General features: G+C 38.1%; 210 protein-coding genes, 1 tRNA gene, 1 other RNA gene, 7 pseudogenes and 1 riboswitch (2 of these 220 only partly in view). Of the genes and pseudogenes, 48 read left to right on the top strand and 171 right to left on the bottom strand.

Translation table 11 applies throughout. The features are described 5' to 3' along the window. The 5 genes and pseudogenes from gatB to pcrA all read right to left on the bottom strand — a co-directional run. Window positions 1–1,106, bottom strand: partial view of an Asp-tRNA(Asn)/Glu-tRNA(Gln) amidotransferase subunit GatB gene (gene gatB, locus FTX43_RS09990; protein WP_002309021.1) — the 5' portion only. It extends 325 nt beyond the left edge of the window; only the first 1,106 of its 1,431 coding nucleotides appear in the window; the start codon lies at window positions 1,104–1,106; the stop codon falls past the left edge of the window. Then, window positions 1,103–2,574 (bottom strand): annotated as a pseudogene (gene gatA, locus FTX43_RS09985) (Asp-tRNA(Asn)/Glu-tRNA(Gln) amidotransferase subunit GatA). Before gatA ends, gatB begins: the two are co-directional and overlap by 4 nt. After that, window positions 2,574–2,879: an Asp-tRNA(Asn)/Glu-tRNA(Gln) amidotransferase subunit GatC gene (gene gatC / locus FTX43_RS09980; protein ID WP_002288477.1), complete on the bottom strand. Its 306-nt coding sequence runs from the start codon at window positions 2,877–2,879 to the stop codon at window positions 2,574–2,576. Before gatC ends, gatA begins: the two are co-directional and overlap by 1 nt. Before the next feature lie 105 nt (window positions 2,880–2,984). Next, window positions 2,985–5,021, bottom strand: a complete 2,037-nt coding sequence (gene ligA, locus FTX43_RS09975; RefSeq protein WP_002313689.1) for an NAD-dependent DNA ligase LigA — start codon at window positions 5,019–5,021, stop codon at window positions 2,985–2,987. A gap of 16 nt (window positions 5,022–5,037) precedes the next feature. Next, window positions 5,038–7,271, bottom strand: a pseudogene (gene pcrA, locus FTX43_RS09970) (DNA helicase PcrA). Between the two features lie 154 nt (window positions 7,272–7,425). Between pcrA and FTX43_RS09965 the strand changes: the two are divergent. Beyond that, the gene (locus FTX43_RS09965) at window positions 7,426–8,985 is read left to right on the top strand and encodes a ClC family H(+)/Cl(-) exchange transporter (RefSeq protein WP_002292056.1); all 1,560 of its coding nucleotides are present in this window, start codon (window positions 7,426–7,428) and stop codon (window positions 8,983–8,985) included. Between the two features lie 105 nt (window positions 8,986–9,090). On the opposite strand, the gene FTX43_RS09960 is transcribed toward FTX43_RS09965, so the two are convergent. From FTX43_RS09960 to FTX43_RS09940, 5 genes are all read right to left on the bottom strand, one after another. Continuing rightward, window positions 9,091–11,022, bottom strand: coding sequence for a fructose-specific PTS transporter subunit EIIC (locus tag FTX43_RS09960; RefSeq protein WP_002292058.1), 1,932 nt, complete (start codon window positions 11,020–11,022; stop codon window positions 9,091–9,093). Window positions 11,023–11,039: 17 nt separating this feature from the next. Further along, window positions 11,040–11,954 (bottom strand): 1-phosphofructokinase, encoded by a 915-nt coding sequence (pfkB, locus tag FTX43_RS09955; protein WP_002292062.1) that lies wholly within the window; start codon window positions 11,952–11,954, stop codon window positions 11,040–11,042. Continuing rightward, complete coding sequence (locus FTX43_RS09950) at window positions 11,951–12,703, bottom strand: DeoR/GlpR family DNA-binding transcription regulator (protein ID WP_002297539.1); 753 nt, start codon at window positions 12,701–12,703, stop codon at window positions 11,951–11,953. Before FTX43_RS09950 ends, pfkB begins: the two co-directional genes overlap by 4 nt. A gap of 159 nt (window positions 12,704–12,862) precedes the next feature. Beyond that, window positions 12,863–13,072, bottom strand: coding sequence for a hypothetical protein (locus FTX43_RS09945; RefSeq protein ID WP_002297541.1), 210 nt, complete (start codon window positions 13,070–13,072; stop codon window positions 12,863–12,865). Window positions 13,073–13,082: 10 nt separating this feature from the next. Continuing rightward, entirely contained in the window at window positions 13,083–14,411 is a 1,329-nt protein-coding gene (locus FTX43_RS09940; RefSeq protein WP_002313686.1) for a hypothetical protein, read from the bottom strand. A gap of 136 nt (window positions 14,412–14,547) precedes the next feature. Here FTX43_RS09940 and FTX43_RS14950 point away from each other — a divergent pair, with 136 nt between their 5' ends. Continuing rightward, window positions 14,548–14,703: an SPJ_0845 family protein gene (locus FTX43_RS14950; RefSeq protein WP_002292066.1), complete on the top strand. Its 156-nt coding sequence runs from the start codon at window positions 14,548–14,550 to the stop codon at window positions 14,701–14,703. A gap of 77 nt (window positions 14,704–14,780) precedes the next feature. On the opposite strand, the gene yihA is transcribed toward FTX43_RS14950, so the two are convergent. The 7 genes from yihA to FTX43_RS09905 form a co-directional block, all read right to left on the bottom strand. Then, window positions 14,781–15,368 carry a ribosome biogenesis GTP-binding protein YihA/YsxC gene (gene yihA, locus FTX43_RS09935; protein WP_002292067.1) on the bottom strand — a complete coding sequence of 196 codons (588 nt, stop codon included), beginning with the start codon at window positions 15,366–15,368 and terminating at the stop codon, window positions 14,781–14,783. A gap of 82 nt (window positions 15,369–15,450) precedes the next feature. Further along, window positions 15,451–16,701: an ATP-dependent Clp protease ATP-binding subunit ClpX gene (gene clpX, locus FTX43_RS09930; RefSeq protein WP_002292068.1), complete on the bottom strand. Its 1,251-nt coding sequence runs from the start codon at window positions 16,699–16,701 to the stop codon at window positions 15,451–15,453. Window positions 16,702–16,916: 215 nt separating this feature from the next. After that, window positions 16,917–18,206 (bottom strand): trigger factor, encoded by a 1,290-nt coding sequence (gene tig, locus FTX43_RS09925; RefSeq protein WP_002292069.1) that lies wholly within the window; start codon window positions 18,204–18,206, stop codon window positions 16,917–16,919. A gap of 153 nt (window positions 18,207–18,359) precedes the next feature. Then, window positions 18,360–19,292, bottom strand: coding sequence for a hypothetical protein (locus FTX43_RS09920; RefSeq protein ID WP_002313684.1), 933 nt, complete (start codon window positions 19,290–19,292; stop codon window positions 18,360–18,362). Between the two features lie 153 nt (window positions 19,293–19,445). Then, window positions 19,446–20,105, bottom strand: coding sequence for an RDD family protein (locus FTX43_RS09915; protein ID WP_002313683.1), 660 nt, complete (start codon window positions 20,103–20,105; stop codon window positions 19,446–19,448). A gap of 2 nt (window positions 20,106–20,107) precedes the next feature. After that, entirely contained in the window at window positions 20,108–21,133 is a 1,026-nt protein-coding gene (gene sppA, locus FTX43_RS09910; RefSeq protein WP_002292073.1) for a signal peptide peptidase SppA, read from the bottom strand. A 12-nt stretch (window positions 21,134–21,145) separates the two neighbouring features. Then, the gene (locus FTX43_RS09905) at window positions 21,146–21,436 is read right to left on the bottom strand and encodes a hypothetical protein (protein WP_002292074.1); all 291 of its coding nucleotides are present in this window, start codon (window positions 21,434–21,436) and stop codon (window positions 21,146–21,148) included. A 407-nt stretch (window positions 21,437–21,843) separates the two neighbouring features. Between FTX43_RS09905 and glmS the strand changes: the two genes are divergently transcribed. Beyond that, complete coding sequence (glmS, locus tag FTX43_RS09895) at window positions 21,844–23,649, top strand: glutamine--fructose-6-phosphate transaminase (isomerizing) (RefSeq protein ID WP_002313682.1); 1,806 nt, start codon at window positions 21,844–21,846, stop codon at window positions 23,647–23,649. Window positions 23,650–23,807: 158 nt separating this feature from the next. On the opposite strand, the gene FTX43_RS09890 is transcribed toward glmS, so the two are convergent. Continuing rightward, window positions 23,808–24,647: a helix-turn-helix domain-containing protein gene (locus FTX43_RS09890; protein ID WP_002336457.1), complete on the bottom strand. Its 840-nt coding sequence runs from the start codon at window positions 24,645–24,647 to the stop codon at window positions 23,808–23,810. Window positions 24,648–24,796: 149 nt separating this feature from the next. Here FTX43_RS09890 and FTX43_RS09880 point away from each other — a divergent pair, with 149 nt between their 5' ends. Then, window positions 24,797–25,021 carry a hypothetical protein gene (locus tag FTX43_RS09880; RefSeq protein WP_002306487.1) on the top strand — a complete coding sequence of 75 codons (225 nt, stop codon included), beginning with the start codon at window positions 24,797–24,799 and terminating at the stop codon, window positions 25,019–25,021. A gap of 338 nt (window positions 25,022–25,359) precedes the next feature. Here FTX43_RS09880 and glmM read toward each other — a convergent pair whose 3' ends face one another. The 4 genes from glmM to nifJ all read right to left on the bottom strand — a co-directional run bounded on the left by glmM (window position 25,360) and on the right by nifJ (window position 32,676). Continuing rightward, window positions 25,360–26,715 (bottom strand): phosphoglucosamine mutase, encoded by a 1,356-nt coding sequence (glmM, locus tag FTX43_RS09870; protein ID WP_002292085.1) that lies wholly within the window; start codon window positions 26,713–26,715, stop codon window positions 25,360–25,362. A gap of 23 nt (window positions 26,716–26,738) precedes the next feature. Next, complete coding sequence (locus FTX43_RS09865) at window positions 26,739–27,911, bottom strand: YbbR-like domain-containing protein (RefSeq protein ID WP_002309005.1); 1,173 nt, start codon at window positions 27,909–27,911, stop codon at window positions 26,739–26,741. Next, complete coding sequence (gene cdaA, locus FTX43_RS09860; protein ID WP_142644622.1) at window positions 27,908–28,795, bottom strand: diadenylate cyclase CdaA; 888 nt, start codon at window positions 28,793–28,795, stop codon at window positions 27,908–27,910. Before cdaA ends, FTX43_RS09865 begins: the two co-directional genes overlap by 4 nt. A 188-nt stretch (window positions 28,796–28,983) precedes the next feature. Continuing rightward, window positions 28,984–32,676 carry a pyruvate:ferredoxin (flavodoxin) oxidoreductase gene (nifJ, locus tag FTX43_RS09855; RefSeq protein WP_002320120.1) on the bottom strand — a complete coding sequence of 1,231 codons (3,693 nt, stop codon included), beginning with the start codon at window positions 32,674–32,676 and terminating at the stop codon, window positions 28,984–28,986. Window positions 32,677–32,865: 189 nt separating this feature from the next. On the opposite strand from nifJ, the gene FTX43_RS09850 reads away from it, so the two are divergent. Further along, window positions 32,866–33,387: a DsbA family protein gene (locus tag FTX43_RS09850; protein ID WP_002292093.1), complete on the top strand. Its 522-nt coding sequence runs from the start codon at window positions 32,866–32,868 to the stop codon at window positions 33,385–33,387. 118 nt (window positions 33,388–33,505) lie between these two features. On the opposite strand, the gene FTX43_RS09845 is transcribed toward FTX43_RS09850, so the two are convergent. From FTX43_RS09845 to uvrB, 8 genes are all read right to left on the bottom strand, one after another. Then, a complete protein-coding gene (locus tag FTX43_RS09845; protein WP_147607035.1) occupies window positions 33,506–35,737 on the bottom strand; it encodes an excinuclease ABC subunit UvrA in 2,232 nt (743 codons plus the stop codon). A 170-nt stretch (window positions 35,738–35,907) separates the two neighbouring features. Beyond that, window positions 35,908–36,843, bottom strand: a complete 936-nt coding sequence (gene whiA, locus FTX43_RS09840; protein WP_002292098.1) for a DNA-binding protein WhiA — start codon at window positions 36,841–36,843, stop codon at window positions 35,908–35,910. 33 nt (window positions 36,844–36,876) lie between these two features. Then, window positions 36,877–37,875 (bottom strand): YvcK family protein, encoded by a 999-nt coding sequence (gene yvcK, locus FTX43_RS09835; protein WP_002316327.1) that lies wholly within the window; start codon window positions 37,873–37,875, stop codon window positions 36,877–36,879. After that, on the bottom strand, window positions 37,872–38,756 hold the full coding sequence (gene rapZ / locus FTX43_RS09830; RefSeq protein WP_002292102.1) for an RNase adapter RapZ: 885 nt from the start codon (window positions 38,754–38,756) through the stop codon (window positions 37,872–37,874). Before rapZ ends, yvcK begins: the two co-directional genes overlap by 4 nt. Window positions 38,757–38,892: 136 nt before the next feature. Beyond that, window positions 38,893–39,624 (bottom strand): aspartate racemase, encoded by a 732-nt coding sequence (locus FTX43_RS09825; RefSeq protein WP_147607034.1) that lies wholly within the window; start codon window positions 39,622–39,624, stop codon window positions 38,893–38,895. 3 nt (window positions 39,625–39,627) lie between these two features. Then, window positions 39,628–40,893, bottom strand: coding sequence for a D-aspartate ligase (locus FTX43_RS09820; RefSeq protein ID WP_002320122.1), 1,266 nt, complete (start codon window positions 40,891–40,893; stop codon window positions 39,628–39,630). 262 nt (window positions 40,894–41,155) lie between these two features. After that, on the bottom strand, window positions 41,156–43,972 hold the full coding sequence (gene uvrA / locus FTX43_RS09815) for an excinuclease ABC subunit UvrA (RefSeq protein WP_002313677.1): 2,817 nt from the start codon (window positions 43,970–43,972) through the stop codon (window positions 41,156–41,158). A gap of 9 nt (window positions 43,973–43,981) precedes the next feature. Further along, complete coding sequence (gene uvrB / locus FTX43_RS09810) at window positions 43,982–45,976, bottom strand: excinuclease ABC subunit UvrB (protein WP_002292109.1); 1,995 nt, start codon at window positions 45,974–45,976, stop codon at window positions 43,982–43,984. 258 nt (window positions 45,977–46,234) lie between these two features. Between uvrB and FTX43_RS09805 the strand changes: the two genes are divergently transcribed. Both FTX43_RS09805 and FTX43_RS09800 read left to right on the top strand, forming a co-directional pair. After that, the gene (locus FTX43_RS09805) at window positions 46,235–47,737 is read left to right on the top strand and encodes an amino acid ABC transporter substrate-binding protein/permease (RefSeq protein WP_147607033.1); all 1,503 of its coding nucleotides are present in this window, start codon (window positions 46,235–46,237) and stop codon (window positions 47,735–47,737) included. Window position 47,738: 1 nt separating this feature from the next. Next, complete coding sequence (locus tag FTX43_RS09800; RefSeq protein ID WP_002292113.1) at window positions 47,739–48,476, top strand: amino acid ABC transporter ATP-binding protein; 738 nt, start codon at window positions 47,739–47,741, stop codon at window positions 48,474–48,476. A 44-nt stretch (window positions 48,477–48,520) separates the two neighbouring features. On the opposite strand, the gene FTX43_RS09795 is transcribed toward FTX43_RS09800, so the two are convergent. The 6 genes from FTX43_RS09795 to FTX43_RS09770 all read right to left on the bottom strand — a co-directional run bounded on the left by FTX43_RS09795 (window position 48,521) and on the right by FTX43_RS09770 (window position 55,677). Continuing rightward, a complete protein-coding gene (locus tag FTX43_RS09795) occupies window positions 48,521–49,669 on the bottom strand; it encodes a glycerate kinase (protein WP_002292114.1) in 1,149 nt (382 codons plus the stop codon). 44 nt (window positions 49,670–49,713) lie between these two features. Continuing rightward, the gene (locus FTX43_RS09790; protein ID WP_002292115.1) at window positions 49,714–51,042 is read right to left on the bottom strand and encodes an enolase C-terminal domain-like protein; all 1,329 of its coding nucleotides are present in this window, start codon (window positions 51,040–51,042) and stop codon (window positions 49,714–49,716) included. Window positions 51,043–51,084: 42 nt separating this feature from the next. Then, window positions 51,085–52,389 (bottom strand): SLC13 family permease, encoded by a 1,305-nt coding sequence (locus tag FTX43_RS09785; RefSeq protein WP_147607137.1) that lies wholly within the window; start codon window positions 52,387–52,389, stop codon window positions 51,085–51,087. Between the two features lie 96 nt (window positions 52,390–52,485). Further along, window positions 52,486–53,841: an enolase C-terminal domain-like protein gene (locus tag FTX43_RS09780; RefSeq protein ID WP_147607032.1), complete on the bottom strand. Its 1,356-nt coding sequence runs from the start codon at window positions 53,839–53,841 to the stop codon at window positions 52,486–52,488. Between the two features lie 27 nt (window positions 53,842–53,868). Next, on the bottom strand, window positions 53,869–54,765 hold the full coding sequence (garR, locus tag FTX43_RS09775) for a 2-hydroxy-3-oxopropionate reductase (protein WP_147607031.1): 897 nt from the start codon (window positions 54,763–54,765) through the stop codon (window positions 53,869–53,871). A 3-nt stretch (window positions 54,766–54,768) separates the two neighbouring features. Beyond that, a complete protein-coding gene (locus tag FTX43_RS09770) occupies window positions 54,769–55,677 on the bottom strand; it encodes a dihydrodipicolinate synthase family protein (protein ID WP_002292121.1) in 909 nt (302 codons plus the stop codon). A 358-nt stretch (window positions 55,678–56,035) separates the two neighbouring features. Here FTX43_RS09770 and FTX43_RS09765 point away from each other — a divergent pair, with 358 nt between their 5' ends. Then, window positions 56,036–56,350 (top strand): sugar diacid recognition domain-containing protein, encoded by a 315-nt coding sequence (locus FTX43_RS09765; RefSeq protein WP_147607030.1) that lies wholly within the window; start codon window positions 56,036–56,038, stop codon window positions 56,348–56,350. Next, window positions 56,347–57,135 carry a CdaR family transcriptional regulator gene (locus tag FTX43_RS09760; RefSeq protein ID WP_261801530.1) on the top strand — a complete coding sequence of 263 codons (789 nt, stop codon included), beginning with the start codon at window positions 56,347–56,349 and terminating at the stop codon, window positions 57,133–57,135. Before FTX43_RS09765 ends, FTX43_RS09760 begins: the two co-directional genes overlap by 4 nt. A gap of 48 nt (window positions 57,136–57,183) precedes the next feature. Here the strand turns inward: FTX43_RS09760 and FTX43_RS09755 are convergent, their stop codons facing one another. The 11 genes from FTX43_RS09755 to FTX43_RS15235 all read right to left on the bottom strand — a co-directional run bounded on the left by FTX43_RS09755 (window position 57,184) and on the right by FTX43_RS15235 (window position 67,530). After that, window positions 57,184–57,885, bottom strand: coding sequence for a hypothetical protein (locus tag FTX43_RS09755; protein ID WP_231601460.1), 702 nt, complete (start codon window positions 57,883–57,885; stop codon window positions 57,184–57,186). Window positions 57,886–58,124: 239 nt separating this feature from the next. Continuing rightward, window positions 58,125–58,751, bottom strand: coding sequence for an ATP-binding cassette domain-containing protein (locus FTX43_RS09745; RefSeq protein ID WP_002320123.1), 627 nt, complete (start codon window positions 58,749–58,751; stop codon window positions 58,125–58,127). A 352-nt stretch (window positions 58,752–59,103) separates the two neighbouring features. Then, window positions 59,104–60,255, bottom strand: coding sequence for a molecular chaperone DnaJ (dnaJ, locus tag FTX43_RS09740; protein ID WP_073357363.1), 1,152 nt, complete (start codon window positions 60,253–60,255; stop codon window positions 59,104–59,106). Between the two features lie 150 nt (window positions 60,256–60,405). Then, a complete protein-coding gene (dnaK, locus tag FTX43_RS09735) occupies window positions 60,406–62,235 on the bottom strand; it encodes a molecular chaperone DnaK (RefSeq protein WP_002292134.1) in 1,830 nt (609 codons plus the stop codon). A 50-nt stretch (window positions 62,236–62,285) separates the two neighbouring features. Continuing rightward, window positions 62,286–62,849 (bottom strand): nucleotide exchange factor GrpE, encoded by a 564-nt coding sequence (gene grpE, locus FTX43_RS09730; protein WP_002292135.1) that lies wholly within the window; start codon window positions 62,847–62,849, stop codon window positions 62,286–62,288. 93 nt (window positions 62,850–62,942) lie between these two features. Next, window positions 62,943–63,986, bottom strand: a complete 1,044-nt coding sequence (hrcA, locus tag FTX43_RS09725) for a heat-inducible transcriptional repressor HrcA (RefSeq protein WP_002292136.1) — start codon at window positions 63,984–63,986, stop codon at window positions 62,943–62,945. Window positions 63,987–64,219: 233 nt separating this feature from the next. Beyond that, the gene (gene hemW / locus FTX43_RS09720) at window positions 64,220–65,386 is read right to left on the bottom strand and encodes a radical SAM family heme chaperone HemW (RefSeq protein WP_002313669.1); all 1,167 of its coding nucleotides are present in this window, start codon (window positions 65,384–65,386) and stop codon (window positions 64,220–64,222) included. 15 nt (window positions 65,387–65,401) lie between these two features. Next, window positions 65,402–65,629: a hypothetical protein gene (locus FTX43_RS09715; RefSeq protein WP_002313668.1), complete on the bottom strand. Its 228-nt coding sequence runs from the start codon at window positions 65,627–65,629 to the stop codon at window positions 65,402–65,404. A gap of 251 nt (window positions 65,630–65,880) precedes the next feature. Then, entirely contained in the window at window positions 65,881–66,147 is a 267-nt protein-coding gene (locus FTX43_RS09710) for a type II toxin-antitoxin system RelE/ParE family toxin (protein WP_002292138.1), read from the bottom strand. Beyond that, window positions 66,144–66,374, bottom strand: a complete 231-nt coding sequence (gene relB / locus FTX43_RS09705) for a type II toxin-antitoxin system RelB family antitoxin (RefSeq protein ID WP_002320124.1) — start codon at window positions 66,372–66,374, stop codon at window positions 66,144–66,146. The genes FTX43_RS09710 and relB overlap by 4 nt, the downstream gene beginning before the upstream one ends. A gap of 490 nt (window positions 66,375–66,864) precedes the next feature. Next, on the bottom strand, window positions 66,865–67,530 hold the full coding sequence (locus FTX43_RS15235) for a hypothetical protein (protein WP_147607028.1): 666 nt from the start codon (window positions 67,528–67,530) through the stop codon (window positions 66,865–66,867). 174 nt (window positions 67,531–67,704) lie between these two features. On the opposite strand from FTX43_RS15235, the gene FTX43_RS09690 reads away from it, so the two are divergent. Beyond that, window positions 67,705–67,962 (top strand): hypothetical protein, encoded by a 258-nt coding sequence (locus FTX43_RS09690; protein ID WP_002313665.1) that lies wholly within the window; start codon window positions 67,705–67,707, stop codon window positions 67,960–67,962. 23 nt (window positions 67,963–67,985) lie between these two features. Next, window positions 67,986–68,405, top strand: a complete 420-nt coding sequence (locus tag FTX43_RS09685) for a hypothetical protein (RefSeq protein WP_002316335.1) — start codon at window positions 67,986–67,988, stop codon at window positions 68,403–68,405. Between the two features lie 231 nt (window positions 68,406–68,636). On the opposite strand, the gene FTX43_RS09675 is transcribed toward FTX43_RS09685, so the two are convergent. The 7 genes from FTX43_RS09675 to FTX43_RS09650 form a co-directional block, all read right to left on the bottom strand. Next, window positions 68,637–69,395, bottom strand: coding sequence for a restriction endonuclease (locus FTX43_RS09675; protein ID WP_002342169.1), 759 nt, complete (start codon window positions 69,393–69,395; stop codon window positions 68,637–68,639). Window positions 69,396–69,999: 604 nt separating this feature from the next. Next, window positions 70,000–70,605, bottom strand: a complete 606-nt coding sequence (locus tag FTX43_RS15230) for an FRG domain-containing protein (protein WP_261801529.1) — start codon at window positions 70,603–70,605, stop codon at window positions 70,000–70,002. After that, complete coding sequence (locus tag FTX43_RS15225; RefSeq protein ID WP_261801528.1) at window positions 70,572–71,435, bottom strand: FRG domain-containing protein; 864 nt, start codon at window positions 71,433–71,435, stop codon at window positions 70,572–70,574. The genes FTX43_RS15230 and FTX43_RS15225 overlap by 34 nt, the downstream gene beginning before the upstream one ends. A 153-nt stretch (window positions 71,436–71,588) precedes the next feature. Then, the gene (locus FTX43_RS09660) at window positions 71,589–72,350 is read right to left on the bottom strand and encodes a DUF3427 domain-containing protein (RefSeq protein WP_002320129.1); all 762 of its coding nucleotides are present in this window, start codon (window positions 72,348–72,350) and stop codon (window positions 71,589–71,591) included. Window positions 72,351–72,668: 318 nt separating this feature from the next. Then, the gene (locus FTX43_RS09655; RefSeq protein WP_147607027.1) at window positions 72,669–75,452 is read right to left on the bottom strand and encodes a DUF4062 domain-containing protein; all 2,784 of its coding nucleotides are present in this window, start codon (window positions 75,450–75,452) and stop codon (window positions 72,669–72,671) included. A gap of 212 nt (window positions 75,453–75,664) precedes the next feature. Next, window positions 75,665–75,826, bottom strand: a complete 162-nt coding sequence (locus tag FTX43_RS14935) for a hypothetical protein (RefSeq protein ID WP_002294460.1) — start codon at window positions 75,824–75,826, stop codon at window positions 75,665–75,667. Continuing rightward, window positions 75,819–76,493, bottom strand: coding sequence for a zeta toxin family protein (locus tag FTX43_RS09650; protein ID WP_002320131.1), 675 nt, complete (start codon window positions 76,491–76,493; stop codon window positions 75,819–75,821). The genes FTX43_RS14935 and FTX43_RS09650 overlap by 8 nt, the downstream gene beginning before the upstream one ends. 660 nt (window positions 76,494–77,153) lie before the next feature. Between FTX43_RS09650 and FTX43_RS09645 the strand changes: the two are divergent. Next, window positions 77,154–77,782 (top strand): annotated as a pseudogene (locus FTX43_RS09645) (type 1 glutamine amidotransferase family protein). A gap of 169 nt (window positions 77,783–77,951) precedes the next feature. On the opposite strand, the gene FTX43_RS09640 reads toward FTX43_RS09645, so the two are convergent. The 4 genes and pseudogenes from FTX43_RS09640 to FTX43_RS09625 form a co-directional block, all read right to left on the bottom strand. Then, window positions 77,952–78,395, bottom strand: coding sequence for a hypothetical protein (locus FTX43_RS09640; protein ID WP_002313656.1), 444 nt, complete (start codon window positions 78,393–78,395; stop codon window positions 77,952–77,954). Continuing rightward, window positions 78,396–79,163 carry a MurR/RpiR family transcriptional regulator gene (locus tag FTX43_RS09635; protein ID WP_002313655.1) on the bottom strand — a complete coding sequence of 256 codons (768 nt, stop codon included), beginning with the start codon at window positions 79,161–79,163 and terminating at the stop codon, window positions 78,396–78,398. It lies immediately after the preceding gene. 84 nt (window positions 79,164–79,247) lie between these two features. Continuing rightward, the gene (locus FTX43_RS09630) at window positions 79,248–80,579 is read right to left on the bottom strand and encodes a 6-phospho-alpha-glucosidase (RefSeq protein ID WP_002313654.1); all 1,332 of its coding nucleotides are present in this window, start codon (window positions 80,577–80,579) and stop codon (window positions 79,248–79,250) included. A 44-nt stretch (window positions 80,580–80,623) separates the two neighbouring features. Further along, a pseudogene (locus tag FTX43_RS09625) lies at window positions 80,624–82,212 on the bottom strand (alpha-glucoside-specific PTS transporter subunit IIBC). 263 nt (window positions 82,213–82,475) lie between these two features. On the opposite strand from FTX43_RS09625, the gene FTX43_RS09620 reads away from it, so the two are divergent. Next, window positions 82,476–83,189 carry a hypothetical protein gene (locus FTX43_RS09620; protein ID WP_147607026.1) on the top strand — a complete coding sequence of 238 codons (714 nt, stop codon included), beginning with the start codon at window positions 82,476–82,478 and terminating at the stop codon, window positions 83,187–83,189. Window positions 83,190–83,304: 115 nt separating this feature from the next. Here FTX43_RS09620 and FTX43_RS09615 read toward each other — a convergent pair whose 3' ends face one another. Together FTX43_RS09615 and FTX43_RS09610 are read right to left on the bottom strand one after the other, a co-directional pair. Beyond that, complete coding sequence (locus FTX43_RS09615) at window positions 83,305–84,315, bottom strand: S66 peptidase family protein (RefSeq protein WP_002313651.1); 1,011 nt, start codon at window positions 84,313–84,315, stop codon at window positions 83,305–83,307. 23 nt (window positions 84,316–84,338) lie between these two features. Further along, window positions 84,339–84,833 (bottom strand): YbaK/EbsC family protein, encoded by a 495-nt coding sequence (locus tag FTX43_RS09610; protein ID WP_002316340.1) that lies wholly within the window; start codon window positions 84,831–84,833, stop codon window positions 84,339–84,341. A gap of 149 nt (window positions 84,834–84,982) precedes the next feature. On the opposite strand from FTX43_RS09610, the gene FTX43_RS09605 reads away from it, so the two are divergent. Then, the gene (locus FTX43_RS09605) at window positions 84,983–85,351 is read left to right on the top strand and encodes an iron chaperone (protein ID WP_002308916.1); all 369 of its coding nucleotides are present in this window, start codon (window positions 84,983–84,985) and stop codon (window positions 85,349–85,351) included. A 457-nt stretch (window positions 85,352–85,808) separates the two neighbouring features. Further along, entirely contained in the window at window positions 85,809–86,261 is a 453-nt protein-coding gene (locus FTX43_RS09600) for a helix-turn-helix domain-containing protein (protein ID WP_002316342.1), read from the top strand. A gap of 212 nt (window positions 86,262–86,473) precedes the next feature. Here the strand turns inward: FTX43_RS09600 and FTX43_RS09595 are convergent, their stop codons facing one another. From FTX43_RS09595 to FTX43_RS09575, 5 genes and pseudogenes are all read right to left on the bottom strand, one after another. Then, complete coding sequence (locus FTX43_RS09595) at window positions 86,474–87,325, bottom strand: GRP family sugar transporter (RefSeq protein ID WP_002288523.1); 852 nt, start codon at window positions 87,323–87,325, stop codon at window positions 86,474–86,476. A gap of 12 nt (window positions 87,326–87,337) precedes the next feature. Continuing rightward, window positions 87,338–88,123: a glucose-1-dehydrogenase gene (locus FTX43_RS09590; RefSeq protein ID WP_002308914.1), complete on the bottom strand. Its 786-nt coding sequence runs from the start codon at window positions 88,121–88,123 to the stop codon at window positions 87,338–87,340. A gap of 391 nt (window positions 88,124–88,514) precedes the next feature. Then, window positions 88,515–89,456 carry a riboflavin biosynthesis protein RibF gene (gene ribF / locus FTX43_RS09585; RefSeq protein WP_002313649.1) on the bottom strand — a complete coding sequence of 314 codons (942 nt, stop codon included), beginning with the start codon at window positions 89,454–89,456 and terminating at the stop codon, window positions 88,515–88,517. A gap of 3 nt (window positions 89,457–89,459) precedes the next feature. Continuing rightward, complete coding sequence (gene truB, locus FTX43_RS09580) at window positions 89,460–90,383, bottom strand: tRNA pseudouridine(55) synthase TruB (protein ID WP_002308909.1); 924 nt, start codon at window positions 90,381–90,383, stop codon at window positions 89,460–89,462. Between the two features lie 368 nt (window positions 90,384–90,751). After that, window positions 90,752–93,114, bottom strand: a pseudogene (locus tag FTX43_RS09575) (phosphoketolase). 114 nt (window positions 93,115–93,228) lie between these two features. On the opposite strand from FTX43_RS09575, the gene FTX43_RS15420 reads away from it, so the two are divergent. Continuing rightward, entirely contained in the window at window positions 93,229–93,447 is a 219-nt protein-coding gene (locus FTX43_RS15420) for a hypothetical protein (RefSeq protein ID WP_002308907.1), read from the top strand. Window positions 93,448–93,554: 107 nt separating this feature from the next. On the opposite strand, the gene rbfA is transcribed toward FTX43_RS15420, so the two are convergent. The 15 genes from rbfA to rpsB all read right to left on the bottom strand — a co-directional run bounded on the left by rbfA (window position 93,555) and on the right by rpsB (window position 111,432). Further along, on the bottom strand, window positions 93,555–93,902 hold the full coding sequence (gene rbfA, locus FTX43_RS09565) for a 30S ribosome-binding factor RbfA (protein ID WP_002308906.1): 348 nt from the start codon (window positions 93,900–93,902) through the stop codon (window positions 93,555–93,557). 25 nt (window positions 93,903–93,927) lie between these two features. After that, window positions 93,928–96,228, bottom strand: a complete 2,301-nt coding sequence (infB, locus tag FTX43_RS09560) for a translation initiation factor IF-2 (RefSeq protein ID WP_002313646.1) — start codon at window positions 96,226–96,228, stop codon at window positions 93,928–93,930. Between the two features lie 12 nt (window positions 96,229–96,240). Then, the gene (locus tag FTX43_RS09555; protein ID WP_002308904.1) at window positions 96,241–96,552 is read right to left on the bottom strand and encodes a YlxQ-related RNA-binding protein; all 312 of its coding nucleotides are present in this window, start codon (window positions 96,550–96,552) and stop codon (window positions 96,241–96,243) included. Further along, window positions 96,549–96,842, bottom strand: coding sequence for an RNase P modulator RnpM (gene rnpM, locus FTX43_RS09550; protein WP_002288501.1), 294 nt, complete (start codon window positions 96,840–96,842; stop codon window positions 96,549–96,551). Before rnpM ends, FTX43_RS09555 begins: the two co-directional genes overlap by 4 nt. Before the next feature lie 21 nt (window positions 96,843–96,863). Further along, window positions 96,864–98,039, bottom strand: a complete 1,176-nt coding sequence (gene nusA / locus FTX43_RS09545) for a transcription termination factor NusA (RefSeq protein ID WP_002313645.1) — start codon at window positions 98,037–98,039, stop codon at window positions 96,864–96,866. A 22-nt stretch (window positions 98,040–98,061) separates the two neighbouring features. After that, window positions 98,062–98,535 (bottom strand): ribosome maturation factor RimP, encoded by a 474-nt coding sequence (rimP, locus tag FTX43_RS09540; RefSeq protein WP_002308902.1) that lies wholly within the window; start codon window positions 98,533–98,535, stop codon window positions 98,062–98,064. Between the two features lie 143 nt (window positions 98,536–98,678). Further along, a complete protein-coding gene (locus FTX43_RS09535) occupies window positions 98,679–103,031 on the bottom strand; it encodes a PolC-type DNA polymerase III (protein ID WP_002308901.1) in 4,353 nt (1,450 codons plus the stop codon). A gap of 211 nt (window positions 103,032–103,242) precedes the next feature. Next, complete coding sequence (locus FTX43_RS09530) at window positions 103,243–104,952, bottom strand: proline--tRNA ligase (protein WP_002308900.1); 1,710 nt, start codon at window positions 104,950–104,952, stop codon at window positions 103,243–103,245. A gap of 67 nt (window positions 104,953–105,019) precedes the next feature. Continuing rightward, on the bottom strand, window positions 105,020–106,288 hold the full coding sequence (gene rseP / locus FTX43_RS09525) for an RIP metalloprotease RseP (RefSeq protein WP_147607025.1): 1,269 nt from the start codon (window positions 106,286–106,288) through the stop codon (window positions 105,020–105,022). A gap of 160 nt (window positions 106,289–106,448) precedes the next feature. Beyond that, entirely contained in the window at window positions 106,449–107,249 is an 801-nt protein-coding gene (locus FTX43_RS09520; protein WP_002308898.1) for a phosphatidate cytidylyltransferase, read from the bottom strand. Continuing rightward, complete coding sequence (locus FTX43_RS09515) at window positions 107,246–108,058, bottom strand: isoprenyl transferase (protein WP_002308897.1); 813 nt, start codon at window positions 108,056–108,058, stop codon at window positions 107,246–107,248. Before FTX43_RS09515 ends, FTX43_RS09520 begins: the two co-directional genes overlap by 4 nt. Before the next feature lie 194 nt (window positions 108,059–108,252). After that, window positions 108,253–108,810: a ribosome recycling factor gene (frr, locus tag FTX43_RS09510; protein ID WP_002293875.1), complete on the bottom strand. Its 558-nt coding sequence runs from the start codon at window positions 108,808–108,810 to the stop codon at window positions 108,253–108,255. Window positions 108,811–108,812: 2 nt separating this feature from the next. After that, window positions 108,813–109,535, bottom strand: a complete 723-nt coding sequence (pyrH, locus tag FTX43_RS09505) for a UMP kinase (RefSeq protein WP_002293877.1) — start codon at window positions 109,533–109,535, stop codon at window positions 108,813–108,815. A 135-nt stretch (window positions 109,536–109,670) separates the two neighbouring features. After that, window positions 109,671–110,552: a translation elongation factor Ts gene (tsf, locus tag FTX43_RS09500; protein ID WP_002293878.1), complete on the bottom strand. Its 882-nt coding sequence runs from the start codon at window positions 110,550–110,552 to the stop codon at window positions 109,671–109,673. A gap of 97 nt (window positions 110,553–110,649) precedes the next feature. Beyond that, a complete protein-coding gene (gene rpsB / locus FTX43_RS09495; protein ID WP_002293880.1) occupies window positions 110,650–111,432 on the bottom strand; it encodes a 30S ribosomal protein S2 in 783 nt (260 codons plus the stop codon). 356 nt (window positions 111,433–111,788) lie between these two features. Between rpsB and FTX43_RS09490 the strand changes: the two genes are divergently transcribed. The 3 genes from FTX43_RS09490 (at window position 111,789) to phnX (ending at window position 114,357) form a co-directional block, all read left to right on the top strand. Then, window positions 111,789–112,268 carry an arginine repressor gene (locus FTX43_RS09490; RefSeq protein WP_002316352.1) on the top strand — a complete coding sequence of 160 codons (480 nt, stop codon included), beginning with the start codon at window positions 111,789–111,791 and terminating at the stop codon, window positions 112,266–112,268. A gap of 219 nt (window positions 112,269–112,487) precedes the next feature. Beyond that, the gene (gene phnW, locus FTX43_RS09485; protein ID WP_002329346.1) at window positions 112,488–113,579 is read left to right on the top strand and encodes a 2-aminoethylphosphonate--pyruvate transaminase; all 1,092 of its coding nucleotides are present in this window, start codon (window positions 112,488–112,490) and stop codon (window positions 113,577–113,579) included. After that, window positions 113,572–114,357, top strand: a complete 786-nt coding sequence (phnX, locus tag FTX43_RS09480; RefSeq protein WP_002308893.1) for a phosphonoacetaldehyde hydrolase — start codon at window positions 113,572–113,574, stop codon at window positions 114,355–114,357. Before phnW ends, phnX begins: the two co-directional genes overlap by 8 nt. A gap of 179 nt (window positions 114,358–114,536) precedes the next feature. Here phnX and argS read toward each other — a convergent pair whose 3' ends face one another. The 4 genes from argS to arcA form a co-directional block, all read right to left on the bottom strand. After that, window positions 114,537–116,228 (bottom strand): arginine--tRNA ligase, encoded by a 1,692-nt coding sequence (argS, locus tag FTX43_RS09475; protein WP_002308891.1) that lies wholly within the window; start codon window positions 116,226–116,228, stop codon window positions 114,537–114,539. Between the two features lie 422 nt (window positions 116,229–116,650). Continuing rightward, entirely contained in the window at window positions 116,651–117,598 is a 948-nt protein-coding gene (arcC, locus tag FTX43_RS09470; RefSeq protein ID WP_147607024.1) for a carbamate kinase, read from the bottom strand. Between the two features lie 114 nt (window positions 117,599–117,712). Beyond that, a complete protein-coding gene (gene argF / locus FTX43_RS09465; RefSeq protein ID WP_002288437.1) occupies window positions 117,713–118,732 on the bottom strand; it encodes an ornithine carbamoyltransferase in 1,020 nt (339 codons plus the stop codon). 90 nt (window positions 118,733–118,822) lie between these two features. After that, window positions 118,823–120,052 (bottom strand): arginine deiminase, encoded by a 1,230-nt coding sequence (arcA, locus tag FTX43_RS09460; protein WP_002308888.1) that lies wholly within the window; start codon window positions 120,050–120,052, stop codon window positions 118,823–118,825. 460 nt (window positions 120,053–120,512) lie between these two features. Between arcA and FTX43_RS09455 the strand changes: the two genes are divergently transcribed. Beyond that, window positions 120,513–121,214 (top strand): Crp/Fnr family transcriptional regulator, encoded by a 702-nt coding sequence (locus FTX43_RS09455; RefSeq protein ID WP_147607023.1) that lies wholly within the window; start codon window positions 120,513–120,515, stop codon window positions 121,212–121,214. 61 nt (window positions 121,215–121,275) lie between these two features. On the opposite strand, the gene FTX43_RS09450 is transcribed toward FTX43_RS09455, so the two are convergent. The 8 genes from FTX43_RS09450 to galE form a co-directional block, all read right to left on the bottom strand. Further along, entirely contained in the window at window positions 121,276–121,965 is a 690-nt protein-coding gene (locus FTX43_RS09450; RefSeq protein WP_002308885.1) for a CpsD/CapB family tyrosine-protein kinase, read from the bottom strand. Window positions 121,966–122,343: 378 nt separating this feature from the next. Next, window positions 122,344–123,360, bottom strand: a complete 1,017-nt coding sequence (gene tsaD, locus FTX43_RS09445) for a tRNA (adenosine(37)-N6)-threonylcarbamoyltransferase complex transferase subunit TsaD (protein WP_002308884.1) — start codon at window positions 123,358–123,360, stop codon at window positions 122,344–122,346. Then, complete coding sequence (gene rimI, locus FTX43_RS09440; protein WP_002308883.1) at window positions 123,357–123,821, bottom strand: ribosomal protein S18-alanine N-acetyltransferase; 465 nt, start codon at window positions 123,819–123,821, stop codon at window positions 123,357–123,359. Before rimI (FTX43_RS09440) ends, tsaD begins: the two co-directional genes overlap by 4 nt. Before the next feature lie 6 nt (window positions 123,822–123,827). Next, the gene (rimI, locus tag FTX43_RS09435) at window positions 123,828–124,370 is read right to left on the bottom strand and encodes a ribosomal protein S18-alanine N-acetyltransferase (RefSeq protein ID WP_002320134.1); all 543 of its coding nucleotides are present in this window, start codon (window positions 124,368–124,370) and stop codon (window positions 123,828–123,830) included. Continuing rightward, a complete protein-coding gene (tsaB, locus tag FTX43_RS09430; RefSeq protein ID WP_033607578.1) occupies window positions 124,354–125,076 on the bottom strand; it encodes a tRNA (adenosine(37)-N6)-threonylcarbamoyltransferase complex dimerization subunit type 1 TsaB in 723 nt (240 codons plus the stop codon). The genes rimI (FTX43_RS09435) and tsaB overlap by 17 nt, the downstream gene beginning before the upstream one ends. Window positions 125,077–125,269: 193 nt before the next feature. After that, the gene (locus FTX43_RS09425; RefSeq protein ID WP_002313638.1) at window positions 125,270–126,250 is read right to left on the bottom strand and encodes a LacI family DNA-binding transcriptional regulator; all 981 of its coding nucleotides are present in this window, start codon (window positions 126,248–126,250) and stop codon (window positions 125,270–125,272) included. Between the two features lie 24 nt (window positions 126,251–126,274). Further along, a complete protein-coding gene (galT, locus tag FTX43_RS09420; RefSeq protein WP_002308879.1) occupies window positions 126,275–127,759 on the bottom strand; it encodes a UDP-glucose--hexose-1-phosphate uridylyltransferase in 1,485 nt (494 codons plus the stop codon). Between the two features lie 11 nt (window positions 127,760–127,770). After that, window positions 127,771–128,760, bottom strand: coding sequence for a UDP-glucose 4-epimerase GalE (galE, locus tag FTX43_RS09415; protein ID WP_002308878.1), 990 nt, complete (start codon window positions 128,758–128,760; stop codon window positions 127,771–127,773). Window positions 128,761–129,007: 247 nt separating this feature from the next. Between galE and FTX43_RS09410 the strand changes: the two genes are divergently transcribed. After that, window positions 129,008–129,175 (top strand): DUF3042 family protein, encoded by a 168-nt coding sequence (locus FTX43_RS09410; protein WP_002288457.1) that lies wholly within the window; start codon window positions 129,008–129,010, stop codon window positions 129,173–129,175. 62 nt (window positions 129,176–129,237) lie between these two features. Here the strand turns inward: FTX43_RS09410 and FTX43_RS09405 are convergent, their stop codons facing one another. From FTX43_RS09405 to FTX43_RS09360, 10 genes are all read right to left on the bottom strand, one after another. Next, window positions 129,238–131,049 (bottom strand): FAD/NAD(P)-binding domain-containing protein, encoded by a 1,812-nt coding sequence (locus FTX43_RS09405; protein ID WP_147607022.1) that lies wholly within the window; start codon window positions 131,047–131,049, stop codon window positions 129,238–129,240. After that, window positions 131,046–131,411 (bottom strand): DUF488 domain-containing protein, encoded by a 366-nt coding sequence (locus FTX43_RS09400; RefSeq protein ID WP_002308873.1) that lies wholly within the window; start codon window positions 131,409–131,411, stop codon window positions 131,046–131,048. The genes FTX43_RS09405 and FTX43_RS09400 overlap by 4 nt, the downstream gene beginning before the upstream one ends. Before the next feature lie 163 nt (window positions 131,412–131,574). Continuing rightward, a complete protein-coding gene (locus tag FTX43_RS09395) occupies window positions 131,575–131,970 on the bottom strand; it encodes a rhodanese-like domain-containing protein (RefSeq protein WP_002308872.1) in 396 nt (131 codons plus the stop codon). A gap of 17 nt (window positions 131,971–131,987) precedes the next feature. After that, window positions 131,988–132,950, bottom strand: coding sequence for an ROK family glucokinase (locus FTX43_RS09390; RefSeq protein WP_002308870.1), 963 nt, complete (start codon window positions 132,948–132,950; stop codon window positions 131,988–131,990). Next, complete coding sequence (locus FTX43_RS09385; protein WP_002293902.1) at window positions 132,950–133,162, bottom strand: YqgQ family protein; 213 nt, start codon at window positions 133,160–133,162, stop codon at window positions 132,950–132,952. Before FTX43_RS09385 ends, FTX43_RS09390 begins: the two co-directional genes overlap by 1 nt. Before the next feature lie 20 nt (window positions 133,163–133,182). Then, window positions 133,183–133,881, bottom strand: coding sequence for a rhomboid family intramembrane serine protease (locus FTX43_RS09380; RefSeq protein WP_002308868.1), 699 nt, complete (start codon window positions 133,879–133,881; stop codon window positions 133,183–133,185). A 19-nt stretch (window positions 133,882–133,900) separates the two neighbouring features. After that, complete coding sequence (locus FTX43_RS09375; protein ID WP_002320135.1) at window positions 133,901–134,434, bottom strand: 5-formyltetrahydrofolate cyclo-ligase; 534 nt, start codon at window positions 134,432–134,434, stop codon at window positions 133,901–133,903. A 142-nt stretch (window positions 134,435–134,576) separates the two neighbouring features. Further along, window positions 134,577–135,581 carry an iron ABC transporter permease gene (locus tag FTX43_RS09370; RefSeq protein ID WP_002308864.1) on the bottom strand — a complete coding sequence of 335 codons (1,005 nt, stop codon included), beginning with the start codon at window positions 135,579–135,581 and terminating at the stop codon, window positions 134,577–134,579. Then, entirely contained in the window at window positions 135,578–136,567 is a 990-nt protein-coding gene (locus FTX43_RS09365) for an iron ABC transporter permease (RefSeq protein ID WP_002313633.1), read from the bottom strand. The genes FTX43_RS09370 and FTX43_RS09365 overlap by 4 nt, the downstream gene beginning before the upstream one ends. Then, window positions 136,564–137,370, bottom strand: a complete 807-nt coding sequence (locus FTX43_RS09360; RefSeq protein ID WP_002308861.1) for an ABC transporter ATP-binding protein — start codon at window positions 137,368–137,370, stop codon at window positions 136,564–136,566. The genes FTX43_RS09365 and FTX43_RS09360 overlap by 4 nt, the downstream gene beginning before the upstream one ends. A 165-nt stretch (window positions 137,371–137,535) precedes the next feature. On the opposite strand from FTX43_RS09360, the gene FTX43_RS09355 reads away from it, so the two are divergent. Then, window positions 137,536–138,492 carry an ABC transporter substrate-binding protein gene (locus FTX43_RS09355; RefSeq protein WP_002344363.1) on the top strand — a complete coding sequence of 319 codons (957 nt, stop codon included), beginning with the start codon at window positions 137,536–137,538 and terminating at the stop codon, window positions 138,490–138,492. Window positions 138,493–138,565: 73 nt separating this feature from the next. Here FTX43_RS09355 and FTX43_RS09350 read toward each other — a convergent pair whose 3' ends face one another. Both FTX43_RS09350 and rpmG read right to left on the bottom strand, forming a co-directional pair. After that, a complete protein-coding gene (locus FTX43_RS09350; RefSeq protein WP_002308859.1) occupies window positions 138,566–139,084 on the bottom strand; it encodes a dihydrofolate reductase in 519 nt (172 codons plus the stop codon). An 87-nt stretch (window positions 139,085–139,171) separates the two neighbouring features. After that, a complete protein-coding gene (gene rpmG, locus FTX43_RS09345) occupies window positions 139,172–139,336 on the bottom strand; it encodes a 50S ribosomal protein L33 (protein ID WP_002320810.1) in 165 nt (54 codons plus the stop codon). A 212-nt stretch (window positions 139,337–139,548) separates the two neighbouring features. On the opposite strand from rpmG, the gene FTX43_RS09340 reads away from it, so the two are divergent. Next, the gene (locus FTX43_RS09340) at window positions 139,549–139,995 is read left to right on the top strand and encodes a DUF2188 domain-containing protein (protein ID WP_002308858.1); all 447 of its coding nucleotides are present in this window, start codon (window positions 139,549–139,551) and stop codon (window positions 139,993–139,995) included. Window positions 139,996–140,076: 81 nt separating this feature from the next. On the opposite strand, the gene asnB is transcribed toward FTX43_RS09340, so the two are convergent. From asnB to FTX43_RS09325, 3 genes are all read right to left on the bottom strand, one after another. Then, window positions 140,077–141,972 (bottom strand): asparagine synthase (glutamine-hydrolyzing), encoded by a 1,896-nt coding sequence (asnB, locus tag FTX43_RS09335; protein WP_002308857.1) that lies wholly within the window; start codon window positions 141,970–141,972, stop codon window positions 140,077–140,079. Window positions 141,973–142,262: 290 nt separating this feature from the next. Beyond that, window positions 142,263–142,350 (bottom strand) — tRNA-Ser (locus FTX43_RS09330). Between the two features lie 143 nt (window positions 142,351–142,493). Continuing rightward, a complete protein-coding gene (locus tag FTX43_RS09325) occupies window positions 142,494–143,060 on the bottom strand; it encodes a TetR/AcrR family transcriptional regulator (protein WP_002308856.1) in 567 nt (188 codons plus the stop codon). 255 nt (window positions 143,061–143,315) lie between these two features. Between FTX43_RS09325 and FTX43_RS09320 the strand changes: the two genes are divergently transcribed. Continuing rightward, window positions 143,316–144,647, top strand: coding sequence for a DUF1576 domain-containing protein (locus FTX43_RS09320; protein ID WP_002308855.1), 1,332 nt, complete (start codon window positions 143,316–143,318; stop codon window positions 144,645–144,647). Then, window positions 144,613–144,966 (top strand): hypothetical protein, encoded by a 354-nt coding sequence (locus FTX43_RS09315; RefSeq protein WP_002308854.1) that lies wholly within the window; start codon window positions 144,613–144,615, stop codon window positions 144,964–144,966. The genes FTX43_RS09320 and FTX43_RS09315 overlap by 35 nt, the downstream gene beginning before the upstream one ends. A gap of 89 nt (window positions 144,967–145,055) precedes the next feature. Here FTX43_RS09315 and FTX43_RS09310 read toward each other — a convergent pair whose 3' ends face one another. Next, the gene (locus tag FTX43_RS09310; protein WP_002308853.1) at window positions 145,056–145,475 is read right to left on the bottom strand and encodes a cupin domain-containing protein; all 420 of its coding nucleotides are present in this window, start codon (window positions 145,473–145,475) and stop codon (window positions 145,056–145,058) included. Then, window positions 145,476–145,820 (bottom strand): carboxymuconolactone decarboxylase family protein, encoded by a 345-nt coding sequence (locus FTX43_RS09305; RefSeq protein WP_002308852.1) that lies wholly within the window; start codon window positions 145,818–145,820, stop codon window positions 145,476–145,478. Between the two features lie 370 nt (window positions 145,821–146,190). Between FTX43_RS09305 and FTX43_RS09300 the strand changes: the two genes are divergently transcribed. Both FTX43_RS09300 and FTX43_RS09295 read left to right on the top strand, forming a co-directional pair. Next, a complete protein-coding gene (locus tag FTX43_RS09300) occupies window positions 146,191–146,787 on the top strand; it encodes a TVP38/TMEM64 family protein (protein ID WP_002308851.1) in 597 nt (198 codons plus the stop codon). Between the two features lie 126 nt (window positions 146,788–146,913). Continuing rightward, window positions 146,914–148,713 (top strand): glycerophosphoryl diester phosphodiesterase membrane domain-containing protein, encoded by a 1,800-nt coding sequence (locus FTX43_RS09295; RefSeq protein ID WP_147607021.1) that lies wholly within the window; start codon window positions 146,914–146,916, stop codon window positions 148,711–148,713. 277 nt (window positions 148,714–148,990) lie between these two features. Here the strand turns inward: FTX43_RS09295 and FTX43_RS09290 are convergent, their stop codons facing one another. Beyond that, entirely contained in the window at window positions 148,991–149,203 is a 213-nt protein-coding gene (locus tag FTX43_RS09290) for a hypothetical protein (RefSeq protein WP_002308849.1), read from the bottom strand. 446 nt (window positions 149,204–149,649) lie between these two features. Here FTX43_RS09290 and FTX43_RS14930 point away from each other — a divergent pair, with 446 nt between their 5' ends. Both FTX43_RS14930 and FTX43_RS09285 read left to right on the top strand, forming a co-directional pair. Continuing rightward, window positions 149,650–149,799 carry a hypothetical protein gene (locus FTX43_RS14930; protein ID WP_002320735.1) on the top strand — a complete coding sequence of 50 codons (150 nt, stop codon included), beginning with the start codon at window positions 149,650–149,652 and terminating at the stop codon, window positions 149,797–149,799. Window positions 149,800–150,068: 269 nt separating this feature from the next. Next, window positions 150,069–150,455, top strand: coding sequence for a YxeA family protein (locus FTX43_RS09285; protein ID WP_002308846.1), 387 nt, complete (start codon window positions 150,069–150,071; stop codon window positions 150,453–150,455). Window positions 150,456–150,755: 300 nt separating this feature from the next. On the opposite strand, the gene FTX43_RS09280 is transcribed toward FTX43_RS09285, so the two are convergent. Together FTX43_RS09280 and gdhA are read right to left on the bottom strand one after the other, a co-directional pair. Continuing rightward, window positions 150,756–152,102 carry a glucose-6-phosphate isomerase gene (locus FTX43_RS09280; protein WP_147607020.1) on the bottom strand — a complete coding sequence of 449 codons (1,347 nt, stop codon included), beginning with the start codon at window positions 152,100–152,102 and terminating at the stop codon, window positions 150,756–150,758. Between the two features lie 110 nt (window positions 152,103–152,212). Continuing rightward, window positions 152,213–153,562 carry an NADP-specific glutamate dehydrogenase gene (gdhA, locus tag FTX43_RS09275; protein ID WP_070676324.1) on the bottom strand — a complete coding sequence of 450 codons (1,350 nt, stop codon included), beginning with the start codon at window positions 153,560–153,562 and terminating at the stop codon, window positions 152,213–152,215. A gap of 116 nt (window positions 153,563–153,678) precedes the next feature. Here gdhA and FTX43_RS09270 point away from each other — a divergent pair, with 116 nt between their 5' ends. Continuing rightward, window positions 153,679–154,932 (top strand): NAD(P)/FAD-dependent oxidoreductase, encoded by a 1,254-nt coding sequence (locus FTX43_RS09270; RefSeq protein WP_147607019.1) that lies wholly within the window; start codon window positions 153,679–153,681, stop codon window positions 154,930–154,932. A gap of 70 nt (window positions 154,933–155,002) precedes the next feature. Here the strand turns inward: FTX43_RS09270 and ybaK are convergent, their stop codons facing one another. The 3 genes from ybaK to FTX43_RS09255 are packed head-to-tail and all read right to left on the bottom strand — an operon-like array spanning window position 155,003 to window position 157,457. Further along, entirely contained in the window at window positions 155,003–155,488 is a 486-nt protein-coding gene (gene ybaK / locus FTX43_RS09265) for a Cys-tRNA(Pro) deacylase (RefSeq protein WP_002290411.1), read from the bottom strand. Between the two features lie 22 nt (window positions 155,489–155,510). Beyond that, the gene (aroD, locus tag FTX43_RS09260) at window positions 155,511–156,263 is read right to left on the bottom strand and encodes a type I 3-dehydroquinate dehydratase (protein ID WP_002308824.1); all 753 of its coding nucleotides are present in this window, start codon (window positions 156,261–156,263) and stop codon (window positions 155,511–155,513) included. Between the two features lie 15 nt (window positions 156,264–156,278). Continuing rightward, window positions 156,279–157,457 carry a class I SAM-dependent rRNA methyltransferase gene (locus FTX43_RS09255; RefSeq protein WP_002308823.1) on the bottom strand — a complete coding sequence of 393 codons (1,179 nt, stop codon included), beginning with the start codon at window positions 157,455–157,457 and terminating at the stop codon, window positions 156,279–156,281. A 228-nt stretch (window positions 157,458–157,685) separates the two neighbouring features. On the opposite strand from FTX43_RS09255, the gene FTX43_RS09250 reads away from it, so the two are divergent. From FTX43_RS09250 to FTX43_RS09240, 3 genes are all read left to right on the top strand, one after another. Beyond that, window positions 157,686–159,806 (top strand): LTA synthase family protein, encoded by a 2,121-nt coding sequence (locus tag FTX43_RS09250; protein ID WP_147607018.1) that lies wholly within the window; start codon window positions 157,686–157,688, stop codon window positions 159,804–159,806. Window positions 159,807–159,977: 171 nt separating this feature from the next. Next, window positions 159,978–160,703 carry an FtsX-like permease family protein gene (locus FTX43_RS09245; protein WP_147607017.1) on the top strand — a complete coding sequence of 242 codons (726 nt, stop codon included), beginning with the start codon at window positions 159,978–159,980 and terminating at the stop codon, window positions 160,701–160,703. Beyond that, the gene (locus tag FTX43_RS09240) at window positions 160,693–161,202 is read left to right on the top strand and encodes a hypothetical protein (protein WP_002308814.1); all 510 of its coding nucleotides are present in this window, start codon (window positions 160,693–160,695) and stop codon (window positions 161,200–161,202) included. Before FTX43_RS09245 ends, FTX43_RS09240 begins: the two co-directional genes overlap by 11 nt. Before the next feature lie 73 nt (window positions 161,203–161,275). Here FTX43_RS09240 and FTX43_RS09235 read toward each other — a convergent pair whose 3' ends face one another. The 3 genes from FTX43_RS09235 to FTX43_RS09225 are packed head-to-tail and all read right to left on the bottom strand — an operon-like array spanning window position 161,276 to window position 163,771. Further along, window positions 161,276–162,724, bottom strand: coding sequence for a HAMP domain-containing sensor histidine kinase (locus FTX43_RS09235; protein WP_002313582.1), 1,449 nt, complete (start codon window positions 162,722–162,724; stop codon window positions 161,276–161,278). After that, window positions 162,724–163,440, bottom strand: coding sequence for a response regulator transcription factor (locus tag FTX43_RS09230; protein WP_002290404.1), 717 nt, complete (start codon window positions 163,438–163,440; stop codon window positions 162,724–162,726). Before FTX43_RS09230 ends, FTX43_RS09235 begins: the two co-directional genes overlap by 1 nt. Further along, window positions 163,421–163,771, bottom strand: coding sequence for an SdpI family protein (locus FTX43_RS09225; protein ID WP_002308810.1), 351 nt, complete (start codon window positions 163,769–163,771; stop codon window positions 163,421–163,423). Before FTX43_RS09225 ends, FTX43_RS09230 begins: the two co-directional genes overlap by 20 nt. A gap of 143 nt (window positions 163,772–163,914) precedes the next feature. Here FTX43_RS09225 and FTX43_RS09220 point away from each other — a divergent pair, with 143 nt between their 5' ends. From FTX43_RS09220 to FTX43_RS09205, 3 genes are all read left to right on the top strand, one after another. Then, window positions 163,915–164,688 (top strand): Cof-type HAD-IIB family hydrolase, encoded by a 774-nt coding sequence (locus FTX43_RS09220; protein ID WP_070872409.1) that lies wholly within the window; start codon window positions 163,915–163,917, stop codon window positions 164,686–164,688. A gap of 169 nt (window positions 164,689–164,857) precedes the next feature. After that, window positions 164,858–165,224: a transfer-messenger RNA gene (ssrA, locus tag FTX43_RS09215) on the top strand. Window positions 165,225–166,163: 939 nt separating this feature from the next. Beyond that, window positions 166,164–166,640 carry a VanZ family protein gene (locus FTX43_RS09205; RefSeq protein WP_261801525.1) on the top strand — a complete coding sequence of 159 codons (477 nt, stop codon included), beginning with the start codon at window positions 166,164–166,166 and terminating at the stop codon, window positions 166,638–166,640. Between the two features lie 412 nt (window positions 166,641–167,052). On the opposite strand, the gene FTX43_RS09200 is transcribed toward FTX43_RS09205, so the two are convergent. From FTX43_RS09200 to FTX43_RS09130, 16 genes and pseudogenes are all read right to left on the bottom strand, one after another. Next, window positions 167,053–167,313 (bottom strand): hypothetical protein, encoded by a 261-nt coding sequence (locus tag FTX43_RS09200; protein WP_002289617.1) that lies wholly within the window; start codon window positions 167,311–167,313, stop codon window positions 167,053–167,055. A 186-nt stretch (window positions 167,314–167,499) separates the two neighbouring features. After that, entirely contained in the window at window positions 167,500–167,997 is a 498-nt protein-coding gene (locus FTX43_RS09195) for a GAF domain-containing protein (RefSeq protein WP_070872314.1), read from the bottom strand. A gap of 128 nt (window positions 167,998–168,125) precedes the next feature. Continuing rightward, window positions 168,126–168,836, bottom strand: coding sequence for an acetolactate decarboxylase (gene budA / locus FTX43_RS09190; protein ID WP_002308805.1), 711 nt, complete (start codon window positions 168,834–168,836; stop codon window positions 168,126–168,128). A 12-nt stretch (window positions 168,837–168,848) separates the two neighbouring features. Then, on the bottom strand, window positions 168,849–170,513 hold the full coding sequence (alsS, locus tag FTX43_RS09185; protein WP_002308803.1) for an acetolactate synthase AlsS: 1,665 nt from the start codon (window positions 170,511–170,513) through the stop codon (window positions 168,849–168,851). 289 nt (window positions 170,514–170,802) lie between these two features. Further along, window positions 170,803–171,096, bottom strand: a pseudogene (locus tag FTX43_RS09180) (DUF2087 domain-containing protein). Between the two features lie 258 nt (window positions 171,097–171,354). Next, window positions 171,355–171,702: a 50S ribosomal protein L19 gene (gene rplS, locus FTX43_RS09175; RefSeq protein ID WP_002290284.1), complete on the bottom strand. Its 348-nt coding sequence runs from the start codon at window positions 171,700–171,702 to the stop codon at window positions 171,355–171,357. Between the two features lie 135 nt (window positions 171,703–171,837). Beyond that, on the bottom strand, window positions 171,838–172,599 hold the full coding sequence (trmD, locus tag FTX43_RS09170; RefSeq protein ID WP_002308731.1) for a tRNA (guanosine(37)-N1)-methyltransferase TrmD: 762 nt from the start codon (window positions 172,597–172,599) through the stop codon (window positions 171,838–171,840). Next, the gene (gene rimM / locus FTX43_RS09165; RefSeq protein ID WP_002308730.1) at window positions 172,589–173,113 is read right to left on the bottom strand and encodes a ribosome maturation factor RimM; all 525 of its coding nucleotides are present in this window, start codon (window positions 173,111–173,113) and stop codon (window positions 172,589–172,591) included. The genes trmD and rimM overlap by 11 nt, the downstream gene beginning before the upstream one ends. A 150-nt stretch (window positions 173,114–173,263) precedes the next feature. Further along, window positions 173,264–174,055, bottom strand: a complete 792-nt coding sequence (locus FTX43_RS09160; RefSeq protein ID WP_002334807.1) for a hypothetical protein — start codon at window positions 174,053–174,055, stop codon at window positions 173,264–173,266. Window positions 174,056–174,178: 123 nt separating this feature from the next. Continuing rightward, window positions 174,179–174,430: a KH domain-containing protein gene (locus tag FTX43_RS09155; protein WP_002308728.1), complete on the bottom strand. Its 252-nt coding sequence runs from the start codon at window positions 174,428–174,430 to the stop codon at window positions 174,179–174,181. Window positions 174,431–174,441: 11 nt separating this feature from the next. Then, on the bottom strand, window positions 174,442–174,717 hold the full coding sequence (gene rpsP, locus FTX43_RS09150) for a 30S ribosomal protein S16 (RefSeq protein WP_002290274.1): 276 nt from the start codon (window positions 174,715–174,717) through the stop codon (window positions 174,442–174,444). A 122-nt stretch (window positions 174,718–174,839) separates the two neighbouring features. Next, window positions 174,840–175,100, bottom strand: coding sequence for a hypothetical protein (locus tag FTX43_RS15220; protein WP_246490300.1), 261 nt, complete (start codon window positions 175,098–175,100; stop codon window positions 174,840–174,842). Beyond that, the gene (locus tag FTX43_RS09145) at window positions 175,097–175,609 is read right to left on the bottom strand and encodes an ABC transporter permease (RefSeq protein WP_261801524.1); all 513 of its coding nucleotides are present in this window, start codon (window positions 175,607–175,609) and stop codon (window positions 175,097–175,099) included. Before FTX43_RS09145 ends, FTX43_RS15220 begins: the two co-directional genes overlap by 4 nt. Further along, entirely contained in the window at window positions 175,606–176,508 is a 903-nt protein-coding gene (locus tag FTX43_RS09140) for an ABC transporter ATP-binding protein (RefSeq protein WP_002313564.1), read from the bottom strand. The genes FTX43_RS09145 and FTX43_RS09140 overlap by 4 nt, the downstream gene beginning before the upstream one ends. After that, complete coding sequence (locus FTX43_RS09135) at window positions 176,508–176,708, bottom strand: PLDc N-terminal domain-containing protein (protein WP_002306273.1); 201 nt, start codon at window positions 176,706–176,708, stop codon at window positions 176,508–176,510. Before FTX43_RS09135 ends, FTX43_RS09140 begins: the two co-directional genes overlap by 1 nt. Window position 176,709: 1 nt before the next feature. Beyond that, window positions 176,710–177,822 (bottom strand): helix-turn-helix domain-containing protein, encoded by a 1,113-nt coding sequence (locus FTX43_RS09130; protein WP_002313563.1) that lies wholly within the window; start codon window positions 177,820–177,822, stop codon window positions 176,710–176,712. Window positions 177,823–178,001: 179 nt separating this feature from the next. Here FTX43_RS09130 and FTX43_RS09125 point away from each other — a divergent pair, with 179 nt between their 5' ends. After that, on the top strand, window positions 178,002–178,556 hold the full coding sequence (locus FTX43_RS09125) for an NADPH-dependent FMN reductase (RefSeq protein WP_147607016.1): 555 nt from the start codon (window positions 178,002–178,004) through the stop codon (window positions 178,554–178,556). Window positions 178,557–178,632: 76 nt separating this feature from the next. On the opposite strand, the gene FTX43_RS09120 is transcribed toward FTX43_RS09125, so the two are convergent. From FTX43_RS09120 to FTX43_RS09100, 5 genes are all read right to left on the bottom strand, one after another. After that, the gene (locus FTX43_RS09120) at window positions 178,633–179,154 is read right to left on the bottom strand and encodes a dihydrofolate reductase family protein (RefSeq protein WP_070872306.1); all 522 of its coding nucleotides are present in this window, start codon (window positions 179,152–179,154) and stop codon (window positions 178,633–178,635) included. An 18-nt stretch (window positions 179,155–179,172) separates the two neighbouring features. After that, window positions 179,173–179,745, bottom strand: a complete 573-nt coding sequence (locus FTX43_RS09115) for a DNA-3-methyladenine glycosylase I (protein ID WP_002334820.1) — start codon at window positions 179,743–179,745, stop codon at window positions 179,173–179,175. A gap of 111 nt (window positions 179,746–179,856) precedes the next feature. Next, window positions 179,857–181,275, bottom strand: coding sequence for a signal recognition particle protein (ffh, locus tag FTX43_RS09110; RefSeq protein ID WP_002291602.1), 1,419 nt, complete (start codon window positions 181,273–181,275; stop codon window positions 179,857–179,859). A gap of 20 nt (window positions 181,276–181,295) precedes the next feature. Continuing rightward, window positions 181,296–181,634: a putative DNA-binding protein gene (locus FTX43_RS09105; protein WP_002291603.1), complete on the bottom strand. Its 339-nt coding sequence runs from the start codon at window positions 181,632–181,634 to the stop codon at window positions 181,296–181,298. Continuing rightward, window positions 181,594–182,097 (bottom strand): DUF523 domain-containing protein, encoded by a 504-nt coding sequence (locus tag FTX43_RS09100; RefSeq protein WP_147607015.1) that lies wholly within the window; start codon window positions 182,095–182,097, stop codon window positions 181,594–181,596. The genes FTX43_RS09105 and FTX43_RS09100 overlap by 41 nt, the downstream gene beginning before the upstream one ends. Before the next feature lie 130 nt (window positions 182,098–182,227). Here FTX43_RS09100 and FTX43_RS09095 point away from each other — a divergent pair, with 130 nt between their 5' ends. After that, window positions 182,228–182,932, top strand: coding sequence for a response regulator transcription factor (locus FTX43_RS09095; protein ID WP_002291606.1), 705 nt, complete (start codon window positions 182,228–182,230; stop codon window positions 182,930–182,932). Then, complete coding sequence (locus FTX43_RS09090) at window positions 182,929–184,668, top strand: ATP-binding protein (protein WP_002308716.1); 1,740 nt, start codon at window positions 182,929–182,931, stop codon at window positions 184,666–184,668. The genes FTX43_RS09095 and FTX43_RS09090 overlap by 4 nt, the downstream gene beginning before the upstream one ends. A gap of 94 nt (window positions 184,669–184,762) precedes the next feature. On the opposite strand, the gene FTX43_RS09085 is transcribed toward FTX43_RS09090, so the two are convergent. The 4 genes from FTX43_RS09085 to FTX43_RS09070 form a co-directional block, all read right to left on the bottom strand. Beyond that, window positions 184,763–186,232 (bottom strand): C69 family dipeptidase, encoded by a 1,470-nt coding sequence (locus tag FTX43_RS09085; RefSeq protein ID WP_002334821.1) that lies wholly within the window; start codon window positions 186,230–186,232, stop codon window positions 184,763–184,765. A 183-nt stretch (window positions 186,233–186,415) separates the two neighbouring features. After that, window positions 186,416–188,884 carry a cation-translocating P-type ATPase gene (locus tag FTX43_RS09080; protein ID WP_002348523.1) on the bottom strand — a complete coding sequence of 823 codons (2,469 nt, stop codon included), beginning with the start codon at window positions 188,882–188,884 and terminating at the stop codon, window positions 186,416–186,418. Window positions 188,885–189,208: 324 nt separating this feature from the next. Then, on the bottom strand, window positions 189,209–190,099 hold the full coding sequence (locus tag FTX43_RS09075; protein ID WP_147607013.1) for a phosphate ABC transporter substrate-binding protein PstS family protein: 891 nt from the start codon (window positions 190,097–190,099) through the stop codon (window positions 189,209–189,211). A 194-nt stretch (window positions 190,100–190,293) separates the two neighbouring features. After that, complete coding sequence (locus FTX43_RS09070) at window positions 190,294–190,776, bottom strand: hypothetical protein (protein WP_002308710.1); 483 nt, start codon at window positions 190,774–190,776, stop codon at window positions 190,294–190,296. Between the two features lie 207 nt (window positions 190,777–190,983). Here FTX43_RS09070 and FTX43_RS09065 point away from each other — a divergent pair, with 207 nt between their 5' ends. Then, window positions 190,984–191,349, top strand: coding sequence for a hypothetical protein (locus FTX43_RS09065; RefSeq protein ID WP_002308708.1), 366 nt, complete (start codon window positions 190,984–190,986; stop codon window positions 191,347–191,349). 63 nt (window positions 191,350–191,412) lie between these two features. On the opposite strand, the gene FTX43_RS09060 is transcribed toward FTX43_RS09065, so the two are convergent. Both FTX43_RS09060 and FTX43_RS09055 read right to left on the bottom strand, forming a co-directional pair. After that, on the bottom strand, window positions 191,413–191,988 hold the full coding sequence (locus FTX43_RS09060; protein ID WP_002291618.1) for a hypothetical protein: 576 nt from the start codon (window positions 191,986–191,988) through the stop codon (window positions 191,413–191,415). A 73-nt stretch (window positions 191,989–192,061) separates the two neighbouring features. Further along, window positions 192,062–193,354: a hypothetical protein gene (locus tag FTX43_RS09055; RefSeq protein WP_002316391.1), complete on the bottom strand. Its 1,293-nt coding sequence runs from the start codon at window positions 193,352–193,354 to the stop codon at window positions 192,062–192,064. Window positions 193,355–193,611: 257 nt separating this feature from the next. On the opposite strand from FTX43_RS09055, the pseudogene FTX43_RS09050 reads away from it, so the two are divergent. The 3 genes and pseudogenes from FTX43_RS09050 to FTX43_RS09035 all read left to right on the top strand — a co-directional run bounded on the left by FTX43_RS09050 (window position 193,612) and on the right by FTX43_RS09035 (window position 197,784). Continuing rightward, a pseudogene (locus FTX43_RS09050) lies at window positions 193,612–194,555 on the top strand (AAA family ATPase). A gap of 3 nt (window positions 194,556–194,558) precedes the next feature. Beyond that, a complete protein-coding gene (locus FTX43_RS09040; protein ID WP_165393968.1) occupies window positions 194,559–195,629 on the top strand; it encodes a DUF58 domain-containing protein in 1,071 nt (356 codons plus the stop codon). Continuing rightward, window positions 195,619–197,784 carry a transglutaminase domain-containing protein gene (locus FTX43_RS09035; protein ID WP_147607011.1) on the top strand — a complete coding sequence of 722 codons (2,166 nt, stop codon included), beginning with the start codon at window positions 195,619–195,621 and terminating at the stop codon, window positions 197,782–197,784. Before FTX43_RS09040 ends, FTX43_RS09035 begins: the two co-directional genes overlap by 11 nt. A 112-nt stretch (window positions 197,785–197,896) precedes the next feature. Here FTX43_RS09035 and copB read toward each other — a convergent pair whose 3' ends face one another. The 19 genes from copB to FTX43_RS08940 all read right to left on the bottom strand — a co-directional run bounded on the left by copB (window position 197,897) and on the right by FTX43_RS08940 (window position 218,909). Next, entirely contained in the window at window positions 197,897–200,062 is a 2,166-nt protein-coding gene (copB, locus tag FTX43_RS09030) for a copper/silver-translocating P-type ATPase CopB (RefSeq protein ID WP_002316394.1), read from the bottom strand. A 19-nt stretch (window positions 200,063–200,081) separates the two neighbouring features. Next, on the bottom strand, window positions 200,082–202,268 hold the full coding sequence (locus FTX43_RS09025; protein ID WP_147607010.1) for a cation-translocating P-type ATPase: 2,187 nt from the start codon (window positions 202,266–202,268) through the stop codon (window positions 200,082–200,084). Continuing rightward, on the bottom strand, window positions 202,268–202,477 hold the full coding sequence (gene copZ, locus FTX43_RS09020) for a copper chaperone CopZ (protein ID WP_002291786.1): 210 nt from the start codon (window positions 202,475–202,477) through the stop codon (window positions 202,268–202,270). Before copZ ends, FTX43_RS09025 begins: the two co-directional genes overlap by 1 nt. Window positions 202,478–202,489: 12 nt before the next feature. Continuing rightward, window positions 202,490–202,930, bottom strand: coding sequence for a CopY/TcrY family copper transport repressor (locus FTX43_RS09015; protein WP_002291784.1), 441 nt, complete (start codon window positions 202,928–202,930; stop codon window positions 202,490–202,492). Between the two features lie 73 nt (window positions 202,931–203,003). After that, a complete protein-coding gene (locus tag FTX43_RS09010) occupies window positions 203,004–203,543 on the bottom strand; it encodes a topology modulation protein (protein WP_002308700.1) in 540 nt (179 codons plus the stop codon). A 291-nt stretch (window positions 203,544–203,834) separates the two neighbouring features. Further along, complete coding sequence (locus FTX43_RS09005) at window positions 203,835–205,301, bottom strand: APC family permease (protein ID WP_002291780.1); 1,467 nt, start codon at window positions 205,299–205,301, stop codon at window positions 203,835–203,837. A 310-nt stretch (window positions 205,302–205,611) separates the two neighbouring features. After that, a complete protein-coding gene (locus FTX43_RS09000) occupies window positions 205,612–207,693 on the bottom strand; it encodes a heavy metal translocating P-type ATPase (RefSeq protein ID WP_002313546.1) in 2,082 nt (693 codons plus the stop codon). Between the two features lie 203 nt (window positions 207,694–207,896). Further along, window positions 207,897–208,256, bottom strand: a complete 360-nt coding sequence (locus FTX43_RS08995; RefSeq protein WP_002291778.1) for a YccF domain-containing protein — start codon at window positions 208,254–208,256, stop codon at window positions 207,897–207,899. Window positions 208,257–208,285: 29 nt separating this feature from the next. Then, window positions 208,286–208,627 carry a hypothetical protein gene (locus tag FTX43_RS08990; RefSeq protein WP_002316395.1) on the bottom strand — a complete coding sequence of 114 codons (342 nt, stop codon included), beginning with the start codon at window positions 208,625–208,627 and terminating at the stop codon, window positions 208,286–208,288. After that, window positions 208,624–209,298, bottom strand: a complete 675-nt coding sequence (locus tag FTX43_RS08985; RefSeq protein WP_002320309.1) for an SGNH/GDSL hydrolase family protein — start codon at window positions 209,296–209,298, stop codon at window positions 208,624–208,626. The genes FTX43_RS08990 and FTX43_RS08985 overlap by 4 nt, the downstream gene beginning before the upstream one ends. 168 nt (window positions 209,299–209,466) lie before the next feature. Continuing rightward, the gene (locus tag FTX43_RS08980; RefSeq protein ID WP_002308691.1) at window positions 209,467–209,853 is read right to left on the bottom strand and encodes an iron-sulfur cluster biosynthesis family protein; all 387 of its coding nucleotides are present in this window, start codon (window positions 209,851–209,853) and stop codon (window positions 209,467–209,469) included. 404 nt (window positions 209,854–210,257) lie between these two features. Next, complete coding sequence (asnS, locus tag FTX43_RS08970) at window positions 210,258–211,556, bottom strand: asparagine--tRNA ligase (protein WP_002308688.1); 1,299 nt, start codon at window positions 211,554–211,556, stop codon at window positions 210,258–210,260. 39 nt (window positions 211,557–211,595) lie between these two features. Next, on the bottom strand, window positions 211,596–212,786 hold the full coding sequence (locus tag FTX43_RS08965; RefSeq protein ID WP_002291769.1) for a pyridoxal phosphate-dependent aminotransferase: 1,191 nt from the start codon (window positions 212,784–212,786) through the stop codon (window positions 211,596–211,598). A 20-nt stretch (window positions 212,787–212,806) separates the two neighbouring features. Next, window positions 212,807–213,310, bottom strand: coding sequence for a DUF5590 domain-containing protein (locus FTX43_RS08960; protein ID WP_002308686.1), 504 nt, complete (start codon window positions 213,308–213,310; stop codon window positions 212,807–212,809). A gap of 70 nt (window positions 213,311–213,380) precedes the next feature. Further along, a complete protein-coding gene (locus FTX43_RS08955) occupies window positions 213,381–216,170 on the bottom strand; it encodes a helicase C-terminal domain-containing protein (RefSeq protein WP_147607008.1) in 2,790 nt (929 codons plus the stop codon). Window positions 216,171–216,316: 146 nt separating this feature from the next. Next, the gene (locus FTX43_RS08950; protein WP_002288762.1) at window positions 216,317–216,517 is read right to left on the bottom strand and encodes a cold-shock protein; all 201 of its coding nucleotides are present in this window, start codon (window positions 216,515–216,517) and stop codon (window positions 216,317–216,319) included. A 284-nt stretch (window positions 216,518–216,801) separates the two neighbouring features. Then, complete coding sequence (locus FTX43_RS14925; protein WP_002299526.1) at window positions 216,802–216,966, bottom strand: hypothetical protein; 165 nt, start codon at window positions 216,964–216,966, stop codon at window positions 216,802–216,804. A 2-nt stretch (window positions 216,967–216,968) separates the two neighbouring features. Continuing rightward, the gene (locus FTX43_RS08945) at window positions 216,969–217,289 is read right to left on the bottom strand and encodes a hypothetical protein (protein ID WP_002323868.1); all 321 of its coding nucleotides are present in this window, start codon (window positions 217,287–217,289) and stop codon (window positions 216,969–216,971) included. 501 nt (window positions 217,290–217,790) lie between these two features. After that, entirely contained in the window at window positions 217,791–218,909 is a 1,119-nt protein-coding gene (locus FTX43_RS08940; RefSeq protein ID WP_002299523.1) for a hypothetical protein, read from the bottom strand. A 232-nt stretch (window positions 218,910–219,141) separates the two neighbouring features. Here FTX43_RS08940 and FTX43_RS15215 point away from each other — a divergent pair, with 232 nt between their 5' ends. The 3 genes from FTX43_RS15215 to FTX43_RS08930 all read left to right on the top strand — a co-directional run bounded on the left by FTX43_RS15215 (window position 219,142) and on the right by FTX43_RS08930 (window position 222,007). After that, the gene (locus FTX43_RS15215; protein ID WP_002296297.1) at window positions 219,142–219,264 is read left to right on the top strand and encodes a hypothetical protein; all 123 of its coding nucleotides are present in this window, start codon (window positions 219,142–219,144) and stop codon (window positions 219,262–219,264) included. 115 nt (window positions 219,265–219,379) lie between these two features. Continuing rightward, the gene (locus tag FTX43_RS08935) at window positions 219,380–220,687 is read left to right on the top strand and encodes a serine hydrolase (protein WP_147607006.1); all 1,308 of its coding nucleotides are present in this window, start codon (window positions 219,380–219,382) and stop codon (window positions 220,685–220,687) included. Window positions 220,688–220,807: 120 nt separating this feature from the next. Then, window positions 220,808–222,007 (top strand): YdcF family protein, encoded by a 1,200-nt coding sequence (locus FTX43_RS08930; RefSeq protein ID WP_147607004.1) that lies wholly within the window; start codon window positions 220,808–220,810, stop codon window positions 222,005–222,007. A 26-nt stretch (window positions 222,008–222,033) separates the two neighbouring features. Here FTX43_RS08930 and FTX43_RS08925 read toward each other — a convergent pair whose 3' ends face one another. The 4 genes from FTX43_RS08925 to FTX43_RS08905 form a co-directional block, all read right to left on the bottom strand. Further along, window positions 222,034–223,302, bottom strand: coding sequence for a voltage-gated chloride channel family protein (locus FTX43_RS08925; RefSeq protein WP_139903194.1), 1,269 nt, complete (start codon window positions 223,300–223,302; stop codon window positions 222,034–222,036). Between the two features lie 55 nt (window positions 223,303–223,357). Next, window positions 223,358–223,424, bottom strand: a riboswitch (Fluoride riboswitch). A gap of 41 nt (window positions 223,425–223,465) precedes the next feature. Then, entirely contained in the window at window positions 223,466–224,113 is a 648-nt protein-coding gene (locus FTX43_RS08920) for a FusB/FusC family EF-G-binding protein (protein ID WP_002333097.1), read from the bottom strand. A 407-nt stretch (window positions 224,114–224,520) separates the two neighbouring features. After that, on the bottom strand, window positions 224,521–225,024 hold the full coding sequence (locus tag FTX43_RS08910) for an HD domain-containing protein (protein ID WP_139903197.1): 504 nt from the start codon (window positions 225,022–225,024) through the stop codon (window positions 224,521–224,523). Window positions 225,025–225,146: 122 nt separating this feature from the next. Beyond that, window positions 225,147–225,911: an RNA methyltransferase gene (locus FTX43_RS08905; RefSeq protein WP_139903200.1), complete on the bottom strand. Its 765-nt coding sequence runs from the start codon at window positions 225,909–225,911 to the stop codon at window positions 225,147–225,149. Between the two features lie 106 nt (window positions 225,912–226,017). On the opposite strand from FTX43_RS08905, the gene FTX43_RS08900 reads away from it, so the two are divergent. Continuing rightward, complete coding sequence (locus FTX43_RS08900; protein ID WP_002333099.1) at window positions 226,018–226,293, top strand: acylphosphatase; 276 nt, start codon at window positions 226,018–226,020, stop codon at window positions 226,291–226,293. Window positions 226,294–226,851: 558 nt separating this feature from the next. Further along, window positions 226,852–227,802 (top strand): membrane protein insertase YidC, encoded by a 951-nt coding sequence (gene yidC / locus FTX43_RS08895; protein ID WP_002333100.1) that lies wholly within the window; start codon window positions 226,852–226,854, stop codon window positions 227,800–227,802. A 66-nt stretch (window positions 227,803–227,868) separates the two neighbouring features. On the opposite strand, the gene FTX43_RS08890 is transcribed toward yidC, so the two are convergent. The 3 genes in view from FTX43_RS08890 to FTX43_RS08880 are tightly spaced (at most 2 nt apart) and all read right to left on the bottom strand, a layout consistent with a single transcriptional unit that may run on beyond the window. Then, window positions 227,869–229,035, bottom strand: coding sequence for a nucleotide sugar dehydrogenase (locus tag FTX43_RS08890; RefSeq protein ID WP_147607002.1), 1,167 nt, complete (start codon window positions 229,033–229,035; stop codon window positions 227,869–227,871). Between the two features lie 2 nt (window positions 229,036–229,037). Further along, a complete protein-coding gene (locus FTX43_RS08885) occupies window positions 229,038–229,952 on the bottom strand; it encodes an ATP-grasp fold amidoligase family protein (protein WP_002333102.1) in 915 nt (304 codons plus the stop codon). Between the two features lie 2 nt (window positions 229,953–229,954). Continuing rightward, window positions 229,955–230,686 carry the 3' portion of a lipopolysaccharide biosynthesis protein gene (locus FTX43_RS08880; protein ID WP_002333103.1) on the bottom strand. The gene runs 711 nt beyond the window's last position, so 732 of the gene's 1,443 nt are visible here — the last part of the coding sequence; its start codon lies beyond the right edge, outside the window; its stop codon occupies window positions 229,955–229,957.

Raw genomic sequence — 230,686 nt, 5'->3', positions numbered from 1 at the left:
TTCTCAGGTGTCAATTTTGTCTCAGCTAATTCCAGTTTCTCACTGTTTAAGTAAGCAGAAACTTCACCCATCAACCAGTTAGATGCTTGCTTGGCATCTGCACCATTTTCCAAAACAGCTTCAAAGAAATCAGACATTTCTTTTGTAAGTGTCAATACCATTGCGTCATACTCTGGAAGACCAAATTCACGGATATAGCGTTCGCGACGAGAAGCTGGCATCTCAGGTAAACTAGCTTTTACTTTTTGAATCCATTCGTCATCGATCACGAATTTCGGAATATCAGGCTCTGGGAAATAACGATAATCACTAGAACCCTCTTTCACACGCATCAAAACTGTTTTATTCGTTGTTTCGTCAAAACGGCGTGTTTCTTGTTGGATTTCTCCTCCTGAAAGAAGAACTTTTGCTTGACGTTTTTCTTCAAAAGCTAAACCTTTTTTCACGAAAGATAAAGAGTTCAAGTTTTTCAATTCTGCTTTCGTACCGAATTCTTCTTGTCCATAAGGGCGGAGAGAAATATTCGCATCACAACGCATAGAACCTTCTTCCATTTTCACATCGCTGACTTCTGTAAATTGGATGATTGAACGCAATGCTTCTAGATAAGCGTATGCTTCTTCTGGCGAACGCATATCAGCTTCAGAAACGATTTCGATCAAAGGCGTGCCTTGTCGGTTCAAATCAACGTAAGAATAGCCGCCGATACCATGCATGTTTTTCCCAGCATCTTCTTCTAAATGGACCCGTTCGATCCGGATTTTTTTCTTCTTGCCTTCTACTTCGATTTCGATCCATCCGTCATGACCGATTGGTTGATCAAATTGGGAAATTTGATATGCTTTCGGATTATCTGGGTAAAAGTAATTTTTCCGGTCAAAATGAGTATCTTTAGAGATTTCGCAGTTTAATGCCAAAGCGGCTTTCATCCCGAATTCCAGCGCAGCTTTATTCATTACTGGTAGCACGCCTGGATAACCCCAGTCGATCACGTTTGTATTGCTGTTTGGTTCTGCACCAAAATGAGCTGGCGCTGGAGAGAAAATTTTTGAGTTGGTTTTCAACTCGACGTGGACTTCTAGTCCAATGACTGTTTCAAAATTCATTCGTCTTTCCCTCCTAAAATAGCTGGTTGTTGTGTGTGGAATTCTGTTGCTTGTTCAAACGCATATGCCGCTTGATACATCGTTTTTTCATCAAAATAATTACCGATGATCTGCAATCCAACTGGTAATCCTTCTGACAATCCTGCCGGTACAGACATACCTGGAAGTCCAGCCAAGTTGACAGGGATCGTTAAGATGTCACTCATGTACATCGTGATTGGATCGTTGATGTTCTCACCGATTCCGAATGCCACTGTTGGTGAAGATGGTCCGATGATCAAGTCATAATCTGCAAAGACTTTTTCAAAATCTCGTTTGATCAATGTACGGACTTGTCCTGCTTTTTTGAAGTAAGCGTCATAATAGCCCGCACTTAATGAGAATGTACCTAACATGATACGGCGTTTTACTTCTTCACCGAATCCTTCTGAACGTGAGTTGACATATACATCATCCAATGATTTCACGTTTTCAGAGCGATAACCATAGCGGATACCATCGAAACGCTGCAAGTTGGAACTTGCTTCTGATGAGGCAATGATATAATAAACAGCCACACCGTATTTTGAATGAGGTAAGCTGACTTCTTCCACAACAGCACCTAATGAACGGAATGTTTCTGCTGCTTTCAATACAGCTTCTTTTACGCCAGAGGCCACACCTTCGCCTAAGTATTCTTTAGGTAAAGCAATCTTCATTCCTTTGATGTCACCGGTCAGTCCCTCTGCAAAGTCAGGAACTGAAACGCCTGAAGAAGTACCGTCTTTTTCGTCATAACCACTGATAGCTGTCAATGCTAATGCGTTATCTTTCACCGTACGGGTCATTGGTCCGATTTGGTCAAGAGATGAAGCAAAGGCAATCAAGCCAAAACGTGAGACACGGCCATAAGTAGGTTTCATTCCTACAATGCCGTTGAAAGCTGCTGGCTGGCGGATACTTCCCCCGTATCACTACCTAAAGAAACTGGGATTTGTCCAGCTGCTACTGCTGCTGCAGAACCACCGGAAGAGCCCCCAGGTACTTTTGTTTGGTCCCAAGCATTTTTTGTTTTCTTGAAATAAGAAGTTTCTGTACTTCCGCCCATAGCAAATTCATCCATGTTTAGTTTTCCAACAGGGATCATATCTGCTTGATAGATTTTATCCATGACCGTTGCATCATAAATTGGTTCAAAATTGTAAAGAATCTTAGATGCAGCGGTTGTCAAGATATCTTTTGTTACGATATTATCCTTGATCCCAATCGGAATTCCAGCAAGGATGTTGCTTTCATCAATACCTTTTTCATCTAAAGCTTTTGCCTGTTCCAATGCTTTTTCTTCATTCAATGTGATGAATGCTTCGATCTCAGGCTCTGTTTCTTTGATTCGTTCAAATGTTGCTTTTGTCAAATCTTGTACAGTGATTTCTTTCGATACAAGCATACGATGCAGTTCTTCTAGAGAACGATTGTGTATTTTTGTCATTATGCGCCAGCCTCCCCATTATCGATGATTGCGGGTACTTTGATAAAGCCGTCTTCTGTTTCCGGCACATTTTTCAATAATTCATCACGGTTCCATCCAGCTTGCGCCCGATCTTGTCGCATCACGTTTACTGTTTCGACAACATTCGACGTAAATGGAACACCTTCCGTATCTACTTCTTCCAGCATTTCCACCATATCGATGATTTTACCTAATTGGTCGGTAAAACTTGCAAGTTCTTCATCTGCGAACGCAAGTTTTGCTAATTTGGCAACGTGTTTCACTTGTTCTTCACTAATCGCCATACTACCCCTTCTTTCTAAACGAGTTAAAAACTTTGCTCTCTATTTTAACATAAGAGTGCTCTGTCTGAAATTATTTATTGAAATTTGTCTGAAAAAACTCAATATTTATTCTTTTGCTGAGTGGCTTTTAGCCAATGCTTCTGCCATTTGATCTTCTGTCCAAACTTCGATTCCTAATTCTTGTGCTTTGGTTAGCTTGCTGCCAGCATCTTCTCCTGCTACCACGATATCTGTTTTTTTCGATACGCTACCAGTCACTTTCCCGCCAAGATTTTCGATCGTCTCTTTTGCTTCTTCACGAGTCAATCGTGTTAGTTTACCAGTAAGGACTACTGTTTTTTCTTTAAAAGGCGACTCGACTTCTTGCAATTGGGTACTTCGAAGCCCTTTGTATTCGAAGTTGACGCCTGCTTGTTTTAATTCATTCATCAATTCATGGACTTCTTCGTTACTAAAATAAGTGACTACACTGTCGGCAATGATATCACCGATCGTATCAAGCGCAATAATCGACTCATAGTCGCTTCTACTCAATGTCTCTAGATCACCGAAATGTTCTGCTAAAATTTTTGCTGCTTTCGCTCCGACATGTCGGATTCCTAACCCAAAAATCAATCGCTCGACCGAATTATCTTTGCTGTTGTCAATTGCTGTCAAAATATTATTTGCTGATTTTTCTTTTATTTTGTCCAACGTCAATAACTCTTCTTCTGTCAATTTATAAAGATCAGCAACATCTGCGACTAGTTTTTTGTCATACATCTGTTCAAGCACACGTGGGCCCAATCCGTCGATATTCATCGCATTTCTTGAGACAAAGTGGTTCAAGCCTTCTTTCATTTGAGCAGGGCATTTAGGATTGATGCACCGTAGCGCTACTTCTTCATCCAAATGGACAAGTTCACTTCCACAAACTGGGCAATGTGTAGGTAATTGGTATTCTTCGCTGTCTTTAGGTCGTTTATCCAACACGACTTGCGAAACTTCTGGAATGATATCTCCCGCTTTATAAATCAGAACTGTATCTTTCAAGCGGATATCCTTCAACTTGATATAATCCCCATTATGCAGACTGGCACGGCTTACTGTCGTTCCTGCTACTCGGACAGGCGTCATGATTGCCGTTGGTGTCACTACCCCCGTTCGTCCGACTGTCCATTCGATGTTTTCGATCAGTGTTTCAACTTCTTCTGGGGGAAACTTATAAGCTGTTGCCCATCGTGGTGCTTTGACAGTAAAGCCAAGTTGATCTTGCAACGAGAACTCATTCACTTTGATGACGATCCCATCAATCTCATAGGGCAAATCTACACGTTTATCATGATATTCCTCAATGTATGCCCATACTTCATCAATCGAATGACATAGACGTTTTTCCCGATTCGTGTGGAATCCTATTTTTTCTAGCTCTTCTAGTGCATCATACTGTGTTTTTGCTTCCATAGAACCGAAATCAGCTACTGTGTATAAAAAAGTATCCAGATTTCTTTTCGCTGTGATTTTAGAATCTAACTGACGCAAGGAACCGGCTGCGGCATTCCGAGGATTCGCAAAGATATCTTTTCCCTCTGCTTCTCTGTCTTGATTCAATTGAACAAATGACCGTTTTGGCATGAAACATTCGCCTCTTACTTCGATGTTCATCGGTTCTTTTAATTTGATTGGGACTGATCGGACAGTCTTTAGGTTTTCAGTGATGTTTTCTCCTACAGTCCCATCCCCACGAGTCGCTCCTCTAACGAAGTTCCCATCTTCATAACGCAAAGAGACGGAAAGACCATCTATTTTTAGTTCGCAGCAATAGTCGACTACACGTCCCACTGCTTTTTGTACACGTTGATCAAAAGCTATCAGTTCTTCTTTGCTGAAAACGTCGTTCAAACTGTAAAGCGGAATATCATGAGTGACTTTTTCAAAACCTTCTAATACTTTTCCGCCTACTCGTTGAGTGGGAGAATCAGACGTGATCAAATCAGGATATTGTTCTTCGATTGCTACTAATTCTGCGTATTCTTTATCATAAACATAGTCTTCCACTGTTGGTTTATCTTCTACGTAGTATTCACGAGACCATTGGTTCAATCTTGTACGAAGTTCTTCTGCTCGTTTAGCAGCTTCGTCAATCGTCATTTCATGTTCCATCATTTACCCTCCACTACTAAGCTTTTTCAATTGGCGCAAAGGCAGCCAAAAGACGTTTTACTCCTTGACTTGGGAAAGCCACATCTAGTTCTAGATCCTTCGACGTCCCACTTACTCGGACGACTGTTCCTAGGCCCCATTTTTTGTGTTTGACTTTATCTCCAGGTTTCCAGCTGTTCTTTTCCCCTCCAGTGGCACTTTTAGAGGAAACAACCGCTGTCTCTGGCTGTTTATAGCTATATGCTGTTTTTTTTGCGAATACAGGTGTTTTTTTAGGCGTAGGACGCATGCCCTCGATTTCTAGCAATTCTTGATCGATTTCTTCTACAAAACGAGAAGGACGGTTATATTGCGTCCGTCCATATAATGTTCTGGAGAAAGCATTGGTTAAATACAACGCTTCTTCTGCTCGCGTGATTCCTACATAAGCGAGACGACGTTCTTCTTCCAGTTCGCTTTCTTCCATCAATGCTCGAGATAAAGGAAAAACACCTTCTTCTAGACCAATCAGGAATACAACTGGGAATTCTAATCCTTTGGCTGCATGCAACGTCATCAATGTCACTTGCGAAGCGTCTTCTTCTAAATTGTCAATGTCAGAAACAAGTGCCAGATCGTTCAAGAAGACCGTTAGTTTTTCTTCTGGTGCATCAGCATCTTCTTCATTTTGCTGTTCGAACTGCTTATCGAATTCTTGTGTGACCGTTAAAAATTCCTCCAGGTTTTCGATACGCGCTTGTGCTTCTAATGTATTTTGGATTTTTAAATCTTCCAGGTATCCGCTACGATCCAAAACCTCTTTCGTCAATTCTGTCACTGTCAAGTATGGGATCATCTGCGTGACTTCTTGAATCATCTCTCCAAATGAACCTAATTGCTGGCCTGCTTTTCCACCGATATTTGCCAGTTCCACATTTTGGGCTGCTTCAAGCAGTGGCCATTCATGGAGAGAAGCAAAACTGCGTAGTTTTTCGATAGATCCTGGTCCGATGCCTCGTTTGGGCGAATTAACGATACGCTCAAAACTGATTGAGTCTTGAGGATTTGCCAGCACATTTAAATACGCTAAAATATCTTTGATTTCTTTCCGATCGTAGAATTTGTGCCCTCCAACCATTTTATAAGGAATATTTGCTTTCAACAAGGTTTCTTCCATCACACGAGATTGTGCGTTCGTCCGGTACAAAATGGCAAAGTCGCCGTAATTCCGATGATTGCTTCGAATCTCTTCTTGCATCCGGTCTACGATAAAACGGGTTTCGTCTCGTTCATTATCTGCACGATAGTAAGTGATCTTGTTTCCTTCTTTGTTTTCTGTCCACAAGTTTTTTGGTTTTCGATTGCTATTGTTTTCAATGACTTGGTTTGCCGCGCTAAGAATGTTTTTCGTGGAGCGATAGTTTTGTTCCAGCAAAATCACTGCAGCATCTGGATAATCTTTTTCGAAATCCAAGATGTTCTGCATATCTGCACCGCGCCAGCCGTAGATACTTTGATCTGCATCTCCCACTACGCATAGATTTCTAAATCTACCTGCCAATAAATTGACCAACGTATACTGTGCGTGGTTTGTATCTTGATACTCATCTACATGAATATAATGGAATTTGTTTTGATAATATGTGAGTGAATCAGGATGTTCTTCAAATAACCGGATCGTATTCATGATCAGGTCGTCAAAGTCCATACATTGATTGTATTGAAGCTCTTTTTGATAAGCAGCGTAACATTTTGCCACAATCTCTTCGTAATAACTGCCTTGCATTTTTGCAAAATCTTGAGGGGTCTGCAAGCTATTTTTTGCTTGGGAGATTGTTCCTAATATGCTGCGAGGATCATATTTTTTCGGGTCAATGTTCAGTTCCTTCAGTATCCGTTTCATCAAGGTCAGCTGTTCAGAAGAGTCGATGATCGTAAAGTTCCGGTTATACCCGATAAAATCAACATCTCTTCTTAAAATACGCACACACATTGAGTGAAAAGTCGATACCCAGACATCTTCGCCCCCAGATGCGAGAATCGCATTGACACGTTCTTTCATTTCTTTTGCAGCTTTATTGGTAAAAGTAATCGCTAGGATGTTCCAAGGATTGACTTCTTTTTCCTCAATCAAATAGGCAATGCGATGCGTCAACACTCTCGTCTTTCCACTTCCCGCACCTGCCATCAGCAATAATGGTCCGTCAGTGTGAAGAACAGCTTCTTTCTGACGGGGTTCATCCCGTTTAATAATTCAGCTTTGGATGACATTAACAACATCCTTTCTTTTATCAATCTTGTTAATTATAGCATTTTCTTGGCTTTCATTAAACTAGCTAATTCAAAATCATTTGTTTCTTTTTATGGATTTCTTCTTGTCAATTCGTTGATTTCGCGCTAAATTAAAAGAAAGCGAGGCGTTTGAATGGAAAAAAAAGGAAAAATCAAGAAATTAGATAAAACTCAGATATATTTTATTCTAAAAGGAATATTCGTTGGACTACTGACAGGAATCGTGGTTAGCCTGTTTCGTTTATCGATCGAAAAGTTAGGCGATTTTGTTCGAAGCATCTATGAAATAAGTCGGGAACAGCCGATTTACTTAGTTGGCATGGCTACTTGCTGCATCCTTGCAGCATTTTTTGTGGGTTATCTGGTCAAAAATGAACCGGATATCAAAGGAAGCGGGATTCCACAAGTAGAAGGACAGCTTCGAGGGGAATTATCAATGAACTGGTTCTCTGTTTTATGGAAAAAGTTCATTGGTGGTGTACTTTCAGTTGGCGCAGGACTTTTTCTAGGTCGAGAAGGCCCTTCTATACAGCTTGGTGCAGCTATCGGACAAGGAGCTGGACAATTGTTTCGGAGTCCATCTTCAGAAGAAAAGATTTTGATTTCTAGCGGAGCAAGTAGCGGACTTGCAGCAGCATTCAATGCTCCTATCGCAGGATTACTCTTTGTTTTAGAAGAAATCCATCACTCCTTCTCTCCTCTTGTTTGGCTGACATCTTTTGCTTCGGCCATCACAGCTAACTTTGTCTCTCTTTATTTTTTTGGCTTAAGACCAGTTTTATATCTAGGGGATCTTCCTTCTTTGCCGTTGAAATATTATGGTTCTTTGGTGGTATTAGGCGTACTTCTAGGCGTCTTAGGTTTTATTTATCAAAAGGTCCTGCTAGCATTGCCAAAATTTTACAACCGATTGCCTTTACCAGCTTATTTTCATGGATTCGTTCCTTTCTTGCTGATTTTGCCGATTGGTTATTTATGGCCTAGTACGCTAGGCGGAGGCAATCAAATCGTTTTAGCTTTTGGACATGCTTCATTGCCAATCATTATGATTATCGGTTTGTTTGTTCTTCGATTCGTTTTTTCCATGATTTCTTATGGTGGTGGTCTTCCAGGAGGGATTTTCCTTCCGATATTGACATTGGGGGCTTTAATCGGTAGCTTTTATGGAAACATCATGGTTGATTTCGGGATGGATCCAATCTACATCAAGGATTTCGTCGTGATTGCCATGGCTGGTTATTTCACAGCAATTGGGAAAGCACCGCTGACAGCAATTATTTTAGTGACAGAAATGGTTGGCTCTCTCAATCATCTGATGCCTTTAGGGTTGGCTGCTCTTGTTGCTTATATCGTCAATGATCTTCTCGGAGGGAATCCGATCTACGAATCATTGTTGGAACGTTTACTTGGAAACAATCAGACCGCCGCTCTTAAAGGCGCAAGGACAACTTTTGATTTTCCAGTAACGGCAGAGAGTTCTTTAGACGGATTAATGGTACGGGACTTCAATTGGCCTAAAAATATGCTGCTAATCTCTATACGCAGAGGAAATCAGGAAATCTTGACTCACGGCGATACGATCATGAATGTAGGAGATATTTTGGTAATCTTGACTGATGAAGCAAACTTACCAAGAATCAAGCAAGAAATCGAGGCTAAATCTTCGATCACAAATTTGAAGCAATCATTTTAACGTACCGGGAAGAACTATTTTATGGCACAACAACTATTCATCTATACTACTTTTACTCTACAAAAAAAGAAGAGGCTGGATTTCCCCAGTCTCTTCTTTTTATTTCTATGCTTCTGCTACTGCAGGAGCTTTTCTCAATAAACCATAAATCACACCAGAGACGACTGCTCCGATAGCAATAAACACCAAATACATGATTGGGTGACTCAGTAAGAATACAACAAAAATTCCGCCATGAGGAGCCAGTAATTTGATTCCGAAAGCACCGACTAATCCGCCAGTTAAAGCAGAACCAATAATAAAACTTGGAATGGCACGAATCGGGTCAGCTGCTGCAAATGGAATCGATCCTTCCGTGACAAACGAAAGTCCCATCACGATGTTCGTCAAACCAGCATCTTGATCTGTTTTGCTGAATTTATTTTTGAATAAACGTGTAGCAACGAAAATCGCCAATGGAGGGACCATTCCTCCAGCCATAACAGAAGCCATCACAACACTTCCGCCAGTGGCAACAGTCGTAGCTAAAGTTGCTGTACCAAATACATAAGCGGCTTTGTTGATTGGACCGCCTAAATCTGCCGCCATCATTCCAGCTAATAATGCACCAAGTAAAGCAGCATTCGAACCACTCATACTTGTCAAGAAACCGTTCAATGCATCATTGATTGCTTTCATAGGGACATTGACTAGCAACATCAGGAAACCAGTAATCAGTAAGCCAAACACTGGATAAAAGAGGATCGTTTTGATTCCATCCAATGATTTTGGTAAGTTCTTGAATAATTTACGTAAAAATACGATGACATAACCAGCCAAGAATCCACCAATCAGTGCGCCTAAGAATCCTGCGCCACCTGTATTAGCTAATGCACCAGCAGCAAATCCAACAATCAAACCAGGACGGTCGCCGATACTTGAAGCAATAAATCCAGCTAATACCGGTAACATGAACCCAAATGCAGCTTGTCCGATTTGGTTGAACCAGCTAGCAGCTTGATTGTAGTTCCCCAGATTCGATAACTGGTCATGCGGCACGCCAATAAATTGGTCAATCATGAAAGAAAGAGCAATAGCGATTCCTCCACCAATAACGAATGGTAACATGTGTGATACGCCATTCATCAAATCTTTATAGATTCTTTGTCCAACAGTACCATCCGCGTTTCCTTCTTCTGAACTATTTTCTTTTCCGTCACCATGGAATACTGGTGCAGTACCACTAAGGGCTAGATTGATCAACTCTTCTGGTTTACGGATACCATCACTGACTGGACGATTGATCAATTCTTTTCCGTCAAAACGGTTCATCTCTACTTTTTTGTCTGCTGCAACGATCACGCCTTCTGCACGAGCGATGTCTTCAGCAGTCAATCGGTTTTTGATTCCTTCTGAACCGTTCGTTTCGACTTTGATCTCCACTCCCATTTCTTTCGCTTTTTTCTTCAAAGCATCTTCTGCCATGTAAGTATGAGCGATTCCTGTTGGGCAAGCTGTAACGGCAACAACGAATTTTCTTTCTGGATGAGCAGAAGCTTCTGCAGCTTGTGTATCTTGTTCTGCTTTTTCTTCTGCTTCTTTTTGCTCTTCAGCTGTTTGGAACAAGTCTTGGACTTCTTCTGGTGTACTTGCTTCTTTTAATTTCGCTACAAAATCTGCATCAATCAGCAATCGAGATAGTGCTGCTAATGCTTGCAAGTGTGTGTCGTTCGCGCCCTCTGGAGCTGCGATCATGAAAAACAGATAAGTTGGCTGTCCGTCTAATGCTTCATAATCTACTCCTTTTTGGCTTTTTGCAAATAAAACTGTTGCTTCTTTGACTGCACTATTTTTCGCGTGAGGCATGGCGATTCCGTCACCAAGACCTGTAGAGGTTTGTGCTTCACGAGCTAGAATTCCTTCTTTATATGTGTCGATATCGGAAATCCGGCCGGCATCAAACATTTTTTGGACCATTTCATCGATCGCGCCTTTTTTATCAGTCGCTTGCAAATCCATGATCATTGCTTCTTTGACCATTAAATCCTTGATATTCATGATTATCCTCCTTGAAACTAATCAATTTTTGTGATTTCAACTTCTGGCAATAACTCATCAATCAGTTCGCGATCTGCCAAGTCATCAGAAAAAGCCGTTGCGCTTCCACAAGCAACTCCCCATTTAAAGGCTTCGATCGGATCTTTTGTCCGACTGTAAGCACCAATAAAACCGGCGATCATTGAATCCCCTGCACCTACTGAATTTTTCAACGGGCGAACCAATACATTCGTTTTATAAGTTCCTTGTTCTGTAAAGAGCAAAGCGCCATCTCCAGCCATTGAGATCAGCACATTCTGTGCCCCTTCAGCTAGTAATTTTTTCCCATACGGAATGATTTCTTCTACAGATTGGAAGGTTGTATTGTAAAGCTCAGCTAATTCGTGATTGTTTGGTTTGATCAACAACGGTTTCTTAACAAGTGCATTCTTTAGATCATCACCTGTTGTATCGATTACGAAATCTGCACCTTTTTCTCGAATGATATCAATCAGTTCTTGATAAAATCCTTTTCGTAGGCTGGCTGGCGCGCTTCCTGACAATACGACGATATCTCCTTGTTCTACTTTCCCTAGCGCTTGCTTCAATTCATTGATTTCTTCATCTGAAATAGCTGGACCTAAACCGTTAATTTCAGTTTCAGTATCTGATTTTAGTTTGATATTGATTCTTGTATCTTCTTGCACGTGTGTGAACAAAGATTTGATTTGTTCTTTTTCAAGCCACTTCGAAATAAATTCGCCAGTGAATCCTCCTAAAAACCCTAGTGCTGTAGATTGAGAATCGATCCGTTTCAAAATACGGGAAACATTGATCCCTTTTCCTCCAGGCAATTTGAAGTCTTCTTTCATCCGGTTCAAATCACCTAGTTTTAACCCATCTACGCGTACAATATAATCAATTGATGGATTAAGTGTTACTGTGTAAATCATTGTATTGCCTCCTTAATTGTTGTCTTTTCACGGAATTCATTGATGAATTCTAATGGACAACGCTCGGTTATGATCGTGGCTGCTTCCAAAGGTGCAACAGAGGTGAAAGACAACTGGCTGAATTTAGTATGATCAATCAATACAAAGGTCTCTTCTGAATTTTTCATGGCTAAACGTTTAACTGCTGCTTCTTCTGGATCCGGAGTCGTGAATCCTTGTTCGATGTGTGCACCGTTCATTCCCATAAACGCTTTATTGAAATGAAAATGTTTTAGTTGTTCTATCGCATTAGATCCTAAAACAGCATTGGTTGACAGCTTGATCGTTCCACCTAAAATGATCGTAGCAAGCTCCAAATCGACTAAATTTGCCGCATGTTGAACGGAATTTGTCACCACTGTGATTTGTTTTCCTTGTAAAAAAGGAATCATTTCTAAAGTAGTCGAGCCAGCGTCTAAATAGATGACATCTTCGTCATTAATGGTTTCAGCTGCCAATTTGGCGATCTGCTGTTTTTCATGAACGTTTTTGAGTGATTTTTCACTCATATTCTGCTCAAAATTCAATAATTGCTCTTTCTTAGCGCCGCCATGGACTCTTTCTAGAAACCCACCATTCTCCAACTCTTGCAAATCACGCCTTATCGTTGATTCTGAAGCATTCAAAAGGTTTACAAGATCTTGTGATTTCACGATTTTCTGCTGTTCAAGCAAGTCTAGGATTTTTTGTCTGCGTTCCTCTGTAAGCATTTTCACGGTCACCTCAATACAAATAATAGCATATTTTTTTTAGACTCGCAACACAAATCAGTCAAAAACGTTCACAAAAATTATAAATCAGTCAAAAAAATAAAAAACCAGTCTTTTTTTGACTGGTTTCCTACTTTACTTGACTATTATCAAACTATTTTATCGTTTGTTATTTTCGCTTCTTGTTTTTTTCATATAAACAGTAGCAGGTTTTCTTTCCTTATGAAGAAGGTAATAATAAAGTCCCATCCCACCAAACATAACCAAGAAACCGATGACTGATCGAATAGGAAAATTAGGAACAAAAAAAAGACAGACGGATAATAATGATGCTGGAACCATGATTCGATAATAAAGTTGTTTATCCATTTTCTTCACCTCATATTTTTTGTAAAGTAATCAATTGTTCTAATTCGCGATAATCTAAAAACTGCACACGCAGATGCTTCTCGCCTTTCTTGACATCAAATTGGACACTACGCCGTTTTTTCTTTATTCGTTTGAAGGCAATATCAGAGAGTCTGTGTTTGATTTCCTTTAACGGTAAATCCGGAAGTGCTTCAGAAGGAACATAGATTCTTAATGATAAAAGATAATCTTGATATTTCTCATCTGTTACCTCTACTTCTAGATATTCCCTGATGTAATAACAATACGCTTCGATTCCATTGTCCAAAGCAACAGTCGGATCGATGATCTTATAGCACATCATTCGCGCGCGATTCTCGTCAACCCAAGGAAAATACGCCTGAGCATTCAGTGTTCCGCGGACACGTCTTTCTTTATAATTTCCTCCTTGAATTTCATAACTTTTCGTTACAAAGAACGAGGCATTTTTTTTGGGAACAGGTTGCATTTGCGCATTTTGATACTGGACAGATTGAATCGTATGATCAGTATAAATGTATTCAACAAATGGTGGTTTCAACAATCCCACGCCGTTATCCCAAGCAAGGTGGTCAAACCCAAGCTGGTCTCTAAAATAGGATTGGAATAGCTGATTGTTTGTTTTTTGCCAATTGAATGGGTCTCGATAAAGCTGGATATATATGACTTCATTATCTAATTCTTTCACTTTTTCTACTTGTTGTGTATCGAGAAAAATCGGTTTTGGGATAATCTGATGGTAATAGTGACTGTAATACATTTCCCAGCATGAGGTAAAACATAAGCCTTGATAAAAAAGATCGTAGCCTGGAAATTGATTGCAATCCACTACTACGTCGCCATTTTTCTGTTTCATTTTAGGTAAACGCTCGATTTCATCCATCGTCTCAAACAGCAGCCGCTGGGTGATCTCTTTTGTATTGTGATAGATAAACTCGCTATACGCTCTCATATAAGCAAACACACCATGGGCAATCATTTTTTTCTGAATGAAATCTCGAATCAAAAACTGGTTTTCTTTGAAAACAGAGATAGACAATACATTTTTTATCAACAATTGATTGCCTTCCAAACGAAAACTACACTCGTTCTCGTCATTCCCTACAACTAACCAGCTTTCGTCTCTTACCGATGCGAGCATTATTTTTTCTTGAAGTTTCCTAAGATTATACGGGTCCGCTTGTTGAGTGAAAGAGCGGATAAATGTTGGCTGGATCAACAGACGTGTCAAAACAGCCCAATCGCTTATTTCCTGGTTTTTTTCTTCATCATCTAAGTCTGTGAGCTGGATAGTCATTAATAATTTATCTTCACCAATCATTTTCTCACCTCTTTCAAATCTTTTTATAATTTAATTATAACGAATGATAAAGAAAAACTAAAACTTTTTGTCTTGGAAACCAATTTTAGGTATTACATGGTAAACTAAGTAAAAAAGGAACAAAGAGGTGTTCGCGATGGGATTGAAATTTGAACGTACAGACAATTTAGATAAACTTTTCGAATCATTTGCTGTCGATCCGGAAAAAACAGTTGCGCCAAAAGAAGAAATCGATCGGTTTCTAAAACCGCAACCACAAAAAGAAAAGAAAAAAGACAAGAAACAAAAGTAAGATAAGTTCTGCAAAAAAAAGACTTACCAGCCAAACTTTTATGGAAGAGTTTGACTGGTAAGTCTTTTTTATTCTTTTTATGATTCGATTGCTTGTTCGATTGCTGCCCATGCTTCTTCTTTTCCTTGTTTTGTAACGGAAGAAAAAAGAATAAATGTGTCATTATGATCAAAATCCAATGCTTTTTTGATCTCGCTTTCATGCTTGTTCCATTTACCGCGAGGAATCTTATCTGCCTTAGTAGCAACAACGATCACAGGGATATCATAATACTTCAAAAATTGATACATCTGGATATCTTCTTGAGAAGGCTTATGGCGTAGATCTACTAAAGAAACGACCGCACGTAGTTGTTCTCTGGTCGTTAAATATGTCTCGATCATCTTTCCCCATTTTGCTCGTTCAGTTTTGGATACTTTTGCATACCCGTATCCTGGAACATCGACAAAATGCAACGCATTCTCAATCAAATAAAAGTTCAAGGTCTGGGTCTTTCCAGGCTTACCGGAAGTACGCGCTAAATTCTTTCGATCAATCAATGTGTTGATAAAAGAAGATTTCCCTACATTTGATCTCCCTGCCAGAGCTATTTCCGGCAATTGTGTCTCTGGATATTGTTTTGGTGCCACTGCACTTATGATGATTTCAGCTTGATGGACTTTCATGGTCTCTCTCCTTAAAAAGGTGATGAATAAAGCAAGCGGCTGTCGTAAAAGCCAAAATGACTTTTACGGCAGCCTCTTCTCATCAACCCGCTTTTTTCTCTGAATCTTTATAGATCACTGTTGGCTCACCAGACAATTCAGCTGCTTCTTTGGTAATAATCACTTTTTCGATGTTTTCATTTGAAGGGATATCAAACATCACATCCATCATGATTTCTTCGATGATAGAACGAAGACCTCGAGCACCAGTGTTGCGTTCGATTGCTTTTTTCGCAATAGCTCTCAACGCTTCAGGTTCGAATTCAAGTTCAGTATCATCTAGAGAAAGAAGCTTTTGATATTGTTTGACTAACGCATTTTTTGGCTCAGTCAAGATCCGCACCAGATCATCTGTTGTCAATTTCTCTAAAGCTGCCATAACAGGTAATCGTCCGATAAACTCAGGAATCAATCCGAATTTCAGCAAATCTTCAGGGATGATATGTTGCATGACGCTTTCGTCTTCAGAAAGTTTTTGGTTTTGTGTACCAAATCCAATCGTTTTTTCGCCCATACGGTTTTTCACGATTGTTTCGATACCATCAAACGCCCCACCTACGATGAACAAGATATTCGTCGTATCGATCTGGATAAATTCTTGATGTGGATGTTTACGTCCTCCCTGAGGCGGAACACTTGCAACAGTTCCTTCTAGAATCTTCAGCAAGGCTTGTTGGACACCCTCACCGGAAACATCACGAGTGATGGATACATTTTCGCTTTTACGCGCGATTTTATCGATCTCATCAATATAGATGATCCCTTTTTCTGCACGTTCCACATTGTAATCAGCAGACTGGAGCAATTTAAGTAAAATGTTTTCTACATCTTCACCCACATAACCAGCTTCTGTCAAACTTGTCGCATCTGCGATTGCAAAAGGTACATTCAACGTTTTTGCTAATGTTTGTGCCAAAAATGTTTTCCCTGACCCTGTAGGTCCGATCAAGCAGATATTGCTTTTTTGTAGTTCAACATCATCTGTGTTCTCTTGTGCTTGCTGATTGACACGTTTGTAGTGATTGTATACAGCAACAGCTAACGAGCGTTTTGCGCGATCTTGTCCAATCACGTAGTTATTCAATACTTCAAGAATTTCTAGTGGTTTAGGGACTTCAGTGAATTCGCGTACAGCTTCTTCATAAAATTCTTCATCAATGATTTCTTTACATAGGTCGATACATTCATTACAGATGTAGACCCCTGGACCAGCTACGATTTTTTTCACTTCTTCTTGGGTTTTCCCACAAAAAGAACAGCGTACGGTCTCATTGCTACTTGGATTGTCATACATGGTCTTCACCCCTTAACTTGCAAAAAGTATGCAAGAAACTATCAGAGACTTTACAGTCTTTTATTATCATAACATAGTTTAGTAAAAAGAAAAAGTGTTTAACAAAGGATCGATTGACCTATATCTTTGTATATTTTCACACTTAACAAAAAATAAGGGACTGTGACAACAAACATGTCACAGTCCCTTATTTCATGACCTGTATTACTTAATTTCTATTCTTTTGCTTCTGTCGCTGTACCCGTGATCAATTCGATTGCTTTTTTCATTGTCACATCATGTTCCAGCATATCTTCTGTCAACACGCGTTTGATTTGTTCGATTGGCATGTTGTATGTTTCTGATAATTCTTGGATTTCTGCATTGATTTCTTCTTCTGTTGCTTGAAGATTTTCAGCAGCTGCAATTGCTTCGATCACAAGATTTGTTCTTGTGCGCATTTCTGCTTCACCTTCGAATTGTTTATGCAAGTCTTCTTCTGTAGAACCAGTTAATTGATAGTACATTTCAGGAGAGATACCTTGACGTTGCATGTTGTTCAAGAATTCGTCCATTGAACGATGTACTTCATCATGAACCATCACGTGTGGCAATTCAACGATTTCTGCGTTTTCAACAGCCATACGGATTGCTGCTTCATCTTTTGCATCGTCTGCTGCTTTTTCTTTAGTTTCTACTAATTCTTTGCGATATTTTTCTTTCAATTCGTCTAATGTTGATACTTCGTCATCCACATCTTTTGCGAATTCGTCATCTAATTCAGGCACTTCTTTTGCTTTTACTTCATGGATTGTCACTTTGAAGACTGCTTCTTTTCCAGCAAGATCTTCTGCTTGATAATCTTCTGGGAAAGTTACATTTACATCTAGACTTTCACCTGATTTATGACCAACTAATTGATCTTCAAATCCTGGAATGAATGAACCTGAACCTAATTCAAGTGAGTAATTTTCGCCTTTTCCGCCATCAAACGCTTCGCCATCTACAAAGCCTTCGAAGTCGATTACTACTGTATCGCCATTTTCAGCTGCAGCATCTTCTTTGATAACTAATTCAGCTTGTGCTTCTTGTTCACGTTTGATACGTGCATCCACGTCAGCATCTGTTACTTCACGATCTTGTTTTTCAACAACTAGATCTTTATATTGTCCTAATTTTACTTCTGGTTTCACTGTTACTTCAGCAGTGATTACCCAGTCTTGACCTTTTTCCATGCTTTCAACATCGATTTTTGGTTGAGAAACAGGATCGATACCAGCTTCTTTGACAGCAGCTTCATAAGCTTCTGGTAATACAGCATTCAATGCATCTTCATATAAAGCTTCTTCACCGTACATACGGTTGAATACTTGACGAGAAACTTTTCCTTTACGGAATCCAGGTACGTTCAAGCTTTTTTTCACTTTATTAAACGCAGTTGTTAATCCTTTTTGGATTTCGTCTTGCGCAATCGTAAATTTTAAAACACCATCATTCGTGCCTTTTTTTTCAAATGTTGCAGTCATTTAATTCCCTCCGAGTTTAGAAATTCATTTTATACATCAAAAACGTTTCATGCATACCTTTAAATAGTACACTAACCCTTTCAAATTGTAAACATATTGAATGGGTAGAATCATTGTTTTTCATAGCATTTTTATCTTTTTCACTGATAAAATCTAATGGAAGAAGATCATTTGCTCCAAAATTTTCTCTCGTTTTTTAAAAAAATTTTGTTTTTCATCTTCCGTACCATCATACATCGTTTTTCCTGTACATGCCTCTACAGTCAGTTGAAACCAACGCCTCGGGTCTTCAATGTATGTATCATAGACAGGATAAACGATTGCAGATTGCAACGTAAATTCTTCTTTCAGCACCGAACTAAGTAGCGCATCTTCATTCCCATAATGGTCTGATAACACACACAATTGTTGATAACTTGACTGTTGCTGTGGCTTAGGCAAATCTTTGGGTATAACTTTGACTAGTTTTTCTTCAATCGTCAAATAGAAAACAGGGTTGCATTCATTCAATTGCCTAAGCGTCTCCAGCAATTTTGCCCTCGCTAAAATATGGACCTCTGGTAATACAATCAGTTTACTTGCTGTTTGGATAAACTCATGGTAAGGAAGCTGTTCGATCTCCTCAATAGACGACAGCTGACGTGCTGGTTCCAATGAAGGAAGTTCCTCCGATTTTTTATGGAGCGCCTTGACTTTTTGCCTCTCCATTTGGCCGGATAACTCTTCTGCAAATTGGATTTTTTCAATGATACGCTGCTCAAAAGATTCATAAAAATCTGTACTTGCTATCAATTTTCTAGCATATAAAAAATCTTGTGCACTGATTAACAAGTCAAAATAAAATTCAGCAAACTCCTCGTTTTGAAGATACTGTTTTTCATGTAAGAGTGCTTGTTTCAACGCTTCTTTTTTCTCGTCTAACTCATAAAGACAAAAAACAAGCAGGCTATTAGCCTCAAAGCTTTCTTTCAACTCGTAAGCACGTTGAAATAGTTCTTTTGCCTGCTGATATTGCTGGTTTGCTAGTGCTTGTTGGGCCACTCGCATTAAATTCTCATATTTTTCTGGAAAATCAATCGGCTTCACGCAGTGTCCTCCTCTTGCTTATGTTCAGCTCATGTTCAATAGTAGCAAAACAAAAAAAGCATGACAATTAAAAATAATCGAAGCATCCTCTAAAAGCTAGATTTTTGATCTGACTTTTATAAGATGCTTCAAACTACTGTTTTTTATGGATCATCAGCTGTTAACTTCTTGGTTGAATGCTTTGATCAGATTAATCGTAACGACACTTGTATTAGTGAAAAAATCTCCCAGATGCTGCTTTTTCTGATTAAAGATTGCTGGAAGATACCCTAACATCAGCAAAGGAAACTTTAAAATGAACCGGCAAGCACCTTCTCTAACTAAAACAGTTGACCAGCTAAGTTCTTCTTCATCAAAGCTGATGACTCGAATACCGAAGATCATTTTCCCAATCGTTTGGCCATGATTGAGTTTCGTCAATAAAACAAAATACGCTAAATAAATGAGTAATGCCGTGAATCCATAGAGACTCAAATACGAATCTGAAAAATTCAGCCAACCTAGATTTTTGGCAATACCAAGTGTTAAACGTGTAATAGCTCCGATACACAAAAGATCGATCAAGAAGGCAAACATTCGGATCAAAAAGCCTGCATAGAAATAATGAGGAAAATCATTTGCTTTTGGTGGTTCATTTTTTGTGTCAGTATACTTTTTCCATTTCCGTTGTTTCTTTTTGATTTCTTCTGATGTCATCGGTTCTCTTTCAAAAGAGCTCAGCACTTTTTGGGAAAAGCTTGGATCAGGTCCCACAGCAGGCTGCTGTTGCCTCTCTCTTCCTTGTTCCGTATTTTCGTTTGGAAGTTCCGTCATGCTTACTCACCTCCGTAATAATACATTGCTTTTGGTGATTCTGCAGTTCCGAGATTCTCAAGTATTGATAAGATCTGACTAGTTTCAGAAGATTTCAATCCTTGGAACTCTGCCAGTTTGCTCCCTAACCATGTGCTGGCAAATCCAGATGATGGGGAGGAATATTCTACTAATTCAGCATCTTCAAGCTTTTGTTCCTTTCGCATAGCTTGTAAGGCGTCTTCAGGGAATCCCAATTCATCAACTAAACCTACTTCTTTTGCTTGGACACCATCATAAATCCTTCCATCTGCTATTTTTTTGACTGCTTCTTCAGATTTATTCCGTCCCTCGCTAACGATTCTTACAAATCGTTGATACGCACTATCAATATACGCTTGAAGCACTGCTTCCTCTTCTTTTGTCTTTGGGCGTGTTCCTGATCCCATATCTTTCAACGCGCCACTTTTCACTGTTGTGTCTTCCACACCCAGTTTTTCTAAAAGCCCTGAATAATTCAATCCTGACATGATCACACCAATTGAACCGGTCACTGTTTCTTCGGTTGCAAAGATTTTATCTGCTTGAGCAGAAATATAGTAACCACCGCTAGCTGCCATGTTTTTCATACTGACATACATCGGGATATCATGTTCTTTACGGATCGTATCTAATTTCTTAGCGATTTCCGCACTTTCATAGACACCGCCACCAGGAGAGTTTACTTCTAAAAAGATTCCTTTAACTGTTGGATCTTCTTCCACAGCTTTCAGTTGTTCCATGAAATTTTCATGGTTATAACCTTCAGAAGCAAATAAGCCAGAAGATCCTCCTGCAGCAATCGTTCCATCTACTGTCAGTTTTACGATTTTTTGCGTACTGTCTCCCTCTTCCAACACATTTGGTACTAACTCTTCATCCCCGTATAACCAACTGTTCAACCCTTCGACTTGATTGTTTTCCTGAGGGTTAGTCAAACTCGCCGAAACTAACGAAACCACAAATAATCCCGCAGCAATCAGAACTGCTGCCCAACGTTTTTTATTCATTCTTTCTCCTTTCTAATACAAGTTTTTTATGACGATTACAGTTTCTGACTTCTCGGAAGCGTCGAACCGCTCTGCTTTTTCTTCACGCGCATACCCAGAAAATGATTCTTTTGTCCATTCATCTTCTACCGTAAACTCTCGCGCTTGGACAACTTCCAAGGCATCAGGTGCGATTTCCTGGATGCTATCCCAACCAGTATCTAAAAATATTTTTGTATCATCTGATACACCAGCTGATGCTTCAAATTCGGACAATTGTTTTTTTAACATTCCAAGTGTCATGATTTCAATTTTTGAATCCATTTTTCTCCTCCTTCATCCTATTACTTTCCATTGTACCGAACTCCTGAAAAAGATGATAGACAAAAACCGATTATTTTTTGATACAAAACGCACACCCAAAAGGCAATTCGATATATACCAATTTATTTTTATTCTTTTTTTGTTGACAAAAACATTCGCAAAAGGGTATGATTTTAAATGTTTCCAGATAAAAAACAAAAAAGGAGGATAGTTATACCTTTTAGGATAGCGCCTGGTCTGTGTAAACAGATGACGAGGAGAGGGTTTATCGAAAGATTCGGCGGATGACCCTAGGGACTGCACTCTACAGAAGATCCACAAAAAGTATCTGCAAAGATAAAACAAAAGGATTTTCCTGCAGCTGGAAGCATTCATACGAATTCATTATAGAAAGTAGGATGTTTTTTATGTGCGGAATTGTTGGAATGATTGGATTAAAAAATGTAACACCAGGATTGATTGGCGGGCTAGAAAAATTGGAATACCGCGGTTATGATTCAGCTGGCATCTTTGTCTCAGATGGCACGACAGATCATTTAGTCAAAGCACAAGGCAGAATCCAAAATTTAAAAGATAGAATAACTTCTGATACTACAGGAAATATAGGCATAGGCCATACACGTTGGGCAACCCACGGACAACCATCTGAGGAAAATGCCCATCCACATACTTCACAAAGCGGGCGTTTCGTGCTTGTCCATAATGGCGTGATCGAAAACTTCGAAGAACTTAAAAATGCTTATTTAACAGATGATCACTTTATCGGTGAGACAGATACTGAGATTATCGCTCATCTGATTGAAACTTTTGCGAAGGATATGACGGCAAAAGAGGCATTTTTAAAAGCTTTGCGCGTCATCAAAGGTTCTTATGCTTTCGCTTTGATTGATCGTACAACACCTGATGTGATTTATGTAGCGAAAAACAAAAGCCCATTGTTAGTAGGACTTGGTGATGGATTCAATGTAATTGCTAGCGATGCAATGGCTATGCTTGCTCATACGAAGAAATTCGTCGAGGTCGAAGATGAAGAGATGGTTACCGTTACATCAGACAAAATTATTATCCAAAATTTTGCGGGCGACATTATGGAACGTTCTTCATTTGAAGCGCAAGTAGATGCTTCAGATATCGAGAAAGGCACCTATCCTTTTTATATGCTGAAAGAAATCGACGAACAGCCTATTATCATGCGCCGTATTGCTCAAAAATACGTAACAGAAGACAATCGGGTCCCTCTTGATCCAAAACTGATCGATACATTATCTGACAGCGATCGAATCTACATCGTTGCTTGCGGAACTAGTTACCATGCGGGATTAGCTGGTAAACAGACTTTGGAAGAATTGACACAGATTCCTGTCGAGGTTCATTTAGCCAGTGAATTCGGCTATAACACACCTCTTCTTTCACAAAAACCATTCTTTATTTTCTTGAGTCAAAGTGGCGAAACAGCGGACAGTCGGCAAGTGCTGGTAAAAATCAACCGTCTTGACTATCCTTCACTTACGATTACAAATGTTGCTGGCTCTACTCTTTCGCGAGAAGCATCCTTCACCCTATTGTTGCATGCCGGACCTGAGATTGCAGTAGCATCAACGAAAGCTTATACTGCACAAATAGCAGTACTGACTTTATTAGCCAAAGCTATCGGTGACAAAAAAGAATTAGAAACTTCTCTTTCGTTCGATATCACTCATGAATTGAGTTTAGTCGCAAATGCGATGGAATCGGTCATTGCCCAGAAAGATTATTTAGAGGAGCTAGCTGCAGAATACCTCAGTGACACAAGAAATGCTTTTTATATCGGACGCGGGGCAGACTACAACGTTTCTCTTGAAGCCGCTTTGAAATTGAAAGAAATCAGTTATATCCAGGCTGAAGGTTTTGCTGCTGGTGAATTGAAACACGGAACAATTGCTTTGATTGAAGAAGGAACACCCGTGATCGGAATCATCAGTGAAGAAGTGACTGGCGCGCATACTCGAGGTAATCTGAAAGAAGTCGAAAGCCGTGGTGCTAAAATATTAGTTATCGTCTCAGAAGGATTAGAAAAGGAAAATGACCAACTAGTACTGCCAGCAGTCCACCCTTATCTGTCTACTCTTGCTACAGTCGTGCCGACTCAATTACTTGCCTATTACGCCACACTGTTACGAGGGTTTGACGTTGACAAGCCACGCAATCTGGCGAAATCAGTGACAGTTGAGTAACGTTTCTGTACGGGAAATCATTTGATTTTTGCACTCTTTTGTAAAAAAATAAAAGCATAGTATGTACCGAACACCAAAAAATTTGATTTTTAGTGTTCGGTATTTTTACTTTATTTCATTTCCCGTTTACTTTTTAAAACCTCGTTTAAATAAATCGTTCACTTTCTCTGTCTATAATATTGGAGTTCCTTTAATAATTTGGCTTTTAATTCCGTTTCTTCAACTACTTCAAGTAAATCAAACCCTTTTTGCATTAATTTTGTATCGTTTTGGCAGTACCCCAATCTTACGAAGATCATGCCTAGAAAATCAGCTCGTTTTGCTCGTTTCGCCATATCTTTTGCTAGATTCAACATGTATCGGCCATCTTCTACAAGATTTTTTTGTATATATATTTGAGAGATATTCATCAAAAGTGTCAGCCTTACTGTATCGACAACATCCAATCGATTATATCTATCAAGCGTAGCTAATAGAATCGGATACATTATTTCTAACGTGCTGATTTCTAGATGAAATGAAATGATCGCAAATATTTGAATATCTCTTAATGTCCACACCTCTATTTTTGAAAGCCGCTGCCAAATCGGAGTCACCAACCCTTTGAATTCTGTTTTATCAAAGTCTATAGGATCAGCAGATAAATACAAGCGTAAAATCAACAGGATTTCTTCTATTTTTTTATCTGAACAAGTAGATGTAAATTCTAAACATCGTCTATACAACTTTCTTATCTGTGCACTTTCTGTATTTGAAATAATAGAATAAAAATCCTCAATAAGCCTTGTACGATTATCTCTATTATCTCTATTCTCTATATTTGCCAAATATCTAAATTCATCTAAAGATACATCTATCCTCTCTAATAAATAACAAGCATTTTCAAACCTTGGCTCCGTCTCATTTTTTTCAATCCGCGAAAGAGTTGTCCTATCTAAAAAATCATTACAAACTTCTTTTTGAGTCATTCCTTTCCCTTTCCTTATAAATCGATACATTTCGCCAAACCTCAATTTTTTCTCCCTCCAAAATTTTTGTGAGCTTATGCAACAAATCTACCAAAAACAATTCGATGATTATAAAATATAAGGGTAACAAAGAAACTATTATACTTATATTATAACAAAAACAAAATGGAGGTTGTCCTATGATAAGAAAAATGCTTATTATTTTTGTCACTACAATTGTTGTTTCCTCACTCGTCCTGACTTCTACTGCAATCGTCTCCCTTGCTTCTGAATTAGATACTACCACTATCAAGCCTGATGTTTACAAAAATGATAGTTATGAAGATGCTAACGGCAATAGAGGGACTGGTAGAATAACCTTGACTGAAGCACGCTGGAGTTCTACCTATGATTTTCGATGGTAACAAAATTAACGCTCTTACGCTGGTCTATTCTCTTTTTTGATAGTATAGTTGCTTCTCTTGTTTTGTACTTCCTTATTGCGGACGGGCAAAACTATTATTACGTCTATCTATTGGCTCAAATTCCTAGTTATATTATTCTTGATCATATCCACAAAAAAATAGGATTAAAAGCAGATAAAGCACGCAAACGTGCTATTTTACTAGTGATGTTGAGTTTTTTCATCTCTTACATTGGTATAATATTTCTTACACAATATGTTTTTAAATAAAAGAAAAAGCAAAGACCTGCGACGAATAACCGTCACTAGTCTTTGCTTTTTCTCTTCTACCTTAGGTTCTTAATCTAGACCGATTTCTTCTTTGACTACTGCTGCGATTTTATCGACATAGTAATTGACTTTCTCATCGGTAGGCGCTTCTGCCATCACACGAAGTAATGGTTCTGTGCCGGAAGGGCGAACTAGGATTCTACCTTCTGACCCCATTTCAGCTTCTGCTTCTTCGATCACTTTTTTAATTGCTGGAACATCCATCGCACCATTTTTATCACTTACACGGATATTCACTAATTTTTGCGGATAAATCGTTACCTCTGCTGCAAGCTCAGATAATTTTTTACCCGTCTGTTTCATAATATTCAACAACTGAATTCCTGAAAGCATCCCATCACCAGTTGTGTTGAAATCTAAGAAAATCATGTGTCCAGACTGCTCGCCACCAAAATTATAATCGTTTTTGCGCATTTCTTCTACAACATAACGATCACCGACTTGTGTAACGACATCTTTCAGACCGATTCCTTCTACCGCTTTGTGGAAGCCTAAGTTGCTCATCACAGTTGTAACGATGGTGTCTTTTTTCAAGCGATTTTTTTCTGCTAAGTATTTAGCACAGATAAACATGATTTTATCACCATCGACGATATTCCCAAGTTCATCTACCGCGATGATGCGATCGCCATCGCCATCGAAAGCTAGACCAGCGTCCGCTCCTTTTTCAACGACCATCTCAGCTAAACGTTCTGGATGCGTAGAACCTACCCCATCATTGATGTTTAAACCATCTGGATTTGTGCCCATTGTATAGAAATCTGTTTCAAGATCAGCGAACAAACGATTGACACTTGTTGAAGTTGCTCCGTTTGCTGCATCGACACAAATCGTCAAACCGGAAAGATCGCCATTGATCGTTTGAACAAGGAATTGAGAATATTTCAATAAACCTTCTGGAAATTCTTCTACAGTTCCCAAACCGTCAGCTGATGGACGAGGCAATTCATCTACTTCTGCATCCAACAATGCTTCGATTTCTAGTTCTTGATCATCTACTAATTTAAAACCGTCTGCACCAAAAAATTTGATTCCATTATCCTGCGCTGGATTGTGAGAAGCAGAGATCATCACTCCTGCACTTGCTTTTTGTAACCGTGTCAGATAAGCAACACCCGGCGTAGAAATCACACCTAGTTGGAACACTTCGATACCCACCGATAAAAGTCCTGAAATCAGCGCTTCTTCTAACATTTGACCTGAGATTCTTGTATCCCGCCCCACTAGTACGCGTGGGCGTTTTCCTTCTTCTTCATGCTGGCTTAGGACATAACCTCCGCATCGTCCCAGCTTAAATGCAAGTTCTGGCGTAAGTTCCTTGTTGGCTTCACCGCGGACGCCGTCTGTTCCAAAATATTTACCCATAGTTGTAAAATTACTCCTTTAACTTAATTTTCCGAGGAATTTGTTCTGCTCATTTGTGTTGATTCGCTTGTTTGCGACGTTTCTTCTGTACTCGTGGATGAACTGCTTGTTGCAGATTCCGAACTAGAAGAGATGGACGTTGTTGTTGAAGGTACCGTTACTGAATCAGCAGATGTGGTGCTTGTACTTATATTTGTATCTTCTTGTGTCCGACTGCTCGTCGAAGCGGAGCTGCTGCTTGACGTTTGCATTACGGGTGTAATCTCCACACTGACTGATTTAGGTTTGATACTTAGTCCTTCTTCTACTGGTATTTCGATTTTACGAGTTGTTCGATGACTGATTCCTGAGACATTGATTGGTACAACGATACTGTCGCCGATTGACGCAAGCAAATCGCTAGATCCGCTTACTTCTGCTTCCAGGTCTGAAAAACTGAAATCATAGCTTTTAACCCCAGCAGCTGGTGTTCCTTGTTGCGTCCCATAAAGTCGTACCGTTTTGCTTGGTTTGATTGCATCAGCTTTCACAGTTACTTGCACTGGATCGGAAATGATACTTAATATTTCTCCTGCTGCGTTCAGCGCTTGTATCGGCACTTCACTATTGATTCCATCATCCGTGACCATCGAAGCATCTACATCAGCTACTACTCGTTTGATTTCGGCCAACGTTTTATCACCTGTAGTGATAGAGACTTTTTTAGGACTAACGGAAGTATCATCCAGCTCATATCCAGATGGTGTGATCGTTGAAGGAATCAATGTTTCCACATCGAAATCTTTTGTCACCTTTTTCTCAACCGTTACTGTAATAGTTGATGGTTCCATCTTTGCTGTGACAGCACTGCTCAAGTTCTGAATTTTCAGCGGAACTTCATGTGTTCCTTCGCCAAGCTTAGTGATATCTGCAGTGATGCGAAACATCCGTGTATCTTCGTTTGCTTCTGCATTCAACTGGACTCGGTTTGCACTGGAAAGTTTGACCGTCACTGTGTTTTCATATCCATGGATATAATAGCGTTGCGAATCATAAGAAATTTTGATTGGCACACCAGTGACTGTTTGATTATACGCTTCATTTCCAGAAAGCGTGTTTTGAACGGACTGTCCATTTGCATTGAAGTACAGTGCAATACTGAACAGCAATGCAATAAAACTGTAAAGAATGCTTGTCCGTTTCTCTTTTGAGATCATTTGCGATCCCCTCCCTTAGTCATACCGTCTAGGAAAGATTGAATCACGTTTTTCTTATTTTTTGTTTTCTCTTCAGCAATTAATTCTCTACGCAAGATTGCCAAATATTCTTGCTGGGATAAGCCAGCCATCAGTTCATTATCTAACGTGATGCTGACGTCCCCGGTTTCTTCAGAGACAACGATGGTGATCGCGTCGCTGACTTCGCTTATACCGACAGCTGCCCGGTGTCGAGTCCCGAATTCTTTAGGGATCAACATACTTTCTGATAGAGGAAGATAGGCACTTGCTACTGCGATCTTTCCTTCTTTTACAATAACTGCACCATCATGCAGCGGTGTATTAGGAATAAAGATATTGATCAGCAGCTCCCCAGTGATATCTGCATCTAAAGCAATCCCTGTCTCAATATACTCATCTAATCCAGTATGACGTTCGATAGTGATCAGCGCACCGATTTTTCGCTTGGACATATATTGGATGGCTTTGTCAAAAGACAAGATCATCTTCTCATCTTCCTGCTGTTCGCTTTTTGATTGTTTGAAAAGCGAACTGCGTCCAAGATGTTCCAGTCCTCTCCGGATTTCCGGCTGAAAAATCACGATAGCAGCTATCACCCCGTACGTGATGACTTGGTTCATCAGCCAAGACAAGGTGTGCAGACCAATGATTTCTGCTACGATTCGGATAACAATAAAAATAGCTACACCTTTCAGAAGCTGAATCGCTTTTGTGCCTCGCAGCAGTTGGATCAGTTTGTATACAAGATACCAGACAACCAGAATATCAAGTATGTTCACCAAAAAATTCAGAGAGAACAAGTCACCGGAAAATATTTGCTGCCAATAGTCCAAATTAAAAAGTTCCCCGATTTGAAATGACATAAAAAGCCTCTCTTCTCTTTTGAGATTTCCTCTCTAGTATATCATATGTTTTAATTTTAGAGGCTGATCTACTCGTTTTTTTCTTGAGAAAAACACATAATTTTCAAGAAAATTACAAGTATGCGTTTTATTTTTCTCTAGAATAAAAATTTTTAAACCTCAGAGAATTATTCATTACATTTTTTCTGTTATTTTTCACTTTTTTCTTCTGTAACGTGTTCCATTTTTTTACGTCGTTCTGCTCGAGCGGCTCTTCGGGCAGCTCTTCTTTCTTCCGCTTCAAGATCCGTCGTTTTTTCTTTTCTCGTCTTAACGACTACATCAATGGACTCTTCTGGTTCAAGTCTTTTCTTGATTTTTTCTAATTCTCCTGACAGTGCAGCATAGTTGTAAAAACGTTTTTTAGCATCTTGGACAGTCTTTTCAAATAAAGCTTTTGCAAGATTTGGATTTGCGTTCTCTAGTGAAGAAAAGCGAACCTGTTTCCTCATGAAATCAGGCATAGTAGAGAAATCAGGTTTTTTGTAGTCCAAAGTCATTGGTTTCTTGTTTTTTTCGACCATTGTAGGGTTATATCGATATAATGACCAATAACCAGAAGAAACAGCTTCTTTTGCTTCTTTAAGCGATTCTTTCATTCCACCAAGCAAGCCATGTGTGATACAAGGTGTATAGGCAATAATCAGAGAAGGACCAGGATACTTTTCTGCTTCTTCAAATGCTTTGATTGTCTGCATTTGATTGGCCCCTGAAGCGATTTGTGCTACATAGACATTCCCATATGTCATCGCCATCATCCCTAAGTCTTTCTTTGAAGCATATTTTCCACTAGCTGAAAATTTAGCGATTGCCGAAGCTGGTGTTGCTTTTGAGGTTTGACCGCCAGTATTGGAATAGACTTCGTTATCCAAAACAAGGATATTTACGTCTGCTCCGCTAGCAAGTACATGATCGATCCCGCCAAAACCAATGTCGTAAGCCCATCCGTCTCCGCCAATCATCCATTGGCTGTTTTTTACGAATAGATCTCTTCTCTTGTATATATCTTCCAGTTCAGGGACAATTGATCGTTCATTTTCGATCGCTGCTTGCAGTTTTGCTGCTCTTTGTTGCGTTCCTTCACTCTCAAAGAGATGTTCCAACCAGTCTTCCATCAATTCTCGCAGTTCTTCTGACACTTTTGGCAATACTTCTTTGATTGAATTTGCCAAAGCCTCACGACGAGTCTGTGCCGCCAGAAGCATACCATAACCAAATTCAGCATTATCTTCCAATAAAGAATTTGACCATGCAGGCCCTTGACCACATTCGTTTGTCGTATAAGGCGAAGCTGGAGAGGCACCGCCCCAAATAGAAGAACAGCCTGTCGCATTCGCAATCATCATTCGATCGCCGAACATTTGTGTCAATAATTTTACATAAGGTGTTTCGCCACAGCCTGAGCAAGCGCCTGAGAATTCAAGAAGTGGTTGGTTGAATTGTGTCGATAAAACCGTATTTTTCCCTTTCACTGGATTTTCTTTTTGTCTTAGCGTCATCGCAAAAGCCCAATTCATAGCTTGTTCTTTCTGTTCTTCATAAGGTTTCATCACTAAAGCTTTGCCTTTTGCGGGACAAGCCTCTACACACAGACCACAACCTGTACAGTCTTCCACTGAAACTTGGATACGGTATTTTACGCCGTCTGCGCCTCTCATTTCTCTCACGATAAATCCTTCTGGTGCTTCTTCCATTTCCTCTTCATCTGCTAAAAATGGACGGATGGCAGCATGTGGACACACAAAGGCACATTCATTACACATCGTACAGCGATCACTAATCCACTCAGGTACTTCTAAAGCGACACCTCGCTTTTCAACAGAAGCCGTTCCTAAAGGCATTTCGCCAGTTGTCATTCCATTTGCTACAAGCGTACCAACAGAGAGATGATTCCCTTCCTGCGCATTCACTGGCTCAAGGATTTCTTGTACATACCCCTTGTTCCTTTTATTGATTTTTTCAGGCATCTCCAATGTTTTCCAATTTTCTGGAATCACAACTTCATGAAGCAGTTCGATTGTCCGATCGATTGCCTGTATGTTTTTTTCTACGATAGCCATTGATTTATGCCCGTAGCTTTTTAGTGCTTCTTCTTTTAGCAACGGAATCACTTCATCAAATGGAATGATGTCAGCTAATTTAAAAAATGCTGTTTCCATTGCCGTATTGATCCGTCGTCCCAAACCAACTTCTTGGGCCAATCTCATGGCATTGATCGTATAGAACCGAATGTTATTTTCAGCCAAGTAACGTTTTAATTTTATGGGCAGATGCGTTTCTAATTGTTCGTCACTCCAAAGAGTATTCAGTAAAAAGATTCCACCTGGCTTCAATCCTTTGACTAAGTCATAGCTATGCAGGTAAGCTGGTGTGTGACAAGCAACAAGGTCCGCATGCTCGACAAGATACGCTGAACGTATCGGCGTATCTCCAAAACGCAGATGAGAGACAGTTAGACCGCCAGATTTTTTCGAATCATAATAAAAATAGCCTTGAGCATATTTGTCTGTGTGATCCCCGATAATCTTGATGGCTGATTTATTTGCACCAACTGTTCCGTCAGATCCAAATCCCCAAAACTTTGCCTGGAATGTTTGCGGTTCTGTTAAATCTAGACTTTCTTTTGTTTCCAAAGATTGATAAGACACATCATCCACGATCCCAATGGTGAACCGTTTTTTGCGTATACTTGGATCTTTTTGCAATTCATCAAAAACTGCCGAGATTTGATCGGGTGTCACATCTTTCGAACCTAATCCGTAGCGACCACCAATAATAGCCGGGCGAAATTCAGAATCATATAACGCACTTTGAACGTCTAATAAAAGGGGTTCTCCCCCTGCTCCTGGCTCTTTACTTCGATCAAGAACAGCGATTGCTTTTACTGTATGAGGTAACTTTTGCACAAATGTTTCCACTGGAAAAGGTCGATAAAGATGGATATTCAAAAAACCTGTTTTCCGTCCGTTTGCATTCAAATAATCAACTGTTTGCTCAATCGTCTGTGCAACTGATCCCATCGAAACAATGACCTCTTCTGCATCAGCTGCTCCGTAATAAGTCACCAAATCATAAGAAGTACCTCGTAATCGATTAATCTCTTTCATATATTTTTGTACGATTGCAGGTAACTTATCATAATACGGATTGATTGTTTCCCGTTGTTGAAAATGAATATCTGGATTCTGGTTCGTGCCACTAACTGTCGGATGATTGGGATTCATCCCACGTTTACGAAAAGAAGCTAACTTCTCCTGATTGACCAAAGGAGCTAATTCTTCATATTCCAAAACTTCGATTTTTTGAATTTCGTGACTCGTACGGAACCCATCAAAGAAATTCAAAAAAGGCAATTCGCCTTCAATGGAAGCAAGATGGGCAACAGGTGCCAAATCCATCACTTCTTGCACACTGCTTTCAGCTAGCATCGCAAACCCTGTTTGTCTTGCAGCCATCACGTCTCCATGATCTCCAAATATATTTAAAGCATTCGTCGTCACTGCCCGACTAGCAACGTGAAAAACACTTGGCAGTAGTTCCCCAGCAATTTTATACATATTCGGTATCATCAAAAGCAACCCTTGTGAGGCGGTATATGTAGTTGTCAGCGCACCAGTTTTCAGTGAACCGTGAACCACGCCAGCTGCTCCTGCTTCGGATTGCATTTCCACTACTTTTACTGGTTGACCAAATACATTTTCTTTTCCTGCTGCTGACCATTGATCGACTAATTCAGCCATGGTCGAACTGGGCGTTATCGGATATATTGCAGCAATCTCGGTAAAAGCATAAGAAATATACGCGGCTGCCGTATTGCCGTCCATTGTTTTCATTTTTCGCATGATTCATCATCCTTGTTCATATTCTCTCTTATTATCTGTTCCATTATAACGTAAAATATTCCATTTTTTCTTTTATTTAGAAAAATATTTCACATACGTCTATTTCAATCATTTTTTAGAAAAACAATCTAAATCGTTGCCTTTTTTTGTCAGACATGTGTAAACTATAACCGAAAGAGGTGTTTTTACATGGATATATCAGTGATTGATGCAACAAAAACAACTACAGAAAAAGGTATTACTTATGGTTCATCAGATGCTCCTAAAAAAATGATCGAATTCATCAACTTAGCTTGCCCATATTGCCGACAATGGTTTGAAGAATCTCATGAGCTATTGGAAGAAGCCGTCCAAAGCGGTCAATTACAGAGAGTGATCAAATTATTCGATAAAGAAAAAGAAAGCTTGCAGCGAGGAAACGTGATGCACCGGTATATCACGATCAGCGATGGACAACAAGCAATCAAAGAAATCAAACAAATATTCGATACTCAAGACGAGTGGAAACATCTTTCGCTCCAAGGAGTAGCGGATTTTGCAGCAGATAAATTAGGGCTAGCAGAACAAAAAAACGAACAGCTGAGCCAAGCTATCATCAACGAAGCTGAGCAAGCACATATTCGATTTGTTCCAACCGTCATCTTGGGTAAAGAAATCTTTGATGAATCTATTTCAAAAGAAAAACTAAAAGAATTGATCCAAGCAAAATAAAACAACAAGGGGGCTGTGACAAAAGTCTTGTCACAGCCCTTTCCTAGTATGTTTTTTCCGAATAAACGGTGTTCCAGAAGTAGCTTCTGTCACAACCTCTCCACTAAACAGTATTCAATCAGATATAGTTTCCAGTGATCGTTTGTGCGTTCTTTAATCCTCCTGGAATCCCTTCATAAAGAATATTTCCACCACCAGATCCACCTTCTGGTCCAAGATCAATGATCCAATCAGCACTTCGGATCACATCTAGATTGTGTTCAATAACAATGACCATGTTCCCTTTATCCACTAAGTTATTGATAATTCGAATCACATTTTCGACATCTGACATATGCAGTCCTGTTGTTGGCTCATCTAGAATGTATATTTGTCCATTTGTTTTCAATTCATTAGCTAATTTCAGCCTTTGTGCTTCTCCGCCAGATAAGGTGTCCATCGGCTGTCCAAGAGTCAGATAACCAATACCAACTTCTTCTAGATTCTCAAGCTTTCGCTGGATCTCTTTCTCATCAAAAAATTCAAGTGCTTCTTCTATGGTCATATCCATGACTTCTACGATATTTTTTCCACGATAACGATAATCCAAAACAGCTGGATCATAACGTTTCCCATGGCAATTTGAACAAACTACCTCTGATTCGTCCATAAAGGATAGATTAAGCTCGATTACACCCATTCCTTTGCATTCTGGACAAGCCCCTTTAGAATTGTAGCTGAAATATCCAGCATCAACTTGATTTTCTTTACCAAAAGCTTTCCGAATGTTATTCATGATCCCACTGAATGTGGCTGGATTTGACCGTTTGTTCGTATGGATTGGATTTTGATCAATAAGTAGGCTTTCTGGAAAATCTTTTAAAAATACTTGATTGACCAATGTACTCTTGCCAGAACCAGCTACCCCAGAAACAACGGTAAAAACACCTTTAGGGATTTCTAAGCGAATATTTTTTAAATTATGCAAAGAGCTCTGGCGGCTAATAAAGGTTTCTGAAAATGTCCGTACTTCTTTTTTGATTGGTAATTGATGTCGCAAATAGTTTCCCGTTAACGTACCAGAATCCAGTAATCCATCATAATCCCCAGTATACATGATCTCACCGCCGTGACTTCCAGCATAAGGTCCTACATCCACGATATGATCGGCCACCTTGATGACATCAGGATCATGTTCGACTACCAGAACTGTATTCCCTTCATCTCGGATTTTTTTTAATAAATCATTAAGTAGATGGACATCTCTAGGATGCAATCCTGTACTTGGCTCATCAAAAATATACATCATATTAGTCAAACTGCTAGCTAATTGCTTCACCATTTTTACTCGCTGTGATTCCCCTCCAGATAAACTTGAAGTCTCGCGTGTCAATGTCATATAGCCTAATCCAATATCAATCAAATCTTGGATACGTTTTTTGATACTGGCAATCAACGGATGACGCTCTTTGTTATCTAACGTTTCTAGTATTTGTAATAGTGAAGATAATTCTTTTGCGGTCAAATCGTATATATTATAACCGTTTATTTTAGAGTTTAGGACTTCGTGTGAGAAACGTTTTCCTTGGCATTCTGGACAAGTGTCCATTTTGGTATACGTCTCCAGAACCTTTGCTGTTTTTTTCGTTGTTTCTTTTTCAGTATGGACATTGGTTCGCATGAATCGAGTGACAATCCCTTCATACGTCACATTCATATCTCCCGCACTTGGTATATTGATTCTCTCTGCTTTTCCATACAATAATCGATCGTATTCTTCTGATGTGTATTCGGAGATTGGTTTGTTTGGGTCGAATAAACCAGTCTCTGCATACATTTTCCAATACCAAGTCCCTACCGTGAAATTGGGAAGCAAGATTGCTCCTTCATTTAGTGAGCGTGTCACATCTACGGCGGCATCGATATTCAATGTTATCGTTTTTCCAATTCCTTGGCAGACAGGGCACATACCTTGAGGATCATTAAATGAATACGCGTTGGCATAACCTAATGGCGGTTCAGCAAAGCGTGAAAATAAAATTCGAAAAAGTGCCTGAATATCCGTTGCAGTACCTAAAGTGGATCGAGCATTTCCTCCCAGTTTCTTCTGATTGATCAAAACAGCCGTGGATAAATGCTTGATTTCATCAATATCAGGTCTGCTATATTTAGGCAAAAAATTACGTGCAAAACTATTAAAAGTCTCATTCAGTTGTCTGCCCGCCTCCTGTGCAATCGTATCAAAAACAATAGAAGATTTGCCAGACCCTGATACGCCAGTAAAGATGGTAATTTTATTTTTTGGGATACGCAAATCAATGTTTTTCAAGTTGTTTTCTCGTGCATGAATCAATTCAATATACTCTGTCATCCTTGTTTCTCCTTTAAAATCGATTTTTAAACAAATCTATGGCGAACAACGGGCAGTAATAGGGATTTATAGTTTGACAGAAGAAGAAAAGAAAAGCAAGTGATATTTTGTTAAATAAAAAAAACTGATACATCCGCACCTCTGCTTCATGTATCAGTTTTTACATTGGATTACACTGCTTCTTCACGTAGTTTTTCCGCAAATTCATTGATTTTGCGTATACGGTGATTGATTCCCGATTTGGATATCGTACCTGAGGGAATCATTTCCCCTAACTCTTTCAAACTGACTTCTGGATGCTGAAGCCGGAGTTCAGCAATTTCCTGAAGTTTTTCAGGAAGGGCATGCAGACCGACCTTTGCTTCGATCAATTCGATGTTTTCAATTTGTTTAGAAGCCGCATCAATCGTCTTATTCAAATTTGCTGTCTCACAATTAACTAGGCGATTGACCGAATTTCTCATATCCCGTACGATCCGCACGTCTTCAAATCGAAGCATCGAATTAGTTGCACCAATCAGTGTCAAGAAATCAGCAATCTTTTCTGCGCCTTTTAAATAGGAAATATAGCCATTGCGTCGTTCAAGCGTTCGAGCATGCAGTCCGTAATAATTCAACATATCGCAAATGTCTTGGTTATGCTGTTCATAAATGGAAAATATCTCTAAATGGTAACGGCTTGTTTCTGGATTATTGACTGAACCCGAGGCCATAAAAGCCCCACGTAAATACGAACGCATTTTTTGCGAATTCCCCATAATCTCGTCCGAAACGTGTCCATTGAACATCATACCATCCATAATATCAAGATCCATCAACACATCTTTTGTGCCTTGCTTCAAGCGGACGATATAGACATTGTTCTTTTTTAATTTCATTTTTTTACGAACGAGTAGCTCACTTCGTACCTGATAATGATCTTTCAAAAGAGAATAGATACGTCTGGCAATTGCAGCATTTTCTGTTTGGACGTTCAAAATAAACTGCTGGTTCACAATACCTAAAGAGCCGTTCATTCGCAACAAAGCAGCTAATTCTGCTTTCGCATGTTCTCGATGAACTTCCAAACCAGTTAGTTCTTTCTTCACATCTGCAGCAAATGACATCCTATTCTCCTCCTTTCTCCAACAATAAATTGCTTAATATTTTGAACCGAAAACTAATCGGAATAATTCTTCTACCACTTTGTCTCCATCATGGAAGACACCACCGTCTTTCAATTCTAAAAAGTCGGTAGAAATCACTCGACAGCCTTCATTTCTCAATCCATGGAAATCATGTGCGACTTGTACTAAGTACTCATCATAGATTTCCGGGTCCATATAATCTTCTGGTACTTTTTCCGTATTGACTAGTACCGTGTCGATAAAAGGCTGCTTCAAATGCTTGTGTAAGACACGTATATGATCGGCATCGGTGAAGTGTTCAGTTTCCCCTTTTTGGGTCATGATATTACAGATATACACGGTTTCAGCAGTTGTATTAATCATAGCTTCGCCAATTTCTGGTATCACTAAATTGGGAAGGATGCTAGTGAATAAACTGCCGGGACCCAAAACGACCATGTCGGCATCCATAATTGCTGAAACGACTTTTCGTGCCGCTTTAGCTTCACTTTTATCATTCGTGTTGCAAACATAGACATGATCGATCGTTTTGCGATCAATCGCGATTTTAGATTCTCCTACTGCAGTCGTTCCGTCTTTAAAGACGGCATGCAAGGTCAAAGGCGTTTCTGAAGAAGGATAGACGTGTCCATCTACATGCATCATTTTCGCTAATAATTGAATCGCTTCATATGTGCTTCCTCGCATTTCGGAAACTGCAGCAATAATCAGGTTACCGATCGTATGATTGGCTAAGAACTGATCTTCTTTTTTAAAACGATATTGGAAAATATCTTCATAGAATTGCGGCATATCTGATAACGCTACTAAGACATTTCTCAAGTCACCAGGAGGAGCCATAGCGATCGATTCTCTGATTGCGCCGCTGCTTCCACCATCATCCGCAACAGTTACTACCGCCGTGATATCTGCTCCCTGATTTCGTAAACTTTTTAGGATAACCGGCAGACCCGTGCCACCGCCGACCACTACGATCTTTGGTTTTCTTATCCGGTAGGTTTTCATTTTCACGACCGGTTCACCGTCTCTTTCCTTTTATCCTTGTCCCGATGTGTCACATTGACTTTATATGTTTTTCCTAAAGCATTTGCCAAACGTTCAGTCAACGCCACAGAACGGTGTTGGCCGCCTGTACAGCCGATTGCAACTGTCAAGCTGCTTTTTCCTTCTTTGATATATCCAGGCAATACGGTTTCCAGAAGATCCAAAAATTTATGATAGAAAGATTGTGTTTCATCAAAGGACATCACATAATCATAGACTGGCTGGTCTTTACCAGTTAGTGGTCTTAGTTCTGGAATATAATGAGGATTTGGCAAAAAACGTACATCCATCACGATATCAGAGTCAATCGGCAACCCATATTTAAAGCCAAATGATACAAATTCGATTCGAAATCCTTGGTCTCCCTTTGACTTGAAAGACTCGTTGATTTTTTCGCGTAATTGTCGTGGTGTCAATGTCGTGGTGTCAATGATCACGGAAGCTTGTGCTTTCAAGTCGTCTAATATTGCCCGCTCTTTACGGATTCCTTCAGTGATCAAACCGTCCATTGCCATCGGATGCGCTCGTCTTGTTTCTTTGTAACGAGCAACTAGTTCTTCGTCCGAAGCATCTAAAAACAAGATAGAAGTGTCGATGAAGTTCGTATTTTCGATTTCAATCAGCATGTTTTGAATTTCTTCAAAGAAGGAACGAGAACGTAAATCTACTCCTAAAGCCATTTTTGTGACTTTACCTGATTCTTTGATCAATTCCCAGAATTTTGGAATCAATCGAGGTGGCATATTATCGATACAAAAATAGCCCATATCCTCAAAACTTTGGATAGCTACTGTTTTTCCTGCACCGCTCATACCTGTTATGATGACTAATTGCAAATTATCTGTCATATTTACGAACCCCTCTCACATTGTACATAATAAAATTATATCATTCCGGGCGTATCATTACCAGCTTTCTTTCTCTTTTACAAAAAGATTTGGACCAAATATCTTTTAGGATATTTGCCCCAAATCCAAGATTTTTCTACTTTTCAGATACTGTATCTAATGCTTCGTTTCTTTCAGCTAATGCACGTTCGATCGTCCGATCCGCTAAAATAGATTGAGCATCGATCACTGGGTAATGATTATCTTCAGCAAATTCATGCATCAAAGATAATTCCGTGCAACCTAGAATAACTTTTCCACAGTTTAATCGCTCTACCGCTTCCTCCAAAATCTCATAGTAGAGTTCTTGATTCAAGTGATCTGACTCTTTGATTTCATGATAGATCAAATAATTGATTTTTTCTTGAAGCGCAGTATCAGGAATCACTGTTTCGAATCCAAGATTTTTGACTTCGCGTTCATAGATTCCAGCTTTCATACTTCCTTCTGTTCCTAGAATCGCTACTCTCCCTGTCGTATGCTGACGGACAAGTTCATTTGCTGCTTCTCTTGGCATATGCAGAATAGGAATATCCGTTGCCGCTTGTAATTCTTCAAAAAAGTAATGTGCTGTGTTACAAGTCAACACAATGAAGTTTGGTCGCAATAAATTTTGTTTCTCAATATCGTCCAGCAGAAACGGCACTGGATTTTCTTCTGATCGATCTAAAATATAAGCTGTACGATCAGGAACTGTTGCATGATTGAATAAGACATAATTCAAATATTCTTGATCTTTTGTAGCTTTCGTTCGGTGGTTGATCAAGCGAACAAAACTTTCTGTCGCCATCGTGCCCATTCCGCCTAAAATACTGAAAAAATTCTCCATGAACTAGCCTTCTTTCACATGAAAATACTTTTTGAATCTTGGAATATAGTTATGGAACATATATTTCATCAACATCCAGCGCTTGATTGACCGATCTTTTTCATAAAATACAGTAGTGCCGTAACGATTTTCTTTGATCATTTGCTCAGCTAGTTTTTTGTCTTCATTTTCCCGAGCATATTCTAAAAAGATTTTTTTGGGCACACCCATCCATAATCTTGCTTTATCTGATTGATTCGTTCCATAGGTCGTTTCAACAAAGGGTTTGTTGAACACTCGATCTTCTGTGACGAAACGAGCCAGATTCAAGCCGTTCAATGTCACAAAGAAACTGCTACGTCCTTGTCTCAAATTGATTTCAAATAATTTATATTCTCCATCTCTAGGATCATACTTCATATCGAAATTGGCAAAGCCGGTATATTCGATTTTTTCCAAAAATGCTTTAATGGTTTGATAGATTTTTTCGTTATAATCTGGCATGATCACAACGTAATTTCCAATCGATGCTGGTGTAGGATCTTCTAAAAGTGGATGACCAAGACACATCATCCGAACTTGATGATCTTCATCTACATACGCATTTAGCACACGCATATTACTATCATCACCCGGGATAAAATCTTGTACGATCATTTCACTAGTATAACCGGCTTCATAGATCCGACCTAAAATCAAATCAAACTCTTCTCTCGTTTCTAGAATAAACGCTTTTTTTCTTCCTTCAAATTGAACAGAAAGGTACTCCACACTGTTTGCGGGTTTCAAAGCAACCGGGAATTCAAAAGGCAATTCCTGTTCTAAGCGTCCATTTACTAACATTTCTTCTCTGACGATCAATGTTTTAGGATACGGAAGATCATATTCTTCACAAACTTCATAAAAGCTTACTTTATTGATCAGTCTTTCAAATAAAGAATAATCAATATACGGACAGATAAAATATTCTGACAGCTCTTGCTTATGTTGAGAGATCAATTCTGCATACCCATCACCACAAGCGATCAAAAGATATTTTTTACTCTTATCAGAATATCTTTCTTTTGCCAAACGAAGCATCGTCTCGATAAATACAGGGTCTTTATCAAATCCTGGAATGACTTCTACATTGACGATTTTACTGTAGCGGGTAGGGGCTAATTGATCAGAAGCATATGCTTGGCAGACTTTGCCGTATGCTTCGTTAAAAGAACGTGCCATACCATAAACGTTCATGTCGCTTCCTAATAATATAGGGATAAATTCTTCATTTTCAATACTGTTCATCATTATCTCTCACTTACTCATAATCTCTTGTTTTTCTTTTCTAACTACACAAGGAATATCATACCATAAAGAAAAAAGCAATCAAAGGAAACTCCTCCGATTGCTCAATTCTTTTTTGAACGGATTGAACTTATAGGAAGTTTTTATCTATACCAATCAGTGTAGAAAGAACTACCATGTAATGATTCTAGAACACTAGTATTAAGAAAACAAGCACAAATTCATTTTTTTATGTTTTTTTAACTATCTCAGCGATCTATCTTCTTTATACCATTATTTTTTTCAAATAGTGACCTGTATAGCTTTCTTTTACATCAATGATTTCTTCTGGAGTTCCAGTCGCAAGGATCGTTCCTCCGCCTTCTCCGCCTTCTGGTCCTAAATCAATGATATGATCGGCTGTTTTGATTACATCTAGATTGTGTTCGATCACTAAAACTGTATTACCAGCGTCTACTAACCTTTGTAACACTTGCAACAAACGGGCGATATCGTCGCTATGAAGACCAGTCGTTGGTTCATCTAATATATAGAAATTCTTTCCATTAGAGATTTTGTGTAATTCACTGGCAAGTTTCATCCGTTGCGCCTCGCCACCGGACAATGTCGTTGCTGGTTGTCCCATCGTCACATACCCTAAGCCAACATCAACGATCGTTTGCAGTTTGCGATGAATCTTTGGAATATGCTTGAAGAATTCTACAGCATCTTCTACCGTCATTTCCAAAACATCTGCAATGCTTTTTCCTTTGTAATGCACTTCTAATGTTTCAGAGTTATATCGTTTGCCATGACATACTTCACAAGGAACATAGACATCAGGCAAAAAGTGCATTTCGATCTTAATAATCCCATCCCCGCGACACGCTTCACAACGACCGCCTTTTACGTTGAAACTAAAACGACCTTTCTTATATCCCCGCATTTTTGCCTCGTTTGTTTGAGCAAATAACCCACGGATATCATCAAAGACACTCGTATAAGTCGCTGGATTACTTCTCGGCGTCCGTCCGATTGGGCTTTGATCGATGTCGATGATCTTTTCGATACTTTCGTAGCCGGAAATTGTCTTGAATTTACCTGGCTTGGCAGAATTCTTATTTAATTTCTGCGCTAATGATTTCTTTAAGATACTATTGACCAATGTACTCTTTCCAGAACCAGACACACCTGTTACTGCTACAAATTCTCCTAAAGGAAATTCGACACTGATATTTTTCAGATTGTTTTCTGAAGCACCAGTAATCTTGATTGCTTTCCCATTACCTTTACGGCGTTCTTTTGGCACCGGGATCGATTTTTTCCCTGAAAGATATTTCCCTGTCAAAGAATTTTCATCATTAGCTACTTCTTCAGGAGTACCTGCAGCAACGATTTGTCCGCCTTGTTCCCCTGCTCCAGGTCCGACGTCAATCAGATAATCTGCTGCCCACATCGTATCTTCATCATGTTCGACCACAACGAGTGTATTGCCAAGATCACGCATTTTCTTCAATGAGCCAATCAGTCGATCATTATCGCGTTGATGTAATCCGATCGATGGTTCATCTAAAATATACAGAACTCCAGAAAGATTCGATCCAATTTGCGTAGCCAATCTGATTCGCTGTGCTTCTCCTCCAGATAACGTTCCCGAAGCACGACTCAAGGTTAGATAGTCTAATCCGACATTTTCTAAGAATGAAAGTCTGTCATTTACTTCTTTTAAAATCGGTTTGGCAATCACTTTTTCTTGTTCAGATAATGTAAGGTTTGAGAAGAAGTCTACTGCTTTTTGGATAGACAATTCATTTGTTTGCCCAATATTCGTTCCATTGATTTGAACAGATAATGCTTGAGGATTCAAACGATAACCTTTACACGTCTGACAAGTCAATTCGGTCATATAAAGACGCATTTGCTCACGCGTGAAATCACTGTTCGTATCATGATAACGACGTTCGATATTTTTCAATACTCCTTCGAAAGTTGTTTCTACATCGCGAACGCCACCAAAATCATTTTCATAATGGAAATGGAAAAGTTCATCTGTTCCATTTAAGATGATTTCCTGATGTTCTTCCGGTAATTCTTCGAATGGTGTATCCAAATCGATACCGAAACTTTCGCAAGCCTGCGCTAACATTTGAGGATAATATTGAGAGCTGATTGGATTCCATGGAACGATTGCACCTTGACTAAGCGTCTTCGTTCTATCTGGAATGACTAAATCTTGATCGACTTCTAATTTGACGCCTAAACCGTCACAGTCTGGACAAGCTCCAAAAGGCGCATTGAAGGAGAACAGTCTTGGTTCTAGTTCACCAACAGTAAATCCGCAATAAGGACAAGCATAGTGTTCGCTAAACAACATTTCTTCTTCGCCAATCACGTCAACCAAAGCATAGCCGTCTGCCAGTCGCAAGGCTGCCTCTAAAGAATCAAATAGACGAGAACGAATTCCTTCTTTCACAATGATCCGGTCGATGACGATTGCGATATCGTGTTTTTTGTTTTTCTCCAGCTCAGGTACTTCACTTAAATCATAGATTTCGCCATCGACTCGAACGCGGACGTATCCCTCTTTTTGGATTCGTTCGAATATTTTTTTGTGTTGACCTTTTTTCTTTACCACGATTGGTGCCATTACTTGAATCTTTGTGCGCTCAGGTAAAGCCATTACTTGATCGGCCATTTGATCTACTGATTGACTGGTAATCTCGATATGATCGTTGGGACAAATCGGATGTCCTACACGAGCAAACAACAAGCGTAAATAGTCATTGATTTCCGTCACAGTACCTACTGTCGAACGAGGGTTTTTACTTGTTGTTTTCTGATCAATAGAAATCGCCGGACTCAATCCGTCGATGCTGTCTACATCTGGTTTATCCATTTGACCTAAAAACTGGCGGGCATACGCAGAAAGACTTTCTACGTATCTCCGCTGTCCTTCTGCATACAGTGTATCAAATGCTAAGGAACTCTTTCCAGAACCGGACAAACCTGTAACGACCACGAATTTGTCTCGTGGAATCGTGACATCTATATTTTTCAAGTTATGGGCACGTGCACCATGAATCGTAATTTTATCGTTAGCCATGTTGTCCTCCTACTTCGAAGCTTTTAATTCTAAAATCATATCTCGTACATTAGCGGCTGTTTCAAAATCCAAAGCTTTTGCCGCATCTTTCATTTCTTTTTCTAATTTCATCAATAACGTGTCTTTTTCTTCCTTCGTCATTTCTTCATACGACACTTGTACCGCTTCTTTTGTATCATCTTCCGATTCTTTCGTAATAGAAATCAAATCTCGGATTTCTTTAATGATCGTTTTTGGAACGATCCCATGTTCTTCATTGTACTTCTGCTGAATCGTACGACGTCTTGACGTTTCATCCATCGCTAAACGCATAGAATCCGTCACCTTGTCTGCGTACATGATTACTTTCCCTTCTTCATTACGAGCAGCTCGCCCAATCGTTTGGACTAAGGAACGTTCGCTACGTAAAAAGCCTTCTTTATCTGCATCCAAGATAGCAACAAGAGAAACTTCAGGTACATCTAATCCCTCACGAAGCAAATTGATTCCGACTAACACATCAAATTCGCCTAATCGTAGATCTCGAATGATCTCTGTTCGTTCCAACGTTTTGATATCACTATGCAGATATTTGACTTTGATTCCTAATTCTTTGAAATAATCTGTGAGGTCTTCTGCCATTTTTTTCGTCAGTGTCGTTACAAATACCCGTTGATCTTTTTCGACCCGTTCATTTATTTCGCCTACTAGATCATCGATTTGTCCCATGATTGGACGGACTTCGATTACTGGATCAAGCAGCCCTGTCGGACGGATGATTTGTTGGATAACGGTATCAGTTTGTTCATATTCATATGGTCCTGGTGTCGCAGAGACATAAATGATCTGATTGACATGTTTTTCAAATTCTTCTAGACGAAGCGGTCGATTGTCTAAAGCAGATGGCAAACGGAAACCGTAATCTACTAGCATCTGTTTTCTCGCTCGGTCGCCATTATACATTCCTCTGATTTGAGGCATGGTCACGTGCGATTCGTCAGCCACGATCAAAAAATCTTCAGGAAAGAAATCCAATAGCGTATAAGGCGGTTCGCCTTCTTTACGTCCGTCCATATGCCGAGAATAATTTTCGATTCCTGAAGTGTAGCCCATTTCTAACATCATTTCAATATCATAATTGGTTCGCTGTTCTAAACGTTGAGCTTCTAGAAGTTTGTTTTCATTTCGTAAAACAGCTAAACGCTGCTCTAATTCTGCTTTGATATTCGCTACGGCATGCTCCATATGTTCGTCATTCGTCACAAAATGAGTTGCCGGGAAGATTGCTACATGTTCCGTTTCTCCTAAAACTTCACCTGTCAGCGCATTGACTTCTCGGATACGTTCGACTTCATCTCCAAAAAACTCCACTCTTAAGGCACGTTCATCTCTTGAAGCCGGGAAAATCTCCACGACATCACCACGCACTCGAAAACGACCGCGCTGAAAATCTATATCATTTCTTTCGAACTGGATACTGACTAAGTCACGAATCAACTGGTTGCGATCTAATTCTGCTCCTTGTCGAATCGAAACGACTTGTTTTTGATACTCAAAAGGCGAACCTAATCCAAAAATACATGAAACGGATGCAATGACGATCACATCATTTCTTTCTAATAATGAACTAGTAGCCGAATGTCGTAATTTATCGATCTCATCATTTACACTTGAATCTTTTTCGATATACGTATCGCTTGAAGGCACATAAGCTTCAGGCTGATAATAATCATAATAAGAAACAAAATATTCAACAGCATTGTTAGGGAAAAATTCCTTGAATTCCCCGTACAGCTGACCAGCCAATGTTTTGTTATGGGCAATAATCAGTGTTGGTTTATTCACTTTCTCAATAAGATTGGAAATCGTATATGTTTTCCCTGTTCCAGTCGCACCTAATAAAATTTGTGCTTTTTTCCCGCCGACTACGCCATCCACTAATTGGTTAATCGCTTCAGGCTGATCACCAGCCGGTTGGTATTTCGAGACAAGCTCAAAGCGTCGGGAGGTATCTCTTTCAATCATTCTTTGTCCTCCTTTTCATTCATTCCTTTTCATTTTACGACCAATAAAAAGAAAAGGAAAGCAAAGGCATTCCTTACTAAAAAATTATACCACACCGAACATACTTTCGCCACTTTTTTCTCTCATTCTCCATGTTATGTTTTATAACATATAATGTTAGAAACTCGCATTTTTTTCATTTTTTCGAGCCTACAGTCTTGTCTGATTCAGCACTTTTCGCCTATAATAATAAAATATTGGAAATTTAGGAGGTTGATTATGAAAAGAAAGCATTTATTTCACTCATTTGTTTTCTTAATGACAGGACTTGTGACACTTGCGTTTGGTCATGTTGCACAAGCTGACAACACTACAACGGCAGAGTCAAGCACAAGCGAGACAATGCAAAAAATAGAGCCCAAAAAAGACGTATACGTAATTGCTAGCGACTCTGCTTTTGCTCCATTTGAATTTCAAAACGCAAACGGCGAGTACGAGGGCATCGATGTAAAATTGATGGAAAGCATCGCCAAACTGCAAGGATTCAACATCCGAATGGACTATCGTGGATTCTCCGCTGCTTTGCAAGCTTTAGAATCAGGACAAGCAGACGGGATGATTGCCGGAATGACGGTAACGGACGAAAGAAAGAAAAGCTACGATTTTTCTGATTCTTACTTTGACAGCGGAATTCAATTAGCTGTCAAAAAAGGCGACACTTCGATCAAGTCTTATGAAGATTTGAAAGGAAAAACAGTCGGAGCAAAAGTTGGAACCGAAAGTGCAGAATTTTTAAGCGATCATGAATCTGAATACGGCTATTCTATCAAATATTTTGATGCTGCAGATCAATTGTATGACGGGTTGAAAGTTGGCGCAATTGATGCCATGATGGATGATTATCCAGTAATTGGTTATGCGATCAAACAAGGACAAGAATTGGAAACACCAATTGAAAAAGAATCTGGCGGAAAGTATGCATTTGCCGTCAAAAAAGGGCAAAACCCTGAACTTCTTAATATGTTCAATGAAGGATTGAAAGAATTAAAAAGAACAGGCGAGTACGATAAGATCATCAAAGAATATGTAGCAGATGGTTCAGAATCTTCTAGTGATTCTTCCGTAGCTGATGAATCGACATTTCTTGGACTTATCCAAAACAACTATCAAGCATTGTTAAAAGGACTTTGGCGAACGATTCTCTTGACTTTGATCTCCTTCGCTTTGGCTATAGTAATCGGTGTGATTTTTGGATTATTCAGTGTAGCACCAATACGCGCGCTTCGCACGGTTGCTAGCATTTATGTCGATATCATCCGTGGGATTCCGATGATGGTTCTTGCATTCTTTATTTTCTTTGGATTGCCTGGTATCGTTGGATTTACGATCCCCGACTTCATCGCTGGTGTTATCACCTTGACTCTTAACGCAAGTGCTTATATCGCAGAGATTGTTCGAGGCGGAATCAATGCCGTTCCTGTCGGACAAATGGAAGCTTCTAGAAGTTTGGGTCTTTCTTATAATCGGACGATGCAAAAAATCATTTTACCACAAGCGATACGCATCATGATTCCATCATTCGTGAATCAGTTCGTTATCTCATTGAAAGATACAACGATCATTTCCGCAATTGGTGTAGTCGAATTGCTACAAACTGGTAAAATCATCGTTGCACGTACGACACAAAGTACGTATGTTTATTTGATCATCGCGATCATGTACTTGATTTTGATTACAGCATTGACAAAATTAGCGAAAGTTTTAGAAAAGAAGGTGAAGTAAGATGGCAGAAAAAATCTTAGTTGAGCATCTAGTCAAAAAATACGGCGATAACACAGTATTAAACGACATCAACGTATCCATCAACGAAGGAGATGTCGTCTGTATCATCGGCCCTTCAGGTTCAGGAAAAAGTACATTCTTACGTTGCTTGAACCGTTTAGAAGAACCTTCTGACGGTGAGATCATTATTGACGGCGCCCACTTGATGGATAAAAGCACAGATATCAACTTGGTGAGACAACATATCGGAATGGTATTCCAGCACTTTAACCTATTCCCTCATCTTTCTATTTTGGAAAACATCATTTTAGCACCGATGGATCTGAAGAAAGAATCCAGAGAAGAAGCAGAGAAAAAAGCAATCAAATTGCTACAGACAGTTGGTCTAGAAGATAAAAAAGATATGTATCCTGAAATGCTTTCCGGTGGACAAAAACAGCGTGTAGCTATCGCTCGTGCTCTAGCGATGAATCCTGACATCATGCTTTTTGATGAGCCTACTTCTGCACTCGACCCTGAAATGGTCGGTGATGTCTTGAACGTCATGAAAAAATTGGCAGAACAAGGTATGACGATGGTTATCGTTACGCACGAAATGGGGTTCGCTAAAGAAGTAGCCAATCGCGTCATGTTCATTGACGACGGTAACTTTTTAGAAGATGGAACGCCTCAACAAATCTTTGAAAATCCGCAAAATGAACGGACAAAAGATTTCTTGAATAAAGTATTAAATATTTAATAAAAACCAAAAATGCACGGTCGCCATGAAGGGACCGTGTGTTTTTATCTTCTTATTTTCTCACCTAACTGTATCAGTCGCATCGCTTGTTCTCCTGCACAAACAAGCAATCGCTCTACCTGTTCCATCGCATAAGAAAGTTCCATCGGTTCATTGATGATATCAAGTACATAGTCGATACCAGTTTCATAAATGGTCGAAAGATTAGCCGAGGCACTACCGACGATAGCTATAACAGGAATATCATATTTTTTGGCTAGAATAGCAATCCCAACTGGTGCTTTTCCATTCAAAGATTGACCGTCCATTCTCCCTTCACCTGTAATGACAACATCTGCCTTTTTCATGTATTCTTCAAGCTTTAAAAGTTCAAGGATTTTCGAGATTCCTTGACACATTTCTGCATCGCAGAACGCCAACAGACCTGCTCCTAAACCACCTGCCGCACCTGCACCTTCCATTTCTAGAACGGTTATCCCTAACGTTTCTTGGATCTTTTGACCATAATGACAGAGTGCTTCATCTAATTTTAACACTTGCGCTCCAGAAGCTCCTTTTTGTTTCCCATAAATAAAAGAAGCGCCGTTTTGCCCACATAGAGGGTTGGAAACATCAGATAAAATGTAAAAAACAGTCTCTTTCAACCTTGGATTAATATTAGATATATCAATGGAATCAATCATTGCGATTTCTTTCGCGCCAAGCGCTATCTCTTTTCCATCGGCATCTTTAAAAGACACTCCCAAAGCTTGGGCCATACCCACTCCGCCGTCGTTCGTTGCACTTCCACCAATACCGATATAAATTTCTTTTACACCATGGGCTAGTACTTCATTGATGAGCTCGCCTGTTCCATAAGATGTTGCTTCCATCGGATTCATCTGATTGGTTCCAACAAGCATCAAACCGGAAGCTTGAGCCATTTCGATCACGGCACGCTCGGTATCAATCAACCCAAATTTTGCTTGAACCATTTGCTGATACGGTCCAGTCACTGTGATGTATCGATATTCTCCACCGCACCCCTCAATGATTGCATCAACAGTACCTTCTCCACCATCTGCAATCGGGATCTTGAGTACATCTGCTTGTTTCTCCACTCGTTTGATTCCTTCTTCAATAGATGCTTCTACTTCAAAAGTCGAAGCACTTCCTTTATAGGAGTCTGACGCAATGATGATTTTTTTCTTCATGCTACACCTGCTTTTTCTACCATAATCAACATGACTACTTTAAGCTATGGACGTACTAAACATGGCTTTTTGTGATCAAACGTCCATCCTGGAATTAAGAATTGCATTCCTACTGCATCATCTCTTGAATCTAATTCGTTGTCTAAATAGAGCTGATGTGCCTTTTCTACTTTCTCCATATCTAGTTCTACACCTAAACCAATGATTTCTTCTGTCAACTTGATTTTCCCATCTCTAATAACGAATGGTCTTTTTGATAATTCCTGTCCATCTTGCCAGATCCAATGAGTGTCGATGGCTGTGATCTCACCAGGTGCCGCCGCTGCTACATGCGTAAACATCGCAAGTGAGATATCAAAGTGATTATTGGAATGAGAGCCCCAAGTCAATCCAAAATCATGACACATTTGCGCTACTCTGACCGAACCATCCATTGTCCAGAAATGGGGATCTGCTAATGGGATAGATACGCTTTGCAAAGCTACAGAATGTTGCATTTGTCGCCAGTCTGTAGCTACCATATTTGTGGCTGTTGGTAATCCAGTTGCTTTTCTGAATTCCGCTAATGCTTCTCTTCCCGATAATCCATTCTCAGCCCCACAAGGATCTTCCGCATAAGATAAGATACCATTCATTCCCTTGCATAAATCAATTGCTTCTTGCAAAGACCATGCGCCATTTGGATCTAGCGTGATCCTAGAGTTTGGAAAAGCTTTTTTCAAAGCACAGATCGTCTTTATCTCTTCCTCACCTTCTAAGACGCCTCCTTTTAATTTGAAATCCTTAAAACCGTATCTTTCATGTGCAGCTTTCGCTAAAGAGACGATCGAATCAGAAGTCAATGCTTCTTCTCTTCTCAGTCGACCCCATTCATCAGACTCATCGTCACCTAGCAAATAAGGCAACGTCGTTTGTCTAGAATCTGCAATATAAAACAGATATCCTAGAACGTCTATCTCATCTCTTTGCTGTCCATTTCCTAAAAGCGCAGCAACTGGAACTTGAAAGAACTTGCCTAATAGATCAAGAAAAGCTGATTCAATAGCTGTTACTGCGTGAATCGTTGTGCGCAAATCATAAGTCTGCAATCCTCGACCACTACTATCCAAATGATTGAAATTATGATGGACTTTCTTCAACACATTTTTATATTCACCGATTGTTTTACCAATAAGCAGTTGCTTTGCGTCTTCTAAAACCTTTTGGATATTTTTCCCTCCCGGCACTTCTCCTACACCGATTTCTCCATTGTCTGCTGTCATCAAAAATAGATTTCTCGTAAAATAGGGGCCATGAGCACCGCTTAGATTCAGTAGCATACTGTCATAACCTGCGATTGGTATAACTTTTGTATCAATTATTTTCGGAATCATCTTTTTTCTCCTTTTTGTTTTAATTTCTAATTGCCTAGCTTATTAAAAAATTCCTATAGCAAATCCTACCAACGTCCAAACGATGCTGATTCCCCACAATTTGAAGAAAGAAAAGCGAATATACTCTCTAATTGTTTCTCCTCCAAGGTCGCAGGCCATGATGATTTGAGGCTGTGCCACGATAGAAGCAAATGCACCAACATTGAAAAATAACGCTAACACGATAATATCTGCAGCAACTCCATATTGTTCTCCTACTGCTGTTATAATGGGAACTAAGGCAAAATACCAAGTATCATTAGTGAAAATGAACATCAAAGGTGTAGTCAACAGTGCGATAATGATATGAAGATAGGGTCCCATAGAAGAAGGCACGATCTCAACTAAAGTCATGACCATTTGTTCCATCATCCCCGTTCCTTCCAATACACCAACTACGACTCCTGACATAAAGACGATCGGTGCTATGGGATAGGTAGCCGCAGCATATTTGCTGACCAGCTTGTTTTGCATCTTGCGATCTGGATAATTGATCACTAGTGCAAGGATTAAACCAACGGCAAAAATATAAAATTCTGGAAAAGAAGTAACGATAAGTAGCGTGACCACAGCTATTGTCAAGCAGAGATTGAACCAAAAAAGTTTAGGTCTTGACATTTCGGAAAGCTCTGGTTCTTCTCCCACTAATGTACCTGCTTCTATATTCTTTTTAATGAATCCATTTCTTTTTTGGCTTTTCTTTCCTAAAAAATAAGCGAATATCATGGTCAAAATCGTCATCAATATCATCAAAGGAATTAGTTTTAAAAAGACATGCATCGCCGGACTATCGACATTTGGCAACAATGCAGCAGCCCGGAGCACCCGTGCATTCCAAGGTTTAATCGTTCCTAACATCGTACCAAGTGAAGTCAAAAAAACCAGAATCATCGGATCAATCTTTAATTTTTTAAACAACGGTAATAGTAATGGGATAACAATCAAATAAGTAGACATGACACTCCCGTCTAATGTTGCAAGGATAGACAACGGTACAGTAAAACTACACAGGATTGGTCCACCAATCTTCATTTTCTTCAGCACTTTATAGATCAAAATCTCAAATAATCCAGCATCTGTCATTAATGCAAAATACGGTAACGAGAACATAATCATTAAAAAGATACTTCTAGTGAGATCTAGTCCAGATATAATATGTTCTGTTGTCTTGGATAAATCAGCACCGCTTAGAAATGAAAAAACAAGGGGCAAAATCGCAAAACAAACCAAAATATTCAGTTTATCTTTCATTAGCAGAAAAGTGATGACTCCCATCATTGCGAAGCCTAAAATTGCTAAATAACTCATGCCGTAATCTCCTTCAACCATTTTTTCATAATTGATCCAGCTGGCAAGAATAGGAGAAAAGTCAGCTAGTTTCATCAATTATCTTTTATTACATGTTTAGCGCACCAAACAAGGTCTACTTGAATCAAACATCCAACCTTTAATTAAATATTGCATTGCTAACGAGTCATCACGATCCCTATATTTCTTTTCAATTTTTTGATATAGGTGATGCGCTGATTCAAGTTTTTCCATATCTATTTCGATGCCTAATCCAGGCTTATCTGTCACTTTGATTTTTCCATCACGAATAACTAAAGGATCTTTGCATAACGCCTGTCCATCTTGCCAAATCCAGTGTGTATCAATAGGAGTGATTTTTCCAAGAGCCGCTGCTGCACATTGCGCAAATACAGCTAAGGAAATATCAAAATGATTATTAGAATGCGATCCCCAAGTCAATCCGAAATCAGCTAATATTTGAGCCATACGAATACTTCCATTCAACGTCCAAAAATGAGGATCAGCCAACACGATATCTACAGCTTTTGTTTCTAAGGCATGATAGAATTGTCGCCAATTCGTCGCAATCATGTTCGTTGCCACTTGATGCCTTGTAGCTGTCTTGAATTCTGACATGATCTCACGACTAGAAAATCCTTGTTCAGGACCACATGGATCTTCGACATAGGAAATCATTGATAATTTGTCTTTACACAGATCAATTGCTTCTTCTAAAGACCATGCACCATTTGGATCGATATTGATTCGTGCATCGGGGAAAGCGTCGTGCAGTGCTTCTATCGCTTTCATCTCTGCTTCCCCCGAAAAAACTCCGCCTTTCAACTTGAAATTATTGAACCCATATCTTTCTTTCACCGCTTTTGCTTGAGCAACAATTTCTTCAGGTGTCAATGTTTCTTTTCGACGAAGTTCGTCCCATTTATCTTTACATGAAGATTCCACTAAATATGGCAAATCAGTCTTCTCGCAATCTGCGATATAAAATAGATAGCCAAGGACTTCAACTTCGGCTCGCTGTCTTCCATCTCCAAGCAATGTACACATCGGCATATTTAGATGCTTTCCTAATAGATCAAGCATAGCGCATTCAACTGCTGCTTCTGCTTGAACAACAAATTTCATATTTTTCAAATCTAAACCTTGCAGACCCTGTCCATCATTTCCTTTTGCCAACCAACCTTTTTTACGAATAGTTGTAATCACTTGTCGGTAATCAGCAATTTTCTGACCTTCTACCAAAGGAATATAACTTTCTAGCATCTTTGTAATATCTTCTCCGCCATGAATCTCTCCCACTCCTCTTTGACCAGTCTCATCTTCTAAAACAACGATATTCCTTGTAAAGTAAGGGGCGTGGGCTCCACTGAGAGTCAGAGTTATACTGTCATAACCTGCTACTGGATAGACAGCCATTTTCATTATTTTGGGTATCGTATCAATCGTTCTCATACACTAGTTCCTCTCTCTTTACGAAAATCAAACTGTATCTTTACTTTCGACTGTCAAGTTATTTATTTTTTCGTAGTAACACGCAATAGCTGAATGATCTTTTTTCTCCAAACCGTCATTTTTTAGTACTTGCATGATTTCCATCAATTGAGCTGTCAAAGGAATTCCGGCATTTATCATATGTGAGGTATCTAACGCATTCTGTAGATCTTTGATGTGCAACTCTATTCTGAATCCTGGATCAAAATCTCGGTTCAAAATCATCGGTGATTTAGCATCCATAACCGTACTCCCTGCTAATCCACCACGAATCCCTTGATAGACCAACTCGGGATCAGCACCTGCTTTAGTAGCAAAGGATAAAGCTTCACCGACAGCGGCGATATTGATTGCGACGATTATTTGATTAGCTAGTTTAGCAATGTTTCCCGCACCTACCTCACCTATATAAGTGACTGAACTTGCCATTGATAGGAGCAACTCATAGCATTGATCAAAAACTTTCTTTTTCCCACCGACCATAACAGCGATTGTTCCGTCAATTGCTTTTGGTTCTCCTCCAGATACCGGCGCATCTAAGAACTCTACTCCAAGTCCTGCAACCTTTTCTGCAAATCGCTGACTAGAAACAGGATTAATCGAACTCATATCGATTACGATCTTGCCTTCACTGATTCCAGCGGCTATCCCTTCTTCTGAAAACAATGCGGCTTCCACATTCGGAGAATTCGGTAACATAGTAATTACGATATCTGATTGATTTGCTAACTCCTGACTATTTTTTGCTGTTGAAGCTCCAGCTGCTGCAACTTCATCCATATTCGATTGATTGAAATCATAACAGATAACCTCATAACCATCTTTTATTAGATTTTTTGCCATTGGTTTACCCATGATTCCTAGTCCTACAAATCCGATTTTCATTTCTTATTCCTCCATATCTCGTTTATTTATGATTTTTTCAAGTACTTCAGACATTTCTTTCTTTAATTGATCGGAAGACGTCGTGTTCGGTAAAATACTTGCTCCAACATCTAGTCCAATCAAATTACAAGCATCTTTTGTAGCTATTGGAAATGATGCACGGTCAAACATATTCCTAAATTCTGTCAATTCAAATTGCGCGTTTCGCGCGGAAGACAAGTCGCCAGTGCAATAATGTTCATAAATAGAGACGACTAATTCAGGGACAACATTCGCTGTAGATGCAACTGCGCCGACCGCCCCATAGACAAGAGATCCTAAAATCAAGGTGTCTCTTCCAGCCATTACTTTGAACTCCTCATTCTCAGTACGTCGAATATATTCTGCTGTCAAATGTACATTCCCACTACTATCCTTAATTCCAACAATATTCGGATACTGGGAAAGACGAACGACCAAAGAAACACTTAGACTATATCCAACTTTTCCAGGATTGTTATATAGCAAAACAGGTAGATGAGGCACAGCCTTTGCAATCGTGATTATGTGTTGATACAATTCGTCATCTGTAGGAGAAATGAACATCGGTGGCAAGATCGATAAACCATCAGCACCGTTTTCCTCTGCTGTTTTTGCCATCAACACTCCTTCCTTCGTCGTGATCGATCCAATACCCATATAAACTGGTACACGTTTATTGGCTGATTTAACGATTGTTTGGAGACCTTTCTTTTGTTCCTCTTTATCAATCGCAAAAAACTCTCCGTTACTTCCAAATGCTAAAATACCATTGACGCCTCCTTGAATCACATGTTCAACCATTCGTTCTAATGGTGCAGTTTTTATCTGATTCTCTTGATTTACCGGTGTAACAATTGGGACGATGATCCCTTTGACTTTTTCAATATCCATGCATTCACCTCCTAGGGATGTTCATCACAACATAAAAGTGATTTTTTTCACAATCGTTTCTTCAATATTCATGCTACAAATCAATATCGCAATAATTATAAGAACGTTTTCATAATAAAAAGTATATATTTTCACAATGATTTAGGGTATGGTACAGGTAACAGAAATAATTCATCTTTTGATAAGATTATTCGTTATCCATCACAATTATCGATGATTTCTACAGGATAATAATCATTTTTTTTAAAAATAAATGTTATATTAGAAGTCTTGTTGATTTATTATTGAATTTCCTTTATATTTTTATGTAAACGTTACCTTTTGCTGTTTTACTGTATTTTCTTACAAGGAGAACTAGATGAACATCTCTAAACAATTAGCACGGAATATTGTCAAAAATCTCAAAGATGTACTAAAACAAGAAATCAACTTTATCGATACAGAGGGCATAATCATTGCAAGCACCGATGAGGAACGGATCAGGACCCTCCATGAAGGGGCAAAAATCGTTTTGGATACGAAAAAAGAAGTTTTTATCAGCGAAGACGGCCAATTCAAAGGAACGAAGCGTGGAATCAACGCCCCGGTGTATTTTGAACAACATATCATCGGTATAATTGGACTGACCGGTGGAAAGGAAGTGAAAAAGTATGCTGAAATTTTAAAAAAATGACAGAAATACTCATAAAAGAGGCATATCTGAAAGATTTTACTTTTCAATTAAGGGAGAGACATCGTCTGACGATCGAATCGCTATTGTTTCCTTTCAGTCATTTTGACTCTCCTCACTTGATCGAGCTTGATTTTTCTTCTCCATATTATGTAGTTGTGGGGCAACTTCCTGACAATCAGGAATTGTATCAAGAGCAGATCACCCCTTTATTAGAGTTACTTGAAAGGGTCTTTTCTTACTACAGTCAGGCTTTGTTCACTGTACATAGGCAACAAATCATTATCCTAGTCAATCGCATTTCCAGAGCCTTATTGATATCGTTACTTGACAAAGTCCAGACAAATTTTGACAAATCGTATCAGTTACAACTGAACTTCGGAATTGGGTCGCTTTGTTATACAGAGCAGGAGACACCGCAATCTTTCCTTCATGCCCAGCATGCTTGTGAATGGATAACTTTCCATCAATCTGTGAACGAGATCCGCTTTTTTGAAGATTTAGACCTCGGGATCCTTTTACCAGCAATCCCATCAGGTCAACGATCATTATATGTAAAACGTATTTTGAAAAGCTTGACAAAAGAAGAAGTACATTTATTCAAGAAAACTTTGACATGCTTCAGTAAAAATAACGGAAGTATCAAAAAATGTGCAGAAGAATTATTTATTCATAAAAACACCTTGCAATATCGACTGAATAAACTCCATTCTCTCACTGGTTATAACCCTAGAAACTATGATGATTATCTTATTCTAAAGCTAGCTTTTTTGTTGATACAAATATGACGATTACAAAAAACCAGATGAACATAAGGTTGTCCGTCTGGTTTCTACTTATTTCTCAGTAGGACTGCTCCACATTCGTTGTAATTTTTCCATCGTCCATATATAAATAATAATGCCTATACCGATAATCACAATATATTCTATACCAAACTCAACCCGCGTCCCCGAATTGATCCTAAAAGTTGAAGCGTTTGTGTTAAATATTTTAGGATATAGATATAACAAAATATTCTTGAGATCATATTTTCCTAGTGGTGGCAAAAAAAGAAAATAACTTCCTAAGAGACATAGGCTGACGAAAGAATTCTTTACGACTGTTGTAAAATAATAACAAACTAAAAAGGAAAGAAATGCAAACCCCAATAGGACACTCAATTGAAGCGGCGCTTTCTCAAGATAAGATATTTGCCTAATTAACGCTTCATCGATTTGTGTCGATTTGTCAGCCTGAACAAAAAATCTTGAAAAAGACTGCAACATCAAAAATAAAATGAGGGAAGCAAGTATAAAAATAATTAAACTAAGAAACCCCGCTCCTATCTTATGACGATTGATTTGCCATTGAGAATCCAAACAGCGCCTGATTTTCATTGTATGGTATTTGATATCTGCATTTGCTATTACTATCCCGTATACCCCCGAAAAAAAAGGAAAGAGAACAAAAAACGAAGAAGACAATAATTGGTTGACCCCGTTTTGGACATTTAAAGCAGCAAAACTGGAATGATAAGCAACGTAATGATATTTCAACGGATTGTCAACTATTTCAGTATTTTCGTTCATACTGATAGAAAAAGGTTGTTAAAGTATTTCTTGGATCGTTTCACCCCTTGCCAAGGCTTCCTCTACATAATATTGGAAATGACGAAGATGACTTTGAATGAGCATTATTTGAGAAACGAACATTAAAGTAGAAAGCAACAATATTACTGAAAGAAAAAGGTAAAATATTTTCGAACGTCTTTGATAATAAAATTCAAAAAGCATTTTTACCTCCTTTTTGTTGAAATAAAAAAGCTGCGTAAATCCTCGGACGTGATAGGTTCTATTTTTCCGTTTTTTACATTTAATAACTCATCAGCCATTTCCAAGTAATATTCTTCATGACCACTTAAGATGACTGTAGCTTCTTTTTTCAGCTGAACCAAGCAATAAAGCAGCACTTTCCGATTCTTTTGATCTAATCCATTCAACACTTCATCTAATAAAACAACTCGGGGCGCAAGCAACAATAGCAATAGCAGCGAAAGTATCTTTTTTTCTCCCAGAGAATAGTTCTTGACTTTCACATACGATAAAAATGAAAGGGGTAAAAAATCGATTTTTTGTTTAGAGATTAGTTCTTTTATTTGCCGATTTTTTGTCAGTAAAATTAGATTATCTAATCCAGTTAGATTCAAGTAAAAAGGGGTAGAGTCAAAAACACAAAAACAACTACCTGTTTTTTCAATCGTTCCCGAGTAGCTATCAATACCGACAATGCAGCGAAATAAAGTCGTTTTGCCAATGCCATTATCCCCATAAAGATAATAGATTTTATTTTGATCAAATGTGAATGACAGATGATCAAATAAGATTTTTTGCCCAAATCGTTTAGAAAAATCAATAAGTTTCATAGACAAACTCCTGAATAGATTAGTACCATGTAGAACCACCATTACCATGTACTCCAACCATATACTTTTTTAATTTCTTCAATCAAAATGAACTAATTCAATCAATCGAGTTTTTTATTTATTTATATTTTACCAAAATATAGTAATGGCTCATTATCAACTTTTTATCAATATAGAAAGTGATAACCATCCCCTTATTTCATTTCTTAGATTCCTTTTTCCCCTAATAAACGCTATTGAAAACTAGCATTACTAAGTGTTAATACATAAAAAAATAAAAGACTTACCATTTTTTCTAGAAATAGAAAATTTTGGTAAGTCTTTTTGACACTTGTGTTTTTTACTAGAAAAGCTACTTCCGCTTTTTCCCGCCAAAAGCATCTTTGAATTTATCGAAGAAACCATCTTCTTGTTGTTCTTCTACTTTGATGCCGCCAGCTTCAGCGAATGCACGTAACGCTTCTCTTTGTTGTTCATTTAGATTTTTCGGCGTGATCAGTTTTACTTTGACATGTTGGTCGCCTGTTGCACCACCACGTAACTTCGGAGCGCCTTTTCCACGTAAGCGGAAGTTCGTACCTGTCTGTGTACCAGCAGGAATCTTCAGTTTCACATCTCCATGGACAGTTGGTACTTGGACTTCATCGCCCAAAGCTGCTTGTACAAAACTTAAAGGCAATTCATAGTAGATTTCAGAGCCTTCACGGTCAAAGATATCACTTTCTTCTACACGGAAGACCACATACAAATCACCAAATGGTCCGCCGTTTTCTCCGGCTTCTCCTTGACCAGCTAAACGCATTTGTTGTCCTTCTTCTACCCCAGCTGGTACATTCACTTTGACTGAGTGAGCTTTCTTCTCATGACCTGAGCCATGACAGGTTGGACAAGGTTCTTTGATTTCTTTTCCTGTACCATGACAAACATCACAAGTTTGACGGCTCATCACTCGTCCAAGCGGTGTTTGGCGTTCTACATTGATCGTACCTGCACCATGGCATTTATGACAAGTAGTTGGTTGCGTACCTGGTTTTGCCCCATTTCCGCCACAAGTATGACAGATTTCTTCCCGATTGTACTTGATTTCTTTCTCTACGCCAAAAATTGCTTCTTCAAAAGATAAGTCGATCGTATATTGCAAATCAGCACCTTGACGAGGCGCATTGGGATCGACTGAACGACCTCCCCCTCCAAAGAACGAGTCGAAGATATCTTCAAAACCACCGAAGCCGCCGAATCCACCAAATCCGCCACCAGCTCCACCAGCACCGTAATTTGGATCTGTACCTGCATGCCCGTATTGGTCATATGCAGCGCGTTTTTGCGGATCACTTAAAATTTCATAAGCTTCTGATACTTCTTTAAATTTTTCTTCTGCATCAGGTTCTTTATTGATATCAGGATGGTATTTTTTTGAAAGCTTACGATAAGCTTTCTTTATTTCATCTTCTGATGCTCCTTTTGAGAGCCCTAAGACTTCATAATAATCACGTTTTGTTGCCATAGGCTTTCCTCCTATTGGTTCTCATCATTTTCACGTCGCTTGTTATCATATCATATTTTGTTTGAAACAAAAACCGATACTTCAAACTATTTTTCAAAAGAAAAAGCCAAAGTAGCAACTTTGGCCTTCTCTCGAAATTCAGTGAACTGATTATTTATCGTCGCCATCGACTTCTTCAAAATCAGCATCAACGACATCATCTGCTCCGCCTTGAGCTGCTTCTGGGTTTTCTTGAGCTTGTTGTTGTGCCGCTTGTTCATATAGTTTAACAGTCAAGTTTTGAACGATTTCGTTCAATGCATCGCGTTTAGTTTTCATTTCTTCAATGTTGTTTGCTTCAACAGCGGCTTTCAATTCATCGCGAGCTGTTTCTGCTTTTTTCACTTCTTCTTCGTCTACTTTGCCTTCTAATTCTTTCAATGTTTTGTCCACAGAGAATAGCAATGCGTCTACATCATTACGTAGGTCAACTTCCTCTTTACGAGCTTTATCTGCTTCAGCGTTTGCTTCTGCATCTTTTACCATACGTTCGATTTCTTCGTCTGTTAGACCTGAAGAAGATTTAATCGTGATTTTTTGTTCTTTTTGTGTACCTAAATCTTTCGCAGATACATTTACAATCCCGTTTTTATCAATATCGAATGTTACTTCGATTTGTGGGATACCACGAGGAGCTGCTGGAATATCTGTCAATTGGAATCTTCCTAGTGTTTTGTTGTCAGCAGCCATTGGGCGTTCACCTTGTAATACATGGATGTCTACTGCTGGTTGATTATCTGCTGCAGTGGAGAACACTTGTGATTTACTTGTTGGGATCGTTGTATTGCGGTCAATCAATTTAGTGAATACACCGCCCATTGTTTCGATACCTAATGACAATGGCGTAACGTCAAGTAAAACAACATCTTTTACATCACCAGTGATCACACCGCCTTGTATAGCAGCACCCATCGCAACTACTTCATCAGGGTTAACTGATTTGTTTGGTTCTTTTCCTGTTTCTTTACGTACTGCTTCTACAACTGCAGGGATACGAGTAGATCCACCGACCAAAATAACTTCGTCGATTTCTGATTGTGATAAACCTGCATCTTTTAGTGCTTGACGTACTGGTACTTTCGTACGTTCTACTAAGTCAGCTGTTAATTCATCAAATTTTGCACGTGTCAATGTCATTTCCAAGTGCAATGGTCCAGATTCACCGGCTGTGATAAATGGCAAACTGATTTGTGTGCTTGATACGCCAGATAAATCTTTTTTCGCTTTTTCAGCGGCATCTTTCAAGCGTTGTAACGCCATTTTGTCTTGAGATAAGTCAATGCTGTTTTCTTTTTTGAATTCTGCTACCATGTAGTCGATGATTTTGTTATCAAAGTCATCCCCACCTAGATGGTTGTCACCAGCTGTTGACAATACATCAAAGACACCGTCTCCTAATTCAAGGATTGATACGTCAAAAGTACCACCACCAAGGTCGAATACTAAGATTTTTTCGTCACGATCTGTTTTATCCAAACCATAAGCAAGAGCAGCTGCAGTTGGTTCATTGACGATACGTTCTACTTCTAAACCAGCGATTTTACCAGCATCTTTTGTTGCTTGACGTTGTGCATCGTTAAAGTAAGCTGGTACAGTAATAACTGCTTTTTCGACTTTTTCACCTAAGTAATCTTCTGCAAATCCTTTAATATATTGAAGAATCATTGCTGAGATTTCTTGAGGTGTGTATGATTTGCCTTCTACATCTACTTTGTAACCAGCTTCACCGATATGGCGTTTGATTGATGAAATCGTATTTGGGTTTGTTACAGCTTGACGTTTTGCCACTTCCCCTACTTGGATTTCTCCATTTTTGAATGATACAACAGAAGGTGTTGTACGGTTTCCTTCTGGGTTAGCGATGATTTTTGCTTCGTTTCCTTCTAGTACTGCTACTGCAGAGTTAGTCGTACCTAAGTCAATACCGATAATTTTACTCATAATTAACGTCTCCTTCTTTAATTGAAAGTGTAAGTTTTATATCCGCACAATTATTGTGCAACAATGACCATAGTTGGTCTTAACACGCGATCATGTAATTTATAGCCTTCTTGTAGTACTTCTACAATCGTATCGGCTGGTGTATCTTCAGTCGCTGGAACAGTTTGTACTGCTTGATGAAGATTAGGATCAAAGGATTCTCCTTTAGCAGGGATTTTCTCGATTCCTTCTTCTTCCAGTGCGTTACGTAAACTTTCCAAGACCATTTCCACGCCTTTTTTCAAGCTTGCTCCTTGATCATCTGACACTTCTGTGGCTAATGCACGTTCCAGATTGTCAATTGATGGAAGCAATTTTTTGGCTAAATCTTGTGAACGGTATTTTTGTAATTGCTCACGTTCATTTTTTCCTCGATTTGCCATATTTGCGATTTCCGCACGAGCCCGCAAATATTTATCTTCCATTTCTTCTAATTCAGCTTTTAATTTTGCTGATTCGAATTCTTCCGCTTCAACTTCTGAAATGCCTGAATCTTCTGCAGCTTCGACATCGATTTCCGGTTCTGGCTGAGCATCTGTCATTTCTTTATCTAGTTCTTCTTGATTTTCTTTCACGATACAGTCTTCCTTTCATTATTCAGTCAGCTGTTTGATTGCTCTTACTAAGAAAGAGAGAACGATCAGCTGCAAATAGCTTCGTTATTCACATTACGAGTTTGACAAGTCAAGTGATCGATAGTAATCAGCAAGCTTAGCTGCTAGTTCTCTTCGATAAACATCCACTAGACCAAACATCCGAGAATAAGGCATACTAGTCGGCCCCAACAAGGCTATTGTACCTCTTCCATGACCATCTATCTCGTAACTTGCTTGAATCATGCTCATATTCTGCAATAAATCATTACCTAATTCAGCACCGATTTTGATACGAATATTACTATCCATCGGAGTGATCATTTGTGTAAGTCCATCGGAGTCTTTCATAAAAGAAAACATCGATTTAAACTGATCAAGATCTTGACGGGGCTCATAATCCAAGAGATTCATTTGTCCACTGACATAAACTTTTTCTTCAAACACATGACCAAGAACGGTGTCAAACAACTGGGACATCCCTTCTGTGGTCTGGAAATATTTATGAAGAATCATCGGAATCTCTGTACGTAGTTTATGGTATACCGTCATCAGAGGATCCCCGACTAGACGGTCGTTTACAATTTGCACCATTTTTTCTAGTTCCTGACTTCCCATGTATTCGGGAAGAGTGAACACTTGGCTTTCTACATTTCCCATATCTGTCACGACAATCGCAATGATCTGTCGATTATTCAAGGGTACGATACGAAAGCCTGTTAGTCGGCGGTCTTTTATTTCAGGTCCCAACGAAAAAGTCGTATAACTTGTCAGCTCAGATAAGATCTCAGCAGATTGCTTAATGATCTCATTGATCTCATGAAATTCTCTACCTAAAGACTGACGTATCAGCAGCAGGTCATCTTCTGCTACGCGAGCAGGTTTTAACAAATGATCCACATAATAACGATAGCCTAAAGCAGATGGAATCCGCCCAGAAGAAGAGTGAGTCTTCAACAGCAACCCTTCATCTTCTAATGCCTTCATATCATTGCGAATCGTTGCTGAGCTGGCCTTGACTCCCTCAGACATCAATGTTTTGGAACCAACGGGCACGCCACTACTCGTATAGTGTTGGATGATCAGACGTAAAATGTCGTTTTGTCGCTTTGTTAACATCTTCCTCACCTCTCATTAGCACTCATATATTCTAAGTGCTAATCCACTTATAAATATAGCAAGAAGCCCTTCTCCTGTCAAGAGAAAGACTTCATTTTTTAGCACTCTATCTTCCAGAGTGCTAATTATGAGCAATTGCTATAAATCCAATTATATCAACGTTTCAATAGTTCTTTATTGTATTTTTGAACTTTTTTTATTTAAATTCCGATAAAAAACAAATATTCTTTAAACTATTTTTCAAACAAAAAACGCTCAAACACATTGTTTCCCAAAAAAGTCCCTCTAGGTGTCAAATAAATACGTTCTTCTTCATTAACAAGTAACCCTTCTTCCTCTAACTTCATCAACACATCTCCATACACCGATTCAATCGTTTGTTGATAGCGATCATAGAAGTGTTTTTTAGCAATCCCAGTTTTTTTTCTTAGCCCCAAGAACATTTCTTCTTCTATTTGATTTTTTCGTGTCAATTTTTCTTCTTCCAATACTGGGCGTTCATTGATTCGTAATGGACGTAAATAGTGTTGGATTGGTCCTTTGTTGCGATAACGAATATTTCCAAGATAACCGCTAGCTCCTGCTCCAAACCCAAAATAATGGTCATTGTTCCAATACATCAGGTTATGCTGCGACTCGTGTCCGGAAAGTCCAAAGTTACTTATTTCATATTGGTGACGTCCATGCTTTTCCATTGCTTCAATGGTCTCTTCAAACATTCTAGTTTCCGTTTCCTGATCAGGCAGTTTGAGTCTTCCTTGTCGTACCCAGTTCATGAACATTGTTTTGTTTTCTAGGATCAATGAGTACAAAGAATAGTGAGGCAGATCCAAAGCCAAAGCTTTTTCCAAAGTATCCCGATACCCTTCAAGTGTTTGTCCCGGTAATGCATAAATCAAATCGATGCTTACATTGGTAAAATTTTCTGCTTTTAAAAATTTCATCGTTTGATACACATCTTCTGCGGTGTGTTTACGTCCAATTTTTTTCAGTAAGCGATTGTCAAATGTCTGAACTCCCATGGATAAACGATTGACGCCATAGTTTTTCATCACTTGAAGCTTTTCACGGGTCAAATCGCCAGGATTCGCTTCTACAGTAAACTCTTTACCATCCTGGAAAGGCAAGATCTCTCTAGCTCCTGATAACAATCGATCAAGTTGTTTAGCAGATAAAGAGGTCGGTGTTCCGCCCCCTACATAAAGTGTTTCCAAATTCGCTGTCGGGTGACTTTCCAGCATTAATCTCATTTCATTCAGCAGCATTTCCACATACTCATCTACCGGTTGCCCTTCTAAAAAAACTTTATTAAAGTCACAGTAATAGCAGATATGCTCGCAAAATGGGATATGAATGTACGCAGAAACCTTGTTTTCTGCGGGATTTATTGTTTCTATCATTGAACTTCTTTCTCCTTACGTCGAAAAGTCGTACCGATTTTCGACCTTCTTTAAACGGTGTGCAAGCACCAGCTCCTTGAAATAAGCCGCATGTTTATAATCTAAGAAGTCTAGTTCCAAAAATGCTTGCTTATTGTCATCGGAGCTACATGTGGCTTTCACAACCTCTCGATAAACGGTGTTCCCAAAGCTAACCTTCGGCATTAACTCAAAATCTGCAAAAATATGAAAAGCTATTTTCACAGATTCCTCCTTAAGTGCTCAGGTCACAACGCTTTGCTTACAACCTCTCATATACGCATACTAAACGTATTTGGCAAACAAATCCACTAAAAAATCCAAGAATCGACTTCTTGGATGATTTTTTTACGTTCATGATTCCTCCTAAACAATTTTATCCATATTTTGTCCATAAAAAAATCTAGTTAAACCTCTCACTTCAAAAGTTTTAACTAGATTCTTCTTATTATTTTTTTATAAAAATAAATAGTCTCTTAATCATAGACATTTTTTCGGTGTCCCACTTGAATAGCGATAACAACTATTTGATTATCTTCTATCTCTACCAACACACGATATTTGCCAATTCGATAACGCCATTGTCCTGAACGATTAGCGGTCAATCCTTTTCCGAATTTTCTCGGATCGTCAATACCATCAATATGTTGATATAGCCATCGAACGATCAGCGTCGCTTGATGCTTGTCCATTTTACGAAGTTGTTTCTGAATTTCAGGCGTGAATTCTAAACGGTAGGTCATTCCAACCCTCCAAATTCACGAAGGATTTCTTCCATGGATACTGTTGTTTTTCCACTTTCTACCCAATGTTTATGGGCAATTTCAGCCGTTTGACAATCGTATTCATCTTCTAGTTGTTCCATCGAATAGGTTTTTAGAAGCTCAGATAAAGTAATCCCATAAAATTCCGCCATATAAGAAAGCCATTCTTTTTCGGCATCACTCACACGAACCGTAATCATAGCCATATTATCGCCTCCCTTTTGTATCACATTGTAATACAAAAGGGGCAAGATGTCAATTTTGTATGATTTACTTAGCTTATTTTGAGATTTTTCCATTTTTTTAACCAATAAAAAAATCCAGGAGAATTATTGGATTGAATGTGATTTCTGAAGAACTTTATTTTGAAACTGCCGACCTTACAAATGAACTTTTAGAGAAGGGTATTTTTTTAAAAACGTACCAAAATTAAACATATCGCAAGAAACACAAAGCCCCAAATTACAAATAGCTTATATTTTATTAAACATGTTTCTACCTTTATATAGTCTGTTTTTGACATTTCTTTTCCTAAATTGAAACGAACAATTGTTTTTACTTTCAAGAGAAATCGTGTGCCAATGATAAAGCAGCACACACTCAATACTCCTAGCAATATTCTACCTAAAAAATTCAAATTTTCTCCTATTGTCACTTATAGCTCCTCATCTACTTGAATTTTAATCTTGTCTAGCGCTATGCCCAAAGATAATTATCATTTCTTCCATCTACTCGATCAAGACCTTCTGCGATTAGACCTCCAGCCGAAGTACCAGCTAAAGCTAAGGCAATTTCTACAGCTGCGAGCGCTTTTCCTCTTACAGTGGTAATTCCAATTTGTGCAACAATTACATTTTCAGTTACTCGAGCAATATTTCGCTTGTTTTTTCTAATAATTGCTTTTACCGTATTCACACTTGAATTTGCTAAATCTAGACCCAAAACGATTAATCCTGCATCAATGACACCAGCAACAAAACCAGTTGAGTTCCACCAGTTTTTCCCTACGCCTCGCATTCTTGGATTGAATCCAATCATTGCTAAATACTGATTGATTGCTTGTTCCATCCTTAATTCATCTTCAGGTGTTAATAATATTTCTCCGTTTTCGTTAAATTTAGGTTGAACATCTCCATATTCTTCCTTGATTTTTTCAAGGGCTAGTTCGGAATTCTTTTTTTCTTCCGAGTAATAAACTGACAAGTCTTCAGAACTAAAATTGCTTTTACTATTCTGAGTTTCATCCAGAATCAACTCATTCGCTGAAATAATCATACTCCCACTTGTTGCTACTACGGACAAAACAAAAGTTACTGCTATTACACTAATCCACATTTTTAAGTCCAGATATTTCTTTTTCATTATGAATCCTCCAAAATTTAAATTTGCCTTATAAAGACAAAATAACTATAAATTGATAACAAGTTTAATATTTTATAGCATCTTAAAAAGTTGTTTTAGACTCATAATCGTTACTATTTTTATATTCTATAAAAAAACAGTGCTAATTTTACAAAAAAGTCGAATTTAATCACCTTGTTGTCAAATTATCAGCTAGTCACAGTAATAGCAGATTTCTTCAATGTTTCTACAGATTTTCTACTAAATAGAACCTCTGATCCGACTCCTCCAAAACGTAGCGAAGAAGATCAGCTTGGAGACAGTATTCTTTCTCACTTCAGATTGAATACTGCAGATATGGAAGTAGAAGACATTGAAGAATTGGAAGAAGAATTAAATGAATATATGGACTTTTTAGTTCAACGTGCAAAAGCAAAGAAAAATAAAAAATAGCCGGGAGAATTATCGGATTGAATGTGGTTTCTGAAGGACTTTATTTTGAAGCTGCAGACCTTGCAAATGAACTCTCAGAAGAAGTTAGTTATTACTGTTCAAAGAAAATGGAACATGTAAAATGCTACGACATTGAGAATTATGTGAATGAAGTAGAAGATGTAGAATTCATCGATTACGACTTCAAAGATAACTTAAGTAAGAAAATGCTTGGTTCCATTACAAAAGTTCATGGCGAAATCATCATTACCACCAATCAACATTTAATGCTTGAACGCAAAAATTTTACAAAAATGCATGAGATCATCCATTATTATAAGGACGTCCCCTATCTTGGAGAATCTCATGCATTTTCTGATATGATTTTAGAAGATACTTATTTGCCAGAAGACTATAAAAAAACTTCGAGCAAATATAGGTGCCAGTATCCTCATGGCGAATGACCGGGCTCTTCCTTATGCGTTAAAAAAGTTCAGAAATTTTAACGAAGTAGCCAACTACTTTTTCATGAGCAAGGCAGCACTAAGAAAAAGAATCCTCCAGTACTTGGAATTTACTGGAGGATATACTTCAGAAGAAGCCTATAAGTTATTTAAAAATTATTACTACAGGAATGAACTAGAAATACTTCAATATTTGGAGTAATGCTTGATACTTTAAATAGTGTTGTCATTTCAATACTTCTTGATACTTTCTGTATGACCACAATAAGCTGCACAAGCATTAAAGTATTGTCCGGTTGTTCCATTCTGCCGTAGTATCATGACTCCTTTGTTACATTTAGGACAAATTTTTATATTTTTAGGCAAAGAACTCAATACTTGATATTTCAGCATCGTTTCTGGAATCAACTGATTTAACAGTTTTAAAAGTTCATATCTGCCATACCACTCGATTTTATGTGCTTTTTCATTTTCTGCTATTTGTTTATAAGCATAACTATTAAAAAAAGACGAAGTAATAAACATCTTTTTAGTCCAGTTTTTATCAGATATTCCTGCAAAAATTTTTACGTCATTATCAGTGATCAATCGCTCCTCTTTCGTGCTATTTAAGCGCTTTGATTTTGCTTGAACCGCTATACGCTCATTATCTTTAGTTAAAATCAAATCTACACCACCATCGCCAGTATAGACACGCTTGTCTTTTTTATACCTTTTTTTAGTAATTTCAACTTTATATCCAGCCAACCGAAACACCGCGGCTAAAAATCTCTCAAAATGATCCCCTTGTCTCACTCGATCTCGAATACTACTTCCAAAATCCCTATCCATATCGCTTACGAAATCTACGACAATTTTTTCATCATTATTTAGTGCAAATGATATTTCTTCCAATCCCTTTTTTTCTTCTGGGATAATTTCTTGAACCTCTGTTTCATCTTCTGGCTGACTCGATTTTCCATTTAACTTCTGTAAAAATTTTAGAACCAATTTATTGTCTCCCTTCACAAAGTTATATATCACTTTTTATTGTAAATTAATAACAAGAGTATTAATTTGTTTGATCATAAAAAAATTATTTTTTTGTGAAAGGAAGATTGAACTTTCGAACAATATAAAAATGCATGAGATATTCCACTTTATAGGGATATACCCTTGAAGAATCTCATGCATTTTTTGATATGAAATTTAGAAAAATTTACTTGCTAGAAAACTGTGAAAAAGAACTTCGTGCAAATGTAAGTGTCAGCATCCTCATGGCGAATGTTCGAGCACTTCCTTATGCGTTAAAAAAATTTAGAAATTTTGACGAAGTAGCCAACTACTTTTTCCTGAGAAAGGCAGCACTAAAAAAAGAATCCTCCAGTACTTGGGATTTACTGGAGGACGTACTTCAGAAGAATCATAAAAAATGAATCAGATATGCTACGGCGGCTGTAATAAAATCTAATGTTTAAAATATACATTCGTCTTATTTAGAGTAAAATAATTCTAACAATTACACTAGGATATAAAACACAGAGCATTACCTCACCAATAACTCTCCAATCAAAACCACTTCATTTACGACTCTAGTGAATCATTACTTTTTTATTTAACAATATTTTGCTTTTAAAAATTGTGCTACTTCACTTATTTCAGGATATATAAATCCATGGGTTATCCCAAAAAGTTCTAGCTCTTCTAAAAATTCACTTTTTTTATTGTATGGAATTCTAATGATTACCTTTTTTCCTGTATTTGATTCAACTCTAAAACAATTCAGTTTATTTAAGTTTTTTTTATTTAATGAACATATTATGAATGATCCAAACTGTTGAGATATACGCTTGTTATCTCTTGTTGATACAACAAAATAGTCTTCTTTAAATGTTTGTTTTTTTATAGCTTGTATGAAAGCTGGCTTTTCCAAAGAAACTTCATGTTTCAAACGCTTTACTTCTTCTTTATTATTGAAATCATCATCACTTATTGAACTATCATTTGCGAATTCTATTATATTTTCCTTCACACATTGATCAAAAAAAGAAAGAGAGGCAATTATTGAAACATTATCACTACGGGTATACTTTATTTTATCACTGGAAAAAACGATTAATTCACCATCTTTATCAAAATTATTTTCTACAGCAAAAAATAAAGCTACAAGTAAGTTTTGTGTTACATCTAAAAGTCTAGTTGGCAAACCATAGTGTTGCATTTTTTTAAGATATTTAAATGATTATTATTTGAATTTTTATATTCTTCTGGGTTTCTAGCTAGTGACTCTTCACATAATAAATGTTCGTTTAAATAACTTTTCTCAGTTCTATAAACCGAAGGGATTAATTGATAATTTATATCTGTATGGCCTCTAAAAAAAACTTCATCATCATTATTATTTTGTAACTTTTTAATTTCCTTTATTCGTTCTGTAATTCTTTGAATAGAACTTCCAGTCCAAATTTCCACTATATTTTTATAATATATATAATCATTTTCTAAAACTAACTCTTCACGAATCTTACCAGTATATTCAATCTTGCCTTTATTAAAATATATTTCGTTATTTTCCCCATGTTTAGTTAATTCTTTGATAATATAGATTCTTACTAATTTTCTGTAATTTTCAGAATCCATAATTGTTTTAAATATTTGTTGTCTCCTATCTTTAAAACTATTTTTTTCCGAAAATTGGAGCAAATGAAGGGTTATTAATACTTTTTTGTCATTCATATCCAATTGATTAAATTCAATATTTTCTTTTTTAAATACATTGTCTATATCCGTTAATAGTTTATACGTCTCTTCTCTAGAGGAACTTAACAACTTACTCATTATATCGTGAATTTTTCTTCGTTTTTTATTGTATTCTGGAATTGTATGATAATTCACTTTGAGATCCGTCTTTACCAAAGAGGCAATAATTACTTTAATATTTATATATCCATTTCTAAATAATTTTTCAAAAAAAATATCATGATAACTTTTTATAATAAATTCACTATCACTTTTAAGAGGTTCCTTGTCAAAAAAATAAAAGAAAAACATAATTTCAATTCTCCTATACATATATTTATAAAAATAGAATTCTAAAGGTGTTTTTACTTTCTACTGATTTTATTTAGAAATATTTTGTTTAAATTTATTAAATTCGTTATTTTTAAATTGAGCTTCTAATAGTTATTCTTTACAAGAAGTATATCAATTGTCACTATTACTTCTTAAAGTTTTTGAAATTTCCTCAATCGTATAAGCAGGTCTCTTTCTATGAATCATTGCATGACAGTTTGGACAAACAGGCTTCATGTCCTCAATCGGATCAATTTCATAAAATTCATCAAGCATACTTAATTCTTTTTCATGATGAACATGAATAAACTCTTTGCCAATTTCCCCGTAAGTTTCTTCAAAATTGAATTTACAGACTACACATCTATATCCATAATGACCTAAACATGCTTTTCTTGCTCTTGGATCTCTTTCGTAAATATTTACATATCTGTTAATTTTTCTTCCTTCTAAAAATTTTTTTCTTTTTAAAGTTTGTTCTTTAACTGTAGCCTGATCCATAGACGGGATCATTTTCCATGTTATCTCGGTCGTCTCTTTATCGTTGTAATCCACCATAACTCCTAACCCTTTGTATTCAAACTCAGGATCATTACTATTTTCTCTAATAAAAATATGAACTGGAAATTCTCCACTTACCATCTTTTGAATAGTAGGAGAATTAAAAGTAGTATTTTTCTTAGCATACCAATATAAGATGTTCCCTTCTATACTATTGTTATAATCATGTCCAGTTCTACCTGCAGATAATATATTAGTGAAAATAAAAAATTCATCTTCATGACGAACATACCCCGTGCTCCAAATCCCACCAATTTTTTCAGGTTCAGAATATCCTAGGAGCTTACGTATTTCTTTTCTAGAATATTTTTGCTCAATATTAAAGTAATGCATTGTGTCTCCAATCTGATAATATTACATTTAATTACTTATAGAACTTACTTGATGTTTAAGTTAGCTGTTATTAATAAGTCACTTTTATTATACATCAGTTTGATTAATATATACTATTTTTATCAGAAAGTTTAACATCATTAATGCATACTAATTAATAAAAACTTTTTTTGCACCATTAATCTTTATCACAAAAAAATTCCTTAGGATAGTGTGCTAAAAGTAACACTTACCTAAGGAATTCATTATTAATTATTATCGACAATTATGTTTAGTTTAAAATAATGGATTTTACACTAAGTTAGGGCTAAACAAATTTTACTTTTTATCACTCACTAATTCCCTTATATAATAGTAGTTATCTTGAGAAAGTGAATTGAGGATACCCTCAAATTTTTCACTGTATTCTTCATTATGAGTTAGTATACTTGCTATAGTAGTCCTTACTCTTATATCACTGTCTTCTGCTAGTGAGAGAAACTTATTAAAGTACAAATTATCATTCTCATCCTCAAAAGAACTTAGTAAAAACAAAGGTTCAATACTTTGCATTCTCAACTCGTTACTGTCCTCTTCAATAAAATTAAAAACTATCAATTTAAAAATTAATAATAATTTTTGATTAGTTATAATTTTTCTATCTTTGTAGCAACGTAAAATATGTTTGATGAATCTAACCGATCGTATCTTTTCTGCAGATGATCGGCTATTTAGATTTAGAAGTAGTTCATAGTCGTCTTTTTCATATAAAAAATTTTTCATCATCTCTATGTTGAGTAGATATGAATAGTAGCTCTCTTCCAACGGTGTAGATTCAAATGATTTATCCTTTACTTTTTCTATGTTATCGATTTCAAGTATCTTTTTCCCTCGTTCAATTAGATTGTTAAGTTTTGTATTATCTTTTTCAATTACCAAAAGGCATAGTAAAAAATCTAATGCTTCATTCTTCAAACCTATTTGTACGAAATCGGAATTCAGGATCTTTTCTATACATACTAAAATTTTATCGACCTCTTCTTCGGTGATAACTTCTTTTGTTTCGTTGAGTGTTACTATCAAATCATTAAAAACACTCGTTCCATAACTAAATACTCCAGGTATCTTTTGATTAGTATCTATACTTTTTTCAATTTTATTTACACTTTCTGTAATCCAAGTATCGATATTCTCTTTTAAAAGTTGATCATGTGTTCTTTGAAATTTATTCTCATAAAAATGAATAGAATTGACTCTTAAAAACTCAGCGATTTTTTCTTTCGATCCTTCTATTTGAATTGAACAATCCAACAAAAAACTATTAGTTTTTTCATCTAAATGAATTAATTTCTTTTCAATTAAAATTGAAATTTTTCCAAGAAATATATCTAAAAATTCTAAATTGATATTTTTATTGTTATCACGAACCATTTTATTCAATATCTCTATAACTGTTCCGTAGAATCTTGGCGCCTTCCCCTTTAAAATATAGTCAAACGATTTAAGAATCTCCTCTCCGTCCGAAATTCTACCTATATTTGAATTAATGGCTGCGAGGATCGCATCTACCTTGAATATAATTATTTTTTCTTTCGTTAATTCCTTGTTAAGTGTATCAACTAGCTCATTAAAAATTTCTGTAAATCTCTCTTCATCCATAAATTTTCCAACATTTTTTAACAAAAACGCATCATTTTGTACTTTCCAATCTGATTGTTTTTCTTTTGCTAAGTAAAAAAAGTTATATATTTTATCATAACTACAAGATTTAGTTAATTCTCCATATTTAGTGATGACTTTTGAAAAAATATCCTGTTTGTTAGATATAATTAAAAAATCTAATGCTTGCTCACCATAACGAAAATACTCAGTGCTAATAAAATAGTTTAAAAAAATTTCTGCTAAATCATCAAAAACCATCTCAACATGGACAATAGAACAATGACTTATTGAAGTAATGTATTGTTTATAGATATACTGACCAATTATATAACCTAGAGAATTCCCATAAACAACTGAAAACTCTGATCTTAAGTTATCTTTATTTCTTTCTTTTATTATTTTATGAAACGAATTTTCTCTAAATCTATCTACTAATGGGTAATATAATGGTGTTTTAATATTTGAAATCTTCTTTTGGATTCCCTCTTCACTATATACAATGTTTAAGAGCCTATTTTTCTTTGATTCTAAATGACGTAAATCAATTAATATATCCTGCGTATACCATTTTGGGATTTGGGAACTTTCTAATTCTTCGTATAACTTCAAGAGAATTTCGTACGCTTCTTCATATTCTCCTTCATGGTATGCACAGAATGCCTTGGCTCTCTTTTCAAGATAGGGATAAAAACTTTCTTCGAAAAGGTCTTTCCTTGCTAATTTAGACCAGTTTAAGTCTAATACTTTTTTCTTATTGATTCTATATAGTAAGAAATCAGAATAAATCTTATCATACTCATTTGAATGTTCATTAGAAATTCTATTCGTATCAGTAATTCTAGGGTCAGCGATTTGTTCAAAAAGCGACTTGGTATTTTCATATTCAAATTTATCTATCAAAAAATCATCTTTTAAAAAGCTCTCGGTTAACGAGTCTACTGAATCAACCTTCTTTTCTTCCAAATCAATAGATTGTTTCATATAAAAATTCGAATAATTTTCTAGTACTTCACATATAACTGATTCAACTGCAAGATCAACTATATCTGCTAAAGATTTTGCTGTCTTATATCTAACACCATCTGGACCTTGCAGTTCTTTTTGAATGCTTGTCATTTCACCATTTTCATAAATAATATATAATCTAGGTTTACCTATATCTTTTGCTCTATTATGCTCTTTTGTAATAGCATCTGTCTGCATCCCATTTCGACTATCAATGAGAAAAAGTATAATATCACTTCTATCAATTTTATTTAAATAACTCTCCTGCGAAGAAGAAGCCGAAACCATAGCCTCTTCAAAAATATACACATTGAATAATCCAGTATCCTCTAAAATTCTTTTAATCGACCTTCGAATAATATTATATTGATTTATTTCCTCCATATTTGAATCCAAATTACTGCAACGAGAACTAACAAATACTTGTAATTTACTATCTTGACTACTAATTTTCATAGCTTCTCCTTTTAAAGTCACTTCATAATACTTAATTAATTATATTAAAGTCGATGTTCCTAAGTAATGTGGACAAAATCTGAAATAAGTACTATTCGACTACTTTATTAGATCTGAATATAACAGTTATCCACATCAATGAAATTCCAACTACTTTTTATCATTTTATAAGACAAAAAAATATACCTTAACATAAATATGGTTTAAAAAATTTATTTATCCAACCCAACTAGTTTTCGCTGCTTACGATTTGCTTCATCTGCTACGTACTTCATTACTGTTTTAAATTCTTTTGCTGAGGCATTTTCTGATAGATCAGCGATACTTTTATTATACTTTTTCACGATTTGTTGTACCTGTTCTTTTTCAGTCATGTAATTCCTCCTCCAACTCTTTTGAAGTATATTGTATTGGTAGTATTAATTGAATATTATCTGCCGCATAGTGTACTTCAGAAATATTATTTTGATAATCTTTAATCATGATATGAAGCACGACTTCAGGATGTCTTTCTTTGACTTTTTCAATATTTTCCCTTGACTTAAAAAATGCATTGATAAACGTTTCTTTTGGCACATGACGTCCCTCAGCTAGTTCTCGTTTTCGAGTGAAATCCCAGGCAACTTTGGGATCTTGGTAAACATAGAAAATCGTAACGCGAAAGTTATTTTTAAGGGCTCGAATAATATTTTTCTCTGCACTAAGGATAGCAAAAGTAGCATCTAATATGAAAGAATAGCCATGTTCCAGTACATATTTTAATGATTGTTCAACTAACCAAGAAGAAGCTTTCTGAAAAACACTTGAGTTCTTTCCATTGTATTCTGGAAACTGTGTTCTAAAATAGTCCGCATCAATCACAACATGGTTGTCATAATTTTCAGCTAAACCTAGTGCAACCTCTGTTTTACCTGCTCCTGGGCTTCCGGCCATGAATACCGCATCTTTTTCATCGTCAGGGATTTTCCCCTTGATAATTGTTTCAATAAATTTATCTTTATTGACCCTAGCGTAATCTAAATACTTGTCTTTAGATTCCAAGATTGCACCTTCTTTCCTTCTTCTATATTCATACTAATTATACGATATTTATATAAAAAATATAACGGTCAATTTAACCATATTAACATTTAAGTCACAGTAATAGCAGATACGCTCGCAAAACGGGATATGAATGTACGCAGAAACTTTATTTTCTGTGGCTTCCACTATTTTCTTAATGAACTGGTTACATGGTTATATATCTCATGCTGAGTGTTTGACACGTTTTATTGTTTCGTTTTTATAAATACTTTTTACCTTCCAGTTTCTTTTTAGATTGTATTCAAATAAATAGAGAAGCTAGTCAGAACCTCTACTTAGTAGACCAGTTATTTTTTCTCTTTTTGGTACTCAATTTTCCATCAATCAAAGAAACTTTCCGACAGTATTATTCTTAATTCGAATAGATTCGCAAAATAGAAACCATAGTAGACTTTCTGACTCAATCTAAGATTCTTTCATAGACAGTAACGTTGAGACAGCTGGTTCTTTGTCATCCACGTAGGCAAAATGTTATAATGCCAGTAAATAAAGTTGGCTGCCAATGTACTCTGTCTAAAACTTAAGAATTGTTGTTTACTCTGTCGCTATCCAAATTTAATGAATGTCTGTATATTAAAACTGTTGTCCTTGTCATAGATAATAAAGGAGAGCTTGAAAATGAAAACTGCGGTTACGTTTCTATTAGAGGAATATGCCGATTGGGAAGGGGCTTATATTACTAGCACACTAAACCAAAATGAGGGATGGCAAAATAAAACTGCTTCTATCCAATCAGAGGTCACTTCCATGGGAGGACTAAAAACAAAAATCGATTATTTAATCGAACAAATACCTGAAAAAATTGATCTCTTTATTATGATTGGTGGCAATTCATGGGACATAGAAAATCACCATTTATATTTAATAATCGATAAATTTTTAAAAACAGGCGTACCAGTAGCTGCGATTTGTGGGGCAGTTGATTATTTAGCACAGAGCGGATTATTGCAAGGTTACAAACACACCGGAAATATGCAATTTCCTTGGTTAGAATCGGAAAATTATCAAAATAAAGAAGATTTTATAGAACAACAAGCTGTAAAAGATCATAACTTGATTACCGCGAATGGAACAGCTCCTATAGAATCCACAGATTTGATTCTTCAAGCAGTCCATTTTGAAACAGAAGAAATAAGACAAAAAACGATTCGTCTATACAAACTTGGATACTATGATTACTATGAAAAGTACGGAGATTCTTTCTCCTAATCATTCTCTTCAATTGGATACTCTTATCAATGTTGTGACAAGCAATCTAACAATGATTGCTTGTCACACTTTTTTATGGTATTTGTCAAAGAACATACATTCTATTTATATTCATATATAAGATTTCATTGATTCACAAATTTATATATCCTGCTAAACTTTTTCTTCTATTTTTCTATTTGTATAAAAAAACTGAGAATCAATTTTTTAACTCATTCGTAAAAGCAAAAATATAGCTAGTAGACTAATGGTTCCTATAAAAATCGTGCTAGATAAAACTAGTACTTTGCTGTATATAGTGGACTTCTTCCCACATCTTTTTAAACTTCTTACATAGAGAAAAGCTAAAAGAGCTCCTATTAAATTTCCTGTTATAACTTGTTGGACAACAGTAAATTGTAGGTATATTCTTAACAAGCTGATGTCAATTGTTCTTTTTTCTAAAAAATAAAGAATACTTGCTTGAAATAACATTAAAAAAGGAAATAAGGAACCAAGAGCGATATATGGATTATGGAAAAAAGCTTCATGTATCACTCCATTCATTCTGATAGTCATTAATATAGCATAGAAATAAAAAAGGAAAGCTGCGGCTATCCAATAACCAAGTAAAATGTGTTTCCAGAGTCCTTCTATCTTGTCTCTTCTCATCTAGCTCTCCTCTCTCAGCGTATATACACCATAAGCACGAACTAAATAATCCGCTAAGCAACTCAAGCTGATCAATGATTGAAATGGCTTATTTTCTTTTCCAAGGATAAAGCAATTACAATAATAATTTAAATGATAAGTACTATGGCGTGTGAAATAATTATCTCCAGCTGCAGTAATGGTCAAAACTGGAATTTTCTGTAATTCAAAGGCAGTCAGATTTTCTTTGACCTCATGTGTTTCACCGCTCATAGAAACAATAATGGCCATATCTTCTAATGTTATCAGTGGCATGGCCATATCAAACTCCGTCTTATTTGGCAACACCATTACTCTCTTTCCAATACCTAGCATCATTTTATAAAACTCATCAATTACTTTCTTTTGTGAAAATCCCGTTGCATAGCAATAGATCATCTTACTTCGGTCTAAGCATTGAAGGATTGGCTTTAAGTTGACAGCCTTCATGTAATGAAGCGTCTGCTGGATATCTTCCAGTTGTTTTTCAAAAATATCTTCTTTTGTTCTAAGCCCATTTTCTTTATTTGTTACATGTCGTAAAAAATATTTGAACTCAGAATAACCAGAAAACCCCAATTTCTTAGTTGTTCTCATAATGGAAGATTTTGAGACATAAAGTCTCTCCGCTAAGTCAGTTATTTTCAAATTTTGTATCAAGCTAGGATCCGATAAAATAAAGTTCAAGATTCCTCGGTCTAGTTCGCTTAATTTTTCTGCATGTTGATGAATCAATTTTTCTAGTTCCATACTATCCCTCCTCTATTATTAGTATATGCAATAACATGAAACTATTTTTTAATAGAGGAGAACCACGATGTATTTGGAATACTGCTATTTCAATTCAGGCCAGTATTCTTGGTTTACACTCACCAAATCATCTAGTAGATTTTTTGCAACTTTTGCGTTTGGAACAATCTTTGATAATGTCAGTGCTTGCCATAATTTCTGATAAGACCTTTCTTCCCAAGCTTCGACTACTAATTTTTCAACTGCTACTTGTTGTTCCATCAATCCCTTTTGGAAGCGTGGAATCTTTCCTTGTATCAACGGTTCTGGTCCATTGCTGCCAACTATACAGGGTATTTCTACCATCGCCGACTCATCAAAATTCTCGATAGCTCCGTTATTAGGTACGATCAGCAACATCCTTTCATGAGTGTTATAGGCAATTGCTCGTGCTAAATCAACGATATAGCTAGCATGTTCATCGATTTCTAGTATCGTATTTTCTGCTGAACCACTACTAGTGATACGATCACATTCATTAAATACTTGTTTTTCACGTCCAACCATCACTTCATTTGCACGCGTGAACTCTGGATTGGTGTGCGCTACTTCATCTTGCGGATAAAAGTAATATTTCAAATAAGTGTTAGGAAGAGTAGTTGGGTCAATGTCATATACTTCTTTTGCTTTCATAAATGTATGTTTCCAACTTGCATCAGTTTGTTGTGATTCTTGAGATTCCGATGGTAGAGCGTAACCAAACTGACTAACATATTCTTGAATTTTAGGCATCAAATCATTTCCTTCTGTATCTCGGATATCCGTCCACCATCCAAAATGATTCAAGCCATAGTAGCGTACGACCATTTCTTTGCGTGAAGCTAAACCGATAGCTTGAGCCATACGCTCTTCAATTCCCACCGGCATATCACATATATTGATGATTTTTGCTTTAGGACGTAATTTTCGAGTCGCTTCTGCCACGATCGCCGCTGGATTAGAGTAATTGAGCATCCACGCATTTGGTGAATATTTTTCCATATAATCTATCAACTCTAAAACACCGCCAATTGAACGCATCCCATAAGCAATTCCGCCAGGTCCACAAGTTTCCTGACCAACTACCCCATACTTCAACGGAATTTTTTCATCTTTTTCCCGCATCGCATATAAGCCAACACGAATATGTGCCATAACAAAATCAACATCAGTGAATGCTGTTTCTGGATCAGTAGTGGCTGTAAATAAAATATCTGGTGCTCTTTCCTTCAATAAAATCTCACACGCAGAAGCAATACGTGTTTGTCTTTCCTCCAGATTGTCATAAAATTTGATTTGCCGGATAGGAAATCTATCCAGATGTTTCAAAAGCATCAAAACAATTCCAGGAGTAAATGTACTCCCTCCGCCGGCAATCGTGATTGAAAATTTTTTCATATTAACATTCCCCTTTCTGTTTGTCTGTTAAGATTTTTGTGAAACTATTGTTCTATTTCTAATAAACGTTCAAATTGTTCACGTACTTGTGGCACGTCCAAACCAACTATTACTTGAAAAGCATTGCCGTTTCTCACTACACCGTGTGCTCCACCTTCTTTAAAAATCGTATCTTCTAAAACCAACATTTCATTTTTTACAGTTATTCTCAAGCGTGTAGCACAATTTGTGACTTTTTCAATATTTCCGGCCCCTCCAAAACCTTCTAAATAAATAGCAGCTTGATTCTCATATACATTTTCAATTTCTGTTTTTGAAGTTTTCCTCTCTTTTTCTTTGTAATCTTTTTTAGTATATAATTTAACAGCGTCGGTATTCTCTTCTCTCCCCGTAGTGGCAATATCAAATTTGATAATCAGGTATCGAAACACAATAAAATAGATTCCTGTAAAAGCTAGACCAATCACTAGTTGGGTAAAGATCATTCCTTTATGGTTTTGAAATAATGGAATCCAGACTTTCACAAACAAATCAATAAATCCACCACCAATATCCCCTACCACACCAAAACCATACATTATTGCCGCCATTGTAGCAGCCAAAAGTGAATGAATAGCAAACAACGGTGGAGATATAAATAGAAACGTAAATTCTAATGGCTCAGTGATACCCGCCAAAACAGCTGTCAAAGTTGCTGGAATCAGGATCGTCAGCACCTTTTTCCTATTCTCAGGTCTTGCAGTGAAATAAAATGCTGCGGCAATACCTGGAGAAGCGAATATCTTTGAATTCCCGTGCAAAGCAAAACCGCCTTCTGGAAAGAGATGCTTAAGTGGCTGTTCGCTGCGAGCAAACTCCTGAAGATGTGTCATCCAGTATCTCGCAATCCCTTCTTCTACTACTGCTGGCCCAAACGCAAACGGTGCGTAGATAAAATGGTGTAAGCCGGTTGGAATCAAAATACGTTCTAAAAAAGTGTAAAGCCAGACACCAAATATACCAGCACCCGCTAAGAAACCTTGCAATGAACTGATTGCCGACTGGATCTTAGGCCAGATAAGGCAGATCAAAAATGCAATAGGTAACATGATGAAAAAACTAATAATCACAACAAATGATGACCCTTGTAGATTCCTAAAAAATCCGGCAGCTTTTTATCAAAGAATCGATTATGCAGATACACTACAACAGCTGAAATCAAGATTGCCCCTATAATTCCTGTATCCAATGTTTTGATACCCGCAATCATTTTCAGTCCACTTGCGCCGCCCGGATCGGCAGAAAAATCAACACCAAAAAATCCGCTATAAAAGCCTAACATGGTAGAAATGAAATAATTACAAGTAATATAGACTACAAATGCTTCCATTACTGCTCTAGCACTTGCTTTTTTAGCTAATCCGATAGGTAATCCAATAACAAACAACAACTCCATTTGATTGAATACGGTCCAAGCACCACTTTCAACCACTGACCAGATCGAATACCATGCTGTTCCTTCTGTAGCAATACTCCCCACTAACATTGGATTTTTAAAGATGATACATAAAGCCACCATGATCCCCGAAAAAGAAAAGAGCAAAACCGGTGTAAACATAGCTCCGCCAAAGCGTTGAATCTTTTCCATTATCATAATAAGTCAACTCCTTCCATACACATCTTTTGTCGCAGATTTAGTATAAGCATAAAAGAAATCGGTTACAATAGCTATTACACTTTAAGAAACTTGATTTCAATAATAGTTCTTAGGTAGCATATAATGGGAAATTTCCCTAAATACATAAATAAAAGATAGATTTAATCAATGTATAGAAATTTTTTCTCTGCTTCTCCTTTAACCAGAGAAATTTAGAATTATGCTATACTAGTATTAATTAAAGTGACGAGGTGTTTTATATGAAAAAGTTAGGGTTTATTTTAGCGTCGATCTCCTTATTCCTTGTAGGATGTACATCTGCTAGTAAAGAAACTAGTGAGTCATCTGCGACCGCAGTCAAAAGTTCCATCAGACAAACTAGTTCAGCTGAAAAATCAAGTACACAGAAATCAGCTTCTTCTGAATCGAATGCATCTTCAACCACCAGCAAACTTTCAGAGTCCAACCCTTCTTCTATATCTAGTGATACAGTTGACACGAGTCTTTCTTCTTCCACAGCAGACACATCCTTCTCACAGTCTTCTCAGTCAGTAGATCCGTTAGCAGGATATTCTGATCTGCAAATTGAGTACGCACGCGTTTGGTTGGCTGTCAAGGGTAATACTTTTAAAGATGCATCAGGCGATTTTGAACTACATGTTATTCATTATCCGGCAGGAACACCTATCGATCCCTATGATGCAGGGAGCGTAGGTTATCCAAAAGACGTAGTTATGCTTACTGGAAAATACGGCTACCAGGGAATTTTAGTGTATTCTAGTAACCACGACGGAACGATCACTAGTTATCCAGTTCCTTCACATTGGCAAATACCTGCAGATCAAGCCTCTGATCCAGCATTCATAAAAAAAACAACTCAAGAAATCATTGATCATGCATCTGCGGTTGCTATTCCTACAGGCAACCCAAATGACGTGAAACAGTTAATCGATGTGACAGTTATAGATAATTAAACTTTCTAATATGTTATACAAAAAGAAGCTGACAAAATACTGTCAGCTTCTTTCACTTTCTTTTCTATTTAGATTTATTGGTCTTTGATAGACTCCAAGGCAGGAAAAAATTTTATTAAATAAACGTTTGCAAAATAGTCTCTTTTCCATCTTTTACCGATACTTCTGCGTAGGCACCGTTGATCAATGTTAGTTGTGGCGGCACATGACCGCAATCAATATCATACAAGATTGGTATGTTCAATTCTTTTGAAAGATCTTCATATACATCCTTCATTCGATAATCTAGCAAATCCTCTGCTGCACTTCTGCCAAACATGATACCAGAGCTGTCCTCAAACCATCCTGCTAGTTTCATCTGAACAAGTGATCTTCTTAAATCAACGGAGGATAGCTCACAGTTTTCTAGAAACCACAAGATTGGCTTTCCATCATTATACGTTCTTTTAAACGTTTGGACATCTCCATAAGGTGTACCAATTAAATGTCTGATCGTATCTATACAACCACCTAATAATCGGCCTTTTATCCTTACTGCCTCTCCGCTGACTGTTTGCCAATTTGTTGGTTCAGTAAGATGGAAAACTGAAGGTGACGGTTGCTCATGATGCCATTCTTTTTGATATTTTTCAGAAGAATACTGTAAGATTGATTCTCCTTTGCCTGTTTCTAGTACACTTTTCCACATCGCTGTCGTTTTATCTGAATAATTTCCTCTTAAATCAACAAGGTTGATCCCATGTGCAGTGGCTATCCTTGTTTTTAATGTGATGGCGAGTAGCAACGTACTAATATCTGAATAACCTACTATCCATTTTGGCTGTAGCGCATCGAAATCGACAGAATCGAGGATCTCAATCAATAATTCTCCTCCCCAAGGCGGAAAGATCATTTGGATATTCTCATCTTTCATCATTTGATTGAATTCATCTGCTCTTTCTCTTGCTGGAGCTGATTTTTCTTTATCTTGCGTCCACAGCGTCTTTCCAGTAACGACATGAAAAGATTTTTCTTCCATACTCTTTATAGCCATTTCTAGTAACAGGTGGTGTTCTTCTGCTACGCCCGATGATGGTGCAGTAACCCCAATCGTCGTATTTTTACCTAATAACGGATATCTTATCATATTGCTACAGCTCCTAGTATGCACTATTTTGTTTGATTGTTGTTATTTTCATTTGCTGGCATTAAAAACATCGGTATTTTAAGTAGCTGGATGATTTTGTTTAAGTCAATCGTTTTGATGACCATCGTTTGATCTGGCCTTCCTGGTGCAAAAACAAGTTTTTCTTTTGACAATAGTTCTTCGTCAATAATAATCGGTATCTGTTCTTCGTAACCAAATGGAGAAACAGCGCCCTGTTTTTGTCCCGTCTGTTCTTCCATATGTTCTGATGAAACAATAGAAAGCCTTTTACCGATGATCTTTCCTAATGCTTTGAAATCCGTTTGTTTTGTAGTAAAAGTCAGATATACATAGTTATTATCTTTTTTATCTTTTAAGAATAAGCTTTTGGTCTCTGTGCCTGTAAATCCTTGCTCTTTCTTCACCACCAAAGCATCTTCATTTGTATAAATAGCTCGATGATGATACAACTCAAAATAAATATTTGCGTGTGAGAATTTCTTTGCCAAGTCAATCATTTTTATGCCTCTTTTCTATTTTGGTCTTTGAGCCATCTTATCATCAAAATATACCGGATACAATATCGCTTGTTTTCTAATTTATTTTTATACATAACCATTGTTTTTCTGGTAAAATAAATCAAACCACTTAATGGAGGCGTTTTAGAATGGAAAAATTCCGATTGATTATTGATCAAATAAAAGAAAAAGAAAATCAACAAAAGATCAATGACCTTTTCTCTAAGATAGCGAAGACATATCCCCAGCTGGACACAACTGTAAAATGGAACCAGCCTATCTTTACTGATCATGGTACCTTTATTATTGCATTCAGTTTTGCTAAAAATCATTTTTCCATCGCACCAGAAAAAGCAGCGATTCGTGCCCTTGAAAAGACTATCCAAGAAATTGGTTACATATATACGGATAATGTCATCAAAGTTCCTTGGAAAAGTGCAATCAATTGGGAACTGATTGACCATTTTATTTCATTTAATATTGAAGACAAGAAAGATCATAATAAATTTTGGCGATAAAGCTTTATACAAACAAAAACTGTACTGGCGAAGAATCTATCCATTACCTTGTACAGGCTTTGTTCTATCCTTTTTATCCTCACTGGTTAAACACTTAATTGGCAAAGTATCTGTTGTTTTTATAAGGAGTCTTTCTTGTGCTGAAAAAAATCACTGATACGAATGACCTTGAATTTTCAACTTAGTAAAATTTTTTCAGCAATTTTCCTGCAAATCTTTTGAATAAGGAAAAAATACGAGAAAATATCAGCAATCTTTCATAATACTATCCATTATTTTCAGGTATATTTAAATATAATATCACTTTAGAAGAGAATGAATTTCTTTAGAGAAAGAAAAGTTAGAATTTTCTGATTCGTTTTTTGCAATGACTTTAAGTGAGATCGTTCTTTCTACATCTCGTGATAAAGCAACTAACAACCAAACCAATAGAATCATTCACATAGGAGGGTGAACATTGAAAGATTTTTACTCAGTAAATGAATTAGCCGAACAATTAGGTGTTACTACACGTTCTATCAGAAATTATCTTCATGAAGGAAAACTAAAAGGAACAAAGGTCGGCGGACAATGGAAATTTTCTGAACGTAATCTCTTTGAATTTCTTTACGGAGATCAAGCAGATGAAGCAGCAAAAGACATGCAACGATTCATGCTAGATACACCAATCACGATGCGTTTCAACCTTCAGTATCGTGATTTTACAGCGATCAATCAATTCCGAGAACAATTAGTTCAGTACCATAACGATGTTTACGCAAATAAAAAAGACCGTCTTTTACAATACGATCTTTATAAAGATAATCATGCGGAGATACTTATAGGTGGTAATTTTAATTATGTAACGAACTTTAGTCAATGGATCAATGGAAAATTATTGATGCAGACAGATATTTCACTTGTTTCTTAGACGATTAAAAAGAGCGTGGACAAAAGTAAATAACACTTTTGTCTCACGCTCTAAACACGTATAAATGGCGGAAGCAGAAGCAACTCCTTCGGAAATAAGCTGAAATTCACAAAAATTTGAAAAGCAATTTTCGTGAATTCCTTCTTATTTCTTGGAGTTAAACGCTTCTGTCCCGGCCTCTTTTTATAAGTAATCTTTTGCTCTCTTTATCCTCAAATAAAGACCGTGACCATACTTCCTACTACGATCAGCAACAAGCCGATAATCGTTAATTTTTTTTCTTTTGGTGTCTTATTTTCATGCAGGATGTACATACCGCCTAATGTAGAGATAACTACGTTTAGTTGTGTAATGATATATGCAGTAGCAACCCCATTTTCATTCGCTGAAAAAATATAAGCCAACGCTGACACACTGAAGATGGCTCCAACTATTGTTGCTTTCCAACTTTTGTCTTCAGAAAATGCAGTTGGTTTTCGGAAAATCACATAAATAACTGCCCCTAAAAAGACACCGATCATTTGCGGAAAGAAAATGGAAAGTCCACTTGCATCAACTAGTTTGGGCAATGCACTGTAAACCCAATAACCAATACTTGTTGATGCTAATAGACTAATTCCTTTTGTGATACCGCCTTTTTTTCCAGGATCATCACTGATTGCCGTTAAAGCAGAGCCAAATACAAGAAGAATGATCGCTGCTGCACCAATGATTTTCCCCATACTTCCAGACCATTCTCCAAAAGCAAAGACACCAATCAACGAGGTTCCGACTAACTGTAATGCAGTCGAGATAGGCATCGTTTTAGAAACACCAATCAAGTTGAAAGATGTATACTGTCCTGTTTGTCCAATAACCCAAAATGCACCAGAAAGTAAACTAATCAAAAATGTAGTCACTGAAATGCCAGCTGGAGAAGCGAATAATTGAACGAGTAAGCCAACAAGCACCGCTCCAATACCAGTTCCTAATATCTCATTTGTTGGTCTGCCGCCAATCTTTTTCAAAATCAGTGGCTGGATCCCCCACCCAACTGCCGGGATCAATGCAATCAATAAACCCATTTTTATTCACCCTTATCCTTTTCCACCTTGGAACGAAGGATATAAAGTCATCCCACCATCTGCAAATAGTGTAATACCTGTAACATAACTGGATTCGTCTGAAGCCAACCATGCAGCTGCCGCTGCTATTTCTTTTGGTTCACCTACGCGTCCTAGCGGGATCATACTTTCCAAGAGTTCTTTTTGTTCAGGATCATCAAATTTTGCCGCATTAATAGGTGTACGGATAGCGCCAGGTCCTATACTATTGATTCTGATTCCCTTAGGTGCGTACTCCATTGCTACCGTTTCGGTAAATAATTTTACCCCGCCTTTTGAAGCAGCGTAATGAGCAAATGTTGGCCATGGGATTTGTTCATGAACAGAAGACATATTGATGATATTTCCTTTTTTATCATTCTCTGTAAAATAATTCAAAGCTGCTTTCGTTCCGATAAAAACGCCAGTCAAATTTACTTTTAATACTCTTTCCCAATCTTCAAGGCTAAGTTCATGGGTCGGATGCTGATTTTCCATCCCAGCATTATTAACCCAAATGTCTAGTGTCCCAAAATTTTCTAAAGCCGTATCAAGTAAACGCTGTATTCCTTCTTCAGAACTGACATCTGCTTGTACAGAGACTGCTTTTCCGCCTGCCTCTTCGATTGCTTTGACTGCTTTTTCTGCCCCTTCTTTATCCGAATTATAGTTGACGACTACATTCATTTTTTCTTTCCCGAATCGTTGAGCAATCGCTGTTCCAATCCCTTTTGAGCCGCCAGTTACTACTGCGACTTTGTTTTCTAATTCCTTATACATAGTACCCACTCCTTTTTATACCTAAACCTGTTATTACGGATAACTTTTATTTCCGCCTTAAAGTGAGTGTACACCAATATATATAGTCTAAAGCAAATGATACGCTCCAGTAATCGTTTTCATTGGTTGGTAGCATCCTTCTATTTCTATAAAGAAAGAGTTTGTGACAGAAGTGTTCAGCTTCAAGAAATAAGAAGGAATGGACGAAAATTGCTTCTCAAAATTTTTGTGAAATTTCGGCTTATTTCCGAAGAAGCTACTTCTGGAACACCATTTATTCGGAAAAAGGGCTGTGACAAGACTTTTGTCACAGCCTTTCATACGCTTATTTATCAACCATTTCGTTGTAATTGCTAGTTATGCATAAAGATTAGCTCTCACGGACATTATTTTATTGCTGAGAAAAATATTCAGCTGTTGCTTGTTCATCATCCTTGAGTTGTTCAATCAATTCCTCTACACTTGAAAATTTCACTTGATCTCTTAAAAATTGATTCCAACGTACTTTGACATGCTCGCCATAGATATCTTGATTAAAGTCCAAAATATACAATTCTACAGTCAGCTCCCGTCCTTCACCAAATGTATCATTATGTCCAATGGAACCCATGGCTGGATACCAAGTTTCCCCAATTTTTATTTCCGATACATAAACACCTTCTTTAGGTAAATGGACTGTGCTCTTTACTTTGACATTTGCTGTAGGGAATCCTAATAATCTGCCTCGTGCATCGCCATGAACAACTACCCCCTCTACCTCGTATATGCAACCTAATAGTTTTGCCGCTTCTTTTACTTGACCGCTGTCTAGCAATCCTCGAATACGTGTAGAGCTGATTTTTTCGCCTTGTTCTTCTTCTTTAGAGACTGTGACGATTTTGAATCTTCCCTTAGCATATTCAGGAAAATGAGCGACATCCGCAATGTCTTTCGGTCCATAGGTGTAATCAAAACCGGAAACAGCATATTTCGCATGTAATCCTACGATATATTGATCAACAAACTCTTGTGGCGCTAAATTAGCAAAAGAAGAAGTAAAATCGACTTCATATAAATAATCGATACCCAAATCTGCCATTTTTTCTTCTTTTTGCTTCAGGCTAGTCAAATACTTCACACTGCTAGGATCGATCTTCTTAAAAACAATCGATGGATGTTGATTGAAAGTCATCAATGCTAATTTCAATCCTTCTTTTTGCGCAATTTCCATACCTGTCTTTATGACTTTCTGGTGTCCAATATGCACGCCGTCAAAAAATCCCAGTACTAAAACGACATCGTCTTCTGGAATTTGTTCTGGTTGGTAAGGATGTCTGATCTTGATGATATTCATTCGTCATTCCTCATTTCTCAATACTTTACTAGGTTTTAGTTTATTTTTTTCTTTCGGGTTTGGCTGATATATACTTACGACTTTGTCTTTATAAAACAAGGCAATTTCCTCTGAAGGCATTTCTGGGAGCGCAAATACAGTATAATCAAGTCTCATACCGTTTTTTACTTTCTGCCATACCTCATCAGTAATATCTACTCGTTTGAACCGTTCCACTCCTTTTTCAATTGGCAGCAAATACTCATCGATCGTACCGTTTTCTACAGCTTGAGCTACTTCTTCTAATGTTAACGCTTCTTTTTGGGCCATACCGGCACTTGCTGTTCGAGTGAGATCAGACATGTGTGCAGGGTAACCAAGTTTCTTGCCTGTATCCACAGCTAATGTACGGACATAGGTTCCTTTCCCGCATTCTACTTCGAAACGCCAAGAAATGGTTCCTGCCACTTCGTCTCTTGTCAGTTCACTTGTTCGGATAAAACGGTAAATTTGAGCCTTTCTAACAGGCCGATCCACTGGTTCATTATTCCGTGCATATTCATATAACCGTTTACCGTTTACTTTTACCGCTGAGTACATGGGCGGTATCTGGGTGATTTCACCAATAAATGAAGCCATCACTTCATCTATTTTTTCTTCAGATAAAGACATATCCACTGGTTTTGTTTCTACTCGTTCTCCGGATCGATCTTCCGTCGTTGTACTGAAACCTAGAGTCATCTCGCCCACATAAATTTTCCCAGAATCTGTCAAATATTCGATAACTTTTGTGGCTTTTCCAATACAAATAGGCAATACACCGTCTACATCCGGGTCAAGCGTACCCCCATGTCCGATTTTTTTCGTATGTAAGATTTTTCTTAATTTGAATACGCAATCATGACTTGTCATTCCGCGTTCTTTCCATAAAGGTAATAACCCGTCCATGTCTTTTCTCCATTTCATTTTTGATTTAACTGAATTATTATAACACATTGCATCTATTACTGACGAATTTGACATCATAATGAACGGTTTTTATTTTTCGGCAATAAAAACGTAACAAAATTCATGCTCATGTAAATAGAAATCATGTTATGCTTTTTTAAAGGAGGGAATAGAATGGAAGATTTTTTCTTTGCACCATTTGATTGGATTTATGGGTGGCTTACAGGTAAATAGATTGGTTCTCACTTCCCAAAAACGAAAAAAAAGACTGGTCATTCTTCCAGTCTTTTTTCCGTTTTTTTTTATTTATTTTTTCAGTTTCTTGATCAATGTAAAAAAATCTGTTTTTCAGGGTCGATTTTATCATTTTATTGGTCAAGATTTTTCCATTTCCAATCCAATACTTCTGGCAGATCAATACCATTTTCACGAATATAGTTTTGATGTTCTTGTAATTTCTGATCCATTTTTTTTGCAAAATCTTCTGCTTGACTTCCTTTGATTTTTAAAGCTGCATCTTTTGCCAAATGATAACGGTCAAGTTCATTTACCACACGCATGTCAAACGGTGTCGTGATATCTCCGTTTTCTTTGTAGCCATGAATCATTAAATGATGGTTATGACGATCAAAGAAAATCGTGCGGATCAAAGTTTCATAACCGTGGAAAGCAAATAAGATCGGTTTGTCTTTTGTAAAATATTTGTCAAATTCTTCATCGCTCAATCCACGCGGATCTTGACTCGGATGACGTAATTTCAATAAATCTACGACATTGATGAACCGGATTTTTAGTTTTGGGAATTCTTCCAGCAGCAAAGTCACAGCTGCTAATGCTTCTAAGTTAGATTCCGTTCCTGCAGCAGCAATGACCAATTCAGGTTCCTCCTCTTTTGCTGTCGAAGCCCAATCAATGATTTTCAAGCCTTCATTCACTAAGACGGCTGCTTCTTCTGCTGAGTAAAATTGAGCACGCGGATGTTTGGAAGAGATGATCAAATTAATTTTTTCTGACGAGCGGAATGCTTTGTCCATGACTGCGAGCAACGTATTTGCATCCGCAGGCAGATATTCACGGATGAACTCCGCCTTTTTTTCTGCCAAATGTGTCAATATTCCTGGATCTTGGTGGCTATATCCATTGTGATCTTGCTGGAAGACTGTTGAGCTTGCAATGAGATTCAGCGAAGGATAATTATTTCGCCAAGAAAGGTCACGTGATTTCCGCATCCATTTGAAGTGCTGAGTCAGCATAGAGTCAACCACTCGCAAAAATGATTCGTAACTTGCAAAAAACCATGCCGTCCAGTCAGAACGTACCCTTCTAAGAACCCTTCATCTTGATGTTCCGATAATTGACTGTCGATGACGCGGCCAGATGGCGAAAGCCATTCATCATTTTCTGGTTCGATTTTTTCCATCCATTGGCGATTTGTCGTTTTGAAAACTTGATTCAATCGATTTGATTTTGTTTCATCTGGTCCGAATATACGGAAATTTTCTGGATTTTTCTCAATGATCTCGCGAACGAATTTACCAAGTTCGGTCATATCCTCTGCTGTAACGGAGCCCGGTTTTTCAAATTGTAAAGTATATCTTTTCCAATCTGGCATAATAAGCGGTTTCGGATCGATTCCGCCATTGGTGATAGGATTTTTTGCCATTCTGTGGTCACCTGTGGGCGCAATTTCTCTGATTTCTTCTAAAATACGTCCTTGTGCATCAAATAATTTTTCTGGTTCATAGGATTTCAACCAACGGAGTAAAGCATCTGCATGATCCATATGTTCTTGATCTACAGGAATCGGTACTTGGTGTGCTCGGAAAGTCCCTTCAATTGGCTCCCCATCCCATTCTTCTGGACCGGTCCATCCTTTTGGTGTACGTACGATCAATACTGGCCATTTTGGCATCATGGCGTCTGCTGCTGTCTTCAGACGAGCTTCTTTTTGGATGGATTTGATTTTCTCAATTGCTTGATCCATTTTTTCAGCCATAACAGGATTTAATTTTTCTGGATCATTTCCTTCAATAAAGAAAGGTTCCCAGCCAAGTCCGTTAAAGTAATTTGCTAATTCTCCATCTGATTTACGTGCCAAGATCGTTGGGTTGGCTATTTTAGCACCATTTAAATGAAGGATTGGTAAAACAGCTCCATCTGTCACCGGATTGATAAAGACATTTGAGAACCAGCTTCCAGCTAAAGGACCGGTTTCTGCTTCACCATCACCAATCACGACAGCAGAAATTACTTCAGGATTGTCTAATACAGCTCCAACTCCATGTGAAAGAGAGTATCCGAGCTCTCCGCCTTCATGGATAGAACCTGGTGTTTCTGGCGCTGCATGAGAAGCAATGCCACCAGGAAATGAAAATCGCTTGAATAATTTTTGCATTCCTGTCTCATCTTCCGTTACTTCTGGATAGATCTCTGTGTAACTTCCATCTAAATAAGCATTCGACACCATGACTTGTCCGCCGTGTCCTGGCCCTTCGATATAAAACATGTTCAAATCATATTTATTGATGACTCTGTTCAAATGGACATAAATAAAATTTTGGCCAGGAATCGTTCCCCAATGACCGATTGGATGTTTTTTGACATCTTCTGGTTTCAACGTACGTCTCAGTAAGGGGTTATCTTTAAGATAAATTTGCCCGACAGAAAGATAATTGGCAGCACGCCACCAAGCCGTCATTTTATCAAAGTATTCTTTACTAGAATAATCCATACGTAACACTCCTTTTCATTATTACTCTTATTCTAGCGCAGATACTCCCAATTGAAACCTAATAAGCACTTCTGTTCATTTGCTTGGATTTTATATCTTGTCAATAACTTCAACGTGATTTTTCTTTTAACTGACGGCAGACCGACAAATTCAAACTTTTATAGTGCAGATTCCACTGATCTTCTAGTTACTTGGCTATATAACCTGACTGTCACTACAATGGATTACAATCTAGCTTCCCTCATCGGTATCTTGATCTTTATCTATATGCAAAAATTTATATACTATAGAAAAAAGAAAGTCGAATTTTTTCTTTTTCTCTTTTTTGGTTAACTGACACGCTGCAAGACTAAAGTCATGGAACTCTTAGGCAATACGTCTTAATGAAAACAAAAAAATCCCGCAACCCCTGATTTCACAGGATTTGCGGGATTTTTTAATTAGTCTTTGTTCAAGTCGCGAAGCAATTCATCGATATGGTTGCCATAGACAACTGATTCATCTAATTCAAAGGACAATTCAGGTGTTTTGTAAATACTTAGATTGTGCCCCAGCTCACGACGAATCAATCCTGATGCTTTATCCAATCCTTCTTGTGCTTTTTTCTTTTCAGAAGCTAAATCAGAAAGGATGCTGTAATAGATTGTTGCTTGTTGAAGATCGCCTGTTACGTGTACATCAGTGATCGTTACATCTTGCACACGAGGATCTCTTACTTTTTTACGTAGGATCGCATTGACTTCTTTTAAGATTTCTTGACCGACTCGGCGATCACGATAGTTAGCCATAATGATTGGCCTCCTTTATCAGTTTTTAGTCATTTTTGACTTCTTCCATGATAAACCCTTCAATTACGTCATCTACTTTGATGTCATTGAATTTTTCAATCATAGCACCGCATTCATAGCCCATTTTGACTTCTTTTACGTCATCTTTGAAACGTTTCAAACTTGCCAATTGGCCTTCGTAGATAACGATACCGTCACGGATCACACGGACGCCGCTGTCTCTGCGGATATAGCCTTCTGTTACATATGCACCAGCGATTGTGCCTACTTTGGATACTTTGAATGTTTCACGTACAATCATTTGACCAGTGATTTTTTCTTCAAATTCAGGATCTAGCATTCCTTTCATCGCTGTTTCGATTTCATCAATAGCTTTATAAATGATACGGTGTAAGCGAATGTCTACTTCTTCAGCTTCTGCTTGCGCTTTTGCTTGAGGTGTAGGACGGACGTTAAATCCAATGATAATCGCATTACTTGCTGCTGCAAGTGTTACGTCACTTTCATTGATTGCACCTACCGCTGAATGGACGATTTTCACACGTACACCTTCAACTTCGATTTTTTTCAGTGAGGCAGCTAATGCTTCTGCTGAACCTTGAACGTCGGCTTTAATAATGACGTTAACTTCTTTTAGCTCGCCTTCTTTCAAGCTTTCAAACAAGTTGTCCAAGGTTACACGGCTGCTTGCAGCACGGTTTTCCAATAATGCACGTTTTGCGCGTTCTTCACCCGCTGCACGTGCTGTCTTTTCGTCTTCGAAGACTACGAAACGGTCACCTGCTTGAGGTACATCATTCAAGCCAGTGATTTCTACTGGCGTTGCAGGTCCTGCTTCTTTATCGCGACGGCCAAGATCGTTTGTCATTACACGGACACGTCCGTAAGTATTACCGACAACGATTGGGTCACCAACATGAAGTGTTCCTTCTTGGACAAGTAAGGTTGACACAGGACCTTTACCTTTATCAAGACGTGCTTCGATCACTGTTCCGATTGCGCGTTGTGTTGGATCTGCTTTTAAATCTTCTACTTCTGCGACTAACAGAATCATTTCCAGCAATTCTTCGATGTTTTGGCCGAATTTCGCTGAGATCTCAACAAAGATCGTTTCTCCACCCCATGCTTCAGGAATTAACTCATACTCACTTAATTCTTGCATAACATGTTGAGGGTTTGCACCTGGTTTATCAATTTTGTTTACAGCGACGATAATTGGAACGCCTGCTGCTTTGGCATGGTTGATTGCTTCAACGGTTTGCGGCATGACACCGTCATCTGCAGCGACAACTAAAATCGTGATATCTGTGATACTTGCTCCACGTGCACGCATACTTGTAAAGGCCGCATGTCCTGGTGTATCCAAGAAAGTGATTGGTTTGCCATCGATATCAATCTGGTAGGCGCCGATATGCTGCGTGATTCCGCCGGCTTCGCCGCTTGTTACACGTGAATGGCGCAATGTATCCAATAAGGTTGTTTTCCCGTGGTCTACGTGTCCCATAATCGTTACTACTGGCGGACGTGAGACTAATTTATCTGGATCAACTTCTTCCGACTCGAAGAATTTATCGATATCTGCAATATCAACTTGGACTTTTTCTTGTGGTTCCATACCATAGTCCGTAGCTAACAGTTCAATCGTATCTTTATCCAGTGCTTGGTTTTGATTGACCATGACGCCAAGCATAAATAATTTTTTAATGATTTCTGCTGGCTCACGATGAATTTTTTTCGCGATGTCTGCTACGTTCATGCCTTCAGTATACTCTAATACATCTGGCAATTCACGGAATTTGCGTGGTGGTACAGCTGGCTTAGTTGATTGTTGCTGTTTGCCTTTTTTACCCTTTTTATTATAACGATTACGGTTGTTATTATTAAATTTGCCGCGATTGTTATTGTTTGGTTTGTTGTTGGTACGGTTTTGATTGCCGCCTTGGCTCGTTCCTGGACGATTTTGTCTGCTAGTATTCCCCGTATTATTTTGGTTTGTTGTTGGTTTTTTTCCTTGATTCACTTGACCGCTCCCTTGACCGCGATCTTGATAACTGCGGTTATTTTTATTTTTTTGTTGATTATTTGTTGCTTCTTTTTTACGTTGATCGTTCGGCTGTTGATTGGCTGGTTTTCTGCTTGCTTGTTGTGCAGCTTGTTGTTTCGTGCTTGGGTTTTTGAACGCTTGTTGCAATTTCTTCTCATCACTGCTAGTAATCGCACCCATATGGTTTTTCACATCGATGCCAAGTTGTTGTGCTTTTTCCACGACGTCTTTACTAGATTTTTTGAGTTCTTTTGCTAATTCATAGATTCTTTTATTGCCCATGCAATCACCTTCCTAACCTTCAATTAGCTCCTTGGTCTTCTTCGCAAATCCGGCATCCATTATTCCGAATACCTTGCGAGGTTTTCCGATCATCTGCGTGATTTCTGCTTCAGAAAATAGCTCAAAGCAAGGAACTTCATAGTATGAACTCTTATCTTTTATCTTTTTTCTTGTATTCTCACTTGCATCTGTTGCCACAAACACCAATTTTGCTTTTTGTTTGCGGATTTCAGCTATGGTCAGTTCTTCGCCCGTAATCAGTTTTCCCGCGCGCATCGCCAGACCCATGAGATTCATGACTTTTTGCCGATTGACTGTATTCATTTTCCAAATAACTCTTTACGTGCTTTTTGGTGAGTGACATAGTCAAGAAGTTCTTGATAAAACTCATCTGTTAAAGTTGTTTCGAGTACTCGATCGAGAATTTTTTTATCCCAAGCTTGTTGTACTTCTTCCGGCTCAAGTGAGACATACGCTCCTCGTCCAGGCATTTTTCCAGTTGGATCGATCGATACTTCCCCTTCTTTTGAACGGGTGATTCGGACCATCTCTTTTTTAGGTTTCATTTCACCTGAAACCACGGATTTGCGTAAAGGAATTTTCCTTTGTTTCATCTCTTTGCCTCCTTACTAAAGTTAAGCTTCTGGTTTTTCTTCGACCGTTTCATTATTGAACGCAATTGCTTCATACTCATCGTCTGTCAAATCTGACTGAACGATTGCTTCGTCATGCAATTCTTCTGTTTCGTTTTGGTGTTCTTGTTTTTCATAAAATTCCGCCATATCAGATTCTGATTTGATATCGATTTTATGGTTAGTCAATTTAGCAGCTAAACGTGCGTTTTGTCCACGTTTACCGATTGCTAACGATAATTGATAGTCTGGAACGACAACTGTGCAAGCTTTAGGATTGGTTTCATCAAAAATCACATCCATGACTTGTGCAGGATTCAATGCATTTGCAATGAATACAGCTGGGTCTTCATTCCATTCAACAATATCCATGTTTTCGCCTTTTAATTCATTGACGATTGCTTGGACACGTTGTCCTTTTGGCCCAACACATGTACCGACTGCATCGATATTCTGATCATTTGAACGGACAGCTACTTTTGATCGATCGCCGGCTTCACGGGCAATGCTGACGATTTCAACGATTCCATCATAAACTTCTGGGACTTCTTGCTCAAATAAGCGACGCAATAAATCTGGATGGCTGCGGCTAACAAATACTTGCGGACCTTTAGACGTATTTTCTACTCGAGAAACATAGACTTTGATACGATCGTGAGGTTGGTAAAATTCGTTTGGCATTTGATCTTGTTTAGAAAGAACTGCTTCTATTTTGCCAAGGTTGACATAAATATAACGTTTATCCTGACGTTCGACGATTCCTTGCATGATGTCTTTTTCATAAGCACTGAATTCGTTATAAATGATCGTTCTTTCTGCTTCACGTACACGCTGCAAGATAACTTGTTTAGCTGTTTGCGCAGCGATCCGCCCAAAATCTTTTGGTGTGACTTCAAAACGGATCGTATCACCAATCTCATATGCTGGATTAATCAAAAGTGCATCTTTCAATGAGACTTCCAACTGTGAATCCATCACTTCTTCCGTTACTTCTTTTACTGCATAGACATGGATCTTTCCTTTTTTCTGATCAAATTCCACTTCGACATTTTGTGCTTGGCCATAGTGGCGTTTGTATGCAGAAACCAATGCTGCTTCTAAAGCATCGATCACGATTTCTTTTGAGATCCCTTTTTCAGCTTCTAAAGCGTCTAACGCATTTAACATTTCTTTACTCATTTTTTCTGATTCCTCTCCGTGATTAAAATTGGATAGCTAAGCGAGCTTTTGCAATATTTTTTCGGTCAAAAGTCAATTCTTTTTCTCGTGTTTTTATGCGTATTTTCAATGTAAGCTGTTCAGCATCAAATGATTGAAGAAATCCTTCGTATTGTTTTTCGCCATCTACTGGTTGGTATAAGGAGACATGGACATAATCGCCAAGTGCCTTTTCATAGTCGCTTTCTTTTTTCAATGGCCGCTCTGCTCCAGGGGAGGATACCTCCAGGAAATAAGCTTGAGGAATCGGATCTGGATCTGCTGCATCAAGTTTTTCGCTCAGTTTCTCACTGACAAAGGCACATTCTTCGATATCGATTCCGCCTTCTTTGTCAATAAATACTCGTAAGAACCAACTTTTTCCTTCTTTTACAAATTCGACTTCGACAAGTTCAAAATGTTGTTCATCTAAAATCGGTGTCACCATTTCTGTGACTGTTTCAACGACGCTACTCAAAAGTTTCGCCTCCTTAAAAATTAAATACGTAATTCCATTAAAAAGAGTGAGCGAAAAATCCGCTCACTCACAGTTAGTATCATTACCTATAAAAACTATACCATACTCTGCTTAAAATTACAAGCAGACAAGATAACAGATGCTTATAACATATCGAATAACGATAATTGGTTTTCGTCTGGTAAATCTTTCAATACACCATTATCGTTCATATATTCAATCAATGTTTTTGAAACTTTCCCTCGAGTAGCAAGATCTTCTTTAGATAAAAATGGACCATCTTTTCTTGCCTCAACGATTTGTTTTGCTACATTGGTTCCCAAACTAGGGACAGCTCTAAATGGCGCAATTAACGTATCTCCTTCGATAACAAAATTAACTGCATCCGATTTGTACAGATCAATCATCCCAAATTTGAATCCTCGTTCTAACATTTCATTGGCTAATTCTAGCACGGTCAGCTGATTTTTTTCTTTTACGGAAGCATCTAGCCCTTTGTCCGTGATTTCTTTCATTGCTTGTTTCACAGCATCTTTTCCTTTGCACATGGAGACTAGATCAAAATCATCCGCACGTACAGAAAAGTATGCACAGTAATACAAAATAGGGAAATAAACTTTAAAATAAGCAACACGAAGAGCCATCAATACATAAGCTGCAGCATGGGCTTTTGGAAACATATACTTGATCTTTGAACAAGAATCGATATACCAATCAGGCACATTATTTTCTTTCATCGCGGATAGATAGGTTTCTCTCAATTCATCAGGAATCTTGTTCCATTGCCCTTTACGAACAGTTTCCATGATCTTAAATGCCATCCCGCTGTCTAATCCAGCATGAATCAAATAAACCATGATATCATCACGACAGCCGATTACTTCCGCCAATGTCGCATCCCCACGTCGAATCAATTCTTCGGCATTTCCTAACCATACATCTGTACCATGAGACAGTCCGGATATTTGAAGTAGTTCTGCAAAAGTTGTAGGATGTGTTTCTTCTAACATTCCTCGAACAAAACGAGTGCCGAATTCTGGAATACCTAATGTTCCTGTTTTAGAATAAATCTGTTCCTGAGTTACCCCTAGTACTTCAGGGCCAGCAAATATCCGCATCACTTCCGGGTCATCTGTAGGAATCGTTTGTGGATCAATCCCTGATAAATCTTGAAGCATCCGTATAACAGTTGGGTCATCGTGTCCTAGAATATCCAATTTCAATACATTGTCGTGGATTGAGTGAAAATCAAAATGGGTCGTTTTCCATTCCGAATTTTGATCGTCTGCTGGATATTGGATCGGCGTAAAATCGTAGACATCCATATAATCTGGAATAACGATAATCCCCCCAGGATGCTGACCAGTTGTCCGTTTGACTCCTGTTGCACCCTTTGCCAATCTGTCGACTTCTGCACTTCGAAACTGCAGATTATTGTCCCTTTCATAACCTTTTACATAGCCATATGCTGTTTTATCGGCGACTGTACCAATCGTTCCGGCACGGTAAACATAATCTTCACCAAACAATACTTTCGTATAGTTATGTGCTTCTGCTTGATAATCACCTGAGAAGTTCAAATCAATATCGGGCACTTTGTCTCCATGGAATCCTAAAAATGTCTCAAATGGGATATCATGACCATCTTTATTTAAGCGTGCACCACATTTTGGACATTGTTTTTCTGGCATATCAAATCCAGAACCGTACGTGCCATCTTCAAAGAACTCGGAATATTGGCACTCTGGACAGTAATAATGGGGAGCTAAAGGATTCACTTCAGTGATCCCAGTCATCGTTGCAACAAAGCTAGAGCCAACAGAGCCACGTGAACCTACTAGATAGCCATCTTCATTACTTTTATGCACAAGTTTTTGGGCGATCAGATAAATAACCGAGAAGCCATTACCATTAATAGAGTTCAACTCTTTTTCTAATCGTTTTTGGATAATTTCAGGTAACGGATCTCCGTACATTTGTTTTGCTTTTGTGTAACTCAATTCTGATATCTCATCTTCTGAACCTGGAATCTTCGGTGTATAAAGTTCATCTTTGACTGGAATCACTTCTTCGCAGATATCTGCGATTTTATTCGTGTTATCCACTACAATCTCTTTTGCTGTTTCTTCCCCTAAAAAGTGAAAAGCGGTGAGCATCTCATCAGTTGTTCGGAAATGGACATCTGGCAAACTATGACGATTCAACGGATTCGCTCCGCCCATAGAATTGATCAAAATTTTTCGGTAAATGGCATCTTCTTCGTTGAGATAATGAACGTTGCCTGTTGCAACAACGATTTTATCCAAACTTTTTCCGATTTCTACCAAGTTTTGGATAATTTCTTCCAAATCATGTTCATTTTTTACCAATTCTTGCTCGATCAAAGGTGCATAGACCGCTTTTGGCATAACTTCAATATAATCGTAGAATTTTGCTCGGTTTCTTGCCTCTTCTACCCCTTTTTGCATCATGGCTTCGAAGATTTCTCCCTTATCACAAGCTGAGCCGATCAATAGATTTTCACGCATCTTTTTCAATTGGGAGCGTGGTATTCGCGGGACACGTTCGAAGTATTCGACATTCGACATTGAAATCAGTTTGAACAAATCTTTCAGTCCTGCCTGATTCTTTGCTAAAATCGTTACATGGAAAGGTCGGGCTCGTTTGTAAGAATCTCCTTCTCCGATATGCTCATTTAGCTGATCATGATAAAGCATGTGATGATTGTCCATTGCTTCTTTGACAAAAATCCAAGCTAAGTGACCTGTTGCTTCAGCATCATAGATTGCTCGGTGATGCTGTTCCAAGCTGACACCAAATTTTTTGGATAACACACCTAATCCGAAACGTTTGAATTGCGGATACAGATATCTGGCTAATTCTAAGGTATCAATAACTGGATTAGTTGCTTCAGGAATGCCATATCTTGCGTAGCTAGTATTCAAGAACCCCATATCAAAAGCCGCGTTGTGTGCTACCAGAATTGTACCTTTTGAAAACTCAAGGAACATCCGCAAGACTTCTTCTTCTGACTTCGATCCTCGAACCATTTCATCCGTAATACCTGTCAAATCCACCGTTGTTCGGGATAAAGGATGTCCTGGATCGATAAATTCATCAAAGCTTTCGATCACATTTCCTTTGTACATTTTGACTGCAGCGAGCTCGATGATGGTATCGTATACCGCAGACAATCCTGTCGTTTCCACGTCAAATACGACATATGTGGCTTCGTTTAATGCTTCATGCGCATCATTATAAGCAATAGGTACGCCATCATCTACGACATTCGCTTCCACACCGTATAAGATTTTCACACCTGCTTTTTTCCCGGCACTATGAGCTTCTGGAAAGGCTTGTGCGCCACCATGGTCCGTAATGGCGATGGCACGGTGTCCCCATTTTCCTGCTTGTGCCACCAGATCAGAAATGCTATTCGTTGCATCCATCGTACTCATATTGCTGTGAACATGAAGTTCTACCCGTTTTTCCCCTTCAGGAGCATAATCTTTACGAGGGGTGTGTTTGACTTCAACGATATCTTGCGCATTCATGACCAAATCACGGACAAACGTATCTTCTTGGATACTTCCACGTACCTTTAACCAGCTTCCGACACTGATCGCATCAAATATCTGTTCATCTTTTTCGCCATTTGAGAATTTTTTGACGATAAATGATGAAGTATAATCTGTGATTTTCAAAGTCAAGATCTTGCGTTTTGAGCGTAGTTCTCTGACTTCTTTATCGAACACATACCCTTCAAGAGTGACCCGTCGTTCTTCTTCGACGATATTGATCATTGGTGTTGTGGGCTCATCTGCTGGAATATTTCGTCCTAGCTGGATGGGTCCTTCAAGAGCTGGTGACTGTTCTTTTCTTTCTTTTTTCTTTTGCTCATGAACAACTAGACTTTCAGCTGCTTGCTTCATAAAGGCTTCTGCCTGTTCTTGTTTACGTTCTTCAAAAAGTTTCAATACACGTTCCGCTTGCTGCTCATCCACTTCTGGTTCGATACGAAATTTCGGGAATCCGTAACTGACGAACAACTCTTCTACTAATGGTAAGTATTGCTGTTTCAAATATGAAATAGCCCCTGTACTGTCGATTGGCAAGATGACTTTACGATCTTTTATCACAGGTACTTGCGTTTTCAATACTTGCTGTGCTAGTGGTGTATCGCATTGCTGATTTTCCAAAGCTTGGGCCCAGTAATCTTGCAAGAGCTGTTCATCGAATGTCTGGTCATCTGCTAAGATATTCAATTTGACTTGTGCAATCTCTTTAAAAGCGACAGTCAGATGCTGAGCCAATGAACGATACAGCATAATAGGCAAAATTTTAGAAAAATGCAGCGTAAATTCCCATAAACGCGATTTACGATGGACCACTACACTATCCATTTCACCAGCAGTAAGCAGTGGATGATTTTTTTCTGCTTCCTCTAGTTGGATTTGTTCCAACAGTTTTTCAAATAAATCTCGTTTTTCTGACAAAGATATACGCCCTTTCTGATGAGAAACTATGCAATTGATTGCATCGTATCCTCTTCTTTTTCAGTACCCTTTAGTATACTCGTTTTTTCTGAGTTTTACATTAAAAAATTGGAACTGTGATGTGAATCACAGTTCCAATTTTAAAAGCGAAACATCAGGTTGTCAAAAACAGCTGATTCAGCTATTTTACTTTTCTGTGTTTTAACGCTTATTATTCCCCTTGGTTCAAGAGGATTGGTAAAGTATTCGCCAATTCTTCTTTACGTACTTCAACCATTTCGCCAGTTTTCTTGATTTTCACTTCTACGATTCCTTCTACTGCTTTTTTACCGACAGTAATTCTGATTGGACAGCCAATCAAATCAGAATCCGCGAATTTCACTCCTGCGCGTTCATTTCTGTCATCAACCAGTACTTCATAGCCAGCTTTTGTCATCGCTTCTTCTAGTTCATTCGTCAAGTTTGTTTGGTATTCGTCTTTTAGATTCATTTGGACGATATGCAGATCAAATGGCGCAATTCCTTTTGGCCAATTGATTCCTTGTTCATCTGAATGTTGTTCTACGATTGCTGATAATAAACGGCTCACACCGATACCATAACAGCCCATAATCACAAATTTTTCCCGTCCGTTTTCGTCTAGAACGGTTGCTCCCATAGATTCACTGTAACGAGTGCCAATTTTGAAGATATGTCCGATTTCGATTCCTCGAGTAAAGGCAAGAACACCGTTGTTGTCTGGTGAAGGATCTCCTTCTTGTACAAAACGAAGATCTTCATAAGAAAGCACAGTGAAATCGCGTTCTGGATTCACATTTTTATAGTGGAAGCCTGTTTCGTTCGCTCCAGTAATGGCATTCGCTAAATCTTGGACATAACGGTCTGCATATACTTTTACATCCTCTGAAACACCGATTGGTCCGACAGAACCAAACTCAGCACCTAGATATTTTTGTGCTTCTTCTTCCGTCGCTTCTTCTAAAAAGTCAGCAGATAGATAGTTTTTCAGTTTTACGTCATTGACTTCATGGTCTCCGCGTACCAAAACAAGGACAGGTTGTTCATCCGCAATGAACAATACAGACTTGATGATTTTTTGAGGTTCAACAGAAAAGAAATCTGCTACTTCGTCAATTGATTTTACGTTAGGTGTAGCTACTTTCTCTAATTCAAGCTGTGTTTCATGCGATTTTTTTGACACATAGTAGCTTGTAGCCATCTCCAAGTTTGCAGCATAATCACTTTCAGTCGAATAACAGATCGTATCCTCCCCGATCTCTGAGATCGCCATGAATTCCTTTGAGTCTTTCCCGCCCATTGCGCCACCGTCTCCGATGATCGAACGAAATTCCAAACCGCAACGCTTAAAGACTTCGGTATAGGCTTTTTCATAATCTTTATACGTTTCGTCTAAACTTTCTTCCGTTGCATGGAAAGAATATGCATCTTTCATGATAAACTCACGTCCGCGAAGCAAACCAAAGCGAGGACGTTTTTCGTCACGATACTTAGGTTGGATTTGATAAAGATTCAAAGGTAATTTCTTATATGAATTAATTTCATTACGCATCAAATCAGTAAAAGTCTCTTCGTGAGTTGGTCCAAGAATCATTTTTCGATCATTACGGTCCTTGAAACGATACAAGTTTGGACCATATGTTTCGTAACGTCCTGACTCTTCCCAAAGTTCTGCTGGCAAGATAGCAGGCATCAGCATCTCTACCGCACCGATTTTTTCAAATTCTTCCCGCATGATACGTTTCAGCTTTTCTAATACACGATTTGCTAATGGCAGATAAGAATAGATACCCGCTGATACTTGACGGATATATCCAGCTCTTAGCAAGATTTGATGACTTAATACTTCTGCATCATTTGGAACTTCACGTAATGTTGGAATCAACATTTTTGATTGTCTCATTCTATATACTCCTTTATTTCCTCAAAATAGTTATCGTTTGTTATTATACCCTATTTGTCAACTTTTTCTAGAAAAAGAATCGTTGAATATCGTTCCATGTAACTAGCACCATCAACAACATTAAAAATCCAAAGCCAGCTAATGTCAATATTCCTTCTTTTTCTTGACTTAATGGTTTCCCACGAATCCCTTCAAAAATATTCAACACTAATTTCCCACCATCTAAGGCAGGGATCGGAAGCAGATTGACGATTCCAAGGTTCATTGAAAGAAGCGCCATCAAACCAATAACAGTTGTTACACCTTGGTTTGCTGCTTCTGAAGATAATTGGTACATCATAACAGGTCCGCCTAATTTATCTAAACTAAAACCTGTAAACAGTGATCCTAAGGCTTTGAAAATTTCCAATGAACCGCTAAAAGCTTGACGTGTTCCGCCGATGATCTTATCCATAAAACCTGTATTCATTGGGGCTTGCATGCCAAGTTGGCCAACCTTTTCGCCATTTGACTCTACAGATTTCGGTGTCACGTCGACAGATTGCATCTTACCTTCTCGTTCGATCTCAAAATCTAATGTTTTACCTGGATTTTTCGTGATGACTGTTGTCAAATCGTTCCAAGTGTGGATTTCTTTACCGTCCACGCTAACTACCTTATCATTTTCTTTTAAGCCTGCTTCTGCCGCAGCACCATTAGGGATAATCTCTCCTACACGATTAGTATTTGTCACTTGAACACCGCCTTGCATGAATGCAAGAATAATAAATAACACGATTGCCAAGATAAAGTTATTCATTGGACCGGCAAAATTGGTCAGCATACGCTGCCACAGTTTAGCCGATTGGAACTGTACATCTTTTGGTGCAATTCTGATTTCTGTTCCGTCGGTTTCAATAATCGTCGCATCGTGATCGACAGGATAGGTCACTACTTCTGTTTCATCTCCATTCACATAACCAGTGATAGTCAGCTCATCTTCTAAATCATAACGGCTCAATTCCATTGGGATAGCATTTGTCAATTGGATTTTCTTACTTAAATTTATCTTCTCTACGATGCCGTCAGAATTTAGTAAAAGAGAAAGAGGCATACCTGGTGCCATTTCTGTTTCATCATCCCCATTGCCTGCCATTCGAACATAACCGCCAATAGGTAATAGGCGAAGCGTATATGTTGTCCCGTCTTTTGCTTGATGCCCATAAATTTTCGGACCCATACCGATAGCAAATTCGCGAACGAGGATTCCTGATCGTTTCGCAAAGAAGAAATGACCAAACTCATGAACAATCACTAATATACCAAAAACAATGATAAATGTTAGTATCGTTTTCATAGCTTTTTTCTCCTTTACTTGTTTTTTGTGTGTTTTTTTAAACAACGTTAAAACACTATAATTTTACCATAGTATACCTAAGACACCAATAGTATCAATAAAATGAGAAACAAAAACCTGCGTCTTTTATGAAAATCACAAAGAAACGCAGGTATACTTACTAAATAATGCCAAATAAATGCATGATAGGAAATACAAACAGCAAGCTATCGAAACGGTCTAAGATTCCCCCGTGGCCCGGTAAGATATTTCCTGAGTCTTTCACATCATAATGGCGTTTGATTGCTGATTCGACCAAATCGCCAAATTGTCCGACTGCCGAAAAAATAATCGTCATCAGAAGCATGACAAACATACCATGATTGAATAGTTCTTTTGCTGGATACAACAATAGATAAAGAAATGCGACTACAACAGCACTTCCGATCCCGCCTAACGCGCCTTCAATCGTTTTGTTCGGTGAAATATCCGGACTTAACTTGTGTTGTCCATAACGACGGCCAACCATATAAGCACCAATATCAGTTGCCCAAACGATAAACAGACCAAAAATCAAAACAGCTAAACTTTCTGTTCGTGCATTGACGAAATTCTGGAAGCCTATTCCTACATACAAACTGACAAGTACTGGGAAACCTGCTTCATCAATCGTATACGTATTTTTAGATATAACTGACGTCCCTAAAAGGATCATAACGATAAGATAAAATAGCATAAATGTACTGACGTTCTCTGGAAGAAAGAAGAACCATCTTTCTTTTGGCAAGACAAGGAGCACTGCACCAATAGCGGATAAAACTCCTTCAAAACTTAGGAGAGTCAATCCTTTCATCCGGAAAAGCTCATAAACTCCTACCACAGCTAAGACTGCTGCGGTAAGCTCAACCGCTATGCCCCCAATCCATATAATCGGAATAAACAAGACAAGCGCCACGGCTGCTGTGATTACACGTTGTTTCATGACTGATCCCCTTTCTCATTTTCTGTTTTTTTTACACCGCCGAATCGACGATCTCGATTTTGATAAGAGGCAATTGCTTCTTCAAGATGTGCACCGTCAAAATCAGGCCAAAGTGCTTTTGTAAAATACAATTCACTATATGCAATCTGCCATAACAGAAAATTACTGATCCGCTCTTCTCCGCTTGTACGGATCATCAACTCAGGATCTTGTAATTCTTTGGGCAAGAAACCTGTCATTAGATGGTTGGCAATCACTTCATCATCGATTTCTTCTGCCTGTATTTCTCCCTTTGCTACTTCTTCAGCAATGTTTTGGACTGCGGTCACGATTTCTGCTCTGCTTCCGTAATTCAAAGCAAAGTTTAACACCATTCCGGTATTGTCTTTTGTTTGCTCAATTGCACGTTTTACAGCGTCTTGCGTCTGTTCTGGTAACACGTTCTCATACCCCATGACATGGACTTTGACGTTTTCTTTGATCAATTCTGGTACGAACGTATCAAAAAAGTCGACAGGTAGTTGCATGAGAAAACTTACTTCATCTTTTGGTCGCTTCCAGTTTTCAGTTGAAAAAGCATAAAGCGTCAATACTTTCACTCCAAGCCTTGATGCTTTCTTTGTGACTTTCTTTACTGTTTCCATACCTTCTTTATGACCAGCGACTCTTGGCAAACGCCGGTTTTGCGCCCAACGACCATTGCCGTCCATGATGATGGCAACGTGTTGAGGAATTGGTCCATCGGCATTAAATTGAAATTCGCTTTTTTCTTGAATATATTTGTTTTTTTGCGGAAAAAAACGTAACATTCTTTTTCCTCCTATACTTAAAAGATTCCCACTATCTTAAGTATTATAGCAATATCTAAACGTTTTTCCTATGAAATCATTGTTTTTTTATTTAAAAACTGAATAATTTTTTCTTTTTTTAATCTTTAAATAAAAGAAACATAAATAAAAACAGAGGAAGCGGAATGATCCGCCCCTCTGTTTTTATGGTTTTATTAAACTTCCAATAATTCTTTTTCTTTATCAGCAGCGATCTTATCTACTTCTTTAATGCTGTTATCTGTCAATGTTTGTACGTCTTTTTCTAGTCCACGCAAATCATCTTCGGTAATGTCACCATTTTTTTGTTGTTTTTTATATTCATCGATTGCATCACGACGGATGTTACGAATCGCGATTTTTGCATTTTCTGCTTCTTTTTTCACATCTTTAGCTAATTCTTTTCTACGTTCTTCTGTCAGTTGTGGGATAACCAAACGAATAACATTTCCATCATTGGTAGGACTGATTCCGATATCACTTGCCATAATAGCTTTTTCAACATCTTGAAGAATGCTCTTGTCAAAAGGCGTGATCATTAAAACACGTGCTTCTGGGATTTGGATTGACGCCATTTGGTTCAATGGAGTTGGTGCACCGTAATAATTCACAGTGATTCGATCCAAAAGGCTAGCATTCGCGCGGCCTGCGCGGATTTGCCCAAGTTCACGTTGAAGATTTTGTGCTGCTTTTTTCATTTTTTCTTTTGCTTCTGTCATAATTGCATCTGCCATTTTTATTTCCCCCTTACAGTCGTTCCGATATTTTCACCTAAGATTGCTCGGCGAATATTTCCGTGTTCATTTAAATTGAAGACAAGCAATGGAATGTCATTATCCATGCTTAGTGAACTTGCAGTTGAATCCATGACTTGTAATCCTTTAGCAATCACTTCCAGATGAGTCAGTTCTTCAAATTTCACTGCATTTGCATCTACTTTCGGATCAGCAGAATAAACACCGTCTACATTGTTTTTAGCCATCAGGATAACATCTGCGCCGATTTCTGCTGCGCGTAATGCTGCCGTTGTATCTGTCGAGAAGTACGGGTTGCCGGTACCGCCCGCAAAAATAACAATCCGTCCTTTTTCTAAATGACGTTCTGCTTTACGGCGAATGTATGGCTCTGCGATTTGACGCATTTCAATCGAAGTTTGCACGCGTGTCGGTACACCCACGTTTTCCAACGTATCCTGTAAAGCTAAGGCATTCATAACTGTAGCTAACATACCCATGTAATCAGCTTGAGCGCGTTCCATGCCCATTTGTGCTCCGATTTGTCCGCGCCAGATATTTCCGCCACCCACAACGATTGCCATTTCAACGCCCAGTTCGTGAACTTCTTTGATTTCTTGGATGATTTCTTTGATTACTGGTGGTTTGATTCCAAATCCTGCATCCCCAGCTAAAGCTTCTCCACTCAATTTTAAGACTACACGCTGATATTTCGGTGTGACCATGTTCATTCCTCCAATATTTTCTATTGCCATTTTACCATACTTAGATGATTTCGACACGCTAAGCCTGGTTTTTCTTGTTTTGCTTAAAAAAAGGGAGCGCACAAAGCGTGCGTTCCCGTCTGTCATTCAACAGAATTATTTTTTCACTTGGCTCATAACTTCTTCTACAAAGTTATCTTCGCGTTTTTCGATACCTTCGCCAACTTCGAAACGTACGAATGTTTTAACAGTTGCGCCTTTTGAAGCAACGTATTTTTCAACAGTCATATCAGGATCTTTAACGAATGGTTGGTCAACCAAAGCGATTTCTGCTTTGAATTTCTTCAAGCGTCCTTCTACCATTTTTTCAACGATATTCGCTGGTTTGCCTTCATTCAATGCTTGTTCTGTAAGAACAGTTTTTTCATGTTCTAATTCAGCTTCTGGAATTTGTGATTCGTTTACATAGCGAGGATTGATAGCTGCTACGTGCATAGCTACATCTCTTGCAACTGTTTCATCTGTTGTTCCGTCTAGAACAGTCAATACAGCAATACGTCCGCCCATATGCAAGTATCCGCCAAATGCAGCATTGTCGTCTTTTTCTACAACTTCAAAGCGACGGAAGCTGATTTTTTCTCCGATAACTTGAGTTGCTTCGATCAAATCAGATTCAATCGTTCCTTTATCTGTTTTGATTTTCATTGCAGCTTCCATGTCTGCTGGTTTGTTTTCAGCAACAAGTTCTGCGATTTCTTTTACTAAGTCTTGGAACATTTCATTTTTAGATACAAAGTCTGTTTCTGAGTTTACTTCAACGATTGCTGCAGTGTTACCTTTCACAGCAACTGAAGCTAATCCTTCAGCGGCAATGCGGTCATTTTTCTTTGCAGCCTTTGCCATTCCTTTTTCACGTAAAAGATCAACTGCTTTTTCCATATCGCCTTCTACTTCAACTAATGCTTTTTTCGCATCCATCATTCCTACGCCAGTCATTTCGCGTAGTTCTTTTACCATTTTAGCTGTAACGTCTGCCATGTTTAACTCCTCCTGTGTGTGTTCTTTTTAAAAAAAGCTGTTTCAAAGGAGAGTGAGGCTTGTCGCCCAGCCTTTGAAACAGCTCCATCATTCAAAATTATTCTGCTGAAGAATTGTCGCCTTCAACAACATCTACGATTTCTTCGATTGATGTTGCTGTGTTTTCTTCTGTGAAATCTTCTTCAACTACTTGATCTTCACCTTGGTTTCCTTCGATGAAAGCATCAGCCATTTTTGAAGTAATCAATTTAACGGCACGAATGGCATCGTCGTTTGAAGGGATTACTACGTCGATTTCATCTGGATCGCAGTTTGTATCAACCATAGCTACGATTGGGATATTTAATTTGTGTGCTTCTTGAACAGCAATACGTTCTTTACGTGGGTCAACGATGTACATTACATCTGGGATTCTTGGCATATCAGCGATACCGCCTAAGAATTTTTCAAGACGTTCGCGTTCTTTGTTCAAACCAGCAACTTCTTTTTTAGGTAGAACTTCAAAAGTTCCATCTTCTTCCATTGCATTGATTTGTTTCAAACGGCTGATACGTTTTTGGATAGTATCCCAGTTTGTCAATGTTCCGCCTAACCAACGATGGTTAACGAAGTATTGTCCTGCACGAGTTGCTTCTTCTTTGATTGCTTCTTGTGCTTGTTTTTTTGTACCTACGAATAATGCTACGCCGCCTTCTTCAGCAACGCTCTTCATGTAATCATAAGCTGCATCTACTAATTTAACTGTTTTTTGTAAGTCAATGATGTAGATTCCGTTTCTTTCTGTGAAGATATATTTCTTCATTTTTGGGTTCCAGCGACGAGTTTGGTGACCAAAGTGTACGCCGGCTTCTAGTAATTGTTTCATAGAAATTACTGCCATGTTTGTTTCCTCCGATTTGGTTTTATTTTCCCTCTTCTTATCTTCTACCTTGCCGGCAAACTTTTTCAAGCACCTACCGACAATCCAATAAGAATGTGGATTTGCTGATGCATAAAGCACCCTCAGCTATTATACAGACAAAAGATCCATATCGCAAGAGCAAATGTACTTTTCTGCTCAACATTCAATAGTTTACCTGAAAGACAAAAAGAATTCAAGAAAAACAGTAGATTTCTCTTTGTTTCTTTATTCTCTTTTTCCATAAAATAATTTTAGATATAAAAGACGAATATTATTGGGCAATCCTTCTTTTTTTGTTATGATACATGTGAAATCTTTCGTAAAGGAGAAAGAAAATGCGCAAAGCTCAAAGACATTTGCTGATTAAACAAGTCATTGAAGAATTCCCGATCCGTACGCAAGAAGAACTATTAAACAAACTTGGGCATTATGGCGTTACCGCAACGCAAGCAACGATTTCTCGAGATATACGTGATCTGAAAATCGTGAAGGCACCTGATGAAAACGGTATTTCCCGCTTTGTGTTGTTTCGCGAAAAAGGTACTCCTGATACTAAGACTGAAGAAGAGGATCGGCTGATTCAAATGATTGAAGACATTGTGTTGAAAGTCGAACGAGTCCACTTTTTGACAATCGTTAATACCTTGCCAGACAATGCTCATTTATTTGCATCTGTTTTAGATGAGATCAAGCCTCCTCCTATCGTCAGTACGATTGCTGGATTTGATACGATCATGATTATCTCAGAAAATGAGGAGGATGCAAAACGAGTAGAAGAATTTCTTCACCATCCGACTGAAGTATCACTTTTTTAATCAGAGCACGTGTTCCTAATAAGGAATGCGTGTTTTTTTATTTTCAATATTTTCCTTGTTAAATAAACCTTTACACTCTTTACAAAAATACATCAGTTTTTATTTAAAATTTTCATAACTTTGATTAAATCACAATACTCATCATTTATATTGGATGTTAGCAAGAGCAGAGTCTTGCTCTTTGTGTATGTCAATAAAAAAGAAATGAAAGGAAATCGCATGTATAAATTATTAACGCCTGGACCATTAACGACTTCTGAAACAGTGAAAAAAGCGATGCTGACCGATCATTGTACCTGGGATCAAGAATACAAAGAGATGACACAATGGATAAGAAAAAAATTGCTGGAGCTTGCTCAAGTACCGGAAGAACTATACACAACGGTCTTGATGCAAGGCAGCGGCTCCTTTGGGGTAGAATCTGTTTTAAGTACTGTGATTAGACCAGAAGATACTTTGCTGATTTGTTCAAATGGCGCATACGGTCAACGAATGGTTGCCATGTGCAAATATCTGCAACTAAACTATGCAGTTTATGAAGTACCTGAACACCAAATCCCCCAAGCACATATGATTACACAGTTGATTGAAGAGAATCCGTTTATCTCCGCACTTGCAATGGTCCATAGCGAGACTACTTCCGGTATTTTAAATGATTTGGAAGAAATTGCTACTGTCGTACAGGAAAGAAATCTTTTGTTTATAGTAGATGCGATGTCTAGCTTTGGTGGGATACCGATTCATGTAGCGGAACTAGGGATCGATTTTTTGATTTCTAGCTCAAATAAATGTATTCAAGGTGTTCCAGGTTTTTCTTTTGTACTTGCTAATAAAGTGGAACTAGAAAAGCGAAAAAATGTGAGTCGAAGTTTGTCACTTGATCTGTATGACCAGTATCGCGTGATGGAAAACGAGAATGGCAAATGGCGTTTCACTCCCCCTACTCATACGGTTTTGGCTTTTCAACAGGCATTGAAGGAACTAGAGCTAGAAGGAGGGATCGAAACTCGATATTCACGTTATCTCGCCAATAATCATGTGCTACGACAAAAAATGACAGAGATGGGATTCCAGCCTTTCATCCAAGAGTATCAGGGGCCATTCATTACCTCTTTTCTTTACCCTAAAGACTGGCGATTTGATTTCAATCATTTCTATCAGCATTTAAAACAAAACGGATTTGTGATCTATCCTGGGAAGATCAGCGATCATGAATGTTTTCGTATCGGTAATATTGGCGAGATTTATCCAGAAGACATTTTAGAACTGACAGCAATTATCAAAGACTATAAGGAGAACATTAATGATTAAAACTGTAATTTTTGATTGGGCAGGAACAACTGTGGACTTTGGCTGTATGGCTCCTGTCCACGCTTTTAGAAATGCTTTTCTAGAAAAAGGGATCCAACTGACTGACAAAGAGATCCGCGAACCGATGGGAAAATTAAAATGGGATCATATCCAACAGCTTCTTTCCCTCCCTTCTGTCAAAGAACAATGGATAGCGATTCATGGACAACTACCTCAGGAAAAAGAGGTGGAGGAATTGTATCAGCAATTTGAACATTATCTGTTTAAAGATTTGGCCCAGCATTCTACCTTGAAACCCGACACATTGGAAACGGTCGAGCAGTTGAGAAGCGCTGGGATCAATATTGGTTCCACGACTGGATTTACTGCTCCTATGATGGCAATCGTAGCAGAAACCGCAAAAAAAGGAGGGTATTCACCAGACTTTATGGCAACTTCTGAAGACGTCGAAGGATATGGACGACCATTTCCTTATATGATTCATAAAAACATACAACATTTCAAAAACAAGTCGGTTGATGAAGTAATCAAAGTTGGAGATACGGTCTCAGATATCCAAGAAGGAAAAAATGCTGGGGTGTTTACAGTTGGTGTGATTGAAGGTAGTTCGCTGATGGGACTTTCATATGATGCATACCAACAAATAGAGATGGAGGAAAAAGATCGCTTAAAACAGTCTGTTGCTCTTAGATTCCAACAAGCTGGTGCTGATCTTTGCGTAAATAACTTAAAGGAGTTAACAGAGTACATTTTGTGCGCTGACAAGAATCCAGAATGACTTTTATTCGCAATAAGGGCTGTGACAAAAATATTGTCACAGCCCTTATTGCGAATAAACGGTGTTCTCCTGCCAACTCCTCGGTCACAAGTCACAATATCCAACAAACACGAGAAGCTGTTTTTTGAAATTGTTCCTTGTGACTCGGAGCTGATCACTGATTTCACATTCTTTTTTTCTTACATCTTATCTGGTGCATGAAGTCCTAGCAAACGAAGATCTTCTTTCAATAATACAGTCACTGCATACACTAAAGCTAAGCGTGCTTCTTTTTGTTCATCGTCAGCTAAAATTTTCGTATGAGCATAGTATTTGTTGAATGCCTGTGCTAATTTGATTGCATGTTTCGCAATCACTGAAGGTTCATATTTTTCCCCAGCGGATAAGACTGTTTCAGGATATTTTTGAACCAATTTGACTACTTCCCAGCTGATATCGTCATTCAACGCATAGTCTGCTGTTTCTGAAGGGACGAATCCTGCTTTTTCCAACAGACTGACTGCACGAGCATGTGTATATTGCACATAAGGTCCAGTTTCTCCTTCAAAACGAACCACTTCTTCCAAGTTGAAGTCAAATGTATTGAGACGATCGTTTTTCAAATCATGGAAGATGACTGCTCCAACCCCTACTTGTTTAGCTACAACATCTTTGTTTTCTAAATCAGGGTTTTTCTCGCTGATCTGTTCTTTAGCAGATTGGATTGCTTCATTCAATACTTCTTCTAGTAAGACGATTTTTCCTTTACGAGTTGATAATTTTTTACCACCTTGTGTGATCAAACCAAATGGGATATGGTGCATATCGTCAGACCAGTCAAAGCCCATTTCTTTCAAGACAGCTTTCAATTGTTTGAAATGATAACTTTGTTCATTCCCTACTACATATAGAGATTGCTTGAAGTCATAGGTACGTTTACGATACAATGCGGCAGCTAAGTCACGTGTGATGTATAGTGTCGCGCCATCTGATTTCTTGATTAATGCTGGATTCAAGTCGTAAGCAGAAAGGTCAACGATCTCCGCACCTTTATCTTCGTTCAGCAAATGTTTTTCTTCTAAAAGTTCGACGATTTCATCCATTTTGTCATTATAGAAAGCTTCACCGTTCAATGAATCAAACTGTACTTCTAGTAGATCATAGATTTTGTTGAATTCTTTCATCGATTCATCACGGAACCATTGCCACAATTGGATAGCTTCTTCATCGCCTTCTTCTAGACGTTTGAACCAAGCACGAGCTTCTTCATTTAATTCTGGTTCTGTTTCAGCTACTTCATGGAATTGGACATACAAACGAAGCAGTTCATTGATTGGCTCTGCTTTGACCGCTTCTTCTGAACCCCATTTTTTGTAAGCAACAATCAGTTTTCCGAATTGCGTGCCCCAGTCACCTAAATGATTGATGCGGATTGGCTGGTATCCGATTTTTTCCATAATGAAGCCAATCGAATTACCGATAACTGTCGAACGTAAATGTCCCATTGAGATTGGTTTTGCAATATTTGGAGAAGACATATCGATCGGTACGGTCCCTTGATTCCCAATATTGCTATCCCCATAATGTTCTTTTTCTTTCACTACTGTTTGCAAAACTTTTTTGCTGATAAGTTCTTTATTCATGAAAAAGTTCAAGTAAGGTCCAACCACTTCGATTTTTTCAAAGTTGGCAGAGTCGATTTTTTCTGCTAAATCTGCAGCGATTTGCTGTGGCGCTTTTCGGTAAACTTTTGCTAATGAAAAGGCTGGAAATGCCACATCCCCGTGTTCGGCTGATTTTGGATTTTCTAGTAATTGTTCGACTTGTTCAAGTGTCAAATCGTCTTTGACAACGTCATAGACAGCTTTTGCGACAAGATCTTTATTATTCATCTTTATTCCTCCTAAAATACTCTCTTATTTGTTCAACAAAAAAAATCTCTAATGACGACATACTTAGTATGCCATCATTAGAGACGAGATTTCCCGCGGTACCACTCCAATTGTCCTAAAAAAGGACCAGCTCCATCTGATATCGGTAGACGACCGTCTGTTTAAAACAGAATTCTCCAAGTGCGCTTCGTTGTATCTCCTTCATTCGGCTTCCACCACTTCCGAATTCGCTAGCTAAGAATGATACAAGTACTCTCTTGTTCAACAAATCTTAATCTTATTAAACTTTCTTGAATTATATCAGAAAAAAAAACGAAAGGCTAGTCGTTTCTAATAAAAAAAACAATCCAGATGGCCTAAAGGAGAAGAAATACCACCTGGATAGTTATAAATCATTTCGTAAATACGAAAGACTTAACAAATTAATCAGCTACGATAATCGTTCCTTCTTCAGAAGCTAAAAGATTTTCGATATTTTCTAAAGAAGTGATGATTGCCTTAGCGTTCGATTTTGCTTCAACAAATGCAATAGCTGCTTCTACTTTCGGAAGCATGCTTCCTGGAGCGAACTGTTTTTCATCAATGTATTGTTTCATTTCTGAAACAGTAACAGTTTCTAGTTTCTTTTGATCCGGTTTTTGGTAATTGACATACACATTGTCTACACCTGTCAAAACGATCAGCAAATCCGCATCGATGATTTCGGCTAATTTTTCTGAAGCAAAATCTTTATCGATCACGGCTTCTCGCCCTTCTAATCCAGTAGCTGTTTCTACAACAGGAATCCCGCCACCGCCGACAGACACCGTGATAACTCCTTGTTCGACTAGCGTTTCGATGACACGTGCTTCTTTGATCGAGATTGGTTTAGGGGAAGCGACTACTTTTCTCCATCCACGTCCAGCGTCTTCTTTGAATGTCACAGTAGAATCAGCATTCATTTGTTCTTTCGCTTCTTCTTCCGTGTAGAATGGGCCGACTGGTTTACTTGGATTTTTGAAGGAAGGATCGTTTTCATCCACAATGACTTGAGTGACTAAAGAAACTACATCTTTATCGATTCCTTTTTCCTTCAGTACTTCACCCATCGCGTTTTGGAGCCAGTAGCCGATTGACCCTTCTGTCATTGCGACACATGTATCTAAAGGCATTGCTGGTGTTTTCTCAGAATCAGCAGCTTGCTGCTGAATCAATAGGTTGCCGACTTGCGGACCATTTCCGTGAGAGATGATTAGTTCATCTCCTTGCTCGATAAATTTCACTAAATACTTTGCTGTTTCCATTAACGCTTCTTGTTGGGCTTTTGCACTTGCATCCGTAGACAAGATGGCATTGCCTCCTAAAGCGACAACTACTTTTCGTTTGGCCATTTCATTCGTCCTTTCTTCAGTTCTTCTGAATTTTCTAGATAACAAAACGAGCCAGCGTCTTGTGATTTTCCCTCAATGCTGACTCGTTTTTTCGTGAGATGAATGTGGTTATGCTTAAACGCGAGGGATAAACAAGTTACCTAATGTTGCCGCCATGATTGCTTTGATTGAATGCATACGATTTTCTGCTTGGTCAAATTGACGAGCATATTTGCTGCGGAAGACTTCGTCTGTTACTTCCATTTCAGTGATGCCAAAGCGTTCTTTCATTTGTTCACCGTAAACAGTGTTTGTATCATGGAAAGCTGGTAAGCAGTGCAAGAAGATCAAACGATCTGTATTGTGTGTTTTTTCTACCATTTCCATATTGATTTGGTAAGGTTTCAACAATTTGATCCGTTCTTCAAATTTATCTTCTTCACCCATTGATACCCATACATCAGAATAAAGAACGTCTGCTCCGTCTACACCTTTATCAACATCGTCGGTAATCATCAATTGTGCCCCTGATTTTTCAGCAAAACCTTCTGCCATTTTGACGATTTCTTCTTCAGGTTGTAATTCTTTTGGTGCAACGATACGCATGTTTGCTCCCAAAATTGCACCTGTTACTAATAAAGAGTTAGCCATATTGTTTCGACCATCCCCACAGTATGCAACAGTGATGCCTTCTACAGTTCCAAAGTTTTCTTGGATAGTTAAAAAGTCAGCGATCATTTGCGTTGGATGCCATTCGTCAGTCAATCCATTCCAAACTGGAACACCAGAGAATTCTGCTAGTTCCTCTACCATTTTTTGACTGAATCCACGGAATTCGATTCCGTCAAACATACGACCTAACACTTTAGCTGTATCTTCTGTTGATTCTTTTTTACCTAATTGGATGTCATTCGCACCTAGGTATTCAGGATGTGCACCTAGATCGATTGCTGCAGTGGTAAATGCAGAACGAGTACGTGTAGATGTTTTTTCAAATAAAAGTGCGATATTTTTTCCTTCTAGATAGTGATGTGGGATCCCACGCTTTTTCAAGTCTTTCAAGTGTTCTGAAAAATCGATCAAATATTGTAACTCTTCTTTTGTAAAATCTTTTTCTGCTAATAAACTTCTTCCTTGGAATACTGATTCTTTCATATTAAACATTCTCCTTTAGATTGTTTTTATTTAAGATTAAAGAGGAAATCCTGACGACAGCTGACAGTAAGACTGTCGTCAGGTTATAAACTACTTCAAGTCTTCACGGACAAGTGGTTGACTCATGCAACGTGGACCGCCACGACCTCGTGACAATTCACTTGAATTGATTTCCAACACTTTGATACCATAGCTACGAAGCAATTCGTTCGATACGTAATTCCGATTGTAAGTGACTACGACACCTGGAGCGATTGCCAATGTATTGGATCCGTCATTCCATTGTTCTCTAGGGGCAACGATCTCATCCCCATTACCAGTTGGAATCAATACAAGATCATCTAATCCAAGAGCAGCTTTCATCGTTTCGTGTAAGTTATCTGAATGAGTGATCTTGATATCATCACCATCTGGTTCGATCGTAAAGACATCCATCTTACCGTCTTTACTTTGGATTGCTGGATGGATAGTGAATTTGTCATGGTCTACCATTGTGAATACGGTGTCCAAATGCATCATTGCACGGTTGTTCGGGATTTTGATTGCTAATACTTTTTCAAATCCTGAATTTTTTGCGAATAGATGGCGTGCTAATTTTTCTAAAGCTTTTGCATTTGTTCGTTGAGAAATCCCAACTGCTACTACTTTATCGCTTAAGATTAATTCATCTCCACCTTCGATATGATCTGGATTTTCACGATCCAACCATACTTCGATCCCTTTATTGGCAAATCTTGGATGATGTTTCAAAATATATTCTGTAAACATCGATTCACGACGACGTGCTTCAAAAGTCATCTTATTGACGGTCATCCCATTTCCCATTGATGCGGAAGGATCGCGTGTAAAGTACAAGTTTGGCATTGGGTCCATGTAAAATGGATAGTCGTCGTCTGCTGAAAGATCATATAGGCTGCTAGAACGTACTTCGATATCTTTTGTACGAACCCCAGCCATGATTTTATCTACCATTTCTTGTGTTTCCATTGATAGAAGGAACTCATGAAGACCATCTCTTACTGCATTCGATGCGATATGAGATTCATCCAACATTTTATTCAAGAATTGTTCTTTGACGTTGCCTGCGTCAATCGCTTCTGCTGCTAATTTTTCCAAGTAAAGAGTTTCAACGCCTTCGTTTTGCAAGGTCTTTGCAAAGTTGTCATGTTCTTCTTGAGCAATCGGAAGATATGGAATATCATCAAACAACAGACGATCCATAATATCTGGTGTCAAATTTTCCACTTCTTGTCCAGGCCGTTTCAGTAAAACTGTCTTTAATTTCCCTATTTCAGAGAAAACGTGAATAGGTTTATCCATGTTGTGTTGCCTCCTTCTTTTTGATTACATGTATAGGATAGCCTCCTTTTGTAATCACTTTCATAATTTTGTCTCATTCAAAATGAGACATCCCTCACATTAATATTCGATAATTAAATAATTAAACGTTTTTCTAATTTTAAGCGTAATTTATTCATTTTTTATTCTGTATACACTTCCAAAAAAATATTTATTCATCTAAAAAATTTTTTTGAATAAATCATAAAAATAAACTATACTAACATTGTTAGCGTTTGCTATATGTATTATTATTGTTTTTTATACACAAATACTTATCTTCAAAATAAATTATTCGATGCGAATGTATATTTTTTACATAATAACAAATCAAATTTGTAAAGTATTAAAACTTATGTTTAATTCAGATGTGTTAAAACTTTACAAATTCTTTAAAAAAAGTAACAATAAATATAGTGAACAATAAGGAGAGGACTTTTTAATGCGTGTTAATAAAATCGATTTTCACTTTTCAAAACTCAGATATCAACCTGATTTTGAACATTTCTCGGATGAAGAGTTCCAACAGATCAAGGAACATACTGTTCTTCGTTCCTATAAGAAAGGACAAATCCTTTTTGATGATGGAGATTCTAGACAACGGCTATATATCTTGACCAAAGGACTTGTTCGTTTAGAACGTTACGATGAAAGTGCCACCTATTATTATTATGATTACGTGACTACCAATAACCTTTTTCCTATGTCAGGAATGTTTGGAGAAGAGACCTACACTTATACAGCTCAAGCGATGACTGATATCGAAACTTTCTATCTTCCTGTTTCCTACTATGAAAAATTAGCACGAAAAAATCCTGAACAACTGATCTATATGATTCAAAAAATTTCTAAAGTAGTCGAAATACATGAGTTACGTATCCAAATTGGATTAACCTCCAGTGCTTTTGATCGAGTGAAACAAAATCTATTCATTTTGAAAGAAGAACTTGGCGTACCAACAGAAGACGGTCATATCACCATTCCTTATCCAATTACCTTAAAAGAATTAGCAGTGAATAGCGGTACGACACGTGAAACTGCTGGACAAGTAATCAAACAACTACGTGATTCAGGATTGTTAGATTATCAAAAAAAGCATTTTACTTTCTGTAAGACCGCTACTACTCCAGCTTTGAGAGAATAACGCGACAAAAAGAAACAGCGATCCTGATATTTATCGGGATCACTGTTTCTTTTCGTTTCGTCTATTCAAATGATTGGTAATAATAAGTGAGATCACTTTCTTTTTTTGTTCCATTGTAAACTACACCTAATATATTTGCTTTTGCAATCTGCAACAGTTCTTTCGCTTTTAACAACTCTTGTTTCTTTGTCTTTCTTTCTCTGACAACAAGTAGCGTTCCATCCGTTTTTGCTGCAAGGATTTGAGCATCCGTTACAGTTGCTACCGGAGGCATATCAAAAATGACCAGATCAAAGTCAAGTATCAGTTCCTCTATTATCTCTTCCATTCTTTTCGTCCCTAAAACTTCCGAAGGATTCGGCGGCTTTGGACCACTGGGCAAGACCCAAAGATTTTCTATATGTGTTTCAGTTATGTAATCGTCCGCTATCCGTTCACGCTCACTAAGTAAATTACTCAATCCTTCATTATGCGGCAATTGAAAAGACAACGCTACAGTTGGTTTCCTCAAATCGGCATCTACAAGTAAGACCTGTTTTCCACTATTTGCAAAAACTACTGCTAGATTAGCGGCAGTAATAGATTTCCCTTCATCTGGACCAGAAGAAGTGATGACCAATGTATTCAATTCACGATCAATCGCTGCAAACTGGATGTTGGACCGGATCGTTCGATATTTCTCGGCAGTAATTGATTGATCAGCTAATGCAACTAAAGGAACCGGAGGGGCAGATGTTTTCTTTTTCTTCATATTCTCTCTACTTTCTTTTTTCATTTTGTATCTAGACTTTCTATGTATACGAATAAATCCTATGATTTATTGAATTAATCATAGCACAGGAAAAAAACGAACACAATTTATATAATAACTATTTTTTTATTACAGATATCGGCATGAAACACTTCTAAAACAAGCTATATTATAAATTTAAATAACACAATTAATTAAAAACAGGCAAAAAAATAGGGTTGTGACAAAAATCTGTCACAACCCTTATTACAATAAATAGTGTTCAAAAGTTTGCATCTACGGTAATAAGTTCAACCAAGTCAAAAACATGTGAAGCTGTTTTTTTCTTTGCTGTTCTTATAACTTGATGCAGGGCAGTTTTTTTACACTCTCTTTTATTTATTCAGATAAAACCAAGCTTGGATCAGCATTCAACTGATAGCTGGCAAAATTTCTTTTTTGCATTTCCACATGTGCTGCTGCTCCAATCATTGCAGCATTATCTCCACAAAGTCTCAGAGGCGGAATCACTAATTCTACTTCAGGAAGTTTAGCTGACAGAGCAGCTTGCAATCCTTCACGCAACCCTTGATTGGCCGCTACACCTCCAGCTACAACCAGTTGCTTGACTGGATAATTTTGACAAGCTCGAAGTGTTTTAGTAATCAATACATCAATCACACTTGCTTGAAAGCTAGCTGCTAAATCATTTTTGTCTAGATCTTCTCCACGCTGTTGTGCATTATGCACCAAATTGATAAATGCACTTTTTAATCCACTAAAACTGAAATCATAATTATCTTCATGGATCATCGCTCGTGGAAAATGATAATTATCTTTTCCTTGATGAGCTAGCTGATCGATTTCTTTTCCACTTGGATAAGAAAGACCTAATACTCTTCCAACTTTGTCATAAGCTTCTCCTGCTGCGTCATCTCTTGTCTCCCCAATGATTTCATATGATCCATCTTCTTGCATATAGACTAATTCTGTATGTCCTCCGCTAACAAGAAGTGCCATCAATGGAAACTGGAATGGTTTGACCAGACGTGCGGCATAAATGTGACCTGCCATATGGTTCACAGGAATCAGAGGCAATTGGTGTGCCCAAGCAAAAGCCTTAGCTGCAGAAATACCAATCAACAAAGAGCCGACGAGTCCAGGCCCATAAGTGACAGCGACTGCCGATAAATCTTCTGCCGATACACCAGCTTCTACCAGTGCATCTTCCAAGCATAAGGTTATTTGTTCTACATGATGGCGGCTAGCTACTTCAGGCACCACTCCGCCAAAACGTTTATGACTGTTTATTTGGGAAGCAACGATGTTAGATAAGATCTCTGTTCCATTTCTAACGACCGCTACACTCGTTTCATCACAACTTGATTCAATTGCCAGAATCAATTCTTCATTCATTTCATCGTCTCCGTTTTTAACTTTCTGCTCATAATGATCGCATCTTCTGTCGGATTGCGATAATATGATTTCCGTTTACCTAATATACGGAACTTTTCTGATTCATAAAGTTTTCTTGCTGCTTCATTAGACAGACGTACTTCTAAAAAAACATGCAGCGAATCTTTTATTTGTTCCGCAATCAGCAGATGTAGTAAATGCCGTGCATAGCCTTTTCCTTGTTCTGAAACTGCAACAGCGATATTTGTGATTTCGACTTCATCCATTACTTTCGAATACCCGACAAAACCACAGATTTGGTTATCTTCAACTAAAAGAAGATAATCTGTGTGGGGCTGTTGGATATCTGTCAAAAACTGCATCTTCGTCCAAGGTGAGCCATATGGATAAGCATTTTCGCTAATTGCCCATACGCATTCTGCCAAATATGCTTCATCAAAATCTTTTTTTCTGCAAATCAACTAATCTCACTCATTTTCTAAAATTTTTATCATATCCAACGCATCTTCTTTTGTTTCAGTGTAATATCTTTTTTTGATTGTCGTAGCTTGAAACCCTAATTTCCGATAAAGTCTTTGCGCATCCTGATTACTCAGGCGTACTTCCAATGACATCGTCTCACAGCGATTCATTATAGCAAAGTTCTCAATTTCGTCAATAAGCAGCGAACCAATTCGTTTTCGCTGATATGCCGGTCGAACAGCAATATTCGTGATATGGCAATCTAAACCGAACGCTCTTGAGCCGACAAATCCGATCATTCTTCCATTATCAAAGATCCCTAAATATAGATGAGGAAGTGGTGACTTCAATTCTGACATAAAGGCACTTTTGGTCCATGGCAACTCGCCATTATAGACTTCTCGTTCGACATCCAATAGCTCTTTGATATCTTCTATAGTCAATTCTCTTAGTATATAGCGACGATCGATTTGTTCGATTGTTTTTTCTGTATAGATCATTTTATCTTGAAAAAGGCTTCTAGCATATGCTTTAAATTTTTTCAACATAGCTTTCGTCTCCAGGCGTGTGCGTCTCTAACCATTTCTCTTCAGCTTCTACTCGTTTTAAATAACGAGGGAGAAAAGCTTGTTTATCTGCAACTGGTTCATCCAACGCACCTAATTGAGCCACAGTCACACCGCTTGGGATATCCCATGATGGAACTGTATTAATCATCGCATCAGGCAGCATTTCTTTTATTTCAGAGATAAATTTATGACAATCACTCCCAACAAAATAAATAGCTTCATTCAGCTCTTGTAGTTGTGCAAACAAATCAGAAGCAGCAATATGTACATCTTCAAGTACAGTTTCTAATCTATTTTCTTTCCAGCGGTATGCCCCAGCATAGACATTTTTTCTTCGAGCATCAAACATGGGCACAATCATTTTATTCACCCCGACACAATTAGCCGCGATGGCTTTCAGGCTAGATACTCCTATTAGATCTTTATCTAGTGTATAAGCAATCGTTTTCGCTGTCGTTACACCTATACGAAGTCCTGTATAAGAACCAGGACCATCAGAAACCGCGATTCGGTCAATGTCTTGGGGACTCATTTGAAGATCTGCAAACAATTGGTCAATGGCAGGCATCAGCGTCACACTGTGGTTGCGTTTGATATTTGTCTGTATTTGCCCAAGAATTTGTTTATCTTCCACCACACCGATCGCCAAAGTTTGATTTGCAGTATCTATTCCTAATGTAATCATATATTTGTTCCTTTCTGCTATAACATTCTCGCCTTCCATTGTAGCATACTTTTTTATTCCAATGATGAAAATATCAAAGGCAAAACTAGTACAATGATACATGATTATCTGCTGACCGGCAAATCTAGTTTCTTTCTTACATACACAAAAAAAGTTGCGGTATCACGACACTTTACCACAACTTTTTCTTTTTTTATTTCGTCGACTCTCGAACAATCAACTCTGTTTCAACAATGATTTTTCTTGAAACGGGTGCTTTGGAATTACTTAGTTGAAGGATTGTCTCCACTGCTAGCTCTCCCATCCATTCCGTATAAACTTTCACAGTAGAAAGAGAGGGTGTCACATATTTCGCTACACTGACATCGTTGAAACCCATCACGGAAATATCTTCTGGCACCGCTAAACCTGTTTCTTGAATCGCTTTCAGCGCGCCAATCGCTAATGCATCATTAGCCGCAAAAAGTGCATCAGGAATCTGCTCATTTGTTTTTAAATATTTTTTAACCGCTTGATAGCCTGACTCGACAGAAAAATCTGCTTCGATAATTAAACCTTCGTCGTAGCCTTTTTCTGCTAAAACTTGTTGGAATGCCATGATTCTAGGATCTCTTAGTCGCTGATGGTTTTTCTTTGTATATTCTGTTCCAGCAAGCATCGCTATATGTTGTGCATTCTGGGAAACAAAGTGCTCAATGACTTTTTGAACACTCGACTTAAAATCGACAACTATAGAATCGATTCCTTGAGAAGTGCCATCAGAATCTACCAGAAGCAAGGCTTGTTGGGATTGTTTCAAATCCAACAGCTGAGCTTCATCGAATTTCCCTAATGCGATCGTTCCATCCGCTGGAAGCTCACTAATAGAATCCCACGTTTCTTTCAACAAAGTAACGTTTGCTTCTTCTGCCTTTTTTTCGATTCCTAAACGAATAGACAAATAATAAAGATCTTCAAGTTCTTCTGTATCGTCGTACCATTGGATCAGACGAAGGGTTTGCTTAGCATTTGCTGCATTTTTGCGGTGCTTCGTATAATTCAAGCGTTCCGCTGCTTCAAAAATTTTTTGCTTTGTGGCTAAGCCGACGGAAAGTTCAGGATCGTAGTTGAGCACTCTTGAAACAGTAGCAGGAGAAACTCCTGCCAACTGAGCAATGTCTTTAATTGTTGCCATTTGTCTCTCCTCCTTTTTTTCCGTTTATAAAATCGCAGTAAACCGCTCAAACGCTGCTTGTCCTTTTTCATCTCGCTTGAACACCCCAGCATCTTCCAAGACACGAGCAAAAACCTGACCTACAGCTTTTTGTACAACATCAGTGACTGCATCTTTCGTCAAATCAGGATGCTCTTTTTTCAACTGTTCTGCCCATGGACGATGATATTCAGCCATCTGGTTTTCTTCTCCCAATAAGAACCGCTCTACTTCTGCTAGTTCCGGTTTCAAACGAGGTGGTAAAACAGCAAGCCCCATTACTTCGATCAATCCAATGTTCTCTTTCTTGATATGTTGGACATCTTTATGCGGATGAAAAATACCATCAGGATGCTCATCTGAAACATTATTGTCTCGAAGGACAAGGTCCAGCTCAAAATAATTGTCCCTTCTTCGTGCAATTGGCGTAATCGTGTGGTGTGGTGTACCATCTGCTGAAAAAGCCCGGATTTCTACTGTTTCATCCGAATATTCTTTCCACTTTTCCAACACTGAATTAGCTGCTTCAATCAGCAACTCTTTATCTGTTGATTGCAAACGGATCACAGACATCGGCCATTTCACAACTCCTGCGATGACTTGCGGATAATCTGCTAATTTGATGAGTTTTTCTATTGGTGCTTTTGCCATAGGAAATTCATGACGTCCTGCCTGATAATGATCATGAGAAAGAATCGATCCTCCAACAATTGGCAAGTCAGCATTTGAACCAACAAAGTAATGAGGCAAGACTTCAGTAATCCGAAGCAGTCTAACAAATGTTTCCTTTGAAATTTTCATTGGACGGTGCTGCTCTGATAAAATGATCGAATGCTCATTGTAATAAGCATAAGGAGAATATTGGAATCCCCAGCTTTCACCATCTAGATTCATTCGAATGATTCGATGATTGGTACGGGCTGGATAATTCAAGCGTCCTCTATATCCTTCATTTTCCATGCACAGCATACATGTAGGATAATCTACTTTGGCTGCCTCACGTTCTGCCGCAATTTGTTTTGGATCTTTTTCTGGTTTAGATAAATTGATCGTGATTTCCAATTCACCATATGCTGACTCTGCTGGAAATTTGATATTTTTAGCGATGGCTCTTGTTTTGATGTAATCATTTTTCTTACTTAAATCAAAGAAATAATCAGTTGCTTCCTCTGGGCTTTTTGAATAATGCTGTGCAAAGAATGCATTGACAACGGAAGGCGGCGGTGTAAGAAAATCCATCAATTGTGCTTCAAAAATCTCTTGTTCTGCTGGTAATTCTGAAAGCACACCATTTTCTCTTGCCTTAGCGACAAACTGATCCAATAAGTCTACTGATTCTTCCTTAACTGGTCTTACTTCGACGCTTTCTAGAGCGTCTTCTCCTATCATCCCTAAAAGACGATTCTGTAAATATAAGCGGTCCATTTCCATCCATCCGCCAGCTTCGATCGCAAGTGTGGCAAAATCACAAATCGTTTGACTGATTGACATATCTCATTCCCCTATTCTTCATAACCATTTGGATGGCTGACATGCCAATCCCATGCTGTTTTGATAATTGCTTTGATATCTGTGTATTCAGGTTTCCAGCCCAGAATCTCTCTCGCTTTTTCACTTGAAGCGACTAATCGACTAGGATCTCCAGCTCTTCTTGGTGCTATTTCTGCCGGGATTTCTTTCCCTGTCACTTCTCTAGCTGCTTCTAACATTTCCTTGACCGAATACCCTTTGTTACTGCCTAAATTGAAGAAGTTGCTTTCGTTTCCTTCTTTCAAGTATTCCAAAGCTAAAATATGCGCGGCAATCAAGTCTTCTACTTGAACATAATCTCTAATACATGTTCCATCTGGTGTATCGTAATCGTCTCCATAAACAGCCAATGCTTTTCTTTGGCCAAGAGCTACTTGTAAAATGATTGGGACAAGATGCGTTTCTGGTGTATGATCTTCTCCGATAGATGCATCTGCTTTTGCTCCGGCTACATTGAAGTAGCGCAAAGCGACATAGCGCATGCCATACGCTTGATCACACCACTTCATCATTTTTTCCATCATCAATTTGCTTTCACCATACGGGTTTTTAGGATTAGTTGGTGTATTTTCCGTGATTGGAGACTCTTTCGGCTCTCCATAAGTTGCTGCAGTAGAAGAGAATACGATTTTATTCACGTTGAACTCGTGCATGACTTCAAGCAAGATTTGCATACCGTATACATTGTTGTTAAAATACATCAATGGTTTTTCGACAGATTCTCCTACTAAAGAGCTTGCAGCAAAATGGATTACTCCTTCAATCGGTTCCTTTTCAAATACGGAACGTAGAAATTCTTTATCCCGAATATCTCCTTCATAAAAATGAGCATCTGGATGTACTGCTTGTTTGTGACCTGTGAGTAAATTATCTACCACAGCTACTTGATACCCCTTTTGAACTAGCTGGTCTACAGCGTGCGAACCGATATAGCCGGCTCCGCCTAGTACTAAAATTGTCATAAAAAACACTCCTTTGATTAGTGAAATTGTGTTTGTTGATTCTATATAATTAAAAAAGCGAAGTCTACTTTTATGGTGGAAAAGAAGAAAGTAAAATTTCGTAAATTTATCTGGTAAATTTATAATAAAACATTTAGTAAACATTTTCAAGGATTTTTTGCAAAGGTTTACAAACAAACGTAAAACTAGCCTTTTTTTCTCTTTTGTTCCATAATAGATATAACAAATAATAAATGAGGTGGATTCAATGAAAAAATTTGTATCTGGAATATTAGTAGGCAGCTTGGCAACAGCCGCTGCCGTTGCTGGTTTGGTCGCTTCTGTGAAAAAAACAGTGATCGATCCGATTGACGAAAAAGAAGCAATGATCGAAGAAAATCGTAAAAAAGCAATGCGCAAACGCGTTTCTCGTTAATAATTATTTAAAAAATACGCATGAAGACTTGTGAAAGAACAGATAAGTCTTCATGCGTATTTTTATTTGTCAGTCAATATAAGTTGTGCTATTTTATCTGCTTGTCTCAAATTCCATGGATCTGTATAAGGTCTAGCTGCTGCTGCAGTTAACCAATCCACACCTTCAACTGGTATTCCGTAGCAATAAAAGCCAGACTGGATTTTCCCGGAAGCATCAATCACGCGATTCGTACCTCGCTCAACATCTATAGCTTCTGAATGATAACTTCCTGTATTATCTGAAAACGAAAAAGGGCGAACAAGTTTATTTTCCTTCAAATTTTTTATGACAGGATTACTTGAACGAGAAAAGCTTGTTTGTGGCAAACGAGCTTCGATCAAATAGCGACTGCTGATTTCTTTATCTTGTAGAGAAATAACATAGTGGTTTTGCTTTTGCTGAATATCAAGTGGCGGTTCGATCAAATGAAAAATACCCGCATCTATCAGTGCTGCTAACTCTTTCGTCCGAATAACTGGCGGTCCAATCGTTAAAAAGCTGTTTAGATGAGTAAACCATCCCCACAGTATTTCTTTGTATTCCTTAGCAGAAAAAACGTGCCATTCAATAGCCTGCCGGATTGGATCACGCCAGTCTTTCAATGCATCAAATGTCGAAGTCAATGCCCCTGTGCAATTGCCTTTTTCCGCTTCTTTTATCTGTCCTTCAATAAATGCTCGGCTAGCTTCTGCAAAGGACTCATCCTGATAGGTAAGAGGAGTTTCTAGATACGACCAAGACCATTTGTATGGAAGTAATGCTGTATACTTTCCAAGACACTCTTCTGAGGAGAGGGAAAGAAAATCATGATCAAAAGTTTTCCTTGAAATCGGCAAGTGATGTTCTTCGATGATTTTCTTGTAATAAAACAACTCAGAGTCTTTTTTCAGATAGTCAAAAAATGTTTCGCCAGTCAAAAGTCCCGATCGATGCCATCGCTCAAGGTTTTCTTTTGTAAGTAGCCGTGGCCATGCCATTGCTCCGCCTTGCTTTTGATTTCTCCCTCGAGGATAGTAAGGCAGACCTCTTCTTGACCCGCTGTATATAATCGGTTCCTTGCCGGATGGATGATAGACCAATTTTCCCTTTTTGTTTTCGAAGCGCCCTCCTCTTGATACCGTAAACAATCCGACATAATCAAAAAAGCTTAAACCAAGCCCTCTTAGAAAGACATTTTCTTTTGGCTGTATCTTTGAAAGATCGACATCTGCAGGATTAGAAGGAAGCTGATACAGTAAATCATTTTTCTTTGCATAGTCTACCCAAGCTCTTTCCTCTTCTGTCTGATCATTTTCCCAATGACCACTCGCTAAAATGAGCTGATCAACAGGATAGCTTTGCTGATCTGTCTGTAATAGGAAACCGTCTTTTTCTTTGCTGACCTTTTTCACTAAAGAATAGACAAGCTGAGTAGAAGCTGGAAATTCTTCTTGCAACTTTGAGAAAAACCAGCGTTGATAAAGTCCGTATAGGCAACGAGTAGATTGCTGATCTTTTTCCAGACGGTTAATTTCTTCTATAAATAGTTGCTTATTTTTGGTTACCGTCTGTTCGATATAATCTGTAGCAGGTCCTTTACTCCATTGAAACAAATTAGGTCCCGGCATTACCGTTCCCCCACTGGACAACGTTTCGTCTGTAAAAAGCGTCACTTGTTGAGAAACAGAGTTCATTAATAATTCTGGGGGCTGATTCAATCGCCAAACTCGACCGCCTGGACCTTCTGGATCAAAAAGAATAAGTTCAAGAGAATATCTGCCCTGATTATTATGGAGAATCCTTTCTGCTACACTTAATCCTCTAGGTCCGGCACCAATGATCCCTATTTTCATTTGTACACCTCCTTTTCGATAAATTCTTTTAACACAACGGCATGGTTCTGGTGCTCGTTTTTTGCACCATAAACAAAAGTAATGACTGGATGTTCTTTCATAAGTTGGGTGAGTTCGGAAACAGCTCGCGTCTTTTCTTCTTCAAAAGACAATTCTTGCTGATATTTCTTTGCAAATGAAGCAAAACGTTCTGGTACATGGTCAAAAGCTTTGCGTGCCTCATTACTAGGCGCAATTTCTTTCAACCATAGATCCAAGTGTGCTTTTTCTTTTGAAAGCCCTCGCGGCCAGAGCCTGTCCACGAGTATCCGAAAGCCATCCTCTTCTTCAGCATCAAGGTAAACACGCTTTAATTTAATCATAGTTGTTTCCTTCTTTCTGCCTTTTTTCTTTTATATTTTATATGTAGATAATAGCATAAAATAAAAAATGAACGACACAACTATCCACGCGTCGTTCATTTTTTCTTAGTCAATACCTGATTATTGATCTAGTTTTTCCAAAGCTGTCATAAAAATATATGCTTTATACTTTTTTGCTTTTGATTTTTCCAGACCAGCCGTCATAACCACCCTTAAGCAAATAAATCTCTTTATAACCTGCTTTACGTAATTTATTTGCCGTACGGATACTCAAGCTTTTCTTTTGATCGTAGATATAGACAGGTTGGTCTTTTCGAATCGATCCTAGTGAATCTTTCAAAACAGTGTAAGGGATGTTTCTTGCACCTAAGATATGCCCTGCATCAAACACATCTTTTTCGCGAACATCGATTACTTGTGCTTTTCTCATTCCTTCTCGAAACTCTTCTTCTGTCAAAGTCGTTGCTGAACGCTTGGCCATTACTCGTAGATAGACTTCCCAAAAGATGATTGCAAGCACAATCAATAGCAAAATGATATTAATTACCCATAAAACCATGTAATGCCTCCGTTTTTTTAAGCAAATTTCAAGGCTAATGAGGCAGCGCCAATGACACCAGCTTCATTTCCAAGCTCTGCTAATTTGATTTTTGTTGATTCTCTTACTTGTGGGAAAGTGAATTCTTTAAAATATTTCTCTACACGGCTGCGTAAAAATTCTCCTGCCGCCGATACTCCGCCGCCTAACACAATACTTGACGGATTCAATGTATTCCCCAAGTTGGCGCAAGCTAAACCTAAGTAGAAGCATACGCGATCAACAACCATCAATGCAAACGGATCGTCTTCTTGAGCCATTTCAAAGATATCTTTACTTGTTACTTCTTCACCGTTATCTAACATTGCTTTCAGTTTTGAATCTCCTGCGTATTCTTCTGCCAAGTAACGACCTAGACGTACCACACCAGTAGCACTAGATACTGTTTCTAAACATCCGCGTTTACCGCAAGTACATTCGAACCCTTCAGGATCCACAGTGATATGGCCGATCTCTCCGCCTGCTCCGCTCACGCCATGGATCAAATTCCCGCCAGCAACGATACCACCGCCAACACCTGTTCCTAGAGTAACGAATACAACGTCTGGATCGTTTTCTCCAGCACCTTTCCATCGTTCACCTAAAGCAGCCACATTCGCATCATTATCGATAGCGAATTTGATTCCTGTCCCTGCTTCAATCAGTTTTTTCACAAATTGTACTTCTGTCCAGTTCAAGTTATATGCACCAATAACTGTTCCAGCGTCACTGTCCACGCTTCCTGGAGTACCCATACCGATTCCAATAAAGTCTTCGGCTTTCATATTATATAAATTCAATCGATGGTTGATTGATTCGATGATTTCAGGAACGATATGTTTGCCATCATCCAAAATATTGGTATCGATGCTCCATTTTTGTTGAATCTCTCCTTCTGGTGTTAAAATTGCAAATTTTGCTGTTGTTCCACCTAAATCAATCCCAATAATTTTCTTGTCCATTACAAATTTCCTTTCTTTCGGCTTTCTTCAATTCGGTGCTCTCTTTTTAATATGCGCCACGCTGTCATGTATGTATCATGATCGATCAAACGGCTATCATACAGATTCCGCAATTCAATAGTCATCAATTCAATATCATAGATGCGTGCACCCACATAGATAAAGATGCCAAATTTTTTGAACAGCTGCTGTACATCATATAAGCTCTCCATCTTTAAGCACTTCCTTCATATTATACAAGTAAACCATATTTTTTTAAACCCAGTAAAATACATATTACAAAAAGAAATACAAAAACTAGTGTAGAAAGAATCTTCTGGTGTATCGAATAGCTTGTCTGCTGTTTCGGTAGCCCTAAAATATTTCCTAATACTAAACCGCCCACCAGTCCGCCGACATGTCCCCAAACATCTACAGAGGTGTCAAGAAGACCAAAAACAAATGTCATCGCAATAAATAAAAGAAAATGTCTGACTAGTTGTTGGATCGCCGTATTATATTTAAAATGAAATCCTAAAATAAACAACGCACCAAACAACCCGAATATCGAGGTGCTTGCACCACCAGACAAAACATTCGCTTCGTTGAAAGCAAAACTTGCTGTATTTCCCATTATCCCACTGAACATATAGATCAGGAAAAACCGCCAGTGACCGTATATTGCCTCGATTTGTTGCCCCATAAAATACAATATCAGTGAGTTCATGACGAAATGCATCACTCCAAAATGGATGAAGATTGGTGTCACTAAGCGCCACCATTCATTGAAGTGAACAAGATAAGGACCATACATTCCAGTATAATAAGGAATTTCAAGACGCGGAAACAACTCCATTATAATGAAGACTATTGTCTGTATCCCTAAAAAAACATAGGTCCATAACGGTCGCCTCAACCATGCACGCATTTTTATTTGCTGTTGATAATTCATGAAAACCTCCCATTTCATTTTAGTCAATAAATAATTGTTGGATCTTCTGATCAAAACTCTCCGGTTGCCATTGTTCATTCAATTGTTCTCGAAAAACGAGGCTGCATGTTTTTCGATGGAAATTTTTTAAATACCGGTCGTAATAACCACCGCCAAAACCAATACGATAACCGGCTCTATTGTAGATAATCCCTGGTACAATGAGGAGGTCGATCATTTCCGGCAAATAAAGCTTCTCTGATTGTGGCTCAAGAACGCCAAAACTCGAACGTTCAAAAATGGTGTGTTCATCCATTTCATAAAACGCCATCTGTCGTTTTGGTAAAGTTTTAGGAACAACTATTTTCTTTTGTTCTTTTTTCGCCCGTTGGATAATCGGCTGTGTATCCAGCTCAATTTCATTTGACAAAGTCGTCCCTATCACTTGTGCCGACTTCCAGTACTCGCTTGCGAATAGCTGTTCATAGATTCGCTGTTCTTTGCCCTTTTTCTTGCCGCTTTTGGCCAGATTTTTCAGCTTTTCAATTCCTTGCCGGCGTAATTTTTCTTTCATTTGCTCCAAAAAATCACCTTTCCTTCTCTCATAAAATGGTATAGGAAAAAAAGAAAAATAGCAATCGAACTTTCAAATAAATGTATAAATAAAAGAAAAAGAAGACCTAACAATGATTGGCCTTCTTGCCTTTTAATGAACTTCAACTGCTCAGCACGTGTTTTTGTCTGATAAACAATACATACAGAAAATATGGCGCACCAAAAAAGGCGATCAAAATCCCTGTCGGTATTTCCCCACTTGGTAGAATCACTCGTGCAACAATATCTGCGCTAAGTACAAAAACGGAACCGAACAAACTGCTCAAAATAAAGGTCCAATGATTTTCTTTACGTACGACTAGCTTCGCAGCATGAGGAGCCAGTAGTCCTACAAAGGATAAACTCCCTGTCACCGCTACGCTACCGCTTGCTAAAGCAACAGCTAACAACAAAAGGATTTTTTGACTTTTATTCACATTTAGCCCTAATCCTTGCGCGCGTTCTTGGCCAAATGATAGCAAGCCAATCCGTTGCGCATAAAATCCTCCTAGCGGAATCAAGATAATCGCCCATGGAAGAAGCGCCCAAACATAGGACCAGCTCGCACCCCAAATCGATCCCGCCAACCATGCATTGACAAATCCATAATTTTCCTTTGACAATTGGATGGTGCACAACAACGTTAATGCAGAAAGACCAGCATTAACGGCAATACCAGACAATAAGATACGATTCATCCCTAAAAATCCATTTCGATCATAGGCCGCAAGATACACACAGCAAGCAGCGAGAATACCACCTATAAAGGCTACAACTAGCAACAGAAACGGCAGAGAATATTGTGAAAAGAAACCTAAATAAAGCATCACTAGAAATCCAGCTCCCGCATTAATCCCCAATATGCTAGAATCTGCCAATTCATTTCTCGTCACTCCTTGCAAGATATAGCCAGAAACGCCAAGACAAGCTCCTGCTAATAAACTGATCAGTAATCGGGGAACTCGAAACTCTCCAACAATCAGCGCCAAAGAAGAGGAGCCTTTCCCTATGAACGTGTCAAAAAGCTGATCAAGATAAATAAAAGGCGTGCCAATCATCAAACTACCTACAGACAAGACGATAAGTAGAAAAAGCAAGAAATACAACGTCCAATATATTCTTTTCACCGTCGTTCCCTCCTTACTTGTATCAGTAAAAACGGAACGCCAATCAATGCAATGACTAATCCAAAAGGTGTTTCAAAAGGTGGATTGATCATCCTTGCTACAAGATCCGCCAACATGACCAGTCCGCCTCCAACTAAAAAAGAGACAGGTAGGACATAACGATAGTCTGTCCCAACCATTCCGCGAACAATCGGCGGAACCAACAGCCCAATAAATGAAACAGGTCCGACTAACGAAACGGCAATGGCTGCTAACACTGCAACTAGACAGAAAACAATCAACCGTGTTCGTTTAGGACGACCTCCAAGAGCTAATGCATGAGTTTCACTCAAACTAATCAAGGATATCGCTTTTCCTAATGAAAAAGAAACCAAGACAGCAAGCACATATACAGGGAACAACACTGTTAACTGTTTCCATGTGATATTGGCAGCTCCACCTACAAACCAAAAGGCAAGATCCTGCTGTAGATTAAAAAATTGGGTAAGTGCTTGACTGATTGCAGTAAAAAAAGAACTAATAGCTACGCCAGCTAAAATCAGCTGTAAAGGATTCATGCCCATTTTCGAAAACTGCAAAAAGCCAAATACGAGCAAAGTCACAGCAAAAGAACCTGCCAATGACACCAGAAACACAGAAAACCCAGAAGCTTTGGGCCAAAAAGCAAAACTAAGAGCCATTGCCAACGAAGCACCAGCGTTGATTCCTAGTAAACCTGAATCTGCTAACGGATTTCTTGTCACACCTTGCATCAATGCACCGCTCAATGCAAAACAACTCCCTACGAGAAATGCCCCTGCGACCCGAGGCAAGCGAATGTTTCTTATGATTTGATGACTTTGTTTTGATCCATCAAAATCAACCAAAGCCTGCCAAAAGGCTGTTTTTCCCACACTCGCTGCGCCATTTGAAAGAGCAATAAAAAAAATGATCAAAAGAACAAAACAGATCAAAAGCAAGAGTTTGTTTTTTTTCCTAGCCTTCATAATTGATCCTCCTGCTCTTTTGGCAACAGATCATACGTCAGAAAAACTGGTTTATTCGTTTTTGGTAGTGTGACAATCGTTGCATCAATCTCAAATATTTTTTTCATACACTCTTTTGTGATCACTTCTTCAGGTGTACCTTCCGTAATCAATTCACCGTCTTTCATGCCTAGTAAATAATCAGAAAAACGTGAAGCAAGATTAATATCATGGATCGACATCAAGATCGTTGTTTGTTTTATTTGATTGATTTGAGACAATAACTGTAGGATCTCTAATTGGTGTGACGGATCTAAAAACGTCGTCGGCTCGTCCAAGATCAAGATATCTGTTTCCTGAGCAAGTGCCATAGCGATCCAGACACGCTGGGTTTGTCCACCAGACAACGTTGCGATATCTCGCGTGCGATATCCAGACAAACCTGTTGCATCCAAAGCCCACTCGATTGCTTCATGATCTTGTGCATCCATACCACTAAACAGTTTTTGATAGGGATATCGTCCGTAAGATACTACTTCTTCTACTGTCATACCTATAGGATGTTCACTAGTTTGTGCTAATAAAGCAATTTTTTTTGCAAGTTCTTTTGAACTGTATGTAGATATATCAGAGTCATTGACAATGATCTTTCCTGATTTCACAGGTAGTATACGGGTAAAGCTTTTCAATAAAGTAGATTTTCCACTTCCGTTTGGCCCGATCAAGCTCGTGATTTTCCCTTCAGGAATCGTAACAGACATGTTTTCAATAATTTTTTTATTTTCGTAGCCGGCTGCAATATCAGCTGCCCTTAGTCTCGTCATTTCACCCACCCTTTCGCTGAAAATCATTCTCAATTATGACGCTGTTTCACTATTTCGTCAAGCGCTACTTTCATATCTATAGCTAAATGAAGCGGTTGACAGCATTCGAAATATCAGGAATAATAACCAATGAGAAAGATTCTCAATTATGTCAGGAGGAAAGAAATGAACTTAAAAACAAAAGTATTCACCTTATCTAGCATGTTGCTGCTGGCTGGAGTATTGAGCGCTTGCTCCCCCTCTTCAGATAAAGAAACAGCTACAACTACCAATTCGACGACTTCATCCACCAGCACGCATACAGTCACAGATACGCTTGGACATAAAGTCGACATTCCAAACGCACCTAAACGAATCATCGGCAGTTACTTAGAAGACTATCTGATTTCCCTAGGAGAAAAACCTATCGCCCAATGGACAGTGGGCAGTGGTTCTATCCAAGATTATCTGCAAGATGATTTGAAAGATGTTCCAACTATTTCTTATGATCTTCCTTACGAGAAAGTATTAAGCTTCGAACCTGACTTGCTGTTGATTTCTTCTTCCGCTACTGTCGAAGGTGGAAAATACGAGCAATATAGTAAAATCGCGCCAACTTATGTCGTAAAAAATGGAACAGACGTCACATGGGAAGAACAACTAAAAGATGTCGGCAAGGCTTTGGCAAAAGAAAAAGAAGCGGAAAAAGTCATTTCCGATTATCAAAAATCCGTCGAGAGCACTCGCGAAGAATTAGCAGATAAAATTGAGAACAAGACAGCTGCAGTGTTATGGGTGACCAATAACTCCGCCTTCATGGTCAGCAAAAATCGGTCAAGCGGTAGAATCGTATATGACGATCTAAAATTTGGTGTGCCTGATTTAGTAGAAGAAGTGTCCAAAGAAGCCACTTCTGACTGGTCTGCTGTTTCTTCGGAAAAACTAGCTGAATTAGATGCTGATTACATCATTCTTGTAAACAGTGATAAAGATGCTGCTATGTTCAATGAACCAAGCTGGAAAAATCTCAAAGCAGTGAAGGACAATCACGTACTGCAATTCGGCCCTGAATCTAGCTGGCTATATAATGGACCTATTGCCAGTCAGGAAATGGTCAATGATATCAAAGAAAAGCTAAACTGATTTTAACTAAAAAAGCATCTTCACGTTCATTCGCGAGATGCTTTTTTATTATTAAAAACTAAATACCCGGATATTATTCTTCTTTTGAAACAACCTTATTTCTTACTCTTTCCCATTTTTGAAAACGATGGGCATATAAATTTTCCTGATCCGTTATTCCCTCGTATTCCTCTATAAGAGCGAAGTCTGAAAAATCGATATCCCCAATATACGTATCTCCTTCAAACGTGCTATCAATCAATGTCCGCCAGATTCGACCGGTGTAAGGAAGAAGTTCTTGAAAAATCCGACTGCCACCCGAAACATAGATATCTTCTGAGATTGTTTGACTATACGCCAAAAGTTCATCGATTGAATGCATCACTTCTGCATTTTCTTTCGTGCGAAAGTTCGGTTGCGTTGTCAACACGATGATATGGCGATAAGGAAGTGAGAGATCGCCCATTCCTTCATAGGTCTTTCTTCCCATCACTAAGATTCGATCCATTGTATGTTCACGAAAAAAACGCATGTCATTTGGCAATCGCCACGGTAGCAATCCATTTTTGCCGATCAGACCATTCCTATCTTGTGCCCACATTGAAATAAACATATCATCCGCTCCTTATGATTTTAGATGGTTTGAGATAAAAAAAGTCTCAATTCTTTGACCAGCAAGGAATTGAGAACTTTAAAAACATTATTTTGTTTCACGGTGCAAAGTAACTTTGCGTTCGCGTGGGCAATATTTTTGTTTTTCCAAACGATCAGGATTGTTACGTTTGTTTTTGCTTGTTAGGTAGTTACGTTCTTTACAAGAAGTACACTCTAAAGTGATGTTTACGCGCATGTTTTTCCCTCCCATTTTTACAAGAATCCTCTAAGATGACTCTCAGACTTGATTATCTTACCATGATTTTTTCTAGATTGCTAGTGTTTTTCACGATTTTGTTAAGTAAAACTACTTGACGATAAATACAACGGTTTTACTTCTCAAACAAAATCTTTTCCTTTTTGTATAAATACCCTTACACTTGTTTATATAGATTATGTTTTTTAATAAAGGGGGATACTAATATGCCATGGAACATGAAGGACTTTCCTGCATCAATGAAAAACTTAGATAAACTGACAAGAAAAAAAGCAATCGACATCGCAAATGCACTGTTGGATGAAGGGTACCCTGATAGCCGTGCGATCCCAATTGCCATTGATCAAGCAAAAAAATGGGATGAAGATGCTAGTGAATCAGAAAAACGAACCTTCGAAAAAGAAAAAAATCCAAGCAAGACGGATGAACACGATACGAATCCTCGTGCCGGAAAACTGCTTGATTCAGATGTGATCGTAGAATATGAGGAAAAACAATGGATCGTGAAATCTAAAGGGGCAAAAAAGGCAAGCAACCATTTTGATACAAAAAAAGAAGCAATCGAAAAAGGAAAGCAAGTAGCTCAAAACAAACAATCAACTTTGATCATTTATAAAAAAGATGGGACAAAAGAAAAAGAAATCAGTTACTAAGCGCTTAAAAAGAAGCATAGAAACAAGGAGATCATCTCACATGCTTCTATGCTTCTTCTCATATTGTTGTTTCTTTTTTTATCAAACAGTCACATAGTCGATTGCTTCTGCTTGCGGAATCGTTTCATCGACAAAGTAAACTTTATACCATGTCAAGAAACTGAAGATCGTCCAGATTTTACGTTGTTCTTCTTTACGTCCTTCGTGATGGTCATCTAGCAACTTCATAATTTTTTCTTGATCAAAAAATTCTTTTGCAAAATCTGCTTCGAATAGTGCTTTGACTTGTTCGTAGCCGTGTTCTTCTTTCAACCAAGCTTTGATTGGCACAGGGAATCCTAATTTCACACGATTCGACCACTCTTCTGGAAGATGTTTATTCGCAGCTTGTCTGAAAATATCTTTTGTGTTGTTTTGATTCAACAAGAACTTACTTGGTATTTGTTGAGCCAATTTCATGACTTCGATATCCAGTAAAGGTACTCGAACTTCTAGAGAACTAGCCATAGAAAGTTTATCTGCCTTCAACAAAATATCTTTTGGCATCCATTGATGAAGATCGACGTATTGCATCTTATTGACTTCATCTTTGATTCCTTCTGTTTTCTCGTAATGAACAGTCATGATCTCATTCACAGATGGCGCTGTTTGATATTTTGGCGTCAACACTTCTGATGCTTCTGATTCTTCGAACACTCGAGCATGCCCGATAAAATATTCTTTTGCTGGCGCAAGTGATTCATATAAATGGATACGTCCATGGAAATTTTTCATTTTTCCGATTTTACGTCCTAAATTATAGCGTGTCCCTTTTGGCAATTTTTTCAGTCCTTGCGCAATCACACGGATAAATTTTGAATTCGTGTGGAATCCATACGTTTGGTATCCCGCAAATAGTTCATCTGCCCCTTCTCCTGATTGAACCACCCGTACACTTTGTGAAGCGAGATTTGCTAAAAAGTACAACGGCACACAAGAAGGATTTGAGTCTGGTTCATCTAAGTGATACTGGATCAATGGGAATGCTTTAAAAGACATGTCTCCGTCGATTACAGCTGCCGTATTGTCTAAGTCCAACAATTCTGTTAGTTTTCTGGCTTCAATCGCTTCATTATAGGTTTTATCATCAAACCCAATTGAGAAAGAATGATCTGGTTTCAATACAGAGGTTACATAACTGGAATCGACCCCGCTGGATAAGAAAGAACCAACTTCTACATCGCTGATTGTGTGTGCTTCAATAGAAGCTTGAACAGTTTCGTCGATTTTTTCGATCCATTCTTGTCGGGAATGCGTTTCTTTTGTTTCAAAATCTGCATCCCAATATTGTTGAATGTCCAGTTTTCCGTCTTTATACGTATAATAATGACCTTCAGGCAAACGATAGACACCTTTGAAGAAGGTTTCACCGTTCAATGGAGAATATTGGAAAGTCATATAAGGTTTCAATGCTTCTTTATTCAATTCTTTATTAAAATCAGGATGAGGCAAAAAACTTTTGATTTCTGAACCAAACATAAATGTTCCGTTCATTTCTGCATAATAGTATGGTTTGATCCCAAAATGGTCTCTCGCACCGAATAACTCATTTTTTTCATTATCCCAAATAGCAAAAGCAAACATTCCGCGGATTTTTTGCAATAATTCTGTTCCCCATTCTTCGTAACCATGCAAAAGGACTTCTGTATCTGCATGTGTTTGAAAAACGTGACCAGCTGTAATCAATTCTTCTCTCAAAGGCTGATAATTATAGATTTCGCCATTAAAAATAATGATCTTTGTTCGATCTTCATTGTAAATAGGCTGAGTACCGCCCTCTAAGTCAATAATACTTAATCTTCTAAATCCTAAAGCAACGTGTTTATCGATATATTCCCCTGAACTATTAGGTCCACGGTGAACGATTCGATCCATCATTGTATTAATAATTGTTTTTTTGTTGTCCTTGTCGTTAACAAAACCTACAATACCGCACATTTAACTTTCACATCCTAATATAAAATTACTGTTTATTTCATCCATATGCATCTTAACATAGAATAAATAGCGGACGAATATTTTCTCTCTTACAGTTTCGTCACGTGAAAACAAAAGATGAAAGTTTCTGTTTTTACAGAAAATAAAGTCCCGATATCTAATTTACCATGTTTTCTTTTTTGAGGCTATCTTATTCTCTTCGTGTTAAAAAAATATTAGTGGATGCTGTTCAAAAAATAGCCTCCAAACAAAAAGACACGACCGAAATCGTGTCTAAACATGGATATATAAGGAAGGTACGGGATTTGAACCCGTGCACCACATTACTGCGGCTCGCCGGATTTCGAGTCCGGTGCATTACCACTCTGCCAACCTTCCGCAAGTACTATTTTTAAACTTTTCCCACGAAATGTCAAGCCTATTTCTAACAGATAAATAACAGAAACCGTTTTTTTACAAAAAAAGTCCATTGACAGTTTACAGCCAACGGACTTACCGATCAAATTCATCATGATAGAACACTATCTGATTGTTTCAGGATTATCTAGTGCTAAAATCGAGTCAATTGTCCGTTTGATCAGTGCGATGATTTGTTCTTCTGTTGGATGCATGATGTTTGATGACATCAATGATGCTAAGCCAGTCACCGCTACCCATGTACCAGTATGCAAGGCATCGATATAATCATCCGATAATTGATTGTATCTTTCATCTTCTTTGACTATTTCACGGAAATAGTTGTAAGAAAAATCATGCATTTTCTTTCCGTCCCCATGTTCATCAATGTACAATGCCATGTAAAGACTATGATGTTTCTTTGCAAAGTAGATATAGTTCAAACCGAGATCAATGATTTTATCACCCGTACGCTCAATAGGGAAAACATCTTCTTTTAGTTGTTCAAAGATCGAATCCAATAACGTATTTTTCAAATCTTCCATGTTTTTGAATTCCAGATAAATTGGCTGAGTCGAAATCCCCATCTTTTTCGCAATGTTTCTCGCAGTAAATCCTTTAAACCCTTCCTTTGCAACAACATCATAAGCAGCTTTTAGAATTTGATCCTTGGTATAGACTTTTCTTCTCATTAAAACTCCCCCACTTCTTTACTGCAGTATATGTTGTTTTATTGTACCCTATTTTTAGTATTTTTTGCAAACATTTTACTCAAAACGTTATATTTTAAATTTTTTTCTCAGTCTTCTTTAACTTTTTTTGCAAAATTAAAAAAATTTGGTTAAATTCACTGGGTTCCCTTACATTTTTAGTTTTAACCTAAATGATAGTTGACCAAATCTTTCATTTCAAGTTATAGTTAAAGAAAACGAAAAAGAAGGTGTGTAATGGAAAACGAAACTGACGTTATTTATATTCATCCTCAAAAAAGAATCGTTTCACAGAAAAGAAAATATTTTTATCTTAGTTTTACAGGTGCTTTTTTTCTTTTTATTGGCTTAGTTTCTGGTACACCTGCCGCTAATTGGAGTGGTCTACTGACTATTCTTACCTCGCCAAGCAATCTTCTGACAGATTATTTTGCTTTGGGTGGTTTTGGAAGCGCATTTATAAACGTTGGGATCTTGACCTTACTTTCTGTGCTTGTGGCTTACCGGCAAAAGGTGATTTTAAATGGCCCCTTATTCGCTTCGATTTTAACAGTTACCGGTTTTTCTTTTTTTGGCAAAAACCTTTATAATTCAATCTCGATCATTTTAGGTGTATACCTGTATGCTGTATTTGTCAATAAACCTTTTTCTCAGTATATTATGATAGGACTGTTCGGCAGCGCATTGTCGCCGGTCGTTAGTTACATTACTTTTGGTATGCGCTTTCCTTTGCTAGTAGGAATTCTACTGGGAAATTTGGCTGGTATAGCAATTGGTCTTCTTCTTCCGCCGTTAGCTGCTCAAACTTTAGTTTTCCATCGCGGGTTCACGCTTTATAATATTGGATTTACCTCAGGCTTGATTGCCATGGCTTTTACTGCTGTTTTGCGATTGTTCAGCTACTCAATCGTCGAGAATACATTGGTTTCCAATGAATACCATTCCCCTCTCGTCTGGATCATTTTCGGCTTTTTTTTGCTGACAGTCGGTTTTGGTTTCTATTATAATTCCTTTCGACTTTCGGGTATTCGAGAGATTTTCGATTCATCTGGTAAACTGACAACTGATTTCATTGCTAATTCTGGTATCGGTGCTACTTTGATCAACATGGGGCTAGTTGGTCTAATGCTTTCTTCTTATGTTTTGCTGGTTGGTGGTAAGTTAAATGGTCCTGTCATCGGTGCTATTTTATCTGCGGTTGGTTTCAGTGCTTTTGGTTGTCATTTAAAAAACAGTTTTCCGATACTAGTCGGAATTTTTCTTGCTTCTTTGTTTGGGACGTTTCATGAGATCACCAGCACCGGCATGCTCGTTGCCGCTGTGTTTGGAACAGGCCTCGCGCCCATAAGCGGTTTTTACGGCAGTTTTTACGGTGTAATAGCTGGTATGTTACATATTGCTCTTGTCCATAACGTCAGCACTTTGCACGGAGGACTCAATTTATATAACAGTGGTTTTTCAACTGGATTCGTTGCAGGTATCCTTGTACCGATACTAGATAACTTTACTGCTGTCAGAAAGGAAAAAAAGACACTTGGAAAAAGAATTATCAAAAAGAATCATCGATGAGCTTCTTACTTATCTATATTCCCACGAAATAACTGAAATACGTATTGGCGTAGAATTTGCTGAGGAGGGACTTTTCATAGAAATACAGGGCACAACAGAATCTCAGCCAGAAGATCTAGATGTACTTGCTGATTTGCTGAACAATCCTCGAGACCCTAGCATGGAAATCTACTATCAGGAGCTATTAGGTAATCCTCGACATGATCGGGAAGATTATCATCTGCTAGGTAGTTTGATTGACGATGTGGAAATCATGTATGCCCAGCCGATTATCAATATCAAAATTTTTCGGCGTGCTTCTCCTCGCCCTTATTATTAGCCTATTTTACAAAACAGCTTCATCCACCTAAAACAGCTCCTGAAAGTTCGATTAAAAATCTACTTTTAGGAGCTGTTCTAAGCTTGATATTATTGATTTTCCAATCCTTCGTATAATTCATCTGTTACAGGTTCTAAAAACTCTGAATTACCAGCAGTGATCGCCAAATGTTCAAACCAACTGTCTTTTGTCGCACCATGCCAATGTTTGATCCCTTTGTGCGTTACGACGACATCTCCAGCCATTAATCGTCTTGCTGGCTTTCCTTCTTCCTGATACCAGCCTTCTCCTCCGGTCACAAGTAAGATTTGATAACCGTCTGTATGGACATGCCAGTGATTGCGACAGCCTGGTTCAAAAGTTACATTACCTACACCAACAGAAATTTCGGGATCGTTTACTAACATATTCAGATAGCTTTGCCCGGTAAATACTTGAGCGTAAGCTTCGTTTTTTTCACCTGCTGGAAAAATCACGCCTTTTTGTATTTCTTCGTGTTTTGTCATCATTTATGCCTCTTTCTTATCTTCACTATTTTCTTCTAGATAGATTTCTTTTGCTAAACTAAAAGCCGACCAAGCTTTTGGCCACCCTACATAAAAAGCTAAATGGGTAATGATTTCTGCTATTTCTTCACTAGTAATGCCATTTTGCTTGCCAATTTTCAGATGAGCCGGCAATTGTTCAAAATTCCCTTCTGAGATCAAAGCAGATAGGGTGATGATACTACGCTGATGAGGAGATAATTCTTCTCTTGACCATACTTCTCCAAATAAAACATCGTCATTCAATTCTGCAAATTTTGGTGCAAACTCCCCCAATTGATCTCTTCCTGCGGTTTGTTTTTCTGCCATTTTTTTACTTCCTCCGTTCGTGATTGCTAGGTGATTCAAACACTGTTCTTAAATAACATCATTATCTATTGTTTCTTCGCATTTTGTTTTAAGCCCTATTTTTTAACCTGTCCAATGCTTAGTTTACTCCATCAGTATGCTTTCCAAGCATAATTGTTAACGTTTTCTATCTTTTTTCTATTTTTGAAAAAACAAGATATTAAATAAGTCTTTAGTTGGATGTTTTTTTGAGATTATTCTTTTATACTTACAATGAACGTATGATGAACTTACAAAATTGTTTGTTTTCTGTCATCTTAAAAAGTGGCGCAGACAGTTGCTTTTCTAGTAAAGTATAGATACCAAAGAACCTCTAAGGAGTTGATGAATAATGAATATTGCTGCCTCTCGAAAACTGATAAACTTCATTTCCATTATTGGATTAGGTCTATCGATCGCGCTGACGATTTATTTTATTAATTTAGGTGTTTTCAAAGATTTGAATGCTTTAAGAGGATTAGTAGGTGATTCGATCATTTTAGGTCCGGTCATTTTTATCTTCATCCAAATCTTGCAAGTGGTTATTCCAATCATTCCTGGAGGAATCAGCACTGCAGCGGGTGTTCTGATATTTGGTCCTTATGCTGGCTTTATTTACAATTATGTTGGAATCTGTATTGGTTCGATTATTATCTTTCTTCTAGGACGACGTTACGGAAAACCATTCATTCTTTCCATGATCAGCGATAAGACCTATAACAAATATATTGGCTGGTTAGACAATCAAAACCGCTTTGAGAAGCTGTTTGCTCTAGCTATTTTTCTTCCTGTTGCTCCGGACGATGCGTTATGTTTGATGGCTGGATTGACAAACATTTCAATGAAACGATATACACTGATTATTTTGATAGCTAAACCACTATCGATTTTCTTATACAGTATGGCTTTGATTTATGGAGGACAATATCTAAGTGGTCTTCTTGGTTAATATTTATTTTGCAAAATCAGTTATTGATTGATTACCAATGTTAATTCTGGGAAAGGATCTGCATGATACATTGCACCCTTTCCTTTTTCATTGGATTTGCGCTACAATGTGAAAGTAGGTGATAGGATGAATTATTTGAAACGTAGCTTAGGCAACGCGTGGGATTTTTTGAAAGGAACACAAGCTTATTTCCGTGATGTCTTGCTGATGCATGGCTTTATTTTATTTATTTGTTTACCCTTATTGAGCAGTACGACTCGTTTTATTTTGCACCGAGGAGCAATTGACTATTTGTCTTATGACAATATTCCTTTGATTTTCTCTCAGCATCCTGGAGTTCTGCTGTCGTTAATCGCCGTTTTATTGACGATTTTACTATTGGTTTATTTCGAATTTGCATTTCTTTTGATTAGTGTCTTCTTTATTAAAAAGAAAGAACCCGTTTCTTTAAAGCAGCTCTTGCACTTGACGATACTTCAACTGAAGAAAGTGAGACCTATTACTTTTCTGTTTTTTCTTGCTTATTTTTTATTGATTCTACCGATCAGCGGGTTAAGTTTCAATTCTGATCTACTGTCAAAAATAAAAATCCCTGCTTTTATCATGGATTTTATTTTTGCTAACCGTTGGATCGTCGTCAGTTCCTTTTTACTCGTTTACATTTTTCTTGGCTATATTGGGATTCGGCTGATTTTCGCTTTACCTGAAATGATTTTACGAGATCGACCTTTTCGAGCATCCATTCGAGAAAGCTGGTTGCTGACCAAATCACGTCTTTTTGCTATCACGGGGCAATTTATCGTGATTGGCGGTACGATTTTACTTCTTTCTTCTTTGGGATATATCGTTGTTATTTTGGCACAAAGTGTTGTTGAAGAATTTTTCCCGAATTACGCATTGATCAGCGCTGTATTTGCGATGACGCTTTTACAAGGAATTTTATTATTCAATATCGTGATGTCTACTGTAGGAATTTTTTATATCATCGTTGATTTCATGGATGACGAAGGTTTCTTACCAGAGATTCCCAAGTGGTTTACGCCTCAAACGTCCAACGTGCATTTATCTGCGCTGAAAAACACTGGTTTGACCCTTTTTGCAGTTTTTTTCGGTATTGGCGTTTGTCTTTACAATATGGATTATCTGACTTCGGCAGTTCAGACAAAACCAGTGACTGTATCTCACAGAGGTGTAAGTACGCAAAATGGGGCGCAAAATACTTTAGAAGCACTTGAAAAAACAAGCAGAGACTATCATCCTGATTATATAGAGATGGATGTGCAGGAAACAAAAGATGGCCGTTTCGTAGTGATGCATGATGCAAATCTTCGTCACTTAACTGGGGTAAATCGAACACCACAGGATTTGACGTTGAAAGAATTGACAAATCTTACGGTTACTGAAAATGGGTTCCAAGCCCCTGTGTGTTCTTTTGATTCTTATTTAGAAAAAGCGCATGAATTGAACCAAAAATTACTTATTGAGATTAAGACCTCTAAAAAAGATTCAGATGACCTGGTCGAACGATTTGTTCAGAAATACCGCAAAGCGATTTTAGAGAATCATCATATTTTGCAAAGTTTGACGTACCAAACTGTTTCTGATTTAAAAGAAGCAGAACCAAACTTTTATGTGGGCTATATCTTGCCTTTCAATATCGTTGGGCCTCCCGTAACGCCTGCTGATTTTTTGACAATGGAGTATAGTACGATCAATCGTAACTTCATTAATTCTGCCCATCAAGATGGAAAAAAAGTATATGTATGGACGATCAACGATTCAGATGCTATGAGTCGCATGATGTTTTATGGTGTGGATGGTATCATAACCGATGAGATGGGACTACTAAATGAAAGTGTGAAACAAACAGATGAAGAAATCACTTATTCAGACAAGCTACTAAATTTTGTTTTGGGTGTTGGCTAATCAAAAATCGTTAATGAAATAAGTTTTTATACAACAAAAAACGCATAACCTGTTACCGCAGGTATATGCGTTTTTTGTTTGACATTCATAACGTGTCCTTAATTATCTCTTGATTCCTTCATCGCACGAACAATAGCTAAAATAGCAGGAATTGCAGAGATCACTGCAAGAATAATTCCCATTTTCCCTGAACTTTTTCTTTTAGGCATATCTTCTCGCTCCCTTCTGTCTTTATTTATATTATAAGGGAGTTCTTGCGAATTCTCAAAAATACTGTTTAAGAAACCAATTCAGCAGGTGTACTAATATCACAGAATTTTACGAGCATGCGGTACTTGCTTTCATAAATGATTGGATAGTCTCGTTGGTCATAACTTTCAACATACACGACAGCCGTGTTGTTATATGTACGTTCAATACAGCCAATTAGTTCGTGAGATACGCCAATCGGTTTGCATATATAAGATCTTCCTACTTCTGCTTTTACCATTTCATTCCCTCTTTTCTTTGTTTTTCTTTATTTTATAATAACAAATCTCCCTTCAATTGAAAACGTTTTATTTCATTTTTTTATTTTTATTTGATTTATTTTTTACTTTTTAGATAACTATTTTCTTATCATAATTCTAGATGTTGTGACAAAAACGTTTGTTTATATTCCTATGTTGTTCGTGTGTTCTTTTCATTATCCTGCTAAATTATTTACAAGGGGTGAGTATATGATTTATATCCAAGCAATAGTCTTTGTAACGTTGATGGTTGGGCTACTTATTGGCTTGAAAGAAAACAGCTGATTGATTTAAGAAAAATAAATAAGAAAAGTGATAAATGCTTTTTAATTGCATGAAAAAACGGACGATGCTAAACTTGTTATAGGTTCGAAAGTTTAAAGGAAACTTTCAAGAACTGAATTACATTACAAAGGAGATGAATTTTATGACGTTTACAAAAAAAAATATGCAATACCGCGTAGCCTTTGATACAACTTCTAACCGTTTTATGGCGATTGATGCACAAAACGAAAATAACGTTGCGTTTGGTATTACAATTGAACAAGCAGTCCGAGCATTAAATGAATCTAGATAGGGAGTGACCCATTCCAAATGGCGACTGATGAGATCTCGGAAAATCAATAGAAGACGTTTGTAACGGTGATCCGCGACAGACGTCTTTTTATATTTTTTACATACATTTGGTCATTATATCTGTCATTTGTTCTTGACCTAAACAAAAATATAGTTTTAATATCAATTATCGTCGCTTTTTATGACAATTTTGTTAGCTGTTTCGATGATGATATTTTGTTATGATTTGTATAATATTCTATAGAATAAAAATAAAAAAGGAGAATTTTCATGAAAAAAATTTTAGGGTTAATCGTTATCGTATTGATTGCTTTTATAGGTTGGAAAGGCTGGGACTACTATCAGTCTACTTATGTAGGAAAAGATTATTATGCAGTAATCAAAGCACCGATGCCTGCAGAAACTGATATTAAAGCAGATAATGGAGAAGTAATTGGAAAAGGGTTTAAATATAACGTAGATGCGTACGCTGAAAACGGTGAAAAAAGACAATTGGATTTTGATGTCATTACTTCTGGCGACTCTGCTAATGGTTCTGCTTATCCCGAAGGAACAATCTTGCAGTTGAAAGCAAGCGAAAAGCGAATTATAGAGAAAAAAGTAATCACTAGCGATAAAGTACCTTCATCTGTAAAAGACAAATTAGGGCTATCTTAACACTAAGAAAATATCGCAAAAAAGCACTCGAAGTGAGTGCTTTTTTACTTATTGATTTTAGAAAAAAATAGAATTGGTCTTCGAAGTCACTTTCCTGTTCTTCAAGTCCTTAACTAAAGAACAAGGCAATGAATCGATTCCCATACAAACAAGAGGCTGGGACAAAATTCTTGTCACAGCCCCCTTTTTCCGAATAAATGGTGCCGATATGTGTTAAGTACCTAAATGGGTACCAGCTTTCATTTTAAAGTCAGCATGTTTCTATCACTAATTATTTAAATCTAGTGAAAAACCCTTATCTTACAGGCGTTCGTTCAATTCTTTGGTAAGGTCTTCAAAGCCTGGTTTGCCTAGAAGTGCGAACATGTTTTTCTTGTAAGCTTCTACACCTGGTTGGTCGAATGGGTTGATGCCATTCAAGTAACCTGAAATACCTACAGCAATTTCAAAGAAGTACATTGTGTAACCCAATGTGTAAGCATCCATTTCTGGAATTTTGACTAGCAAGTTAGGTACGTCACCGTCTGTATGAGCAAGCAATGTTCCTTCAAATGCTTTTGTATTTACGAAGTCCACTTCTTTTCCTTGCAAGTAGCCTAGACCGTCTAAGTCTTCTGCTTGTTCAGGAATCGTGATTGATTTACGAGGTTTTTCAACTTTCACAACTGTTTCAAAAATGTTGCGGCGTCCTTCTTGGATGAATTGTCCTAAAGAGTGCAAATCAGTTGAGAAGTTTGCGCTTGAAGGATAGATGCCTTTTTGGTCTTTTCCTTCAGATTCGCCATACAATTGCTTCCACCATTCTGAGAAGTATTGCATTCCTGGTTCATAATTGATCAATAACTCAGTTACTTTGCCTTTACGGTAAAGAATGTTGCGCATTGCTGCGTATTGGTAAGCTTCGTTTTCTTCTAGTTTGTCGCTTGAATAAGCTTTGCTTGCATCAGCAGCTCCTTGCATCAATGCGTCGATATCTGCTCCACTAACAGCGATTGGTAACAAACCAACAGCAGTCAATACAGAGAAACGTCCGCCGATATCATCAGGAATCACGAAAGTTTCCCAACCTTCTGCATCTGCTTCTACTTTAACTGCACCTTTTGCTTTATCTGTTGTAGCGTAGATACGTTTGTTTGCTTCTTCTTGTCCGTATTTCTTAACAAGAAGCTCTTTGAATACACGGAAAGCAATCGCTGGTTCAGTAGTTGTTCCAGATTTTGAAATAACGTTTACTGAAAAGTCGCGATCACCGATTACTTCGATCAAATCAGCGATATATGTTGAGCTGATTGAATTTCCGGCAAAGAAGATTTGTGGTGCTTTGCGTGTGTCGCTATCTAATAGATTGAAGAATGTGTGATTCAAGAAGTCGATTGCTGCACGAGCGCCTAAATAAGAACCACCGATACCGATAACAACTAATACTTCAGAATCAGATTGGATTTTTTTAGCTGCTTCTTTGATACGTGCAAATTCTTCTTTGTCATAGTTCGTTGGTAAATCGATCCAACCGCGGAAGTCGCTTCCTGCGCCAGTTCCTTCCCGTAATTCGTTGTGGGCTGCTGTTACTTGGCTTTGCATGTACCCTAACTCATGTTCATTGACAAACGGTGCTACTTTTGAATAGTCAAAATGAATGTGTGCCATTTGTTCTCCTCCTTATAGGTTTACTCTACAGGTAATACTTTACGTTTTTTTTATTATTTTTCAAGCAAATAAACAAAATGCTGACAATATTTCCAAGAAAGTTTCATTTTTTAAACTAAACCTTCTGCTGCCATTGCTTTGGCAACTTTTTCAAATCCAGCAACATTTGCTCCAAGAAGCAGATTTTTTTCGTCACCATACTCAGCAGCTGTTTGGCGACACGTATGGTAAATCTTTTCCATGATTTGATCCAGTTGCTCATCCACTTGTTCTCTTTCCCAAGTCAATCGTTGGGCGTTCTGACTCATTTCTAAAGCAGATACTGCCACTCCTCCAGCATTAGCAGCTTTTCCTGGACAATACCACACATCTGCTTCATGAAGAACAGAAACAGCTTTTACTGTACATGGCATATTAGCGCCCTCTGCTACGATTTTGATCCCATTTTCTACTAAGATTTCAGCCAAGCTTTCGTCTATTTCGTTTTGAGTGGCACATGGCAAAGCGATATCCGCCTTTTCTTTCAATGTCCAAACAGATTCTCCAGCATGATAAACAGCAGAAGGACGTTGGTTCGCGTATTCTGTTAAACGTTGGCGCTTGATTTCTTTGATTTCTTTCAATAGTGACACGTCTATTCCTTCTGGATCATAGATGTACCCGCTAGAATCTGAACATGTAACCACTTTTCCACCAAGTTCTTGCACTTTTTCGATTGCATAAATGGCTACATTCCCGCTTCCGGAAACAAAAACTGTTTTTTGATCAAATGAATCTTTTTCTTCGTTCAATAGATGTTTGACATAATAGACCAATCCATATCCAGTCGCTTCTGTACGTATCTTACTTCCCCAAAAATCCAGAGGTTTACCTGTCAACACACCAATATCATATTTTTTCAATCGTTTATATTCGCCAAACAAATAACCGATCTCTCTAGCTCCTACACCGATATCTCCTGCAGGAACATCAATTGATGGCCCAATATGTTTTGACAATTCCAACATGAAACTTTGACAAAAACGCATGATTTCATTATCAGATTTCCCTTTAGGATCGAAATCACTCCCACCTTTTCCTCCGCCGATTGGCAGACCAGTTAAACTATTCTTGAAAATCTGTTCAAAAGCCAAAAATTTCAAGATACTTAGGTTGACACTGGGATGAAAGCGTAATCCACCTTTATAAGGGCCGATAGCTGAATTGTATTGGATACGGTAGCCTCTATTTACTCGCCAGTTTCCTTTATCATCTTGCCAAGGTACTCGAAATTGAATAATTCTTTCTGGTTCTGTTAAAAGTTCTAAAATATTCTTTTCGATATATTCGGGATGAGTGTCCAAAAAAGACATCACTGTGGGCATGAATTCATCGATTGCTTGCAAAAATTCTTCTTGTCCTTGATCCTTTTGATGTAGCTTTTCTTGAATTGCTTGAACATATTCTGTTGCGTTTGTCATCGTTCCACGCTCCTTTGCTTATCTTCCCTCATTTTAGCTCATTTTCTCTTTTGGCTCAAAACATTTTTTTCTGTTTTCTTTCTTCAAATATGCTACACTTTCCTTGAGGTGAGGGAATGGAAAAACTGTATGATGTGATCGTAGTCGGCGCTGGAACAAGCGGGATGATGGCAGCGATCAGTGCAGCTGAACAAGGCGCACGCGTACTTTTGATCGAAAAAAACAAAAAAGCAGGAAAAAAACTACTGATGACAGGTGGTGGTCGGTGCAACGTCACGAATAATCGTCCTGTTGATGATTTAATCGCACATATTCCTGGAAATGGAAATTTTTTATATAGTACATTTGCGCAATGGAATAATTTCGATATCATGAACTTCTTTGAATCACAAGGCGTACATTTAAAAGAAGAGGATCATGGACGGATGTTTCCTGTGACAAATAAATCAAAAACGATTATCGAAGCATTACTTAATCGTCTGAAAGAACTAGATGTGACGATCCTATTCTCTACTCGAGTAGAGAAATTGATCCACAAAGAACATAAAATTTACGGTATACGCACGGAATTCGAAGAGTTCCATGCTCCTGCCGTTATCTTAACAACTGGTGGGCGGACTTATCCCTCTACTGGTTCTACTGGAGATGGGTACAAGATCGTGAAGCGAGTGGGTCACACGGTGACGCCTCTGTATGCGACAGAGTCCCCCTTGATATCGGATGAACCGTATATTCAGGAGAAAACACTTCAAGGGCTTTCTTTACAGGACATCACTTTACGTGTTCTAAATAAAAAAGGCCGTGTATTGACTGAACATACGATGGATTTACTTTTCACCCATTTCGGTATTTCTGGTCCGGCTGCACTGCGTTGTTCAAGTTTCGTCAATAAAGAATTAGAGAAAACGGGAGAACCAGTGACACTTTCTCTGGATTGTTTTCCTACACAAACCAAACAAGAGCTTATTCATTTATTGACAGAAAAAAGTAAAGCCACCAAAAAGAACTTAGTAAATGTTTGGCATGGTCTATTACCTGAGCGATTGTTGGTTTTCTTTCTTGAGCGGCTTGAAATGGATAGCCTAACAGGACAACAAGCCTCTCAAAAACAAATTCAAGATTTCGTTCAATTATGCAAAGAGTTTAAGCTACCAATCAACAAGACTTTTCCTATTGAGAAATCATTTGTAACTGGCGGAGGGGTTTCTCTAAAGGAAATTCATCCTAAAACGTTGGAGAGTAAAATCATTGATGGTCTGTATTTTGCCGGAGAATTACTGGATGTCAATGGTTATACTGGCGGCTTTAATATCACAGCGGCTTTCGCTACAGGACATGTAGCAGGAAGGAATGCTGGGCAAAGAGCATAATGTATAAAAAAGAAAGAAGGAGACTGGGCAAACAACATCCCGGCCTCCTTCTTTCTTTTATACGTATGATTTATTGTTTTATATCTGCAAATTGTCCGCTCGTTAATGCACAGATATCTTGAGGAGCTAATTCCATCTGTAGCCCTCTTCTGCCAGCTGATACAATGATTTGATCATAGTTTTCTGCGATTTGATCTAAATAAGTAGGAAACAGTTTTTTCATTCCTATAGGCGAGCAGCCACCACGTATGTATCCGGTCGTTGCTTCCAAATCTTTCAAATGAAGCATTTCTACTTTTTTATTCCCTGAAACTTTTGCTAATTTTTTTAGATTCAATTCGGCTTCTCCTGGTATCACAGCAACAAGAGGCCCCGTCACATTGCCCACAGCAACCAGTGTTTTAAATATACGAGATTGGCTCTCTGGGAGCTGTTCTGCGACAGAGGACGCACTTAGGTGGTTTTCGTCCCATTCATATTCGTGTTCTGTATAGGGAATCTTTTTTTGTTCGACCATACGGATCGCATTCGTTTTTACTATTTTTTTCTTTGCCAAAAAATATCACCTCAAACTTGTTCTACAACGGTTCATTTAATAATTGGATAATTTGCTTCAATGCTTTAACCGGTAATTGTCCTGGAGCAGAAGCATTGCTTAAGGAACCAAACGTCATGACGGATCCTGTCGTTCCGCCAGCCAGACGAGAAATTTTTCCCAGATCGCCCATAGACATCGTAATGATAGGCATGGAGACAAAAGCATTTGCCCGTCTAGTCAACTCCATCAACCGCAAAACATCTCGTTCATTATTGGGAGTCACTGCCAACTTTCCGATATCAGCGCCAAAATGTTCCATGACATTCAGTCGGTAAAGCAAGACAGGGTCAGCTGGTGTTTCTTTAAAATCATGACTACTGATAATTAAAGGAATGTTTAAAGACTTGATTTCCTCTATCAGTCCTTTTCCTAGACTTTCTACTTTGAACAACTCGATATCGACCATATCTACTAATCCTGTGTGTATCACATGTTCATAGAGGTCGCGATACTGACGGATCGAAATGTCTTGTTCTCCGCCTTCAGCTAAGGTACGAAACGTAAATAATAACGGCAGTCCATCAAGCATCTCATGGATAAGAACCAATGTTTCTGCAACTTCATCAAAAGAAAAAACCTTACGATAATGATCGACTCGCCATTCTACTAAGTCGGCCCCTGCTTCACGTGCAAGAACTGCTTCACGTAATACTTCCTCTCGGACGGCTCCGATAAGAGGCGCACAAATCTTTGGTCTACCGCTTCCTATATTCAATCCCTTTATCCGAACCACTCTGCATCGCTCCTTCTAATGGTTATTTTTAATTTGATAAACAAACACTTTCAGATAATTACCTTCTAAAAAGGTATCCGTCGTCTGGAAATCTTTTGGCAAACGATATAAAGCAAGTTGTTCAAAAGAAACATTCTTGGCATGGAATTCCTCTTCGATCATTGTTTGGAATTGTTCGATCGAGACATTTGCAGCATTTGTAGACGCAATAAGTATCCCATTTTCTGCTAAAATATCCAGACTATCCTTGACCAGTTCCCCATAATCTTTTGCTACGCGAAAGACTTTTTTCTTGTTTCTGGCAAAACTTGGTGGATCCAACACAATCATGTCATATAAAAATTGTTTTCTTTTTGCGTATTTGAAATACTCGAATACGTCCATAACAATGATTTTTTGCTGATCGACATCCAGGCCATTCACTTCAAACTGTTCTTGTGTTTTTTTCAAACTGCGTTTTGCTAGATCGACACTTGTCGTTTCGATTGCCCCTCCCATTGCGGCAGCAACAGAAAAGGCGCCGGTATAACTAAACATGTTCAAAACTGTTTTCCCAGAAGCGAAACCTTCTGCCAATGATCCCCGTACTTCTTTTTGGTCTAGAAAGATACCAGTCATTAATCCTTCATTTAAATAAACGGCAAATTTTATTCCGTTTTCTTTTACGATCAAGGGCTCCGGTGCCTCTTTTCCGTAAATGAACTGGCTCTCAGGCAGATTCACTGATTCAAAACGAATTTTCTCATATCCACCGATGATTTCCGGATAGATTTCACGAAAAGCTTGAATCAATAATTCACGATGTGTATATAACGTCTCGTTATACCAAGAAAAAACAGCATAACCTGCATAATAATCAATAATCAGACCGCCGATTCCGTCTCCTTCTCCATTGAATATACGAAAAGCGGTAGTAGAATCATCTGAAAAAAAGAAAGTTCTTTTTTCTTTTGACTTCACAAAAAGTTCTTCAAAAAATGATTGATCAAATGGGATATCCTGCTGGCTCAGTACCCAACCGATCCCTTTATTCTGCTTTCCTAAATATCCTTTTGCGATAAATTGATTTTGCGGATCAACTAATTCCACCCATTGCGTGGTTTCTTTTTGAGGATGTGCAAGGTCTTCTTTTTGGATCAATGGATAGCCTTTTTTCAATCGACTGCTTGCTCTTTTTTTTACTTGTACTTTCATTCCTTCACCTGCTTTAGCTTTCTCTTCTCAAGTATAACAAAAAACATAGGTCTTGTCTTACTGCTTCTTTTTCATCAAGCTTAAAGAAAACCTTAATGAAACAGCACAAAGTTCTGGTTTCAATTGACACTATATTGTCATACTAGTAAAATAAATGAGAATAAGTGAGCTGTGTAACATGGTTTCATGGCACTTCTGTGATTAAGAAGTGCAGAAAGGAAGATTATCTTGAAATATATAAAAACACCTGCCTTTTTGAATAAGAGGCTCGGATTTTTTTCTTTACTAGTCGTTTTACTTTGGTTGAAAACGATTTTTGCCTATTTGGTTGATTTCCATCTCGGAATTGAAAGTGGCATTCAATACTTTATCTTATTTATCAATCCTATTGCAACTACACTGTTATTACTTGGAATTGCTCTTTATATCAGACGCCCTAGAGTTGCTTATATCACGATAATGGTCATTTATTTTCTTTTGACGTTGCTTGTTTTTTCGAATGTCACTTATTATCGAGAATTCACGGACTTCATTACGATCAACACGATTTTAGGTGCTGGGAAAGTAGCAAGTGGTCTGGGAGAAAGTGCCATTCGACTGTTTCGCCCATATGACGTGATCTATTGGATCGATTTCATTATCTTGACTGTCCTACTGATCGCCAAAAAAATCAAGTTGGACCCTCGTCCGATTCGAGCAAGAATGGCTTTTGCAATCTCTACATTAGCCGTTATGATTTTCTCAGGAAATCTTTTTATGGCGGAAGCTGATCGTCCAGAATTATTGACTCGTACATTCTCTCGGGATTATTTGGTCAAATATCTTGGCTTGAATGCTTTCATGGTTTACGACGGCGTTCAAACTTACCAGACAAACCAAGTGCGGGCAGAAGCAAGCCCCAATGATATGAAAGAAGTAGAAAATTATGTAAAAGAACATTACGCAGCACCAAATGATGATTTGTTTGGACTTGCTAAAGGAAAAAATGTGATTTATATCCATTTAGAAAGCTTCCAACAATTCTTGATCGATTATAAATTGACAGATGAGAATGGTGTCCAACATGAAGTTACACCTTTCATCAATAGTCTTTATCACAGCAATAGCACGTTCAGTTTTGACAACTTTTTCCATCAAGTAAAAGCAGGAAAAACAAGTGATGCGGAAACGCTGATGGAAAATTCATTGTTTGGCTTGAATCAAGGCTCCTTGTTCACACAATTAGGCGGAAAAAATACTTTCCAAGCTGCACCTGATATTTTAAGTCAAACAGAAGGCTACACAAGTGCAGTGTTCCATGGGAACGCCGGCACATTCTGGAATCGAAACGAGACCTATAAGAATTTAGGATATGATTATTTCTTCGATTCTTCTTATTATGACGTTAATGATGACAATTCGTTCCAATACGGTTTGCATGATAAACCATTTTTCCAACAATCTGTACAATACTTGGAACGTCTGCAACAACCATTTTATTCAAAATTCATTGCTGTATCTAACCATTATCCTTATTCGAAATTCACCAATGACGAAGCTGGATTCCCGTTAGCCAATACAAACGATGAAACGATTAACGGTTACTTCGCGACAGCTAATTATTTAGACACTGCCGTACAAGAATTCTTCAACTATTTGAAAGAAAGCGGCTTGTATGATAATTCAGTTATCGTTCTTTACGGTGACCATTATGGTGTCTCGAATTCTAGAAATAAAAATCTAGCTGAACTAGTTGGAAAAACGAGTTCTACTTGGACTAATTATGACAATGCACAAATGCAGCGTGTCCCTTATATGATTCATATTCCTGGACAAACACAAGGCGGGATCAATCACACTTATGGCGGCCAAGTTGATGCTTTGCCTACGCTGCTCCATTTACTAGGTGTAGATACAAAAAATTATATTCAGTTAGGACAAGATCTATTCTCGAAAGATCATGAACAGCTTGTTTCTTTCCGTGATGGCGATTTTGTTACTCCAAAATATACTTACTACGGTGGTACCATCTACAGTAACGAAACTGGTGAGGCCATTACTGAACCTACTGAGGAAGTACAAAATGAAATTGATTCACTCAAAGAAAAAGTTGATAAACAGTTAGCTGTTTCTGATCAAATCAATAACGGTGATCTTCTTCGGTTCTATACGAATAGTGGATTAGACCCAATTGATACCAGTGATTATGACTACAAGAATGGCTTAGAGAAATTAAAAGAAACTGAAAAATCTCTAGGTGACAAATCAACTAGTGTCTTTAGTCAACACAACGGACAATCAACTGTTGATCTTTATAAAACTCAAACGTATCAAGAACTTCACGGAACGACCACAAGTTCTTCCGAATGACAAAACAAATCTGAAAGGAGCTGTGACAAATATCTTGTCGCAGCTCTTTTTTCAAAACCTCTTGCTTTTTGCAAGAGGTTTCCTGGTTTTGGTTTTAATTCGTGATTTTACTAAAGGAATTTCATACTTTATTCATATTCATTTTTTATACTTTTTATAGAGGTGAAAAGTATGAAAATGATCCGCTATGCTACTGCTCGATTAATTTATTACAAAAAGCAGACAATACTCTATTGTTTATTTTCAAGCTTTTCTGCTTTTTTATTGATAGCATGCCTGACTCTTTACCATTTGCAATCGGCTTTAGCGAATCAAGTCCAAGATCGGCTTTCATTTATCGGTGCTTCTGCATCTACGGCTCTTCTTCCGGCTTTAGAATTAGCTAGCCGATTTTATCTAAAAGGCATATTCAGTTTATTTTTTCTGTTTGCCTTCTTTTTTATCTTTTTCTTTTACTATTCACTCAGGCAAAACCAGCAAGAATTGATGAATTGGCGCCTGACTGGTCTTTCTAAAGCCAAACTGTTCCTTTTTATTTTTTGGCAGCTGTTCTTTCCTCTCTTTCTTTGTTGTATCTTGGTTTTATTGTGGATCGTCAGCTTCCAGTCGGTTTATGAAACACTGCTTCAAAGGATCAATTTTCTTGTCTTAAAGACTGCTGAGCTGCCAGATATCCGTGATATCTTGACTTCAGTAAGCGGACTTACGATTCCGATGGATCAGCAGACTTTCTTTACTATTGATTCTCAAAATGATCTGTTTTTCACAGATATTCTTAGAGGCTTTGCCCAAACACTTGTTGGACTTAGCGGGTGCTGTCTGATTCTCAGCCTATTCCCATTCACTTTTTTTATCCATCACTTGCAAAGCAGGAGGCCTAAACGTAATGAAACCTGAATATTTGATTAACGCTGACCATTTGACCGTTATCTTGTGTCCCCTCGAAAAACAGGATAAGATATTAGAGCACTTAAAAAAAGAAGTTCTAGTTGCTAATCTGGAAAATTTCGCCATCGTTCAAAAAGATTGGCCAATGTTTCCTTACCTAAAGCTCAAAGACCATGTACTGTTAGATTTACCAGAAAAGGGAATCAAACAAGATCGTTTAGCCTATCAAGAAAAACTTGATATCTCTTCTTCATTACTTAATTGTGCGGCGACTGAGCTTACGCCTTTTGAGAAAGTAAAGCTTCAATTGCTTCATGCGTTGCTTTCCAAACGAAACAATATTGTTATTGAAGACACCTTTGATGAACTTAGTATATTGGAGATCCAAGAACTGCTCCACTTGCTTTCTTATTTAGCTCATGAAGAAAATCAAGGTATTTTACTCTTTACGCATGACGCTACTATTGCTCAAAGTCCTTACATTGATCGTTTAGAGCCTGCGGGTTAAATCAGTCATTTTATTATAAGAAAACAAGCAATATAGAAGATCGATTCATGATCTTTTATATCACTTGTTTTTTTTACTCTTCTTTGATTTCTACGTCAGGCAAACGAACAGTGAATTTCGTTCCTTTTCCCAGTTCGCTTTCTACTTCTAATTTTCCTTTATGCAGGCGAACAAGCTGTTGCACGATTGGTAAACCTAATCCTGATTCACCATATTTTGTATTTTTTCTTGAAGGATCTACTTTATAATAGCGATCCCAGATACTTTTCATTTGTTGTTCAGACATTCCAATTCCCGTATCTTCGATCGTGATGATCGTTTCAAGATAACCTTTTTCCAGGGTGACCATGATTTGGCCGTTTTCGGTAAATTGTATCGCGTTTTGAATAATATTGACCATGATTTGGACAAAACGGTCATAATCAGCGTAAACATCGATATCATCATCAGCTTTCAGTATCAACGTATCCCCTGCTGCCTCTGCTTTAGCTTCTAACTGGGCAACAATATTCCTCAATGTTTCTGTACCATTGAATTTTTTTATGACCATACTGATTTGATTCGTACGGATTTTTTCATAATCCAAATTTTCATTCACTAAACGGATCAGACGCTCTGTTTCATTCTTCATCAATTTAATCGCATTTTCTCGCTGATTCTCAGGGATTGCATTGTATTCCAACCCTTCCAGAAGACCGTTGATTGTCGTAAGAGGTGTTCTCATCTCATGGGAAGCATCTGCCATGAATTGTCTTCGACGATTTTCTTGTTCTTCGATTTCTGCTTGAGATTCTTTCAGTGAATTCGTCATTTTATTGAAATCATCTGCTAACTCATCAAATTCATCTTTATCATGTACGGGAAGCTGTACATCAAAATTGCCATTCGTCACTTCTTTCGTCGCATTCCTTAAACGATTGATCCGCTTGACTTGGAATGCTGCAAAAGCATAACTGGCAATGACCGCCACAATACTGGAAAAAATGAAACCTTTGAACAGGTTCAGTGTAATTGGACGAACACTGTTATCGATATTTCGCGCAGGTTGACTGACTACAAGTGCTCCATAGAATTCATGATTCAAATTGAATGGTACAAGTGCGTAAGAGGTCGCCTGCGCTTGCCCTAAAATGTTTTTATTCGATGTGAATTTCTCTTGACGCCCACTCCTCAGATTTTTCCATTGATCCGTTGTTAAGGTAAAGTTCAGCAATGCTGTATTGGTCGGATAAATGACACGTTCATTTTTGTCGATGAATATAAAATTCACATTTTGTTCTGTCAGTACTTGCTCCGTCAGCAGCAATGCATTTTGAAATGCCTGATCTTGACTAAACTGCGGAAGTGTATCGGCATAGGTTTGCGTTGTCTTTTCAACTGATTCAGCGTATCCAAACAGTTGCTGATAATTGTTTTCTTCAATCGTCTGTTTTGTCAGTTGCGTAAAAGAAACTCCGACGATCAATAAGATCAACGCGACCATTCCGCAAAAAGCTAAGAGTTGCTGATACAAATAACGCATTAGGCAACACCAGAATCATCAAATTTGTAGCCGACTCCCCAAACAGTTTGGATAACTTGTGGTCCGACCTTTTCAATTTTTTGACGCAATTTCTTGATATGGGCATCTACTGTCCGTTCATCACCAAAATACTGGTAATCCCAGACTAGTTCAAGCAACTGTTCCCGAGAAAATACTTGTCGTGGTTTTTTTGCTAAAGTAAACAATAGATCGAATTCTTTAGGCGTCAAGCCTTCGATGGGCCGATTGTCCAGATATGCTTCTCGTGTTTTCGTATTCATCTTGAAATGACTGGTCTCAATATCAAAATGGTCATCTGAAACCGCTGCTTCTTCTCTTGCTTCTGCCAACTCGCTACGGCGATGTAAAGCTTTCATTCGAGCAATAAGCGTCAGCGGACTGAAAGGTTTTGTCACATAATCATCTGCCCCCATCTCCAAGCCGATCACCTGATCACTTTCAGAATCTCTAGCTGTCAGCATGATAATCGGCACTGTGCTTGAAACTTTGCGGATTTCTCTTCCTACTAGCATGCCGTCCATTGTAGGCAAATTCAAGTCCAATGTAATCATGTCCCAGTGTTGGGGGTTTTCTAAAAAGGCGTCAAGCCCTTCTTTTCCATCATACTTGAAGGTTGCTTCCCAACCTTCATTTAAGAAAAACATCTGCATCATTTCAGAAACAGATTGATTATCTTCAATCATTAAAATATTCATTATCGTTCCCTCCAGTTTCCAGGTCATATCTCTGTAATTTTTTTTCTGTCATAATAAAAATGGGCATAATTGGAAATACCAATAATAGCATTTCGATCAAAAAATAATTCGTATGTCCAGATATCTTTAAATAATAACCAATCAATGTCATCAGTAAGCCCATAAGGAAAAACCAGTTCCCGCTTGTCTTTTGTGCTAGTCGCCAATGAGCGTCTGTTTTTGCGGCAAGAGGCGAATGGTACCCATAAAAAGGCAGGTTTCCTTTTGAGGGCAGAATCCGAAAAAGACTGCCAATTATTAAGAATAAGATACCAATACTGAAAAAAATCATTTTTTCCCTCCTAAATTCTCTTCTTATAGTATACTCTATATTGTTGACTGAACCAATATGTTCAGGAATTCTTCACGAAAGGTTTGTCTTTTGTTCATTCTTTGTTAAGATAAACTTATTCCAATAAAAAAGGAGTTTTATTTGTGTCAAATTATCGTGCAATCACTTTCTTTGATCTTGATGGAACATTACTAGATGCGAAGTCAAAAATCACACCCGAAGTGGCAAAAGCTATGAACGCATTAAAAGAAAACAACGTTCTTCCCGTCATCGCCACAGGACGTACAGAAGCAGAAATCCACTCGATTATGGAAGACGCGGGCATTACTTCTGCGGTCACCATGAACGGTTCTTTCATTCGAGTAAACGGTGAAGAAATCTACTCTCAAACATTTTCTTCAGAAGAATGTCAAAAAATGTATGATCATGTACAGTTGAATGGGCACGAACTTTCTTACTATAACGACCAGAAAATCTGGTGTACCGGTCATAGCCAAACAATGATCGATGCTTATGACTTTATCCATTCAGATGTGCCGGAAATAGATCCTCTAGGCTTTAAAGACAATACAGTAAATATGTTACTTATCTTATCTCAATCGGGTGACGAATACTATCATGAACATTTTCCTGAGCTAACTTTTTATCGGAATGGTCCTTACTCGATTGATACAGTGAAGAAAGGAATCTCAAAAGGCGCAGGTGTCAAACGACTGAAAAAAGAACTTCAATTAGAAGAAGTTCCTACTTTTGGATTTGGTGATGGTCCGAATGATTTTGCCTTGTTGGAAGCTTGCGACAACAAAATCGCTATGGGCAATGCCTATGATGGATTAAAAGAGCTTTCTACTTTCATCACAAAGAAAAATACAGAAGGCGGGATTGTCCACGGATTGAAGCATTTTGATCTGATTTAAGGATATTTTTTCGAAACTGGACCCTTTCTAAAAAAATCACTTATTTTTTCTTAAGAAAGGGCCAGTTTTATATAAATACTGGGGTATCATCCGCTTTTTTATTGAATTTATCCCAAGATGTGCTATACTGATTTTGTATGAAAAATACACGTAACCCTTGTTAGCTAACGGGGACGTTACGGATTCGACAGGCACAGTCGAGCTTGAATTGCGTTTCGTAGGTTACGTCTACGTAAAAACGTTACAGTTAAATATAACTGCTAAAAACGAAAACAACTCTTACGCTTTAGCTGCCTAAAAACAGTTAGCGTAGATCCTCTCGGCATCGCCCATGTGCTCGAGTAAGGGTCCTAACTTTAGTGGGATACGTTTCAACTTTCCGTCTGTAAGTTGAAAAAGAGAGTATCAGACTAGCGATACAGAATGCCTGTCACTCGGCAAGCTGTAAAGCGAAGCCTCAAATGAGTTGACTATGAACGTAGATTTTTAAGTGGCGATGTGTTTGGACGCGGGTTCGACTCCCGCCGTCTCCATATATGTATGGTTGAGACTAATAGATACTGTGAAAAACGTTGATAAATCAACGTTTTTTTATTTTGGCTTAAAAAAATTTGAATTTTTTGCTTTTTATTTAACAATTAAAATTTCGCTTATATTGTCACACTTAGTTTTTCTTCGTCAAAAGTCTTTCCTTTAATAATTTTCTTTATAGATTTATCCGTTTTAACTTTATTAGTTCCTATAAAAAAATACCAATCAAAAATTACCATAAATAATGAGTATCTATTTAGAAAACATTAGAAATAACCAGTAAAATGAACGGCCAATTGTACTTTTACTGGTCATTTATAGAATTTTTTTAAGGAGATAGAATATTATTAATACGTGACACTTCCATTTATGTCAAATGTTTTGGCCCGCTCATTACTTTCAAATCGAAGAAAATACGTGCCAGAAGTTAATGAACTTGTGAAAGTACCGTTGCTAGTTCCAGAAAAATTCCTAGAAGAAACTATAGTTGAGCCTATCAGATTCTGCCGTGCAATAGCAACATTCAACATAGTAGATGCTCCAGCACTCCGTCTAGTTTGATTATGCCTAACAGTATACGAACGTGTAGTTGAAGTAGACCAACTGTTGACGACAGATCTCCATGACCAAATAGCAGTCCCACTATATGTCATAGCGGTGGTAGCGTTTACAATTGTTGCAGAAAAAAACTTAGTATTAAAAATGCGAGCGATAGTTTTTTACATATATTTTTCATAGTATAGCTCCTTTATGTTTTTTTTTATAATAATAGTAACAAATTGAAAGGAGAATTCTACTATTAATAGCATAAAAATTAAAATAAAATTGTTATTTTTAAATGTTTCATTACTATGTTTATCGTTTTTGTTTTCCAGGTGGTTTTACATGAAATATCTTTATTTTTACTCACTCTCTATTTTTCTTCCTAGTGGAGATGTTGATTTTTGGATTCCATTTATCCAAATAATAATTATTACTTTTTTTCTCTATATTTTTTACTAAGTTTTTTTACAAAGAAAATTTATAAGGAAGTAATCATTGGATTTTATATTCTTTATTTTTTAGTATTAATTTATCTGCTCTTTTTAAAAAACATTGGAATAAGAGGACTAGAATCCAATCCTTTATCATTTCTTTCTGATTTTATCAATGGGGATGCGATAATCGTGATGCTGAATATAATCATGTTTATACCATTAGGCTGGATACTATCATTAAATAAAAAACATCTAGGCATAGTGGTTTTGGGTATCTGGTTAATTGAAATAGCGCAATATGTTTTTCGTTTAGGAATATTTGATGTAGGGGATATTATTGCAAATGCTGCTGGTTTCGTTGTGGGCACTATAATAATGGAATCTTTATTCAATAAATTTTCATTTGAAATTACGTCTTTTAGTTTAAATAAAAAAATAAAATAAAAATAGAAACATATACTGGAAGCTAGAACAAGTACTTGAGGATATGACAAAAACTTTTTTAATGATTATGTTTGTTATTTAAAGATAATGTCTGCAATTAAATTAAGTGAAATTAGAGAAGCTATAATCATTATACTTTATTTGTTATTAAATTTTGGCAACAAAAAGGACTTTAGAGATACCTTATATATAATCTAAAAGAAGCGAAGGAGAATTTCTGATAGTGAAGCAAACGAAACTAGTTTTTATATACTGAACTAGATTCAGGTTGTATAGAGAATCAATTAAAGAAAATTTACAATTATTGTGCCACTTAAAAAGAAAAGTGACATATAAAAAAACAACGCCAACTAAATAAATTGTCTTCAAAAGCTTGGACTCCTCGCTTTTGAAGGCACTTTATTTAAAATCTTTATGAAACTAAAGTATGTTCATATTTATTGCTGTAATTATATAGATATTCTGTCGTTTCCAACTCATAAACGTGAGTGTATTTTGCCACTACTTTTCCGCATTTTTCTAATATTTCATTGCGATCGACGTCATGATATTCATCTACGCAGATCACAACACAATTTTCTAATTTACTGATTACTTCTCCAACCACTTTTTGTTTCAAGCCAATAGGTTGGCAAATATATTTTTTTCCTAAAATGATAGTTTCGTTATTCATATTTCATCCATCCTTAATGTGTTTTTCATTATTTAAAATGATAATACCATTAAAATATGATTATGAAAACTAATAACACTTGTGATTTTATAAAAAAATAAAAAAACCGAAAAACAGATATGCCCACTGTCTTTCCGGCTCTTTTTATTTTTTGATTTCTCTTCTTTTTTGTTTCAATAGTCGATTTTAGTTATTAATAAATGAAAAAGCATTTATATTAAAATTTGCTAATAAAAGATCTACATATTTTTCTAGAAATGCTTGATCGATTTCATCATACCCTTTCGTTACTCCGCAATCGATATCTAAAACACCGATTAAATGACCTTCTTTTACCATTGGTACAACGATTTCTGATTGTGCGGCTGAATCACAGGAAATATAATTTTCATGTTTTTTGACATCGTCAACGATCAATGTCGTTTGTTTTTCAGCTGACTCTCCACAAACTCCTTTTCCCATCTTGATACGTGTGCAGGAAACTCGCCCTTGGAACGGTCCTAAAATCAATTCATTGCCATCAAATAAATAGTATCCTGCAAAGACAGTCTCAGGTAATGTTTCATTCAACAATGCAGATGAATTTGCTAAATTTGCTAACCAGTTATCTTCTGCTTCTAATAATCCTTGTTGCTGTAATAATAGAATTTCGTATGCATCTTTTTTCTGTTTTTCTGTCCACATGATAAAAACTGCTCCTTTTTGATCTATGGAAAAGATTATAGCTCAGTTTTTTGGTAAACGCTAGGTTTGCTTTTCAAAAAAGCGAGATACGTTAGATTGGTTACCTTAAACGCATCTCGCTGTCTTTTTTATTCTGCTTGTTGGATTTCTGCTGCTAAATCAGCATAATCAATCGTTTCGTGAACAAAAGTCGGATCATCAACTGGAAAGTGCTGTACAAGAGAAGAGATGCGGCTGATTTCCACGTTTCCTTCAGCCACTTCAAAATCCATTACATGTCCGCCAAATGTATGTGTATCATCGATAAAATGCAGATGAAATCCCGCTGCAGCAACTCCTTGGAATAATTCAGGGGTAAAGAACCCGACTAATGTTCCATGAATGTTGCTTTGTTGGAATTCTGGTTGAGACTCTGAAATTTTCGCTAGTCTTCGATAAGGTTTTTCTTGTTTCGGCATGATACGGATATGCATGTTTTTGAATAATCCAGTTATCTTCACTGCTAAAAATAGATTTTCCCCATCTTCTTTTACTAAGATGTGTTTTTTCAATTGTTCTCCATCTGCAGATTCTAAAACAGAAAAACTAGTATCTGGCGTAAAATCTGTAATTGCTGCATAGGGGGTAAGTTCACTTCCATCTAATTGGACAACTGAGCCATCTGATCTTCCTTGATAAGCTACGCCATCTAAAAAGATGACTTCACCATCAAGTCCATGCAATGTTCCCAATCCCAGAGTTCCTTTTTCCAATATGTGAGCAATCGTTTCTGTTCCATCCATCAAGCCGGCCATCAAAGCTCCCAATGTCCCGTGCTGGTATAAGATTTTTTCAGTCATGTCGACACTTCCTTAATAGAATTGATCTGGTAAGATTGTTTCTCCCAATTTCTCATTATCACGGTAATCGATCGGAATATCAATAATTACGGGTCCTTCTGTCGCAAATCCTTCTTCTAAAGCTTTTTCTAATTCCTCTATACTTGTAGCTCGGATCCCTTTAGCACCAAAAGCTTCTGCATATTTCACAAAATCAACTGGACCAAAGTCTACACCTGACGCCCGTTGATATTTCATTTTTTCTTGGAACTCTACCATATTGTAGCGTCCATCATTCCAAATCAAATGAACGATATCCAATTTTTTACGTACAGCCGTTTCTAAATCTTGGGCAGAGAATAAAAATCCGCCATCTCCGGAAACTGATACAATTTGTGTATTTGGACGTACCAGTGCAGCAGAAATCGCCCACGGTAATGCTACACCAAGCGTTTGCATACCATTACTGAATAATAGATGTCGTGGTTCATAACTTCTAAAGTGGCGTGCCATCCAAATATAATGACTCCCTACATCTACAGTAACGGTCATATCATCTGTTACTTTTGATTGAAGTGTGTTGATGACTTCTAAAGGATGCAAAATACCTGCTTCTCCTTTTGATTGGACAATATCCCGCTCCGTTAGTTTTGCTTGAAGAGAATCTAAATATTCTTTCGCATCTTCTGACACTTGTTGAGGCTCTAATGAACCTGTCAGTAAATCAATAGTGGCTGAGATATCACCGATCAATTCTCTTTCAGGCTGCATAAACGGATCGATTTCAGCTGGTGCTTCATCGATCACAATGATCCGCGCATCTTTTTCAGCGTTCCAGTTTCTTGCTTCATATTCGATTGGATCATAGCCAATTGCGATGACTAGGTCGCTTCGTTTCAAAAGCATATCGCCTGGTTGGTTTCTAAACAATCCCACTCGACCAAAGAAATGCGCTTCTAATTCACGTGAGATCACTCCAGCTGCTTGGAATGTCTCTACAACAGGTAATGCTGTCTTTTCAACTAATTGCCGGATAGCTAACGTTTCTTTTTCACTTGATCCCCGCATACCTACTAATAATACCGGTAGTTTTGCTTCCCTGATGCGTTCGGCTAAGTAACGGATATCATCTGCAGAAGCAGAACCTAATTTAGGATCACTCAATGGCTTGATGATATTACCTTGAACTGGCGCATCCACTACATCTTGAGGAATGCTGATAAAACTCGCTCCTTTTTTTGAGCTTTTAGCCATACGATAAGCATTGGCAATCACTTCTGAAATTGTTTCCGGATCTTGGATTTCTGCACTGTATTTTGTGATTGGCTGGAACAGCGCTGCATTATCCATGCTTTGATGGGTCAACTTCAATAGATCGCTTCGTTTTACTTGCCCGGCAATTGCTAAAACCGGGTCTCCTTCTGCTGTCGCTGTTACCAAACCTGTAGCTAAGTTACTAGCACCTGGACCACTTGTTGCGATAACAACCCCAGGTTCTCCTGTAATACGTCCGATTGCTTGTGCCATAAATGCAGCATTTTGTTCGTGACGAGTTACAATTAATTCAGGACCTTGATCCTCTAATTCATTAAATACACCATCGATTTTTGCGCCTGGTATACCGAATACATAATCAACGTGATGGTTAATCAAACTTTCTACTACAGATTTCGAACCTTGTTTCATTTTTTCAGCCATTGAACATCGTCCTTTTTATGCTTTATTTTTAATTATTAGTTAGAAATAATCACAAATAAGTGATACAGTTTCTAAACCTGTTTCATCCAGAAGTATAGCACGTTTTATTTCATTTGTTTAGCCATATGTTTCAAAAAATGAAAAAGAATGACAGATTTTACATAAAAAACTGTCATTCTTGGTTGAAAGTTTCAACCAATTTCACAAGATGACAAAAAAAATTCAAGTATGCGACATTGGTTCTACGCCGCATACTTGAATTTTTTTCAATTAGTATACATCAAAACTTCTAATTTTCATTTCCCATCAACTGATACGCTCGACCATCCGAACTTCTTTTGAAAAAACCGAATGTGATTAGATAACGCCTTTGTTCGACATAATCAGCACTAGAAAATATGTCCATCAATATCGAATTGACTTCTGTTTCTGTATAGATTACTCCATGTTCGAATCGTTTCAAGACTTCTTTCAGCAGGATGTATTTCTTTTTTGTTGCGCTTGGTACTTATTTTACTTTTCCATCCTTCATAAACGTCTCCAAAACTTTCATCTTCTCTTGCTCCGTGTAAGTATAAATCATCTTATTTCTCCTTTTGATTCTAAGAATACTCCATTTATGTTAGAATATTCTGTATTTTTTGTTAAAGCGGTTACTCTCAAGAAAGATATTATCACATGGCTCTTTTTTTTACTAATATTTGTCGGAAGACTCATCCTAATAAGTTATTCGCCCAGTCGAGTAATAAAAAAATACTGAATCAAGAATATTGCGTACATGATAAGAACAAAAAAAGAACCCTTGAACTCCAAGGGTTCTTTCTCTGTCTGATAACGATGATTAACGACGGATTTCTTTGATACGAGCAGCTTTTCCGTGTAATGCACGTAGGTAGTACAATTTTGCACGACGTACTTTACCGTAGCGAACTACTTCGATTTTTGCAACACGTGGTGTGTGCAATGGGAATGTACGCTCAACGCCCACTCCGTTAGAAACTTTACGTACTGTATAAGTTTCGCTGATTCCAGCACCGCGGCGTTTGATAACAACACCTTCAAATAACTGGATACGTTCACGAGTACCTTCGACAACTTTTGCGTGAACACGCACAGTGTCACCAGGGCGGAACGCTGGGATGTCAGAACGTAATTGGTCTTTTGTTAATTCTTCGATTAATGGATTCATGGTTTTCTTCTCCTTATTCCAAATATTCTTATGAGCTTTTCTCACAGCGGAATATCGTAATAGTTAAGTGCTTGTACACTCACCATAAAATACTAACATACTATCAATCTACTGTAAAGAAGATTTTAGAAAAATTTACTTGGTTACATCTGCTGTTTTTTCTTGTTCTTCTTTCTTGATCTCTTCTAAAAATTTCGTCATTTGAGGTGTCCATTCAAGTGTTTCCAAGAGATCAGGTCGGCGTTGATAGGTTCTTCTTAGCGACTCTTTTAATTGCCATTCTTCAATCAATTTATGATTTCCATTTGTCAATACTTCTGGTACTTTCATCCCTTTATATTCTGCTGGACGAGTATATTGGGGATGTTCTAATAGACCAGTTGAATAAGAATCGGTTTGGGCAGAAGTCTGATTGCCTAACACATCTGGCAACAGCCGAACTGTTGCATCGATCATGACCATCGCACCTAATTCTCCCCCAGTAAGGACATAATCCCCTAAGGAAACTTCATCTGTCACTAATGTGCGGATACGTTCATCATACCCCTCGTAGTGACCACAAATGAATACCAGATGTTCTTCCTGTGAAAATTCTTCTGCCATTTTTTGATCGAATCGTTTACCAGCTGGGTCAAGAAGAATTACTCTTTTTTGGACATCCGGTGCAGCTTGTTCGATTGCTTGGATGTTATCATAGATGGGCTGGACTTTGAGCAGCATACCTGCTCCTCCGCCATATGGATAATCATCTACTGTCTGATGTTTGTTATCTGAATAATCACGGAAGTTAGAGATATTGATGTCTAATAATCCTTTATCTACAGCCTTGCCGATGATGGATTCTCCCATAGGGCCTTCAAACATTCTTGGAAATAAAGTCAATACATCAATCTTCATCGTCAATCAGTCCTTCTGGGATTTCTACACGGACCACTCCAGCTTCTAAATCGACTTCTTTGACGACAGAAGCGATATATGGAAGCAAGATATCAGCTTTTTTCGGACGTTGAACGACCCAAACATCATTGGCACCTGGTGACAAGATTTCTTTTACTTTACCTAGTTCCGTTCCATCTTCTTCCACCACACGCAGACCGATGATCTCGTGGTAATAGAATTCATTTTCAGCTAGATCTACAGAGTTGTCTTTTGACACTTTCAATATGCCATCCCGATATTTTTCCACATCATTGATAGAAGGATGTCCTTCAAAACTCAATAAGTCAAAATTTTTATGTTTGCGATGACTTTTGACTGTTAATTCCACAGGTGCTTTTCCATCTTGGAATAATGTCAGCACCGTCCCTTTTTTGTAACGTTCTTCTGGGAAATCCGTTGTTGAGATCACACGGACTTCACCTTTGATACCTTGTGTGTTTACGATTTTTCCTACATTCAAGTATTCAGTCAACTTATATCCCCATTTCTTTTTTGTCTGTTTTATTTTAGCATGTACGGAGAGGCAATTCTAGTTTTCTTTTAGGGTATTAAGCCAAATTTATGCAAAACTGTGGCTTGCTGTTTTTGATGACTTCTTATTTCTTGGAGCTGAGCACTTCTGTCATGGCTTCTTCATAGAAACTGCCATCTTCAATGCAGCTATAGGGTCTTGACGAGTGATCGTATAGACATTTTTCGGTTCTTGCCAACTTACTTCTACGGCTCGATTCGTCGTATCTCCCATATCAATAGTTATCTTACCAAATTGTTCAGGTACTGGCAGCCTGTTTTCTTCCAAATAGGCTACGATTTCTTTAGCTAACGGCAAGGGTTCTTGACCATCTATATTATTCCCACGGATCCGAATACGCCAATTTCCTTCTTGCCATTCAAGGTAGCTTGAACCTGCTGCTCCTTGCTGATACCCCGTGATTTGATGACCTAAATCCATTTGCTGCCCATTTGTATCGATCTCAAATGGCTGCAAGACTTGGATCGTTTCTTGACTAGAAGCAAATCCATATTGATAGAGATAAGTTGCAATAGGCGTTTCTTGATTCAATTCGTCAGCATTCAACCTGAGGGGACGATCTGATCCGTAATATAAAATAGAATAGCCTTGCTTTGTTTGTGCCGCTGCGACATTGAGATAGCCAGAAGAAATCGGTACATCTAAAGGCATGGGCACGTTTGGTTGTTGTTCTTTCAATTGGTTTAAAGCAGGCTTTTCCTCATTATTTGAGGTAGTCCTTGTTTGTTCAGTAGATGAAGCCGTTTTAGTATTACTTTTTTCTGTACTTGCAACAGTTTCAGATGTACTGCTTGATGGTTGCGTATTGTCTGATCTTTCAGTAATCAAACTGCAGGCGCTTAACAATAAGACAAACGGAATAAATAACATAGTATTTCTCATTATCTGTTCACTCCCTCCTATTATAAGGATACGCTTTCTTACTTCTTTTGCCAAATAATCATTTCTTCAATTAATAAAAAAACAAAAAAGCTGTACTCGGAAATTCGAGTACAGCACGTTTATTTACTTTTCCTTATCATCGATGATATTCAAACGCACTTTTTTTGGTGCATTGATCCGAACACCGTAAACGATCGTGCGGATTGCTTTGGCCACACGCCCTTGTTTTCCGATGATACGGCCAATATCTTCAGGTGCCACTGTTAGGTTGTACTCGTAAAAATCTTTCGACTCTACGACCTCTAACTTGACTTGATCAGGATAAGTGACTAGCGGACGAACGATTGTTAAGACTAAGTCGCTTAAATCTTTCATATCCGGTCACCTTATTTCTTTGAGAATTTAGCTTCGTGGTGTTTTTGCATAACGCCTTCTTTTGAAAGGATGTTACGTACAGTGTCAGAAGGTTGTGCACCTTTTGATAACCAGTCAAGAACTAAGTCTTCTTTTAAAACTACTTCTGCAGGGTCTTTCAAAGGATTGTAAGTACCTACAGTTTCGATGAAACGTCCATCACGAGGAGAACGTGAATCAGCTACGACGATACGGTAAAAAGGACTCTTTTTAGAACCCATACGTTTTAAACGGATTTTAACTGCCATTATTTATTTCCACCTCCATTGTTTTATTCACAAGATGTAGTGTAACAGTTTTTTTTTACCCTGTAAAGCTTTTTTTCTTTACAGCTTGATTAAATTCGATTTTTTTTAGGAAATAGCAGATTTTAGACTTCTTTTTTGTTAAAAACAAGCCACCCAGCTACGATGGATATGACGATAGAACAACATGTCACTGCTAATGACCGAGTATAATCTGCAAGGTGGATTTCTTTCGCAAGAAAATTTGAGGAAGAAATCAAATAAGTCGGTACATATTCTGCTACTTTAGAGAACAACCCAGCACCATAACTCAGAATGACCGTTCCCCCACTAGCCAACAGAACCGCATAATTGGAAGAAAGAAAAGCTGAATAAAATAAAATCAATGAATAAAGCCAACAACCAAAAAATAATAAGTAAAACTGATAAATAAAGGATGGGTGATAATCGACTGGTCCCAATAATAAATCGTGTATGCTAGCGTAATACTATAACAGCACCAATAGCTGACACTCCAAAATAGTATACCCATGATCCATTTCGACAGAAATATCTTCCAGCGCTTCATCCCTTTTGTCAGCAAGTTGATGATTGTTCCGTTTTGGTATTCGCTTGTCAATATCCCACTGAATAAAAGAAGGAAAAAAATCAGCAACATCGGAATATTTTTATAAAATTGTGTCCATGAAGTCGTTGCATCAACTGTAATCTTCTGAACAGAAATCCCTGACTCTGCCAGAGTTGTTGACATAGCTTGCACTAAATAAGGAGTCAATTTAGCTAGCAATGGATTCATTATACCGAAAATCACTGTGAGCGCACTTAGCGTGATGATTTTTCCAGTACGCCAGTTTTCCTTTAGCTCCTTTTTGGCGAAGGCAATGAGTTGTCTCATGATTGAACGACCTCCAAAAAGAGTTTTTCTAGCGTAGGTTCTTCCATCTGGACCGATTGGACTGGCAATTGGTATTTGGCTAGCAAATCCATAGCAAAAAGCATTTCTTCTTTACTTTTTTGTGGATAAGCTATACGCAGTTCACTTCGGATCATCCCTCCAGGTAAAAGCTCTTCAAATTGTTCGCGCTCTTTTTTGGAAAAAAATACGATCTCAAATCCACTAGCATTTGTTTGCTTTTTCAATTCGTCCACTGATCCAGACAACACGATTTTTCCATTATCCAAAAAAGCAACTTTGTCACAGATACGCACCACATCAGATAAAATATGAGTTGAAAATAAAATCGTCGTTTGCTCTTTCACAGATGATAAGATATCTAATATTTCTTTTCGACCCACAGGATCAAGAGCAGAAGTTGGTTCATCGCAAATGAGTAACTTGGGCTCGTTCAACAATGCTTGAGCAATCCCTAAACGTTGTCGCATCCCTCTGGAAAATTTTTTGATCCGCTTCTTTTCATTCGACAGACCGACAAGTGACAACAGTTCACTGATTTTTTCCTTTATCCGCTGTTTAGGCATTCCTGTGAGTTCGCCGCAAAAGATCAAATACTCAGAAGCGGTCATATAATCATAAAAAACCGGTACATCAGCTAAATAGCCGATTTCTTGATTGGTCGTTGTTTGTCCGTACTCTACTTCTTTTCCGTTCACTCGGATCGTTCCGCTGTCTTTTTTGATAAGACCTAAGATCAGTTTCATAGTTGTCGTTTTTCCAGCACCGTTTTTACCGATGAAACCAAAAATCGTCTGTTCTTCTACAGAAAAAGATAAATCATCCAACAATTTGTTTGTACCAAAAGACTTTGAGACTTTTTCAAGTGTCAAGATAGCCACTACGCATCCTCCTTGCCAAAAATCAAATAAAGGACAGGACCGATGAACTGCATACCAACAATAACAATAATCACCCATATCATTCGATTTCCATGTTTATATGCAGAATGTGTAAAGATATGATGAAGTACATAAATAAGTAATCCAAACTGTACAATGATTAAAGGAATTAAAAACGGAAGAAATTCTTTGATGCCCATATTACTCGCCTGCCAATCGCTTTTTTAGTTTTTCAATTTTTGATCTTTCAATTTGTTGAAAAAACGGATTTTCTAATGCACTCAATGCCCCTTCCCTGATGAATTTCGTGTCTCTTATTTGCTGTACCCCAAGATCTGCTCCTTCAAATATCTCAGTTATCTCATCAAAATACCTATCACCATGAAGGATCCTGCCTTCCTCGCTTAAAAGTATAAGTGTCAAATCCACAAACTGTTTTAAGCACTTTATTACTTGTTCTTCTTTTTCATGTTTCGCATAAGCACAGGCTGCAGCATAAGAAAATTGAGCACAACTGTTGGGATGGACCGCCGTCAGGTTGAATGCTTGGATCACAGCATCTATTCTATTGACAGTTTCTTCTATAACCGGTAATTGAATGATTTGAATCAATAGATAATGAGTGGCTGAAGATACGAGATTGATTAAATGAGAAAACATGCTGAATTGAGTATAGCTTACCGCTTTTTTTGTTTGACCAGCGGCTCGGTACGCTTGGATAAGTAAGGTGTCGCTTTGCTGGGCAAAACGATAAGGATCCGCTTTTTCTTCGATTTCAGATAAAGCTTCTTCTGGTTTGCCTAACTGGAGCATGACCGCTACTTTTAACAAAGAAGCATTATTGCATAGAGATAATTCTGCTGATTCTTCTACGATTTTCGTACATAACGCTTCTGCTTCAGACAGAATTGCTTGTTGTTCCTCCAGATCCTTTGTTAGCATAAAATGATTCAACCACAAAACGGCTACTTGTAAAAGAAAAGGATAACATGAGTAATATTGTTTGACCGCTTTTCTACAGTCCTCCATCACATATTCAAAGGGCTCTTCAGAAAAAGCGGTGGTCCACTGCTGATAAAAGTGTCTGATTTGCTCTTTCGTCAATTGAGGATGATAGCCGAGCAGTTCATCAACAGACACATCAAAAAAACTGGCTAATTTAGGCAATATGAGTACATCAGGCATACTTTGGCCTGTCTCCCATTTGGAAACAGAAGCTTTTGTCACACCTATGAATTCAGCTAGAATTTCTTGGGTCACGCCTTTTTTCTTTCGTAAATTTGCTACATTTTTCGATAATGATAATTCTTCCATCTTATCCCTCCTTTTTCTTCATTATATAGACTTTCCAAGAGGGTTGGCAATGGAGACTAACGATACTTCGCGATCATTTGTCAACTGAAACGAAACTTTTGCCAGTAAGTGTTTTTATTTGCTCCAGTTACTTATTTTTTGTAAGATTATTATAGATAGTTTGAAGGAGGAAAAATCGTATGACAAAAAAAATTGGATTTTTTATTGGTAGTTTAAGAAAAGATTCTTACAACAAAAAAGTAGCAGAAGCTTTTGCAAAATTGCTTCCTGAAGGGTACGAAAGTGTATTTGTAAAATTCGATGATCTGCCATTTTACAATGAGGATCTTGAAACCCCAGAAAAAGCGCCTGCTGAATGGACTCGTTTTCGTGAGGAAGTGAGTGGATTAGACGGTGTCGTTTTCGTTACTCCTGAATACAACCGCTCTGTGCCAGCAGTATTGAAAAATGCTTTAGATGTAGGCTCAAGACCTTATGGACACAGTGTTTGGGATCATAAACCAGGTTTAGTCGTTACTGCATCACCAGGTGGGATCGGCGGTTTTGGCGCAAACCACCATCTACGCCAATCACTTGTCTTTTTGAATGTGCCTACCTTGCAACAACCGGAAGCATATATCGGAAACGTTACGAATCTAATTGATGAAAACGGCAATATCGTTGGAGGAACATTAAGTTTCTTCCAAACGATTTTAGATGCATATCTAGATTTTTCTAACAAATTAGCAGAATAAAATTAGAACAGTAATAAAAAGGCAACTATGTACAGGACACTTCTGCATATAGTTGTCTTTTTTGTTTTTTTTGTTTCTACTTTCGTATATAATGTAATTCGATAAATTCACCGAATCGTGTCGTATCTAGCAATTCGAAACGTGCTTCATAGGTTCCTTTTTGGAATAAAGGGATTCCGTCCCCTAATAATACAGGGGCAATCTGGATATACCATTCATCAATCATTTGATGTTCTACTAACGGTTTGATCAATCGACCCCCACCCACAATCCAGATATCTTTTCCTTCTGCCATTTGTAGATTTTTTAGAAAAGCAACAGGCTCTTCGTGTACGACCTCAGCATCTGGTAATTGTAATTGTGCATTGGTTGAAAAAACGAAATTCTTTTTCTCTGGATAAATTGCTTCGGTTTCCAAATATTTTTTTGCTTCTTGATAAGTTTTCCTGCCCATGATGGTCGTATCGATTGTTTCATAAAAAGCTACATAAGTGGTTTGCTCACCTGTCGGAGTGTCAAAAAGCCATTGAAGGTCATCCGTTTTCGTTGCCAAATAACCATCTAAACTTACAGCGCCATAAAATATGATTTTTCGCATGTTTTATTCGCCCTTTCTTTATTTTCTGCCGATACGTATGACCTCTTCTTTGCGGAAACAACTGTCAAGGTGATCATTGATGATCCCGACTGCTTCTAAAAAAGCACAGATTGTCGTACTGCCAATAAATTTAAATCCTCTTTTCTTTAGATCTTTTGCTAATTCATCTGAAAGAGGACTTGTTGTCGGGACTTCTTCTTGTGAATGATAAGAAGAATCAACGATTTTTCCATTAGAAAACGACCAAAGATACTCAGAAAAACTGCCGAATTCTTCTTGAATCTTCAAGACTGCTTTAGCGTTTTGGACAGCAGCTTCGATTTTTCTGCGGTTCCGAATAATTCCTTTGTTTTCCATTAGTTCGCTCATTTTTGTTTCTCCATAATTTGCGACTTTTTGGATATCGAATTGATCATATGCTTTATCGAATGCTTCACTTTTATTTAAAATCGTCTGCCAACTCAATCCTGCCTGATTGATGTCGAGCATCAATTTTCGGAACAGCTTTTGGTCATCATATTCAGGAACACCCCAGACAGTATCATGATATTGCTGCATATTTTCTGTCTGTTCACTCCACGGACATCTCATTTGTGCCACCTCTTTGTTTAGAGTAATTGTATCAGTAAAGAATAAAAATTGCTGATAGAAAAGCTCCGGCAATAGACATTTTCAGTCTGTACCGAAGCTGTTTTTTTTATCTTATTTCCGTTTTTTCTTTTTCTTCTTATTTTTCTTGATCATTCGATTCATCGCCATTTTGCCTAGTTTCCCTTTGACGCCTGATCCAAACATTTGGTCCATACCTGGGATGTTCATATCCCCTTTGGACATTTGTTGCATCATTTTTCTTGATTCCTTGAATTGCTTGATCATTCGGTTTACTTCAACCACACTGTTTCCAGAACCAGCAGCAATTCGGCGACGACGGCTTGGATTCAACAGATCAGGATTTGCTCTTTCTGCTGGTGTCATAGAATAAACCATCGCTTTTTTGCGTTCAACATCTTTTGGATCTACCTTGACGTTTTCGATTCCAGGGACTTGATTCATTCCTGGGATCATTTTGATTAGATCTTCCAGTGGGCCCATCCCCATCACTTGATCGAGTTGTTCAATAAAGTCATTGAAATCAAATGAGTTTTCCCGCATCTTCTGTGCAAGTTCTTCCGCTTTTTTCTCATCATAGTCTTGCTGCGCTTTTTCAATCAGTGTCAGCATGTCCCCCATACCAAGGATACGGCTAGCCATACGATCTGGGTGGAATACTTCTAAGTCAGTCAATTTTTCACCAGAACCGATGAATTTGATTGGTGCGCCTGTCACTGAGCGGATCGATAATGCTGCCCCGCCTCGAGTATCCCCATCAAGTTTAGTGATGACTACTCCAGTAATCCCTAATTGCTGATTGAAGCTGTCAGCTACATTGACGGCATCTTGACCAGTCATGGCATCGACAACCAGCAAGATCTCATTTGGTTGAGTTAATTCTTTGATTTGTTTCAACTCATCCATCAATGTTTCATCGATGTGTAGACGTCCTGCCGTATCGATCAATACATAGTCGTTTTTCTTTTCTCTTGCTAGCTCCATCCCTTGACGAACGATTTCTACTGGGCTGACTTCTGTTCCCATATCAAATACAGGAACATCTAGCTGTTGACCTAATACTTTCAATTGGTCGATCGCTGCTGGCCGATATACGTCCCCTGCGATTAGGAGCGGACGAGCATTTTCATTTTTCTTTAAATAATTCGCTAATTTACCGGTAAAAGTTGTTTTACCTGCCCCTTGTAGACCAGCCATCATGATAACAGTTGGTATTTTTGGTGATTTATTTAACTCTGCTGTTTCAGAACCAAGTGTGATTGTTAATTCTTCATCAACGATTTTTACGATTTGTTGTGCTGGTGATAAACTTTCCAGCACTTCTGCCCCTACCGCACGTTCGCGTACGCGTTTAGTAAAGTCTTTGACTACTTGCAAGTTAACATCGGCTTCTAGTAAGGCAAGGCGGATTTCCCGCATCATTTCTTTTACGTCAGCTTCTGATACTTTTCCTTTTTTTCTTAGTTTTCCCATCGCCTGCTGGAGACGTTCAGTTAAGCTTTCAAATGCCATATTTTCTTCATTCCTTTTATTTATTCTTCGATTGCTTGAATTTGCTGTACATATTCAAGCAGTTTTTTATCTTCCGGATACTTATCAGTAATATATGCGGTCATCTTTTCCAATATCTGTTCTCGTACAATATAATCAGAGAAGAGATGGAGTTTTTTTTCATAATCCTCCAAGATCTTGCTTGTCCGCTTGATATTATCATATACTGCTTGACGACTTACTTCGTATTCTTCCGCGATCTCGCCTAATGAAAAATCATCTGCATAATATAACTCCATGTAGTTCATTTGTTTTTCTGTCAATAAGGTCGAATAAAATTCAAAGAGCGCGTTCATTCGATTGGTCTTTTCGATTTCCATTCTGCTCACCTCTAGTTTTCAGCCATTCTTCATCAGAGAGCACAGTCATTTTTTGCTGAATAAAATAAGCAGTGGCCACTCCGGCGCCATTTTTTGTTATTCCGGAAAAGCTTCCATCATAAATCGAATGGGTCCCGCATGAAGGGCTTTTTTCCTTCACGATGACTAGATCAATGTGCTTTTCCTGCAATTTTTGATAGGCTTTGATCGCGCCGTTTTTGTACGCTTCCGTTACATCTTCGCCGCTTGTCGTCCATACTTTTGCTTGATCTTTCCACACATCGAACCCATTTCCACCAATGATTTCAGCAGGATCTCTAGGAATTGACAATCCGCCGATTACTTCTGGACAGACCATGACGGCTTCGCCAGTTTCAACTAGTTCCATCAATTCTGGTACTTCTTTTTTCTGTCCATCATAGCGACAGGCCAGACCGCCTAAACATGCACTGATTTCAATCATTGACTGCTCTTCCTTTCTATTCAGCAAAGTGCCTTCCTATTATACCATTTATTTCTTCTGTAAAATAGCCCCTTGTACTGATTCTATGCTAAAATATAAACAGAATGAAACCTATTTAAAGGAGATTTGAATGAAAAAAATACTAGTTGTTGATGATGAACCTTCTATTGTGACGCTCTTGACGTTCAATTTGGAAAAAGAAGGCTATAAGGTAACCAGTGCCGCAGATGGAGGCGAAGGATTAGAATTAGCATTAGAACAATCATTTGATTTCATCATTTTAGATGTGATGCTTCCAACGATGGATGGCATGGAGATCACTCAGCGGCTGCGTCAAGAAAAAAATGAAACACCGATTTTGATGCTGACGGCTAAAGATGATCAGGTGGATCGAATCATTGGTCTGGAGATAGGTGCTGATGACTATTTGACCAAACCATTTAGTCCACGTGAAGTATTAGCCCGTATGAAAGCCATATTCAGACGGATCGAACCTCGTAAGCAATCAAAAGATGAAGCTGAGCCTGAATATCTATCGATTGGACAAATCACTGCTGATTTGACCAATTATCAAGTCACCGTAGACGATCATCTGATTGAACTCACACCGAAAGAATTTGAATTACTCGTTTATTTCATGAAACGAAAAGACCGTGTGATCGATCGCGACACATTGCTAGACCGCATTTGGAATTTTGACTTCGCAGGACAAAGCCGTATCGTAGATGTACACGTTAGTCATTTGCGAGAAAAAATCGAGCGAGATCCAAAACATCCAAAGTACTTGGTGACTGTTAGAGGATTTGGCTATAAGTTTCAGGAACCAAAACGATGAAATGGAAAAAAATTTATGAGCGTCTCTTCTTTCTTATTCTTTTAATTAGTTTGTTTTTTGGTGGTTGGCAATTGATCTCCCATTATTTCCAACAACAGATCGTCGAACAGCAAGAAAGCTACCTGACAAAAAAAGCACAACTACTGATCCGGCAATTAGATGTCGAAAACCTCCAAGCAGCGCAAAACAAAACTGCTTTGGAAGAATTCGTCCATCAGTCGAACGAACGGATCACTTTAATGGATGCTACTGGAAAAATCTTATTTGACACAAACAATGAAACATTGAATGAACGGCGAAGTTCTCGTCCAGAAATAAAAGCTGTATTGAATGGTGGGAACCTAGGTAGCGCTTTGCGCAAAAGTACTACTTTGAATGAGGATCTTTTATACGTCGCATTACCAGTCAAAAAAGGAGGCCAGTTAGAAGCCATTTTACGTATCGCAGAACCGACAAGCGGATTTTTACCGAGAACGGAGAGCTTTCGCCGTTGGGTCTTTTTCTTCTTTCTGTCTTTCTTCCTTGTTCTTGCAGGAATGATTTATTACCTGATCTACCAAAAAAATCAGCCTTTGAAAACTGTCCTGCCTGTTCTTAGAAAAATGGTACAAAATCCAAACCAAGCAGAAGTAATCATGCAGACACCTGACCAATGGGAGGAATTGTATCAAACAATCAATGAGCTGAGCGAACAAATGAGTAAGATGTATCGAGCGTATACTACAACAGAAGAACAATTGTACACATTATTAAATGAACTGATGATAGGCGTATTCCTGATTGATGATGCTGATTCTCGTTTACTACTGCTTAATCCAAAGATGCAGTTGCATTTAAACGTGACAAGCTATGAACCTGAACAACGATACACAGAAGTCATCCAAGAGCCAAAACTCATTCAGCTGATTCACCAAGTGACTCCTGAGCATCCGCTGATCCATCAGGAGATCACCATCGCTGAAGGACGACAGACATTAGACTTGAGTTTGCGCTACTTTACTAATTCAGAAGGTACCGGACAGATTCTAGGGGTGGCGTATGACTTAACGAAAGTGCGACGTTTAGAAAAGCTACAAAAGGATTTCGTGGGCAACGTCTCCCACGAATTAAAAACTCCTGTGACTTCACTGATTGGTTTTACCGAGACTTTACTGGATGGTGCAAAAGATGACCCACAAACTCTGACTTCTTTTCTTGAGATCATGCAAAAAGATGCGATTCGGTTAGATAAATTGATTCGGGAAATCATCCAGCTGTCAAAAGACGGTGAAAATTCTTACGAGATCCAGACGATTTATACAGAACCTTATTTCCAGCAAATCGTTCAAAATTATCAGCCAATCATCGAAAAGAAACGGTTGACGATTCGATTGATTGGAAAGAACGAACCATTTACTACTAAAACAGATATCCTTTATCCAATCCTCAAAAATCTGATTGAAAATGCTGTCCAATACTCAAAAAACGACAGCGAGATCATTATCCGTTATCAGGCAACAGATGAATTATCGTTTTCTGTCCAAGATTTTGGTATAGGTATCGACATTGAGGATCAGGAACGGATCTTTGAGCGTTTTTACCGCGTAGACAAGGCACGAAGCCGACATTCAGGCGGGACCGGACTAGGGTTAGCGATTGTAAAAGACTACGTGCAACTCCTTCATGGTACAATTACTGTAGACAGTCATCTTGGAACAGGTTCGACTTTCACCGTTACCATTCCGAAAAGCAATTAAATAAGGCCTGCTTGCAGCAATGTTTAGATGTCTAACGATCATCTACTACGCTGAAAAGCAGGCTTTTTATTAGCTAAAAACGCTGAGCCACATGTTATAGATCTTTGTCATGATGTGTAGCTGTCTTTTCTGACATCTTTACAATCAGCTCCTGGTTCATTTTCTGATAAGCATCTATAGCATAATCAGCAAAACTTTGTGTTTTTTGATTCAAATAATCCGTTAATTTTTCGGGATGATTTACTATTAATTCTCTTGCTTGTTGGTCTGTACTTGCTAACTCTTTCGATAGATGGTCTCGAACTTTTTGGCGAGTTGGTAAAGTAATATTTTTCTTAAAATCACTATAGTATGGCTTCGTCAAGATGTTCGTCAACCGATATGTCCAGTAAGCGGAAATATCATCTGGCATATCTGTTCCTTTTTGATAAGCTTCGGGTGTCTCGCTTATATTGCTATAAAATGGTATATAATTGCTTGTATCAGGAATCCCCAACGCTAACCAATGGATACCACTGATTTCTTCTGGTACATTGTTTCTTATCTGTAGAATATGAGATTCCATCGTATTCGGCACAGAGATTGGACGATACTTATCTGGCTTTGTCCCTTCGATGGTATCATATTCAGTACCATTAAAGTGTAATGTCATGATATAAGCTGTTTCTGCAATTGAAATAGGTTTATCTGGTTTGACAAACATCTCAAATGAACGATCTGTTATTTTTTGTTTCTTTGAAGGTGTCAGTTTTCTCTGTGCATCCCATATCCTAGGAAGATTGTATTTTTCATCCTTTGACTTATCTGCAAATATGTCTCTTAAAGAAATATCCCGTTTCGTATTTATCAGTTGATTCTTTTCTAAAAAAGATTCTAAATCTGCTGAACAAAGATAAGAATCTTTGTCCTTCAAATCAAATGAATCAATTGACAACATATTAGGAATAACTGCATAACAGTCATCTGGAACTTTGACAGCTGCCCACTGATGACCACTAAGTATCTCCATATACCAGATTTCATTTTTATCAGAGAAAATCACACCATTTGTCTCCGCAGCTCCTTGCTTAGCAACGATTTTTCCTAATCGTTCTACCCCTGCTCTTGCTGAATCAATATAAGGAAGGGTCACGGTCAACATAGAGTCTTCTGCGATACCATGCGCGGTATATGGATCTTTTTTCAATATCTCTTCCTTTGTCGTAGCTGATTCAGTAGCGCTCATTGCAACGTTCTTGCTATTGATACCATCTTCTTCAAATAATCCTTCTGACGTATCCCATTCTGGGGTCGCTGTGTACTTCAGCTGTTCTTTCGGAAGATCAAGGGTAAATCCATTCCCTTTTGATACAAAATGTGAAGGATTCGTATTTTCTTTTCTGACAACAAAGTATTTTGACCAAGCCGTGTTCAGATCTTCATTTCTAGCAATCATCGTTGAACCATCTACTGAAGCATTTTTTCCTACTAAAATCGTCGTACAAGCATCAATAGAAACTGATAAGAAAATCCCATACAGTACACCTAAAAATAAACTAAATTGAAGCAATCTTCTATTTTTCATTTGAAGCATCCCTCCCACTTTTGTAAAAACGCTTTCAAAATGATTATAGGACACCTGAAGTAAAGATTTAATTGGTTTTCTATAAGTTCTAGATAAAAATTTGCTTTGTTTTTTATACAGAAAGAAGCTTAGAAAATACAATTTTTTAGTTAATGTATTTTTAAGCTTCTTTTATCTTATTAGTCATTTATTTCTTTTGAATACTCGAAGGAACCGAGGCAATTTATTTATTATCTCCGGCTCTTTTTCATTTTTACGTTCAAACAAATATTCTACCAATGTAGTCAAATGCCTAAAAATCGAATCTGCCGAGAAAAATAAAATACTCAACAACAAAAGCGATACAGCTGAGATACCGGTGATTGAAAACAGTTTATGCAAAAAAACGACCGAAAAAAAGATACCGCTAGCACAGAAAAGAATGATCTGACTTCTGAATTTATTCAGCGGTGAACAGATTTTATAGAGAACAAGAAATCCTACTGCAATCAAAAGCATAGTAGATGCTGTAGAAACATCTGTTTTATTTAGATCCAAAGTCACCCCGCAGATCACCAACGCACCGACTACGATCATATCTGTCAGTCCACCTGGCACAGCCTTTTCCATCACATTCATGATGAACTTCCCTCTGATTCGCTTTTTGTTTTCTTCTAGAGCAAGCAAGAAAGATGGAAGTCCAATCGTAAACAAACTAATCAATGTGATCTGTGATGGTTCTAAAGGATAGGTCAAAGCAAAGATGACTGAAAACAGCGAAAGCAAAAAGGAGAAAATATTCTTCACTAAAAACAAGCTGGCTGATCGCTCAATATTGTTCACGACGCGCCGTCCTTCTGCAACAACTTCCGGCATGCGTGAAAAGTCAGAATCAAGCAAGACCACTTGTGAGGCCTGCATGGCGGCTTCATTGCCAGAAGCCATCGCTATACTGCAGTCTGCTTCTTTCATGGCTAGAATGTCATTCACGCCATCACCTGTCATAGCTACTGTATTGTTACGCTTTAGCAATTGAACGAAGATTTTCTTTTGTTCTGGCTTGACGCGTCCAAAAACTGTATATTTTTCGACAGCTGCTTCATATTCTTCTTCTGATAATTTAGACGCATCAACGTACTGATCAGCATGTGAAATCCCTGCTTGGACAGCTACATTAGATACGGTGAGCGGATTATCTCCAGAAATCACTTTGATGGCTACTTGCTGTTTTTTGAAGTAATTGAATGTGGCTTTTGCTTCTTTTCTGATAGGATTAGCGATCAGGATATACCCTAATGGTGTGACTGCCTCCGTTAATACTGGTTCTTCAAGAATCCCATCGTACACACCAAAGACCAACACGCGATAGCCTTTTTCAGCGAAAGAAACAAACTCTTCCGCATATTCCGGCAACTGATCTCGCAAAACCATTTCGGGTGCTCCTAAAACATATACCTTGTCTCCCAACGCTACACTGCTGAATTTTTGGACAGAAGAAAAAGGAATGACTTGGTGATAGGATTGATCAGTGGTTTTTGTAAAGTATTCTTTGACGGCTTCCATTGTTGCATTGTCTCCTGCCATCGCTTTTGCATAGTCAGCAATGCGCTCTTCCAGTTGATCTGATTGGCTGATTATTTTTTGTTTTTTAGAGACAATCACTTTTTGGACAGACATTTTGTTTTCTGTGATCGTTCCTGTTTTATCTACACAAAGGACATTTACTCTTGCCAATGTCTCAATGCTTTTCATATTGTGTAAAAGAACTCTTTGCTTTGCTAGTTTAGTCGCACTTAATGCTAATGCAATCGTCGTTAACAAGTACAGTCCTTCAGGTATCATACCAATCAATGCTGCTTCCATTGCGACGACACTTTCTTTCATCGTGTTTCCATTAAAAAAGTAACTTTGAGAAAAAAGCAGAATACCGATAGGAATAATGATGATCCCAATCCATTTGATCAATTGATTAAGAGAAGCAATCATCTCCGACTGTTCTCCTTCTCCCATTGTCTTGGCTTTGACTGTCAATTGGGAAATATACGAATCTGCTCCGACTTTGTCTAATCGGGCGTAAGCTTTTCCGGAAACAACGAAACTGCCGGACATCAATGGATCACCTATTTCTTTGGTTATCTCATCTGCTTCGCCTGTCAATAAAGCCTCATTAACTTGCAGTTTCCCTTCCACGACCTCTGCATCTGCTGGAATTTGATGTCCAGTCTCTAAAATAACAATGTCATCTATTACAAGGTCTTCTATATCTATTGTTTGTTCTATCCCGTCTCGTATGACATTGACTTTTGCTGTATTTAAAACATTTAGTTCGTCCAAGATCTTTTTGGATCGAATTTCCTGAAAAATGGCGATTCCTGTATTGGCTATGATAACTGGTAAAAAAGTCAAGTTCTTATAGGATTCTACTAAACAAAGCAAAATAGCTAAGATAAGAAAGATCAAATTGAAATACGTAAAAATATTTTCCAATATAATTTGTTGGTTTGTTTTGAATGTGGGATCGACTGAATCGTTTGCTGCACCTTTTTCTATTCGTTCCTTGACTTGTTCTGCTGTCAATCCTTCTTTGTACGAGGGAAAAAGACGGATAACTTTGTCAGATGATTTTTGTGTTATTTTCTTTTTTTTACTTCGATTTGTCCATTTATTCTTCATGTGGCTACCTCGATTGATTTCGTTTTCTGGATATTTCCAAACTTCTCCTATCCAGTATAGAACAGATATGGAAAGTGTTCCTCACATTAAGCTTGCAAACACCTTTCATTCCTGTCATATAGCAAAAAAAAGCTACGACAGTTCTATGTCGTAGCTCTTTTTTTCGAATAAACGGTGTTCAATCAGCTGACCCTCGGTATTAGCTCAAAAAACGGAAAAATATGAGGAACTATTTTTCACAATTAAAGGAAAAATGTATATGTGGGGAAACATAGTTGATTTTTCCTTAATAGTAACGACTACCGTAGTATGTTTATCTGCTAGTTATTTGATATTTCCTTCGTGATCACGTTCTACTTCCATCATTGTGATCGGTAAATACCCTAATTCTTTGACAGGACCTTCTTGTATTTCTTCTGTCATCATATAGTCTAAGAATTTTTGAACTTCAGGGGAAGGTTTTCCGTTCGTGTACATATGTTCATATGACCAGATTCCCCAGCTGTTATCTGCTACATTCTCCTCTTTTGGTTCTACACCGTCGATACTTAGTGCTTGTGTGGAATCATCGAGATATGAGAAAGCTAAATAGCTGATTGCTCCTGGTGTTTGACTTACCAGCTGCCGAACAGTTCCTGATGAGTCTTGTTCTTGGGACTGTATAGGTGTGGCACCATCTAATCCCCATTTTTCAAATGTCGCGCGGGTACCGCTGCCGTTTGCACGGTTCACAACGTTGATCTTTTGATCTTTCCCGCCAACTTCACTCCAATTAGTGATTTTTCCTGTAAAGATATCAATCAATTCCTGTTTTGTGATATCTTTGACACCTGTATCTTTGTTGACGATTGGTGCCATCCCAACTACTGCTACTTTATGATCCACTAATTTAGAGGCATCGATCCCGTCTCTTTCTTCTGCAAATACATCAGAGTTTCCGATAGTAACTGCTCCAGCTTCGACTTGGCTCAAACCAGTTCCACTTCCTCCTCCTTGTACAGAGATTTGATAATTCGGATTTTCTTGTACAAAACTTTCTTGTGCTGCATCGACCAAAGGCTGTAATGCTGTCGAACCTACCGCAACGATTTTTACCTGTTCATTTGAGTCACTTGAATTATTTTGTGTGGCAGAGCCATCTGTATTTCCTGATCCTGAGCCGCATCCGGCTAAAAGAACTCCAATCATGCCTAGAGTAAACAATACTTTTTTCATTTTATTGCTCCTTTCTTATTTACAACTAAAGTTTATCAGTCGACTGTAAATCCCTCGTATGGTTGCTGTAAAAATATAGTTAAGTTATGTAAAAATCATGTAAACGTTTTTCAGATTCTTTACACGATAATAAAAAAGCATATGAGAAACAGGCGTTTTCCGCCGCTCATATGCTTGTTACCGATGATCCACCATCAACGGTTATTTTTTATAGATACAGATCGTTCACTTTTTATCCGGATCTCTGTCCAGAAGTAAAAGAATGTCGCAAGAATAAATGAGACAATGACTAAATAGAAACACGGTTTAATGGTCAAGAAATACATGGAGGGATATGCTGAATCCTTCAGTCCGCTCTCGCTCAAACCATTAGGACCGATGATCATGCGAGGCAACAAGGAAAACATAGATGTGAATATGAGTAAACAAGAAAAATAAAGCAGCTGCCAATTATAATGATTGATCAGAGATTTTGGCAGTAATAGACCTACACTTATCACTAAGTAAAAAATAGTCAAAGCTGGAAAATTTCTAGAAACCACAAATCCACTTCCTTGGATCAGCCCTAATATCTCGGCACCTTGCACAACAGCATTTACCCATGTAAAAGGTAGCAAAACGATAGGAAAAAACCAAAAAAATAAATAAAGCCGATCGATTACTGCTTTTCTTCTCATCAATGTTCCCCCAAACCAATTTTTCTTTCATCATACTATACAATTTTCTATCTAAAAAAATTAGGGGGAAAAACTTTTTTTTTAGAGATAATGGCATGAGAGTTTATTCATTTAATCTAGAAATAATGAAAAAGTAATTGATTATTATATGATTCAATTTACAATAAAATTAACAAAATAATAACACTTGTTAGGTGGTGACAAAATATGATAAAAACGTGTTGGAAGAATCTTCCATTGCTTTTATCTTTTGTTCCTTATGTGCATTTCGCTTTACTGCTTGATTTCCATTATCATTCCGTAAGCGGATTCATCACGTTGATATTTTTATCTCTTTTTGCTGGGTATTATTTCCAAAAAAGCAGGCGTATTTTATCTTTATTTATCGCCAACATTATATCTACTGTCACTTCCTATTTATTTTGCGTCAATTTTGCTGAATGGCGGTACTTTTATCATCCTTTAAAACCGACCCAACTGATTTTGATTCTAGCTGGCATTTACTTAGTTCCACAAATCCTTGGATCGTTATGGGCGGTAGCCTTATCTTATAAAAAAGCACGGCATCCCTAAAAAAATAAACCCTATATGTACAAAGAGAAGCTGTTTTTTTCTTTTTGTACATATAGGGTTTTCTTATAATTCATGTAGAAAAATTTTTTTGATAATAATCTTATCCATCAATTGGGATTGACTGTTTTGCTCCCCTATGATTTCAGCGATGATGGTCCGATTTTGAGGTTTTCTTCTTAGCTGGTAATTGATTTTCCCAGTTTTCATCAATTCGCTGAGCATATCCACGACCCCGCCAAATCCGGTTTTTTTCGTAATAAAACCAAGTGCGACCATTCGTTCATCTAGATTTTTTGCTGTAATCGTCACACCAGTAATAAGCGAGTGCTGTAATGTTTGTGCCAACTCTTCCATCCCTTCAGCATTGGATACGACGGAAGCTGTTTTATTGACAGATTCTTCATGTATTTCTTTTTCCTTTGGTTCTTTCAGTTCCTCTTTCACTGTTTGACGAAGGACATCTAGTTCTTGCAAGAGCGTTTCGTATTGTTCTTGGGTCAACATCACACCAGCTACTTTTTCCCGATTAAATATATATACGCCAGTTCCCGCGTCTCGCGCTTGAGCAAATACATCCATCGGCGATCGTTTCACTTCTGTGATCGAAGATGTGGGAACTTCTAATTTCTTTAATTCCAATGGATTTCCTCCTTTACTAATCGCTTTTTATTATAGCATAGACTGACTTGTTTTGATCTGTTTTCCAAAGGTTTTATCGGTTTTTCCCTAACCAGTAATTGATATCCGTAAGTAGTCTTTCAATACCAAATGAAGGATGGTACAGATACGTTTTTTGATCTTCATTATGGTCTAATGGAAAAAAATGATCCGTAATCACTAGATCTGCATAACGAGGTGGCTTATTTCGAGTGCAAACATGGATCGAAATCCGTTTTCGATGTCTTAGGGTTTTGTTCAGTACCCCGGCAAGTCTTCTTGCTTCCTGATGTTCATAACGAAAAAAAAAGACGATTTTCACTTCAGGAGGATGGACATCTAAATACCCCCGTTCTTGGAGTGTCTTAAGTAAAAGCATTCCCCACTCAACTGCGGGGTGTGCAAGTGCTTGTTGGATTGCTAGACGAAATTGATACAGTTTATCTTTGGAATTGGGAAACTTTTCTAATGTTTCCTGATAATAACGAACTTCTTCTTCCACCAATCGATCATGGATACCAATCACATAACGAAGCCATTCTTGGTAAAGTACTTTTGTCAGCTTTGATTTATTTCCACTTTCAAACTCACTATTCAGCCAAAACAGCGAATCAAGCTTTTCAGTTACGATCGTCAATTTCCGATAGTCTTGTGTCTCTTCTATCCGTTCCCACCGTTTTTCAGTAATCTGATTACAGCTCAAGCGCAAAATCGCTAGATAATTTTTTTCTTTTATTGGCAAAATCTGCTCTTCTCTAAAAAGTAATTCTGGAAACAACTCAAAGAAAAGGGTTCGACTGTCTCCTAAAATCTCGATTTCTGCCGGATCCTTTCGTTGCTTCAATAATTGGATGAATGTCTCTGAAAAGGATTGCTCTCCATCGTCTGCAAAAAAATGGGGGAAATCTTTCAAGAAACAAAATAGCAGGTACCGTATTTTTCTTTCTGAACCAAAGATCTGCGCTTTTTTATAAGAAAACGAAAGGTGATACTCACCAAACCATTTTCTCAACCGCTCTTGTGTCGAACGATCATACTCCTGCTCATAAGGTTCATTCAACAGCAGATTTTTCAGTAGACAAAAAGGTGGTGATTGAATCAGAAAAACAAAAAGGAGGTAGGGTTCGCTATATCCTTGATCATAAACTAACTGAACGGTTTTCTTATGAAGAATCAGCTGGATTGGACAGTCGCTTTCTGCCAAACGTTTTAGATGCCGATCAACTGTTTTGACATCGATTTTCAGTTCTTCAGCTAGATCCGTTTTTCGCCAGATTAGATCTTTCATTAGGTTGATTAGTGAAAATAAATTCTGTGCATTTTTTGATAATAGTTTTTGCCATCTCATTGATCATCTCTCACCTAGTTTCTAAACATATTGTTTGATCAGAAAGGGCTCTTTTCTAAAAAGATAAAAAGTCCCTTTCTATTTACTTAATTACGCAAATTTCTCTCATTATTTTTTATTTCACTTAATTTAATTGTATTCTCATTTTAAAACGAATGTATTTAAAAAAAACATAATAAAATCACTTTGCTTGTAGGATGTATCCCCTTCCATTACAATTAAATTAAATAGTGATTTCATGAGAAGGTGATGTGAAAATGGAAGCTAAAATCGAAGAATCCAAACAAAAAATCGATCAGTTGATACAAGAATTAGAAAAAGCGGTCATCGGTAAACGTTCCACTATCCAATTGATGATCGTTGCCCTGCTAGCAGGTGGTCATGTCTTGTTCGAAGATATTCCCGGTGTAGGTAAAACATTACTAGTCAAAGCACTAGCAAAGGCTGTGCAAGGAACCTTTAGCAGAGTCCAATGCACACCTGATCTTCTTCCTAGTGATATTTTGGGCTTTTCCGTCTATAACTCACAAACAAAAGAGTTTGAATTTCGTCCGGGGCCAATCTTTACAACGATCTTGTTAGCAGATGAAATCAATCGTACGACTCCCCGTACTCAGTCAGCACTTTTAGAAGCAATGGCAGAGAATCATGCAACGATCGACAACAATACATACCCCTAGACAATCATTTTTTTGTCTTAGCTACACAAAATCCAATCGAGTATGAAGGAACATATCCTTTGCCGGAAGCACAGCTCGATCGTTTTTTATTCCGACTACAAATTGGTTATCCTTCTTTTGACGACGAACTTCTGCTACTTTTGGATAAATTCGAAAAAGTGTTGGATAATTTGAAGGTCGTCTTGAACAGTCATGAAATAGAAGAAATAAAAACAAGAGTGGCGAATGTCTTTGTCAGCCCAGAAGTGGCATCTTATGCCTTGCAGTTAGTATCCGCAACAAGAACCCACTCTGCTATCCAGATTGGTATCAGTCCACGAGGAAGCCTTGCCTTTATTCAAGCAGCAAAAGCCTATGCATTAATCCATGGGAGAAATTACGTCACGCCCAAAGATTTGCAGGAGTTAGTTCCTTTCGTTTTTTCTCACCGCTTGATTTTTTACGATCGTTCATTGAAGGAAGACGAAAAGACACAAATGATCCATGCCCTTGTTGCACAAATCCCAATTCCCGTGAGGTAGATAATGGAAAAAGCCAAAGATTATTTCATTAATTTTGTGTTATTTCTGATATATTTCGTCATTGTCTTTTTTGCTCTTGTATTCAACAATTCTTTAGGGTGGTTCTTATTGGCTTTTTTTACTCTTTATGTATCATGGAGTGTGTTTTCATTAAGCACCTTTCTAAAGAAACTTTCTGTTACTTGCACAGTCCAGCCAGTCGTTTATCGTAAAAAAAGTATACAGGTTATTTTTTCTATAGCCAAAAAAGGAGCTTTTTCTTTCCCTCTCCCTCGTTTACAGATCGTCTTTCCAGAGATCTTTGCAGAAAAAAAACAAGAAATATTGATCCTTACAAATAAACCGCAAGAAGTCCAAGTACTTTGGCAACCAAAAGAGAGAGGGTTCCATGAAGCATTAACCGTCATTTTTACAGCCTATGATAGTCTAGGACTTTTTAGAAAAAGGACAAGAAGAGAGCTTTCTTTTCCTGTGACTGTTCTTCCTGCTTTTCATAAAACTCAAGCAGAAACATTGCAAAGAGTTCTGGAAAAAAAACAACAGCTGAACGCGTATCAAAAAGGTCTTGATTTTCGAGAACATCGCTCTTATCGCCCCGGCGATTCTTTTAACCGAATCGATTGGAAATTGTCTGCTCATAGTCAAGAGTGGTTATACCGCGAATACGAGTATCAAGAAGAATATTCTCCGCTTCTTTGCTTTTGGGGTTCACCTAGCTTGAAATTTGACCATCTGCTAGATTTGTATTTTTCTTTATGGCATCTGAGAAAAGAAAAGCAGCCGGAACTTCTGATATTAGGCGACCGTACCTTTCATGGCAAAGATCCTGGATATACCTATTTTGCTTCTTTGAACGCTGGCAATGAGAAAACTTTTTTGGCACACTTGAAAAAACAGGCAAAAAAACAAATCGTCCTCTTTATTCCTGAGCATTCTCCTGAAGTCTCAGAAGCTGTCGAAACATTGTCGAAAGATCGAACGGTCTATCTTGTTTATTTCGCAGAAAAACAAATCATGATACAAGAAAAAGACAAGGTATGTTCACTGTCAGGAGGTGAATGGATTGACGATTAAATGGGAAAAATACCTGCGTGGCGTTTATTCCTTTATGATGCTAAGTGTAGGTGCTCCGATATTTGTAGCAGCTAATCAATTGCAAAATAGCTATCCTCTTATCCTGACTATTGGTATCCTATGTCTTATTGTATGCTGTATTCCTAAAAAATGGGTACGATTGCTACTTTCTTTGCCAGTAATGATTGGCTGTTTGTTTACCTATTTTCCTTCAAAGACAATTTCTTTATTATGGGTCGTACAGTTTTTTTCGTCAGTTACAGAGGAATTCTTCCATCTATCCCAAGGTAAACTTCATTATTTACCAGAAAAGACAGCTTTTTTTCTCATATTGTTGTTGATCTATTTATTTATTACTTTGACCGTGGATTACGACTATTGGTATGCACCCTTTCTTGCATTGATGGGTTACTTCATGATGCTTACCGTTTTTCGGGAAAAAGAACTATTGTACGAAATGATTGCGGTAGTAGCTGTTTTATGCGTATATTTGGCAGCAAGGCAATTTTTCTCCCTCCGATTGTTGTCGGGAAACGCTCGATTCCAGTCGTTAACTACGATCCTGCTTATTTGTTTGTTCACTTTCAGCGCCATCTTGCCTTTATATCTCCCAAAAGTACACCAATCTCTTGAGGAAACGAGTGAACCGATCCGAGAATATCTTAATGATGAAGGGCTTTATGACAGACTCCATGAGTATCAATTAACCGGAAGTGCCAGAACGGGTTTCAGTGAAAATGATGAACAACTTGGTGGTCCATTGTATGATAATGGCGAAGTTGTTTTTACAGCGAACCAGAAAGTAAACGGCTATTGGAAAATAGAAAATAAGAATCATTACACCGGTTCTGGATGGGTAGAAGATCCGGATGCACCCATCCAACCAATCCAAGAATTTCCTGTTGATATCACAAGCTACCAAACAGTTATGGAAGAAAAAGAAAACATTACATTGACGCTAAAAAACCAAGCTTTCTTACCTTATCCTTATGGAAATACTACCTTGACTGATTTTTCATTAGCCAGTGGACAAACACTTTACTATTTGCCTGAAAGCCAACGATTCATCCCTGTCCCGAATGAATCGACGCGATTGGCGTCCTTACAAACAGAAAGATTAGCTTTTACGAGAGAAGAATTAAAAAGCAGTCAGTTAGAGGCCGATGATTTAGAAAAACAACAGACAAATCTTCAGTTGCCGAAAGGGTTGCCTCAACGTATTGAGGACTTAGCGATCGAATTGACCAAAAATGAAGCAACTTTAATTCGTAAAGTTGAAGCTGTCGAACAGTATTTGAAAACAAGCGGGAATTTTCGCTATTCCAAAACGGATACCGGACATACGCCTAAAGAACGCGATTATGTAGATTATTTCCTCTTCGATTCAAAAGTCGGCTACTGTGACAACTTTTCAACTTCTATGGTCGTCCTTCTTCGCACACTAGGCATCCCAGCTCGGTGGACAAAAGGGTTTACGGATGGGATTAGAACAGATGAGCAAGGAAATGAGGAATACAGCATTCTCAATAGTCATGCTCATTCTTGGCCAGAGGTGTACTTTCCTGGGTTTGGCTGGCTTCCATTTGAACCAACCCCTTCATTTGCCAATCCAACTGTTTCACAACCAGCCGCTGAAACAACAGAAACCGTCCAATCTGCTGAAGAACAGCCAAAAGAAAGCGAAAATATAGTAGAAACTATTTCCAGTGAGAAACCTGAGACTATTTCGTCAGATAACACGACACTCACACCGTCTTATAAAATCGTCTTATTCAGCCTTGGGGTGTGTTTATCCGTCTTGTTGTTCTTTCTATTGTTATTTAGAAAATCTCTGCGCTGGACAAGTTATCTTATCTATCTTCATTTTTTTGCTTCTACTAATGCGGTTGCGTATCAAAAACTTCTCCACCATTTGGAAACACTGGTACCGCGCACCCCCGCAGAATCTTTGCAGGCATACAGCCAACGAATAGAACAAACATTCAATCTAGATCAACGTTTCATTCGATTAACTGCTCAATATGAAGCAGAAATATATGGGAGACAAGCAGATCCGGTAAAATTCGATAAAAAAACCTATTTAGAACTAACGCATATAATAAGAAAAACGGTATCCAAAAAGGTTATGACAAAAGGGAGCAGCTTCAAAAAATAAGATAAAATTCCTAGAGAATCTACTTCTGGAATGCCGATAACCAGCTGATTGAGCATCGATTATTCGTAAAAAAAGGTTGTGACACGTTTTTTGTCACAACCTTTTTTCATTATTATTTGATTTTCAATGTCAAAGCATTCAGCGCTACGACTACCGTACTTAACGACATCAAGACAGCACCAACTGCTGGACTTAATAGGATACCAATTGGTGCAAGTATTCCGGCCGCTAGTGGGATTGCGAGAATATTATACCCTGCTCCCCACCAGAGGTTCTGGATCATTTTCTTTCGCGTTTGCTTAGCTAAATCAAGGAAATGCAAAATATCTTTTGGATCGCTGTTTGTCAAGACGACATCCGCAGAATCGATTGCGATATCTGTTCCTGCACCTATTGCCATCCCAATAGAAGCACGGGCTAAACTTGGCGCATCATTAATCCCATCACCCACCATGATTACTTTTTTCCCTTGGTCAAGATATTTCTGGACAACAGCTTCTTTATCATCTGGTAATAAACCGCCGTAATATTCTTCGATTCCTAAATAATCTGCTACTGCTTGAGCAGCATTTTTATTGTCGCCAGTAAGCATGACTGGAGTGATTTTTCTTTCCTTCAATGTTCGGATAAACTCTTTTGCTTCTGTTTTTACTACATCACCTAAAGCAACGATTGCAGCTAGATGATTTTCTAAAATCAGGAAGCTGATGGTATTTCCTTGTTCTTGGTAAGGTTTCAATAATGCTTGTTCTACATTTAATCCGAGACGCTCAACTTCTTTTTCATTAACTATTTTCACTTGTTGGTTTTTGACTGTTGCCTCTAGCCCAACTCCTGAAAGATTTTTTAGATTTTCGGCTTGATAAGGCTTGATTTCATGTTCTTTCAAATAATTCATAATGCCAATAGCCAATGGATGATTGGCATTCGCTTCCAATGCTCCTAAATATTGAAGGATTTCATTTTTATTGAACGCATCATCAAGAACTTCGACACCCGTTACCGTAAATTTTCCTTCTGTCAGTGTCCCGGTTTTGTCCAGCATGATCACATCTAGATCATTGGCTTGCTCTAGTGCGTTACGGTTTTTCAAAAGCAATCCGTTTTTAGCGGCGATCGATGTGGAACGAGCAACAACTAATGGGATAGCTAAACCTAGAGCATGGGGACAGGCGATGATAAAGACAGTGACCATACGTTCCAATGCATTAGGAAGATCTGTCAAGAACAACCATGCGATAAATGCCAAGATACCGACAATTAAGGCAATATAAAACAGCCATTTTGCCACTTTATCTGATAATGACTCTAGCTTGGATTTTTCTCCTTGTGCTTTTCGCACCATTTCCATAACCTTCGCTAGATACCCATTTTCACCAGTTCCAGTTACTTCGATTTCGATCGTTCCATCCCCATTGATAGAACCGCCGATCACTTTATCATTGGCTCGCTTTTTGATTCCTTTTGATTCGCCAGTCACAGCTGATTCATCAACGATAGTTTCACCTTTCAAGATAACACCATCTGTTGGCATTTTGTCACCGGAACGGACGATCAAATGATCGCCTTCGGTTACTTCTTTTAGTGAGACTGTCTCTTCTTTTCCTTCTTTCGTCAAGCGTTTCACTGATTCTGGCAGTAATTCTGCTAGTTTTTGTAAAGCATTGCTGGCATTCGAAACAGCGTTCATTTCGATCCAGTGACCTAGCAACATAATGACGATCAATGTAGCTAATTCCCAGAAGAAATCCATGACGTGCGTATGAGGATTGATCAGATTCGCGATAAACGAATAGACACTATAAATATATGCAACTGTAATCCCCATCGCGATCAGCGTCATCATAGCAGGACTTTTTTGTTTCAATTCCATTTTTGCCCCGCTTAAAAATGGCTGTCCGCCATAGATAAACAGTATAGTTGCTAAGATCAGTACGAGCCAATCCGAACCAGGAAATGTTATCTGGAAGGGAAATTCCATTCCCATCATTGGTGAAAAAAGAATGATTGGGATAGCTAGGATAAGCGATAGCCAAAATTTTTGTTTGAAATTCCCCATGTGCATGGAATGATCCATACCGCCATGATCGTGATCCATGTGCATCGAATGGTCCATTTGTTTGCTGTCCGCTATATCTCCATGGTTATGTTCCATATGCATCGAATGGTCCATCTGGCTATGATCATGCTTCATCTGTTTTTCGTTTGAATGAGCACTTTCTTTGTTTCCTGCTTCTTTTTTATGCTCCTGTTTTTTCTCCATATCGTTCCCGTTCATTTTTACTCCATCCCTTCTCTTACTTTTTCATGTGCCGATTTAAGCTCAGGGAGTTCAACAATACACTGACGGAACTAAACGCCATCGCTCCTCCTGCAATGATTGGATTCAAAAAGCCTAATGCAGCAAAAGGAATGCCAATCGTATTATAGACAAAAGCCCAGAAAAGATTTTGTTTGATTTTTCTCAATGTCATTCTAGACAACTCGATTGTTTGAGCAATGGACGCCAAACTACTATTCATCAGCGTTACATCTGCTGTTTCCATCGCGATGTCCGTTCCACTTCCCATTGCCATACCAACATCAGCTAATGCGAGAGCTGGCGCATCATTGATTCCATCGCCTGCCATACCGACTTTTTTGCCATCTTTCTGCAGTTTTTCCACATAGGCTGCTTTATCCTCTGGAAGTACTTCGGCAAAGATGTGCATTGGATCAATCCCCACTTGTTTACCGATCGTTTCGGCTGCCAGTTTGTTGTCTCCTGTCAGCATAAAGACATCTAATCCTTTATCCTGTAACTGCTTGATTGCTTGTTTGGCTTCTTGTTTGATTTGATCTGCCACGGCAATCAGCCCGATCACTTGCTTTTCATCAGCTAAAAACATGACTGTTTTTCCCTGCTGTTCTAATTCTAACGCGTGTTCTTGGTATTCATCAAATGATAGGTTCAATTCAATTAATCGTTTACGTGTACCCGCAAAACAGCGTACTCCGTTAATCGTACCGCTGATTCCAGCACCTGGGTGAGCTGTAAAATCAATCATATCGTATGTTGCTGCTTCTTGCAGTTTTCCGTATTCCACGATTGCTTTACCTAGTGGATGTTCAGAAGCTTGTTCTAAAGTATAAAAAATAGATAGGACTTCTTTAGAACCGACTAGATCTGTAACTTTGGGCTTTCCTTCTGTAATCGTTCCAGTTTTATCCAAAACAATGCTGTCTAAGTGAGCAGCTGCTTCTAATGCTTCTCCGCCTTTAATTAAGATTCCGTTTCGTGCGCCAACACCCGTTCCTACCATGATAGCTGTTGGAGTCGCTAAACCTAATGCACATGGACACGCAATGACTAATACAGAGACGCTATGGATCAATGCAAGTTGCCAATCACCCGAGATCAAACCTGTCGCCACTAGTGTGATGAATGCAATGACTAAAACGATCGGAACAAAAATCCCTGAGATTCGATCCGCGATTTTTTGAATTGGTGCTTTGCTTCCTTGAGCGTCTTCCACCATTTGGATGATTTGAGCTAAAACTGTCTGCTTACCAACTTGTGTGACTGCCATGTGAAGCAGACCATTCGTATTGATTGTTCCGCCAAAGAGTGTGTCATCTGGATTCTTTTCTACAGGAAGACTTTCGCCAGTAAGCATACTTTCATCGATCGCACTACTTCCTGAAATGATTCGACCATCTGCTGGGATCTGCTCACCAGGACGGATGACTAGCTGATCGCCAACGACGACTTCTTCAATCGCTAACGTTTCTTCTTTACCGTTTCTTATTACTTGAGCTGTTTTTGTTTGAAGAGACATCAATTGTTTGATTGCATTACCTGTTTTCGTTTTTGCTGTATGTTCCAAATATTTGCCGAGCAAAATCAGCGTGATGATCATACTGCTGCTTTCAAAATAAAGATCTTGGGGATGTCCACGGAAAAATCCGTTGTAAATGCTCAATGCAAAAGCAGCTGATGTTCCGATTGCTACCAGTACATCCATATTTGGTGCTTTTGTCTTGATTGCGTGGTACGCCCCTTTATAAAAACGAGCACCAACATAAAATTGGACAGGTGTAGACAGAACTAACTGAACGATTGGCAGATGAAAAAAGTGAACAATTGCCGCATGGCTCCCCAACATCATGGCAATCATTGACAGCATCAATGGCAAAGTCAAAATCGTACTCAATACAAGATCGAATAGCATTTTTTTCAAATATACTTGCTTTTCTTCCGCAATTTTTTGTTTATGGGCTTCATCGTACAAAATCGCACCATAGCCGATGTTCTCTACGCTTTGGATTAATTTTTCAGAGGTCGTCCCTTCATATTTGACACTTGCTTTTTCAGTGGCCAAGTTGACTGTGGCATTGACAACACCAGGTTGTCCGTTCAGCTCTTTTTCAATCCTAGCAGAACAATTTGCACAAGTCATACCTGTAATGACGAATGTGTCCATTTTGGTTTCTGCTGCTGCCATCAAATCACCTCTGCTTTATATCCCAATCCATTGATTGCTTGACAGATCTTTTCGGATTGGACTTTTGTTTCATCAAACTTGACTGTACCGTTTGCTTTTTTCAAGTTCACTTTTACTTTCTGTACGCCGTCAAGTGCGCTTACCGCTTCTTCGACTCTTGCAACACAATGATTGCAGCTCATACCTTCGATTGAAAATTGTTGTTTCATTTTTTCTTCCTCCTATTGATGTTGTTTACATTCACATTGACCTGGGATACAGTTGCATTCGATTGTTTCGACTGGTTGCTTTTGTTCTAATTGTTTCAAGATTTCATTGATATCTTCTTGAGTCAAAGTAGCTTCTTCTACTAGATCCGCAATCGTCTCTCCAATCCTTTTTGCACAGATATGGGAAAAAAGATTTTCCGTCGCACTACGAACTGTTTCCATCTCTGAGACAGCTGGATGATAAATGAATTTTTTTCCTTCTTGTTCTGTCCAGATCACTTCTTTTTTTACCAAACGTCCCAACAAAGTTTTGATCGTTGCTGGTTTCCAATCCATCGAATCAGCTAAGATCTGCGTGATTTCTTGAGCAGTCGTCTGTCCAAGTGTCCAAATAACTCGCATGATCTCCCATTCTGAATCGCTGATTTTTACCGGCGTTTTGACTTTCTCCACTTATTTCACACCTTTCGTTTACAAATGTAATCAATAACTTATGAATACAGATTACACTTGTAAACAAAAACTGTCAATTATTTTTGCTCTCTATTTTCAATTTAGTTAAAAATTCTTGTTTTTCCCCTCTTGTTTTAAGGAGGATCAGTTTGTTTCGTGCATGGTTTTCTTGGATCAGCTGTTGTATTTTCGGTTCATTGTTTTCTTCAAAATGCCAGATAAAAGATAAAAATTCTACGTATTCCCTATTTAGTTTCTCTGTAAATGCTTCAGGCATATCTGGCCGTGATTTTTTGTTTATCTTTCTTTTTAGAGAACGCCAAACTACTCGGTAGATGGCGACATAACGCGGCACTTTAAGCCAAATGATTTTATCTGCTTCTTTGATTCTCTCTTCTAACGTAGAAGTATAATTTCCTTCAACGATCCATGACGGATTAGATACCATAAACGATTGCTGTTCTTGTAAAAACCACTGTTTTGCCTGAATACTGTAATCTGTCGTATGCCATAAAAGGTCTAGAGGCAGTAGCGGAAAGCCGGTGATTTCTTTGATCTTCCTTGCGAGGGTCGATTTTCCCGACCCACTTTGTCCAATCACGATGATCTTCATTTTCCTCCCTCACTTCTCTTTGGAATTTGGTTCGATCATACCACTTATAATGCCACAAAAAAACAAGGGACTGTGACAAAAGTCGTGTCAAAGTCCCTTGTTCCGAATAAACGGTGTTCTCCTGCCAACTCCTCGGTCACAAGTCACACTATTCAACAAACATGAGAAGCTGTTTTTTGAACTTGTTCCTTGTGACTCAGAGTGAAACGGCAAGTTCCCGACCTCTGGGTAAACGGTGTTCAATCAGCTGACCACTTCTGTTACAACCTCTTGTAACAAGTATTTCTATATTTAAGGCTGAACCACAGTTTCTGGCTCAGTGATTTCTTTATTTTTGTCTCGACGAGCGATAGCTGGCAAGATCATGCCTAATAAGATCAAGACGATTGGTGTGATGATATTCGTGAATAGCTGGAACCACCATGCTTTAGGATCAGCAGTATAATCTACTTTTGGTACCATTCCTAAGATACAGGCGAACGCAGTGAAGGCAAAGCACCAAGCACCGAAGATAAACCCGATTTTTGGATTTTTGACAAATTTATATTCAGAATTGAATTTCTTATAAGCTTTATTCAACATCATATACGCCAAGAATACCCATAGGTAACGCATTGGCATAACAACTGAGTTCAAGTTCGTCAACCATTTAACTAATTCATTCATATCTTTGATACCGAAGATTGGCAGCAAAATAATGATTCCTACTAGTATACCTGTCAAAAGATAGCCGTTTACTAATGTACCTTTATGACTACGTTTACGTAGCCAGTTTGGTACGAATTCTGGATCTGCATCTGCTAACAAGATTTTTAATGGTGCATCGATTGAAAAGGCTAATGCGGAGATTTGTCCGATCATATTTGTCAATGCGTAAATAATCATCAATGAGTTACCGATACCATAGTAATTACCTAAAATTTGAAAAGCACTGTATGCCCCATTTGCCATCAAATCTTTAGGGATATTATCGCTAGCAAACAGCATGCCCATTGCGACTGAACCTAATACAGCACAAATCCCTACCATTGCTGCTAAGAAAATCATCCCTTTAGGAAATTCTTTTGCAGGATTTCTTGTAGAGTTAACATAAGGGGATATTTTTTCCGCTCCTCCAACTGCAAACACTAACATAGAGACGGTTGTGAAATAACTGAAGTCAAAGGTTGGAATATATGTTTTCACTTGATTCATATGCGGTGTGGCAAATTCCATCGTTGGGTTGATGAACGGTGCCGTTACTGCTAAAAGAATAAATAAGATCGACATGACGAACATCGCTGTTCCGGCTAATCCGCCGATTACTTTCAACGTAGAAAGTCCTTTTGTTGATAAATATAAAAAGGCAAGAAATATAATAAGTGAAATAACTGCTACCATTTGGACTGACATCGTATTTACGATATTTCCATTTCCTTGGACCGCCCAACCCCCTGCAATCAGGATGGCTTGAGGTTTTTGTGCCAAATAAGGAATATGCACGACCCAGTAAGTCCAAGCAGCATAATATGCTAGCCGTTTATTGGATGTCGTATTTTCGACCCATGAACTGACGCCTCCTTTACTATCCTTGAAGGCTGAGCCTAATTGTCCAACGATCAATGCGTATGGAATGAAATAAATGGCTAGAATCAATAGCCAAGAGGTGACAACTGATACTCCTTGCTGGGCATAGTTATTAACTACATTCCCCATGCCCCAAACCATGTTAAATGCAATTAACGCAACAGTGAACCAGCGTAATTGTTTATTGTTCATTCGTTCTCTCCTTTATAATAAAAATTTGTTAACCAAATGTAATCATATTCAATTTTTAACAAACTTACAAGACAGCGTTATTTTATGTGTGTATTCTTTTATTTAATACACATCATGTTTTCATATTTTTTCCATCAAAAAAAGGAGTTGTTTTCTTTCATTTCATTGATTTTATTGTATTTAAAGCAATTTTGAATTTTCTGTAAAATTAAAAACATCAGTTATTTTATAATCTTAGCTATTTTCTTTGTATTCTTTTATTAAGAAAAAGGAATAAAAAAAGAGGACGTTCATTCGTCCTCTCTACTGGTCAATATTTATTTTTTACATGTAAGCTTCGCATAGCATTCAAAACAGCTAGGACAGTTACCCCGACATCTGCAAATACTGCATCTCCCATTGTTGCAAAACCAAAAGCACCTAAGGCAAGTACCAGCATTTTTATCCCAATAGCAAAAATAATGTTCTGCTTGACGATCTTCAATGTTTTCTTTGCTAACCGGATCGCATCTGCAATCTTCGATGGTTGATCGTTCATGATGACTACATCTGCTGCTTCAATTGCAGCATCGCTTCCTAACCCACCCATTGCGATCCCTACATCTGCTCTTGCTAGCACTGGTGCATCGTTGATTCCATCTCCGACAAAGGCGGTCTTTTTATTGCTTCTTTGTAAGATCTCCTCTAACCGCTGTACTTTATCTTCTGGAAGTAGTTCACTGTATATCTTGTCCACGCCAACTTGCTTCCCGATATGATCAGCGATTTTTTTCGAGTCACCTGTCAACATTACTGTGTGCTTGACACCAGCCTGTTTTAGTTGAACCAATGCGTCTACGGCATCTTCTTTCAAGGTATCCGCAATGACAAGATAACCACTATAACTTTGGTTGATTGCTATATAAAGCAGTGTACCGATTTCTTGACTTGAAGGAAAAGAAATCTCAAACCTTTCCATCAATTTGTGATTACCTACTAATATTTGTTTGCTGTCAACTTCAGCTAAGATTCCTTCACCTACAAATTCTTGGATATTTGTCGCCGGTAAAAGCGGACCTTCGTAGCCTTCTAAAACGGATTGCGCAATCGGATGTGTAGAAAACTGTTCTGCACTTGCAATATATTGCATAAATTTCTTTGGATCAATTCCTGTTGGATCGATCGTCTGGATCGAAAAGTCGCCTTTTGTTAATGTGCCAGTTTTATCGAAAACCACTGTCTCAGTTTGTGCAAGCAACTCCAAATAATTTGAACCTTTTATTAATACACCAATTTTACTTGCTCCGCCGATCCCACCAAAGAAACTAAGTGGTACGGAAATCACTAATGCACATGGACATGAGATCACTAAAAACGTCAACGCCCGATAGATCCATTCAGAAAACGCCGCTCCAGAAACTATTGGAGGTAAAACAGCCAATAAGACGGCCAACCCTACAACGACTGGTGTATAATATCGCGCGAATTTGGTAATGAAATTTTCAGCTGGTGCTTTTTTGCTGCTGGCATTTTCTACTAATTCTAATAATTTACTGATGGTAGAATTTTCATAGGATTTTTCTACTTGAACTAAAAATGGTTTATTTTTATTGATAAATCCACTTAATACTGTTTCGCCAACATATACAGATTTAGGAACGGATTCACCTGTAAGTGCGGATGTATCGACTAATGATTCGCCTTCGATGATCGTTCCATCTAACGGTACACGTTCACCAGGCTTAACAAGTACATACTGACCAATCTGCACATCTTCAGGATTCACGGTCATCAATCCTTCTTCTGTCTGTATGTGCGCTGTTTCTGGACGAATAGCCATCAATTCACGAATCGATTTTCTTGAATGATTGACTGCCAATCCTTGGAAATATTCGCCGATTTGATAAAATAGCATCACTGCTACGGCTTCTGGATATTCACCGATCAACATAGCGCCGATCGTAGCCACAGACATGAGGAAATTTTCATCAAAGATTTGTCCTTTGACGATATTCATCACCGCTTTTTTCACTACATCATATCCTATCAGCAGATAAATCAATAAATATCCTATCAAACGAATTGGTTCATTAAAATCAAATAATAGCAAAACAGCGATACCTGCAAGTGAAAATAAAATCCGGATCAGCGTGTTTCTCTCTTTTTCATTTCCATGTTCAGATACTTTTTCTTTATCTATTTCTGTTACCTTGACGTCTGGTTCTAATTCCCTCACTACTTTTTTTGTTTCCTGTTCAACCGTAGCTAATCGATCTTCCGCTACGTCAATCGTTAGTTTTCCAGAAGTGAAATTTACCGTTGCTTCCTTGACTCCATCGATTTGCTGGACTCCTTTTTCGATTTTCATCGCACAGTTCGCACAATCTAAACCTTCTAATCTGTAACTTTTCATTTTAATGGCCTCCTCGCCTTAACATATGAATATCTCTTCATAACTAATTATAAATGAATGTACATTCATATGTCAAGGTATCCGAAAGAAAAAATGAGTTTTCAAAATATAAAAAGAACCAGATAAAACACGTGATAGTTGTGTTTCATCCAGTCCTCTCGTTCATAAAACATGTTTAGGACACTCTTTTAGAACATCCTGACTTATATAATCTCTGCACCAAATGGCATTAACGCCAATCGAGCAAGTTTGAAAGATTGCTTTGCAAATGGTATCCCTATAATCGTGATACATAGAAGGATGCCGCTGACGACATGTCCAAGAGCAATTGGGAGACCTGAAACGATCAGCCAGATGATGTTAACAATCAATGACATGCCGGACTGGTGATAAATTACTTCTTTGCCAAAAGGCGCAAAAGAAAGGGAGGCGATTTTAAAACACTGCATACCGATGGGGATACCGATGATCGTGATACACCAAAGTACCCCTGCTGCTAACCAGCTAAGACCCCCAATTAGTCCGCCAAATATGAACCAGATGACATTTCCTAAACAACTCATTGTATTTCTCCTTTTATTACAGTTTTTAATTAGAACTGGACAAAAAACGATTTGATTTTTCTTTTTTTAGCTTCCAGCATCAAGTATTCCGCAAATCTTTTTTGGATTTCTTCCGTTTTTTCTTTTGTTACTAATGTGTGTTGGATTAGTTTTCCTGCTGGTCGCTGATCCACCCGTTCTTCTGATTGCTGTTCATCTGCTTGCGCAAAACCGATGATCCGGTTTTCTTTTGTTACAGCAACGATCAATAGTTTATTCCTATCATGTAGTTCAGCTGCCGTTTTTACTTTTACGAATGATTCTGGATGATCAGTAATCAGCTGATTGATTTGAGGGAGATCTTCTTTTACTGCCCTTCGTATTTCCATCATTTCTCCCTTTTCTTTCGTTCATTTTTATTTCCACTAAAAAAATCAACTGCGGAAATCGCATCTATCCAACTTTGTGCAATAATCTCGTGTCCGCCAATCGTTGGATGCACGCCATCTTCTTTTGTATATTTCGAAAAACCATAAGCGATTCCTAAAGCATTGAATATTCCATCTAAAGGAATCAGTAATGTGCCATATTCTTTTGCGAGTTTACGAACGGTTTGGATCTTAGGGTCTAAGTCTTTGCGCCACCCATAACGATCATTTGTCACAGGAAGTACAAAAGGCTCCATTAATACGATATTGCAGATTCCAGCTGCTTGTAGTTCATTTAGTAACTCTCGATAAACGGATTCAAATTGCTGCACAGATTTCTCAGTGCCGAATATAGCTTGATCTCCAGTATTATGCCACGTATCATTGATTCCAATCAAAATCGATACATAATCAGGTTGCAGAGCTAAACAATCTTCTTGCCAGCGCGCTTGCAGATCTGCAATTTTGTCTCCTCCTATCCCACGGTTTATACATTCAAATTCCATCGTTGGATATCGTGAGATTAGTTTCCCGGCAATCAAAAGCGGATACCCTTTACCTAAATCCGTTGCTTCTGAACGGTCTCTTCCTGCGTCTGTAATACTGTCACCAATAAATAACACGCGTGTTTTCATTTGTCAAAAACTCCTTTTTGAATAAAACGACGATTTTCTTCCTTATATTATCCCATAAGCTCTGCCAAGACGAAAGAGTAAATAGATGTATAAAAAAAGACACCCGCCTAGTTTCCTCAAACGATTGGATGAATACTCAACAAGTGCCTAGTTTTTTATGCTTTTTTCTTAACGTGCCGGATTTTTCTTGATTCCTTCGTTGTTTGATTCAGTGAAATCGATCAGACCTAAGTTTCCGTCAATCAGCCCACTGTCGCCCGTCAAACTCAAAATATGACGAGAAGCATCAAAACGTATATTCATATGCTCATCTAAGTCTGCCAACGAATATCCCTTTACTAATATCTCTCCTAGATTGCTTGGGATAGATTGGTCATAACTTTCTGTCGACATATCTGATCCGATGATTCCAAGGGTGAATTGAACTTGCATGTGGATCATTGCATGCTGAGAATACGGACCTATTCCATCTTCGAATGTTAATATTAGTTTGTTTTCAGGTGCTAGATGCTGCTTTATTTCAGCAGCAGAAGCATCATCAAATCGGATCTCCATTTGAATCGCCTTCTTTGTATATGTTGGATTGATTGCGATTTCATTATAGAATCTTGTGAATCAAATAGCAATTTCTTTTGCTTTCTTCTCTTGTCTGTTGGAAACTTCCTTTATCCCGTATTTAAAAAAAGAACTGCGAGAGCTCGCAGTTCTTTTTTAGAATAAACGGTGTTCAATCAGCTGACCCTCGATATTAGCTCAAAAAACGGTAAAATATGAGAAGCTATTTTTCCGTTTTGTTTCTCTAATACTCAGGTCAAGGCACTGATTTCACAACCTCTTCCTTAAACGGTGTTCAAAAGCCAGTTTCTCGGTATTAAGCCAAATTTATGTAAAAATGTGGAAAGCCATTTTTTACAAAATTTTTCTTAATACTCGAAACTAAACAGCTTTTTCATCACTTCTTATGGATAAATTCGGTTCAACAAACGTGGGAATGGAATAGCTTCACGCACATGGTCGATACCAGCAATCCAAGTGACTGTTCGTTCAAGACCTAGACCAAAACCAGAGTGCGGAACAGAACCGTATTTACGTAAATCAAGATACCATGAATATTCTTTTTCATCCAAACCGTGATCACGGATTTGTTCTAACAAGAAATCATAGTCCGTTGCCCGTTCGCTTCCGCCAATGATTTCACCGTAGCCTTCTGGTGCGATCATATCTGCACAGATCACCACGTCTTCTCTTGTTGGATGTGGTTTCATGTAGAATGGCTTGATGGCTTTTGGATAGTTTAGGATAAAGACAGGTTGTTCGAATGAATTCGCAATGAACGTTTCATGAGGTGAACCAAAATCTTCGCCCCATTCGATGTCATCAAATCCATTTTTCTTCAGTAATTCGATTGCATCATCGTAAGTAATACGAGGGAATGGCAATTTTGTATAAGTTTTTAAGACTTCTTTGTCTCGTCCTAGTACATCCAATGCGTATTCGCAATGATCTAAAACATTTTGTACTAAGAAGGCTACATATTGCTCCTGTACTTCTAAACTTTCTTCTTGGTGAGTGAAGGCCATTTCTGGTTCGATCATCCAGAATTCAATCAAGTGACGGCGTGTCTTTGATTTTTCAGCACGGAAAGTCGGACCGAATGAAAAGACTTTTCCGAAAGCCATAGCAGCAGCTTCCATATATAATTGGCCACTTTGAGATAAATAGGCTTTTTGATCAAAGTAGTTTGTTTCGAATAGATCCGTTGTGCCTTCTGGTGCTGAACCAGTCAAGATTGGCGGATCGATTTTGACAAAATGATGTTGATTAAAGAATTCATACGTTGCACGAATGATTTCATTTCTGATTTGCATGATCGCATGTTGTCTTGAAGAACGTAGCCATAAATGACGATGATCCATCAAGAAATCTGTTCCGTGTTCTTTTGGTGTGATTGGATAATCGTGGCTCTCGCTTACTACTTCCACATTTGTAATCCCGATTTCATAACCGAATTTTGAACGGCTGTCTTCACGAATTTCTCCAGTTACTAACACAGATGTTTCTTGGTGCAGATTTTTAGCTGTTTGGAAAACTTCTTCTGGCACTTCGCTTTTTACAACCACCCCTTGGAAAAAGGCTGTTCCATCTCTTAATTGTAAAAATGCGATTTTTCCGCTTGATCGTTTATTTGCGACCCAAGCGCCGATTGTTACTGTTTCTCCCACATGGTTTTTCGAATCGATGATTTGAATTTGTTCCACGTATGACTCTCCTTTTATATTCCTTGAATTTCTTCAGGATTAATTTTGACTTTTACTCTCAATAAATTGCTTGATTCTGCGTACCGCTTCTTCTAACGTAGCCCGATCAGTCGCATAACTCATGCGGACATTCTCTGGTGCCCCAAATCCTTCGCCAGTCACAAGTGCTACCCCTGTTTCTTCTAAAAGATCTTCTACCCATTGTGTGACATTTTCATACTTACACATGCGTAGCGTTTCTTTTACATTAGGAAAAAGATAAAAAGCTCCTTGCGGCTTTTCAAGAGAAACACCTGGTAGTTCTGCCACAAGCGGATATAACGTATTCAGGCGTTCTTCAAAGGCGTTCCGCATTTCTTCTACTGTATCTTGCTCACCTTTCAATGCTTCAACAGCTGCATATTGACTGACTGCGGTCGGATTGCTAGTTGATTGGGAAGCAACAGCGATCATCCCATTGATAATTTCAGGATTCCCAACCGCATAACCGATGCGCCAGCCTGTCATCGCATAGGTCTTAGACACGCCATTTATGATGATGGTCTGATTTTTGATTGCTTCTGAAATCGTTGCAATTGGAGTAAACTCATTGCCATTATAAACTAAACGACCATAAATATCATCAGCAACTATCAAAATATCATTTTTTACTGCCCATTCACCAATTGCCTGCAGTTCATTCTTGCTATAAATCATTCCAGTCGGATTCGATGGCGAATTGATGATCACGGCTTTTGTTTTTCCTGAACGTGCTTGTTCTAACTGTTCAACAGTGACTTTCCAGTTATTAGATTCTTTCCCTTTCACAAAGACAGGCAGGCCTTCTGCCAGTTTCACTTGCTCGCCGTAACTGACCCAATAAGGCACAGGAATGATGACTTCATCTTGCGGGTCCAGAATTGTTTGAAAAAGTGTATACAAAGCAAATTTCGCGCCATCTGTTACGACCGTTTGTGAAGATTCATAGACAAGTCCATCGTTTTTCTTCAGATAATCAACGATCGCCTGTCGAAGTTCTGGGATTCCTGCTGTTGGTGTATAATAGCTAGCTTTTCCGTTACGGATTGCTTCGATTGCTGCTTCTTGGATGTTTTCTGGTGTCGCAAAATCCGGTTCTCCCACAGTCAAACTCAGCACATCTCTTCCTTTTGCTTTTAACGCCTTGGCTTTTGCCGCAGCTGCCAAAGTAACAGATGGTTCTAATCGTTTCGTTCTTTTTGATAACTCCATCCCATTCATTCCTTTACCTATTAAATTCCCTTGATTGTCTTGACTTCATCTCCTGATTCAAAACCAATCAGGTAATAATTCAATTTTCCATTTGTTTCTTTTCCTACTACTTCCCATACAGGCTGATCATCGTACATTCCTAATGCTGCTTTTTCGATTTGGATTTCAGGATGAGCTGTAGCAATTGTTTGTTTCGCTTCGTTTTCAGTCAACCCCTTCGTTTGATCCAATACTTTTACTTTTTCACCAGATTTAGGAATGATAACGGCGATTTCTTTTCCTTTATCATTCGTACCCGTCAATGAAAAGTACGTTTTCTTTCGAGTAAACCAGTAAAAATGATCAGCTTCCTCGAGATTTGCATATTTCTTTGCGATTTCTACTGCTTCTTTTTTCGCCTGGACCGCCGGACGACTAGAACGCAAGTAAAAAATCGAGCTGATCACGATGACCGCTAATAAAAACACGATCAAGCCAAGCAACACGCGATTAATCGTTTTTTCCTTTGTCTGTTTTTTCTTCAAGGGTCGTCGCTCCTTTATCTTCGTTCCTTTTCATTATAGCAGATTTTAATGATGAAAAAAGACGGCACCTTTAACTTCCTTCTTCATTTTTCTTTAAGAATTCATGGAGATCCTGATAGATTTCATCCATAGCTAGCTCTTTTATCGGTACTTTTTTCGGTAATGCATGGATGATTCGTGCACCATATTTTGCAGTGACTAATCTCCGATCCAAAATAAGTAATACGCCACGATCTGTCTCCGTCCTTATCAAACGACCTAATGCTTGGCGTAACTTCAAAGCTGCTTTAGGCACGGATTCCTGATAAAAAGGATTGATCCCCTCTGATTCCAGATAAGCATTCCTAGCTTTGACCATGGGACGTAACGGGTTGTCGAAGGGTAAACGTGTGACTACAACAATCTGTAAAGCATCTCCAGGTAAATCTACACCTTCCCAAAAGCTGTCAGCACCAAATAAGACGCTTTTTTCTGACAAAATGAAGCGTTTCAAAAGTTTTTCCCGACTTCCGCCAAATCCTTGAGCAAGAATTTCACGTCCTTTTTCTAGCATAGACAAATGCATTTTCTGATATACCTTTTGCAAAACATCATGAGAAGTGAATAAAACAAGGATCGGCCGATCTTCTTGTTCAATCAATCCTGTGAGTGCTGCTTCTAAATAATCGATATATGCTTGATTGCTGACTTGATGGACTGCAGGTGCTTCTTTCGGCACATAGATTCTTGCCTGTTTCTCGTAATCATAAGGAGAAGCAATCACTTTAAGAGGTGCTGCTTCAATGCCAAGTCGTTTAGAGAGATACTGTCGATTAGGTCCGATCTTCAGTGTTCCTCCAATATAAAGTATATGGTCATATCGAGGATACCACACAGTTGACGGCAACATAGCTGCTTGAAAATCATGGAGATGAAAAATCATCTGCTGTGCTGTATTCCCGGGAACGAACCAATGGATCAAATGATCTCGCCAGTCTTCTAGCCATTGGTCCATCAGCAAGTATTGCTTGTCTAATTGATCAAATAAGCTATATAAACTTGCTAAATCGATCCGCATCTGGTTGGTCCAACTTTCTTGGATAATCTCAAAAGTCAAGCGCATCTGTGATTGTAGTTGTTGGATCTCTTGATAAAAAAGTTGCAGATGATCCATTGCTGTTCCAGATTCCAGTGGCAGCTGATCCAACATTTCTTTTGTCATCATGACTTCTTCTGGATATTGTCCGTTAGGCTGCTTGCTGCTTACTAAGTTCATTAATCCCTCTGCCACGCAAATCTGCGCTTCGCATAGTGCAGAGAGTTCTTCTCGATAAATCGATAACCAGCGTAAGGCTTCATGTTCCTTCGGCAAATAACTTTGTATGCGGTCAAATAACTGATTCGGCTCTTCCAGTTGCTGGATTTGTTTATGGAAATAGTTAATACTTAATCGTTTGTCATTTACTTTTTCAGCGATTTCCGGCAAATGATGTACTTCATCGATCAACAAAAATGGACTAGCTGGAAGCAATGGTTCTTTTCGCTGTGTTTCTTGTACTAAAAACGCATGATTGACAATCAAAAAATTACTTTGCCTGATTTTCTTTTGCAAGAAACGAACAAAGTCTTGTTTGTAAAACGACTGATTCCTTGCTAAAAACCCGGTGCCTCTGTGCGCGACATCTGCAAAGAATGCATGGTTCAGATTAGTTAAATGTAATTCATCCAAATCACCGGTCTTCGTTTGTGTTAGCCATACTAAGACAGCCATTTGGTACAAAGCATATTGTTTTTGTCCCGGCGGTTCCACAAGTGTACCTTTAAAACGCTGTAAATCAATATAGTGGCGATAGCTTTTGATAATCACAGGTTGTATCGGCTGTTCTAGTAATTGATTCAGTAATGGAATGTCTTTTTCCATGATCTGCTGCTGCAAAACTAGCGAAACGGTACTGATGACAGCGGGTTTTTCAGGTGTAGCCAAATAACTCAATGGCAGCAGATAACCGATTGTTTTACCCATTCCTGTAGCTGCTTCGATCATCAAATCTTTTGATTCATCTTTTGTGAAATGGTCGTAGACCGCATTCATCAGTCTGTTCTGTTCTTTTCGATACATCAGTGTTTTACCAAACATTTTTTCTTTTGCTTGTTTTTTTCTTGGATATGTCCGCTTGCCATAATGGACGGATGTGAATAGTTCCACTTCTTTTTTCTGCAAAGCTAGCCCATCGACGATTTCTAATGAGGGATCAAGCGGCTCTGGTTTTTCTTTCATTTCTTCAATCACATGATAAATGAAACGACTCGTATCCATACCTGTGTGTCTACTTAATCGCGCAATCTGCTCTAACGTGATGATTGGCAATTTTCTCATCCGTTCTTCGATCAGCAAAAGAAGTTGACCTGTCACTTCGGCATCACTATCTGCCTGATGAGGATTCTCATGAATAAATCCAAGGCTTTCTGACAAATCAGCTAAGCGAAAGCTTGGTTCCGTCGGCAAGAAAATTTGTGCAAGTTCTACTGTATCGATGCCTGGTATCTTCAAACTAGGAAGTCCGCATCGCATGAGTTCATGGTTCAAAAAATTATAATCAAAATAAATATTATGCGCGACAAATATGGTGTCTGCCAAAAGATTGTAAATCGTTTGGGCGACATCTTCGAAATAAGGCGCTTTTTGGACGCGTTGATTCGTGATCCCTGTTAAATGCTGGATTTGTTTTGAAATCTTCCGCCCTGGATGAATATCGATCGAAAAACGTGAAGTGATCCGACCTGATTCAATCATGACGCAGCCAAATTGGATGATCCGATCTTCTTTTGGATTCGTCCCAGTCGTTTCGATATCAACGACTGCATAAGTTCTTGGTTTCAAAATATCTTCCTCTTCTCCTGCCTCTAATGTTCTTTTGAAATTATACTACAAAGTGCAGAAAAATACTCTCATCGCTTTTTAAAGAAAATAGACAAAAACGCCCAGACACGCAAATGTCTGGGCGTTTATTTTTTAGTATAGGTTAATTAAGCTTTAGTAACGTTTGTTGCTTGAGGTCCGCGTTGGCCTTCTTCAACATCGAAAGTTACTGCTTGGCCTTCTTCTAAAGTTTTGAATCCGTCGCCTTGGATAGCTGAGAAATGAACGAATACATCGTTTCCGTTTTCTGCAGTGATGAATCCAAATCCTTTTTCTGAGTTAAACCATTTTACTGTACCTGTTTCCATAATAAAAATCCTCCTTGTGTATCAACACATATTTTGCAATTACTTGAATGGTGTATATCTGGAAGATGTTTATTTGAAACAAGCTACCACAGATTACCGAACAAAAACTACTCCTATAGTATATCATACCGTTTACAAAAAAGCTAGAGTTTTTCGACTTTTTTTATTAAAAAATGTTTTCTCAGCGATTACATAAAGTGAAAAACCGAACTTTTTTTAAAATAAACGACATATTGTTCAGTTGGTGTTTTTTTGCTCTGATGTTCTTCTTTAAACTAAAAAAATTATTCTTTCTGACTACTTATCGGTTCTGTTTCAACGGTCGAGGCTGGGGAAGATTCTTTAGTAGGTCTGATGTTCTCATGGTATTTCTGATAGCCTATAACAGTGACCAGAAGAACAAGGCAAACCAATACGATCAACGAGATTAGTTTTTCTTTTTTGCTCATATCTATACCTCATAAATAACAGGATGATGTCCATCATATTTCTGAGTATGAGTAAAAGCAAAAGCTGCAGCTGTAGAATGTAAGAAATGCCAGCAACTTTCATAATCACAGGTCGGACAGTACCAAAAGTAACCAAATCTTGGCTGCAAAGACCGTTCTTCTGTTTCAGGAATCGCAGAATCAAGATCTGTTGTCTGTACATAAACATTTTTGTACAGACGTGTGCCTGTAATAGGAGACCGCTGTGTTTCTTCAGCAAAAACTGGCTGACTTGTTAAACTTAGGGATAGAAACAGCAAACACCATAACAGTCTTTTTTTCATAAAGACCTCCTTATCGATAAGTTTTTCCCAATTAAAATCATATCTCAAGAACGCCCGTTATTCACATTTTGTTCATAAATGATGTTTTTTGTATCATAATCGTCAAAAAGAGGTCGTGACCACGTCACAACCTCTTTTTTAAACGGTGTTCCAGAAGTAGCTTCTTCGGAAATAAGCCGAAATTTCACAAAAATTTGAGAAATAATTTTTGTCAATCTCTTCTTATTTCTTGAAGCTGACCACTTCTGTCACAACCTCTTCCTTAAACGGTGTTCAAAAGCTTGCATCTGCGGTAATAAGCCCACCAAACAAAAAATATGAAGAGCTATTTTTGCTTGCTGTTCTTATTACTTGATGCAGAACAGCTTTTTCACAACCTCTCATACACGGTGTTTAATCAGCTGACCTTCGGTATTAGCTCAAAAAACGGCAAAATATGTGAAACTATTTTTCCGTTTGTTCTCTAATACTTAGGTCAAAACACTGATTTCACAACCTCTTTTAATAACGAAGAATCGCTGTCAGACTCTTTTCATCTGGCGCATCTTTTTGATCCAAAATAAATACTTTCCCGCCATTAATGATCACATCATCTGCTAATGCATTCAACACTTGACGCCGATCATATTCTATTTCAGGATCTTCACCGAAACCATCAGCTAAGTTTGACGTAGCGATAAATAGATGCGACACTTTTCCTTCTTTCGCAGCTGGAACGATATCAACTAACTGATCGATGAATTTCTTATCTAAGAGTTTATTGTATTCTTTTGATTCTTGAGCTGCGAGTTCACTTGACAGCTTCTTCGCCCCTTCTTCGATATCTCTAAAGGATAGCTGCGCAGGAGAAGCAGAAATCGCAACGTCTGCACAATAGTAAGGATTTTTGGCGATTTTTTTGAACATCGTCTGATTTTCTGGTAGAGCGAATAAATAAATCGGCCATTGTTCTGGATTTTCGAAAGAATCCTTCAAGTACGTATCAACAGCTTGGTAATAGTTGACCCAATCGATCTCTACTTCTTCATCTTTTGGATTTACGCCATGGAAAGTTACTCCATCTCGGGCTCCGCCTCCTCCATTAGAAGAGAAGTTCAAACCGCCACCTGTCAGTTCAGATCCCAATGCAGTAACGACATCAACCGGTGCCCCTTCTGGTAGAGATACTTCTTTTACTTGTTTGTTGCTGACCTCATACAATTTCATGGAGTCGCGGTTCAATCCCAATAAATAATAAGAATAGTTGAACTGCCCATTTTTGATAATAGCCAGTAAATAAGGAAGATCACTTACATAGTATTGATCGTCTACCGGGATACTCAAACGATGGATATAGGTTTGGTCAGCAGTTATAATGACCGCTACACTCGTAGTTGCACTACGCCAAAACGAAGGATCTCCTAACAAATTTTCAATTTTTTCTTGGAACGGGGACCAGTCATGTTCGGAATATTTTTTCTCAAAACGTTTCTTTGCTTCTTTCGCAAAATTTTTGAATTTGATCTGATCTTTTTCCACATCTTGATGGGCGACATGCGTATTCAGCATGATCGTGACGAATGGTCCTTTAGCGCCTTCTGAAGTCAATTGTGACAATAATTCTTTATCCTTTTTTGCCATAAACGTACCCCTCCTAAAAAAATCATTCCTTTGTTTCTATCTAAAGTCTACCACAACACTATTTTTCCATACAATAAAACGTATCTAAAAAAATAAAACGGTTTCTACGGTTTTAAATTTAGCTATTTTTTTAAGTTATCTTCATAATTTCCTCAATTATTTAGCCCCAGTCTTCAACTATTCTTCATGAAATGCTGATAAACTAAGAAAAAGAATAAAAGAGGTGGATCTTATGCATTTGATTATGATTTTCAGTTTATTAAGTATTATCAGTTTATTTGCTTTCAGCGCTTCCCGCTTATTAGATGCGGAAACACAGCCTATTCCTGTAAAAGTACGTAAAAACGACCGCTAAACTTCCATAACGCGCGTTCTTATCCTAAAGTTTTTTCAGAAACATTGAAACTCTCTCCCCTCTCTGATAAAATTTTAATTTGTAGCGAAACAAATTAATTACAAGGAGATCGGATATGTCCATAAGAAAAACACGTCTAGTCCTATTATTGGCTAGTCTCATTCTTTGCCTTGCTTCTTTTCTACCAGCTGTTGCTGTGCAAGCTGAAGATACGTTCAAAGTAAATGCAAAAGCAGCTTTTGCTGTAGATGCGCAAAGCGGTAAGATTCTTTATGATCAAGATGGAGAAAAAACCATGGGGATCGCTTCAATCACAAAAATCATCGGTCTTTACATCGTCCTTGATCAAGTAAAAGAAGGGAAACTATCATGGGATGATAAAGTTTCGATTTCAGATTATGCAGAAAATTTGAGTGTCACCCCAGATTTGTCAAATGTTCCTTTGCATAAAGAAAATACCTACACTGTTAAAGAATTATTCGACTCTGCAATCATCCAGTCAGCCAACGCTTCAATGGTTGCCTTGGCAGAAAAAATTGCTGGCAGCGAAGCAAAATTCACTGAACGAATGAAAGAACAATTGAAAGATTGGGGTATCAAAGATGCAACAATCGTTAATGCATCAGGACTGAATAACTCTTATCTTGGCGAAAACCGACCAGAAGGTACTGGAGAAAACGACGAAAATCAAATGTCTGCTCAAGATGTGGCCATCGTGGCCCGTCATTTGATCTTGGATTTTCCAGAAATACTGGACGTATCTAGCACTACGACACAAATGTTTGGCGAAAACACGCAATCACCAGTGGAAATGGTCAACTGGAACTGGATGCTCCCAGGATTCGTGAATTATAAAGAAGGCGTGGACGGATTAAAAACTGGTACGACTGAGCTTGCAGGTGCTTGTTTCGTTGGTACGATCACTAAAAACGATCAACGGATCATCACTGTCGTATTGAATGCGGACGGCCATGCGGAAAACCCGAGTGCCCGCTTCAATGAAACAGACCGTTTGATGGACTACTGCTATGACAATTGGTCAGAAAAAGAGCTCGGAAAAGCTAACGCAAGTATTCCTAGCCTAAAAACCATTGATGTAAAAGACGGAAAAGAATCAACAGTTCCTGTTGTGCTTAAAAGCCCTGTAAAAGTATGGGTACGAAACGATATGGATACTGGCAAATTAACGATCACGCCAACACTTGACAAGAAGCAAGTCACTGACAACGAGATCCAAGCACCTATGGATAAAGGTACAAAAATCGGTACCGCTACGATCACCTTGGCAGACGATAAATTAGGTTATTTAGAAGACAACAATGCGCCATCCACAGAAATCATCACGGATAAAACCGTAGAAAAAGCAAATATTTTCGTTATTGGCTGGCGACGTGTCGCAGAATTTTTCGGCAACTTGTTTTAATTGAACAAAAAGAAAAAAGCATCTTTCCGTATGGAAGATGTTTTTTTGCTTTTTCTAGTTTAAATAACAGCATTTTTCATCTATTTTCGTTATACTGTATAAGAAAAAGGAGTTGAATTTATGAATCTAACCAGAGATCTGATTTTTTTGGTTCTCTATCTTATTGGGGTATTCTCCATCGTTTATTGGCGAAAACAGAAAAAGGATCCTTCCTTGTTCTTTTACAGCAGTACGTGGACATTTGCGGTAATCTTGACTTATTTTGTCGTGTTGGAAATTTTTTATTCGACCTTTTATTTTTTGATTCCTTTAGTGTTTTTCAGTATCTTTGCCTTTTCCTATTTTTCAGAAAAGCGAAGGCTGCTGAATGGTCTTTTATTCAATGTTTTCCTCATTAGTTTTGGTATCTACTTGTTTGTCTTGCTATACGAAACACAAAATATTTTTCTTGGCGGACTGATTGCCTTGCTCACGATCCCGTTACTGCTTGTCTTTCTATTCGGCATTTATGGATTGATCGTTTTTCTTTTTTGGAACGGTGTCACAGTTTTACGTAGAGAGTCGCATTCATTAGCTAATCTTTTAACGTTGATACTAGCCATTTTTCTTACATTGTTTCTTGTTTTTGACTTTTTCTTGTTAAAATATTTACCACAATGGATAAATGCTTTGTTTTTCTGCATCCCATTGATCTTGATCTATCTATTTATCGTATTCTACAACTTTTTGACTGTCTCATTCTTGTATCAGTTCAACCGCCCTCGATACAACCAAGACTTCATCGTTGTGTTAGGCGCCGGGTTGATCAATGGAGAAACAGTTTCTCCTCTTCTTGCCAAGCGAATCAATAAGGCGATTGCTTTTTATTGGGCACAAAGCCGTGCGACATTAAATCCGCCTATCCTATTAATGTCGGGTGGACAGGGAGCAGACGAAAAAGTACCAGAAGCAATTGCGATGAAACAATATGCCATGGAACAAGGAATTCCTGAAAGAGATATTCTTGTCGAAACCAATTCGACAACCACTTTGGAGAATATGCGCTATTCAAAGGAAATCATGGATCAGCAAATGAAAGGGCCCTATCGCGCGATCTTCAGTTCCAACAATTACCACATTTTCAGAGCTGGTCTCTATGCACGACAAGCGAAACTGAAGGCAAATGGCATTGGGGCAAAAACAGCTTTCTATTACTTGCCTAACGCGTTTTTAAGAGAATACATCGCCATCTTGATGATGAACAAAAAAAGACATATGATCATTTGCGGATTGCTTTTCGCAGGTTCCGCATTCTTATCACTGATCACTTTACTTTTCTAAAAAAACAAGGTGTGACAAAACATATGTCACACCTTGTTTTTTTCTTTTATTCTCTTGACGATTGGCAAGAATAGTATTCCTTTTTTGACGGCTACTTGCTGTGCAGAATAAATACCGCTGTTTCCTGAACACATAAAGCTGATCAAGCAGATCATAAAGAAGTAAACAGCAGCTTGTGAACCAAATAATTCGATTCCCATCACAAAACAGGCAATTGGTGTATTTGTCGCACCAGAAAATACCCCGATAAAACCCAATCCAGCAAGAAAAGGAACAGAAACATGGAGCAAAGGTGCTAGTGCTGCGCCAAGCGTTGCACCAATCTCAAACAGTGGTGTCACTTCTCCCCCTTGGTACCCCGCACCTAAAGACAAGACTGTGAAGAATAATTTCCCAATAAAATCATAAGCATGTGCCTGTCCATTAAATGATTCCTGCAGTAACGGAAGACTCAACCCAAGGTAACGTTGTGTTTGCAAAATCAACGCTGCGGCTACAACTACTGCTCCACCTATCGTATTTCGCCAAACAGGATGAGGAATCCATTGCGCATACCGCGCTTTTAAAAAGACGATTGAACGGCTGAATACCCAGCCAATCAAACCAAAAGCAATCCCAGCAACAAAAACTTTGAAGAACAGCAACATACTCCATTCAGGAATCACACCCATTTGGTAATGTAGGTGAGAAACACCATAGCTTTCCGTCATGAAATTTGCAAACAGTGCAGCAAAGAAGCTAGGGAAGATTGCTTCTGTTCGGACTTTCCCGATTGTTAACACTTCTAATCCAAACAATGTTCCGGCTAAAGGTGTGCCAAATACAGAACTAAAACCCGCACTGATTCCACTGATAATCAAGATTTCCCGTTCTGATTTATCCAATCGGAACAAACGTGCTATATTATCTGCTAACGCTCCCCCCATTTGGACTGCTGTTCCTTCACGACCAACAGATCCCCCAAATAAATGGGTAGTGATGGTTCCAAACAAGGTCAATGGAATGAGCCGCAAAGGGATCTTTTCTTCTCCTCCATTCCCTTGATCGATCACTAAGTTATTCCCACGACTAGAAAGGCCGCCATGATACGCATAAAGATAAGCAAAAAGCGCGCCGCTGACTGGCAATAGATAAAGTAGCCAAGGATGTGCTAGTCGGATATCTGTCACAAATGTCAAGCTATTTAAGAAAAAAGCAGACAAACTCCCCATGAATACTCCCAGAATCGCTGTGATCACTAGCCACTTCAGCATGTACATCAAAATACGCACTGGACTCGGTAATTGTTTTTCCATAAAAAATTCCTCCTCAAATAAAAAAACGCCTACTAAAGAAAGGGGCTGTCCCCAGACTTTAGTAGGCGTCATTAGCTATCTTTCGTTAGCATTTAAAGGCGAACACCATCACCTATTCACTTCCATTAAAAGATAGCATATTTTTCTGTAAAAAACAATAAAATTATCGTTCTTTCTTTACACGCTCAGCAAATTCATAGAAAGGAGCCAATTTCGTTAACTGTTGATTACATTGATCACTATCATGACAAATATAATTCCCCTTTTTCGTATACGTGCCATCAGAACCGGCTTTCGTTGTAGAAAGAAAGAGCGAGACATTCGATGTTTTCTGACAGATTGCACAGATTCCCTTATTAATCGTTGGTGATAAAGTACCGCTGATTCCTTTTAATTTTTCATCTTCGTAATAGACCATGAATTTTTTCTGCGTCCCTGGATCATTCCAACCGATGTACGTATGTGCTTGCAAGTCGATTTCATTCCAAGCTGGTTGTTTGAGTTTTTTCACTTTTCGGAATAATTTATCGATTTGTGGTTTGCTCGGCTGCATAAACGGCTGGACGATTTGCTTCAGCTCCTCCAATGCTCGTTCTGCTTGCGTTTTTGTTAGTTTTACATCTAAAACTGTCGTTAAAAACGTATCGATTTCTGGTGGTTCGTAACCTAATACATCGCGAATCTTTTCAGCTGCTAGAGCCTGAACCGTTTGTACCGTTTTTGGGTCATTGACAGATGAGTACGCATTTAATAACTGCTCTACTTCTCTTTTTATAAAAAAATATTGATATGGTTTCATTGTTTGTTCCATGATTTTAAAGTCCTTTCTTCTAACCAAAGTGCATACTTTGTAGAAAAAAGTGATCTTCTGCAAAGTATGTGTTACCTGAAGATCCCGGACTCTTTTAAATAAGATACGTTTTGCATCTTATCATCACCCCCCTTTAATGTTCATTCTTCTATGTACATGATTCATTCGATAAATAAAAGTAAACCGTATCTTGACCAGATAGTCAACTGCAAACAGAAAAAGGACTGTGACAAAAGTCGTGTCAAAGTCCCTTTCTACAAACAAACGGTGTTCCAGAAGTAGCTTCTTCGGAAATAAGCCGGAATTTCACAAAAATTTGAGAAGCAATTTTCGTAAATTCCTTCTTATTTCTTGAAGCTGACCACTTCTGTCACAACCTCAATATGGTCTATTATTGGTTTTACCTGTTAAATCGAAGATTCTTTTCCAAAGTGACGTTGCCATCTCTTACGCATACTTGCTGACATAGGCTGAGCGGCTTCTTTGACTGCGCAGTATTTGTCCACAAATGTCACGATATATCCTTCTTTGTACTTAGGCGGTGCAATCGTTGCACCCCACATGTGCTTCAAAATGATATCTCGCTCAAGATCCGACAAATCGGTGATTTTTTCTGCATTCTTTACAGCAATTCTTGGATGGATATACGCATGTGTCCCCTCGTCAAATTTCGTCGTACGCCAATCATAGTAGAACAGATCATGCAAAAGTCCAGCACGCGCTGTTGCTTTAGCATTGCCACCCCATTTTTTTGCGAGCAGATAACTATAGTAAGAAACACTGATGGAATGCTCCAAACGAGTGGAATGAACATGCTGTGTGTAATTCGCTAATTTTTTCACTGCTTCTGTTTCTAAAAGATCTTGTACATAAGACATATATTCTTCGTCTTCACGCCATTTTTCTGTCATAATTATCGATCTGCCACCTTTTTGAATTTCATTTTCTTCTGAAATTGATCTAAGTATACCACCAGTGTTCGGATTATTCTAGTCGCTCTAGATAAAATAGCTAAAGCTTAATAGTTCCTTAATCATAAAGAAAAATGATAAAGAACGATCCCTGCTGCGACTCCGACATTCAATGATTCCGCATTTCCTTTCATTGGGATATATACGTTCTGATCAGTCAAAGACAAGATTTCCTGACTTACTCCCTGACCTTCGTTTCCCATGATTATAGCGAAATCCTCTGTTTTTTCTACTTTGTCTAATGCATGTGCTTCTTCATTTAATTCTGTACCGTACACCGTAAACCCTTTGCCTTTCATTACAGGGATCACTTCTGCCAAATCTTTTTGTAACACAGGCAAATGATAATTGCTTCCCTGCATGCTTCGCAGCACCTTTGTACTATAAATATCTGCCGTTCCTTTACCTAATAAAACACCAGCCATACCAAACGCATCTGCCGTACGGATCATCGTTCCCACATTTCCAGGATCCTGTACATTATCTAGTAAAAGCCAGCCTCCTGAAAAATCTGGCGTATCTTTAGATGTTAACGTCATCACTGCTAAGATCCCTTGCGGTGTAGGTAGATCTGACATAGCGGTCATGACCTCATCTGGAACTAGAAAAGTAGAAATCTCTTTGTTTACAGCCAGCCAGTCTCCCCATTCTTTCATACCTCTCTGTGTCACAAAAAGTTCTTTTATTTCTGCATCAGACGACGCAGCTTCTTCGATCAGATGGAACCCTTCCAAAAGATATTCTGCCTTTTCTTCTCTGTATTTCTTTTTATGTAGTTTTTTTAATTCTTTGATTCTTGGATTTTTTGCTGATTGTATCTCTTTCACATTCCTCACCTCACCTGATTATATCATGGAATAGGTGCTTGAGCTTGTTTCATCCTAAAAAAATCGGTATCATTGATTTATAAAACAGGAAAGAAAGGTGACGAACATGCGCAAAGTTAAAATGAATGTCCAAGGACGTGTCCAGGGCGTGGGATTTCGCTATATGACCAAGATGGTTGCTGATCAGTTAGGCGTGACCGGAACGGTAAAAAACGAAGACGACGGCTCAGTCACAATCGAAGCAATCGGAAATGACAACATCATCCAAAAATTTATCGAAGAAGTCAAGAAGTCTCCGAGCCCAAGTGGACGAGTGCAGTATGTGGATGTCCAAGAAGATCCGATGATTGAGGAACGAAAGAAATTTGATGTGGTGGGATAAGGTTGTTTTTGAAGCGCTTTGCCTCGAGTATTAAGGAGAAACATTTTCCAAATAGCTTCTCATATTTTGAAATGTAATGACTTAATACCGAGAGGCAGCTGATAAAACACCGTCAATAGGGTTGTGAAAAAGCTGGTCTGCATCAAGCATTAAGGACTGGTTGTGAAAAATAGCTCTCCATATTTTTCAACAGGCTGGACTTAATGCCGTAGATGCAAGCTTTTGAACACCGTCGATAAGGTTGTTTTTGAGGCACTTTGCCTCAAGTATTAAAGACAGGTAGTAAAAAAGCTGATCTATAACTTGCAATAAATTTGCTTAACCCATATTTTCCAGACAAAACAAAAAAGTTTTTAGTTTTTTAAAATAAGAAAGAAACACTTGGAATCACTCTTTTCTTTCCAAGTATTTCTTTCTTGATTTTTTGTCTTTTTTCAAAATTTTTCGCTACGAAAAAGAAAGAATATTTATATGAAATTTCTATGAAGTTGATTGAATTCCATGCGCTTTTTTAGTATAGTTAAGTTTGTGTAAAAATTATAGAAGAGGAAGTATTCTATGAATAAATGGAAAAACTGGTTATTGGGATCCGGACTTGTCAGTATCCTGCTCTTTTTATCTGGCTGTGTGCGGATGGATTCAAACGGAAACCCTGACACTTCAGGAATCGTTTATCGAGTACTCGTCCATCCTATGGGCCAAGCGATTACATATCTAGTTGATAATTTCAATTGGTCTTACGGCTGGGCAGTTATTGCAATGACTGTGATCGTTCGTATCATCATCTTGCCACTAGGTATCAGTCAATCGAAAAAAACAATGATCCAATCTGAAAAAATGCAAGCGTTAAAACCACAAGTTGAAGCAGCACAACAAAAGCTAAAAGCTGCAACAACACGTGAAGAACAAATGGCAGCACAAGCAGAAATGCAGCAAGTATATCGCGAAAATGGATTGAGTATGACCGGCGGAATCGGCTGTCTGCCTCTATTGATCCAAATGCCGATCTTCTCTGCCTTGTATTTTACGGCTCGCTACACAGAAGGTATCCGTGAATCATCTTTTTACGGCATCGATCTAGGCTCACCAAGTATGGTGCTTGTGGCCATCGCAGGGCTCGCTTATCTGCTTCAAGGATATATTTCAACAATCGGTATTCCTGAAGAACAGAAAAAGACGATGCGTACGATGCTGATCGTCTCTCCTGCTATGATCGTCTTCATGTCGATCAGTGCGCCAGCCGGTGTTACACTTTACTGGGTAGTCGGTGGTGCGTTCAGCTGTCTGCAAACATTCATCACAAACGTTATGATGAAACCACGCTTGAAAGCACAAGTGGCAGAAGAGTTGAAACAAAACCCGCCAAAACAAGTCGTCACTCCAAGAAAAGACGTGACAGAATCAGCAAAGCCAGCTGACAACAAACAAGCAACAAATCAAATCAAACAACCAAAAAACAGTACAAACAACAAAGGCCGCAACGCAGGAAAGCAACAGAAGCGGAAGTAGGCGGGAAGCAAAGGGAGAAAGAAACCTCGCACCACTATCAATTGATAGTGGTGCGAGGTTTCTTTCTCAGTCCCTACTAAATATGTCTCTCGTATAAACTTTTTCTTTTACTTCAGCTAAAGCTGGCTCCATACGATTTGATACAATCACATCTGACATATTCTTGAATTCTTCGAAATCTTTGATTACCCGTGAATGATAAAATGCTTCTTCATCTAGTGTTGGTTCATAAACTACGACTTCAATCCCTTTTGCTTTGATACGTTTCATTACACCTTGGATAGATGAATACCGAAAGTTGTCAGAATTTGCCTTCATTGTTAAACGATAGATTCCTACAGTTTTAGGTTTTTTCGCTAAAATTTGTTCTGCAATAAAATCTTTTCTTGTCGTATTTGCGTCTACAATTGCACTGATGATATTGCTTGGAACATTTTCATAGTTTGCTCTTAGCTGCTTTGTATCTTTAGGTAAACAATATCCTCCGTAACCAAATGAGGGATTATTGTAGTGAGAGCCAATTCGAGGATCTAACCCTACACCCTCAATGATTTGTTTTGTGTTCAATCCTCGAGATTCGGCATAAGTATCTAACTCATTAAAATATGCTACGCGTAAAGCAAGATAAGTGTTTGAAAACAATTTGATTGCTTCAGCTTCAGTAGGATGTGTCAAAAGAACTGGCACATCTTTATCTAAAGCATTCCGTTCAAACATATCCGCTATTTCTTGCCCTCTATCAGAACACTCTCCTACAACAACTCGAGAAGGATGCAAGTTATCATACAATGCCTTTCCTTCTCTTAAAAACTCTGGAGAAAAAATAATATTCTCTGTTTTAAATTTTGCTTTTAATTCTAATGTATATCCCACAGGAACAGTTGACTTAATAATAAAGGTTGCATCTGGTCGAATGATCAGGGCTTTTTCAATAACGTCTTCAACTGTGGAAGTATTAAAGTAATTTTTCTTTTCATCGTAATCTGTCGGTGTAGCGATGATCAAGTAATCACCAAAAAGTACAGCTTCCTCGAAATCTTTAGTAAATTTCACATTCAAATCATCCCGTTCGAGAAACTCGTGAACTTCTTTATCCTCTAAAGGTGATTGTCTGTTTCTTAGCATATCGATCTTTTCTTCAACGATATCATATGCTTTAACATTTTCATGCTGACTAAGTAATAAAGCGTTGGCTAGACCAACATATCCAAGACCAAAAATTGAGATATTCATATTTAAACTTCCTTTTTTTTATAATTAATAAATTTTTCTTTAGGTAATTTTAATTTATCCCCCATCTCATCAAGCATTGAATCAGTGACTGATAGCCATCTTCCTGCTGCTGGTGTAAATGTTAATTCACCAAAAATTATCGTTTCTCCCTCATTATATAAGTCTACACGTACAAATGGAAAGTCTTTTGATAAATGTCTTGCATAGTTAATCATATCTTCAAATTTATTTGGTTTTGCAACATTTATATCGATTGCCTTATCTTTTATCACATCAATTTTATTCCATTGCATGTCATATATTGCCATCATTCCTTTACTTAAATCAGTATGCCTATTAGTCATAAATTGACAGTATAATGGTTCCCCATTAAAACAATAAAATTTATAATCATCTGGAAAGTGGCTGTCTGTAGTCTCAATAAATTTTTCGCAAATTATTTTAGGTTTCATTTGGGAATAATGGGGTTCAATATTAGATTTTCCAAAATCTTTTTTTAGCCATTTATCTAGTTGTCGAACTACTTCTACTTTATCAATCTGATTTTTATCTTTTACAATAATATTAGTGTGACTTCCATTAGTAGTTTTTAAAACAAATTTTTGGGGCAATATATCCCAGTCAATATCTCTAGTTGTATTATAAACACCAAATAGTTCGTTTAATAAATTCTCAAGACCTTTTTCTTTAACATAGGATCTTACTTCATACTTATCAGCACATTTAACCAATAACGGATGCTGCCAATTAAACTTTAGCCATTGAATCTTTTCATTAAAATTTTTAGGTTCTTTCAAATTAAGTTTTTTACCTGTTGCTTTTTTGTATATGATTTTTGTAGCAAGTTGTTCTGAAAATATTTGAATAAAATTTTTTTTTATTTTAAAAATCGGTTCCTTTAAAAAAATTCTAACCATAACTAACTTTGTATCCTCCTTTTTTTGATTAGTAAAAATAAAAGCTTTCTCTCACTTTTGAACAATAATAACAAAGTAAAGTAGCCTATTATACAAAATATTATTCCTACAAAATTAAATAGAAAAGTTTCCGAATATCTTTTTTGTAAATAAGAAATCAATATTATGATACTAGACGAAAAAATATACATATAAATATTTTTAAATGTTTGTAAAACATTAATTTTTCTAATTTTATATAAAAAATAAGAATGAACAAAAATTAATATGAGTCTACTCCATGATCTTGCAATTACTAATTTTTCAAATCCAGCGCTAGAAAATAAGAAAATAGTGAAAACCAATATTATAAAATTTATTATCTGTGTTAACATAGATATTTGAGGCTTTCCTATTGCTCTGTAGACTTCCATGCTGTATGTATTAAAAATTACCATTAAACATGAAGTGATAGCCCAATTTGCTACTACAAATCCTGCACCTTTCCATTGGTTCCCTAATAATATTTTTACTAAAAAGTCTGAATAAGAATACATACCTATCCCCAGTGGAATTAAAAATAAACTTGAAAACTTTTGAGTAGAATAATATATGTTATTAAATTTAGTCTCATCATTTTGTACTCTTGCTAATCCCGAAAACATTGCAGGAACTGTGGAAGAAGATATTAATTGTAAAATACTTGAAACTGTACTCATACTAGTTTTGTAAATTCCAAGGAAATAACTATTCAT

This window comes from Enterococcus sp. DA9 (genome assembly GCF_008000875.1).
Lineage (GTDB): Bacteria > Bacillota > Bacilli > Lactobacillales > Enterococcaceae > Enterococcus_B > Enterococcus_B lactis.
The sequence above is the reverse complement of the archived record's forward strand: the minus strand, read 5'-3'. Positions and strand labels throughout refer to the sequence as shown.

Excerpts from the sequence above, each read along its gene's own strand:
- gatC (WP_002288477.1), bottom strand. The coding sequence starts at position 2,879 with ATGGCGATTAGTGAAGAACAAGTGAAACACGTTGCCAAATTAGCAAAA.
- ligA (WP_002313689.1), bottom strand. The coding sequence starts at position 5,021 with ATGGAACATGAAATGACGATTGACGAAGCTGCTAAACGAGCAGAAGAA.
- FTX43_RS09965 (WP_002292056.1), top strand. The coding sequence starts at position 7,426 with ATGGAAAAAAAAGGAAAAATCAAGAAATTAGATAAAACTCAGATATAT.
- FTX43_RS09960 (WP_002292058.1), bottom strand. The coding sequence starts at position 11,022 with ATGAATATCAAGGATTTAATGGTCAAAGAAGCAATGATCATGGATTTG.
- pfkB (WP_002292062.1), bottom strand. The coding sequence starts at position 11,954 with ATGATTTACACAGTAACACTTAATCCATCAATTGATTATATTGTACGC.
- FTX43_RS09950 (WP_002297539.1), bottom strand. The coding sequence starts at position 12,703 with ATGCTTACAGAGGAACGCAGACAAAAAATCCTAGACTTGCTTGAACAG.
- FTX43_RS09945 (WP_002297541.1), bottom strand. The coding sequence starts at position 13,072 with ATGGATAAACAACTTTATTATCGAATCATGGTTCCAGCATCATTATTA.
- FTX43_RS09940 (WP_002313686.1), bottom strand. The coding sequence starts at position 14,411 with ATGATTGGTGAAGATAAATTATTAATGACTATCCAGCTCACAGACTTA.
- FTX43_RS14950 (WP_002292066.1), top strand. The coding sequence starts at position 14,548 with ATGGGATTGAAATTTGAACGTACAGACAATTTAGATAAACTTTTCGAA.
- yihA (WP_002292067.1), bottom strand. The coding sequence starts at position 15,368 with ATGAAAGTCCATCAAGCTGAAATCATCATAAGTGCAGTGGCACCAAAA.
- clpX (WP_002292068.1), bottom strand. The coding sequence starts at position 16,701 with ATGTATGACAATCCAAGTAGCAATGAGACCGTACGCTGTTCTTTTTGT.
- tig (WP_002292069.1), bottom strand. The coding sequence starts at position 18,206 with ATGACTGCAACATTTGAAAAAAAAGGCACGAATGATGGTGTTTTAAAA.
- FTX43_RS09915 (WP_002313683.1), bottom strand. The coding sequence starts at position 20,105 with ATGACGGAACTTCCAAACGAAAATACGGAACAAGGAAGAGAGAGGCAA.
- sppA (WP_002292073.1), bottom strand. The coding sequence starts at position 21,133 with ATGAATAAAAAACGTTGGGCAGCAGTTCTGATTGCTGCGGGATTATTT.
- FTX43_RS09905 (WP_002292074.1), bottom strand. The coding sequence starts at position 21,436 with ATGGATTCAAAAATTGAAATCATGACACTTGGAATGTTAAAAAAACAA.
- glmS (WP_002313682.1), top strand. The coding sequence starts at position 21,844 with ATGTGCGGAATTGTTGGAATGATTGGATTAAAAAATGTAACACCAGGA.
- FTX43_RS09890 (WP_002336457.1), bottom strand. The coding sequence starts at position 24,647 with ATGTATCGATTTATAAGGAAAGGGAAAGGAATGACTCAAAAAGAAGTT.
- FTX43_RS09880 (WP_002306487.1), top strand. The coding sequence starts at position 24,797 with ATGATAAGAAAAATGCTTATTATTTTTGTCACTACAATTGTTGTTTCC.
- glmM (WP_002292085.1), bottom strand. The coding sequence starts at position 26,715 with ATGGGTAAATATTTTGGAACAGACGGCGTCCGCGGTGAAGCCAACAAG.
- FTX43_RS09865 (WP_002309005.1), bottom strand. The coding sequence starts at position 27,911 with ATGATCTCAAAAGAGAAACGGACAAGCATTCTTTACAGTTTTATTGCA.
- cdaA (WP_142644622.1), bottom strand. The coding sequence starts at position 28,795 with ATGTCATTTCAAATCGGGGAACTTTTTAATTTGGACTATTGGCAGCAA.
- nifJ (WP_002320120.1), bottom strand. The coding sequence starts at position 32,676 with ATGCGAAAAATGAAAACAATGGACGGCAATACGGCAGCCGCGTATATT.
- FTX43_RS09850 (WP_002292093.1), top strand. The coding sequence starts at position 32,866 with ATGGATATATCAGTGATTGATGCAACAAAAACAACTACAGAAAAAGGT.
- FTX43_RS09845 (WP_147607035.1), bottom strand. The coding sequence starts at position 35,737 with ATGACAGAGTATATTGAATTGATTCATGCACGAGAAAACAACTTGAAA.
- whiA (WP_002292098.1), bottom strand. The coding sequence starts at position 36,843 with ATGTCATTTGCTGCAGATGTGAAGAAAGAACTAACTGGTTTGGAAGTT.
- rapZ (WP_002292102.1), bottom strand. The coding sequence starts at position 38,756 with ATGACAGATAATTTGCAATTAGTCATCATAACAGGTATGAGCGGTGCA.
- FTX43_RS09825 (WP_147607034.1), bottom strand. The coding sequence starts at position 39,624 with ATGGAGAATTTTTTCAGTATTTTAGGCGGAATGGGCACGATGGCGACA.
- FTX43_RS09820 (WP_002320122.1), bottom strand. The coding sequence starts at position 40,893 with ATGATGAACAGTATTGAAAATGAAGAATTTATCCCTATATTATTAGGA.
- uvrA (WP_002313677.1), bottom strand. The coding sequence starts at position 43,972 with ATGGCTAACGATAAAATTACGATTCATGGTGCACGTGCCCATAACTTG.
- uvrB (WP_002292109.1), bottom strand. The coding sequence starts at position 45,976 with ATGATTGAAAGAGATACCTCCCGACGCTTTGAGCTTGTCTCGAAATAC.
- FTX43_RS09805 (WP_147607033.1), top strand. The coding sequence starts at position 46,235 with ATGAAAAGAAAGCATTTATTTCACTCATTTGTTTTCTTAATGACAGGA.
- FTX43_RS09800 (WP_002292113.1), top strand. The coding sequence starts at position 47,739 with ATGGCAGAAAAAATCTTAGTTGAGCATCTAGTCAAAAAATACGGCGAT.
- FTX43_RS09795 (WP_002292114.1), bottom strand. The coding sequence starts at position 49,669 with ATGAAGAAAAAAATCATCATTGCGTCAGACTCCTATAAAGGAAGTGCT.
- FTX43_RS09790 (WP_002292115.1), bottom strand. The coding sequence starts at position 51,042 with ATGATTCCGAAAATAATTGATACAAAAGTTATACCAATCGCAGGTTAT.
- FTX43_RS09785 (WP_147607137.1), bottom strand. The coding sequence starts at position 52,389 with ATGAGTTATTTAGCAATTTTAGGCTTCGCAATGATGGGAGTCATCACT.
- FTX43_RS09780 (WP_147607032.1), bottom strand. The coding sequence starts at position 53,841 with ATGAGAACGATTGATACGATACCCAAAATAATGAAAATGGCTGTCTAT.
- garR (WP_147607031.1), bottom strand. The coding sequence starts at position 54,765 with ATGAAAATCGGATTTGTAGGACTAGGAATCATGGGTAAACCAATGGCA.
- FTX43_RS09770 (WP_002292121.1), bottom strand. The coding sequence starts at position 55,677 with ATGGATATTGAAAAAGTCAAAGGGATCATCGTCCCAATTGTTACACCG.
- FTX43_RS09765 (WP_147607030.1), top strand. The coding sequence starts at position 56,036 with ATGAACATCTCTAAACAATTAGCACGGAATATTGTCAAAAATCTCAAA.
- FTX43_RS09760 (WP_261801530.1), top strand. The coding sequence starts at position 56,347 with ATGACAGAAATACTCATAAAAGAGGCATATCTGAAAGATTTTACTTTT.
- FTX43_RS09745 (WP_002320123.1), bottom strand. The coding sequence starts at position 58,751 with ATGAAACTTATTGATTTTTCTAAACGATTTGGGCAAAAAATCTTATTT.
- dnaJ (WP_073357363.1), bottom strand. The coding sequence starts at position 60,255 with ATGGCAACAAAACGTGATTATTATGAAGTCTTAGGGCTCTCAAAAGGA.
- dnaK (WP_002292134.1), bottom strand. The coding sequence starts at position 62,235 with ATGAGTAAAATTATCGGTATTGACTTAGGTACGACTAACTCTGCAGTA.
- hrcA (WP_002292136.1), bottom strand. The coding sequence starts at position 63,986 with ATGTTAACAAAGCGACAAAACGACATTTTACGTCTGATCATCCAACAC.
- hemW (WP_002313669.1), bottom strand. The coding sequence starts at position 65,386 with ATGATAGAAACAATAAATCCCGCAGAAAACAAGGTTTCTGCGTACATT.
- FTX43_RS09710 (WP_002292138.1), bottom strand. The coding sequence starts at position 66,147 with ATGACCTACCGTTTAGAATTCACGCCTGAAATTCAGAAACAACTTCGT.
- relB (WP_002320124.1), bottom strand. The coding sequence starts at position 66,374 with ATGGCTATGATTACGGTTCGTGTGAGTGATGCCGAAAAAGAATGGCTT.
- FTX43_RS15235 (WP_147607028.1), bottom strand. The coding sequence starts at position 67,530 with ATGAAAAAGAAATATCTGGACTTAAAAATGTGGATTAGTGTAATAGCA.
- FTX43_RS15230 (WP_261801529.1), bottom strand. The coding sequence starts at position 70,605 with ATGCAACACTATGGTTTGCCAACTAGACTTTTAGATGTAACACAAAAC.
- FTX43_RS15225 (WP_261801528.1), bottom strand. The coding sequence starts at position 71,435 with ATGTTTTTCTTTTATTTTTTTGACAAGGAACCTCTTAAAAGTGATAGT.
- FTX43_RS09660 (WP_002320129.1), bottom strand. The coding sequence starts at position 72,350 with ATGCATTACTTTAATATTGAGCAAAAATATTCTAGAAAAGAAATACGT.
- FTX43_RS09655 (WP_147607027.1), bottom strand. The coding sequence starts at position 75,452 with ATGAAAATTAGTAGTCAAGATAGTAAATTACAAGTATTTGTTAGTTCT.
- FTX43_RS14935 (WP_002294460.1), bottom strand. The coding sequence starts at position 75,826 with ATGACTGAAAAAGAACAGGTACAACAAATCGTGAAAAAGTATAATAAA.
- FTX43_RS09640 (WP_002313656.1), bottom strand. The coding sequence starts at position 78,395 with ATGAGAAGAGACAAGATAGAAGGACTCTGGAAACACATTTTACTTGGT.
- FTX43_RS09635 (WP_002313655.1), bottom strand. The coding sequence starts at position 79,163 with ATGGAACTAGAAAAATTGATTCATCAACATGCAGAAAAATTAAGCGAA.
- FTX43_RS09630 (WP_002313654.1), bottom strand. The coding sequence starts at position 80,579 with ATGAAAAAATTTTCAATCACGATTGCCGGCGGAGGGAGTACATTTACT.
- FTX43_RS09620 (WP_147607026.1), top strand. The coding sequence starts at position 82,476 with ATGAAAAAGTTAGGGTTTATTTTAGCGTCGATCTCCTTATTCCTTGTA.
- FTX43_RS09615 (WP_002313651.1), bottom strand. The coding sequence starts at position 84,315 with ATGATAAGATATCCGTTATTAGGTAAAAATACGACGATTGGGGTTACT.
- FTX43_RS09610 (WP_002316340.1), bottom strand. The coding sequence starts at position 84,833 with ATGATTGACTTGGCAAAGAAATTCTCACACGCAAATATTTATTTTGAG.
- FTX43_RS09605 (WP_002308916.1), top strand. The coding sequence starts at position 84,983 with ATGGAAAAATTCCGATTGATTATTGATCAAATAAAAGAAAAAGAAAAT.
- FTX43_RS09595 (WP_002288523.1), bottom strand. The coding sequence starts at position 87,325 with ATGGGTTTATTGATTGCATTGATCCCGGCAGTTGGGTGGGGGATCCAG.
- FTX43_RS09590 (WP_002308914.1), bottom strand. The coding sequence starts at position 88,123 with ATGTATAAGGAATTAGAAAACAAAGTCGCAGTAGTAACTGGCGGCTCA.
- ribF (WP_002313649.1), bottom strand. The coding sequence starts at position 89,456 with ATGAATATCATCAAGATCAGACATCCTTACCAACCAGAACAAATTCCA.
- truB (WP_002308909.1), bottom strand. The coding sequence starts at position 90,383 with ATGGACGGGTTATTACCTTTATGGAAAGAACGCGGAATGACAAGTCAT.
- rbfA (WP_002308906.1), bottom strand. The coding sequence starts at position 93,902 with ATGGCTAACTATCGTGATCGCCGAGTCGGTCAAGAAATCTTAAAAGAA.
- infB (WP_002313646.1), bottom strand. The coding sequence starts at position 96,228 with ATGGGCAATAAAAGAATCTATGAATTAGCAAAAGAACTCAAAAAATCT.
- FTX43_RS09555 (WP_002308904.1), bottom strand. The coding sequence starts at position 96,552 with ATGAATACAGTCAATCGGCAAAAAGTCATGAATCTCATGGGTCTGGCG.
- rnpM (WP_002288501.1), bottom strand. The coding sequence starts at position 96,842 with ATGAAACAAAGGAAAATTCCTTTACGCAAATCCGTGGTTTCAGGTGAA.
- nusA (WP_002313645.1), bottom strand. The coding sequence starts at position 98,039 with ATGAGTAAAGAAATGTTAAATGCGTTAGACGCTTTAGAAGCTGAAAAA.
- FTX43_RS09530 (WP_002308900.1), bottom strand. The coding sequence starts at position 104,952 with ATGAGACAATCAAAAATGTTGATTCCAACATTACGTGAAGTTCCAAAT.
- rseP (WP_147607025.1), bottom strand. The coding sequence starts at position 106,288 with ATGAAAACGATACTAACATTTATCATTGTTTTTGGTATATTAGTGATT.
- FTX43_RS09520 (WP_002308898.1), bottom strand. The coding sequence starts at position 107,249 with ATGAAACAACGTGTAATCACAGCAGCCGTGGCGCTTGTCTTGTTTATT.
- FTX43_RS09515 (WP_002308897.1), bottom strand. The coding sequence starts at position 108,058 with ATGTTACGTTTTTTTCCGCAAAAAAACAAATATATTCAAGAAAAAAGC.
- frr (WP_002293875.1), bottom strand. The coding sequence starts at position 108,810 with ATGGCAGATGCAATTATGACAGAAGCAAAAGAAAAAATGAAAAAAGCA.
- pyrH (WP_002293877.1), bottom strand. The coding sequence starts at position 109,535 with ATGGTCACACCGAAATATCAGCGTGTAGTCTTAAAATTGAGTGGAGAA.
- tsf (WP_002293878.1), bottom strand. The coding sequence starts at position 110,552 with ATGGCAGACGTTACAGCTAAAATGGTAAAAGAACTACGCGAAATGACT.
- rpsB (WP_002293880.1), bottom strand. The coding sequence starts at position 111,432 with ATGGCAGTAATTTCTATGAAACAATTACTAGAAGCCGGCGTACACTTT.
- FTX43_RS09490 (WP_002316352.1), top strand. The coding sequence starts at position 111,789 with ATGCGCAAAGCTCAAAGACATTTGCTGATTAAACAAGTCATTGAAGAA.
- phnW (WP_002329346.1), top strand. The coding sequence starts at position 112,488 with ATGTATAAATTATTAACGCCTGGACCATTAACGACTTCTGAAACAGTG.
- phnX (WP_002308893.1), top strand. The coding sequence starts at position 113,572 with ATGATTAAAACTGTAATTTTTGATTGGGCAGGAACAACTGTGGACTTT.
- argS (WP_002308891.1), bottom strand. The coding sequence starts at position 116,228 with ATGAATAATAAAGATCTTGTCGCAAAAGCTGTCTATGACGTTGTCAAA.
- arcC (WP_147607024.1), bottom strand. The coding sequence starts at position 117,598 with ATGGCCAAACGAAAAGTAGTTGTCGCTTTAGGAGGCAATGCCATCTTG.
- argF (WP_002288437.1), bottom strand. The coding sequence starts at position 118,732 with ATGAAAGAATCAGTATTCCAAGGAAGAAGTTTATTAGCAGAAAAAGAT.
- arcA (WP_002308888.1), bottom strand. The coding sequence starts at position 120,052 with ATGGATAAACCTATTCACGTTTTCTCTGAAATAGGGAAATTAAAGACA.
- FTX43_RS09455 (WP_147607023.1), top strand. The coding sequence starts at position 120,513 with ATGCGTGTTAATAAAATCGATTTTCACTTTTCAAAACTCAGATATCAA.
- FTX43_RS09450 (WP_002308885.1), bottom strand. The coding sequence starts at position 121,965 with ATGAAGAAAAAGAAAACATCTGCCCCTCCGGTTCCTTTAGTTGCATTA.
- tsaD (WP_002308884.1), bottom strand. The coding sequence starts at position 123,360 with ATGAATGAAGAATTGATTCTGGCAATTGAATCAAGTTGTGATGAAACG.
- rimI (WP_002320134.1), bottom strand. The coding sequence starts at position 124,370 with ATGTTGAAAAAATTTAAAGCATATGCTAGAAGCCTTTTTCAAGATAAA.
- tsaB (WP_033607578.1), bottom strand. The coding sequence starts at position 125,076 with ATGATTACATTAGGAATAGATACTGCAAATCAAACTTTGGCGATCGGT.
- FTX43_RS09425 (WP_002313638.1), bottom strand. The coding sequence starts at position 126,250 with ATGGCAACAATTAAAGACATTGCTCAGTTGGCAGGAGTTTCTCCTGCT.
- galT (WP_002308879.1), bottom strand. The coding sequence starts at position 127,759 with ATGTCAATCAGTCAAACGATTTGTGATTTTGCCACACTTGCGATCGAA.
- galE (WP_002308878.1), bottom strand. The coding sequence starts at position 128,760 with ATGACAATTTTAGTACTAGGCGGAGCCGGCTATATCGGTTCGCACGCT.
- FTX43_RS09410 (WP_002288457.1), top strand. The coding sequence starts at position 129,008 with ATGAAAAAATTTGTATCTGGAATATTAGTAGGCAGCTTGGCAACAGCC.
- FTX43_RS09405 (WP_147607022.1), bottom strand. The coding sequence starts at position 131,049 with ATGAAAATAGGGATCATTGGTGCCGGACCTAGAGGATTAAGTGTAGCA.
- FTX43_RS09400 (WP_002308873.1), bottom strand. The coding sequence starts at position 131,411 with ATGATTAAATTAAAGCGTGTTTACCTTGATGCTGAAGAAGAGGATGGC.
- FTX43_RS09395 (WP_002308872.1), bottom strand. The coding sequence starts at position 131,970 with ATGGTTTTATGGGTAATTAATATCATTTTGCTATTGATTGTGCTTGCA.
- FTX43_RS09390 (WP_002308870.1), bottom strand. The coding sequence starts at position 132,950 with ATGGACAAGAAAATTATTGGGATTGATTTAGGTGGAACAACAGCAAAA.
- FTX43_RS09385 (WP_002293902.1), bottom strand. The coding sequence starts at position 133,162 with ATGGAGAGCTTATATGATGTACAGCAGCTGTTCAAAAAATTTGGCATC.
- FTX43_RS09380 (WP_002308868.1), bottom strand. The coding sequence starts at position 133,881 with ATGAATTATCAACAGCAAATAAAAATGCGTGCATGGTTGAGGCGACCG.
- FTX43_RS09375 (WP_002320135.1), bottom strand. The coding sequence starts at position 134,434 with ATGAAAGAAAAATTACGCCGGCAAGGAATTGAAAAGCTGAAAAATCTG.
- FTX43_RS09365 (WP_002313633.1), bottom strand. The coding sequence starts at position 136,567 with ATGAAGGCTAGGAAAAAAAACAAACTCTTGCTTTTGATCTGTTTTGTT.
- FTX43_RS09360 (WP_002308861.1), bottom strand. The coding sequence starts at position 137,370 with ATGACGAGACTAAGGGCAGCTGATATTGCAGCCGGCTACGAAAATAAA.
- FTX43_RS09355 (WP_002344363.1), top strand. The coding sequence starts at position 137,536 with ATGAACTTAAAAACAAAAGTATTCACCTTATCTAGCATGTTGCTGCTG.
- FTX43_RS09350 (WP_002308859.1), bottom strand. The coding sequence starts at position 139,084 with ATGTTTATTTCAATGTGGGCACAAGATAGGAATGGTCTGATCGGCAAA.
- rpmG (WP_002320810.1), bottom strand. The coding sequence starts at position 139,336 with ATGGGAGGGAAAAACATGCGCGTAAACATCACTTTAGAGTGTACTTCT.
- FTX43_RS09340 (WP_002308858.1), top strand. The coding sequence starts at position 139,549 with ATGCCATGGAACATGAAGGACTTTCCTGCATCAATGAAAAACTTAGAT.
- asnB (WP_002308857.1), bottom strand. The coding sequence starts at position 141,972 with ATGTGCGGTATTGTAGGTTTTGTTAACGACAAGGACAACAAAAAAACA.
- FTX43_RS09325 (WP_002308856.1), bottom strand. The coding sequence starts at position 143,060 with ATGAGAAGAAAAGTCTATACCAAGGATCAAATTCTAAAAGCTGCTTAT.
- FTX43_RS09320 (WP_002308855.1), top strand. The coding sequence starts at position 143,316 with ATGGAAAACGAAACTGACGTTATTTATATTCATCCTCAAAAAAGAATC.
- FTX43_RS09310 (WP_002308853.1), bottom strand. The coding sequence starts at position 145,475 with ATGATGACAAAACACGAAGAAATACAAAAAGGCGTGATTTTTCCAGCA.
- FTX43_RS09305 (WP_002308852.1), bottom strand. The coding sequence starts at position 145,820 with ATGGCAGAAAAACAAACCGCAGGAAGAGATCAATTGGGGGAGTTTGCA.
- FTX43_RS09300 (WP_002308851.1), top strand. The coding sequence starts at position 146,191 with ATGAATATTGCTGCCTCTCGAAAACTGATAAACTTCATTTCCATTATT.
- FTX43_RS09295 (WP_147607021.1), top strand. The coding sequence starts at position 146,914 with ATGAATTATTTGAAACGTAGCTTAGGCAACGCGTGGGATTTTTTGAAA.
- FTX43_RS09290 (WP_002308849.1), bottom strand. The coding sequence starts at position 149,203 with ATGGTAAAAGCAGAAGTAGGAAGATCTTATATATGCAAACCGATTGGC.
- FTX43_RS14930 (WP_002320735.1), top strand. The coding sequence starts at position 149,650 with ATGACGTTTACAAAAAAAAATATGCAATACCGCGTAGCCTTTGATACA.
- FTX43_RS09285 (WP_002308846.1), top strand. The coding sequence starts at position 150,069 with ATGAAAAAAATTTTAGGGTTAATCGTTATCGTATTGATTGCTTTTATA.
- FTX43_RS09280 (WP_147607020.1), bottom strand. The coding sequence starts at position 152,102 with ATGGCACACATTCATTTTGACTATTCAAAAGTAGCACCGTTTGTCAAT.
- gdhA (WP_070676324.1), bottom strand. The coding sequence starts at position 153,562 with ATGACAAACGCAACAGAATATGTTCAAGCAATTCAAGAAAAGCTACAT.
- FTX43_RS09270 (WP_147607019.1), top strand. The coding sequence starts at position 153,679 with ATGGAAAAACTGTATGATGTGATCGTAGTCGGCGCTGGAACAAGCGGG.
- FTX43_RS09255 (WP_002308823.1), bottom strand. The coding sequence starts at position 157,457 with ATGAAAGTACAAGTAAAAAAAAGAGCAAGCAGTCGATTGAAAAAAGGC.
- FTX43_RS09245 (WP_147607017.1), top strand. The coding sequence starts at position 159,978 with ATGAAAATGATCCGCTATGCTACTGCTCGATTAATTTATTACAAAAAG.
- FTX43_RS09240 (WP_002308814.1), top strand. The coding sequence starts at position 160,693 with ATGAAACCTGAATATTTGATTAACGCTGACCATTTGACCGTTATCTTG.
- FTX43_RS09235 (WP_002313582.1), bottom strand. The coding sequence starts at position 162,724 with ATGCGTTATTTGTATCAGCAACTCTTAGCTTTTTGCGGAATGGTCGCG.
- FTX43_RS09230 (WP_002290404.1), bottom strand. The coding sequence starts at position 163,440 with ATGAATATTTTAATGATTGAAGATAATCAATCTGTTTCTGAAATGATG.
- FTX43_RS09225 (WP_002308810.1), bottom strand. The coding sequence starts at position 163,771 with ATGATTTTTTTCAGTATTGGTATCTTATTCTTAATAATTGGCAGTCTT.
- FTX43_RS09200 (WP_002289617.1), bottom strand. The coding sequence starts at position 167,313 with ATGAATAACGAAACTATCATTTTAGGAAAAAAATATATTTGCCAACCT.
- FTX43_RS09195 (WP_070872314.1), bottom strand. The coding sequence starts at position 167,997 with ATGTGGACAGAAAAACAGAAAAAAGATGCATACGAAATTCTATTATTA.
- budA (WP_002308805.1), bottom strand. The coding sequence starts at position 168,836 with ATGACTGAAAAAATCTTATACCAGCACGGGACATTGGGAGCTTTGATG.
- alsS (WP_002308803.1), bottom strand. The coding sequence starts at position 170,513 with ATGGCTGAAAAAATGAAACAAGGTTCGAAATCTGTAGTAGAAAGTTTG.
- rplS (WP_002290284.1), bottom strand. The coding sequence starts at position 171,702 with ATGAATCCATTAATCGAAGAATTAACAAAAGACCAATTACGTTCTGAC.
- trmD (WP_002308731.1), bottom strand. The coding sequence starts at position 172,599 with ATGAAGATTGATGTATTGACTTTATTTCCAAGAATGTTTGAAGGCCCT.
- FTX43_RS09160 (WP_002334807.1), bottom strand. The coding sequence starts at position 174,055 with ATGAGAAATACTATGTTATTTATTCCGTTTGTCTTATTGTTAAGCGCC.
- FTX43_RS09155 (WP_002308728.1), bottom strand. The coding sequence starts at position 174,430 with ATGAAAGATTTAAGCGACTTAGTCTTAACAATCGTTCGTCCGCTAGTC.
- rpsP (WP_002290274.1), bottom strand. The coding sequence starts at position 174,717 with ATGGCAGTTAAAATCCGTTTAAAACGTATGGGTTCTAAAAAGAGTCCT.
- FTX43_RS09145 (WP_261801524.1), bottom strand. The coding sequence starts at position 175,609 with ATGAGACAACTCATTGCCTTCGCCAAAAAGGAGCTAAAGGAAAACTGG.
- FTX43_RS09135 (WP_002306273.1), bottom strand. The coding sequence starts at position 176,708 with ATGGGCATCAAAGAATTTCTTCCGTTTTTAATTCCTTTAATCATTGTA.
- FTX43_RS09130 (WP_002313563.1), bottom strand. The coding sequence starts at position 177,822 with ATGGAAGAATTATCATTATCGAAAAATGTAGCAAATTTACGAAAGAAA.
- FTX43_RS09125 (WP_147607016.1), top strand. The coding sequence starts at position 178,002 with ATGACAAAAAAAATTGGATTTTTTATTGGTAGTTTAAGAAAAGATTCT.
- FTX43_RS09120 (WP_070872306.1), bottom strand. The coding sequence starts at position 179,154 with ATGCGAAAAATCATATTTTATGGCGCTGTAAGTTTAGATGGTTATTTG.
- FTX43_RS09115 (WP_002334820.1), bottom strand. The coding sequence starts at position 179,745 with ATGAGATGTCCGTGGAGTGAACAGACAGAAAATATGCAGCAATATCAT.
- ffh (WP_002291602.1), bottom strand. The coding sequence starts at position 181,275 with ATGGCATTTGAAAGCTTAACTGAACGTCTCCAGCAGGCGATGGGAAAA.
- FTX43_RS09105 (WP_002291603.1), bottom strand. The coding sequence starts at position 181,634 with ATGGAAATCGAAAAGACCAATCGAATGAACGCGCTCTTTGAATTTTAT.
- FTX43_RS09100 (WP_147607015.1), bottom strand. The coding sequence starts at position 182,097 with ATGATTGAAATCAGTGCATGTTTAGGCGGTCTGGCCTGTCGCTATGAT.
- FTX43_RS09095 (WP_002291606.1), top strand. The coding sequence starts at position 182,228 with ATGAAAAAAATACTAGTTGTTGATGATGAACCTTCTATTGTGACGCTC.
- FTX43_RS09090 (WP_002308716.1), top strand. The coding sequence starts at position 182,929 with ATGAAATGGAAAAAAATTTATGAGCGTCTCTTCTTTCTTATTCTTTTA.
- FTX43_RS09085 (WP_002334821.1), bottom strand. The coding sequence starts at position 186,232 with ATGAAAAATAGAAGATTGCTTCAATTTAGTTTATTTTTAGGTGTACTG.
- FTX43_RS09080 (WP_002348523.1), bottom strand. The coding sequence starts at position 188,884 with ATGAAGAATAAATGGACAAATCGAAGTAAAAAAAAGAAAATAACACAA.
- FTX43_RS09075 (WP_147607013.1), bottom strand. The coding sequence starts at position 190,099 with ATGAAAAAAGTATTGTTTACTCTAGGCATGATTGGAGTTCTTTTAGCC.
- FTX43_RS09070 (WP_002308710.1), bottom strand. The coding sequence starts at position 190,776 with ATGAGAAGAAAAGCAGTAATCGATCGGCTTTATTTATTTTTTTGGTTT.
- FTX43_RS09065 (WP_002308708.1), top strand. The coding sequence starts at position 190,984 with ATGATAAAAACGTGTTGGAAGAATCTTCCATTGCTTTTATCTTTTGTT.
- FTX43_RS09055 (WP_002316391.1), bottom strand. The coding sequence starts at position 193,354 with ATGAGATGGCAAAAACTATTATCAAAAAATGCACAGAATTTATTTTCA.
- FTX43_RS09040 (WP_165393968.1), top strand. The coding sequence starts at position 194,559 with ATGGAAAAAGCCAAAGATTATTTCATTAATTTTGTGTTATTTCTGATA.
- copB (WP_002316394.1), bottom strand. The coding sequence starts at position 200,062 with ATGAACGGGAACGATATGGAGAAAAAACAGGAGCATAAAAAAGAAGCA.
- FTX43_RS09025 (WP_147607010.1), bottom strand. The coding sequence starts at position 202,268 with ATGGCAGCAGCAGAAACCAAAATGGACACATTCGTCATTACAGGTATG.
- copZ (WP_002291786.1), bottom strand. The coding sequence starts at position 202,477 with ATGAAACAACAATTTTCAATCGAAGGTATGAGCTGCAATCATTGTGTT.
- FTX43_RS09010 (WP_002308700.1), bottom strand. The coding sequence starts at position 203,543 with ATGAAGATCATCGTGATTGGACAAAGTGGGTCGGGAAAATCGACCCTC.
- FTX43_RS09005 (WP_002291780.1), bottom strand. The coding sequence starts at position 205,301 with ATGAACAATAAACAATTACGCTGGTTCACTGTTGCGTTAATTGCATTT.
- FTX43_RS09000 (WP_002313546.1), bottom strand. The coding sequence starts at position 207,693 with ATGAAAAGTTACAGATTAGAAGGTTTAGATTGTGCGAACTGTGCGATG.
- FTX43_RS08995 (WP_002291778.1), bottom strand. The coding sequence starts at position 208,256 with ATGAGTTGTTTAGGAAATGTCATCTGGTTCATATTTGGCGGACTAATT.
- FTX43_RS08990 (WP_002316395.1), bottom strand. The coding sequence starts at position 208,627 with ATGATGGAAATACGAAGGGCAGTAAAAGAAGATCTCCCTCAAATCAAT.
- FTX43_RS08985 (WP_002320309.1), bottom strand. The coding sequence starts at position 209,298 with ATGAAAACACGCGTGTTATTTATTGGTGACAGTATTACAGACGCAGGA.
- FTX43_RS08980 (WP_002308691.1), bottom strand. The coding sequence starts at position 209,853 with ATGGAGATCCGATTTGATGATGCTTCTGCTGCTGAAATAAAGCAGCAT.
- FTX43_RS08965 (WP_002291769.1), bottom strand. The coding sequence starts at position 212,786 with ATGGAGTTATCAAAAAGAACGAAACGATTAGAACCATCTGTTACTTTG.
- FTX43_RS08950 (WP_002288762.1), bottom strand. The coding sequence starts at position 216,517 with ATGGAAACAGGTACAGTAAAATGGTTTAACTCAGAAAAAGGATTTGGA.
- FTX43_RS14925 (WP_002299526.1), bottom strand. The coding sequence starts at position 216,966 with ATGAGCAAAAAAGAAAAACTAATCTCGTTGATCGTATTGGTTTGCCTT.
- FTX43_RS08945 (WP_002323868.1), bottom strand. The coding sequence starts at position 217,289 with ATGAAAAAAAGACTGTTATGGTGTTTGCTGTTTCTATCCCTAAGTTTA.
- FTX43_RS08940 (WP_002299523.1), bottom strand. The coding sequence starts at position 218,909 with ATGGCAAAAAAGGATAAAGAATTATTGTCACAATTGACTTCAGAAGGC.
- FTX43_RS15215 (WP_002296297.1), top strand. The coding sequence starts at position 219,142 with ATGCATTTGATTATGATTTTCAGTTTATTAAGTATTATCAGTTTATTT.
- FTX43_RS08935 (WP_147607006.1), top strand. The coding sequence starts at position 219,380 with ATGTCCATAAGAAAAACACGTCTAGTCCTATTATTGGCTAGTCTCATT.
- FTX43_RS08930 (WP_147607004.1), top strand. The coding sequence starts at position 220,808 with ATGAATCTAACCAGAGATCTGATTTTTTTGGTTCTCTATCTTATTGGG.
- FTX43_RS08925 (WP_139903194.1), bottom strand. The coding sequence starts at position 223,302 with ATGGAAAAACAATTACCGAGTCCAGTGCGTATTTTGATGTACATGCTG.
- FTX43_RS08920 (WP_002333097.1), bottom strand. The coding sequence starts at position 224,113 with ATGGAACAAACAATGAAACCATATCAATATTTTTTTATAAAAAGAGAA.
- FTX43_RS08910 (WP_139903197.1), bottom strand. The coding sequence starts at position 225,024 with ATGACAGAAAAATGGCGTGAAGACGAAGAATATATGTCTTATGTACAA.
- FTX43_RS08900 (WP_002333099.1), top strand. The coding sequence starts at position 226,018 with ATGCGCAAAGTTAAAATGAATGTCCAAGGACGTGTCCAGGGCGTGGGA.
- yidC (WP_002333100.1), top strand. The coding sequence starts at position 226,852 with ATGAATAAATGGAAAAACTGGTTATTGGGATCCGGACTTGTCAGTATC.
- FTX43_RS08890 (WP_147607002.1), bottom strand. The coding sequence starts at position 229,035 with ATGAATATCTCAATTTTTGGTCTTGGATATGTTGGTCTAGCCAACGCT.
- FTX43_RS08885 (WP_002333102.1), bottom strand. The coding sequence starts at position 229,952 with ATGGTTAGAATTTTTTTAAAGGAACCGATTTTTAAAATAAAAAAAAAT.